Annotated in this window: 181 protein-coding genes and 3 pseudogenes (1 of these 184 cut by a window edge); 115 read left to right on the forward strand and 69 right to left on the reverse strand. The window is 42.8% G+C overall.

The window, feature by feature from the left end:
• Positions 1 to 96: 96 nt before the first annotated feature.
• The 6 genes from D7322_RS15030 to D7322_RS15055 are packed head-to-tail and all read right to left on the reverse strand — an operon-like array spanning position 97 to position 6097.
• Positions 97 to 1035: a hypothetical protein gene (locus tag D7322_RS15030; RefSeq protein WP_121125114.1), complete on the reverse strand. Its 939-nt coding sequence runs from the start codon at positions 1033 to 1035 to the stop codon at positions 97 to 99.
• A gap of 13 nt (positions 1036 to 1048) precedes the next feature.
• The gene (locus D7322_RS15035) at positions 1049 to 2860 is read right to left on the reverse strand and encodes an ORC-CDC6 family AAA ATPase (protein WP_121125115.1); all 1812 of its coding nucleotides are present in this window, start codon (positions 2858 to 2860) and stop codon (positions 1049 to 1051) included.
• Entirely contained in the window at positions 2844 to 3914 is a 1071-nt protein-coding gene (locus D7322_RS15040) for an HD domain-containing protein (protein WP_121125116.1), read from the reverse strand. Before D7322_RS15040 ends, D7322_RS15035 begins: the two co-directional genes overlap by 17 nt.
• Positions 3911 to 4426: a hypothetical protein gene (locus D7322_RS15045; RefSeq protein ID WP_121125117.1), complete on the reverse strand. Its 516-nt coding sequence runs from the start codon at positions 4424 to 4426 to the stop codon at positions 3911 to 3913. Before D7322_RS15045 ends, D7322_RS15040 begins: the two co-directional genes overlap by 4 nt.
• A gap of 60 nt (positions 4427 to 4486) precedes the next feature.
• Positions 4487 to 5185: an HNH endonuclease gene (locus tag D7322_RS15050; RefSeq protein ID WP_183078713.1), complete on the reverse strand. Its 699-nt coding sequence runs from the start codon at positions 5183 to 5185 to the stop codon at positions 4487 to 4489.
• An 18-nt stretch (positions 5186 to 5203) separates the two neighbouring features.
• The gene (locus D7322_RS15055; RefSeq protein ID WP_121125119.1) at positions 5204 to 6097 is read right to left on the reverse strand and encodes a hypothetical protein; all 894 of its coding nucleotides are present in this window, start codon (positions 6095 to 6097) and stop codon (positions 5204 to 5206) included.
• 958 nt (positions 6098 to 7055) lie between these two features.
• Here D7322_RS15055 and D7322_RS15060 point away from each other — a divergent pair.
• From D7322_RS15060 to D7322_RS15075, 4 genes are read left to right on the forward strand one after another with little or no spacing between them, the layout of a single operon-like run.
• The gene (locus D7322_RS15060) at positions 7056 to 7430 is read left to right on the forward strand and encodes a hypothetical protein (protein ID WP_121125120.1); all 375 of its coding nucleotides are present in this window, start codon (positions 7056 to 7058) and stop codon (positions 7428 to 7430) included.
• Between the two features lie 16 nt (positions 7431 to 7446).
• On the forward strand, positions 7447 to 10983 hold the full coding sequence (locus tag D7322_RS15065) for a SusC/RagA family TonB-linked outer membrane protein (RefSeq protein ID WP_121125121.1): 3537 nt from the start codon (positions 7447 to 7449) through the stop codon (positions 10981 to 10983).
• Between the two features lie 11 nt (positions 10984 to 10994).
• On the forward strand, positions 10995 to 12377 hold the full coding sequence (locus D7322_RS15070; RefSeq protein ID WP_121125122.1) for a RagB/SusD family nutrient uptake outer membrane protein: 1383 nt from the start codon (positions 10995 to 10997) through the stop codon (positions 12375 to 12377).
• Between the two features lie 5 nt (positions 12378 to 12382).
• Positions 12383 to 13807, forward strand: coding sequence for a TlpA family protein disulfide reductase (locus D7322_RS15075; protein ID WP_121125123.1), 1425 nt, complete (start codon positions 12383 to 12385; stop codon positions 13805 to 13807).
• A 94-nt stretch (positions 13808 to 13901) separates the two neighbouring features.
• Here the strand turns inward: D7322_RS15075 and D7322_RS15080 are convergent, their stop codons facing one another.
• From D7322_RS15080 to D7322_RS15090, 3 genes are all read right to left on the reverse strand, one after another.
• Positions 13902 to 14234, reverse strand: a complete 333-nt coding sequence (locus D7322_RS15080; RefSeq protein WP_121125124.1) for a hypothetical protein — start codon at positions 14232 to 14234, stop codon at positions 13902 to 13904.
• Positions 14235 to 14254: 20 nt separating this feature from the next.
• Positions 14255 to 14755, reverse strand: coding sequence for a DoxX family protein (locus tag D7322_RS15085; RefSeq protein ID WP_183078714.1), 501 nt, complete (start codon positions 14753 to 14755; stop codon positions 14255 to 14257).
• Positions 14756 to 15122: 367 nt separating this feature from the next.
• Entirely contained in the window at positions 15123 to 15668 is a 546-nt protein-coding gene (locus D7322_RS15090) for a cyclic nucleotide-binding domain-containing protein (RefSeq protein WP_121125126.1), read from the reverse strand.
• 244 nt (positions 15669 to 15912) lie between these two features.
• Here D7322_RS15090 and D7322_RS28325 point away from each other — a divergent pair, with 244 nt between their 5' ends.
• From D7322_RS28325 to D7322_RS15125, 7 genes are all read left to right on the forward strand, one after another.
• Positions 15913 to 16113, forward strand: coding sequence for a hypothetical protein (locus D7322_RS28325; RefSeq protein WP_147430431.1), 201 nt, complete (start codon positions 15913 to 15915; stop codon positions 16111 to 16113).
• A 64-nt stretch (positions 16114 to 16177) separates the two neighbouring features.
• Positions 16178 to 17107 carry a hypothetical protein gene (locus tag D7322_RS15100; RefSeq protein WP_121125128.1) on the forward strand — a complete coding sequence of 310 codons (930 nt, stop codon included), beginning with the start codon at positions 16178 to 16180 and terminating at the stop codon, positions 17105 to 17107.
• Between the two features lie 28 nt (positions 17108 to 17135).
• A complete protein-coding gene (locus D7322_RS15105; protein WP_147430432.1) occupies positions 17136 to 18137 on the forward strand; it encodes a hypothetical protein in 1002 nt (333 codons plus the stop codon).
• A gap of 2 nt (positions 18138 to 18139) precedes the next feature.
• Complete coding sequence (locus tag D7322_RS15110) at positions 18140 to 18883, forward strand: LytR/AlgR family response regulator transcription factor (RefSeq protein WP_121125130.1); 744 nt, start codon at positions 18140 to 18142, stop codon at positions 18881 to 18883.
• 31 nt (positions 18884 to 18914) lie between these two features.
• Complete coding sequence (locus D7322_RS15115) at positions 18915 to 19229, forward strand: MerR family transcriptional regulator (RefSeq protein WP_121125131.1); 315 nt, start codon at positions 18915 to 18917, stop codon at positions 19227 to 19229.
• Positions 19230 to 19439: 210 nt separating this feature from the next.
• The gene (locus D7322_RS15120; RefSeq protein ID WP_241254761.1) at positions 19440 to 20009 is read left to right on the forward strand and encodes a Crp/Fnr family transcriptional regulator; all 570 of its coding nucleotides are present in this window, start codon (positions 19440 to 19442) and stop codon (positions 20007 to 20009) included.
• A 77-nt stretch (positions 20010 to 20086) separates the two neighbouring features.
• Positions 20087 to 20824: an SDR family oxidoreductase gene (locus tag D7322_RS15125; RefSeq protein WP_121125133.1), complete on the forward strand. Its 738-nt coding sequence runs from the start codon at positions 20087 to 20089 to the stop codon at positions 20822 to 20824.
• A gap of 89 nt (positions 20825 to 20913) precedes the next feature.
• Here the strand turns inward: D7322_RS15125 and D7322_RS15130 are convergent, their stop codons facing one another.
• The gene (locus D7322_RS15130; RefSeq protein WP_121125134.1) at positions 20914 to 21366 is read right to left on the reverse strand and encodes a GNAT family N-acetyltransferase; all 453 of its coding nucleotides are present in this window, start codon (positions 21364 to 21366) and stop codon (positions 20914 to 20916) included.
• Between the two features lie 431 nt (positions 21367 to 21797).
• On the opposite strand from D7322_RS15130, the gene D7322_RS15135 reads away from it, so the two are divergent.
• From D7322_RS15135 to D7322_RS15155, 5 genes are all read left to right on the forward strand, one after another.
• Entirely contained in the window at positions 21798 to 22442 is a 645-nt protein-coding gene (locus D7322_RS15135; protein WP_121125135.1) for a DUF6266 family protein, read from the forward strand.
• 51 nt (positions 22443 to 22493) lie between these two features.
• Positions 22494 to 23027: a DUF6266 family protein gene (locus D7322_RS15140; RefSeq protein ID WP_121125136.1), complete on the forward strand. Its 534-nt coding sequence runs from the start codon at positions 22494 to 22496 to the stop codon at positions 23025 to 23027.
• Entirely contained in the window at positions 23024 to 23428 is a 405-nt protein-coding gene (locus tag D7322_RS15145) for a DUF5675 family protein (RefSeq protein WP_121125137.1), read from the forward strand. The genes D7322_RS15140 and D7322_RS15145 overlap by 4 nt, the downstream gene beginning before the upstream one ends.
• Before the next feature lie 437 nt (positions 23429 to 23865).
• Positions 23866 to 24132: a hypothetical protein gene (locus D7322_RS15150; protein ID WP_121125138.1), complete on the forward strand. Its 267-nt coding sequence runs from the start codon at positions 23866 to 23868 to the stop codon at positions 24130 to 24132.
• Between the two features lie 307 nt (positions 24133 to 24439).
• The gene (locus tag D7322_RS15155) at positions 24440 to 25606 is read left to right on the forward strand and encodes a hypothetical protein (protein ID WP_121125139.1); all 1167 of its coding nucleotides are present in this window, start codon (positions 24440 to 24442) and stop codon (positions 25604 to 25606) included.
• Positions 25607 to 25634: 28 nt separating this feature from the next.
• Here D7322_RS15155 and D7322_RS15160 read toward each other — a convergent pair whose 3' ends face one another.
• Both D7322_RS15160 and D7322_RS15165 read right to left on the reverse strand, forming a co-directional pair.
• Entirely contained in the window at positions 25635 to 27107 is a 1473-nt protein-coding gene (locus tag D7322_RS15160; RefSeq protein WP_121125140.1) for a hypothetical protein, read from the reverse strand.
• Between the two features lie 364 nt (positions 27108 to 27471).
• Positions 27472 to 27798, reverse strand: coding sequence for a winged helix-turn-helix transcriptional regulator (locus D7322_RS15165; protein WP_121125141.1), 327 nt, complete (start codon positions 27796 to 27798; stop codon positions 27472 to 27474).
• Between the two features lie 116 nt (positions 27799 to 27914).
• Between D7322_RS15165 and D7322_RS15170 the strand changes: the two genes are divergently transcribed.
• A complete protein-coding gene (locus D7322_RS15170; RefSeq protein ID WP_121125142.1) occupies positions 27915 to 28688 on the forward strand; it encodes an SDR family oxidoreductase in 774 nt (257 codons plus the stop codon).
• Between the two features lie 222 nt (positions 28689 to 28910).
• Here D7322_RS15170 and D7322_RS29185 read toward each other — a convergent pair.
• The 3 genes and pseudogenes from D7322_RS29185 to D7322_RS15195 form a co-directional block, all read right to left on the reverse strand.
• Positions 28911 to 29863 (reverse strand): annotated as a pseudogene (locus D7322_RS29185) (baeRF3 domain-containing protein).
• 120 nt (positions 29864 to 29983) lie between these two features.
• Positions 29984 to 31024: a linear amide C-N hydrolase gene (locus D7322_RS15185; protein ID WP_121125145.1), complete on the reverse strand. Its 1041-nt coding sequence runs from the start codon at positions 31022 to 31024 to the stop codon at positions 29984 to 29986.
• A 726-nt stretch (positions 31025 to 31750) separates the two neighbouring features.
• Positions 31751 to 32845, reverse strand: coding sequence for a metallophosphoesterase (locus D7322_RS15195; RefSeq protein WP_121125147.1), 1095 nt, complete (start codon positions 32843 to 32845; stop codon positions 31751 to 31753).
• A 402-nt stretch (positions 32846 to 33247) separates the two neighbouring features.
• Between D7322_RS15195 and D7322_RS15200 the strand changes: the two genes are divergently transcribed.
• Both D7322_RS15200 and D7322_RS15205 read left to right on the forward strand, forming a co-directional pair.
• On the forward strand, positions 33248 to 36292 hold the full coding sequence (locus D7322_RS15200) for a SusC/RagA family TonB-linked outer membrane protein (protein ID WP_121125148.1): 3045 nt from the start codon (positions 33248 to 33250) through the stop codon (positions 36290 to 36292).
• Between the two features lie 7 nt (positions 36293 to 36299).
• A complete protein-coding gene (locus D7322_RS15205; protein ID WP_121125149.1) occupies positions 36300 to 38057 on the forward strand; it encodes a RagB/SusD family nutrient uptake outer membrane protein in 1758 nt (585 codons plus the stop codon).
• Between the two features lie 57 nt (positions 38058 to 38114).
• Here the strand turns inward: D7322_RS15205 and D7322_RS15210 are convergent, their stop codons facing one another.
• Positions 38115 to 38879: a DeoR/GlpR family DNA-binding transcription regulator gene (locus D7322_RS15210; protein WP_121125150.1), complete on the reverse strand. Its 765-nt coding sequence runs from the start codon at positions 38877 to 38879 to the stop codon at positions 38115 to 38117.
• A 158-nt stretch (positions 38880 to 39037) separates the two neighbouring features.
• Here D7322_RS15210 and D7322_RS15215 point away from each other — a divergent pair, with 158 nt between their 5' ends.
• From D7322_RS15215 to D7322_RS15340, 26 genes are all read left to right on the forward strand, one after another.
• A complete protein-coding gene (locus D7322_RS15215; RefSeq protein ID WP_121125151.1) occupies positions 39038 to 40312 on the forward strand; it encodes an MFS transporter in 1275 nt (424 codons plus the stop codon).
• A gap of 79 nt (positions 40313 to 40391) precedes the next feature.
• Entirely contained in the window at positions 40392 to 41774 is a 1383-nt protein-coding gene (locus D7322_RS15220) for an FAD-dependent oxidoreductase (protein WP_121125152.1), read from the forward strand.
• 1 nt (position 41775) lies between these two features.
• The gene (locus D7322_RS15225; protein ID WP_121125153.1) at positions 41776 to 42708 is read left to right on the forward strand and encodes an endonuclease/exonuclease/phosphatase family protein; all 933 of its coding nucleotides are present in this window, start codon (positions 41776 to 41778) and stop codon (positions 42706 to 42708) included.
• Positions 42709 to 42856: 148 nt separating this feature from the next.
• A complete protein-coding gene (locus D7322_RS15230) occupies positions 42857 to 44095 on the forward strand; it encodes an MFS transporter (protein ID WP_220700086.1) in 1239 nt (412 codons plus the stop codon).
• Positions 44096 to 44118: 23 nt separating this feature from the next.
• Positions 44119 to 45126, forward strand: a complete 1008-nt coding sequence (locus D7322_RS15235; protein ID WP_121125154.1) for an NAD(P)-dependent oxidoreductase — start codon at positions 44119 to 44121, stop codon at positions 45124 to 45126.
• A gap of 3 nt (positions 45127 to 45129) precedes the next feature.
• On the forward strand, positions 45130 to 46575 hold the full coding sequence (locus D7322_RS15240) for an FGGY-family carbohydrate kinase (RefSeq protein ID WP_121125155.1): 1446 nt from the start codon (positions 45130 to 45132) through the stop codon (positions 46573 to 46575).
• Complete coding sequence (locus tag D7322_RS15245; protein WP_121125156.1) at positions 46576 to 48009, forward strand: FGGY-family carbohydrate kinase; 1434 nt, start codon at positions 46576 to 46578, stop codon at positions 48007 to 48009.
• 1 nt (position 48010) lies between these two features.
• Positions 48011 to 48607, forward strand: a complete 597-nt coding sequence (locus D7322_RS15250) for a histidine phosphatase family protein (RefSeq protein ID WP_121125157.1) — start codon at positions 48011 to 48013, stop codon at positions 48605 to 48607.
• Between the two features lie 121 nt (positions 48608 to 48728).
• Positions 48729 to 49610, forward strand: a complete 882-nt coding sequence (locus D7322_RS15255; protein WP_121125158.1) for a glycerophosphodiester phosphodiesterase family protein — start codon at positions 48729 to 48731, stop codon at positions 49608 to 49610.
• A 733-nt stretch (positions 49611 to 50343) separates the two neighbouring features.
• Positions 50344 to 53334, forward strand: a complete 2991-nt coding sequence (locus D7322_RS15260; RefSeq protein WP_121125159.1) for a SusC/RagA family TonB-linked outer membrane protein — start codon at positions 50344 to 50346, stop codon at positions 53332 to 53334.
• Between the two features lie 19 nt (positions 53335 to 53353).
• Entirely contained in the window at positions 53354 to 54982 is a 1629-nt protein-coding gene (locus tag D7322_RS15265; RefSeq protein ID WP_121125160.1) for a RagB/SusD family nutrient uptake outer membrane protein, read from the forward strand.
• A gap of 32 nt (positions 54983 to 55014) precedes the next feature.
• Positions 55015 to 57438: a glycoside hydrolase family 127 protein gene (locus tag D7322_RS15270; protein ID WP_121125161.1), complete on the forward strand. Its 2424-nt coding sequence runs from the start codon at positions 55015 to 55017 to the stop codon at positions 57436 to 57438.
• A 724-nt stretch (positions 57439 to 58162) separates the two neighbouring features.
• Complete coding sequence (locus D7322_RS15275; RefSeq protein ID WP_121125162.1) at positions 58163 to 61333, forward strand: SusC/RagA family TonB-linked outer membrane protein; 3171 nt, start codon at positions 58163 to 58165, stop codon at positions 61331 to 61333.
• A gap of 15 nt (positions 61334 to 61348) precedes the next feature.
• Entirely contained in the window at positions 61349 to 63127 is a 1779-nt protein-coding gene (locus tag D7322_RS15280; RefSeq protein WP_220700087.1) for a RagB/SusD family nutrient uptake outer membrane protein, read from the forward strand.
• A 16-nt stretch (positions 63128 to 63143) separates the two neighbouring features.
• Entirely contained in the window at positions 63144 to 64439 is a 1296-nt protein-coding gene (locus D7322_RS15285; protein WP_220700088.1) for an alginate lyase family protein, read from the forward strand.
• A gap of 41 nt (positions 64440 to 64480) precedes the next feature.
• Positions 64481 to 66010: an IPT/TIG domain-containing protein gene (locus tag D7322_RS15290; protein WP_121125163.1), complete on the forward strand. Its 1530-nt coding sequence runs from the start codon at positions 64481 to 64483 to the stop codon at positions 66008 to 66010.
• Between the two features lie 126 nt (positions 66011 to 66136).
• Positions 66137 to 67342 carry a glycoside hydrolase family 88 protein gene (locus D7322_RS15295; protein WP_121125164.1) on the forward strand — a complete coding sequence of 402 codons (1206 nt, stop codon included), beginning with the start codon at positions 66137 to 66139 and terminating at the stop codon, positions 67340 to 67342.
• A gap of 27 nt (positions 67343 to 67369) precedes the next feature.
• A complete protein-coding gene (locus D7322_RS15300) occupies positions 67370 to 68263 on the forward strand; it encodes an ROK family protein (RefSeq protein ID WP_121125165.1) in 894 nt (297 codons plus the stop codon).
• Positions 68264 to 68266: 3 nt separating this feature from the next.
• A complete protein-coding gene (locus D7322_RS15305) occupies positions 68267 to 69604 on the forward strand; it encodes a sugar porter family MFS transporter (RefSeq protein WP_121125166.1) in 1338 nt (445 codons plus the stop codon).
• 9 nt (positions 69605 to 69613) lie between these two features.
• The gene (locus tag D7322_RS15310) at positions 69614 to 71611 is read left to right on the forward strand and encodes a glycoside hydrolase family 97 protein (protein ID WP_121125167.1); all 1998 of its coding nucleotides are present in this window, start codon (positions 69614 to 69616) and stop codon (positions 71609 to 71611) included.
• A 4-nt stretch (positions 71612 to 71615) separates the two neighbouring features.
• The gene (locus D7322_RS15315) at positions 71616 to 73055 is read left to right on the forward strand and encodes a glycosyl hydrolase family 28 protein (protein WP_121125168.1); all 1440 of its coding nucleotides are present in this window, start codon (positions 71616 to 71618) and stop codon (positions 73053 to 73055) included.
• A 102-nt stretch (positions 73056 to 73157) separates the two neighbouring features.
• Complete coding sequence (locus D7322_RS15320) at positions 73158 to 75089, forward strand: glycoside hydrolase family 127 protein (RefSeq protein ID WP_121125169.1); 1932 nt, start codon at positions 73158 to 73160, stop codon at positions 75087 to 75089.
• Positions 75090 to 75110: 21 nt separating this feature from the next.
• Entirely contained in the window at positions 75111 to 76724 is a 1614-nt protein-coding gene (locus D7322_RS15325) for a hypothetical protein (RefSeq protein ID WP_121125170.1), read from the forward strand.
• 5 nt (positions 76725 to 76729) lie between these two features.
• Positions 76730 to 79468 carry a heparinase II/III family protein gene (locus tag D7322_RS15330; protein ID WP_245971350.1) on the forward strand — a complete coding sequence of 913 codons (2739 nt, stop codon included), beginning with the start codon at positions 76730 to 76732 and terminating at the stop codon, positions 79466 to 79468.
• Positions 79465 to 81150, forward strand: coding sequence for a glycoside hydrolase family 43 protein (locus tag D7322_RS15335; protein ID WP_245971351.1), 1686 nt, complete (start codon positions 79465 to 79467; stop codon positions 81148 to 81150). Before D7322_RS15330 ends, D7322_RS15335 begins: the two co-directional genes overlap by 4 nt.
• Positions 81151 to 81279: 129 nt before the next feature.
• The gene (locus D7322_RS15340; RefSeq protein ID WP_121125172.1) at positions 81280 to 82314 is read left to right on the forward strand and encodes a LacI family DNA-binding transcriptional regulator; all 1035 of its coding nucleotides are present in this window, start codon (positions 81280 to 81282) and stop codon (positions 82312 to 82314) included.
• 176 nt (positions 82315 to 82490) lie between these two features.
• Here the strand turns inward: D7322_RS15340 and D7322_RS15345 are convergent, their stop codons facing one another.
• The 3 genes from D7322_RS15345 to D7322_RS15355 all read right to left on the reverse strand — a co-directional run bounded on the left by D7322_RS15345 (position 82491) and on the right by D7322_RS15355 (position 87058).
• Positions 82491 to 83642, reverse strand: a complete 1152-nt coding sequence (locus D7322_RS15345) for an iron-containing alcohol dehydrogenase (RefSeq protein ID WP_121125173.1) — start codon at positions 83640 to 83642, stop codon at positions 82491 to 82493.
• Between the two features lie 68 nt (positions 83643 to 83710).
• The gene (locus D7322_RS15350; protein ID WP_121125174.1) at positions 83711 to 84586 is read right to left on the reverse strand and encodes an AraC family transcriptional regulator; all 876 of its coding nucleotides are present in this window, start codon (positions 84584 to 84586) and stop codon (positions 83711 to 83713) included.
• A 183-nt stretch (positions 84587 to 84769) separates the two neighbouring features.
• Positions 84770 to 87058, reverse strand: coding sequence for an ATP-binding cassette domain-containing protein (locus D7322_RS15355; RefSeq protein ID WP_220700089.1), 2289 nt, complete (start codon positions 87056 to 87058; stop codon positions 84770 to 84772).
• A 48-nt stretch (positions 87059 to 87106) separates the two neighbouring features.
• Here D7322_RS15355 and D7322_RS15360 point away from each other — a divergent pair, with 48 nt between their 5' ends.
• The 6 genes from D7322_RS15360 (at position 87107) to D7322_RS15385 (ending at position 95878) form a co-directional block, all read left to right on the forward strand.
• A complete protein-coding gene (locus D7322_RS15360) occupies positions 87107 to 87529 on the forward strand; it encodes a MarR family winged helix-turn-helix transcriptional regulator (RefSeq protein ID WP_121125176.1) in 423 nt (140 codons plus the stop codon).
• A 136-nt stretch (positions 87530 to 87665) separates the two neighbouring features.
• A complete protein-coding gene (locus tag D7322_RS15365) occupies positions 87666 to 88193 on the forward strand; it encodes an RNA polymerase sigma-70 factor (protein ID WP_121125177.1) in 528 nt (175 codons plus the stop codon).
• Positions 88194 to 88237: 44 nt separating this feature from the next.
• The gene (locus D7322_RS15370; protein WP_121125178.1) at positions 88238 to 89290 is read left to right on the forward strand and encodes a FecR family protein; all 1053 of its coding nucleotides are present in this window, start codon (positions 88238 to 88240) and stop codon (positions 89288 to 89290) included.
• Positions 89291 to 89329: 39 nt separating this feature from the next.
• Positions 89330 to 92575 carry a TonB-dependent receptor gene (locus D7322_RS15375; protein WP_121125179.1) on the forward strand — a complete coding sequence of 1082 codons (3246 nt, stop codon included), beginning with the start codon at positions 89330 to 89332 and terminating at the stop codon, positions 92573 to 92575.
• 29 nt (positions 92576 to 92604) lie between these two features.
• On the forward strand, positions 92605 to 93969 hold the full coding sequence (locus D7322_RS15380; protein ID WP_183078715.1) for a RagB/SusD family nutrient uptake outer membrane protein: 1365 nt from the start codon (positions 92605 to 92607) through the stop codon (positions 93967 to 93969).
• Positions 93962 to 95878 carry a TlpA disulfide reductase family protein gene (locus D7322_RS15385; RefSeq protein WP_183078716.1) on the forward strand — a complete coding sequence of 639 codons (1917 nt, stop codon included), beginning with the start codon at positions 93962 to 93964 and terminating at the stop codon, positions 95876 to 95878. Before D7322_RS15380 ends, D7322_RS15385 begins: the two co-directional genes overlap by 8 nt.
• 150 nt (positions 95879 to 96028) lie before the next feature.
• Here the strand turns inward: D7322_RS15385 and D7322_RS15390 are convergent, their stop codons facing one another.
• Positions 96029 to 96325, reverse strand: a complete 297-nt coding sequence (locus D7322_RS15390; RefSeq protein WP_121125182.1) for a hypothetical protein — start codon at positions 96323 to 96325, stop codon at positions 96029 to 96031.
• Between the two features lie 424 nt (positions 96326 to 96749).
• Between D7322_RS15390 and D7322_RS15395 the strand changes: the two genes are divergently transcribed.
• The 4 genes from D7322_RS15395 to D7322_RS15410 are packed head-to-tail and all read left to right on the forward strand — an operon-like array spanning position 96750 to position 105749.
• Complete coding sequence (locus D7322_RS15395; protein ID WP_121125183.1) at positions 96750 to 99956, forward strand: SusC/RagA family TonB-linked outer membrane protein; 3207 nt, start codon at positions 96750 to 96752, stop codon at positions 99954 to 99956.
• Positions 99957 to 99968: 12 nt separating this feature from the next.
• Positions 99969 to 101420, forward strand: coding sequence for a RagB/SusD family nutrient uptake outer membrane protein (locus tag D7322_RS15400; protein ID WP_121125184.1), 1452 nt, complete (start codon positions 99969 to 99971; stop codon positions 101418 to 101420).
• Between the two features lie 11 nt (positions 101421 to 101431).
• Positions 101432 to 103585 (forward strand): M14 family zinc carboxypeptidase, encoded by a 2154-nt coding sequence (locus D7322_RS28470; protein ID WP_183078717.1) that lies wholly within the window; start codon positions 101432 to 101434, stop codon positions 103583 to 103585.
• A complete protein-coding gene (locus tag D7322_RS15410) occupies positions 103575 to 105749 on the forward strand; it encodes a S9 family peptidase (RefSeq protein WP_121125185.1) in 2175 nt (724 codons plus the stop codon). The genes D7322_RS28470 and D7322_RS15410 overlap by 11 nt, the downstream gene beginning before the upstream one ends.
• 270 nt (positions 105750 to 106019) lie before the next feature.
• Here D7322_RS15410 and D7322_RS15415 read toward each other — a convergent pair whose 3' ends face one another.
• The 10 genes from D7322_RS15415 to D7322_RS15460 form a co-directional block, all read right to left on the reverse strand.
• Positions 106020 to 106382 carry a VOC family protein gene (locus D7322_RS15415; RefSeq protein WP_183078718.1) on the reverse strand — a complete coding sequence of 121 codons (363 nt, stop codon included), beginning with the start codon at positions 106380 to 106382 and terminating at the stop codon, positions 106020 to 106022.
• 347 nt (positions 106383 to 106729) lie between these two features.
• Positions 106730 to 109564, reverse strand: a complete 2835-nt coding sequence (locus D7322_RS15420; RefSeq protein ID WP_121125186.1) for a M16 family metallopeptidase — start codon at positions 109562 to 109564, stop codon at positions 106730 to 106732.
• 3 nt (positions 109565 to 109567) lie between these two features.
• Positions 109568 to 110917: a MutS-related protein gene (locus D7322_RS15425; RefSeq protein WP_121125187.1), complete on the reverse strand. Its 1350-nt coding sequence runs from the start codon at positions 110915 to 110917 to the stop codon at positions 109568 to 109570.
• The gene (locus D7322_RS15430; RefSeq protein ID WP_121125188.1) at positions 110914 to 112254 is read right to left on the reverse strand and encodes a MutS-related protein; all 1341 of its coding nucleotides are present in this window, start codon (positions 112252 to 112254) and stop codon (positions 110914 to 110916) included. The genes D7322_RS15425 and D7322_RS15430 overlap by 4 nt, the downstream gene beginning before the upstream one ends.
• A gap of 2 nt (positions 112255 to 112256) precedes the next feature.
• Complete coding sequence (locus D7322_RS15435; protein ID WP_121125189.1) at positions 112257 to 114554, reverse strand: Gldg family protein; 2298 nt, start codon at positions 114552 to 114554, stop codon at positions 112257 to 112259.
• Positions 114555 to 114566: 12 nt separating this feature from the next.
• Positions 114567 to 115511 carry an ABC transporter ATP-binding protein gene (locus tag D7322_RS15440; protein WP_121125190.1) on the reverse strand — a complete coding sequence of 315 codons (945 nt, stop codon included), beginning with the start codon at positions 115509 to 115511 and terminating at the stop codon, positions 114567 to 114569.
• Positions 115512 to 115639: 128 nt separating this feature from the next.
• A complete protein-coding gene (locus D7322_RS15445; protein ID WP_183078719.1) occupies positions 115640 to 117019 on the reverse strand; it encodes a RagB/SusD family nutrient uptake outer membrane protein in 1380 nt (459 codons plus the stop codon).
• 14 nt (positions 117020 to 117033) lie between these two features.
• The gene (locus D7322_RS15450) at positions 117034 to 120567 is read right to left on the reverse strand and encodes a SusC/RagA family TonB-linked outer membrane protein (protein WP_183078720.1); all 3534 of its coding nucleotides are present in this window, start codon (positions 120565 to 120567) and stop codon (positions 117034 to 117036) included.
• Between the two features lie 251 nt (positions 120568 to 120818).
• Positions 120819 to 122042: a FecR family protein gene (locus D7322_RS15455; protein ID WP_121125193.1), complete on the reverse strand. Its 1224-nt coding sequence runs from the start codon at positions 122040 to 122042 to the stop codon at positions 120819 to 120821.
• Positions 122043 to 122130: 88 nt separating this feature from the next.
• Positions 122131 to 122721 carry an RNA polymerase sigma-70 factor gene (locus D7322_RS15460; protein WP_121125194.1) on the reverse strand — a complete coding sequence of 197 codons (591 nt, stop codon included), beginning with the start codon at positions 122719 to 122721 and terminating at the stop codon, positions 122131 to 122133.
• Positions 122722 to 123128: 407 nt separating this feature from the next.
• Between D7322_RS15460 and D7322_RS15465 the strand changes: the two genes are divergently transcribed.
• Positions 123129 to 125006 (forward strand): glycoside hydrolase family 2 protein, encoded by a 1878-nt coding sequence (locus tag D7322_RS15465; RefSeq protein WP_121125195.1) that lies wholly within the window; start codon positions 123129 to 123131, stop codon positions 125004 to 125006.
• Between the two features lie 104 nt (positions 125007 to 125110).
• Here the strand turns inward: D7322_RS15465 and D7322_RS15470 are convergent, their stop codons facing one another.
• Positions 125111 to 126592: a hypothetical protein gene (locus D7322_RS15470; protein ID WP_121125196.1), complete on the reverse strand. Its 1482-nt coding sequence runs from the start codon at positions 126590 to 126592 to the stop codon at positions 125111 to 125113.
• A gap of 36 nt (positions 126593 to 126628) precedes the next feature.
• Positions 126629 to 126817 carry a hypothetical protein gene (locus D7322_RS15475; protein ID WP_121125197.1) on the reverse strand — a complete coding sequence of 63 codons (189 nt, stop codon included), beginning with the start codon at positions 126815 to 126817 and terminating at the stop codon, positions 126629 to 126631.
• A gap of 316 nt (positions 126818 to 127133) precedes the next feature.
• Between D7322_RS15475 and D7322_RS15480 the strand changes: the two genes are divergently transcribed.
• Positions 127134 to 127760, forward strand: coding sequence for a response regulator transcription factor (locus D7322_RS15480; RefSeq protein ID WP_121125198.1), 627 nt, complete (start codon positions 127134 to 127136; stop codon positions 127758 to 127760).
• Positions 127761 to 127795: 35 nt separating this feature from the next.
• Here the strand turns inward: D7322_RS15480 and D7322_RS15485 are convergent, their stop codons facing one another.
• Positions 127796 to 129232: an alanine/glycine:cation symporter family protein gene (locus D7322_RS15485; protein WP_121125199.1), complete on the reverse strand. Its 1437-nt coding sequence runs from the start codon at positions 129230 to 129232 to the stop codon at positions 127796 to 127798.
• 344 nt (positions 129233 to 129576) lie between these two features.
• Positions 129577 to 130884 (reverse strand): mechanosensitive ion channel family protein, encoded by a 1308-nt coding sequence (locus tag D7322_RS15490; protein WP_121125200.1) that lies wholly within the window; start codon positions 130882 to 130884, stop codon positions 129577 to 129579.
• Between the two features lie 178 nt (positions 130885 to 131062).
• On the opposite strand from D7322_RS15490, the gene D7322_RS15495 reads away from it, so the two are divergent.
• The 3 genes from D7322_RS15495 (at position 131063) to D7322_RS15505 (ending at position 135373) form a co-directional block, all read left to right on the forward strand.
• A complete protein-coding gene (locus D7322_RS15495; protein WP_147430433.1) occupies positions 131063 to 132052 on the forward strand; it encodes an NAD(P)H-dependent glycerol-3-phosphate dehydrogenase in 990 nt (329 codons plus the stop codon).
• Between the two features lies 1 nt (position 132053).
• Positions 132054 to 134303: a glucosylglycerol-phosphate synthase gene (gene ggpS / locus D7322_RS15500; RefSeq protein ID WP_121125202.1), complete on the forward strand. Its 2250-nt coding sequence runs from the start codon at positions 132054 to 132056 to the stop codon at positions 134301 to 134303.
• Between the two features lie 248 nt (positions 134304 to 134551).
• Positions 134552 to 135373, forward strand: coding sequence for a phosphatase PAP2 family protein (locus tag D7322_RS15505; RefSeq protein ID WP_121125203.1), 822 nt, complete (start codon positions 134552 to 134554; stop codon positions 135371 to 135373).
• Between the two features lie 17 nt (positions 135374 to 135390).
• Here D7322_RS15505 and D7322_RS15510 read toward each other — a convergent pair whose 3' ends face one another.
• The 7 genes from D7322_RS15510 to D7322_RS15540 form a co-directional block, all read right to left on the reverse strand.
• Entirely contained in the window at positions 135391 to 136137 is a 747-nt protein-coding gene (locus tag D7322_RS15510) for a LytR/AlgR family response regulator transcription factor (protein ID WP_220700090.1), read from the reverse strand.
• Positions 136127 to 137194 carry a sensor histidine kinase gene (locus tag D7322_RS15515; protein WP_121125205.1) on the reverse strand — a complete coding sequence of 356 codons (1068 nt, stop codon included), beginning with the start codon at positions 137192 to 137194 and terminating at the stop codon, positions 136127 to 136129. The genes D7322_RS15510 and D7322_RS15515 overlap by 11 nt, the downstream gene beginning before the upstream one ends.
• A gap of 549 nt (positions 137195 to 137743) precedes the next feature.
• On the reverse strand, positions 137744 to 138535 hold the full coding sequence (locus D7322_RS15520) for a hypothetical protein (protein WP_147430434.1): 792 nt from the start codon (positions 138533 to 138535) through the stop codon (positions 137744 to 137746).
• Between the two features lie 9 nt (positions 138536 to 138544).
• Entirely contained in the window at positions 138545 to 139348 is an 804-nt protein-coding gene (locus D7322_RS15525; protein WP_121125207.1) for a hypothetical protein, read from the reverse strand.
• A gap of 10 nt (positions 139349 to 139358) precedes the next feature.
• Complete coding sequence (locus D7322_RS15530; protein WP_121125309.1) at positions 139359 to 142781, reverse strand: carboxypeptidase regulatory-like domain-containing protein; 3423 nt, start codon at positions 142779 to 142781, stop codon at positions 139359 to 139361.
• A 153-nt stretch (positions 142782 to 142934) separates the two neighbouring features.
• Positions 142935 to 144101, reverse strand: a complete 1167-nt coding sequence (locus D7322_RS15535) for a FecR family protein (RefSeq protein ID WP_121125208.1) — start codon at positions 144099 to 144101, stop codon at positions 142935 to 142937.
• Between the two features lie 75 nt (positions 144102 to 144176).
• Positions 144177 to 144785: an RNA polymerase sigma factor gene (locus D7322_RS15540; protein ID WP_121125209.1), complete on the reverse strand. Its 609-nt coding sequence runs from the start codon at positions 144783 to 144785 to the stop codon at positions 144177 to 144179.
• Positions 144786 to 144973: 188 nt separating this feature from the next.
• Here D7322_RS15540 and D7322_RS15545 point away from each other — a divergent pair, with 188 nt between their 5' ends.
• From D7322_RS15545 to D7322_RS15615, 15 genes are all read left to right on the forward strand, one after another.
• Entirely contained in the window at positions 144974 to 145429 is a 456-nt protein-coding gene (locus D7322_RS15545) for a PD-(D/E)XK nuclease family transposase (RefSeq protein WP_121125210.1), read from the forward strand.
• A 354-nt stretch (positions 145430 to 145783) separates the two neighbouring features.
• On the forward strand, positions 145784 to 146020 hold the full coding sequence (locus D7322_RS15550; protein WP_121125211.1) for a hypothetical protein: 237 nt from the start codon (positions 145784 to 145786) through the stop codon (positions 146018 to 146020).
• A gap of 55 nt (positions 146021 to 146075) precedes the next feature.
• Positions 146076 to 146705: a histidine phosphatase family protein gene (locus D7322_RS15555; protein ID WP_121125212.1), complete on the forward strand. Its 630-nt coding sequence runs from the start codon at positions 146076 to 146078 to the stop codon at positions 146703 to 146705.
• Positions 146706 to 146802: 97 nt separating this feature from the next.
• Positions 146803 to 147204, forward strand: a complete 402-nt coding sequence (locus D7322_RS15560) for a CPBP family intramembrane glutamic endopeptidase (RefSeq protein WP_183078722.1) — start codon at positions 146803 to 146805, stop codon at positions 147202 to 147204.
• A gap of 240 nt (positions 147205 to 147444) precedes the next feature.
• Positions 147445 to 147678: a hypothetical protein gene (locus D7322_RS15565; RefSeq protein ID WP_121125214.1), complete on the forward strand. Its 234-nt coding sequence runs from the start codon at positions 147445 to 147447 to the stop codon at positions 147676 to 147678.
• Between the two features lie 293 nt (positions 147679 to 147971).
• Complete coding sequence (locus tag D7322_RS15570) at positions 147972 to 148508, forward strand: sigma-70 family RNA polymerase sigma factor (RefSeq protein ID WP_121125215.1); 537 nt, start codon at positions 147972 to 147974, stop codon at positions 148506 to 148508.
• A 109-nt stretch (positions 148509 to 148617) separates the two neighbouring features.
• Entirely contained in the window at positions 148618 to 149790 is a 1173-nt protein-coding gene (locus tag D7322_RS15575; RefSeq protein WP_121125216.1) for a FecR family protein, read from the forward strand.
• A gap of 205 nt (positions 149791 to 149995) precedes the next feature.
• Positions 149996 to 153397, forward strand: coding sequence for a TonB-dependent receptor (locus D7322_RS15580; RefSeq protein ID WP_183078723.1), 3402 nt, complete (start codon positions 149996 to 149998; stop codon positions 153395 to 153397).
• Between the two features lie 2 nt (positions 153398 to 153399).
• Positions 153400 to 155304, forward strand: a complete 1905-nt coding sequence (locus tag D7322_RS15585; protein WP_121125218.1) for a RagB/SusD family nutrient uptake outer membrane protein — start codon at positions 153400 to 153402, stop codon at positions 155302 to 155304.
• Positions 155305 to 155321: 17 nt separating this feature from the next.
• Entirely contained in the window at positions 155322 to 156605 is a 1284-nt protein-coding gene (locus D7322_RS15590) for a DUF5000 domain-containing lipoprotein (protein WP_183078724.1), read from the forward strand.
• A gap of 33 nt (positions 156606 to 156638) precedes the next feature.
• Positions 156639 to 157349, forward strand: coding sequence for a DUF4998 domain-containing protein (locus tag D7322_RS15595; RefSeq protein ID WP_121125220.1), 711 nt, complete (start codon positions 156639 to 156641; stop codon positions 157347 to 157349).
• A gap of 522 nt (positions 157350 to 157871) precedes the next feature.
• Positions 157872 to 161204 carry a SusC/RagA family TonB-linked outer membrane protein gene (locus D7322_RS15600; protein ID WP_121125221.1) on the forward strand — a complete coding sequence of 1111 codons (3333 nt, stop codon included), beginning with the start codon at positions 157872 to 157874 and terminating at the stop codon, positions 161202 to 161204.
• 18 nt (positions 161205 to 161222) lie between these two features.
• A complete protein-coding gene (locus tag D7322_RS15605) occupies positions 161223 to 163241 on the forward strand; it encodes a RagB/SusD family nutrient uptake outer membrane protein (protein WP_121125222.1) in 2019 nt (672 codons plus the stop codon).
• Between the two features lie 92 nt (positions 163242 to 163333).
• The gene (locus tag D7322_RS15610; protein WP_121125310.1) at positions 163334 to 164443 is read left to right on the forward strand and encodes a glycoside hydrolase family 88/105 protein; all 1110 of its coding nucleotides are present in this window, start codon (positions 163334 to 163336) and stop codon (positions 164441 to 164443) included.
• 123 nt (positions 164444 to 164566) lie between these two features.
• The gene (locus D7322_RS15615; protein WP_121125223.1) at positions 164567 to 165577 is read left to right on the forward strand and encodes a S41 family peptidase; all 1011 of its coding nucleotides are present in this window, start codon (positions 164567 to 164569) and stop codon (positions 165575 to 165577) included.
• A 52-nt stretch (positions 165578 to 165629) separates the two neighbouring features.
• Here the strand turns inward: D7322_RS15615 and D7322_RS15620 are convergent, their stop codons facing one another.
• Both D7322_RS15620 and D7322_RS15625 read right to left on the reverse strand, forming a co-directional pair.
• Entirely contained in the window at positions 165630 to 166367 is a 738-nt protein-coding gene (locus tag D7322_RS15620) for a LytR/AlgR family response regulator transcription factor (RefSeq protein ID WP_121125224.1), read from the reverse strand.
• Positions 166354 to 167373 carry a sensor histidine kinase gene (locus D7322_RS15625; RefSeq protein ID WP_121125225.1) on the reverse strand — a complete coding sequence of 340 codons (1020 nt, stop codon included), beginning with the start codon at positions 167371 to 167373 and terminating at the stop codon, positions 166354 to 166356. The genes D7322_RS15620 and D7322_RS15625 overlap by 14 nt, the downstream gene beginning before the upstream one ends.
• A gap of 170 nt (positions 167374 to 167543) precedes the next feature.
• Between D7322_RS15625 and D7322_RS15630 the strand changes: the two genes are divergently transcribed.
• The 4 genes from D7322_RS15630 (at position 167544) to D7322_RS15645 (ending at position 172082) form a co-directional block, all read left to right on the forward strand.
• Complete coding sequence (locus D7322_RS15630) at positions 167544 to 169967, forward strand: outer membrane beta-barrel family protein (protein WP_121125226.1); 2424 nt, start codon at positions 167544 to 167546, stop codon at positions 169965 to 169967.
• Positions 169968 to 170237: 270 nt separating this feature from the next.
• On the forward strand, positions 170238 to 170426 hold the full coding sequence (locus D7322_RS28330) for a hypothetical protein (protein WP_147430435.1): 189 nt from the start codon (positions 170238 to 170240) through the stop codon (positions 170424 to 170426).
• Positions 170427 to 170661: 235 nt separating this feature from the next.
• Positions 170662 to 171228: an RNA polymerase sigma factor gene (locus tag D7322_RS15640; protein ID WP_121125227.1), complete on the forward strand. Its 567-nt coding sequence runs from the start codon at positions 170662 to 170664 to the stop codon at positions 171226 to 171228.
• A 2-nt stretch (positions 171229 to 171230) separates the two neighbouring features.
• Complete coding sequence (locus D7322_RS15645; protein WP_121125228.1) at positions 171231 to 172082, forward strand: anti-sigma factor; 852 nt, start codon at positions 171231 to 171233, stop codon at positions 172080 to 172082.
• A gap of 43 nt (positions 172083 to 172125) precedes the next feature.
• Here the strand turns inward: D7322_RS15645 and D7322_RS15650 are convergent, their stop codons facing one another.
• The 4 genes from D7322_RS15650 to D7322_RS15670 all read right to left on the reverse strand — a co-directional run bounded on the left by D7322_RS15650 (position 172126) and on the right by D7322_RS15670 (position 176467).
• Positions 172126 to 172734, reverse strand: coding sequence for a DJ-1/PfpI family protein (locus D7322_RS15650; protein WP_220700091.1), 609 nt, complete (start codon positions 172732 to 172734; stop codon positions 172126 to 172128).
• Between the two features lie 124 nt (positions 172735 to 172858).
• Complete coding sequence (locus D7322_RS15655; RefSeq protein ID WP_121125230.1) at positions 172859 to 173857, reverse strand: GlxA family transcriptional regulator; 999 nt, start codon at positions 173855 to 173857, stop codon at positions 172859 to 172861.
• Positions 173858 to 174013: 156 nt separating this feature from the next.
• The gene (gene msrB / locus D7322_RS29355; protein WP_121125231.1) at positions 174014 to 175123 is read right to left on the reverse strand and encodes a peptide-methionine (R)-S-oxide reductase MsrB; all 1110 of its coding nucleotides are present in this window, start codon (positions 175121 to 175123) and stop codon (positions 174014 to 174016) included.
• Positions 175124 to 175462: 339 nt separating this feature from the next.
• Entirely contained in the window at positions 175463 to 176467 is a 1005-nt protein-coding gene (locus D7322_RS15670) for a helix-turn-helix domain-containing protein (RefSeq protein WP_121125233.1), read from the reverse strand.
• 379 nt (positions 176468 to 176846) lie between these two features.
• Between D7322_RS15670 and D7322_RS15675 the strand changes: the two genes are divergently transcribed.
• Positions 176847 to 177437, forward strand: a complete 591-nt coding sequence (locus D7322_RS15675) for a hypothetical protein (RefSeq protein ID WP_121125234.1) — start codon at positions 176847 to 176849, stop codon at positions 177435 to 177437.
• A gap of 1047 nt (positions 177438 to 178484) precedes the next feature.
• Here the strand turns inward: D7322_RS15675 and D7322_RS15685 are convergent.
• Together D7322_RS15685 and D7322_RS15690 are read right to left on the reverse strand one after the other, a co-directional pair.
• Positions 178485 to 179744, reverse strand: coding sequence for a sialidase family protein (locus D7322_RS15685; RefSeq protein WP_121125236.1), 1260 nt, complete (start codon positions 179742 to 179744; stop codon positions 178485 to 178487).
• Between the two features lie 841 nt (positions 179745 to 180585).
• A complete protein-coding gene (locus D7322_RS15690) occupies positions 180586 to 181899 on the reverse strand; it encodes a sensor histidine kinase (protein ID WP_121125237.1) in 1314 nt (437 codons plus the stop codon).
• 1276 nt (positions 181900 to 183175) lie between these two features.
• Between D7322_RS15690 and D7322_RS15705 the strand changes: the two genes are divergently transcribed.
• The 3 genes from D7322_RS15705 (at position 183176) to D7322_RS15715 (ending at position 185233) form a co-directional block, all read left to right on the forward strand.
• Positions 183176 to 183820: a hypothetical protein gene (locus D7322_RS15705; RefSeq protein ID WP_121125240.1), complete on the forward strand. Its 645-nt coding sequence runs from the start codon at positions 183176 to 183178 to the stop codon at positions 183818 to 183820.
• Positions 183821 to 184035: 215 nt separating this feature from the next.
• Complete coding sequence (locus D7322_RS15710) at positions 184036 to 184434, forward strand: hypothetical protein (RefSeq protein ID WP_147430436.1); 399 nt, start codon at positions 184036 to 184038, stop codon at positions 184432 to 184434.
• A gap of 1 nt (position 184435) precedes the next feature.
• Positions 184436 to 185233 (forward strand): DKNYY domain-containing protein, encoded by a 798-nt coding sequence (locus D7322_RS15715; RefSeq protein WP_121125242.1) that lies wholly within the window; start codon positions 184436 to 184438, stop codon positions 185231 to 185233.
• A gap of 242 nt (positions 185234 to 185475) precedes the next feature.
• On the opposite strand, the gene D7322_RS15720 is transcribed toward D7322_RS15715, so the two are convergent.
• From D7322_RS15720 to mnmE, 4 genes are all read right to left on the reverse strand, one after another.
• Positions 185476 to 185763 (reverse strand): hypothetical protein, encoded by a 288-nt coding sequence (locus tag D7322_RS15720; RefSeq protein ID WP_147430437.1) that lies wholly within the window; start codon positions 185761 to 185763, stop codon positions 185476 to 185478.
• Positions 185764 to 186525: 762 nt separating this feature from the next.
• The gene (locus D7322_RS15725; RefSeq protein WP_121125244.1) at positions 186526 to 188322 is read right to left on the reverse strand and encodes a fibrobacter succinogenes major paralogous domain-containing protein; all 1797 of its coding nucleotides are present in this window, start codon (positions 188320 to 188322) and stop codon (positions 186526 to 186528) included.
• A gap of 20 nt (positions 188323 to 188342) precedes the next feature.
• Positions 188343 to 188534 (reverse strand): hypothetical protein, encoded by a 192-nt coding sequence (locus D7322_RS15730; RefSeq protein WP_121125245.1) that lies wholly within the window; start codon positions 188532 to 188534, stop codon positions 188343 to 188345.
• A gap of 604 nt (positions 188535 to 189138) precedes the next feature.
• Positions 189139 to 190518, reverse strand: coding sequence for a tRNA uridine-5-carboxymethylaminomethyl(34) synthesis GTPase MnmE (gene mnmE / locus D7322_RS15740; RefSeq protein ID WP_121125246.1), 1380 nt, complete (start codon positions 190516 to 190518; stop codon positions 189139 to 189141).
• 176 nt (positions 190519 to 190694) lie between these two features.
• Here mnmE and D7322_RS15745 point away from each other — a divergent pair, with 176 nt between their 5' ends.
• A complete protein-coding gene (locus D7322_RS15745; RefSeq protein ID WP_121125247.1) occupies positions 190695 to 191180 on the forward strand; it encodes a hypothetical protein in 486 nt (161 codons plus the stop codon).
• A 72-nt stretch (positions 191181 to 191252) separates the two neighbouring features.
• Here the strand turns inward: D7322_RS15745 and xpt are convergent, their stop codons facing one another.
• The 3 genes from xpt to D7322_RS15760 all read right to left on the reverse strand — a co-directional run bounded on the left by xpt (position 191253) and on the right by D7322_RS15760 (position 195142).
• A complete protein-coding gene (xpt, locus tag D7322_RS15750) occupies positions 191253 to 191828 on the reverse strand; it encodes a xanthine phosphoribosyltransferase (protein ID WP_121125248.1) in 576 nt (191 codons plus the stop codon).
• Positions 191829 to 191882: 54 nt separating this feature from the next.
• On the reverse strand, positions 191883 to 193661 hold the full coding sequence (locus tag D7322_RS15755; protein ID WP_121125249.1) for an AMP-dependent synthetase/ligase: 1779 nt from the start codon (positions 193659 to 193661) through the stop codon (positions 191883 to 191885).
• 284 nt (positions 193662 to 193945) lie between these two features.
• A complete protein-coding gene (locus D7322_RS15760) occupies positions 193946 to 195142 on the reverse strand; it encodes a proline dehydrogenase family protein (protein WP_121125250.1) in 1197 nt (398 codons plus the stop codon).
• Positions 195143 to 195237: 95 nt separating this feature from the next.
• On the opposite strand from D7322_RS15760, the gene D7322_RS15765 reads away from it, so the two are divergent.
• From D7322_RS15765 to D7322_RS15775, 3 genes are all read left to right on the forward strand, one after another.
• On the forward strand, positions 195238 to 195444 hold the full coding sequence (locus tag D7322_RS15765) for an RNA-binding S4 domain-containing protein (protein ID WP_104381458.1): 207 nt from the start codon (positions 195238 to 195240) through the stop codon (positions 195442 to 195444).
• Between the two features lie 50 nt (positions 195445 to 195494).
• Positions 195495 to 196562 (forward strand): 3-dehydroquinate synthase, encoded by a 1068-nt coding sequence (aroB, locus tag D7322_RS15770; protein ID WP_121125251.1) that lies wholly within the window; start codon positions 195495 to 195497, stop codon positions 196560 to 196562.
• Positions 196563 to 196696: 134 nt separating this feature from the next.
• The gene (locus tag D7322_RS15775) at positions 196697 to 197410 is read left to right on the forward strand and encodes a ThuA domain-containing protein (protein WP_121125252.1); all 714 of its coding nucleotides are present in this window, start codon (positions 196697 to 196699) and stop codon (positions 197408 to 197410) included.
• Between the two features lie 152 nt (positions 197411 to 197562).
• Here D7322_RS15775 and D7322_RS15780 read toward each other — a convergent pair whose 3' ends face one another.
• Both D7322_RS15780 and D7322_RS15785 read right to left on the reverse strand, forming a co-directional pair.
• Entirely contained in the window at positions 197563 to 199449 is a 1887-nt protein-coding gene (locus D7322_RS15780; RefSeq protein WP_121125253.1) for a TonB-dependent receptor plug domain-containing protein, read from the reverse strand.
• 228 nt (positions 199450 to 199677) lie between these two features.
• Positions 199678 to 200631, reverse strand: coding sequence for a zinc dependent phospholipase C family protein (locus tag D7322_RS15785; RefSeq protein WP_121125254.1), 954 nt, complete (start codon positions 200629 to 200631; stop codon positions 199678 to 199680).
• A 175-nt stretch (positions 200632 to 200806) separates the two neighbouring features.
• On the opposite strand from D7322_RS15785, the gene D7322_RS15790 reads away from it, so the two are divergent.
• From D7322_RS15790 to D7322_RS15800, 3 genes are read left to right on the forward strand one after another with little or no spacing between them, the layout of a single operon-like run.
• Entirely contained in the window at positions 200807 to 201793 is a 987-nt protein-coding gene (locus D7322_RS15790) for a glycosyltransferase family protein (RefSeq protein ID WP_121125255.1), read from the forward strand.
• A gap of 6 nt (positions 201794 to 201799) precedes the next feature.
• Positions 201800 to 202534 (forward strand): FKBP-type peptidyl-prolyl cis-trans isomerase, encoded by a 735-nt coding sequence (locus tag D7322_RS15795; RefSeq protein ID WP_121125256.1) that lies wholly within the window; start codon positions 201800 to 201802, stop codon positions 202532 to 202534.
• A complete protein-coding gene (locus D7322_RS15800) occupies positions 202521 to 203426 on the forward strand; it encodes an aldo/keto reductase (protein ID WP_121125257.1) in 906 nt (301 codons plus the stop codon). Before D7322_RS15795 ends, D7322_RS15800 begins: the two co-directional genes overlap by 14 nt.
• Before the next feature lie 7 nt (positions 203427 to 203433).
• Here D7322_RS15800 and kdsB read toward each other — a convergent pair whose 3' ends face one another.
• The 4 genes from kdsB to mazG form a co-directional block, all read right to left on the reverse strand.
• Entirely contained in the window at positions 203434 to 204177 is a 744-nt protein-coding gene (gene kdsB / locus D7322_RS15805; RefSeq protein WP_121125258.1) for a 3-deoxy-manno-octulosonate cytidylyltransferase, read from the reverse strand.
• Between the two features lie 81 nt (positions 204178 to 204258).
• Complete coding sequence (locus D7322_RS15810; RefSeq protein WP_121125259.1) at positions 204259 to 204876, reverse strand: deoxynucleoside kinase; 618 nt, start codon at positions 204874 to 204876, stop codon at positions 204259 to 204261.
• Positions 204877 to 204891: 15 nt separating this feature from the next.
• A complete protein-coding gene (trpS, locus tag D7322_RS15815) occupies positions 204892 to 205890 on the reverse strand; it encodes a tryptophan--tRNA ligase (RefSeq protein ID WP_108633667.1) in 999 nt (332 codons plus the stop codon).
• A gap of 77 nt (positions 205891 to 205967) precedes the next feature.
• Complete coding sequence (gene mazG / locus D7322_RS15820) at positions 205968 to 206780, reverse strand: nucleoside triphosphate pyrophosphohydrolase (protein WP_121125260.1); 813 nt, start codon at positions 206778 to 206780, stop codon at positions 205968 to 205970.
• A gap of 136 nt (positions 206781 to 206916) precedes the next feature.
• Here mazG and D7322_RS15825 point away from each other — a divergent pair, with 136 nt between their 5' ends.
• The 3 genes from D7322_RS15825 (at position 206917) to D7322_RS15835 (ending at position 208977) form a co-directional block, all read left to right on the forward strand.
• On the forward strand, positions 206917 to 207216 hold the full coding sequence (locus D7322_RS15825; protein ID WP_121125261.1) for a hypothetical protein: 300 nt from the start codon (positions 206917 to 206919) through the stop codon (positions 207214 to 207216).
• 205 nt (positions 207217 to 207421) lie between these two features.
• Entirely contained in the window at positions 207422 to 208042 is a 621-nt protein-coding gene (locus D7322_RS15830; protein WP_147430438.1) for a hypothetical protein, read from the forward strand.
• A 185-nt stretch (positions 208043 to 208227) separates the two neighbouring features.
• Positions 208228 to 208977, forward strand: coding sequence for an SDR family NAD(P)-dependent oxidoreductase (locus D7322_RS15835; RefSeq protein WP_121125263.1), 750 nt, complete (start codon positions 208228 to 208230; stop codon positions 208975 to 208977).
• 66 nt (positions 208978 to 209043) lie between these two features.
• Here the strand turns inward: D7322_RS15835 and D7322_RS15840 are convergent, their stop codons facing one another.
• The 4 genes from D7322_RS15840 to D7322_RS15855 all read right to left on the reverse strand — a co-directional run bounded on the left by D7322_RS15840 (position 209044) and on the right by D7322_RS15855 (position 212234).
• Positions 209044 to 210603 carry a sulfatase family protein gene (locus D7322_RS15840; RefSeq protein ID WP_121125264.1) on the reverse strand — a complete coding sequence of 520 codons (1560 nt, stop codon included), beginning with the start codon at positions 210601 to 210603 and terminating at the stop codon, positions 209044 to 209046.
• Positions 210604 to 210833: 230 nt separating this feature from the next.
• Positions 210834 to 211415, reverse strand: coding sequence for a YdeI/OmpD-associated family protein (locus D7322_RS15845; RefSeq protein WP_121125265.1), 582 nt, complete (start codon positions 211413 to 211415; stop codon positions 210834 to 210836).
• Between the two features lie 32 nt (positions 211416 to 211447).
• Positions 211448 to 211912 carry an SRPBCC domain-containing protein gene (locus D7322_RS15850; RefSeq protein WP_121125266.1) on the reverse strand — a complete coding sequence of 155 codons (465 nt, stop codon included), beginning with the start codon at positions 211910 to 211912 and terminating at the stop codon, positions 211448 to 211450.
• 1 nt (position 211913) lies between these two features.
• Positions 211914 to 212234 carry an ArsR/SmtB family transcription factor gene (locus D7322_RS15855; protein ID WP_104381477.1) on the reverse strand — a complete coding sequence of 107 codons (321 nt, stop codon included), beginning with the start codon at positions 212232 to 212234 and terminating at the stop codon, positions 211914 to 211916.
• 271 nt (positions 212235 to 212505) lie between these two features.
• Here D7322_RS15855 and D7322_RS15860 point away from each other — a divergent pair, with 271 nt between their 5' ends.
• The 19 genes and pseudogenes from D7322_RS15860 to D7322_RS15945 all read left to right on the forward strand — a co-directional run bounded on the left by D7322_RS15860 (position 212506) and on the right by D7322_RS15945 (position 225150).
• Entirely contained in the window at positions 212506 to 213165 is a 660-nt protein-coding gene (locus tag D7322_RS15860; protein ID WP_121125267.1) for a hypothetical protein, read from the forward strand.
• Positions 213166 to 213707: 542 nt separating this feature from the next.
• Complete coding sequence (locus D7322_RS15865) at positions 213708 to 214040, forward strand: hypothetical protein (RefSeq protein WP_121125268.1); 333 nt, start codon at positions 213708 to 213710, stop codon at positions 214038 to 214040.
• 5 nt (positions 214041 to 214045) lie between these two features.
• On the forward strand, positions 214046 to 214540 hold the full coding sequence (locus D7322_RS15870; RefSeq protein ID WP_147430439.1) for a hypothetical protein: 495 nt from the start codon (positions 214046 to 214048) through the stop codon (positions 214538 to 214540).
• A 42-nt stretch (positions 214541 to 214582) separates the two neighbouring features.
• Positions 214583 to 215215, forward strand: coding sequence for a hypothetical protein (locus tag D7322_RS15875; RefSeq protein ID WP_147430440.1), 633 nt, complete (start codon positions 214583 to 214585; stop codon positions 215213 to 215215).
• Positions 215196 to 215846: a hypothetical protein gene (locus tag D7322_RS15880; RefSeq protein ID WP_121125271.1), complete on the forward strand. Its 651-nt coding sequence runs from the start codon at positions 215196 to 215198 to the stop codon at positions 215844 to 215846. The genes D7322_RS15875 and D7322_RS15880 overlap by 20 nt, the downstream gene beginning before the upstream one ends.
• 8 nt (positions 215847 to 215854) lie before the next feature.
• Positions 215855 to 216004: pseudogene (locus D7322_RS29360) on the forward strand (RHS repeat-associated core domain-containing protein); the annotation flags it as partial.
• A 1416-nt stretch (positions 216005 to 217420) separates the two neighbouring features.
• Positions 217421 to 218541 (forward strand): IS3 family transposase gene (locus D7322_RS15890; protein ID WP_394342596.1). Its coding sequence is split into 2 segments (ribosomal slippage): positions 217421 to 217676 and positions 217676 to 218541, totalling 1122 coding nucleotides; the frame shifts between segments, so codons are not numbered across the junction.
• 164 nt (positions 218542 to 218705) lie between these two features.
• Positions 218706 to 219215 (forward strand): hypothetical protein, encoded by a 510-nt coding sequence (locus tag D7322_RS15895; protein ID WP_121125273.1) that lies wholly within the window; start codon positions 218706 to 218708, stop codon positions 219213 to 219215.
• A gap of 227 nt (positions 219216 to 219442) precedes the next feature.
• Positions 219443 to 219697: an IS66 family insertion sequence element accessory protein TnpA gene (tnpA, locus tag D7322_RS15900; RefSeq protein ID WP_121125274.1), complete on the forward strand. Its 255-nt coding sequence runs from the start codon at positions 219443 to 219445 to the stop codon at positions 219695 to 219697.
• Positions 219697 to 220176 (forward strand): M91 family zinc metallopeptidase, encoded by a 480-nt coding sequence (locus D7322_RS15905; protein ID WP_121125275.1) that lies wholly within the window; start codon positions 219697 to 219699, stop codon positions 220174 to 220176. Before tnpA ends, D7322_RS15905 begins: the two co-directional genes overlap by 1 nt.
• Positions 220177 to 220181: 5 nt before the next feature.
• Positions 220182 to 220688: a hypothetical protein gene (locus D7322_RS15910; RefSeq protein WP_121125276.1), complete on the forward strand. Its 507-nt coding sequence runs from the start codon at positions 220182 to 220184 to the stop codon at positions 220686 to 220688.
• Between the two features lie 182 nt (positions 220689 to 220870).
• Positions 220871 to 221260: a hypothetical protein gene (locus D7322_RS15915; RefSeq protein WP_121125277.1), complete on the forward strand. Its 390-nt coding sequence runs from the start codon at positions 220871 to 220873 to the stop codon at positions 221258 to 221260.
• A 176-nt stretch (positions 221261 to 221436) separates the two neighbouring features.
• Positions 221437 to 222117: a hypothetical protein gene (locus tag D7322_RS28475; protein ID WP_183078725.1), complete on the forward strand. Its 681-nt coding sequence runs from the start codon at positions 221437 to 221439 to the stop codon at positions 222115 to 222117.
• A gap of 6 nt (positions 222118 to 222123) precedes the next feature.
• Positions 222124 to 222783 (forward strand): hypothetical protein, encoded by a 660-nt coding sequence (locus tag D7322_RS15925; RefSeq protein WP_121125278.1) that lies wholly within the window; start codon positions 222124 to 222126, stop codon positions 222781 to 222783.
• A gap of 7 nt (positions 222784 to 222790) precedes the next feature.
• Positions 222791 to 222916, forward strand: a pseudogene (locus D7322_RS29105) (RHS repeat-associated core domain-containing protein); the annotation flags it as partial.
• A gap of 87 nt (positions 222917 to 223003) precedes the next feature.
• Positions 223004 to 223303, forward strand: a complete 300-nt coding sequence (locus D7322_RS28950) for a hypothetical protein (RefSeq protein WP_245971355.1) — start codon at positions 223004 to 223006, stop codon at positions 223301 to 223303.
• A gap of 257 nt (positions 223304 to 223560) precedes the next feature.
• Positions 223561 to 224205 (forward strand): hypothetical protein, encoded by a 645-nt coding sequence (locus D7322_RS15935; RefSeq protein WP_121125280.1) that lies wholly within the window; start codon positions 223561 to 223563, stop codon positions 224203 to 224205.
• Between the two features lie 18 nt (positions 224206 to 224223).
• Entirely contained in the window at positions 224224 to 224397 is a 174-nt protein-coding gene (locus D7322_RS15940) for an RHS repeat-associated core domain-containing protein (protein WP_121125281.1), read from the forward strand.
• Positions 224398 to 224913: 516 nt separating this feature from the next.
• On the forward strand, positions 224914 to 225150 hold the full coding sequence (locus D7322_RS15945; RefSeq protein WP_147430441.1) for a hypothetical protein: 237 nt from the start codon (positions 224914 to 224916) through the stop codon (positions 225148 to 225150).
• A gap of 37 nt (positions 225151 to 225187) precedes the next feature.
• On the opposite strand, the gene D7322_RS28335 is transcribed toward D7322_RS15945, so the two are convergent.
• The gene (locus D7322_RS28335; RefSeq protein ID WP_147430442.1) at positions 225188 to 225394 is read right to left on the reverse strand and encodes a hypothetical protein; all 207 of its coding nucleotides are present in this window, start codon (positions 225392 to 225394) and stop codon (positions 225188 to 225190) included.
• A 186-nt stretch (positions 225395 to 225580) separates the two neighbouring features.
• Between D7322_RS28335 and D7322_RS15950 the strand changes: the two genes are divergently transcribed.
• Both D7322_RS15950 and D7322_RS15955 read left to right on the forward strand, forming a co-directional pair.
• On the forward strand, positions 225581 to 226852 hold the full coding sequence (locus D7322_RS15950; RefSeq protein ID WP_121125283.1) for a hypothetical protein: 1272 nt from the start codon (positions 225581 to 225583) through the stop codon (positions 226850 to 226852).
• A gap of 45 nt (positions 226853 to 226897) precedes the next feature.
• Positions 226898 to 227551, forward strand: coding sequence for a DUF1016 N-terminal domain-containing protein (locus D7322_RS15955; RefSeq protein ID WP_121125284.1), 654 nt, complete (start codon positions 226898 to 226900; stop codon positions 227549 to 227551).
• A 562-nt stretch (positions 227552 to 228113) separates the two neighbouring features.
• Here D7322_RS15955 and D7322_RS15960 read toward each other — a convergent pair.
• Both D7322_RS15960 and D7322_RS15965 read right to left on the reverse strand, forming a co-directional pair.
• Positions 228114 to 228338: an XRE family transcriptional regulator gene (locus D7322_RS15960; protein WP_121125285.1), complete on the reverse strand. Its 225-nt coding sequence runs from the start codon at positions 228336 to 228338 to the stop codon at positions 228114 to 228116.
• A 111-nt stretch (positions 228339 to 228449) separates the two neighbouring features.
• Positions 228450 to 229004: a hypothetical protein gene (locus D7322_RS15965; RefSeq protein ID WP_121125286.1), complete on the reverse strand. Its 555-nt coding sequence runs from the start codon at positions 229002 to 229004 to the stop codon at positions 228450 to 228452.
• A 629-nt stretch (positions 229005 to 229633) separates the two neighbouring features.
• Between D7322_RS15965 and D7322_RS15970 the strand changes: the two genes are divergently transcribed.
• Positions 229634 to 230686, forward strand: the 5' portion of a protein-coding gene (locus tag D7322_RS15970; protein ID WP_121125287.1) for a TlpA disulfide reductase family protein. The gene runs 342 nt beyond the window's last position; 1053 of the gene's 1395 nt are visible here — the first part of the coding sequence; its start codon is at positions 229634 to 229636; its stop codon lies beyond the right edge, outside the window.

The raw sequence follows: 230686 nt of genomic DNA on the forward strand, positions 1-230686 counted from the left end.
GGCCGCTAACCTTATTATTCGGGGGAATACACGAAGATAATAAAACCCCAACTATTTATTTATCAAATAGTTGGGGTTTTTCTGAATATCCCTAAATTATTTGCAAAAAATAAAAAAATCATTTGGTTTAGAGTATTTTATGTTATATTGGTTAGCACTGGCATAACAAACTTGGATATTTTCCTTATTTAAACATGCCATAGCTACCCCCAATGTCGATATTTTATTGTTCAATGGAGCAATTGTTATATTATATTCATTTTCATACTTCATGCATAATTCTTCGATGATTTTTTGAGTTTCTAAGATGTTATCGCAAGAAAAGTCGAAATAATTGAGAAATGATGAATATTTATTTTTCAATCTTTCTGTTGTTAAATTAGCTTTAACATCTAAGTCTGGATGACTGGAAGAGTGCAAACTAGGTTTTCCTAACAACAATGCATTAGGCTCGAAACTTTCTACAATAATTTCAATTCTTTCATCTTCTAATCCAGTTAAAACGATGAGCATCAATTTTTTTGAAGGAATATGCAATCCTGAAAAGCCAAAAATAGATCTGATTTCTCGAACACCTTTTGTGAGCCATTGCTCTTCCGAATCATCCGAGGTTTGATAAGCTCTAGCCGGAGTGTAAATAAATTGGATGATATATTTTTTGCGCATTTCATGACTATTGAATATTTTAAGTATTATTAGAAGAACTTCTCTAGTAAAGGTAGTGACGTCAATCAATACTCTAATAGCTTGCGTCGTTTCAATATTGGTCAGATAATCTTTAATAATATCGTAAGTCTTAACTGGTTCATTTTTTGGATATTCAACTAAATCAAACTTTCCGGCCGAGCATATTTTTTTTAAATTAATCTCGCTGAGCTTATAACTATTTGCTATGTGAAAGACCGTTTTGTATCTAATATTTGATAGGTTAAGGGTTTGAGCAACTATTGTTGATCTCTCTTCAAAACCTGCAGAACAAATAAAGAAATCAATATCCTTAATTGAATTATTTAAATCACTACGTTGTATTTTCATAATAAACGGTTATTTAGTCCCTTTCAATAATATTATCATTTGAGCTACCCCAGATTTTCAATTGAGAATCTTCCTCAGTTGTGACTAATTTATTCGCTTCTTTTTCAAAACGAACTGGGTCTGTTAAACTAATTTTTAGTAAATCACTATTCATAAACCTATAACCTTTAAAGCCAGAAGGATCTAATTTGAAATAAGGGGCTAATAATCTGCTTAAAATGTATAATTTACATCTTCCAGTTCCATGCTTATTTCCAATAGTACTTTTATGAAGGTAACCATAATGTTCGGCGAGATCAATGATCTCACTTAATTCTTTATCTGGTAAGTCGTTTAAAGCTACGGAAAATACTACTCTTTCGGCTTTATCCGAAACTAAAATTCTATGAAACATTTGGCCTAACCCGTTTATCAGGTTATAAAGTTTATCAGCTTTACTTAATTTTTCGCCATCATTGATTGATCCATGCTCGTTTATAACTTTTTTAAATTCATGCTCTAAAAAGTCTGAAGAATATTCCTTAATAACGAGATCTTGAATGTTTACCGGAATGGAAGTAATGTTTGCTACCGTAGGATTATTTTTCGAAATATGTTCATTAAACATTCTTGACGCAGGTTCTAAAAAATGTCTGATTATTCCAGATGATACATCCACTAACTTATTAAACCCTGCATAGTTTAAAGTGGAACCGGCGCGTGATTTTTTTAATTTTTTTAAATATTCAGATGTAGCATATCGCCTTGCTGCATCTGGACCGCTGTAATCGTTTCCTTCAGTGGAATTTTCAACTAATAGTTGCTGTTTTATTCTTTCTAAATCTCGTTCTTGGTTTTCGTCGTATGGAAAAAATTGTTCTGCGGAAATGTCTTTTCCTAGAAACTTTAATATGCGTTTATTAACAATTTTTTCTATGCGTTTAAAATAATTGTTTTTAGCACTAGTATAAACGGAAGCAATGTTTACTTGTGTATAGTCATGGGGATAATCTATGGTCTTATTATTAACGGTCGAAAATGTTTTGTAATCCAATTGCGTTGAGATTTTTAGACTTATATCACTTGAAGTTCTGTATGATACCCAGGTGTTTAAAACTTTTGTTTGTGTTAAATTTAAATAACCTCCATCATCTATTAGAATATATACAGGTTTGTTTTGAGGAAAAAAAGTAAGTGTTTTTAATTCGCTTAGAATTGGATAGAGAAAATCTAAATAATTACAAAGTGGACCATTATAACTATTTGGAATGCTTTTATTCATGGCAATATTTTTGCAATATAATTTGCATTTTATTACCATTTTATCGATCACCTTCAAAATGTTTTTTATAATACTTTCTGACGATAATTCATTTATATTTTCGCTCTGCAATATTTCTCCACCAGAAATCTCAACATACCAATTAAACGTATCTCTATAAAAAACACGCAATTCATCGATGTTCTGATCTAGAAGCTCTCTATATCCCTGTAACTGTTTGAAACATTTTGATGCTATTAGTGTGACAAGTAAATGCTCATTAAAAAATGTATTGGAATTATCCTGTAGTCTTTCAAGTTCTGGATAGTTAATGTCAGTTAATTTAATAGGAACATAAAATGCGTAGTAATCAAGCTCATTAAGTTCACATTTATTTGATATTGTTTGGCAGTCAGGAAGCATGTATCTAAACATCATGCTTTTCCCAGATCCTCGATGCCCATTAAGAAATGTGTGCCCCACTTTTGGTACTTGATGAAAGTCGGTGAATACATCAACAAATAAATCGTAGGCGTCTTGTGCTGTTATTCCTTCTGGGGTACTAACTTCAAAGGGATTCTTCATGTTCTTTCAGCTTTAATAGATTTTTTATTTTCTCACAATAGTATTTCCCGTCCCTTTTTTCCCCCTCAGTACTTAAGCTAGTGCACATGTCATAAATATCATTTAAGGGTAGTGAAGGATATCCGCTTTCTCTCAAAGTGAATGCGATGGGTTCTATTATCTCCTCATTGTCTTCTTTATCAAAAAAATGAATTCTAACATTTACAGAATGGAAGCGGCTCGTTTCTGGTAGAAATCTACTACAATACAGAGATTCGGTGAACGTTTTTAACATCCTTTCGTAGATCTCATCTACTAAGTACTGTGTTGAACCTAATTTCGGAAACTCCCGCCTAATATTTTCTTTCTCAATATAGAATTCTAAACGTATTTCGCCTGACAGAATACTTAGACTATCCAAACTTTGAGAAAATCGATGAAAAATTTCACTAGTTTTCTCCATATGATCTATTTCTAAAAGAAATGTAGAAGCTCGTGAAGAATCTTCAGCGAGTTCGTCCGCCAATCTTAAAATAGAGGCTAATAGCTGTGGCCGAATCGTTTTATGTGAAATTAAGGTTTCTCTTTCTAAAAGACCAATAGGATCTTCTTTTCCTCCGTGCGCCTGTGCAATTTTTCCAATAATTACCTTTTCAGAAGAGCTTAACAGATCTCCCTTATCAAAACTAGCTAGGACTTTCTTTCCAAGCTTCGCATGTTCTTTTCGCGATCCTATTAGGTGGCCAATGTCATGTATATTTATCGCAATTAAAAGAATAAACAATTCATATGGGTTAAGATATAAGGAATTTCCTTTGTTATTAGCAATACGAGGGAAGCAATTGATTATTTTTGACGCACGGTCGATGACCATTTTGATATGATCTACTCCATGATCATTAAAGTACCCTTCTTTTTCTATTTCTAGTATCTTTGTTTTTATTTCTTGGTGAACTTGTTTATCAAAGCTAGGTTTTAAAATATTATAAATGCTTAAATAGTCTTTCCCTTCAGGAAATTCCTCAGGATTAGTATTTGCTAGGTTTTTAAACTCTGTTTCTATATTTAACATCATTTGTTTTTATTTGCTATTTCTTCATCAGATATTATTTTTACACTTGACCCTGTTCCTTCAATGGTAATTTGATATGAGTTTCCAATGTCGTCGTTGTAAAAAACTATAAGCTTGTAATATGTATCGTGAGGATGTTGGTTGTTAGGAGTAATGAAAATATACCTTCTCTCTCCTTGTTCTATGTCCCACGGTAGACTTTCATCCTTAAAAGTGAAGTCCCCCTCGAGTTTTTTAAACTCCAAAAGACGAGCCCTTTTTCCTTTATTGTTGAGGTCTATACTTATTAATCTTTGCGTTGGACTAGAACTAGCTCCGTTAAGCCATAACTTCGGAGCAGCTTGATATTTAAGTCTCTTTTCATTAATTCCCGCAATACTTATTAGAGCATTTAATTGTTTCTGCTTCTCTTCGTCTTTTTTAAACAACAGCAAAAATGCACCAAGCGTCCCCAAAGAGCCTAGTGCCGCAATGATTTGAAACAAGTCTTTGCACCACTCATTTAAAAATCCCATTTAAATTGTTCTCCTTTCATATATGGCCAATAATTTCATCTTCCTATAAATCTCTTCAATCTAAAAATCTATCCACCCTCTATGTAACATTCTATGACAATTAGAGCAAACAAGCATTAAGTCATCCAATGTTGTCTCCGTTTCTTCTACTAGAGTATACAAAGGCTTTTTATGATGGCATTCTATAAATCCGTAACCTATTTCTCCATATACTCTTTGGAAATCGAAACTGCATAGCTCGCACTCCAGTTTGCCATGGAGTTTCAAAGCCTTTTCTTTTTTCTTTTTCACTATACCGGGGTTTCGTTCCCTTGCTAAATGATAGCGGTATAAAAGACCACCTTCTTTTACCTTTGCGTCATCATCAACATCGTCAGGCAGATTAAGTATCTCATCCCTAATAGCCGGATTGATTGCGCTCAGTTTTATGGCATTGGCAAGCTTACCTAGCAATTCCTTTTTATCCTTAAATTCTGCAAATATTTCCTTGTCGAGTTTACTTGTTGCAGCCATCCCTTTGCCAGAGTATGTTTCATCTAGGGCCAAAAAGTTACTGAGCTTGAGTCCCACACCGTTAGGATTTCTGAATTTTTCATATTCGTCTTTATCCCCATGAATAGGTAATTTGTTCAAAGTATCTGATAACTCAATAATCAATGGATTTCTAGCATGTATCTGACCTGGTTCCAATTGAAAATATAGATCCAAGGCGAGAATAAGTTCGTCGCGTTGCCATTTTGGGTTTCTTTTTTTCTCCACTAATATCATTTCAAGTCCCTATGATATATCCGTTAACCGAATTATCTTACCCTCTGCTGAGAATTCAAAAATCGACTTCCCTTGCAAGTTTATCTCATCACCTTTTTTCAAGCCATTAGGAAAATCCATCGCCGCGATCGCTCTGTAGGCAATTGAGATATCGGTAGAACTATAGTTATGGGTTATTGACTCAATGACTTGTTCTCTTTCACTGAAACAGGAAAGGGCTTCGGTGGCCTGTTTTTTAAATTCTTTAATTCCTTTCAAGTACATTGTTTGTTCCCCATTTATAATATTTTGGAAAATAACATTATCTGCAAAATCTATCGTTATATTCTCCACATCCATATTATTATAAGCGGATATGTATTGGTAAATCTTATTAGTTCTGTCGTTTATATTATTCAAATCTGGTAAAGAGTTATTGGCAATTTTTATTGGCCCATAAATTTCTTTAAAGGTTTGTAAAACGTTCAAACCTATAGCCTCAGCGAAAGTGATTATCTCAACTGCTAAAGCTTTTTTTCCTTTATCACCAAAATATTTGCTAATTTTTGCGTTAGGTATTTTAAGCTTGCTTTCAATTTCACTCTGTTGTTGAGTATACTTTTTAAAAAATTTACCTTCAGGGGAGTAATCATCAAATTCTTTCAAAAGATTAACTTTAACTCTATTTGGGAAAATTGCGTCTATAGCTATATTAAATTCATTTTCACTTAACCCTGTTTGTTGATGAGCTACATAGATGATCTTGTAAAATTCATCTGCATAAATTGTTCTTTTTTCGTTTGTAGATAGCAGAGATATGCTTTTAGGATCAACTTCCGCTACATCTTTTATTCTAGAAGCTTTTGCACCTATTTTTTTTAAATAAACACCAAGAGCCGTAAGTTTTTTTAATTTTTCTTCCATTTTTGGTTAAATGATTTCCGTATATGGATTATTTGATCTATATTTGTTATGTGATAAATGCGAAATAATGTGAACATAGTTTCATATTACGATGTCACTCTCGTTCAAATAACCGCTAAACTTTGCACGCGAGAGGACTGCGGTTCGCCATTATCTACTGGAAATACTATCTTTACGATATATTACCCAGTAGGGTGAGCCGTCTATTAAGTCTCTCTTGGGTGCAAGATTCGGGTTTCGTGTAGACCTGATGGCTGGTTTCTTAGCGGTTTCCAGAGCAAGGAGCAGGACGGTTCCTCTATTGGATTTCAATCCTTTCCTTGCTGAGAGTTTCATCGTTTTACATAACCAAAATAGAATTATGATAAAACGGAAAGAAAACACCCACCAAAAAACCACAGGTTGCCTCCAAGGGGTAAGCCATCGGTTTGTAGACACTATTCCCATAAAGAACGTAATTCGTTCGCCTGGATAGATTAATTAAATCACTAAAAACCGAAACAGGAGAGGGCTGCTATCGCAGGTTTGTGATGTGCCGATAGGATACAAATAAGTACTCCCTTGTCCGAGGTTTTCCGATCTGTCTGTATACAACATCCCTTTTTGATCTGGTTAATAATAAAGTTAATTGCTCTATCGAGCCTGAACAACTTAAAATTAGCATTTAATTTTTATTCTGCCAAATAAATAAAGGAATTATTGTATAGTTTTTCTATAAGGTGCAGATCGGTTTTTTACCTGTCCCGACAGGAAGCGCCATAATACCCCCCTAACCAATGCTTTGTAATTGTTTTGAGGTGCTTTGCGGGATTTTGTTTATTCTTAATTTGTGACACCAGCAAGGACTAAGAATTCCCTGCAATGACACCTCTTTGGAATGCAAAAATTTTGCAATAGGGGAAGGTATGTCCGATTCAAACGATAGGACAATGCCAAAGTCATCTTTATGAACCTTAAAATGAATCAAAAATATTCAAATGTTCTAGCGCTAGAACTAGCCATATACCAAGTACACGATCAAGATTATGATCCTACGGATAAGATCACTGATTTTTGGAAAAAGTATGATATCCGTACCATCCAGAATACCATTTCTTTACTACTTAAGAGGTCAGCAGACCGCTGGCCCCATGAAAATCTAATAGAGCTCTGCCAAAAGCAAGTGTTCGGATTTGACCTATTAGCGGTATTGATTGCTTATTTCCACGTGCATAAAGACTATGTGGACATGAGCAAATTAGATTTTTCAGACGCTGAAACAACAGGTTTTAGCCTGGATGAGCTGGAGATCACCAAGCGGATCCACGAATTTTTTGGACGTATAATAGACTAACCTTAACAATAAGCAGATGACAAACAGATCAAATCTGATGTCTGCCTTATTGGATAAGGTAGCACATCTGGTGCCTATAAATGGCGATGGAAAAAATAATTTAAAAAAAGTTCTATTCGAATGGGATAAAAAGTACCCCCTCGATTGTATAGTATATAGCTTGAGGTGGATCATGTCGGCATGTACCCCTGTGCCGATGCCAAAGAGCGTAAAGGGTGTGATACAGTTATCGCTGAATCTATACTTTTTAGTTTTCAATGCTATTATTTGTCTTTCAAAGGCATTGAAGAACAAACATGCCCTGCTTATTCTGGCATGTTTGTGTTTTAATAAAGTAATTTGTCTTTCTAAGGCATTAAAGAATACAACAATGCTTTTAACATGCATTGCTGTATTTCATATGTTTAGTTTATCGGCTCAGACGCCCCGCAAGGACAGCGGGGCGGATGGGTTGTTATCCATCAGCGGTATTGTCCTATCGTCTGTCGATGGTAAACCTATCCAAGGAGTTTCCATCCGTGTCGAAGGTGAAAAGGGGAGAGCCTCTTCTAATAAGGATGGCTCGTTTTCATTGCCAGTCGCCAATCCTAAAGGTCTAGTTTCGTTCTCCCATGTGGGATTCAAGCGTTTAGAAACTTCATATACTGCCGGAGTATCAATGGCTGTTAAATTGATACCACTGGAGAATCAATTGGATGAAGTAGAGATAGTTTCTACAGGCTACCAAAAGATTCCAAAAGAAAGGGCGACGGGGAGCTTTGTGCAGGTAGATAATGAATTATTGAATAGGCAGCTTTCGGCTAACCTCTTGGATAGGTTAAATGGTGTCAGTAGTGCCGTCCTTTTTGATAAAAGTGCTGTATCTAATACCAATCAGGCCGGTATATCCATACGGGGACGCAGTACACTATTTTCCAATGACGAGCCGCTGATCATTTTGGATAACTTTCCTTACTCAGGGGATATCAATGCAATCAATCCTAATGACATAGCATCGATATCTATACTCAAAGATGCTGGCGCTGCTTCGATATGGGGCGCGCGGGCGGGGAATGGTGTTATTGTAATCTCCACAAAAAAAGGAATTAAATCCACTGTGCCGCAGATTAATTTTGTAGCTAATTTAGCTTTAACAGCGAAGCCTGATCTTTATTATCCTGCACAGATGACCTCGTCAGAATTTATTGATTTTGAACGCTTTCTATATGAAAAAGGTCGGTACAATACAATTATAAATAACGGCTATGGAGAGATTTCGCCAGTAGTAACACTGCTTGAAAAGGAACGCAAAGGTGAAATTTCGCAGTCTACCTTAGAGCAAAATCTGCTCGATCTGAGCAAAACCGATACCCGAAATGATCTGGAACGTTGGTATAGGACAGCACTAAGGCAGCAATATGCGCTAAACCTTCGTGGTGGATCGGATCGTTATACTTATTTTGGTTCGTATGGCTACGATCGGGATCAGCAAACATTGTCCACTGATAACAACCGCCGGCATAGTTTTAATTTTAACAGTTCATTGAAATTGGCAGATCATTGGCTCAACTTGACCAATTTTATCCAATTCAGTGATCAACTGAGTAGAAACAATAGCCAATCATTTACGCCTAACTATCCTTACTTGGATCTGATCGGAGCTAGTGGCGAGGCACTGGCTGTAAGCGACGGCACACTAAATATGGCTTATGCTGCCAATCCCGGTAGTAACCAACTATTGGATTGGTCATATCGGCCTTGGAACGAAAATAATGCCAATTACAGCGCTGCGACACAAAGTATACGGATTGGTGCTGGCCTTGAAATAAAACCTTTTGATTGGCTGACTGGTAAAACTGAATATATGCTACAACGCAGCAATAGCCAGAATGAGCTCTTATACGGGAAGGATTCATACTATGTACGAAATATGGTTAATACCTATAGTCATTTAGATCCTTTAAAGAATACCCTGATAAGACCTGTTCCCTGGGGAGATATGTTGGATCAGACTAGCTTGAATACAGTTTCTAAAAGTTTTAGGACTTCATTGACGGTAGATAAGTGGATTGGTAGAAAGCACAGTATCAATGGGATATTAGGCTGGGAAATCAGGGATGATAATGCCTCACGGTATAGGAATTATTTTTACGGCTATAATGAGGAGACAAGAGTAAATCAGAATGCAGCTATAGACTATGTTTCTACCTATCCTTTTTGGTTTGGCAACGGAAGTGGCCGCATTTCAAATAACGATAATAGTACGGCAAGTGTAGACCGCTTCCTGTCTTATTTCTTTAAGGGTAGCTACTCGTATGACAACAAGTATATACTCTCCGTCAGCGCAAGAAAGGATGAATCCAATTTATTCGGCGTAAAATCTAATCAGCGGGGTGTACCACTATGGTCTGTTGGTGGACGGTGGAATGCGATCAATCACTCGCGTAGTGAAAGAAAACTGCTGAGCCGACTGGCGCTCCGGTCTAGTTTTGGCTATAGCGGTAATGTCGATCGTTCGCTTTCTGCTTATCTAACGGCTCAGCCCTCGGTGGGGCTGACTCCTTGGAACGCGAATAATCTGACCGTAGTCAATCCGCCAAATCCTTCTCTAAGATGGGAAAAGGTTAAAAATTGGAATATGGGACTCGACCTGGCCCTATACAATGATATTCTGGAATTGACAGCGGACTATTTTATCAAGGACGGACTGGATTTGATGGGGACATCGTTGCTAGCGCCGCAGACAGGTGTTACGCAATTTAGAGGAAATACGGCAAGCACGCGTACGCAGGGGCTGGATCTGATACTGAAGTCGACATTGGATTTTAATAAAGTGAAATGGACAATGAGCCTGCAGCCTAGCTTTATGCGTAGTAAGGTGATTAAAAATTATGTAAGCAATCGAACCAACGCATCCATTGCTTCCAATAACAGAGAAAATCCGCAAGAGGATTATCCTTATTTTGCCTTGTTCTCTTTTCAATGGGCAGGGTTAGATGATATGGGTAATCCACAGGGCATTAAGGATGGGCAACCAAGTATTGACTATGCCTCATTGCTAAATGCGAATGATCTCGGGCAGCTGATCTATCATGGTTCGCTATCACCAACCAGCTATGGAAATTTTATGCATACCATCAATTATCGCAACTTTAATCTGTCATTCAATCTGGTGTATAAGTTTGGCTATTACTTTAGACGGAATAACGTATTTAACGGAAGCAGTGTAAGTTATCGGCAGGAGGGATTCTCGGACCGATGGCAGGAGCAAGGGGACGAAAATGCAACTTTCATTCCCTCGCTCAGCTATCCTTTGAATAATAATCGCGGTACATTCTTCAATCTTTCGGAAAGGCTGGTTGAACCTGCAGATCATATTCGGTTAAAGGATATTCGAATTGGCTACAGTTTTCGTCAGCTTCCTGCGGGAATAAAAAGCCTTGAACTGTTTGGTACGGTGACCAATGTGGGATTGTTGTGGAAGCGTACTAAGGTAAGGCAAGACCCTGACTTTAATAATATTATACCAGCTCCTAAGATTATTCTATTGGGCGCTAATCTGAACATAAATTAACTTTTAATGCTATGAAAAAGCGTTTTATATATCTACTGTTTAGCCTGATCATGTTTTCATCCTGCCGCAAAGATTTTCTTGATATGAAGCCTAGTTCTTCAATCGTACAGCCAGCCACATTGGAGGATATGGAAGGGCTGCTGGAAAACTACGGCGTCATGAATACGATATCTCCAGCTTTGGGACAACTCTCTAGCGATGAATATTTTATCGTCGATCAAAAAGCTTGGGAAAGCACGCTGACACAAACCGAAAGACGGGCCTATGTCTGGGAAAAGGATATTTACAATGGTGATATCAATATCATGGATTGGAATAAGCCTTATGCTGCTATTTTTTATGCCAATAACATTATTACACAAATGAGTAAGCTGTCTTCTGTAAAGGATACTAGGCGCTACAATAATTTACTGGGTTGGGCTTACTTCGCTCGGTCGTATGCTTACTATGAGCTTTCACGTAATTTCTGTAAGTATTACGATGTCAATACAGCAAATGGAGATTTGGGCCTTCCCTTGAAGCTTTCGCCCAATGTGGACGAAGTAGTACAACGATCTACGCTAGAAGAAACGTACACATTGATATTGACTGATCTTGAAAAAGCAACTCAGCTATTGGATGCCAACGACTATATTGCTAAACGAAACCATGCTTCAAAAGCCTCGTGCTACGCACTCGCAGCACGGATAATGCATGCGATGGGAAATTACTCACAGGCCTTACTATATGTGGATAGCACACTTTCTATCCATAATAATTTGGTGGATTACAACACGGTAAGCCTAAGTAGCCAAACGCCATTCACCTATGTCATGGACGAAGTGATCTACTTTTCAACGCAGGTAAATAATTATGCCGGTACAACGGGTTATCTCAACCGTACTGCAATAGGAGTGGACAATCAGCTTATCGGAATGTATGAACCAGATGACCTGCGAAAAGAGGTTTATTTTATGAAAAACAACCTCGGTAATTATAATATTAAGCGTGGTTATCTCGGCGGCGGATCCTATCCGTTTACAGGGCTGGCTACAGATGAAATGTATCTCATCAAAGCTGAGTGCCTTGTGCGGTCGGGGAAAGATGAATCTGCAATTGAAGTGATGAATGACCTTTTGGTCAAGCGCTACTCAATAGGCAAATACAAAGCAATCGAATCCACGGATAACAAATTATTGTTAGCACTGATCTTGGACGAGCGAAGAAAAGAATTGGTGTGGCGTGGGCTGCGCTGGACTGACATCAAACGCTTAAATAAAGAGGGGGGAGGAATCGAGCTCAAGCGACAACTGGGGGATAAAAACTACACATTATCGGCCAATAGCAGCCGATACGTATTTCCTATTCCTGACGATGAGATTGCTTTTAGTCACATTATCCAAAATGAACGTTAAAAACCATGAGAACGAGGAGAAATTTAAATATATATACCTGCATGTTGATTTTATTGGCATCGGTGACTGTCGCAAAAGGACAGGTGAAATTTGTCATCCCACAATTTACATCTACGCAGGCTTCTGATTCTATCATTTTATATACTGCTCACGATTACCTTACACGGGGTATCGAGGAACCGTCGAATAAAAAAGTCTGGAAATTGTCCATAGGGAATAAGTTTTCATTGGATCTCGGTCAGGAATACAGTTTCCTTGTTATCCAAAATGAAAGATTTACAAATAGGAACAGACCATTATTGGTCAAAAATGGTCTGGAAATTTATCTATCTATTGATTCTACGGGTAGGATATCATTGGCAAAAGGGCAGTCTAAATTGGTCGAATGCCAACTAAAATTTGAACAACTGTCGAAATATCCTAGATCCAAAAATATTAAGTCAACGAAGAATGATGTAGACAATCTTCTTGACGCAAGAAATTATAACCGTAGTCGAATGGATTCTATTCTAAGTGCCTACGCGCTATACCTTTCAGAAGCGGAAAGAGAGATGTTAAGGGGAAATTGTGCTGCGGGTATCGATTTGGCGCTTTTTTCTTTTTTGGGCCACATAAATTCTGACAACGATATAATAGCATATGCATATAACATGTTTCAGCAAATTGTGCAAGACAGCATTGGGACACATTACGAAGAAAAGTCATTTTTTCCAGCTTTAATCGGCTATTATAATTTTGTCCGTGAGGTCAATGATCTTAAATTCAAAAGGAGCTTATATGGACAGAAATTTATCTTTAAGGATCTTTATAATCAGATAAAAGCAAAAACAATAGGGGTCGTCAGGGATCGTGCAGTGACGGAATGCATACTTAAGGAAATCCAGTATGATCAGTTTCCAATTGATTATCTGGATAGCGCGCTCGTGTTCATGAAAGACAGTGTAAGTAGAATGATGATATTGGCTCAAAAGGAAAGTAGGGCAATAGGTAAAAGGATATATCCTTTTGCGTTTGAAGATGTCAAAGGCCGAAATATAGGGTTGGACGATCTCAAGGGAAAAGTTGTTGTGATCGATTTTTGGTTTAATGGATGCTTGGGCTGTGCAAAATTAGGAGAAGCAATGGAGGATGTAATCGAAAAATTTCATGCGGGAAATGTAATTTTTCTGAGCGTCAATGTTGATAAGAAGAGAAATAATTGGATAAAAGGTATAAATACTGGAATATATACTTCTCCATATAGTCTAAATGTTTATACCAATGGACTTGGAAAGAATCATCCATTTCTATTGAATTATAAATATCGGTCCTTTCCTCAATTGATGATAGTGGACCGACATGGTAAATTGGTAACGACCAATGCAACCAGGCCATTCGGAGATGAAAGGAGAGAGGAATTAATAACGACAATTGAAAATCTTTTGAAATAATACTTTATGAAAAATCGTATTATCGGAACAAAGCCCAGCATTAAGCTGGGCTTCGTCACGTAATTACATACAGTAATTTCGCGTTTAAACCAAATTAGCGCGTATAGCTACCGGAATCGTTGCTCTCGTAAGTAATCTGGCTGCTGATGCTGGGATCATTTTGTGCATCATCCCAAGTAAATCCGTCTGGAATTGGGGTGTCTGTTCCGACAACACATTTTGGTTCCATAAAAGATTCACAGTTGGCAGTTTCATCTAATGGCCCGGTTATTTCGAGGTAAGTTTGAGAAACTTCGTCGTACCCATAAAAATGATTTGCCAATTTTTTATCAGCTTTAACCGCTGTTGTAAACGACTGCGTCAATACCGCGCCGCCTAAAATTGCTACTCCCAGTAGCACTTTCCCATATTTTTTGATTTTTTCCACGGGATTAAATTTTAAAATGTTTATAATTTTGTTCTTTTCAGGGCATAGAGTCCTGCTATCAGCCATATAATATTAAAGGCGATATGCGTTTTCCAGCCCATTGATTCGATAACACCACCACAATGACAAAGCTTTTTCTCTGCAAACATAGCCATCAAACTAAGGTATATGGTAAACACACCCATTAATACTATCGATGCCCACAGTGCGGAGCGCTTTACCCAATATACAGGGATAATTAACAGTACAGCCAGCGCAACCTCCAAAGAGGGGATGCCATAGCCGATCGCTTTCGCATACTGACCTAGATGGGGGATCTTACTATTGCCTTTAATGAAGGTGGCCATATTCATAAACTTGGCCCACCCCGTGTACATATACATAAAGACATAACCATAGATGATCATATCAGGCAAGCGAAAATAAATCCAGCGTGCAGTCCGGCGGATTAAACTACCGCGTTTTGTGGAGCTCGTAGGGTGATCCTGTTGATATGCTGAAATATTGATGCGCTTTTCCATAAGCTTGTACGTATTGCTGTTGTATCTTTTTGGTGTTCTGCGGAGCCACCTGCCCATAACAGATGGGGTTCCTGGTTAGTCTTGCTGCTTACCGGCATCGCGGGAATAAGGCAAATTTTCTTTTGTACTGTTTCATAACGTTTGTTTTTTATTGGAGCTTTCGGATGGCAGCCTCACCTGTACATGTTACTTTCTTCGATTAAGCTTGATGGCATTGATCTGCTGCATCCAACCGCTATTACAAAGTTCTAAAGCAATACCTGTTATATTTTGGGATTTGGAGCACTATGTTTTGGAATTGAAATACCAATATTTTGGTATTTCAGTCCCAATAAATTGGTGTTCAAGTCCCAATAAATTGTACTCGTTAGTATTCCCTTTCACGCAAAATACGTCTCAGCAGTTCGATACTGATCCCCATAAACCGTGCAAGCTCTTTTTGTGTAATGTGCGAAAGTATGTCAGGGTATTTGTCAAAAACAAAATCGTACTTATCCTCATTATGGATCGAAAGCAGCTTGTGCCTATAGTCGAGATAGACCTGCTGCTTTTCCTTGAGATTGGCGTAGAGGTAAAAGACTTTGGGGTTGTGTGCATTAATTTCCTCGAGTTGCCGGAGCGAAGTGCGATAGGTGCGGCAATCACTTAGTGCTGTAAACTGATAAGCGTGCCTTTGGTTGGGGATCATCAGCGATTCGCCCCCGATGGCGTAGCGCACAGGGCAGGTTTTTTCATACTTTCCAAAAATTCCGTCAACGATCAGATACAGGTCGCCCCAGTCATTGATCAATTGCTCCCCCTTAATAAATCGCTCTTCTTCAAAAGCTGTTTTTAGTTCTGGAATTTCCTTCTGCCAGTCGGGATAAATTTCTTTAAAAAAGGGATTTAGTAGGTCTTCTTTACTTCTCTTCATTGTTTAGTTTATGTTGGCATTTTTACTATAAAAAAAGAAATAGGCAATATACGGATTCTCGACAGGCATATTTTTCTTTGGGATATACGACCTAAATGCAGGGGTGAAATGCACAATAGGGTGGTGAACGACACTTGTGGCCATGATACTGAAGCGCATTGACTTTGGAACCCTCTTTTTGGCTCTGTCTCCCATAAATTTTTTCTGCTGGCGAGATTCGGCATCTTTGTTTATCAGCTGATGAATGAATAACCCGATCGTACGATGGAACAGGAGAGATTCGACCTGTATCTTTCGAATCAAAAAAATCAATTGTAAAATGGAAAATGAATTGCAAGTAAATGAAGCAACGATTTTCGAAGGTTATACAGTCTTTGAACTGTTTGCTGACGAACCGATTTTTGGCGACCTTGAAGACGATAAGTGCTGGATCGGATCGCTGTAACCTCAATCATTAATCTCTCGGCCCATCGGAATAACCATCTATGGGCCGATACTAAGCTTCATTTATGAATAATCAAAAAAAAATCGAACTGCAGCGTCTTATGTGGATGGCTAATGTGCAGGCCTTCTATCCCGATAAAATGACGGCCGAACTCCAAACAGGATATCAGCGTTGGCAGGAGCATAGGCAGACCTTCCAGCGACTATATGTCGAGCAGCAGCCCGAGACTAAGGAGATTGTGGTGGATAAGCTGGAAACCTTGCACCCCGGGATTTTGTTCACTTTTCATTTTGGCCCTTATAGGCTGCTGCCGCGCTTACTGGTGGCTGCTGGATACCGCCTAACGCTTTTGGTCTCTGCTACGGTGTTGGAGCGCGAGCAGGAGAGCTATCGGTTGATGCTTAGTCGAATGGGACTATCTCCTGAACATTTCGAATGCCTGGATGCGGGTGACCCGCTGGTCTTGCGCAAGTTGTTACATGCTGTGGCAATGGATCGGATAGTGCTGGTTTTTCTCGATGCCAATGAGTCATCAGTGAAAATGCAGGAAAAGGAGCGCGCAGGCCGTTTGCGTGTGCCTTTTGGCGGTAGTTACTTTTATTGGCGTAGCAATCTGCTCAAACTGGCACATCGTTATGACCTGCCTGTACAAGCGATCCATCTCAAACCCGATGGAGCGGGTACAACTCAAAGCTGGCAGTTAGCCGAACCAAAGGTTATTTTAAACGGTGGCAGCAAAACTCCGGAGGCTTTGCTGGAGGCTCTTACAAGTTTACAGCAGACTTTTCAGGAGATGATCGATCTAGATTGGACAGCTTGGGAAAACTGGGCACTCATACATCATTATCTGGAAGCTGACAGTAAAAATACACGGGGATTAACCAGACAAGGCGGGTGGATGTTTCCTTTTTCTTTTACAGATAAAGCTTATCTGTTTGACTTGTTTAATAAGAGATTTTACGAAATTATTGCTAATAAGGAAAAGTTTAATTAATTTAGTTAATATACGAACCTTTACCGTGATGAGTGTATTTTCTTTTCAATCTATTTCTTTTAGGAGTCTTTATGTCAGATGGTTTGTCGGAATCATCGTATGGCTTATTATACTGTGGTTTGCCGAATTTAGGGTGTTAATACATCATCCAGCTTATATCTTCTTTCTTTACGCGTTGCCGTATTTGTTCTATTACAGCGTATGCTTTCTGATTTTTCACAACATTTGGCGGCATGGGTATGGAAAATGGCTTGTGCTTTTACCATGTATGGTCTTGCTGCTGGCGGTATACGATATTGTAAAATTATATTTATATGATCTTCTCCCCAGTTGGGACGTTGTATTTTTCTATCCTTGGAAAGAGGGGGACGAGCAGAAGCTAATGCGCAAAATTGTTCGGGGGCTATTACTTGCCACTATCTACCTGCTCGTCGATCATTTAATTTCGCGTATCAGGGTAAATGGGACCGAAACCCAGCAGCTACAACGCACGTTAGATAATATTTCGAATAGTAATTTGCTCTCTGGTCATTTTTTGCGCCGATTATTTGATATGGCCGTACAGGGTAAGATAGCTTTTGATCTAAAAGTGATGGACTTTTTTCAATATGTAATCAACAAGATGGCACTGCGCGACACTCTGGTGAGCCTGGACGAAGAGTGGCGCTACCTCAGACAGCTGATAGAAATGTCGGTACACCACAGATTTGAAATTAAAGGTGTTGAAAATATACCGGCCTGGCTTTGGAACAGGTCGGTACCGACACTTACTTTGATGACCTGGATCGAAAATGCAACAGAGTATAGCGCCAAAAATCAACTGATACTGCTCGAGTGGACCGTAATGGAGCATGCGCTGATCTTAAGAATATGTAACCGCATGGATAGGGAGTGCGTAAGCCGAGGTACAGGCCGGGGACTGGATCTTGTAAATCGTCTTTATGAGCCGCTCCGCCACCAAGGGTGCACCCTGCAGTATCGCATTGAAGATGAGGCCTGTTTTGTAGTTGAATTGAAATTTGATAAATAATTATGCCGAAGTATAGTATTGTGGTCATTGATGACCATAAAGCCGATTCTCAGAAAGTTGTTGAGCAGATCCTTAAGCTCAGGGAGATTGATCATATGGGTAATTTTGAGGATATTAAGGTGTTTAATAAAGGAAAAGAGGGACTCAATTATCTATTGCGCAATAAAGTTGATATTTTATTTCTCGACATCGAGATGCCGGATATTTCAGGCATGGAGCTGTATCGCATTTTACCTGCCGAGCTGCAGCCAGCATTGGTATTTGTGACCGCACATAGTCAGTTTGCCGTGGAGAGCTACAGGTACGATGCCTGTGACTACCTGATGAAGGAGGTAAGTTTTGAAGCAGTATTTCATGCATTGAACAAATGCCTGAAACGCTTGGGAATGCCGGTTATAGTAGCTCCGGAACTACAACGCGATTATTACACTTTCGAGATTAAAAATCTTCGCAAAAAGCGGATCTTATTCTTTAAAAATATTATCTATATGCAGTGCATAGACAATTACGTAGAGATCACCACAAGGGGGGAGCGTTTGACAGCTAGGGTCACTATGGAGGAAATAGAACAAAACATGCCACCCTCTTATTGTGTGCGCATCCATCGAGGATTTATCGTGAATCTCAACTTTGTACGTGAAATATCTGGTAAATATGTATATCTCACTGAAGGTACAGCTGAGGGATTGCCAATCGGACGGTCTAGACGGAAGAGTATAGCTGGTCTGACAAGAGAAAGAAGATGAAAAACTTTTTATAAACCCTAAATAAATCTGTATGCGTAAAAATCAGTACCTCAGGGGCTTTTCCATAAGCTCCGGGCATTCCTTTGTCCAAAAATTGATCTTGCTGGAACTACTGGCAGTAAAACGTCAGCTGGCTACCTATCTCGACTTGCGGGAGCAGCTAGAAGCGGAAAATGTCGTGCTTCGCGATGCGGAGTATGTCAAATCGCATGTCGGTATCTCCACCGAGACACTCTATCGGCTCCAGCGCGATGGCTATATCTGTGTGGCCAGACGGGAGCGCAATAAGCGTTATTATCGGGATGTGGATGTAGAGCGCCTGCGGCTTAGCTACCGAGGGTTGTAGTACCGCTCGATCAATTGATTTTTACCTGTACGCGGATTACTTTCTTCGGACGTCTCTCTTCTTGGGGAGGCGTTTTTTTGATTATACAATCGCTGTGCATTCTCCTTTGAACAGCTGGGCTAGGAATGAATATTTTTCTGCAATGGGGGCGGTATCTTATAGCAGTTCTCAAATAAACTATATTTTTGTAAATTGACCAATCAAATGCTAATGATGGATAGTTTAATCGATTATATCTTGCGATTTGGTCATCTCAATACGTCAGAGATCGCTTTAATCAAAGCAAGTGTTACGCAAATAGAATTGAAAAAGGGGGTATATTTTTCGGAGGCTGGGGCGATACCCCGGCAGGTGGGCTTTGTCGTGCAGGGCGTGCTAAGGGGCTGGTATTATAATCAGGACGGAGAAGATATCACGCGCTGTTTTATTGCAGAAAATAGCCTGGCGGCGGATTACCTTAATCTTGAATCGCACCAAATTTCGACCGAATATATTCAAGCTTGTACGGATTGCAAATTAATTGTTTTTTCAAAGGCACAATGGGAGGGATTATCCCATAGCATAGCCGGATGGGACATCATAAAAAATAAGATGGTTCAGCTATGTATGTATCAAAAGTCAAGAAAAGGCCCTGTTGTATCGCAGGATGCTTCTTCCAGATATCTTGAATTTTTGAAGAATTATCCAGAGGTCATGCTGCGGGTTCCGCTACGCTATATTGCCTCCTATCTGGGGGTGACGCAGCAATCCTTGAGCAGAATACGTAAAAATATCAGTTGATGCATTTTTTACCATTTGGTAAAGAAATTTTTTGGGGACTGTTATAATATTGCTTTCAGATTTTAAATATAAAAAAGATGAAAAAAGTACTTATTACAGGTGCCAACAAAGGCATTGGATTTGAAACAGCGCGGCAATTACTGGAGCAGGGGTTTTACGTCTATTTGGGGAGTAGAAGCTTACAAAATGGGCTGGATGCCGTAAAAAAGTTGGCTGCATCAGGACTTACACATGTCGAGGCTATTGCACTGGATGTGACCAGCCTGCGCTCAGTAAAGGCGGCACGTGACCAAATCGCTGAAAAGACAACTGTACTTGACATATTGATCAACAATGCCGGGATTAATGGGGATGCGCCCTACACCGCCTTGGAGGCTAGCGAGGATCAGTTTTTGGCGACTTTTGATACCAACGTCATTGGCGTATCCCGGGTTACCCAGCATTTCCTTCCCTTACTGCAACAATCGGATCAACCCCGTATAGTGAATGTGAGTACCAGTGTAGGCTCGCTTTCGTTGCAAAGCAATCCGGAATGGCCTGCCTACGACTACGCGAAGTATGCCGTCTATGCTGCCTCCAAAGCTGCACTAAACATGTATACCGTACACCTGGCCTATGAGCTCAGAGATACAAATTTTAAGATCAATGCCGTATGCCCGGGGTATACAAAAACGGATTTCACAGGCTATAATGGGGGTGAAGTTGGGCTCGCGGCTAGCCGGGTCATCAAATATGCACTGATTGATGAACATGGCCCCTCCGGCAAATTCTTTAGCGAGGAAACGAATCCAGGTGCTGGTGAAATACCTTGGTAATGTACGCCCGATAAAAATGTTGCTTGGATGCTTGTATATCCAATGGAAAAAACGCTTGAAGCGGTCTCACTGGCAGGAGAGACGTTTTTCTAGCGTTTTTTTTCCATAACATAATTTGTCAACTGAACGCCGTTTCGGGTCACTTGTTGTTCTTTGACAACGCCATAGCCACGGCGCTCAAAAAATGGTTTTGCCGTAATGGAGGCATGTGTACTAAGATGTGTGCTAGCGGTCGCAGCTTCAAGTTCATTGCACAGGGCGGTGGCAATACCCTGTCCCTGATAATCTTTGTGCACGTAAAGGCGGTCGAGGTAGCCGTCCATAGTGATATCACCAAAGCCAGCAATTTCATCATTGATGACTGCAACTAGTGTGTAATGCGCCAAAAAGGAGCCGTTCCAGGCCGCCAGATCGAGCTGTCCCGTCGCCCATACGTCCAACTGCTCCTCGCTGTAATCTGCTGCATTGACCGTATGCACCGTATCGTAAAACAACTGGCTGATCTGTGCCAGATCGGAGGGGCGGTATCGTCGTATTTCCATCGTTAATTTTTAAGGGTTTCAAATTTACGATTATTCACCCGATCACCCAATATTCTTCGGACTTTCTCCTGACCAACTTCTAGCTTTCCGGCGTTCTTCTTCGAATCGGCTTCGGGATCTCATTGGGAAAATAGCATCAGCACCCGATGCCGACCCGATGACATCCCGATGAAAGCTGGGAGTTGATTGGGAGTTAATTGCTGGCTAATCCACGAAAAAACCGGTCGAAAATTCGCTGTTATTTTTTAGGTTTTTGCCTCATAAAAGTCCAAATTTTTTAATTGAACCCGGTCTGTGATCGGTCAACTTTGCAATGCCCGTCGGTCAGTTGTCGGTCTATCATGATGTATCTATTTTCTATTGATTTAAAGTGTTTTATGTTTGTTATGTCAATCAAATATACCGGTATGAAAAAGGATTGATTTTAATACATGGGAACTATTGTAAATGGAGCAAATGGAGGCTTTAAGGGTAAAGCCGGCTCAATAATCGGAAGTAGTTGGAAGAGTATCAACTATATTAAAGGGCTCTATAAAAAAAGATCAAAGCCCGCATCGGAAGCACAGATGATGCAGCAGGAAAAATTCAAAACGCTAATGCGTTTTCTGCTGCCCATCAACTTCTTTTTGAAGATCGGCTTCGGCCGTAAAAATACCGAAAAATTGACACCGATCAATGCGGCGTTTCAATTTAACCTGGACCAGGCCATCACGGGTATCTATCCGGACTATACCTTGGATTATTCCAAGATCAGTATCTCGGATGGTAGCCTGTACGGCGGCGGAACTGTTGGTGTGTCGTATGACGCGGGAGACCTCTCTTTCACTTGGAGCACAGATGATAGCGAGACGTTCGAGACTTTCTCAGATGACATGGTCTATGTATTGGCGTATCACCCCGAGAAAGACGAATTTATATCTACACCTACGCCAAGTACCCGTGCGGCTGGTACGGTGTCATTCACGGTGCCCGAGCATCTGGCAACAGGTGCTGTGCATACCTGGCTGTTTTTGTCAAACCGGTCAAAGACCAAGGTATCCAAAAGTGTGTATCTAGGCGAGATACAGCTAATCTAAATTATACAGGGTTGGGCCATTCTGGCTCAGCCCATATTTACAACACGTATTATGGCTAATAAAACTATCAGTCCTGCTCAGCAGCGGGTACGGGCTGCATTTAAAGTCGGACAGGCATTTTTAGCGCCCTTACACGGATTGATTAAAAAAGGATTTGCCGAAACGGCCAGGCGAAAGAGATCCCTACCTGCCGGACTGGCGCTAGGCTATACGCTGCAGGTGGCAATAAAACACGAAGCAAAGGGGCCGGTGGTGGACCCATCACTGGTACGCTTAAGTGATGGATCCCTGCCCGGCGTCTACATGCCCGAACTAAGGCGGTATGCTGATCGCATTGAGCTAACACACGATAGTGACAACGCAGCGCTATTTGGAGAGGATGATCGGCTGACCCTGTGCGCCTACCAGGTTGACAAAGGCTATGCCTTTGTCAATGAGCAGATCTGGCAACGTCGCGAAGGGAAAGTCATCGTTCCGATACCTGAAGGTTTTCGGGATGATGGATTTCACCTTTATTTGCTGGTTTCAAACAGAAATGGGTTAAAATATTCACGCTCAAATTATTTGGGTTATTCAACAAAATGAATACAAAACATATCCTGCTACTCCAACGGAAATATGGAGCAAATGGAACTAACGGAACCATTACCTATGGCAGTGAGGAAATCTGCCATACGATTGAACTCCCTGATAGAAATAACATCCCGCGGATCAGCTGCATCCCGATAGGGCAGTATAAACTAATAAAACGGCGCTATCCAAAGCATGGGGAGCAGATCGGCATCCCAAATGTGCTGGGACGCGAAGCGATCCTGATCCATGCAGCTAACAATGCACTGAAAGAACTGCATGGCTGTATCGCACCCGTAACTACGCTAACCGGTGAGGGGACAGGGGATTACAGCGGTAAAGCGCTGGCGAAGCTGAAGGCATTGGTGTATAGCCTGTGGGATAGGGGGGATGAAGTGTATTTGAATATTCGATAAAGGAAGGGCCGGAATAGGTCATTGCTTTCTTTGATGTCAGCTTTTTAGTTATCTGGCGATATGAATCAAACTCGCTGTGCTCAGACAGTGATTCATATTTACACCAGATCCCGTCAAAGCTTGACAGTCAGAAAGCTATATTTTCTATCCCTGGCCCTTCATATTTATCGAGGTGAGTTGTTGGAGGGGGATTGAAGTCGGAACGCCATGCTTTCAATTCTTTGTCCTCCTATATTGCTCGAATAAAGAAGGGGAAATGATTGGATGACGGTCTACCGCTCTATTCCTTGGTGCAATTGCTTTTGCCCAATGGCTATATGAATTCAAACTCACTTCGTTCAGACAAGAATTCATTTTTAACGCCTTTGGACTTCATCAATTTGCAGTCGGAATATTAGGCTTTGACCGTTCATCCAATCTATTAAAAATGAATTGGTATGAAAAAAATCTTAAACAAAATAGGAGCAGTGCTACAGGTGGTCCTCGCAGCGCCGCTCAAACTGCCGGGAAAGGCCTCGAATATACTGAAATACATTGCACTGGGCCTGGGAATACTGGAAACGGTCCTGGAGGAGGATAAGCCGCCGCCTGAAAAGTCTTTTGATGAGGGCTCCGGCCATATATCAAGCGGCGAATCTACCGGATCTCTGGTCGATGATGACGAGCTAGTGGCAGAAAGGAGCGAAGTGGATGAAAATAAATGATATCCGCTTCTCTGCCCTCGGAGGCACGATCTGTTCCATCTGGGCCAGTATATCGCTGGGCGATGTGTTACAGACGGTGCTGACGGCTGCGCTGGGTACACTCGTAAGTTTCGCGACCAGTAGGTTGCTTGGGCGATACTGGAACCAGAAAAAATAGCAGAAGTAAGGTGAGAACGTCTCCCAGTCCGGGGGACGTTTTTTTGTCGGATTTAAAATTGTTGTCACGAATTGTAAATATTATTGTTAAATAACATTAGAATTGTGTTTTATTGTTTTTACTTATCACATTTTATTGATTGCATTTTTTATGAAAAGTATCACTACAATGCTATTTTCACTTTTTTCACTTTTTGGATGTATAGCTGTCCATGCGCAAAAGATTAAGGTCGAAAATAAAACGAAGACCAGTTCCTTCGTCAGTTATCCCGAAGAACCATTTTCCTATGAGTTTTTGGAGTACAAGCTCCAGATCAATCCTGACAACACAAAAATCAATTTTGTGATGGAAGGTAAAGAGCTGACATCGGTGGATATTACGGCAATGCGTACGGAGAAAATACGGACAGATGCAAAAAATAACCGTTTGGTAGTTGGTAATCTCCAGATGACGCAGAAAACAGGTGCGGGTATCCTTTTGTGCCAGGTGGAGTTTTTACCGATGACACTAGAGGGCATTACGACGAAAAGCGGGAACGCCTGGGAGAACATTTTTAAAAATTCTTTCGTGCTAAATGTTCCGTTAAAAGTAACCTATAGCAATTCCTTTGATAACAAAGTTATTGAAGAGGATACAATTGTGGCTCAATATGTTGATAGAGGACTCGCGGATCTGATTGTTGAAAGAGATCAGTTAATGGCTCAAATAGCGACTACTTTTCCAAATAAAAAGGATGCGATGCTACAGTCGCTGGCGTTCCTGAAACAGAATTATACAAGCATGACGCTTAGTATTTTCGATAATTTAATTGGCCATAACCAGATTGCAGGCTTCTGGAACCGGAACATGACCAAAAAACAAATGCGATTCCAAAGTACAGGAAGTCTTTTCTTTACAAGGTTTAAGGATAAGAATGATCCCAAGCAGCTTGAATATAATGAGCAGATCGATAAGCTGATCTTACTTGCTGACGATATCAATAAATCTGCCTACGATAAAAACAAAGTTGATAAGTCCAGTTTTGCGGCAGTCGCTCAGATCGCCGAATACCTTGAAAAGGAACTGACAGGAGTTGCCAATGAGGATATCAAGATTGCTTTACAGACAGATCTCTTGTATTGTTACCTGATAGCTAGCAATTTCGACAAAGCAATACCAGTAATGGAGGAACTGAAATCGAAAAACAAGCTCAACCTTAAGATGAACGGGATCTGGGAGCAGTTACCTGTTTTGGCTGAGGCGAAGAAAAATTTTGAGGAAAACAAAGGAAAGCTTTCCGCAACATATTCCGATGCGCTAAATAAAATGATGAATTAAGGATTTTTTATAACGTGGAATTTAGCCTTTAGCGTACACTTTTTTCACCTAGCTCACGCATCCAAGTATTGAAATCCGCATCGGAAGGGATATCAAATTTTTTACGTAAACGATTTTTTCTTACCTGTACAGCTCTAACAGTAACGTATGTATATTCGGATATATTTTTCGTTGAAAAGTTCAGGAAAGCCATGGCACAAAATTCTAATTCTGTGCTTCGCAGATTGGGGTCATAAGTTTTTAGTTCCTGTATAAACTGTGGATACAGCTCTGTAAACAAGGTCAGGAATTCCGGGTTGTTACTTTTGGCCAGGTCGATCAGGTTGTTGAATTTGTTGTCACCGATCTGCTCAACGAGCTCTCTATTTATTACCTCGGTTTCCTGAAGTGCCTCTTCTTTCTGTACAATAATTTTTCGATTTTGCCTTACACGCCATGTGAAGAAGACGCTTGATAATATAAACAGCACAAGGACAATCATTGAGATCCTTGATGATTGCGAAACTTTTTTTGCTGCCTCCTTGTCTTTCGAATTCAGAATACGGGCTAATACCATATCCATGACCTGTCTATTTTCTTTTTCCAAGGAATCATTGAGCCGGCTGAAGGCGAACTCATACTCCTGCGCTTTCGCATCCCCTAGTTTGTAATACGCATAGTAATCAGCTAAAAATCTGTAACTGTTTCTTATAGCCTCTCTGTTTCCCACTGCTTTTTTATTTGCAAGACTTTTCTCAAAGAAAACCAACCCTTCTTTGTAATTCTCTTTCTCTTGCTCCAGATTCCCTAAATAAGTCATGGTATTATAATAGACTGGAACTTTATATTTCTCCACCAGTTTTAGCGATTCTTTAAGATAGTACGCAGCTTTGGGAAAATCTAGCTTTTTAGTATAAAAGCTTCCCATGTCGTCATAAACACCAATGAAAAGAAGTGCATTTTCCTTTTCATTGAGCCCCTTTAAGGTTTCCAGCTGCAGCTGGTTATATTTCATCAGGGAGTCCAGTTTATCCGTCCTGTTGAAAATAGTGCTTAGATTCCCATATGCATAAACGGAAAGTTTTTTTTGTTTTTCATCTTCAAGTTTCTTTGCCGCGGCTAACTGTAGCTGAAACTCCTGAATTGCCTGATGGGTTAGCCCGAGGTACATATAACATTTCCCTTTCATGCCATGAATTTCGCCTTGCATCTGCGCATCATTTTGGTAGAATTTAGTCGCTTGTAGGCTTTCAATGGCCTTAAATGATTCTTTGAATAATCCAATGTAAAGAAGGGCATCAGCAATCCAGAATTGCGCCCTTGCTTTTCCTTCATCATATTCATATTTAGTGGCCAAATCCAGAGCCTTCATTGCACAGTCAAGCTGTTGTATTAGGTTGACCGAGGCCTGGAAGTCTTTTGCTTCGTTTACAAGTGCATCAACTTCTTTCTTATTTTCATCGCTAGCTAGGGCCGTAAATGTAAACAAGCATAAAATAAAAAACAAGAATTGCTTTTTCATCACATTAGTAGGTTGCAGTAAATTAATATTTCTTATAGCCCTGTTCGGGAGATGTAACAGGGGCGAATATAATAATTAATCTCTTTTGCAAGTATAGCTTAAAATTTATTGGCAGATTTTTCAAGACAAAACCTTGGACTATAGCTATATTATTTTCCTTTAAACAGATTGATTTGCCTCATATTTTAAATTATACTAATGTGCCGTATTTTTGCTCATTACCAAGGTAATTTACCATCTTCTCCAAAGAACTTTCCGGTAGCCCGTTCTCATCAAGTAGGGCATATTTAAAATATAGGCATTCTGAGTGTTATCAATAAAGAATACAATCTATAACGGTATCAAATTTTTTTGACGGATCATTTTAATTTACAAACTCTTCACCCCATTTAAAGAGTTCTGTAAGGCTAGGTTCCAGCTTTCTTCCTTTTTCTGTGAGTGTATACTGTACCGTTGGAGGTACAGTAGCAAATACTTCCCGGATAACAATCCCATTTTCCTCCATATTCTTTAATTCTTTCACCAACATGCGCGTATTGATGTTGGTGACTAATTTCTGAAGCTCGTTGAATCTTTTGGTGCCATGTAGAAGAGCAAAAATAATTGACATGGACCATTTTCCTCCGATTATATCCAAAATTTCCTGAATGACACATTTAGCTGAAATTTTTTCAGATTTTTTTTCGCTCATAACGTTTTGATTTGCTGCAAGACTGTACTTTTTGGTATTACTTTACATTTGTGTAACTACTTTCAAATGTAAAGTATTGGATTTAGATTTACAACATCATATTTCAATTTAACATTATGGCAAATTCATTAGAAGGAAAAATTGCGCTCGTTACGGGCGGAACAAAAGGTATCGGAAAGGCAATCGCCGATAAGCTCGCACTCGAGGGGGCAAAGGTTATTATAACAGCGCGGACTAAACCAGCTGTGGAAACTGAACATTACTTTATAGCAGGTGACCTGAGTAGACCCGATGCTGGCCAGATCATTGCGGACGAACTTCTGGAAAAATTCGGTAAAGTGGATATTGTGGTCAATAATGCCGGTGCCAATACCAGCCCCGGCGGGGGATACAGTACACTAACGGATGAGGACTGGAATAACGAGATACAACTGAATCTGATGTCTGCCGTTAGGGTCAATAAGGCGTTGATTCCGAGTATGGTGGCCCGGAAGGAGGGTGTAATCATCAACATCTCTACCGGCGCTGCACTACAGCCTCTGTGGAAAATGACCATGTCCTATTCGGCTTCAAAGGCAGCGTTGAATGCCTATACCAAAGCTTTGGCAAGCGAATTGGGGCCGCAAGGGATCAGTGTGAATGCCGTGTCTCCGGGATTGGTCAAAACACCGCTGATGGAAGCTTTTATCGCTGATATTGCAGCAAAAAACGGCAGCTCTGCTGAGGAAACATTTCATGCTATCAAAAATGAAATTGGCGATCTTCCAATGGGCAGAATGGCAGAACCTGAGGAGGTAGCAGCTCTTGTCAGCTTTTTGGTTTCACCCCAGGCAAAATACATCACGGGAGCAAATTATAGGATTGATGGAGGTGCACTTCCTGTTGTATAGATTGGCTGGAATTTCGATGAGCTTATATTGGATATGCTCTTACAGAATTGGAGAATTTGCGGAACAAGAGGAATAATTTTGAGGTTGCAACACAACAAGGATAAACGAGCATAAGCAAATGCTTTCTGGCTTCTGCCTATGCTCGTTGCAGTTAATAATGCGTAACCACATGACATTACTGAAATCTTAATTATTGCAATGGGTACACATTTTGGTAACCTATTAATACCTTATTTTCAGTGCAATGGGACGTAACTCGGGATTTGGTATTTCAGAAACATAGCATGTTTTTCCTCCTTTTTCATTGATCAAAAGTGCTAATAAGCTGCTGATGTCGTCGACGGTGTTTTTGCCCAAATTGCTGTCCACAAGCTCAATCTCAATATCTGATATTATTTTAGCAGACTGATGGAAGCTTTCCTGTACAATTAAAAAATCAGCTTTTCCTTCCTGGCAGGCTCGATATATTTCCTGAAGATCTGTCAATACCAGGCCCTGCCCAATAGCTGCCTGAAGCTCCGCAAAGTATTCTTCGTTTTTACGCTCCAACGCTTCTTTCATAAATTCCCAGGCGCGGGCCTGCAGTTGATGCGGTAGCTGACCAAGGATTTATCCACTCTGTTCAGATATTCTCGCAACAGATCATCGAGATGTTTCGCATCACTTGCTTTATCCGGAAATGTATTGTAAAATGTATTCTCACCAATTGGAAATGCATCATTTTGGACTTCGTTCTCAATGAGTCCATTTAATGCCTTATACAGCTTGACACTGTTTTGAGATAAGAGCATGATCAGATATTGCGTCTGACGACCAATCTCTTTAATGACCGGCCGAACAGCAAAATTGGTGCTGATGTGTACTCCTTCCTGATTGGTTTCCCATGAAGAACTGAAAATTTCTGATACATTGTCGGAAACGAAGAGATGTAGGCTCTCCAGATTATAATTAACATCGATCGACTGTTCTAATTCTTCCAGTTTAACTACCAGTTCTGACACCGTTCTTTTATCGTACTTTTCCAAAAGGCGGTCGATTGCTTCTTTGGTAAAGTTCTTAATCTTTATTCTGTCATTCAGATTATCAGGATGTGTGCGGTGTGTGTTCACGGAAATAGTCACACAAATTTCGTCTTGAGTTCGTATTAATGTTTGTAATAACTTTTCTTCTGACATAGTTTTTGAAATAAGTTAATAAATATATATAATGCAATAATTCCTTATTTTGCTGATCAATCCAATGGCTATTTAACCCAACTGTTTTTAGATGAAATAACCTAGGATGATTTTATTGGATTATAGTCCGATGAACTTAAAAGGTTCTACTTTCTTAAGGTGCGCATTGCTCAATCCAGTATAGGTTTTGTTTTGCTCCACATCAAGTTTAAGAACTTTACCTTTCTCGCTCAGATCCAGATCTTTTAGATTTATCCAGAAAGTTCCTGGAGTGGTCACTGTTTCAAAATAGTATACCAAATCTTTGTGATCCGCTACAGAACGCCATCTTGTAGACGAGATATTAGGCTCCTCCTTGGAAGAAATGCCATAGGGAACAGAACAATTTCGAATCACGCTAAAGACACTGGCAATCGATGTCCTCACATCATCGGTCTGAGGAATCGCATCGATATAAAAGGATGCCCGCACAAATCGGTCTGCAGCACGGTTTGTCCCAGGGAGCATGATGGTACCGGGAATTCCCCGCCAATAATTATTGAGTGCCAGCTGCTCATCAAAAACTGGCGAGTTCGTCATAACGACATATTTCGGATCATGGTGTATCACGAGCCGGCCATTGATGTATTCAAATATGGCATTATCACCAGATTTATCAGATAGTGACAGATGAAGTGTTGTAAATCGTTCAGTGCCTGGGATATAGTCGCTTACTAAGGCGAATGATTCTCTTCTAAGTGCCGCTACAGCTTCCGCGACCGAACCATAATTGTCCAGCACATACTGTGCCCATGCCGCAATACTCAGCCCGGGCTTCTGTCCTTTTGGATCGAATTTGGGATATTGGGATTCGGCGAGCCACAGCACATTGGCAACAAGACCGGCCTCATTCAGACCATCTGTTGTAGCCATGTCCCAGGCGCTAGCAATGACACTTCCATATTTCGAAGTCCATTTGACAGAACTGGGGCCAACTTCGCCATTCCGTTGCATCCCCTTTGGAAATACCCATAAATTAACGGGTATTTCATCCCGCCAGTCCATACTCCTTGCGGTGAGCACGGTTTGATTGGGGCCTTTATATACAACCCTTGTGCATGCATCGGTTTTGCGATATACAAAGCAAAACAGAAATAGCAAAACAATAAAGCATCTTTTCATTTTTTATAAGTTTTATGTTTAAAAATATTTACCTTCTGTAATTCATATAATTTATTGTTTCACACAGCGTATTTGATATGCTGTATTTGCCTCAGCTTGGCCAATATTAATTCCATAGCCAACGTCACCTGCGGCTCCGGTAAGGTGTAGTTCGCGATAACCGCCATCTGTTCCGCTCAATAAATAGTTGCCTTCACGGCCAATTGTCGGTCCGGGTGTGTTTTCGTTGTGATATGCACCGTCATATACGTAGGCTCATTAAACACAAATTAAGAGCTAGGCTTTGGCTTTAAAGTATACTCTATTTTTGTTAATAAGCAATAAATAATTATGAAAAAGAACCGCTATTTGTCAATAAAGAAAATTGACATTTTTGTAATAAACCTTTTATTGTCGCTTTTTGTTTTCGAACTAAATAAAATTAAATTTGATTTAATATTTAACTTAATGCACTTTGAACAACAACAAAGCCGTAGCTTCATTGAAGGCATGTCAGAAAAAATCCAATAATTGGAAGAATAAGCTTTGAACGTTTTAAAGAGTATGAGAAGCTTTAGCATTTCCGGATACCGTCAAGGTATATGAGGATAAATTCAATGCGAAGGTATCCGACTAGCCGAAACTAAATAACGTGTCCCTAGGTAGGGAGACGTTATTAAAGATCTATGTTTCTTAGGCTTCGCGCACATAGAGTGGCGATACTGAGTATTTATTTCTAGTTTTTATTTATTCCAATTGAATATCGAATTCGTCAAAAGATTCTTTGCGCCAGGCCATGTCCTGTGTGGAGGTTGAAAGTGCAAATAACGGCGAGAACGTTTTTACTTTTACGGTTTTGCCATCCGGAAGAAATTCAAGGATCCGTAACCAGCCATCGCCTCCGCTGCCCTGATGTCCGCCGCCCAGTGCCTGGGCATTAAAGGTCATTTGGTTTACCTTTTTGTCAGCGGAATTTTTGTCAATGCGAAAACCGATGTGCTTTTTTATATCATTGGCAGCGCCGATATGGCCCGAAAATACCAGCGCTATGTTTTTGGAAGGTTGGACTAGTTTTTTCCAGACGGATTTGCCATAGTTGGCATCATCAAGATCATATTTTTCTTTTTCAATATGCTCGTTTTTATAATTTAAATAAGAATGTGTTAAAAGGACGACTTGATGATTGCTGTATGCTGGTCGGTTAATTATTGATCTGGCCCATCCCAATACCGTGTCTCTTGGAGCAAATTCTAACGATAGAAAAAGAAAATTTTGTCCATGTGGCGAGCGCCATTCGTAGCTTGCATTTTCTAAACTCGGATCACCGTATATGTTTTCGGTGACATCCCGCAGCAGCTCCAGGTTTTTGCTGTTTTTGTCTGAAGGGAAATAACGTGGAAAATGGGTGGTTTTTGGCTTGTGCGTATAGCTGAATATATTATAATCGTGGTTTCCTGTCGCTGTGATATAGGGTAGTTTTCCGTCTAATTTAGCGAAAGCTTTTGCCGCAGCTTCCCATTGCTGTTTTCCGGTCTGGTCCATTTTTATCCGGTTAGGATTAATGATATCATCATGTTCCACTAGATCACCGGTACAGAGCACGATTTTTATATTCATTCTTTCCTGATGCTCAACAATCCAGTTCATCATGATATCTAAAATAGGTTGATTCCGCTTGAACTTTGTATAGTTCTGTATATCCGGAAGCAGTACCATGGACCATGATTTTTGGTCGCTCAGCGTCGGCTGCTGAAAATGATTGCCTGTTGACTGACTTTTTGCTGCTGTTATAAAATACCCCAGGTAAAAGAATAGCAGACTGTTTTTGATGATGGTTCTCATTGTGAAAAAAATTAAATCTAGAACTTTTATATGATTTACACCTAGCTGAATTTAGCTTGTATTTTTTTGTTTAAAAATCTTTTTTTCTCTCTACAAGATGAAAGGTGTATGGTAGTTCGGTTTATGAGCTAACATTGTTGTCCTATGCTTCCTTATCGAATAATAGCTGCGATTTTCCATTGGCAATTCATGTTAATTTGATATTAAATTATCTTTAAATATGTTTATTTTTATGTTTAAATATGTTTAAATATATTAAATTTGTTTGTATTTTATTTTTTATAATAAATTTTAATGTTTAATATTGTTGAATAACATAATACCTAAGTTTCATAATAACCAATTGGATCGGGATAATCTCAGTGGTATGAATAGTAAATCTATAATTCTTATATAATCAAAATGAATAAAACATTTCGTTTGGCTGCGTTACTATGTGCCATGCCTATAAGCATGGCTTTGGCACAGCAGGCCGCCATGAAGGGTCGTGTCGTTGATACGCAGGGACATCCGCTAATAGGGGCGACCGTTAAGGTTAAAGGGAGTGCTGCCGGTCCTTCGGCTGTGTTGGACAATGGTGAATTTAGTTTAAACGTAAAAAATGGGGATACAATAATTGTCACCATGCTCGGGTATGCACAGCGGGAGGTTGTTTATCAGGGGCAGGCTAGTTTAGCTATTGTACTGGAGGGAAGTGCGACCAACATTGAAGAGGTTGTTGTGGTTGGGTATGGCACACAAAAGAAAGTTAATTTAACGGGGGCTGTATCCATTATCGAAAGTGGCCAGCTGGAACGTCGGCCTAATCTTTCTACTTCATCGGCATTGCAGGGACTGGCTCCGGGTGTGACGGTGACCTCGCAGACTGGCGCTCCGGGTGGCGATGGCGGACAGATCCGGATCCGGGGAATTAATTCTTTTGGTGGTTCTGATTCCTCTCCATTGGTGATTATAGACGGTGTGGCCGGATCGATAGATAATATTGACTACAATCTGATCGAAAGTATCTCTGTGCTCAAAGATGCTGCTTCTTCTGCTATCTATGGTTCGCGGGCTGCCAATGGCGTGATTTTGATTACGACGAAAAGAGGGAAGGACAAGTTGGCTATAGATTATAAGGGTTATATCGGTATGCAGGATCCAACCGCTATCCCTAAGGTAGCCGACGGACTCACGTATATGCGTATGTTTAACGAGGCGAACCGCAATGATGGAAATCAGCCTACTTATACGGATGAGGCCATGGAGGAATATCGCAAATTATATGCCGCTGACCCGGATAATTTTGATTGGCAAAAGGCAATTCTAAAGGGCTCTGGTTTTACACAAAACCATTTCTTGAGTCTTTCTGCAAATAGCGGTATTATTCGTGTAGCACCTTCGTTTGGTTATTCCACGCAGGACGGACTCATCAAGAACACGGGGTTTAAACGTTATGTTTTCCGTAATAATATGGACATTACGCCAAGTGATAAATTTTCGGTACGGATGGATCTCTCGGTGACCAATAAAAATAGAAAGCAGATTGCCGGTGAAGGAACGATATGGAATTACTTGGGCCGCATGCCGACGGATTTGCCTATTCGCCATCCCAATGGACTATGGGCTGAGGGTTGGGTAAAAAATAATCCTGTAGCGCAGATCGAAGAGGGTGGGAATAATAATACGAACAACCTGGAATTTATTGGGAATCTATCCCTGAATTATAAACCTACGGAATGGCTTAGCCTCCTGGGGACAATCGCGCCGAGGTATTTAACGAGAAATACGCATCAGTTTACCAAAATGGTAGAAGTATATGATGTAAATGGGGCTTCAGCTGGCTCGGCCAATACGACAACAGATCTTACAGAGCGTTCTTACAGGCAATATTTTGGGAGCTATTTTGTGACGGCAACGGCCGACAGATCTTATGGAGACCATAGTTTTAAAATGATGGTGGGGACCTCCCGGGAGTCTTTTAATGAAAAGTTTTTGATGGGTTACCGCCGGGACTTTATGTATGACACTTATGAGGTTTTAAATGCCGGGGCTGACAATGCAACAAAGAATAATGGCAGTACAATTGATGAGTGGCTGCTGATATCTCAGTTTGGCCGATTGAATTACAGCTTCAAAGATCGCTATTTATTTGAAGCGAACATCAGGCACGACGGAAGTTCCAGATTTGTTAAAAATAACAGATGGTCCACATTTCCATCTTTCTCTGCGGGCTGGCGCCTCAGCGAGGAGCCCTTTATGGAAAGTTTAAAAGGAGCGGTCAATCAGCTTAAATTAAGAGGCTCATGGGGTAAGCTCGGAAATCAGAATATCGGTGATTCTTATTACCCTTTCGCCTCGCAGCTGGCCTTGGGAAGTATATCCATGGGCGGACAATTGTATCCATTGGTATCGCAGAATGAAATGGCTAATGAAAGATTGGTGTGGGAATCTACGACGATGAGTGGGGCAGGGCTCGATGCGGTATTGTTTAAGAATTTTAGCCTGACTTTCGACTGGTATAGCAAGACGACCAATGGGATTTTGCTCAAACTTGATATACCTGCCGTACATGGACTTCCCGGACCGTTTCAGAATGCAGGCAAGGTGCAGAATAAAGGTTGGGAACTTGCTGTTCGTTATGATAAGAAATTTGGGGATTTTAAGCTCGGTTTAGGTGGGAATATAGCTGATGTCAAGAACAAAATCCTGGATATGAGCAATACAACGATGGGGACATTTTTACGTCAGCAGACTGGATATTCGATTAATTCTATTTATGGCTATGTGGCTGATGGTTATTACCAAGATGCGGATGAAATCAAAAACGGTCCTGCCCAGTTCGGAACGCTGCAGCCGGGTGACATTCGTTATAAGGATATCGCGGGAGGATTCGATGGGGCTGGTAACCCGATACCGGATGGCAAAATCAATGAAAGTGATAAACTGATCATTGGTAATACGATTCCACGTTATACCTATGGTGTAAATCTGGATCTGAGTTACAAAGGGCTTCGGCTGAATGCATTTGTGCAGGGAGTGGCCAAAGCGGATGGCTACCTGAGCTCGCATTATGTTGTCCCGCTGGCAATGGCAAGTGCTGTCAAGGAATGGCAGACCGATTACTGGACGGTAGACAATCCGGATGCTGCATTGCCGCGCTTGTCGCATTCTTCGACCAACAATACGCAAAACTCCACTTTCTGGATGCGGAGTGCAGCTTATCTCCGGCTTAAAAATATACAATTGGGGTATGAAATTCCACAGCATCTATTAGCAAAATTGAAATTGAATGGGCTGTTTGTGTATGTTAATGGACAAAATCTCTTTACGAAAACCAATTTCTATAAAGGATATGATCCTGAAATCAATTACAATGCAGGAGCTAGTGAAGGGGTTTCATTGGGAGATGGTAATTTCTATCCGCAGGTAAAAGTGTACACGTTTGGTGTTGATTTTAAATTTTAACGAAAACATGAAGAATCGCATAAAAATATATTTTGGTATAGCGCTGCTGGCTGCAACTGTTAGTGGCTGTAATTTGGATAAAGAACCGCTGAACGGTCCGGCCACGGGTACGTTTCCAAGCAATGAAACGGAAGCTGAGAATGGGTTGTTGGGGGCTTACAAGGCGCTGACCCTCCTGGATGCGAGCAGCACACCGTTTTTGCATGTGCTGGACAATATTACGGATATCGGTTATGCACGTCCGGGCAATAATTATACGCCTGGCATAACCAGCTCCTATACGACTGATAATGCCTTGGCTACGAAACCTTGGACAGCACATTATAAAACACTTGCTCGGGTTCATTTGGTGTTGGATAAATTGCCAGGATTACAAGGAAAGATTCCGCCCGAAAAGTTGAAGCAATTGGATGCAGAGCTCCGTTTTATTCGTGCCTACGTGTATTCGCAATTGATTGAATTGTATGGGGGAGTACCTTTATTGACTAAAAATGTACCTTTAGGAGAGGCGAATATCGCCAAAACGGATGCTGCTGAAATTAGGCAATGGATCATTGAAGAGCTGACCGCTATTGCGGATGCTTTACCTGTTAACCAGTCCGCTTACGGAAAAGTAAGAGCGAGCGGTGTTGCCGCCTATATGTTAAAGGCCCGGGTTGCACTTTATGCGGGTAAATTTGATCTTGCCGCAGCGTCAGCTGATCAGGCGATTAAGCTTTCAAACGGATTGCATGAGCTGACTCCTTTCAATGAAAGCATAAATTATGCTGGCAAGAACCATGTTGCGGGCGAGCCTGATGTGAGCAATATTTTTGGACATGAGGGGTTCAAGAGCAGTAAAGAGTGGATCTGGGTCATGGAATATAATATCAATGTTCCCGGCAATGTGCATAATCAGCAATATTATGCGGCTTCACGCCTTGGTAGAGGGGTGGCTTATTGGGGTCCAACGCAAGATTTCATCGACTCTTTTCAGGCTTCTGACGGTCTTTCGATTACCGAATCTACTGAATATGATGCTTCCAATCCTTTTGCGAATAGGGATCCGAGATTGGATATGTATTGTGTGCGGCCCGGATCTCGATTTCTTGGCTATCAATTTGAAATGAACAGCTCGTTTAAAAATGTGTCAAATTATTGGCCTGTTTTAAACGGGACCAGCGATAAGCCGGCCGTTGTGGCTAATGCAGACCAGTCTAATGCTGCCCGGTCATATAGCGGTTATTTGTGGCGGAAACATGTGGATATCAAAGATTTTGCAACGACTTCCGTCAATGGGCAAAGTGATCTGAATATCGGGCTTTTTAGGTATGCAGAATTGCTTTTGATCTATGCAGAAGCTAAAATAGAAGCGAATAAGATTGATAATTCGGTGTACGATGCCATCAATCAGATACGTCTTCGGGCGCATATGCCGGTACTTAAAGCCGGTCTTAGTCAGGCCGAATTAAGGAAAGCACTCCGTTATGAGCGTAAGGTCGAACTCGCTAGCGACGGCTTCAGGTGGTATGATCTGCGCCGCTGGGGAATTGCCAATCAGATCTTGAATGGTAATCTTTATCTTAACCGCGATGCAAATAAGTGGACTTCCGCAGTCCTGACCAAAATCGACGATAACGCTTCGCCGGTTTACAATACAGCGTTGGCGAATAAGGTTTTTGGTGTTCAGAATGTTATTTTTAAAATAAATAAGGATGAACTTTGGCCGATACCCGAAAGCGAAATTGTGATGGTCCCGAATCTGAAACAAAATCCTGGATACTAAAAGCGCTGTTCAAAAAGAAGGTCTCTAGCTGTTTAAACCTAAAGGCCTTCTTCCTGGTCAAGCAATGATTACTTTTACGCCGAGTTCCTCTATATTTTTGACATCACTTTCGGAGACTTTATTGTCGGTGATGATATAATGGATGTCTTCAATGTTGCATACCTTTCCGAGCCCTCTCTTTCCAAATTTGCTGCTGTCTGCCAGTACAATGACAGTTTGAGATGTTTCAAGCATTTTTTGGTTAAGGGTTGCTTCGGAAAGATTACTGATTGAAATGCCGAATTCGATATCTATACCATCCACGCCAAGAAAAAGAAGACTGCAGCTTACTTCGTCGAGCAATCTTGATGCATAGTGACCGGCTACCGAGGATGAATTTGGCCTGATCAGCCCGCCCAGCTGTAAGACTTCGATGTTTTTCTTGTTGCTAAGTTCGAGTCCGACTTTAAGCGCAGGAGTGATCACTGTCAGATGCTGTGTAGCTTCTAGATTTTTTGCCAGGGCATAGGCAGTGGTGCCGGAGCCGATCATGATCGAGTCGTTGTTTTTGATCAGTTTAATCGCAGCTTTGGCGATTCGTTCTTTATCATCGCTATTGATGGATTCTTTTTCCATGATATGGCGATCTCCCGCATAGGGATTGTAGGCAGAAGCGCCACCTTTTGTGCGAAATAAAAGGTTTTTATCTTCTAAAAGTTTAAGATCCTTACGAATCGTTACGCTGGAGACTTCCATTGCTCTGCTTAACCAATCGATGGAAATTTTTCCTTTTTCTTTAAGTTTCTTGAGTATGAATTCGTGTCGCTCTGTTATACTTTTCATAATGCTACAAGTTTATTGGCAAATATACTGTGTTGAAAATTAAACTTCAAGCTTCTAAATGTTAAATTATCTTTTTTTTTATTTAAAAATGTTTTATTTTGCTTTTTTTGTTATAAATTTGATTAATCAAAATAAAAGAAAAAAACCACAATCTATTTATGTCCAAGTTTGTCCTTCCGATTGCTCCGCTGTATAGGCGTTGGTTAATTATTCTCGTTATATTTTTGGCAATTGTCTTCAATTATTATGATCGCCAGATTGTGTCTATCTTAAAACCTATGCTAAAAGCGGAGTATGGTCTTGGGGACGATGGCTATGCATTGGTTATTAATGTTTTTACTTTGTTCTATGCGCTCATGTATCCGGTCTCCGGTTGGCTTGTGGATCGGTTTGGCGAACGACGGGTGATGTTAATCGGTATTCTGGGTTGGTCTCTGGCTTGTTTTGGTGGTGGATTTTCGCGCACCTTCGGTTCTTTTCTTTTTTTTCGTGGATTGCTGGGCGCTTCCGAACCTGCTAATTTCCCCGCGCAATTAAAGGTAATTACGGTCTGGTTTTCGGGCAAGATGCGGGCTACTGCCAATAGCCTTTGCATAGCCGGCAGTTCAATAGGGGCTATCGTTGCCCCGCCGATGGTTGCCTGGCTGGCAATTTCCTACAATTTTCATACGGTCTTTATTGTAGCGGGCGTAATTGGCCTGGTGATCGCCTTGCTGTGGTTTGTGATTTACATTGAACCACCCGCTGCCATCGCTGAGGAAAATACGGTTGAACCTAAACAATCGTCCTCGGCCTTTACCTGGAGGCAACTGTGGGGCAGAAAGTCGTTGTGGGGGATTCTGTTGATCCGATTCGTAAGTGATCCAGTTTGGTATTTTTGTTTGTTTTGGTTGCCAGGTTATCTTCAGGAAGAATCGGGCTTGACCTTGGCTCAGATTGGAATGTTTGGCTGGATACCATTTCTGTTGGCAGATTTAGGTGCTATCGGGACATCGGCTTGGTCTGATAGACTGGTAAGGAGAGGGAAAGACCCACTTCTGGCACGCAAGATTATGTTAACCGCAGTGGCGCTGCTGGCTCCGCTCTGTTGCCTCACCACTTATATTGCTAATCCTTATCTTACGTTGCTCATTTTTGGATTAGTGGCTATAGCGTGTCTGAGTTGGTTGTTTACGGTCAGTGTGGTGATTGCTGAGGCATTTCCTGTGGCTAATGTTGCCTCTGTTTTGGGTATTGCTGGCGGTTTTGGTGCCCTGGGGGCGGTCCTGTTTAATTATTTCGTCGGACAGATGCTGGGTTCGGTAGGTGCGGGCACCGTATTTATAATCATGGCATTTATGCATCCTTTAGCGGTATTGATCCTATGGACAATGGTAAAAAAAGAGCTTCCCGTGGCCGCGGAGCAGCAGCGGGCCGAATCGTTAGTCGTATAAAATTCCTTGACGTTCGTCTTTGTTTGTGTTTAACGTATTTATGTAGTTTGTGAAATAAATTTTTATAGAAATGAACAGTATGAAAAAGATTAGTGAACCTGCAAGAGAGGTTCCGGTAAGAATGGAGGTCGATGTATTGGTTGTCGGTGGAGGGCCTGCAGGTATTATTGCGGCGCAGGCTGCGGCTTCGGATGGTCTGAAAGTGGCTTTGATTGACAACAGAAGTTTTGTTGGTGGCAATATGACGATCGGTCTACCAATTTTGGGCTTTCTTGGGCAAAAGGGGAATCAGATCATCAAAGGTCTTCCTCAGCGTTTTATCGATAGGTTGAAAGCTGTGGATGCGGCATCGGAACACCGTCCTTGTCCATTGCACATGAGTCTTACGTTGGTAGAGCCCGAAGCGGTTAAAAATATTGGTTTAAAAGTTCTGGAAGAGGCAGGAGTAGAAGTCCTGCTGTATGTTTTTTCGGCAGGCGTGGTGATGGAGGGCGATGTGCTCAAAGGAGTGTTCATTGAAAGCAAATCCGGCCGGGAAGTAATTCTCGCAAAGACAATCATCGATTGTACAGGTGACGCCGATGTGGCCTTTAGGGCAGGGGTTGCCTGTGAGCAGGGGAATGAAACTGGTGGGGCGCAGCCACCGACACTGATGTTTTGCATGGGGGGTGTTGATACCGAAAAACTGCGTATGTCCATTGCCGAAGAACCCCGGACGTATCTGACGGATTTTATTCCCGCTGAATATTTTGGGCAGAATAACCAGTTTATCGTCGTTGGATTACGCAGCGTGATGGAGAAAGCGAGATTGGCGGGGTACCATTTGCCTGTTGAGCGTACGATATTAATCACAGGGCTCCGAGAAGGAGAGGTGTGGGTCAATATGTCTCGCGTGAATGGGGTGGACGGCACCAATCCGGCCAGTCTGACATTTGGAGAAATAGAAGGGCGCAAACAGGTCGAAGAGATTCAGCGCTATTTAGTGGAATTCGTTCCAGGATTCGAGCAGGCTAAATTTACTAAAATGGCTCCCTTTCTGGGAATTCGGGAGACTAGGCGTATTGTAGGCCAATATGTGCTTACGGCCGATGATATTTTAGCATGTACCCGTTTTGACGATGCTATTGCAGTAGCGAGCTACCCGCTCGATATCCATCATCCTGAAGGGGGAGGCTGTACCTTGACCTGGTGTGGGGACAGTTATGATATTCCATATCGTTCGTTGTTGCCTACACATATTAAAAACCTATTAGTGGCAGGGCGATCTATTTCTACGACGCATGAGGCGATGTCTGCGATTCGTGTAATGGCTCCTTGTATGGCCATGGGGGAGGCTGCCGGACGTGCTGCTAAAATCGCGGTTCGTAAAGGTGTTTCTCCCGCTGAAATCAATGTTGATGAGCTTCGTAGGGAACTGATTGCCGAAGGGGCATATCTTGGAGAAAATGAAACGGTCGTCTGATATGATAAGGGATACTAACAAGGATCTGCTAGGTCGAAGAGGTTTTTTGCAAAAGTTGGGGGCGGCTGCGCTTGTGTCGCTGCTACCCTTGGACGATACTGTTGCCAGTGGGTTTGTCAAAAAAGATAATCTTCGTGTCTTGACCTGTAATATACGGGTAGATCTCGAAGAGGACGCGGCAAAGGGATTGGGCTGGCAGCAACGACGGGCGGCATGTCTGGAAGTGATCAAGCGACAGCGGCCAGATATCATCGGTTTTCAGGAAGTCCTGTATAATCAATTTATAGCTATTAAAGATGCGATGCCGGAATATGTTGCGCTGGGATTCGATGGCCCGGAAATGGACGCCATCAAAACGGGATATCATGGTATTGCAAAAAATCCAGTTTTATTTTCCAAAAAGCGGTTTGAGCTGTTGGCAGCTGGTACATATTGGCTATCCGAGACACCGTTGATAGGTGGAAGTGTTTCTTGGGGCTCAGCACGCGCCCGTAATGCCTGTTGGGTACGGTTGTACGACCGCTATAGTAAAAAGGAGTTTCGCCTAGTGAATCTTCATCTGGATCATGTCAATGCCGAAGCAAAACTGAAGCAGATAGCGGTGGTACTGGATGAGTCTGCGCAATATGCCGATGGATTAGTGCAGGTCATGACCGGCGATTTTAATGTTGGCCCCGACAGCCAGGTGCACCAGAATGTGCTGTCAGCAGGCTGGAAAGATACTTTTATTGAACTGCATGGTGCGAAAGATTTTGGTGGCACGACCCATGGATTTAAAGGTGAACAGTATGAGAAGAAGGACCGGGCAAAAAAAATCGACTTTATATTTACCAAAGGTCCGGTTGTTCCTAAAGCATCAGTCATTATCAAAGACAATGTTAAGGGGATTTACCCGAGTGATCATTATTTTTTGTTTGCTGAACTTGAATTATAAATAGGCACAGCAATTTTAAAAGAGCAATATATTTAATATTGCTTTTTTTTGTTTAATAATTTTTTATTTAATGTTATTTTATGTTTTATTTTGTTTTATTTTGTTAATTTAGTGCTGTAAAGTAACCAATATTCAAAAAAACTAAATTATGATACACATACTTGGGAAATGGGGAATTCCTTCAAATTTAAAATGGGGTTATCTGGGTATCCTCCTTTTTATGATGGGCGATGGTGTTGAACAGGGCTGGTTGAGTCCCTATCTAATAGCGCATGGAATGAATATACAGCAGTCAGCTAGTTTATTTACGGTTTATGGAGTGACAATTGCCATATCTTCTTGGTTTTCGGGTGTACTTGCCGAAAATTACGGCCCGCGCAGATCCATGGTGATGGGCTTACTGCTTTATATGATCGGTACAATCGGTTTTGTCGGACTTGGGATGCAAAAGCTTGATTTTACTTTCATGCTGTTATTTTATGCCATTCGTGGTTTCGGTTATCCGCTGTTTGCTTATTCCTTTATGGTCTGGATTACCTATCGTACACCTCAATCGATGTTAGGGCGTGCTGTAGGCTGGTTTTGGTTTGTTTTTACGGGGGGATTGAACGTACTCGGTGCTTACTATTCAAGCTGGGCCTTAGATTACATGGGCTACCAGAATACGCTGTGGTCCTCGTTGTTATGGGTCTTGATCGGCGCTTTTTTCGCCTTGGTTTTAAACCGTGACCGATTTGCGGTCCGTCATGCCGGGCAATCGAAATTAAAAGATATGCTGAAAGGACTGACCATTGTTAGGCGCGAGCCTAAGGTCTTGTTGGGCGGAATCGTAAGGGTGATCAATACCACGGCACAGTTTGCTTTTCCGGTCTTTCTGCCCATGTATATGGCCCAATATGGTTTTGAAACCAAGGCTTGGTTGCAGATTTGGGGTACCATTTTTACCAGCAATATCGTCTTTAACCTCCTATTTGGATTTGTTGGAGATCGGCTTGGCTGGCGTAACACCATTATGTGGTTTGGAGGGGTAGGCTGTGCGGTTGCAACACTGCTGTTTTATTATTCACCGGCCTGGTTTGGTGGTAATTATTGGGCTGTATTGGCAGCAGGCGTACTATGGGGTGCTTTGCTCGCCGGGTACGTCCCACTGTCGGCACTAGTACCTTCTTTGGTAAAAGAGGAGAAGGGGTCGGCAATGGCGATTCTCAATCTCGGGGCTGGCCTGCCTGTATTTGTAGGTCCGGTTCTGGTTGGGCTGTGCATCGGTACGCTGGGAAGTGAGGGTGTAGTTTGGATGCTGGCGGTCCTTTATTTGTTGAGCGCTTTCTTGACTGCCTTAATCAGACTGCCTGTGCAGCATTCAATTAAAATTGATAGAAATATATAAAATTAAATAGAAGAACGAAAACTATGAAAGTATTATTGACGGCTCCCTATGAGAATGAGAAGGCATTCGGAGAATTGGTGGGTTTGGTTGGCGAAGTTATTTATCGGCCATGGAAACCACATGGCAGAGCCTATAACCCAGCGGAGCTCATTGATCTTTTGCGGGACACGGGAGCGGAGGCCTTGATCGCTGAACATGACGAAATTACTGCGGAGGTGCTTCATGCGAATCCTTCGTTAAAGTTTGTCGGTATTTGCCGCGGCACACCGTCCAATATTGATTTACCTGTAGCCACCAAGCTGGGGATTCCTGTTTTTAATACGCCGGCCCGCAATGCGCAGGCTGTCGCTGAAATGTTTATCGCCAATGTGATTACGCTGATGCGTAATACGCTCCCAGCTGTTGACTGGCTGGAAAATAAAAATTGGGGCGTGGGTGCACATACTTCCTATCTGCAATTTAAAGGAAATGAACTTGCTGGAAAGAAGGTAGGAATGGTTGGTTTTGGTGCAGTGGGCCAGCATATCGCACGCATGTTGAGCAGCTTTCCTAGTGAAATTTATTACTTCGATCCCTACTATACGGACGAGAATACCGCGTATAAGAAGGTGGAATTAACCGAACTTTTTACTTCTTGCGATGTTGTAGGGATACACCTGCCCGTAACTCCGGAGACCGTAGGTATGATTGATGCAAAATATCTTTCTTTATTGAAAAAAGAGGCTATTTTTGTTAATACAGCCCGGGCTACGGTGGTCAATCGTGAAGACTTACTTATGCTTTTGGAGGCAGGACAGATCCGTGGTGCTGTGCTCGATGTATTTTATCATGAACCTCCAGATGAGATTGACTATAAAATGATCCTCCACAAGAATGTCATCGCCACACCGCATATTGCCGGCGCCACGCACGAAGTAGAGGACCATCATGCATTTATTATGAACAATAACTTGAAGGAGTATTTTGTGAATGGAAATAAGACGATTCGTCAATTGGTAAATAAAGCTGTACTTGAAAACTTAAATGTATAAAAGGTGATAAAAAAAGCATATTTGATTGTAGATATCGGTACGGGGAATGCGCGTGTCGGCGTAGCATCCCCTGCGGGTGAGTTATTGAGCATAAAACGGGAAAATGTACAGTATGAATCTGACAATCGTTACGAAGAATCTATTTACTTTGATCCCAATAAACTCTGGGACGAAATTTGTCGTCTGTCTGCTGAAGCGATAGCAGAAGCCGGTTCGGTACAGATTGAAGCGATCACGGCAACCAGTCAGCGCGAGGGTATCGTCATTATGGACAAAGACGGAAACTCGGTTTTGGGGATGCCGAATATAGATCATCGGGGAAGGGCATGGGAGAACGAACTGGCAGCTAAAGCTCAGGTGTATCAAATAACCGGCAGATACCCAACTTCTCTTTTTTCGGCATTCAAATTGGTCGGTCTTCGCGAGGTATATCCCGATATCTTTAATGATATCGCTTGCTTTATGAGTATTAGCGACTGGGTCCAATATAAATTTTCAGGAATCTGCGGTTATGAGCATTCGCAAGCTTCCGAAACTTTATTGTATGATGTTGCCAGAAAAAATTGGAGCCAGGAGTTATTTGCGCAGTTTAATTTGCCTACCGCCATTGTTCCGCCGTTGAAAGAGGCGGGTTCCATTTTGGGGTATATTCTACCCGATCTCGCCGTAAAAATGGGGATCAATGCTGGGGCTAAGGTGATTGTTGGTGGCGGCGATACGCAACTGGCCATCAAAAGTATTGCGCCATCAGCTAACGACGTTGTGATCGTTTCGGGTACAACAACACCTATTATCAAGATTGTTGAGGATTATGTTTTGGATTCGGATCGGCGTACTTGGACCAGTCGCCATGTTGAAGCCGATGAGTTTATCCTAGAAGCCAATGCTGGTGTGACGGGGCTCAATTACCAACGTCTGAAGGAGATCTTCTATCCAAACGAAGGCTATGATATCATCGAAAAAGAACTGGAAAAAGTGACCTATTCGCAGTGTGTGGCTTCACTGGGGTCGCTTATCGCAGACGAGGACAAACCACTTACCAAAGGGGGATTTATTTTTAATGCCCCGGTCTCTCATCAATTGACCAGAGGTAGTTTTGTTTTCGCTATCCTTTGGGATATAGCATGTAGCATTTACGAGAATTACAAGTTTTTGTGTGCTGTATCGCCGCACAATGAAAGCTATATCTGGGCCTGTGGTGGTGGTATGGAAAGCCGAAAATTACGACAATTTATCGCTAATTTATTTGGCAAAAGCATCAAGATCAGGGATACCTTTCGGCAAGCATCGGTTTTGGGCGGAGTCCTTGTCTGTAACGAAGCACTTGGTTTGGAAAATTTTGAACCTGTGCTGTTGGACGAAGTCGAACCCCAAAATCACGAACAATTTGAGCAATTGTATTTGGAGTGGAAAAATGCACGCAGAACATTTAAGCAAGTGACCTCATAGATGGATACCTATTTCTTTGGATTGGATGTTGGCACACAGGGTGCACGTGCCGTGTTGGTCGATCAGCTCGGAAATATAGTGGGATCAGAATCGGTGAAATTCGATCTCGATGAGCGGTTTAGAGAAGAGCAGTCCCCTGCTATATGGTGGCGAGACTGTGCCGCTATTATTACCAAAATTCTGGCGGGATTGTCACAGACGATCGATAGAGAGGCCATTCGGGCAATTTCTGTAACGTCGACTTCGGGAACGGTTATACCTCTTGATCGAAATAACCTTCCGCTTCACGATGCGATCATGTATAGCGATGGCCGGTCTGTAAAGCAAGGGGAGCGTTGTATGCAAGCGGCAAAAGACCATGTACAACATGGGTATACCGGATTCAATTCCTCGAGTGGAATGAGCAAAATGCTGTGGTATGTAGAGCATTATCCAGATAAAGTAAAAAATATCGCTTTATGGATCCATGCCTCGGATTATATCGTAGGTAAGCTGTCGGGGAATTATCACATGACTGACTATACCAATGCGCTCAAGAGCGGATATGACCTGAATGCCTTGGAATGGCCTTCTTATATTGTTGATGTATTGGGTATGAAGCCTGAATGGTTACAACAGGTTGTCCCGTCCGGTACAATCATTGGTAAATTGAGTGCGGACCTGGCAATGGCTTGGCAGCTACCGCGTATTGATGTGGTTGTCGGTATGACGGATGGCTGTGCGACTCAGATGGCGTCGGGAGCCGTAAATCCCGGAGAGTGGAACACGACGATTGGGACTACTTTAGTCATCAAAGGGGTGACCAAGTCACAAGTCATTGATCCCTTGGGTAGGTTATATAGCCATCGCCATCCTGAGGGGCACTGGATGCCCGGCGGGGCGAGCAATACAGGGGCGGACTGGATTAGCCTGGATTTTCAGGCTGATTTTCAGGAATTGACCGAACAGGTACCAGTATTGATTCCTACAGGGCTGTTAGCCTGGCCGCTCAAACATAAGGGGGAGCGCTATCCCATTATGGCACCTCAGGCTCGTGGTTTTGAACCCGAATCTGTCTCCCGGGAACTCGTGTTTGCAGCCAATTTAGAAGGGGTGGCTTTTATTGAGCGGTTAGCCTATGAGATTATTGAGGAACTGTCTGGTGAAAAAGTCAATGCCGTATTTACCGCCGGAGGTGGAAGTAATAGCAAGGTCTGGTTGAGGATCAGGAGCGCCGTGCTGAAAGTGCCGATTTTCAAATGTAAGGAGGCAACCGGTGCACTGGGGGCGGCAATTATGGCCGCATCATATAGCTATTATAGTTCTTTGGAAGAAGCTGCTTCAAAAATGACCCATAAAGAAATGCAGGTGTTTCCCGATATGGAATTAGCAGATTCCTATGAAGGACAATATCAACAGTTCAAATATAAACTCAAACAATTAGGCTATATTTAAGATGGTAACGATTATACTTTTAAGACACGGCGAAACGGCGTATAATGCCAATGGAAATCGGTATTGTGGACGTACGGATATCGCGTTGACTGGTAAAGGAGTGGATCAGGCCAAGCGTATGCAGCAGCTTCTGGAAGGACATAATTTTGAAGGGGTCTTCTGTTCTCCGCTGATCCGCGCCCGCCAGACTGCTGAGATTGCATCGGGTGCTGTACATGAATTACAGGTGGACAATAGATTGATCGAAATTGATTTTGGACAATGGGAAGGAAAGTGTTCGCCTGATTTTATTGCCGAGGATCCTCAGGCTTGGGAAAATTGGTTGCAGTCACCAGAGGATTATGCAGCAGGAAGAGTAGGAGAGACCGGACGCCAGGTGATCGATCGTGTCAAAAGTTTTTATGATGATATCCTACAGCGCTACGATGGTAAAACTGTTTTGATCGTTGGTCATAATGGAATCAATCGGCTGTTTTTAGCGTATCAGCTCGGGATGCCGCTGGCTAACTATCGACGAATTGTCCAGGAGAATTCTGCTTTGACACTATTTACTTTAGATAAAGTGGCTGGTTTTAATTTATTAAAATTGAATGCCTGAACTTTTTTTCTGAATGGATCAATTGTCTATTAAGGAGCACAACGTATTCATCCCATAGAGCAGGTCTCTCAGTGTGAAGCGATATATACACAAATTTTTAACCGTTAAAAATAAGTTAGTGATGAGAAAAATAGGTTTTTTTATCAGTTTGTTAGCGAGTACGATGGCATTGGGGGAACTGCAGGCGCAGGAGCTTCATACGCTTGACTTTAAAACCTGTAAAGCGATGCGTGCATATTTTCGCTATTCACCTGGTAAAAAGATAATAAGCGGCCATCGTGGTACGATCGAAAATGGACTGCCTGAAAATTCGATCCCGGCATTTGAAGCAGTGCTGAAAAAAACGCCTGCTATTTTCGAAATAGATCCGCGTTACACAAAGGACAGTGTTGCCATACTGATGCATGATGCAACGTTGGAGCGGACAACAAACGGAGTTGGCAAAGTTGCTGATTATACTTGGGCTGAACTTCAGAAATTGAGGTTGCGGGACAAGACGGGCAAGGTGACCCCGTATGGAATCAATACACTTCAGGAAGTGATCGATTGGGCCAAAGGTAAGACCATACTCAATCTGGATAAGAAAGACTTGCCATTGGCTAAGACTGCTGAAATCATACGCCAAAATAGTGCGTATGCCTGGGTCTGGGTGACGGTGCATAATGTCGAACAGGCGAAATATTACCTTGATCAAAATAAAGATCAGTATTTGTCCATGCATATTAAAGACCGGGCAGCTTTAGCTAAATTTGAATCCTCGGGGCTACCCTACGACCGGATGATTGTTTATATCGGTTCTGAAATTGTGCCAGCAAATCAGGAAATGTACCGTTTTTTTAACAACAAAGGGGTGATGTGCATGATATCAACTGCGCCTAGCTACGATAAACTAGCAGAAAAAGAGCAACGTTACGAGAGCTATAGCGCTGTATTCGAAGACGGAGCTTCTGTTTTAGAATCTGATTTACCAATAGAGGTAAGTCGTGCGATCAGCCAGAAATAAATTGCCATAAGGAGTTGCAGACCGAGCCGAAGCTACGCTGGGCATCATCGTAAGCTTTGCGGCAAGTAGGCTACTCCGAAGCTGGCGACCTAAAGGCCCAGAGAAGTAACAAAAGGCTTGGTTTTAATAACAAAGGGTATTAATAACAAAGGGTATTCCTATTGCATGAATACCCTTTGTAATCCTATAAAATGAACCATACGCTCTTTGTTGCTAGGCTTTTAAGTTGGGCGTATTTGCCAAAGAATGTCCATATATACCCATATCTTTACGCAGGTCGTCTGCAATCAAAAACAATACTTATCTAACTGTGATTTTACATCCATCGATGTTAGAAAGCAATTACCTACGAATGGGCCTTCATGGATGAGTACCTGGAGAAGATTAGCATCAGTTTTACAGCTGAATGATAAGTATTGATATCTTTTTGTGGGATACTACAGGAGCGAACATCAACAAGAACGATTACCTCGACGGGCTGAGCAGACAAGCAGATTACTAGGGAGTGCGGAATAAGAACAGTGAAATTGGCGCTGACTCCTAGAATAAATTAAATGTTTGTTTTACATTTAATTTATTCTTATTTTCGATTTACATAACCAATGGTGTAAACTAAAGCAGCCACGATGTTTATATTCAGTTTGAGCGAAAGACAATTTTTTTTAAGCTAATAAGTGTTGTTTTGACATTTAAAATGAAGCTTTGGTAGCTACACCTTATAAATAAACTTTTTATGAGATCAATTAATTTAACGAAGAAACGGATCAATTGGTGCGGATTGATCGTTTTATCCACGGCACTGTTACCTTGCCCAGGGTATGCGCAGGAGCAAGTGGCATTGAAAGGTAGGGTAGAAGGCCAAAATGGCAAGCCTTTGTCTGGGGTTACGATCTATTCGAAGACCACAGCCAAGGGTGCTGTCACGAGCAATGATGGGGAGTTTACCATTCCATCTGCTGCTGCAGACACATTGACATTTAGTTTTATCGGCTATGATACGCAAAAAGTAGGCGTCGGAGGAAGATCCAATCTTGTGATCAAATTAATTCCTAACAACGAACAGCTCTCCGAAGTGGTCGTTATCGGGTATGGCCAACAGCGAAAAGGAGATTTAACGAGTTCGGTTGCGACGGTGACATCCGAAAATTTTGTAAAAGCTCCTGTTCAGGATGCCGGCCAGTTGTTGCAGGGTAAAGTGGCCGGATTAAGCGTAGGGACAACAAGTGGAAACCCGACGGGTGGAAGCCAGATCCTACTACGCGGAAATACAACATTGTTTGGTGCAAATAGCGACCCATTAGTGATTATTGATGGAATCCCAGGAACATTAAATACCGTAGCCCCCGAAGATATTGAATCCATCGATGTGCTCAAAGACGGCTCGGCTGCGGCGATCTATGGCGTACGGGGTACCAATGGCGTCATTATCATTACAACAAAAAGGGCAAAAGGCCAGGAAACAAATGTCATTGACTATGCGGGGTCCGTAAGTACACAATCCATATTGCGCAAACCGCAGCTGCTGACAGCCAGCGACTATCGCCAGCAGATCAGCGAGGGGATAAGGGATGCTTCCTGGGATCTGGGCTCGGATACCGACTGGCTAAAAGAAATTTCACAGACCCCACTGACACATATCCATAATTTGACATTTCGTGGCGGAAGCAGTAAAACAAATTATCTGGCATCAGCGAATTACAGGTATTTGGAAGGAATTCTGAAACGTTCCGATAATGAAACATTCAGCGGAAGAATAGATGTTAACCATACGATGCTGGACAATAAGCTTAAATTCAATCTAAGCCTGCTCAATCAGACCAATAGCTTTACGCAGACACAAGATGGGGGAACTTTTAATGGATATACCTATAGGCAGGCACTGATATTTAATCCGACATCGCCCGTATACAATGAGAAGGGGAAATGGTTTGAACAGCCTAGTAATTTTAACTATGAAAATCCCCTCGCTCGTCTTTATGAGAGCGACGGTCAGACCCGTAGCGTAAATTCTAGGATGGCTGGTACGATCACCTACAATCCGATCGCTGATCTGAAATTAAGTTCGCTCTTTTCATACTCAAGAAATAATATCACGGCAGGCTATTCCGAGACCAAAAACCATATTTCCAACTTAAGAGATAGTCGGAATGGTTATGCTGCGCTCGGGAATAGACTGATCATTGATCGTCTGATGGAACTTACAGCGGAGTATACCAAGACCATCGGAAAGCATCGCGGTAGTATTTTGGCTGGTTATGGTTACCAGGAAAATGAAAATTCGAGCAGCTTTATCCAAAACTGGGATTTTCCGACCGATGTATTTGGTTACAATAATATCGGGCTAGGCAATGCAATAAAAGATGGTAAGGGTGCCATCGGCAGCGATAAATTTGAGACCAACCTGATCAGCTTTTTCGGCCGGCTGACCTATAGCTACGACGATCGCTACCTGTTACTGGCAAGTGTCCGCCATGAAGGGGCAAGCCAGCTCGTCGGTGCAAAAAGTCCATGGGGTACATTCTCGGCGATTTCTGGAGGTTGGCGGATCTCCAACGAATCCTTTATGGAAGATCAGACAGTCTTTGATGACTTAAAATTGCGCGCCGGATATGGGGTAACGGGAAATCCGCCATCTAACCTCTTTTTGGGACAGGCTCAATTGGGTTACGGTGGATATATTTATTCCAATGGACATTGGGTACAATCGCTTGGTCCAACTTCTAACCCTAACCCCAATATTCGATGGGAAGAAAAACGGGAAAGTAATTTTGGACTAGATTTCAGCTTGTTAAAAGGACTTGTAAGTGGTAATATTGACTATTATATCCGGGATATTAAAGGCTTGTTATATGATTATCAAGTGCCGAGCCCCCCAAACTTGGTTACGACAACAAGGGCTAATGTGGGAACCATGCGCAACAACGGTATAGAGGTGCTGCTCAATATAGCGCCCGTGCGTAAGCCCAATTTTGAATGGAATACCAGCTTACTGTTTTCGACAAATACCAATAAGCTGAAGAGCCTGTCCAATGAACTGTACCAAACGACAAATGATTACTTTACAACTGGCGGTACGGGCGAACCGATACAGACCTTTACAAATATTGTCTATATCGGTCAGCAGATCGGTGATTTCTACGGATTTAAGGCCGTGGATATCGACGATAATGGAAAATGGATCTATGAAGGTGCCGATGGTGCACGTGTAGCATACAACGATTTCGGGCACACCTTTGAGGATAAAAAAGTACTCGGAAATGGCCTCCCAAAATACTATGCAGGCTGGAACAACAATTTCCGCTATAAAAATATTGACCTCTCCGTCACCATGCGCGGTGCATTTGACTATCAAATTCTTAATTTCCAGCGTATGTATCTTGAAAATCCTAGTTTGCAGAATTATAACCGCTTGGCATCGTCAGAGGATTTGGTATTTGGCAAAGCAAAATTAACGGCTCCGCTTGAGTTCAATAGTTATTACATTGAAGACGGAGACCATTGGAAGATAGACAACATCACGTTGGGCTATACTTTCCGAAATATGAAAAGCAAGTGGCTGAATAATGCCCGTATCTATGCAAGTTCGCTGAATACTTTTGTCATCACAGGATACAAGGGCATCGATCCTGAAGTAAATCGCTTGGGATTGTCGCCGGGTAATGATGACCGGGATAAATACCCAACAACACGCACTTTTACTTTTGGTGTTAACGTTAGTTTTTAATTCTTTAAAGATGTCAATTATGAAAAGAAATAATTTAGCAAAGATCTTATTTGTCGGCTGTGCTTTTCTTTCGGTCAGCAGCTGTACAAAATTAAAAGATGATTCCTATACAACTATTATCTCCAATAAATTCCAGCCGACACAAGATGACCTGGCCTCACTTTTGGGAACAGCATATTCCAACTGGCGCTTTTTGCTACTCGATTGGGATGGCTTATGGCGGGCCCAGGAACTCAGCGGTGATCAGGAAGTCATTCCGGCAAGACCGAATGGATGGGTCGATGGCGGAGTATATAAACGTATCCATCAACATACTTGGACTGCTGATGAAGGCATAGTGGTGCAAACTTGGAACAGAACGTTTGCCGGAATTACAAACTGTAACCGAATCATTTACCAAATCGAATCCGGTATGATTCCCGTAGCGGAAAATAAGGAGGCTGTCATTGCAGAACTGAAAGTCCTCCGGGCAGCTTATTATGCGATTTTATGCGACGCCTTTGGCAATGTCCCAATTGTAACGCAGTTTGACCTTCCCGAAGGCTTTCTTCCGAAACAAAATTCCCGTAAGGAGGTGTATGATTTTGTTGTCAATGAAATCGAATCCAATAGCAGTTTGCTCAGCGAAAAGAATGACAAAAGTACGTATGGTAAATTGAATAAATGGGCAGCAAATGCGTTGTTGGCGCGTATGTACCTGAATGCCGAGGTGTATAGCGGTACGGCACAGTGGCAGAAAGTAATTGCCACCTGCGATGCAATTATCAACTCAGGTGCAGGCTATATGCTGGAAAATAACCAAAAGAACGTATTCGTTACCGAGAACCAGAATTCGAAGGAGATCGTATTTGCCCTGCCGTTGGATGAAAATTATACCAATAACTGGAATGCATTTGACCTTCATATGCAGTCACTTCCTTCGGAAAGTCAGGCGACCTACAACTTGCTTTCGGCACCATGGGGCGGTATGTGTGCGACACCTCAGTTTATTCGTTCTTTTGATCAAGATGACATTCGGAATCAACGTAACTGGATTCAGGGACAGCAATATTCTTCTTCTGGACAAGCACTCGTCGTAGGGCTCGGGGCATACAAGGACAAACCTTTGCACCTGATCAACGAGGTTCCTTCGATTGATGCCTCCGAAACCATCCACGGTTTCCGTTTGGGTAAATTCGAAATTAAGCAAGGGGCGGCGGTACAACTCAGTAATGATTATCCGATCGTCCGGTATGCCGAGGTTTTGATGATGAAAGCGGAGGCACTCTTGCGGTCCGGTAAGCCCGATGAAGCTGCGCAGATTGTAACGACAGTAAGGCAGCGGGCTTTTCCCGATCAGCCTGCCAAAGCAATTGTTACGGGAAGCCAGCTACAGGGGGGCAGCACCTATGATTACGGTCAGCGTGACAGTGATGGAAGTACCAAGGAGGGCGGGGCCGATATCAAATATGGCCGATTTTTGGATGAATTGGGCTGGGAATTCGACCAGGAAGCACACCGGCGCACAGACCTGATCCGTTTTGGCGTTTTCAGCACGAAATCGTGGCTCTCACATAAGGCAACCAAGAATGCAACGCGCAACTTGTTCCCAATTCCACGGCCGGCTTTGAACACCAATTCAAACTTGGCTCAAAATCCTGGATATTAGTAATAAAGGTGAAACGGAAAATGAACGTTAAGATGAAAAGACTAACATGCTATGCAGTACTGATTTCGCTATTGGCGACTGCATTTTTTGCCGAAGGTCAGGCGCAGACTAAAGAGGCTAAACAATACGATTACCCAATCGAACCTGTTTCTTTTGTGGATGTAAAGTTTACCGATAAATTTTGGGCACCTAGACTTAAGATCAACCAGCAGGTGACGATCCCCATCGCACTCCAGCAGTGTTACTCCACCGGAAGGGTCGATAACTTCAAGAAAGCTGGCGGCCTGATGAAGGGATATTTCAATACAGAATATACCTTTGACGATACAGATATTTATAAGATAATAGAAGGAATGGCCTATTCGATACAGACCAATCCGAGTGGGGAACTGGAAAAGCAGATGGATTCACTGATCTATTTTATAGGAAAGGCGCAGGAATCTGACGGTTACCTGTATACCGCGCGTACAGCTGCCGAGCCTGGAAAGCTACATCCATGGACTGGAGAGAATCGCTGGGAGAAAGATCCTGATCTGAGCCACGAGCTATACAATTCAGGACATTTATATGAGGCTGCCGTAGCGCATTATTTGGCCACTGGAAAGCGTACATTATTGGAAATAGCCATTAAGAATGCCGATCTCCTGGTAAAGGACTTTTTGCTGGGGGGATTGAAATATGAACCCGGGCATCAGATCGTAGAAATGGGCTTGGCAAAGATGTATCGTGTGACCGGAAAAAAGAAATATCTTGATCTGGCGAAATATTTTCTTGACCTGAAAGGAAAGGGTGTTCGGGGTGAATATGCGCAGAGCCATAAACCGGTCATCGAACAAGACGAAGCTGTGGGGCATGCCGTACGCGCAGTTTATATGTATTCGGGTATGGCCGATGTCGCAGCACTTACCGGCAATAAGGCCTACCTAAATGCAATTGATAAGATATGGAACAACGTGGTTGATAAAAAGTACTATGTTACCGGCGGAATCGGTGCACGGGGACATGGAGAGGCATTCGGTGATAACTATGAACTACCGAATATGTCCGCTTATTGTGAGACCTGTGCGGCAATTGGCAATGTGTATTGGAACCATCGCCAATTCTTGATGCATGGTGATTCGAAATATTATGATGTAATCGAACGTACCTTGTACAATGGTGTACTCTCAGGTGTGGGGCTCTCAGGGGACCGTTTCTTCTATCCAAACCCCTTGGCATCTGAGGGGCAGCATACACGTGCCGAGTGGTTCGGCTGTGCATGTTGTCCGAGTAATGTATGTCGTTTTATACCTTCAATACCAGGATATACCTATGCGCACAAGGACAATGAAATCTATGTCAATCTTTTTGTGGAAAGTGAAACGACAATCGACCTGCCCAAGAATAAGGTCCACCTTTCACAGAAATCGAATTATCCCTGGGAAGGCAATACGACAATCAGTGTTACTCCGGAAAAAACTGCGGCATTTGACGTTTTGGTAAGGATACCGGGCTGGGCTTTGGAACGTCCGGTTCCGAGTGACCTCTATACCTATGTTAAGCCCGAAAGAAAAGAAGTGGAGATCCAGATAAACGGTAAGCCGATTGAATATACCGTCAGGGCAAACGGTTATGCCACGTTAAACCGTCAATGGAAAAAAGGTGATCGCATCGACATCGTATTCCCAATGGACGTAAAACGTACGATTGCGCATGATCAGGTGAAAGATGATAAAGGAAAGGTGGCGTTGGAACGGGGGCCAATTGTATACTGCTTGGAATGGGCAGACAACGATGGTAAAGTCTCGAATGCCGTGCTTACCGATGATGTGCTGGTTAAGAGCAGCTATCAGCCCGATAAACTTAATGGTATTGTTAGCCTGGCAATGGAAGGTAAAAGTACCGCTCGGGACGGGCAGAATAATATAGTAGAAAAGGACAAAAAGCTGACGGCAATTCCCTACTATGCCTGGGCCAACCGTGGTGCTGGTGAGATGGAAGTCTGGATTCCCAGAACGGTGGAATATACAAAACCATTGCCTGCTATGACAAATTCGTCGCGTGCAAAAGTAACCTCTTCCAAGGGTGTAAATGCTTCATTGGCGAAAGTGAACGATGGCTATTGGCCTAAGAGTTCTTCGGACCGAGATGTCTCCTTTTATGCATTATGGCCAGCGAAAGGCACGCAGGAATGGATAGATTATGAGTTTGAAAAACCAGTGCAGATTTCCCAGGCAAGTGTCTATTGGTGGGATGACCGACCTTGGGGCGGGAGCAGAATTCCAGATAGTTGGCGTATAGAATATCTCGATCTAAATGGCAATTGGGCCGAAGTAAAAAATACAACAGCATACACGCTTGAACAAGACAAGACCAATACGGTTACTTTTGAAACCGTTTCTGCACAAAAAGTCCGGTTAAAATTTCAGATGGGCAAAGACTTTTCGGCAGGAATATATGAATTTGAGGTAAAGTAATCGATTACATGGACAAATTGCGGAGCCCTTAAAAAAAGGCTCCGCAATTTTCGTACATACAAAAATGTCGATAACCTATTATCCCTCTGATTTGTCCCGAACGAATACGACTGTCAGATCGTTGTGCACTGATCGGAATTTTTGCCATCCCTAAAGCGGACACCTCGCTCCAAATGCTAAAGAATAATCAGTATAAAATATTAATATCCCAAAACCTCTAATGAATAGGATTGGAAGGAGCTTCAATTTAAGGACATTGAAGCTTTTTTTTGTTTAAATTAATCGATTTAGTTATCCCGGTGTTATCCCTTCGTTTATAAGCTTTATTCGCTCTTATTCTTGGAATTTAATCATTTCTATGTGGAATTAAACATTGTTTTAAAACAAAATATGCTGAATTATCACACAATAACTAAACTGTTTAATGTTTATTTGTAAATTTAAATCATTGTATATTAATTATTTATAATTTTTTTGTGAAAAATATTTTTTAAAATACTAAATCGGTTAAATTTATTTTTTATGTTTGTATCGCAGGTAGGAAAGGGCCTGTATTTATAAACCTTAAATAGTTAATTGCTATACAATCTTTCAGACTGAAATGAATATCGTTTCAGGTTTTTTTACTCGGATCTAAAAATGTTGTTTTGACGTTTAAAAAATCTGAAAAGATTTATTTGCGATTTTTTATAAATGTGAAATAAACAATTATAAACATGTAAATATGAAAAGTAGATCAAGTATTCAGTCCTTGGTGGCGGGCATTGCCTGTAGTGTTTTCATGGTACAGGTCAACCCCTTGTTTGCGCAGCAGATCCAGGTGCGAGGACTTGTAAAGGATTCCAAAACAGGGTTGCCCTTATCAGGGGTATCAATCCGCATCAACAATCAGGCAAAGGGGAGCTCGGATAGCAAGGGGCAGTTTGTACTGCAGGCCAACTCGGGTGAAAATATAGAGTTTCGCCTAATTGGTTATGAGGTACAATCACAAAAGGCGCAAGGTAGCATGAGCGTGGCACTAAAATCAACGGAAGGAACGTTGGAAGAAGTGGTTGTTGTCGGCTATGGTACACAAAAACGAGCCACCTTAACGGGGGCCGTCGAAACCGTCAGTAGTAAAACATTTGAAGACCGAGCGGTTACCAATGTTGCTCTGGCACTGCAGGGACAGACGCCGGGGCTTACCGTTACACGGACATCACCTAGGCCAGGTAACGAAGGGCTCAACCTTTCCATTCGTGGAGCCTCATCCATCAACGGTTCTAAACCGCTGATCGTCATTGATGGCGTGCCGGCATTGAACGATTATTCCTTTCTAAATTTAAATTCGGACGATATTGAAAACATCTCTGTCTTGAAGGACGGCGCAGCAGCCATCTATGGTTCCCGTGCAGCAAATGGTGTTTTGTTGGTGACGACAAAAAAAGGAAAAGGAAAATTAAAAGTCGACTACAACGGCAACTTTCGCTTCAATACCAATGGTCTGGTTGGATATTCCCCCTCGATGCAGGAATATGCAACGATGTGGCTGGAAGCCAACAAAGAGGAAACTGTGCCAAACTGGTGGGTATGGGGCGAAGACAACGTCAGGAAAATGGCCCAGGGGATCGAGGGTAAATACGATCTGTATAACACTGATTTTTATATCTTCAATGCAAATCGGATCCAGGAAATGTTTTCAACACGTTATTCCTATCAGCATAACCTCAGTTTGGGAAGCGGAAATGATAAGTCCAGTTATCGGTTATCATTTGCTTATGCAGATAATCAGGCAAACCTTGCTACTGCTTATGATGGTCAAAAACAGTGGAATGCGCGTTTCAATTATACCTATAATTTAACCGATAAATTAAAGCTGGAATCGAATATCAGCGCCATTAACGCGAATACGAGCATGCCTTCGAGAGGGCTGGGAAATATCTTGTATTCTTTTGATATGCCGTTTTACCCAGCTAAAAACCCAATGGGGCAGTGGTTGGCTCCATTCAATGGAATCGATGCGGGTTCAAACAGAAATGCCGCTGCCACCACCTCCGACGCGGGCCGCTTTGACAAAAAATCGCTCACTAGCCGGGTAGATTTGCGTGCTACTTATGACATCTGGAACGGCATTTCTCTGGAGGCTGCTGCATCCTTGCAGAATGAACGCTATACGGGTGAGTCTTATGTCGTTCCCGTAAAGCTTTACAACTGGTATGGGGATTATGTCGCCAATGCCTATAACACCGATGGTACGAATAATACGTATTCTGCAGGTACATTTAATGGGCTTAGTCAATATTATGAAGCCTTATTGCGCTACAATAAAACACTTGCCGGAAAACATAATATCTCGGCAATGGTCGGTATCAATGCCGAAAAATTCAATTCACAAACGATTAATGCAACAAGGCTTGGTTATGATGATCTAGGAATATATGACATCGGACTTGGTAAAACAGAAGGAATGACAAACAGTGGTGGAAAAAGCCTGAACGGTCGGTATTCCTATATCAGTAGATTCACTTACAACTACGCTGAGAAATACCTGCTGGAGCTTGTGGGACGTTACGATGGCAATTCACGCTTTGCCAAAGGACATAAGTTTAAAGGTTTTGGCTCCGTACAGGCCGGTTGGGTATTTAGTGAAGAGTCCTTTATGGCTCCACTGAAAGATATTGTCAGTTTTGGTAAGTTGCGGGGCAGCTATGCCTCCACGGGAAATGCAGCAGACAACCTAAGGGATTTCGACTATTTGTCACTGGTCAATATTGGTACATCTGTTTTGGGATTACCGGCTTCCCTCCAGACAAATTCTGGTTTATCCAACAATGGTTTGATCAGCTATGACCGGACCTGGGAAACTGTTATACAGGCCAATGCCGGGCTAGATCTCAAGTTCTTGAGAAATAGATTGAGCGCCACTTTTGATGCCTATGAAAAAAGAAACATCGGTATGCTCACACAGGTTGTTTACCCCTCTGTATTAGGGGGAACGGCGCCGCAGACAAACAGTGGGAAATTCTATACGCGTGGTTGGGAACTTTCTATTGGCTGGAAAGATCAAAAGGGAGATTTCGGTTACAATGTAGCGGTCAATATGGGAAATGCCAATACCAAGGTAGATCAAGTGGAAAATGCGGATACCTATAACGCAGGGCGAAATAATGTTGTCAACGGCTATCCTTTCAGATCATGGTTTTTGTTTAAGACGGATGGATATTTTAAAGATCAGGCTGATGTAGATGCGTATTATGCAGCTTATGGGAATAGTGAGGCATTGAAAGGTCTGGAAAAGACAAATCCCCAAAAAACACTGCGCCCAGGTGATACAAAAAGGGTCGATGTTGCAGGTACCGGAAATATCACAGCTGGAGGAAATACACAAAGCTCTTTGGTGTATATGGGTGATGCCATGCCGCATTACACCTATGGGATCAACTTAGGTGGCTCTTGGAAAGGCTTTGATCTAAATGCTTTTTTTCAGGGGCATTTAAAACAGAATATTATGCGTACGGGGTATATGGCCTATCCTTTTAGGGCATTATATACCAATCAGAATCCTTCCTTTCTGGGCCACACTTGGACCGAAGAGAATCCGAATGCGGAGTTTCCCCGTTTGACCAGCAATGTGGATCGGGCGGCATGGAACTATGCGAATAATGATTTTATGCTGCAGAATAGCCGCTACATACGTTTGAAATCGTTGGTTGTTGGCTATTCACTGCCTAAATCGCTTATCGATCGGGTCAAGTTACAGAAGGTTCGGGTCTATTTTTCGGGGAATGATCTTTGGGAGGCTACTGCCATTAAGGATGGTTTTGACCCTGAAACGGGAGAGAATGCGACCGATGGTGACAATGCCGGCTATCCATTCGCCCGTACATGGTCTTTTGGTATTAACATAGGATTCTAATCGTTAAAATTTAAAATGATGAAAAAGAGATTTAATTATATCCTATGCGCAGGTTTGTGCTTGGGTTTATTTTCCTGTCAGAATGATTTTATTGACCTGACACCTCCTGCCGAATTTATGGATAACGTTTATTTTAACAAAGCAAGCGATTTTAAGTCCTATACAACCAGCTTTTATGGCAGGCTGCAGGGCTGGAGTTTTGCCAACATGGACAATAGCTCTGACCTTTCTGCCAACTCAAATAGCAACGGGTATGGAGAAGGACATGGTTCCCTAAATGCGACAAGTATAAACTGGGATTATTCGGGGATACGTAGCTGCAATATTTTGCTTGGTAAGGCAGCTGAATATACTGGTACAGAAAATATCGACCAGTTTGTCGGTGAGGCGCATTTCTTCCGTGCTTATCAATATTTTGGATTATTGAAGCAGTTTGGCGGTGTGCCATTGATCTTAAAGGTGCTTGACGTGAACTCACCGGAGTTATTTGCCCCACGAAATAGTCGTTATGAAATTGTTGCTCAGGTGCTCAACGACCTGGATGCTGCGATAGCAAAATTACCGATTGAGCAGAATATCGCAAGTGCCGATAAGGGCCGTATCAGCAAATGGGCAGCCAAGGCCTTAAAAGCACAGGTAGCCCTTTATGAGGCTACCTGGGAAAAATATGTGGGACAGAAAACCGATGGTAACGGTACATCCGAAGGTGCTGGGACGGCAGGTTATGACGCCGGAAATAGCAAACGATATCTCGCCGATGCCGTAGCCCAATGTGAGGACATTATGACCAATGGTGGGTATGAGCTGTGGAATAAAAATAGTGATGCAAAGCTGGCAAATGCCAGTTTGTGGTACTTATTCAACTTGGAGGATGCAGAATCAAATCCTGGTGGTTATGATAAAAGTACCAATAAGGAATTTATCCTTTACAATGTTTACGACTATACCTTAAAGCAATCACGTATCAATATTACCTGGACAGTAGGACAGTTGTATCCGAGCCGCAAATTTGTTGACATGGCTGTCTGTACTGATGGTCTGCCTCCCGAAAAATCACCGCTCTTTCAAGGGTATCATACGGCTAATTCGGAGTTTCAAAGTCGTGATAGACGTTTAATAAGCTATCTCTATGGTGCCGGTACAGCGCCGGGTTCGGTGACGCTGGATTACGGTAGCCTGGGATTCAGTGGTTATGGAAACAGTAAATATGCTGTGTATGGGTACGGTACCCGCCGAAAGGATAATACAGAATCGGCTAACTGGTCTATTATCCGATTGGCAGAAGTCTATCTGACCTATGCCGAAGCATTGTATGAATTGAATGGTAGCATCACCGATGCGCAACTGGATGCGTCGATCAATAAGCTGAGACAGCGGGCAGGGGTGGCAAACCTAAGCAACGCGCTTGTGACGGGCAACAATTTGAATATGTTGAACGAAATACGTCGGGAAAGAGCTGTAGAACTCTACCGCGAAGGAAAACGTTTTGACGACCTCAAGCGTTGGGGCCTACTGGTGGAATCGCTGAATACCTCGAGGCTGGGCAAAGTGGTCGGAAATGGCAATGATTATACAACGCCTTTTAAAGATGCCAATGGTGCAGCAACAGGTTTATATAAGCCGAGTAGTTATATCTGGGGGGAGGAAGACGTCGAGACTCCTGAAGGTAAACTGCGCTGTGTTGTGATTTCCAGCAGCCAAAACCATACTGTTGCTGCCAGGCATTATCTCTATCCAATACCACAGTCGCAGATCAACTTAAATAAGCAACTATTACAAAATCCAGGGTATTAATAGCAAAATTAACATCATGAAGAATTTAGGACAAAAAATTTATATCGGTCTGTTGACAGGCATAACTGCAACGATGGCCGCCTGTGCATATGATCTCCCAGAAATCGTACGTGATACGCCCAAAAGTACGGAGGCGGTTGTCAAGCTGATTGATACCTTGGCACCATCTGTGGCACTAAAGCATGTGGGAGCCTTACATACGCCTGAGGATTTTCAGCGTATCAAGACAAAACTCGCAGCACAGGATATAACCATCTTAGCCGGTTGGAACAAGCTCATTGCTAACAGTCATGCGCAGGCGGGTTATATTGCCAGCCCGGTTGAAAAATTGATCCGGGGTGGGGGCAGCAGAGAAGAACCGGAACCCGACAATTACGGGCGGGCATTCAATGATGTCGCCGCGGCTTACCAATTGGCATTGCGTTGGAAAATAAGCGGTGACGAAAGTTATGCAAAATCGGCCGTAGCGATTTTGAATGCCTGGGCAACGACCTGTAAACGGATAAGTGGGGATTCCAATACGGCTTTAGCCGGTGGAATCTATGGCTTTCAGTTTGCTGTGGCCGGAGAACTATTGCGGGATTATAGCGGCTGGAAGCAGGAGGACTTCACGGCTTATAAAAAGTGGATGAAAGATGTGTTTTATAGTCTGAATATGGCTTTCCTCAATACGCATTGGGGCACCTGTGATTCACATTATTGGGCAAATTGGGACCTGGCCAACCTGGCGTCCGTAATGGCAATTGGTATTTTGACCGACAATCGTTCGATTTACAATTTTGCTGTGGACTACCTGCAGCGGGGCAATGGCAACGGTAACTGGTTTAAGGTAATTAATTATGTGTTTGATGGTGATAATGCGGGGCTGGCGCAGATTCAGGAAAGCGGTCGGGATCAGGGGCACGCAACACTCTGTATTGCGCTGATGGGACATATTGCCCAGATGGCTTGGAACCAGGGTGATGATTTTTATGGACTTGATAATAACCGTTTCTTGAAGGCCTGTGAGTATACGGCAAAATATAATGTCGCAAAACTTACCGTGCCCTTTCATGAATATACACGCAAATGGGCAGCCAATTGCGCCCAAACGGAAGTGCATACACAGATCAGCGACAATGCCCGCGGGACAGAAAGACCGATGTGGACAGGGCCGTATTACCACTATACAAAGATTAAAAAACAGAGCGCTACCTATACGCAAATGGGGATGTCACAGACCTATCCTGAAGGCGGTGGTGGTGACTATGGTCCAAATAGTGGCGGGTATGATCAATTGGGATTTGGAACCTTGATGTATACATTAGACTAATAGTTTTCGCTATAATTTCTAACCAATAAAAATTAAGAAGAATGAAAACAAAATATGCAGTTCGTCATACTTTTCTGGGAGCCCTCGTGCTTTTGATATCCTTCCTCAGTTCCTGCGAAAAAGGGCCTGATTTTCGGGAGTTTAATTACCCGGCTCCGGTAGTAGAGGACTTTTCGCCCAAGCAGGGCTACGTGGGTAGTGCGGTTACCATTACGGGTAAAGATTTTGGGACGACGCTAAAGGCTGTAAAGGTGTATTTTGGCGAGGTAAGGGCTGATTCGGTGAAAATCGTAGAAGACAATAAAATTGTGGTCCTGGCGCCCGAGAAAGGAGTTACAGGTAAATTGAAAGTGGAAATTTATGGAAAGTCTGATCTGACCAAGGAGGATTTTGTGTATATGCCTTCCGCAAAATTTATCAGCGCCAGTACGGATAAAGCACAGGTGGGGGATGAAATCACGGTGACAGGAGAAAATTTTGGTACGGATATACAAAAGGTAAAGGCGTATATCGGAAATATCGAGGGAACAGTGGTATCGGTTGCACCCAACCAAATTAAATTTAAAGTTGCGGATGGTCCTTCTGCGAGTATCGTCCTGATGATTGATGGACAACGTCTTGTCGGCTCTTATGTCATGGTAGGTATGGAGAAATTGACGGGTACATTGTTTGGACATGCTGGCTCATGGAACAACAATCCCGCGACGACCGTCCAGGCTGCTGTAGACGGAGATATCGCTACTTATGTAGATGGAGCAAATAAAATAGGTTATATGGGATACGATATGGGGGCAGGAAAAGGGGCAATGGTAAAATCTGTACGATACGCTCCCCGTTCGACACATGCCTCCCGGATGCTCAACGGAGAGATTAGGGGAGCGAATGATCCATCTTTGTCCGATTATGTTGTACTGCACAAGATAACAGCAACACCTCCCGCAGGTGTCTATACAGAAGCGAATATAGATAATGAGCAGATTTTCAGGTATATTTATTACTATACGGCGGAGGGAAACGGAAATATCGCCGAAATTGAATTTTATGGAAATGTGGTTGATAAGCCTATCCCGGTGGGCAAACTTGCCTTTGAATTCAATACGGATAATGAAGGTTGGGTACCACAGCAATCAGCCACTTATACGGCTTCTGCTGATGCACTCAATGTGACATACTCGCAGGCAGGGACTGATAAGAGAAGGGCGGATCTTAAATTGACAAATTTGCCGATATCACTCCATACCGGAAACTATCCGATAGTTGCCATCAAGATGAAGGCACTGCCGGTGGGCGCTGTATATACGTTTGATGTCTCCGGTGGGTCTTTTGGCAACGGTTCAAAGAAAGAATCAAAGGACTTTGTTGCAGATAATGTCCTATTCTGGGATATTTCGATGCTGGGACAGGGAACCAATCCGCCTGTAGTGAACTCGCCAATCGTATTTAGTGCAGGGCAGACATTCCAGTTTAAAATAGCTGATATTCCGGCCGAAACCGCTACCGCTGGTTATTCCGTCGAATGGATCCGCACATTTGCGAGTAAAGAGGAACTGGCAAAATTTATAGGCAAGTGATAGGCCAGTGATGGGTTGCAAGTAAACATAAAAGTGATTTGAGTGAAAGTGAGGTTCCCTCTACAATAGGTGGTTACATGGAGGGGACCGAACTTTTTTGAGTTAGCATAATGCATACGGTAAATTATGAATAATAGGATCAAACAATTAATAGCTATAAAATCAATTTGCGTATCGGTTTTGGTCACAGTATCCGCTTGTTCGTCTTTGCGAAATACGGTCATAAATTTGGAGGCAGAGACTGCTTATATCCAAAATCAGCTGGAGTGTACCCTGTCCGATATCCCCAACGATAAAAGGAATATCCCCCGCAGCGTATTGGAAGACGGTAGATCATGGAAATATGTAAGCTATCAGGATTGGACGAGTGGGTTTTGGTCGGGCGAATTGTGGTATGCTTATGAGCTTTCGGGTCAGGCAAAATGGAAGGAGCAGGCCGAGCGCTTCACCAAAGAATTGAAGCCCTTGGCGTACGAGCCTGTAATCGATCATGACCTGGGCTTTCAAGTTTTCAACTCTTTTGGTAATGCATTTCGGTTGACAGGAGAGGAGAGTTATCGTCGGGTTGTGCTGGCTGCCGCAGATTCACTGGCAACGCTCTTTAATCCGAAGGTCGGAACGATTCTTTCTTGGCCACGATCTGTACCCAACATGGAATGGCCACAGCATAACACGATTATAGATAATATGATCAACCTGGAACTATTGTTTTGGGCCTCGAAAAATGGCGGAGCGGATTCCTTATATACGATAGCCGTCAGTCACGCAAAGACAACGATGGCCAATCATTTTCGGAATGATTATTCTTCTTATCATGCCGTTGTTTATGATAAGGAAACTGGCAGACGAATAAAACAAGTGACACATCAGGGTTTTGCAGATAATAGCATGTGGGCCCGGGGACAGTCTTGGGCAATCTATGGGTATACAATGGTTTATCGGGAAACGAAGGATCCTGTCTTTTTGGATTTTGCCCAAAAGGTGACTGACGTTTATTTGGATCGATTGCCGAAGGATTTGGTTCCTTATTGGGATTTCGATGATCCCAAGATCCCGAATGCTCCACGGGATGCTTCAGCCGCAGCGGTGGTGGCTTCGGCGCTCTTTGAACTTTGTCAATATGTGCCTGCAGAAAAAGGAGCTGTGTATCGAAAAAAAGCTGAATTGATGCTTGCTTCCTTAGCCGAACATTATCATGCTGATGGGAATTCGGCCATTTTAGGTCAGGTGACAGGTCATTATCCAAATGGAACTGAGATCAATACCTCAATTAACTACGGTGACTATTATTATATGGAAGCCTTGTTGCGCTACAAGAACTTGTGGAAATAATGGATAAATAATGAAACTAACGATTTGATGATACTAGCTCATAATAATGATTTAATTGCCGCAGCTGATATCGGTGGGAGCCATATTACGGTCGGGTTTGTGCAGAATGGTCTTCCAAAGATAATAGATGGATATACTGTCCGAATTAAATTGGATAGTAAAGGAACACAGGAAGAAATTTTGAATGCATGGTTTGATGCTTTTGAACAGCTCGCTTTAAAAAAGGATAGGGCCATTGGGCGTATTGCGTTCGCTATGCCCGGTCCCTTTGACTATCAAAAGGGGGTCAGTCTCATCAGGGGGCTTGATAAATATGAAAGCCTTTATGGCGAGAACATAAAAAGCATATTTGCTCGTCATTTTAAAATCGATGAAACCAATATCCTTTTTCGGAACGATGCTGAAGCTTTTTTGCATGGGGAAGTAATGGCAGCTGCGCTGGCAGCTGATCGACGTATTCTGGGGATTACCCTCGGTACGGGTTTTGGTTCGGCAATAAGTCAATATGGCGATACCAAAGATCTAAATTTAGGTCTGGCAGCTTTTAAGGATAGCATTGCGGATGATTTTCTGACGACGCGCTGGTTTCGATCAGCTTATGAAAAAGCAGGCCGTGCAGGCCTTGAGGTGCAAGAGATCAGTTATCTTGCAAGGCGCGGAGAACCGTTGGCACTAAAGTTATTTGATGAATACACTGAAAACCTTACGGCAGTATTGCATCAATTTTCTGCCGAACTGTCTCCTGATGACATCATTATCGGGGGGAATATCGCCAAAGCTCAGGACCTCTTTCTGCCCCGGGTCCAGAAACGGTTGGAATTGTTGGGGATTCGGGCTAACTTTCATCTGGCCCTGCTAGGCGAACATTCCGCCATGGTGGGCAGCGCATATTTATTTAAACCGCAAACAATTATAAAATAGATTATGTTACTAAAAAATGCTTCTCATATTGCGCTGATAGCCGCATTAGGTGGGTTCTTGTTTGGATTTGAAGTTTCTGTGATCTCCGGAGCTGAACAAACCATCCAACAGCTATGGAAATTGGATTCCTTTTGGTTGGGATTTACCGTAGCTTCCAGTTTGATAGGAACTGTGTTAGGCTCAATCGCAGTCGGCAGGCCCGCACAAGCGTACGGGAGAAAACCTGTTTTGTTTGCAATCGCAATTTTATATCTGGTCTCTGCATTGGGATGCGCAGCCGCCTCTTCATGGCTGTTGTTTGTGTTATTTCGGTTTCTTGGTGGTGTGGCAGTGGGGGCTTCATCTGTCGTAGGGCCAATGTATATCGCAGAAATTGCGCCTGCGCACAATCGTGGGAGATTGGCCGGCATGTTTCAGTTGAATATTGTCGGTGGAATCCTAGTGGCTTATCTGACCAATTACTTATTGGCCGGCTATGGTGGAAACGATTCCTGGCGCTATATGCTGGCGGTGATGGCGGTGCCTGCATTGTTGTTTTTTTTACTGCTGTTTCTGATCCCAGAGAGCCCGCGATGGCTGATTGGCAAAGGTTTTGACAAAGAGGGACGTCGGGTGTTTGAAAGACTCGGCCAGCTATCTGTGCTGCTGGAGATCAGCCTGACGGCTAAGGATAAGACAGCCCCCGGGCGAAAAGAAGGTTTGTTCAATGGAAAGTATAAGAAGCCTGTCTTCTATGCTGTGCTATTGGCAATGTTCAATCAGCTCTCGGGTATCAACGCGATCTTGTATTATGCGCCCCGTGTATTTGCAATGGCAGGCTTTGACAAAGCAGATGCATTCCAGCAATCTGTATTTATTGGCCTGGCCAATTTTGTATGTACCATTTTGGCGATGGGTATTATCGATAGAATAGGACGAAAGAAGCTGTTGCTGATCGGTGCTGCCGGGATGACATTTTTTCTGATCTTGACGGCCTCAGCTTTTGGTTCAATACAAGAAAGCGGGTCTCAAAATCCTTTTATTTTAGTCTATATCGTCGGTTTTATCGCTTTTTTTGCTTTTTCGCAGGGTGCTGTTATCTGGGTTTTTATTTCCGAAATTTTTCCTAATGCCGTTCGCTCACAAGGTAGTGCGCTCGGAAGCTTCACCCACTGGATCATGGCCGCTATCATTTCTTGGTTGTTTCCTATTATTGTTGAAAGTGATCCCTTGGGCGGCTTCTATTCCTTTGTTTTTTATGGAATCATGATGCTATTGTCCTTCCTGTTTATCTGGCGGGTAATGCCCGAAACCAAAGGGAAATCGTTGGAGCAGATACAGGCTGAACTTGGAATTAAATAAGGAGGACGCATGAAAAACATCCGTATATTTTTAATCTTTGTTTTATTCCTCGGAATCGGAATTGTACAAGCACAAACGACCGTGTTACACGATTGGAAGTTGAGCTCTCCAGATGGATCTTATACCATGCAGATTACCCAGGAAAAGATCGCTTCGGGTAAGAAACAGTTGTTCTATTCACTAACCTACAAGGGCAAACAAGCCATTGCGAAAAGTGAGCTGGGGATACAGCTCGACAACCAATTATTTGAGTCGGCGTTGGCGATAGAAAATGATACTAGTCTGTCCTGGTGCGAAAATCTTGATTTTGCGCAGGAGCACCGTCAGTCAACGCAGCAGGAATGGAAACCGTTGTACGGTGAGCGAAGTCTGGTAAAAGAGGATTATAAAGAACTCGTATTAAAGTTTACAAAATTTGATGAGCAAACTGCACATACAGAAGGCCAGCATGGGACAAGTTACGACAAACGTCGCAGCTATTCTTTGGACATAGTATTCAGGGCTTACAATGGGGGGGTGGCATTTAAGTATTTCTTTCCTGAAAATAGCAATGGATTGTTTCTGCATATTACGGGCGAGCAGACAAGTTTCGCCTTTGAAGAAGGCACAAAAGCTTATTACGAACGCTGGGCACAGGGGCCATATTCCCTACAGCCGCTTAAAAACTGGAAGGATGAAAGCGAGCGGCCACTGACTTTATCCTTACCCAATGGGTTATATGTTGCTCTTCTCGAAGCACAGATGATCGATTATGCACGGACAAAGCTTAAGCTCTCGACCAGTCAGGCCAATACTTTACAGGCCTCGATTTATGGTCCCGTAGATGCGATTCCGCCCTTTTCGACCTCATGGCGTGTGATCATGGTTGCCCAGCAGCCCGGGCAATTGATCGAGCAGAATGATTTGATACTGAATCTAAATCTCGAGAATCAAATCAAAGATAGCTCCTGGATAAAACCGGGTAAAGCGATCCGTTCCGGCCTAACCACTACACAGGCATTGGCCTGCATAGATTTTGCGGCGCAGCACGGTTTGCAATATGTCCATCTGGATGCAGGTTGGTATGGTCCCGAAATGAAAATGGCTTCCAAGGCTAACCGTGTCGCAGGGAATAGGGATCTGGATATGCAACAGCTGATTCACTATGCTGCACAGAAAGATATCGGCATATTTATCTATGTCAATCAGCGCGCCTTGATGGACGATTTGGATGAACTGTTTGCCCTTTATCAAAAATGGGGAATCAAGGGTGTTAAATTTGGTTTTGTCCAGGTCGGTTCAAACCGTTGGTCAACATGGTTACACCAGGCCGTCGAGAAGGCCGCTGAGTACCAACTGCTGGTGGATATTCACGATGAATACCGTCCAACTGGATTTAGCCGTACTTACCCCAATCTCTTAACCCAGGAAGGTATTCGGGGGAATGAAGAAATGCCTGATGCGACCCATAATACGATCTTGCCATTTACCCGTTTTCTGGCGGGAGCCGGCGATTATACAATCAGCTATTACAACAGCCGGATCAAAACGACGCATGCACACCAGTTGGCCTTGTCGGTCGTGTATTACAGTCCATTGCAGTTTTTATACTGGTACGATTCCCCTGAGATGTATCAGGGCGAACCTGAGATCGCTTTTTTCGATCAGGTCAAAACGGTATGGGACGATACCAAAGTGCTAAAAGGAGAGATTGGTCATTATATCGCGACTGCAAGGCGGAGTGCCGATGAATGGTTTGTGGGCGCTATTACCAATACAGAACAACGAAAACTGGATTTGAAACTAGATTTCTTGAATCACGATACCGTATATGTCATGGACAGCTACACCGATGACGCAGCGATGAGTACAAAAACGAAAGTAGCTGTAAACCATTTTCTCGTAGATCAGAAAACATCGCTCCAACTACTGCTGAAAGCAAGTGGTGGCGCAGCATTGCATTTACGTCCGGCAACCAAAATGGATAAAGTAAAGTATAAGAGTGTTTTAACAAAAAAAAGCCTATAATAAAATGAAACAATTGCGCGCGGATCTTACTTTACTGCTACTATTGTGCTGTATAACCTTCATGGGAACAGCACAGCAAAATGGCTCAGACCTGAAAGTATACGAGGCCCCGAAAGGAGCATTATTGAATACTGATTTTATGGTCAAAGTGCGTCAAAAAGGTGAGAAGGATTGGAGATACCTGCCAAGCCATCTCATTAAGGTCGATGAGGTGCGGAATACAAAGCATACGGTAGAAAATGCGTCAATGGCTTATTTTGATTTCAATGGGACAGTAGAAGTTTCGGTTACCAACAATAAGGGAACAATCAGCACAGCGCGGATTAGACCGCTCTCTTACGGGGTTAAGCCAACTATTTCGGGCAATACGGTGACTTTCTCATTGGATCAGCCGCGCAATCTTTCCATTGAAATTAATGACGATATTTTTCATAATCTACTGCTTTTTGCAAATCCAATGCTGGAAAATATCCCCGACAAAAATGATCCGAATGTCATTTATTTCGGAGCAGGAATCCACGAATTTAAAGGTGGTAATTTCAAAGTGCCTAGCAATAAGACCGTTTATATTGCCGGTGATGCAATTTTACGCGGACAGCTGCTGATAGATAGCGTTGAAAACGTAAAGGTGATCGGACGCGGTATAATAGAGCATACGGTCAAAATGGGCGTTCATATTTCCCGTTCGAAAAATGTACTCGTGGAGGGGATTTTTACGACGCAATGTGCGACTGGTGGTTCTGATCAGGTGACGATCAGAAATGTGAAAAGCGTAAGTTATTACGGTTGGGGGGATGGAATGAATGTGTTTGCCAGCAACAACGTACTATTCGATGGGGTGTTTTGCCGAAATTCGGATGACTGTACCACCGTATATGCAACACGAAAAGGATTTGAGGGTGGATGCAAGAATATCACGATGCAGAATTCAACTCTTTGGGCGGATGTGGCCCATCCTATTTTCATTGGTATACATGGGAATGCGGATAAGTCGGATATTATCGAAGATGTGTATTACCGGAATATTGATATTCTGGATCAAAAAGAAATGCAATTGGATTATCAGGGCTGTATGGCGATCAATGCCGGTGATAATAACCTGATCCGAAATGTACATTTTGAAGACATCCGCGTGGAAGATTTTCGACAAGGACAACTTGTTAATCTCCGGATTTTCTTCAATGAAAAATACTGCAAAGCCCCGGGACTGGGTATAGAGAATATTTTCTTTAAGAATATAAGCTACAATGGCAAAGGGGGCGAACTCTCCATGATCTCGGGCTATGATAAGGATAGGAAGGTAAAAAATATATTCTTCGAAAACCTCCGCATCAATGGAAAGTTAATTACCGATAGTATGCCGGATAAACCGAAATGGTATAAGACGGGTGATATGGCACGTATTTTCATTGGCGAACATGTCGAAAACGTCGTTTTTAAATAAAGACGTCATGAGGCTTCCACATCAAATAATCATTATCGCCCAATATATGCGAAATGCATTAGCTGCTTCAGCAGATTTTCGGGAAAGTAAAACGGGAAAAAAATGAAACAAGTAATCACTATAGGAATATTGCTGGCGGCATCTTTACACGTAAAGTCGCAGTCCATATACATTGGGCAACATGCTGACCGGAAGTTGCAAGGAGTCGAAGGGAAATATAAAGCAATGAGTTTTGATATGCAGGATGTACGTCTTTTGCCTTCCATATTTACTCAAAATCGTGAACGTACGGCAAAATGGATAATGTCTTTAGATGTAAATAGCTTGCTACAGAGTTTTCGCAATACTTCGGGAACATATGCTGCCTTGGAAGGGGGCTATTCTGCCATTAAAAAACTTGGTGGATGGGAATCTTTGGACTGCGATCTTAGAGGACATACGACAGGGCATCTTTTATCTGCCTTGGCTTATTTGTATGCTACAACAGGTGAAACAAAATATAAGGCAAAGGCTGATAGCCTGATTAATGGCCTGGAAGAGGTACAGCAGACTTTTACGGCTAATGGAAGTGAGGGGTATCTAAGTGCGTATGGCGAAGGATTAATCAATAGAAATATTGCTGGTAAAAGTGTTTGGGCGCCTTGGTATACCTTGCATAAGCTCTATGCGGGGCTCATAGATCAATACCTATATGCAAAGAACGACAAGGCTCTTGTTATTATGAAAAATGCCGCTTCTTGGGCATATCGTAAATTAAAACCGTTAACAGAAGATCAGCGTAAGTTGATGTTGCGGAATGAATTCGGTGGTACCAATGAAGCTTTTTATAATCTGTATGCCATTACAGGTGAAGCGCAGCATAAATGGCTGGCGGAATTTTTCTACCATGCTGCCGTACTTGATCCCTTGGCGGATCATACTGATGAACTGAAATTTAAGCATGCGAATACATTTATTCCGAAATTGCTGGGCGAAGCCCGCAATTATGAATTGTCGGCCAATGCCCGTTCCAGCGATATGGTGCATTATTTTTGGAACACCGTAGTAAATCATCAGACTTTTTGTACCGGTGGAAATAGCCATAAGGAAAAATTTATTCCCTCGGACAGTCTCTCGCATTATCTGACCGGGTATACGCAGGAGACCTGTAATACCAATAATATGTTGAAACTAACACGGCACTTGTTTACCTGGGATGCAGATGTGAAATATGCTGATTTTTATGAGCGTGCATTATACAATCATATTTTGGGGCAGCAGGATCCCCAGACAGGCATGGTTGCTTATTTCTTGCCTTTATTGCCTGGTGCCCATAAGGTGTACAGTACGCCTGATCGATCGTTTTGGTGTTGTGTGGGGACAGGTTTTGAAAATCATGTCAAATACAATGAAGCTATCTATTATCACGATGAGCAAGGCGTCTATGTCAATCTGTTTATTCCATCCGAACTAAATTGGAAGGAAAAAGGCCTACGCTTGACTCAAGAAACCACCTTTCCTTCCAGTGAATACGTCACTTTGACCGTAGATGTGGATCAGCCTGTAACCATGCCATTTTATCTTCGCCATCCCGCTTGGGCTGCACGCGTAGAGGTAAAGGTAAACGGTAAAAAAATAGCTGTTGGTCGACAGCCTTCGAGCTATATCACCTTGAAAAGAAAATGGAAGAAAGGTGATCGAGTGGAAATGTATTATCCGATGGATCTTTATTTGGCCAAAACCAATGATAACCCCGATAAAGCAGCTATTATGTACGGGCCTCTTGTGCTGGCAGGTTTGATGGGAAAAGAAGGAATGACTGGAACTGCTCCATTTTCAGACCCGCATTTACATAACGATTATTATACTTATGACTACCATGTTCCAGCAGATCTCAAAACTTCCCTGCAAGTCAATGAAAGGAATCTTCCGGATAGAATTAAAAAATACGATCAGGAAAAATTGATCTTCATCGATAAACTTGACGGGGTGAAGCTGGCCCCGATTCATAGTATTCATCAACAGCGTTATGTTGTCTATTGGGACTTAAAATAAAGACAAACGACTGAACGAATTATGAAAAATAAGATATATACTTTGCTTATACTCTGTTTACTTTCACAGGTAGTTAAAGGACAGGAATATCAATGGTCCGTGTCAGTGAACGGTTATATATCGCCTGAGACGAATGCCAATCCCGAAGCATTTTTATGGATTCCGCCTGACTGTCAACAGTTGCGCGGCCTGATCATCGGCCAGCATAATATGTGTGAGGAGCCCATATTTGAACATGCTGCCTTCCGCCAGACAATGAGCGACCTTGGATTTGCAATCTTATGGATATCACCGGGTATAAATCAACAATGGAACCTGAAAGACGGCTGTCAGAAGGTTTTGGACGAGGCAATAGCGGCGTTGGCAGAAACCAGTGGTTATAGCGAACTGAAATATATACCCATCGTTCCGCTCGGGCATTCTGCTATGGCGACGTTTCCATGGAACTTTGCTGCCTGGAATCCCAAAAGAACATTAGCGATCATATCGTATCATGGCGATGCTCCCCGCACCAATCTAACGGGCTATGGACGTGAAAATCTGGAGTGGGGACGCGATAGAAATATTGATGGCATTCCGGGATTGATGATCCAAGGGGAATACGAGTGGTGGGAGGCAAGGGTAAACCCTGCATTGGCCTTTCGTATGATGTATCCCCAAAGCTGTATATCATTTTTAGCTGATGTGGGACATGGACATTTTGATGTGTCGGATCAGGTTGTAGACTATATCTGTCTTTTTTTACGTAAAGCAGCACAATACCGCTTGCCGAAAAAGCAGGCAATAGATAAACCCGCCGAGCTGATCGCATTAAATCCACAAAGAGGCTGGTTGGCTGAGCGGTGGTATCCTGATCAAAAGAAAAGAGCTCCTATAGCTGCCTTTGGTCAATACAAAGGTGATCCCCATGACGCTTTTTGGTATTTCGATCAGGAAATGGCTGCTGCTACGGAGCGCTATTATAGCAATGGAAATTCAAAACAACAGCAATTTATTGGTTTTACATGGAAAAATAGATTACTGCCTTTTGATCCAGCCAGTCATGCGCAGTATCAGACTGTTATTGAGCCCGAGGCCGATGGGCTGACCTATCGACTATCAGCAAGGTTTACGGATTCGACACGGTCGCATGTTTTGGATCGGCAGGCCAAAGGGAAGATTCATATCAATCGTATCTGCGGTCCTATACATAAAATCAATGACAGTACATTCAAGGTACAGTTTTACCGTATGGGCATGAACAATAGCAAGCGCACCAATGATATATGGCTAATGGCATCGAGCCCGGGCGATCGCACATTTAAAAGCTCCGTTCAGCAGCTGAATCTTAAAATTGATTATCCGCTGCTTGTAGGCAAACGCCAGCACATACTTTTTCCGGGCTTGTCTGATGTAAATGTGGGTGCTTCCCCAATCAGCTTACAAGCTTCCACCGATGCCGGTTTGCCCGTAGCCTACTATGTCAAGGCTGGACCGGCAACTATAGAGGCCGACCGGCTCAAGTTGACTGCTATCCCGCCAAGGGCAAAATATCCTATAAAAGTAAGCGTAACCGCTTGGCAATACGGTCAGAAAGGGACCATACAGTCCGCCGAGCCTGTGGAACGTTATTTTTACATTCACCAGCAAAAATAGAAATCATGATAAGAAGTTTAGTTCATATGTTTTTTATATCCGCTTGTCTGGTATTGACCGCAAGCGGGCAAGAGATCCCGCTGCCGGGCGGCCTTCAGGAAGGACATCCCCGCTTGTTGACGACAGATCAGGAGAAAGGCCGGCTGCGTCAGCTGATGAAAGATCAAAAATGGGCGGGAGAAGTGCTTAAAGGGATCAAGAATAGAATAGATCCTTACCTTGACAGCGTAAAAGTACAGCCCGATTGGTTGTATTCACGCCTGATGATGTACTGGAAAAGCAAAGCCACCCAGGTTTATATCAATGGTGGGGTATATGCCAAGGCGGATGGAGAGGCTCCGGTGCCGACAGTCCGGTTTGGTAGCAGCAGAGGTATTGGTTCGCCATTTAACCGCCCGGCACTGGCCGATATCATCCCTTATATGGATGATACCAAAGGGGTATATTTTCGCAATTCTTCCAAACCAGGTGCACCATTAGAGTGGGTAGAACAGAGTCAAGCTTCCGGCGGAAGCATCGAAAGCATCAATGAGGAGATCATGAAATTGGCAAAGGATGCCGCTTTTCTTTATTGGCTTACTGATGATCAGCGCTATGCCAGATTGGCTTTTGGTGTTATTGATACTTACCTGACGGGGATGTATTACCGCACTGAACCCATTGATCTCAATCATGGACACGCACAGACACTTGTTGGGATGACCACATTTGAAGTCATACAGGAACGGATACTCAATGAGCTGGCGTACACCTATGACTTTCTGTATAATTATATCGACAATGTTCATGCTGAAAAGAAGTTGATCTTTGAGACCGCATTGAAGAAGTGTATCGATTTAAGTATAAAAAATGGCGTACCTCACAACAATTGGAACCTTCATAAGTCGAAGTTTATTCTGAAAGTCGCGATGGTACTGGGCAGCGATAAAGACTATGCAGATCGTAAGGGCTGGGAATATTACATCAATACTATTCTTAACAAGAGTAGTGCCCGGCATTGGTCTTTACCTCAATTTATGGCGTATGGTTACGACAAGGAAACCGGTATCTGGAACGAAAGTCCGGGCTATGCCCAAAGTGTAGGTCATGAGCTCACCCAGTTTATCCGGGATTATGACAACACATTGAATCAAAACTTACTTCCATATATCCCTGTCATGTACAAGGCTGTGACTGCACTGCCCCAATACCAGTTTCCCAATGGACTGACCACAGCATTTGGAGATTCTTATTATGGTCGTATGAACCTTGCACCACTGGCTGATATGATCCGGCTGACGCAAAAATACAAAGAGCGGGAACAGGAGGTTCAGTATACAAAAATGTATAAGCTGTTCCAGACCGACGTCGACAAGATGCCGCAATCGACTCACCTTCCGTCACAAATCACCTCTTTTTTTACAGATAAACCCTTGGTGCTGGACAGAAAGGTACCCAAGGGAGAGCTAACAGATTATGTGACCCCGACGTTTTATTCACCAAATGTAAGCTGGTTTGTTCAACGTAATAAATATCATAGCAAGGACAACGGAATGATGATTTCTCAGTACGCGTCGCTCGGCAACCATATGCACGCCAATGGACTGGCCATGGAACTTTATGGCAGGGGCTATGTGCTTGGCGCAGAGTCTGGTATAGGTTCGACTTATTTTGAGAAGCCTTATCTGGAATATTATTCTCAGTTTCCGGCACACAATACCGTTATGGTTGATGGTATTTCGAAGTACCCCGAAATGCTGAGTACACATGGTTTTCACTTACTGGGATGTTATCCAAAACCGGGACAAAAAGACGGATATTATGCAGGTATCACGTATTCGGATATGTATTTTTTAGAGCCCGAAAGCCAGAGCGATCAGAATCGAATGATGAGTATTGTGAACACGGGGCCGAAGACCGGCTATTACGTAGATATTTTTCGCTCAAAGAAACAACTCGGGGGTGAAAAATACCACGACTATTTTTACCATAACCTCGGACAGGAGCTCAAAATCAGTGAAGTAGATGGACAGCCACTGGATATGAAACCTAGTGATGAGATGGGATTTGCCGGAGGACATCTCTTTGCCTTGGACTATATGTGGGACAAACTGTCGGCAAGGACAGATAAGGACTATGAAGCGACCTGGAAAATGTCCTTTCCTGACAATAACCATGTTTATATGAATCTTTGGATGAAAGGGTATAAAGGCCGGGAAATTTTTTCCATAAAGGCTCCGGCAGTGAAATCCTATCGTAAGGAATATAGTTTGCCTTATGATTTTTATCACCATCCTTATCTGACTATTGCAGCTCGACAACATGGAGAGGCATGGAAACATCCTTTTGTGGCAGTTTATGAGCCCTCAACTGAAAAAGAAGGAAAGTCTATCATTTCCATAAAATCGTTTGCTGTAGAAGATGCTGCTCCGGATTTTGTGGGGCTGTGTATTGAAAGCAAAGGCGGGCGTCGCGATTATATTTTTTCTTCCATAGCTGCGGATGAAGTCAGGTATCACGATAAAGTTGTCAAAGGCACCTATGGATTGATCAGCGAACAGGGGGATGATTTTACCCTATTTTTGGGAAACGGCTATAAAATTGCGGCAAGAGAATTCAGTATAGATTGTGCCGAAAAAGCCAATGTTACCTTGGAGCGGAAAGGTGGTCGTTATTTTTATACAAGTGATCGGACGATCAAGCTAACCTTCCGGAATAAGATCATCCAACTGGAAGCCTCGGATTACAAACAAATCACCTTATGATGATGGAGCAACTTATGAAGAATGCTAAAACGACAACTTTAACTGTATTTTTATTTTTGATCAGCGTAGCATTTGGTCAAGCACAGTCTAAGGTTTGGTCCCCTGATTTAGGGAACGGAAAATTCAAAAATCCAGTGCTCTATGCGGACTATTCCGACCCGGATGTTATGCGTGTGGGCGATGACTATTACATGACAGCTTCCAGCTTCAATTGTGTTCCGGGCCTACCTATTCTCCACTCCAAAGATCTTGTCAATTGGGAGATTATCAATTATGCCTTGCCGCGCCTAGAATTAGAAGGTGCACCAGCAGGCTTTTTCGATAAGCCTCAGCATGGGAAAGGTGTATGGGCACCCTGTATCCGTTACCATAACGGGGAGTTTTTGATTTATTGGGGTGATCCGGACTTTGGTATTTATGTGGTCAAGAGCACCGATATTCACGGAAAATGGAGCAGACCCATATTGGTTTTACCAGGAAAGGGACGGATAGACCCCAGCCCACTTTTTGATGATGATGGCCGTATTTATCTTGTGCATGCCTGGGCAGATAGCAGAGCAAAGATGAACAGTGTGATGATGGTCTGCGAACTCGATTCGACTGGAACCAAAGTAATCAATGACCAAGCACTGGTCTTCGATGGAAATGATGGCATCAACCATACTGTTGAAGGTGGAAAGTTTTACAAAAAGGATGGCTATTATTATCTTTTGGCACCTGCAGGGGGGGGAGCAACGGGATGGCAGATCGCATTGCGCTCAAAGGAGATCTATGGTCCCTATGAAGTGAAAACGGTACTCGCGCAAGGCGCTACTGATATCAATGGCCCCCATCAGGGCGGGCTTGTCGACACAAAGAGCGGAGAATGGTGGTTTTTGCATTTTCAGGATGTCGGGGCGATCGGGCGGATTGTACATTTACAACCTGTACAGTGGAAGGACGGCTGGCCAGTTATGGGAACTAACGATAAAAACTATTGTGGCGAACCCGTGTCTACGTACCGAAAACCTGATGTCGGTCAATCCTATCCGGTGAAGAACCCCCTTGAGAATGACGAATTTGACAAAGCCAGGCTTGGTTTGCAATGGAGCTGGCATGCTAACCCCAGACAGACATGGGCGTTCCCATCGACCAATGGCTATTTACGTCTGTATGGCCAATATTATCCGCAGGACTATAGGAACCTGTGGCAGATTCCCAATCTTCTTTTGCAGAAAATCACCGCACCGCAGTTTAAAGCATCAACAAAAATCAAGGTTGTCTTAAAAAATGAAGGTGACATGGCTGGATTCTTAATCATGGGCTGGGACTACGGATATATTGCGTTGAAAAAGAATGCAAATGGGTATGAAATTGTACAGGTGCAGTGCCGGGATGCCGAGCAAAATGGCACCGAACGGGTGAGCGCAAATAAGCAATTGAAAGATCTGAAGCCAACCAGCAAATATAATTATCAAACCAAGCTCGAAGAAGTTGACTTGTGGATCCGGACAGAAGTGAATTTAAAGGGGGATGCTCAGTTTAAATACAGTTGCGATGGCCGCGTTTATCTTCCGTTAGGGGACAAATTTCATGTCAGGCAAGGGAAATGGATAGGAGCCAAAATGGGGTATTTTATCCTAAATGGAACTGTCGACAGTGCACGGTCATGGGCAGACATTGACTGGTTTAGGGTGGAATAAATGGATCTGCGTGTAAACTGAAAATATTTTGTATGGCTGCAACATTTTATGTGGAAAGATCCTTGATGTTTTGTATGTTTAACATTATATCCATTTTGATACAAAAGCGATAGACCTCAAACCACAAAAATGAATAATAAATTGACGATATCAGATATTGCTGCAGCTTTGAACATTTCTAAGGCGACAGTCTCCTTAGTATTGAATGGAAAAGCAAAGCAAGCAAAAATAAGCAAAAAGATGGAGGACAGGGTACTCCAATACATGGAAGAGGTCGGCTACAGGCCTAATCTTTTTGCGCAGGGGCTTCGTACAGGAAAAACCAAGATCATTGGTATGCTTGTAGAGGATATTTCCGATCCTTTCTTTTCGGCAATTGCCCGTCATGCTGAGGAAGTTGCGTATGAAAAAGGATATAAGATCGTTTATTGTAGCACTGAAAATAATACAAAAAAGACAAAGGAGATGTTGCACATGTACCGAGGTCAGAAAATCGATGGTTACATTATCGCGCCGCCTCCAGGAATAGAAAAAGAAGTGAAAGAATTGATCAAAGATGGTTATCCCGTTGTCTTATTTGATAGGACGCTTAAAGGAGTGAATGCCGATACGGTTTTGGTCGATAATTATGAAAGTGCATACCAAGGTACAGAACATCTGATTAATAATGGGTACAATGCCATTGGTTTTATCACGCTTATTTCCGACCAGGTACAGATGCAATCCCGTTTACAGGGATACACGGATGCCCTAAACAATGCGGGACTTAACCCTGTTGTCCTGAATATTCAATATCATGGGGAAGAAGGGGAAAGTGTCCGGGAAATAGAAGGATTGCTACTTGGAGAGCAAAAACTTGATGCATTATTTTTTGCCACAAACTATATTGCAGATAACGGGCTTGAAGCGATTGCTAATTTACAGTTGGAGATTCCCAAAGATTTGGGAATAATGGTCTTTGACGACAACAAAATGTATAAGTTTTTTCATCCACCAATTACGGCTATTGCGCAGCCTGTCAAAGAAATTTCGGAATTCTCCATTAATTTACTGCTAAAAAGATTGGCTGAATCAGAGCATGAGGGAACGATTAAGAAAGTGGTATTGTCCAATCAATTGGTGATCAGAAAATCAACGGAAAAAAGAACCATTAAATCGAATTGAGTGGTTAAATTGTATGAAATGAATCGTGTATTCAATGTTTTTTTGAGATAAATTGCGAGATGCTTAAATATATTGGATAAAGCGCACTGTATTGCAGTGCGCTTTAAAGTGTGGCTGCTGAACTGGACTCCAATGAGCTGGTGGTCCGATCGAAATTCCAGCTTGCACAAATGTGATTAACCGTTAAAGACAACACCCTCGTAACAAGCGTTATAGATGTCTTTCAGATCTTGCAATACCGGAACCCGTGGGTTAAATCCTGTACATGGATCCAGGAGGGCATTGTTTGTAATGTAATCAATATTTTTCTCCCAATCTGCTTTTGAAATGCCAAATTCTTTGATCGATGCGATATTGTTTACCTCTTTACGTAGGGTTTCAATGGCCTGTGCCAATTCCTCGGCGGTTTCTTTACCGATCACTTTTGCCAGATCCGGGAAACGAGTGGATACTTTGGCATTATAGCGGATGACATTCGGCAAGAAGATCGCATTTGCGGCACCATGTGGAATGCCATACAAAGCGCCTACCTGATGGGAGAGCGAGTGCACGATACCTAACCAGGCATTGTTAAAAGCCAATCCGGCCATAAATGACGCGTCGTGCATATTTTGGCGGGCCCGGATGTTTGTAGGGTTGTTTACGGCTTCTTTTAAGTTGTTGAAAACAATCTCCAGACCGCCTTTAGCCAATACATCGGCATAATTGTCGTCGATATTGGATACATAGGCTTCCACGCAGTGTGTCAAGGCATCCAGCCCCGTATTTGCCGTAATATGTGCCGGCATGGAAGCACAGACTTCGCCATCGACAATAGCGATATCGGGTGTCAGTTCGTAGGAAACTATCGGGTATTTGACGCCTTTCTCCCGGTCTGTGATGACCGCAAGGCCGGTTGTTTCAGTGCCTGTACCACTAGTGGATGGAATAGCGATAAATTTCGCTTTGTTTCGCAACCTAGGGACGGTAAAAGGCTTGACCAGGGCATCAAAATCAGCATCCGGATATTCGTAGAATACCCACATCATTTTTGCAGCATCAATTGCCGAGCAGCCGCCAAGGCCGACAATCCAATCGGGTTCAAACGCACGCATGGCGTCGGCACCCCGGAAACTTGTAGCTGATGACGGATCTTCCTCTACACCGTCAAAAACAAAAGTTTCAAGACCTGCTTCGTGTAGAAATGCGATTGATCTATCCAATGTTCCGCTCTTGCGCATCGAATTTCCGCCAGTCACGATAAAGGCCTTTTTACCTTTTATATTTTTCAGTTCTTCAAGACTTCCCGCGCCGTGGAATACTTCCCCTGCGATAAATAATTTACTCATGTTTCTATCTTTAAATGTGATACGACAAAGATAGTAGAGGGTGGGGCTCTGTTATTACACAAACAAGACTATGTGTTATACATTTGCGCCAATTCGTTCTGCAGCTGGGTGGGTGTTTCCCGGAGTTTGGCTTTCACAAACTTGTTGAGCGCCGCCGGAGAGTTGAAGCCCAGGTCAAAGGCAATTTCCTTGTGGGTGATGTCAGCAAACATCAACTGGCGCTTGATTTCGGTCAGAATCCTGTTGTGGATGGTATTGATCGCGGTATCGCCGCAATGTTTTTTGGTAATGGCATTGAGCTTTTTGGATGTGATAGCAAGCTGATCGGCATAATACTGCACCGACCGCTGCTCTTTGTAGTTTTCATGCAGCAACTTTTTAAATTCGATATACAAGGGTTGGTCTGTGGTCTTATTCCCCAGGACAGGGTGCTGTCCGTGTACGGATTCAATAAGTTTGAGCAACAGGATCTTGATGTAAAAGCGCGCTTCTTCTTTGCGGACTAGACTCGGATGTTCATAGATATTTTTGATCAGCTGTATCGTGTGGATACTTTCGGTAAATTCTGACCCGGACAGGACCGTATTATTCAGTTGGGTCGAGAGGTTGATATTATAGGGGCTTAACTCGTTTTTAAGGATATCCGAACAGAATAATACTTCTTCAAATAAGATGATTTTCCCGACTATTTGAGTAGACACCGCCTGAATAGCATGGACCTGATTGGGGAAGATCACCGAGATGCGGCTGCTGTTCAGCAGGTATTGACGCGCTTCGATCTGTAGTTTTAGTTCGCCTTCTTCGATCACTAAAATACAAAAGTGATCTTTTTGATGTGGCGTAGTATAGGCATGTACATGTGCGGAATTCAGGTCAAATACCCGGAAAGAGAGTTTCTCATCTTCCATTTTTTGGATCTGTTGTTTCAGCTGTAATCGTTCCATCAATTCGTTTCTGTTATTTAAAAGAACGGCAAAGTTAGGAATTTATGGACAGGCTGACAGCGTTGGAACATTAAAGATATGACATTTTCTCGTGATCCGTCGTAGCTTTGCGGCAAGCAGGCTCTTAGGACGCTAGCATAAAAATTGGGAATAAGAAATTAGCCAGCTTGTTGAAGGCGGCTGCTAAACTTTTGGGGACTCTTTTTTCGGGTTGGCAGTTCCAGTGCGCAGATGTTGCCGTAGACAGGCTGCTGTTAGTGAGACAGTATCCTTCAGCAAATCGGTAACCGTACCTGTAAACTGCACATTTCCGCCAGACTTGCCGGCTCCGGGGCCTATGTCTATAATCCAGTCGGCCTGGGCAATGACATCGAGGTTGTGCTCAATGACGATGAGCGTATTATGGTTGTCAACAAGGCCATTGATAAATTCTAACAGCTTTTCTGTATCACTTGGATGTAAGCCTGTGCTTGGTTCATCAAGGACAATAATCTGATTGGTGTTTTTCAGTTCTTTGGTCAATTTCAGCCGTTGCCTTTCCCCGCCTGAAAAGCTGTCTGCTCGTTGCCCTAAGGTCAGATAGCCCAAACCCAATTTGAGTAACATGTCGAATGACTCGTGGTATTGCTTGTCAGGGAAAAAATTATAGGCTTCTGCTACGGTCATAGCCATCACCTCAACAATATTTTTGGAGTTATAGTGATATTTTAAGACCGCTGGCTTAAAACCGGAGCCGCCGCAGACTTCGCAGGGTTGTTCAATGTCATCCATAAAGGCCAGATCAATTTTTTCTGCACCGATACCTCTACAGTTCTCGCAAGCGCCTAAACTATTTCGGCTAAAAAGTTTTTCGGATACCTGATTTGCTTTTGCAAACTGTGTTCGTACCGCACCCGATAAACCGAGGTAGGTCAACAGATTAGAGCGTATGCCCGTGGAAAACAGAGACTGGTCAATTAGAGTGGTTTTGGGATAAAATTTGGGCAGGACTTTGTTGATCAGTGTGCTCTTACCTGAGCCTGCGACTCCAGTAACCACGGTCAACACGTTTTGGGGAATCTTGACATGGATGTCTTTAAGATTATGCAGATTCGCATGACTGATTTCGAGATATCCGCTTGCGGATCTGGGCTTGGTATTCATTTCAGGTGCTTTGGCAAAGTATCGTCCTGTTTTTCCGGTTGATTTTTTCAGTCCGGCCACCGTGCCTTCATAGACAATCTCACCGCCGTTCTTGCCCGACTCTGGTCCCATATCGATGACCCAATCGGCGATGCGAATCAGATCAGGGTCGTGTTCGACAAGTAAAACGGTATTGCCCTTGTCGCGCAGCTGTTTAATGATCGCGGCTATACTTTGTAAATCCTTTGGATGAAGTCCGATGCTTGGCTCGTCAAAAATATAGAGCAAATCCGTGAGACTGTTCCCCAGGTTTCTGACCATTTTTATGCGTTGACTTTCCCCGCCGGACAGCGTATCTGTTCTCCGGTCCAATGTCAGATACTGCAAACCTATGTTCACGATATGTTGAAGTTTCTTTTGCAGTTCAGTAAGAATGATAGCAAATGCGTTGGATTGTAAAGAACCAATAAATTCCAAAAGCTCATCGATGGCAAGGGCGGTGCAGTCGGCTATACTTTTGCCGTTTATTTTACAGGACAGAATCTTATCATTTAATCTTTTCCCCTTGCATACAGGACAAGTTTTGGTAATGATCGTTTTGTTTAACGCTTCCTTTCGGGTAAGGATTTCTTTGGATTGCTTCTTGAGGAAAGCTTTTTCAATACGGGGGATGATTCCCTCGTATTTTACCGTTTTTCCCCATTCCCGATCGGGGTTCTTGGGTTTGTGTTCTACCGCATGTAGAAGCAGGTCCCATTCTTCCGGAGTATAATCGTCAAGCTTTTTATCATTGTCAAAATAACCGGATAAGGTGTACCGCGTCAAACGCCAGCCGCCAGGCTGAAAAGTCGGAAATCGTATGGCTCCTGCGTTCAAAGATTTTTGTTTGTCTATAAGGCTTTCCACATCAACGGTCTGTACCATGCCAAGCCCTTCACACTCTTTGCACATCCCCAACGGATTATTGAAAGAAAAAACATTCGAATAGCCCACAAACGGTGTCCCCATGCGCGAGAAAAGCAAGCGCAAAGACGCATAAACATCGGTAGCGGTCCCTACGGTCGACCGTGCATTGCCGCCTAATCTTTTTTGATTGATAATAATAGGGACATTCAAGTTATCTATTTTGTCCACATCCGGAACACCGATGTGCTGCAGGCGGTTTCTGATAAAACTGGCCTGTGTTTCGCTGAACTGCCTTTGCGCTTCAGCACCTATCGTTTCAAAGACCAAAGACGATTTGCCCGATCCCGAGACACCAGTGAATACAGTGATCTTTTTCTTTGCGATCTGGACAGAAATATTCTTGAGATTATTTTGCCGGGCATGGATGACGTTAATATGCTCCATATTCATTAACTTTGGAAATTATTAACTAAGTTAACTATTTTGTGGGCAATGGACAAAACTGAACGGAAATTTTATGAGGTGTTTACAGATTTGCAATGCTTCATCTTGGCGAATATGAATAGGGGCGAGGTCAATGGAGTAACTGCCACGCACTACAATATGATCGAATATATTTACCGTCATGATCATTGTATCGTCAAGCAGATCGCTCAAGCGTTTAATATAAGTCCGCCCGCAGTGTCCAAACAGCTCAAATTTTTGATTGCACATGATCTCGTCGAACAGCAACAGTCTGCCGTCGACCGCAGAATTTTCAACTTGCGTGTAACGGATAAGGGCAAATTCATTATCGACAATTCGGAGAATTTCAGGGAAACAGTGGCCAAAGAAGCTTCTAAGAGTTTGACGGAAGATGATTTAAATAAGCTGACCGAATTGCTCAATAAGGTGTTGGCAGGGGTGAAAAAATAAGCAATGGTTTCAGCAAGGAGAAACAAGGATACTGTTGCTGCATTATTCTACTGGTTTTTATAGAAATCCATCATAAATTGACTTTCCTAAAAATAAAGCCTAATTTTGACTGATCAACAATAATTAAACCATAAGGATGAATGTAGCACATGTCAGACAACTGTTTACCCAGCTTTACGAAGAGAATTGGGTGAAGCTGTATGTACATGTTTTCCGGATGTTAAATGATCAGGACGAGGCCCGTGATATTGTACAGGAAATATTTGCCAATCTCTGGGACCGTATGGAGCGGCTGGAAATCGAGCATTCTTATCAGGCTTATCTCTTTCGTTCGGCCCGTAATCTGGTGATCAACCGCATTGCAAGCCAGGATGTGGGCCGTAAATATGAACATTACCTGGAGCATGCAGCGCCAAGCCCAGAAATTATGCCCGACGAATTGTTGCGGGAGAAAGAATTGGCTGAACAGATCGATAAAGCGATTGAAAAGCTGCCGCGCAAAATGGCGCTGATCTTCAAAAAAAGCCGTTTTGAACAACGAAGTTACCGGGAGATCGCCGAGGAACTTGCTATCTCTGAGCAGACAGTCAAAAAGCAGATTTACAACGCATTGACAGTCCTAAGAAAAAAAATACGAACTATTTTCATTTTTTTCTACCACTAAGAGGCCGTCATCCTGTCTTCTAAGCAATAAACAGGATAGTACCTATGAAACCACCATTATCGAAACAATTGCTGCAAAAGTATCAGCAGGGGATGTGCAATGCCGAAGAAAAGGCCTTTGTCGAAAGTTGGTACAATCAGCTCAGCAGGACAAATAACACAAAAGATATACCGGAACTTGATCTGGCTGCCGAAGATCGGTATTTCCAGGAGCATATTTTTGGTCCCGAATTAAGAGCTCATAGCCAGCGCAAAGCTTATAGGAAGATAGCAGCCAGTATCGTATTCTTTTTGATGGCTGGAGCAGCGATGTACTTCTTCTCCCAACGCCAGCGATCTCCTCAGCCACTGCCTTTTAGTGTGGGTCAATTCCAGGCCGATCTGCTGATCGGAAACGAGGTGGTCAGCCTCGACAAGAAGAAGCCGTTTAGCCCTGCCTATATGGCGCAGCAAAAGGGGGATAAGGTAGCGGTCAAAACCAAAAAGGGGCAAGAATTCAAAATGGAGCTTCCGGATGGTACGACGGTGTGGTTAAATGCAGACAGCAAGCTGGAAATCGGGCCAGGGTACAATATCCAGGAGCGCTCGGTATTCTTGACAGGTGAAGCCTATTTCAAGGTGGCAAAAAATAAAGCGAAACCCTTTATTGTTCATGTCGGCAACACCAGCATTGAAGCCCTGGGAACTGCTTTTAACGTGAAATTATACGCAAACGATAGTCAGCTCCTGACTACACAGCTTGACGAAGGAAAAATACGTGTCAGCAATGCCGGCAGGCAGGAGACTCTGCTACCGGGACAGTCGATCCAGGTGAATGTGCTGAATGGTGCCTTCCAGCTTCAGCAGGAAAACAGACCGCAGGATGTCTCCAACTGGAAAGACGGTTACTTTGAATTTGACCAGACGCCGCTTCCGGAGATTTTGGCTGACCTTGCCCGTTGGTACAATTTTACCTATAGCTTGTCGCCTGTCTATAAAAATAAAGTGCTTAGCGGAAAAATCAGCAAAAAAGAGTCCTTTGCCGAAGTGCTGAAGATATTACGTTTCGCCGGCATCAATTATAAAATCGACAAGGACAGACTCTTACTTGTTCCCTAACCAAACTCGAAACAAACGAATTTTCAATCTAAATACCCTATGAAACAGTCCGTAAAAACACTGCTATTTATGCTGATGCATGTCAATGGCTATGCCTTTAGTCAGCAGGGAGACAAGCCATCCGAACATGTTCAATTTAAACAGCTCGTCAAAGCCATCGAGCAGCGTAGCGATTATCGCTTTGTGTATGATCCCAATGAAATTAGCCCTGATCTGCATGTTGATGTCAATCTAACCAATGCCAATATTCCGGAACTCCTTAAACAGGCATTCTCGGCTAAAGGCATCCGCTACCAAATTGTCAAAAATACCATCGTGATCCAGGGTAAGGTAGCCGGCAAAGCCCAACAGGCTACCATCAGTGGCCGGGTCAGCAATGCGGCCGGTGCAGCGCTTGAAGGGGTCAGTGTCCGTGTTAAAAATAAGGTAGCCAGCACCGTTACCGATGCCAGCGGCCGTTTTAATTTAAATGGGCTGCAGCAGGATGATATACTGCTCTTAAGTTATGTCGGCTATCGCAGCAAGGAAGTGAAGCTTGCGGGCAACGGCAGCATGGAGATAAGTCTTGAGGTAGACCCGGGTAATCTGGATGAAGTGGTGGTCATCGGTTACGGTACGTCTTCGGTACGCAAAAATACGGGATCCGTATCCAGTGTGACCGGCAAGGAAATAGAGACACAGCCGGTACTGGATCCATTAGCTGCACTGCAGGGCCGTGTTGCCGGACTCAATATCGCATCCAATTCGGGGCTGCCGGGCAGCTCTTTTCAGGTGCAACTGCGTGGCGTCAATTCACTGAGCAATGGCAGTAGCCCCCTTTACATTATCGACGGTATTCCATTTTCGGACGAAAACATGAATCAGTTTGCCTCGGCCAATGGAAACCAAAGCCCGCTTAGCCTGATCAATCCCAGGGATATTGAACGGATCGATGTGCTTAAGGATGCCGATGCAACAGCCATTTATGGCTCCCGGGGTGGGAATGGAGTAATCCTGATCACAACAAAAAAAGGAAATAAAAGCGGGCTTAAAATAGACTTTAATGCCAATATTGGTTCGGGGAAAGCCATTCGAAACCTCAAGATGCTCAATACGGAGCAATATTTGGAAATCCGGAAGGAAGGATTTAAAAACGATGAGTGGACAGCGACGGCAGATAATGCGCCGGATCTACTGACCTGGGATCAGGCTGCTTACAGTGATTGGCAAAAGGCGTTTTTTGGGGCAAGTGCTCCTTTCTCAAGTTATCAGCTATCATTTTCCGGTGGAAACGAAAATACACAATATCTGGCCAGTGCCAATTTCAATCGTCAGGGTGATCCCTTGCCTGGTAATAAAAATTATCAGCGTGGGGGTGGGCTGTTGAACCTGGCTACGCAGTCCAAAGATCAGCGCTTTAAACTCAATAGCAGTTTCAACCTCAATCTGGACCGTAATAATACAGTGCCGACAGATATTGCACAGTTTTATAACCTGGCGCCCAATTATCCTTTATACGATGAAAAGGGCGACTATTATTGGTTTCAGCAGAGCTTGCAGAATCCGGCAGCCTATATGGAGCGGTCGAGTGTTTCTAAATCAAAATCCTTGCTGGCCAACTTCTCAGCCGAGTACGCGATCTTGCCCGAATTGGTTGCGAAAGTCAATGTAGGGTATAACCTCAAAAGCATGGACCAGACCCGCCTGCTGCCCAATGCCGGATTTAATCCATTGACCAGTACAGGTTCAATGGCCTCTTACGGGAATTCGGATTATCAGTCTTATATCGTTGAGCCGCAATTGAATTACAGCAAAAACTTTGGCAAAAATGAATTTAAGTTCCTTTTGGGCGGCACCTGGCAGCAGCGGATCAGCGAAGGTAAATATTTGGATGGCAGCAATTACCCCAGTGATTCCCAGCTAGGCAACATGGCTGCCGCAGGTGCCCTTGCGATCCGCAACAACCAGTATGCGGATTACCGCTACCAGTCTGCATTTGCACGTATCAATTATGCGTACGCAGACAGGTACCTGGTGAATGTCAGCTACAGAAGGGATGGCTCTTCCCGCTTCGGCCCCAACAATAAGTACGGTAATTTTGGGTCGATCGGCGCCGCCTGGGTGTTCAGCAGTGAGGACTTTTTAAAGGATCAGTCCGTCCTGAGCTTCGGAAAACTACGTGCGAGCTGGGGGGTGACAGGTAATGATCAGATCGGCGATTACCAGTACCTGGATACCTGGGGAACGGGCTTTGCCTACCAGGGTATCACCGGGCTGTATCCGACACGGGTATTTAATCCAAATTTTGGATGGGAAGAAATTAAAAAGAAAGAACTGGGCCTCGACCTTGGATTTTTCAGGGACCGTATTTTCCTCACCGCCAATTATTACAGCAATAGATCGGATAACCAATTGATCAATATCGAACTAGCGCCGCAGACGGGCTATAGCTCCTATTTTGGTAATACCCCGGCAGTGATCGAAAATAAGGGCTTGGAATTGGAGCTGAGCAGTCTGAATATCCAAAAAGAAAAGTTCAGCTGGAAAACCAATTTCAATATTACTTTTCCATCAAATACCCTGCTTGACTATCCTGAACTTGAAAATAGCGGTGATGCGAGACGATATGTCATTGGCGAGTCTACACGTATCGTCCGTGGATTTCAGTTTACCGGAGTGGATCCGCAAACGGGCATCGCCCAATTCCGGGATGTGGATGGTGATGGAAAAATCACGGATTTCAATGATTATGTGACCTTGGGTTCACTGCTACCCAAGTATTACGGTGGTATCGGCAATAATTTAAGCTATGGCAACCTGAGCCTTGGCTTCCTGTTTCAGTTTGTCAAACAGGAGGGACCATCCATTGGTTATGGCCCACAGGCGACGACCATTGGCGGATTGGCCAACCTGGATGAATATGTATTAGACCGCTGGCAGCAGCCGGGAGATGTGACGGATGTACCACGCGCCACGGCCAATAGCGCCAACGAAGCCAACCTAGCTTACCGCAATTACTACCGCTATTCATCGGCCGTATGGGACGATGCGTCCTTCATCCGCTTAAAAAATGTATCGCTTAGTTACGACATCTCCAAATGGACACAGAAGATCAATATCAGCCGGGCGCTGGTACAATTCAATGCACAGAACCTCTTTACCTGGACAAGCTTTAGGGGGCTGGATCCCGAGATCCCGGGGTTTGACCGCGCGAATCTTTCGGATGTCAATCCTTTCGGTTCGGTACGGAACAGTGCCACACCATCCATGCGTACTTATACCTTTGCGGTTCAGCTCACTTTTTAATGATCATAAAACGACTAAAGACTTATACCATGAACAAATATATCATCTACAGCCTTTTTGCAGCACCACTGATGAACCTATCCTGCAATAAATTTCTGGAGGTGGCCCCCCCCAAGACAGAAGTGGCGGCAGAGTCGGCTTTCAGTGACGAAAAAACGGCCACAGCAACGGTGAGCGGCCTCTATACCAGTATGAACAACTACAACAACCAGTTTGCCAGTGGCCTGATGACCATTGTACTTTCCAGTCTTGCCGACGATTACTACTCGGCTTTTACGAGCTATGATGAGTACAGATACAATAAACTAAGTCCGGCGACCTCTTATCTCGATCGGCTCTGGTCGCAACCTTATGGCTATATCAATCACAGCAATAAGATTATCGAGGGGCTGGAAGCTTCGGCACTCAGCAGCAGGGTAAAGGCACAGCTATCGGCTGAGGCCCGTTTTGCGCGGGTGTTCAATTATTTTTACCTGAGCAACCTATTCAATAAGGTGCCCTTGATCACGGATACCAAAGACCTGGATGGCAACAATCAGAAAGGTCCGGCCTCCCGTGAAGAGCTCTATGCATTCATGGTGGATGATCTGAAGAAAGCGGCTGCCGATATTTCTGAGGACTATCAGGGGAATGAGCGTACCCGCCCCAATAGAAAAGCGGTTGACGCGCTATTGGCCAGGGTGTATCTTTATCAGGCCGACTGGGCCAATGCCGAAGCGACGGCTGATAAAGTTATCAACGATAATCAATACGAACTGTCGCGTGATCTCAATACTGTTTTTTTGAAAACAAGCAAAGAGGCTATCTGGCAACTGCAGACCGTGAATCTTTCTACTGCCGGGGTCAATACCTGGGAAGGTTTCAGCATTGTTCCGGCAGCAGCGACAGCACGGAGTTACTATCAGGTGTACGATAGCACCGTGGCGGCCTATGAAGAGAATGACTTACGTAAAGCGATGTGGTTAAAGCCTTATGTCGTCAGTAATAAAACGCTGTATATGCCCTATAAGTACAAGGTGCGCACAGGCGCACCTGTGACCGAATACAATACGGTGCTACGCCTTGCCGAGCAGTATCTGATCCGTGCTGAAGCGCGGCTCAACCAAAATAAGTTGCAGGCGGCTCTGCAGGATATCAATCAGATACGTGAGCGTGCAGGCCTCGCAGCATTGCCACAAACGATGGACAAAGCAAGCATCGCCCTGGCGCTCGAAAAAGAACGCCAGCTGGAACTGCTCGGCGAATGGGGCCACCGTTGGTTTGACCTGGTCCGCACAAACAGAGCGCTGCCTGTACTTTCAACGGTCAAAACAGAATTTAGTGAAAGTGACACTAAAATACCAATCGCCAGCACTATTTTATTGACAAATGCCAACCTCCAACAAAATGATTAAGCTATTCAGACATGCCTTGCTGCTTGTGTTGCTACAGGCAAGCCTGCTCTTGCAGGCGCAAGTCAGCATACGGCCGGAAAAAGCAGCGGCCGGTGATACGGTAACCATCAGCTTTGATCCCGCTAAATCTGCTGCTGCTCCTAAGGCAGGGCCATTTTTCGTGGATTTTAACTATTCCAATTTTTATGAATTCCCCAGCCGGATGCCCATGCAGCTAGAAGGTGGACTGTGGCGTGTACGTTTTAAACTGCCTGCCTATGCCAACTTTTCCTGCTTTACGATCGCCGACAAGGATAAGAAATTTGTACAGCAGGCAAGCGACAGCAGTCAATATGAGATCTACGTTTATAAAAATGGGAAACTGATCGCCGGTAATTACCTGGGAAAATCGTACAGCATACCGGTCCAGGATAAAACCTCGGATCATATTGTTGCTACACAGGAATATTACCTCAACAAAGAGTTGAGATTGTATCCTGAAAATTATGAGGCACAGCTCCGTCTGATTGCGCTACAAATGAAAAAAGGTAGTCCGGCCCAGCAGGCACAGCTGTTGAAAAAGGGCTTAGCGGTGGTGGAGAAAAAATTCCGAAGCAATCCACTCGTTGAAGGTAACCTCAACAAGGTAACCATGGGTTATCTGATACTCGGTCAAAACCAAAAAGTGGATTCGATCCGCCAGGTCGTGATCAAGGAGTTTCCCGACAAGAAGATCGGCATCGCTTACCGGCTCAATAAATTGCTCCGTGAGCAGGATTCCGCCACTGTGGTCGCCAAGATAGGGGAGCTTCTTTCCCTCAAAACGGCCGATAATGAGGCAGCCTATGGCAGCGCTTACGAATATCTTTTTAGCTATTACGTGCGGCACGGCGACAGCGTAAAGGCCCGGAAATACCTGCCCCTGATTACCCGTTGGGAACAAGATCCCTACAAATGGCGTGCATACAATGACTATGTACAGTTGCTATTGGATCATAAGCTGATGCTGCAAGAGGCGTCCAAACTCAATTTATATCTGCTTGACAGTGTCGCGGCTTATCCGGTGAGTCTAATACGCTTTTTTCCGGAAACGGGATATCTGGTGGCCCATGATCCGGCCAAAGCCGATAAGCTCAGGGCGATAAAAGCTGAACTAATGGCCAATCAGGGACTGATAACCGCGCAGTTAAATCAGCCCGAAGCTGCCCGAGAATGGTTTGCCAAAAGCATCCCTACACTTCAATCGGCTGCACTACTGCGAGCCGTTGCCCTGCAGTATCAGCAGTGGAATGATCCAGAAAGTGCTATACCCCTGTTGGGGGCAGCCTATCGGCATGCTCCTTTTGACCCACAGATCCGGCAGTTTCTCGACAGCGCGCTCGTTAAAACAGGGATGGGCAATGCTGCTGAACGGCAAGCTTATTTTAGCAAGCTTGACAAGCAATGGAAACAGGGCTATTATGAGGAGTTTAAGAAAATCATCGGCAATACGCCTTTTCCAGAAGACATCAGCATAGTAGATATGGACAAAAAGCCGTTGCTTAAAGCGGAATTCAAAGACAAGATTGTCATCATAGATTTCTGGGCCACTTGGTGTAAGCCCTGCATTGCCTCTTTTCCCTATTTGCATCAGGTTTACAAAAAATATGTGGACGACCCGCAGGTTAAATTCGTTGTACTCAATTCGGGCAGTGGAAATAGCTGGGACGATGCGTACAAATGGGCACAGGCCAATCCCCAATTTGACTTTCCATTTTATTACAACCAAGATAAAAAGCTCAGTAGCAAGTTGGAGATAACGTCCATTCCGACAACGCTAATCCTGGATAAAAAAGGAAACATTCGTTTTCGAAAGGTGGGATTTGAAGGTGAAAAGCTATTGCAAAGCCTTGATGCCATGATCGAATACCTGAAAGAACTGGAACGATAATGCGCTGTTTTTACAATGCTACGCTAGCCTGTAGTCAGGTTAAGTAAAAAAATAAATAATTATCGTAATTAGTTGTAGCTATGTTTGTTGTCTAATATTTCGGGATAATAATAAGATAGTAAGATATCAATAAGGTTTTGTATGACTACCTTATTGATGTCTATTACCTTTGTGGTAATACGAAATATTTTTTTTAATCCCTTGCGCCGAATCATTTCTGTCGGGCGATACCCTGACGGGAGCATATTGCAATGATACAATATCCATGTTGTCGATTTCGGGCATTTTAAGCGGGCGGTACCAAGAAGGTGGGTTTGTTAGATTGCCTGTCTGTCTGCGATCTGTTTTTTCTGTTGATTCTTGTATAGTACCTTCTTTCCAGCGTCTGTATACGAGTAATGCTGCTCCAGCAACTGCCGTGATAATCAGTCCGATTTGTGCTTTCATGCTTTCTTTTTAAGAATTGAACAAAATTCCGTACAAAAAGTTCAACAAAAAATAAATCCGTGGCTTTTGGTCCTCCTCGGCAGCACGACATAACAATGAATAAAAAAAATCTACTATTTTAGTATACATTATTTATTTTAATGCTTACATTTGCTTAATCGTAGTTTCAATTGGCGTTGGCGACGATCTAATCACTATTTAAACAAAGTAAAAATGAAACAGCATTATCTAAACCACCTTTTCAAAGTAAGTAATCTATCTTTTCCAAAAGCTCATAGCGCGTGCTCTGCGCCTCGAATGTGTAGCTAGTACAATTCTCCAACTCTTGATAAATAAGGCAATAATTCTGGTATTGCTCCTTATCCTTTTGCTATAAACATGTTTATGGCCAGTACATCTATTTTTAAACTAAACGATTCTACCTATGAATAAGAGAAGAATACTATACTATTCGGCGTACCTATTATTGGCGGGACTGGCAGAACAGCCATTGGTCACTTATGCGCAGGATACTCCAAAAACGATTATAAATGCGTCCTTCCGAGGACAGGTGGTTGATGCCGAGAACGGCCAGCCTATTGAAGGCGCTACAGTTAAGCTTTATGGTGTTACGCATGCTGTGACCACAGACCGAAAGGGCAACTTTGCTTTTGTCACTGGACAAAAGCTACCTGCACGAGTCGTCGTCTCATCTGTCGGTTATAAAGAGCAAATCGTCCTTATTGAAGAACAAGGGGACACTGTACGTCTGCTGCGTGAGGACCGTACGCTAGAAGAAGTCGTCGTCGTGGGCTATGGGACCCAAAAACGAAAGGACTTTACGGGGGCAGCATCAACGATCTCCGCAGAAGCAATCAAAGATATTCCCGTACAGAGTTTTGACCAGGCCCTGGCAGGAAAAGCCTCAGGGGTGAGTATATCTTTGCCGAATGGATTGCTCAATAATCCGCCTGTGATACGGGTGCGGGGCCTGAATTCGATATCCCTCAGTTCGTATCCTTTGATCGTCATCGATGGTATTCCCGTCAATACGGGTAATATTGGTACATCCAATGTGGCCAACAATCCGCTGGCGGATATCAATCCCTCGGATATCGAATCAATTGATGTCTTGAAAGATGCGGCTTCTACATCAATCTATGGTTCAAGGGCAGCAGGCGGTGTACTGATCGTAACGACCAAAAAAGGTAAACAGGGCCGCGCAAAAGTCACCTACGACGTCTGGGGTTCTGCGGTATCCGCGACACGTTTGCCTAAGCTGCTGAATGCCAGTCAGTATATTGATATCAAAAATGAAGCTGTATTGAACAACAAGATCTTGTCAGGAAACGGTACCAACGATAAGGTGGCGAGTGCGCTTTTCTTCCCGCAGTACGACGCGAATGACAAGCTGGTTGAAACGAATTGGTACGATCATGTCTATAATACCGGCTATAGCCACAACCATAGCCTCGCCGTAAGCGGAGCCAACGCAAATACACAGTATTATTTTTCGGGAAATTACTCGGACCAGGAAGGTTTTTTTGCTAAAAACAGCTTCGACCGCAAAGGCCTGCGGTTTAATATAGAGCATAAAGTTAACGATTGGTTTTCCCTTGGTAGTAACCTGACCTATAACAATACCTTCAACGACGCCAAAAATTCGGGTTCCTTGCCCAGCAGCCAGCTGCTGTTGATCGGTGGCGCTCGATTGGCGCTGGTATTGCCGCCAAATGTTTCAGCATATAAAGATGACGGTAGCTACAATTTAAGCAGCACGGGTTTGTTAGGTCCCGGAGCCAACTTGTTTACGAACACACTTTACAATCCTGAAGCATTATTTGCCTACAGCAAATACACGACTGGCAACGATCATATCTTGGGAAACCTGCATGCCTCGCTCAATCTGTTGAAAAACTTAAAATTCACCACGACCTATGCGGTAGACCGTAACCTGTCCACTACCAAAACGTATTTGAGCCCCAATCTAGGCTCATCGGGCTATACCAATGGTGGATCGGTCACCAATGTGAGCAGCCTGCGCAACAACTGGAATTTTACCAACAGCCTAAGCTATGATCAGGTGTTTGCCGAAAAGCATGCCCTGACGCTGTTAGCGGGCTACGATATTCAAAAATATGACAACGATAGCTGGAATGCATCGCAAAACAACGCCTCTGATCCGTTTTTTGAAAACTTTCAGGGCAATTGGACAACACTATCCGGGGCTGGTGGGAGCGTTACGGAGCGTTTCTACCGCTCTACTTTTGTCCGTGCCACTTACAACTACAACAAGCGCTATTTCCTGACGGCCAATTTTAGAAGGGATGGTAATTCGGCTTTGGGAGCAAACAGCAAGTATGGTGATTTTGGTGGCGTGTCGCTGGGCTGGTCTGTTTTTGAAGAGGATTTCTATAAGAATAGCAGCTTGGCAAATCTACTGGGCGACTTGCGTTTCCGGGGGAGCTGGGGTAAGGTCGGCAATGGAAATCTTTCGGCTTATGAATCACTCAATCTCTATAGCTCATCGCTCTATGGAACAGCGCCTACCTGGAGCATGTCGCAGGCGGGTGATCCGGATCTGGGCTGGGAGACTTCCGAACAGACTAATTTTGGGCTGAGCTTGGACTTAGCCCAAAAGCGCCTGCATGTGGATGTCGATTACTTTAGAAACAATGTGAATGGACTTATTCTGGATGTGCCGCAGTCGCCATCAAAAGGTATTCCAGGTAACAGTATTCTTAAAAATGTCGGCAGCATGTATAACCGCGGGATCGAATTTGCGATCAGTGGTGATATCGTCAAAAAAAGGGATTTTACCTGGAATGCATCGCTTAATTTTACGCATGTAAAAAATAAGGTCACAGCCCTGTCTGATGGCAACGCTGATATCATTGGTTATACGCATACTACCACGGAAGCCAACAACATTACGCGGGTGGGGTACGCGGTGGGTAGCTTGTACGGTGCAGTCACCGATGGCGTAAATCCTGAAAATGGGCAGCGGATATTTATCAATAAAAATGGCGAGCGTGTACAATACAGTGCTGCAGTGGCTTCAGGACAGAGCAATTGGACTTATCTGGACGGCCGCGTTGCCAGTCCGATCACGGTAGCTGACTATCAGGTCTTGGGGACAGCACTGCCAACTTACTACGGCGGCTTTAATAATTCATTCCGCTATAAAGCTTTTGATGCTGCGGTCAATTTCACCTTTGCAGGTGGCAATAAAGTCATGAACGGTACAAGAGGTACGCTACTGGATCAGCGTTTTTACAACAATTCGGTCGAAGTGCTCAATCGATGGACGACGGCAGGGCAGCAGACGGACATACCTCGCCTGGTCTATAACGATGTGATCTCAAATGGTTCTGCTGGATTTTCCATCGATCAAAATGCCGAGAAAGCTGATTTCCTACGGTTGCAACAGTTAACGCTGGGCTACACACTTCGGGGTAACCTGTTTAATAAGATCGGAGTTTCCAGTATTCGGATCTATGGTCAGGCGTCGAATCTTTTCTTGATCACGGGGTATTCGGGGACAGATCCGGAGTCTTCTTCCAACGGAAATTCCAATACCTCCATCGGCGTGGAAAAAAACTCGATCGGACAGGGGCGTACCTGGACCGCTGGTTTAAATGTCTCATTCTAAAAATCTGAAAACATGAAAATTAATACGAAAAGAAATCTCTACTTAGTCAGCGCATTATTTTTGGTAGCTACCCTGAACTCCTGCAAAAGGGATGACGGATTATTTCCTGTGCCGACTACATCTATATCGGATAAAAACGTCTTTGATACACCTGCTCGGATCGAGGGGGTTGTCAATGGCATTTATAAAAGTTTAAAAGCAGCCAGTTTGTATGGTGGACGTTATCTCCTGTACCAGGATGTCCGTGGCGAGGATTTTATCAATGTCACGGCCAATAGCTATACAGCCTATGAAAGCTGGAACAATTCCTACAGTTCGGGATCCAATGATATCAACAACCTCTGGTCTGCGGCTTATACCACGATTAACGGTGCGAATATCCTGATTGCTGCCCTTAGTCCCGGAACTGAAGTCATCGGCACTGAACTTTCCAAAGCTTATATTGCAGAAGCAAAGTTCTTGCGTGCAGTATCTTATTTTAGTCTGGTGACGGTATTTGCGCAACCCTACAACAAAGATCAGGGCGCATCGCCGGGACTACCATTACGTCTGCAGGCTGAGGTCGACGGAAACAACAATGATCTGGCCCGCAGTACGGTTGCACAGGTGTACAAACAGATCTTGAGCGATCTCGATGAGGCTGAAAAGGATTTGCCGGACAATTATTCAACCGCACTGCTCAATACAACGCGGGCGCATAAAAATACCGCCCGGGCATTCAAAACCAGGGTTTACCTGACGATCAATAATTATGCAAAGGTACGGGAGGAAGCAAAAAAGATCGTCCCGCAGCAAATTGCACCATTTAAGGCGCAGCAAGGTGTTACGCATGAGCTACAGTCGGATATTACAACGATTTTTGGGGGCAATTATACCACGACAGAATCCATTCTCAGTATGCCGGCGAGCACAACAGATGCGCTTTCGGGACAGTCCGCGATAGGCTATGTCTATCTGGTCAATAAAGAATATTATCTTAATCCAAGTGGCATTTTAAACGACATACAATGGGGAGCGGTAGACAAAAGGCGAAACCTGCTTCAGGCCAATGGGGACAAACAGTATTTGAAAAAATACGCTAAGGCCTCACCTTATGTAGACTATATTCCGGTTATTCGCTATGCTGAGGTCTTGTTAAATTATGCAGAAGCTGCTGCGCAGCAGGAGGAGCTTTCCCTTGCCGGTGCACTTTTGCAGGCCGTGCACCAAAGGTCCGATGCAAGTTTTGTATTTCCAGGTATAGTGCTGTCTAGTAAAACTTCTATCTTGGAAGCCATTGCCAAAGAACGACGAATTGAATTGCTGGGTGAGGGGGTGCGGGGGCACGATTTGCTCCGTCAATTGAAAGAGCTGCCTGCAAAAGGTGACGCGAATATACAGACACCTGCAGTCCCCACAACAGCCCAGAACTATATTTTTCCAGCGCCTAATACAGAATTGGCGACAAATAAACTTTTTAATTAAACGAGTCGAGCATGAACAAGACAAGCAAACTCCTTATTCCTTTACTGCTGGCCAGTAGCGGAGCTTTACAGGCACAACAACAGATATTATCACTCAAAGGAACGGTCAAGAATGGCGATGTGCCTTTTGTTTATCTGCAACGTTTTGAAAACAAAATATTTACAGTGATTGATTCCGCTCAGGTAAAAAAGGGCTCCTTTTCGTTCCGGAAGCAACTTCCCCTGCCAGATTTATATGGCATTTCTACACAGCGGGATGTTATACCAAGCTATGTTTTTCTGGATGCCGGAAATAATCAAGTAACCATCGATGCAAAAGATGACAACAGAACGGTTGTATCGTTATCTGGGTCGAAAAGCCAGGAACTCTTTGACGAATATCGGGCACAGCGCAAACCCGATATACGATCCTTCATCCAAAAATATCCGGATAATATCGTTTCAAGCTACCTCCTTTACAGAGAATGGTCTTATCGATTGTCTCCGGAAGAACTGGAAGCGCATATCGCCCTGCTCTCCGGACCTCAGCAGAAATCGCGTTATATACAGGATCTCCGCAAAATCATCGCCGTGACGCGGCAGGTAGCTGTAGGCAAGAAAGCCCCCGCTATTGTCGCCAATGACCCTGATGGCAACCCGCAGGCGCTCTACGATCATTTGGGGAAATATACATTGATTGATTTTTGGGCTTCCTGGTGCCCCCCTTGCCGGAAAGAAAATCCTAATATTGTGGCCAATTATCAAAAATATAAATCCCAGGGCTTTGAAATTTATGCCATTTCACTGGATAAGAAGAAAGAAGCTTGGCTCAAAGGTATTGCCGACGATCACCTGACCTGGCAGCATGTCTCCGAATTAAAATACTGGAACAGTGAAATTGCGGCTACCTATGCTGTTCGGGCAATTCCCGCCAATTTTTTGGTGGACGATAAGGGGATAATCATAGCCAGGAATGTCCGTGGCGAAGAACTGGGCAAGGTGTTGGACAGTTTGTTTAATTCAGGGAAAACTGAGATCGGCGGACTGAAAAAGGATTTTAAAGGGCAGAATCCGATTAGCTATGAATCGACCAAATCCCAAGCTATCGTCAAACAGGAACGCGGCACGTTCACATTGGATCAACGCGTCTTTTTTAGCAATGATTATGACGGTGCCCGATTGAATGGCTTGGCGAAATCCGCCGACGGCGTATACCATCTGCAAGTCGCGCCGGAACGCACGCCAATAAACCCTAGTCCCTGGTATGGATTTCAGGTCTGGTCCGCCCGCGATACGACGATAAAAATCCAGCTTGACTATCCCGCCGGCGTGCGCCATCGTTACGACCCGAAAGTGAGCATAGACGGAACGAACTGGAATAAGATCCTCGGTGCTTCTTTTGACTTACCGATCTCCAGTAAGAGAACATGGATCTCGGCACAGGCAAATATTCCGTCGAAAGCAGTCTATAGCTGGATTGAAGGTGTAAATCTTGCTGTTCAGATACAGAAAAAGGAAGTGGGTAAAACGGCGCTTGGTAAGCCAATTAACGTATATTTAGCGGGTAACCCACAAAGCAAAAAGGCCATCACAGTCCTCGGAAGACAGCATCCACCCGAAATTACAGGGCATTATGCCTACGCCAGCTTTGTCGAATACCTCTTGGGCAACAGCGAAGATGCGAAGCGGTTTCGAGAGAACTATCGTATTTACCTGATCCCCCTCGTTAATCCTGACGGAGTGGACCTGGGGCATTGGCGTGCCAATGCAAATGGTGTTGACCTCAACCGGGACTGGGCCGAATTTAACCAGCCCGAGACTGTGGCACTGCGCGATTATTTTAAACGGGAAATCGAGCAGGAGGGCCGCGAGCTTTATTTTGCCATCGATTTCCATTCTACAGGAAGCGATATTTATTACACGGTCGATCCTGCTTTGCCCAGCCGGTTCCCGGGATTTATTCCCACCTGGATAGCCGCAGTCAAAGAAGCTATTCCAGGATATGAGCCGCTGGTGAAGCCTCTATATTTAGGCGGGCCGACCTTCACGGCCTATAGTTATTTGTATAAAACGTATCATGCCGAAGCATTGGTCTATGAAATTGGCGACAACACCGACGCTGATTTTATTCAGCGCAAAGCCCGTATTTCTGCACAAAAATTAATCGAAAAACTCAATGAAACCTAGTCAATACAAACGCTTGAAGCATCACTTAATTTGTCTGCTGCTACTGGGGGGAATTTCTCCAGCTTTTGCCAGGGCATCGGATACGGATAGTTTGATCGTGGCGAGTGATCTGGTTCGCGTAAAAAATATTGTTGATCTACACGTGAAACCGGACGGAAGCGAATTTGCGTATGCCGTGCGCGGTATTGTCGCAGATACGACCAAGTATGCTGGTTTTCGCTATGAAACGATCTGGTATGTAAACAATACGGCATCGACAGGAAAGGCTGATCCGCAGAAAGTGGAGCAGAAATTTACGCAAATCTTGTACAGCCCGGATGGACGCAGATGGGCTGTTGGCAAGGGAAGTGACAAACGTTCGCAGCTTTTTTTATTTCCATCAGACGGTCGAGAGCCTCAACAGCTAACCAAGCTGGAGCAGGGGCTGGGAACTGTACGATTCAGCCCAGACGGTTCAAAGGTACTTTTATCAAGTAGCTTTACGCTTGGCGAGCTGGTAAAAAGTAAAGATTTCAATCCTGCAGGGCAAGTACCGGCATGGTCGACGGAAAAACCAGCGGATAGCTATAACGCCTCTTTATTAGCTGGGCCTGCACAAGAAGATCGTGACGGCGGTCTAGCGGAAATAATCGCCTATCTCAAACATGATGAACAGCAGGGTATCGCCAAAGTAACCAACAAGTTGCAGTTTCAGACAGAAAATTCAACGACGGGTGAAATCCACTTCACACATTGGTACATCTTGGATCTAGCAGCCAACACAGCTCCCGTGCCTTTAACTCAGGGCTTTCGAAGCTATTCAGGAGCGGAATTTTTAGGAAACAATAAGGTGCTTTTGAGCGTCGAGACCGAAAATGACCTTCATCCGGACCGTGTAACATCGACTGATCTTGTCTTATTTGACCTATCTACCAAAAAAAAGCAGGTCATTTTGGGGGATAGCATCCATCGTTTTCAGGTGGCTGCGATATCCGCATCGGGAAAATGGGTTGCCGTGAACCGAGGCCGGCAGAATTCATTGACAGTTGGTGAATTGTTTATCTATGATACCCAAAACTGGAAAGGTAATCGCCTGGCTGTAGATCGTAGCTTGAGCAATATCCGGTTTTCAGCGGATGAAAAATCAGTCTACTTTATTGCCTCGGATAGAGGCGGACGTACCATAAATCGCGCGGATGTAAAAACCGGCGATATACGCGCCCTGAGTTCGGTGGAAGAGGGGATCGGTGACTATTGGGTAAATGGTCAGGAAGCTTTCTACACCAAAACCACTTTCGCAAATCCATCAGAGCTGTACCGTGCGGACGCCGATTTTAAAAATAGTACTGTCATTACTGCGATCAATTCAGGATGGCTATCGGGAAAAAATATTGGTCTAGCGCAGAAAAGCAGTTTTCGAAATGAAAAAGGGCTGGAGGTCGACTATTGGCTCTTGAAGCCTGCAAATTACCAGACGGACAAACGTTATCCGCTCTTGGTCGAGATTCACGGTGGGCCAGCTTCCATGTTCGGACCCGCAGATGCCAGTATGTGGCATGAGTATCAGTACTTTCGCGCACGTGGCTATGCGGTATTGTTTTCGAACCCACGTGGTTCGAGTGGCTATGGGGAGAGTTTTTTAAAAGCTAATTTTAAAGATTGGGGGCCTGGACCATCACGTGATGTGCTTAAGGCCGTAGATCTGTCGCTCGCGACCGGTGTCGTCGACAGCGCGCAGCTGTTTATCACTGGCGGATCTTATGGTGCATATCTAACCACCTGGATATTGGCGCATGACAGCCGGTTCTGCGCTGCGTCCAGCCAGCGTGGGGTATATGATCTCCATGTCTTTTTTGGTAGCGCCAATGTATGGCCGATGTTGAAACGCTATTTCGATGGATTTCCATGGGAAAAGGGTATGCGGGACGCCCTTTTAGCACAATCGCCTACAACATATGCTGAGAAGATAAAAACACCTTTACTTATTTTCCATGGGGAGCAGGACAATCGTACAGGCCCTGTGCAGAGTGATTTTTTATACAAACAGCTCAAATATTTGGGGCGTGATACGGAATATGTCCGACATCCGGGCGCAGATCATGAGATCACACGCTCCGGAGATGTCGGACAACGCCTCGATCAGCTCTTGCGAACTTATGAATTCTTCGAAAGGTATAGGCACTGATCCTTATGCTTAACGATCGAGATGGACCAGTGTCATAAGCATATCGGCCAATTTTTTCGGTTCTGTGAGCATGGCATCGTGCCTTGTAGCTACCTCCCGATAGTGCCAGTTGATCTTGCTTTTGCAGAAGGCCCTCTATGAGATGCCGGCGGAGGGCAGGTTCGCTTATTGCTATTCTATTTTTAAACCCTTACCTTTTCGGATTATAATGCCTTGCCTGGGCCAACCGCGGCGCGGGCGAGATGGCGCGGTTTCTTTTTTTGATAAGCTTTAAGACGATGGCCCCATTTTACTATAATCTGTCAGCCCTAGTTTGTTCCCAAAGGGATCATTGAATTCAACGGCATAGCCAGTCATAATCTCAAATGGTTCACTCAGAAATGATATGCCCCTGGATGTAAGGTCTTTGTAGGCCGTTTTTACACTTTCCACCGTAAACCATATCGTTGGCTGGGCATGTCGGGTGCTTAAGATAATTGCCGGCTCGTTGGCGCCTACCCGGAATGCTGTCATTCCTTTGTCCGTAAAATCAAATTTGACTTCCAGACCAAGCTGCCTACCATAAAATTCTTTTGCCTCTTCCAGGTTATCTGCCGGAAGAAAAAAGTTGTCGTAATCGCTGATGCTGTTCATAGCTGTGAAATTTGCTAAATGATATCTATTCTTTCATGATACGAATGTAGGCATAACCACTTCGGGTAGAGGTGACAGCGATTATATTTTCAGGTGATTGTGCACCATATGCACAAATCATTGCAGACATGTTTTTCACCTTATGCATATCGGACGCCAGCGCTCATGCCCACAGCTGGCCATTGCCGTAACCTTACCGAAATGCTGGACGATTGAATCACACAAAAATGTGATGGAAAGGTGTCGGGCAGGGAATTAATTGGGGGGGAGATGGGGTTCGCTAATAAGCAAGCCGTTTGAGAACACTCAAACGGCTTTTTGGATATAATTAAACAAACAACAGCAACTTAATCTTTTTGGGGATATAATGTAAATCTAAAGAGGTGCTCAGGCTGTAAATATTTTTGTGCGAGCTGTTTCACCTGTTCGGCGGTGATAGACCGGATCAGATCACTTTCCTTAAAAACGCGCGACGGGTCGAGCTGGTCAACGGCGCTGCTGAGCAGGTAGGAAAGCCAGAAGCCATTGTATTGAACCTGCTGACTGCTGCCCAGCAATTTTTCGGCGATGTACTTATCGATATCTTCTTGGGACGGACCGTGCTGGCGGATCAGCTCAATCTCTTCCAGGGCTGCTGCGACCAATTTGTCGACCTGTCCGGGTGCGGTGGTAAACGAGATATTCATGCCAAACCGCTTTCTGGGATTTTTGGCCAGTGACGGAGATACACTGATGGAATAGATACCGCCTTCTTTCTCGCGCAGCCGCTCAGTCAGCTTGATGGTGAGACAACTCGAAAGGGCATCCATCAGCAGGTTGTTGTATTCGCTGTAGTCATCATAAGTACTCAGATACGCCATGGCCACTGTGGACTTTTCTTCTTTTCCTCTGTAAATGGACCGGCTGATCCCCTGTGCCGGCGGATATGCACCGTTATCCACAAATTTTTCTTTGCGTCCGAGGCTCGGGAGTGTGGCCAGATACTGTTTGATATAAGGATCTATGAGTGCACGGTCAAAGTTGCCGACGATGACGAAGATGAAATCTGAAGCGTCGGCAAATCGGTCCTTGTAGATCTCATATGCGCGGTCGATATCAATCTCTTCAATTTTTTGAATGGTGGGCCCGGTCTTACGTGGATCGTTGTCGTAGAGCACTGCAGCAATCGAATCCGTAAAGAATGTACTGGCCTGCTGATGCCGGTTTTTCAGTGACAGTTTTGTCTTCTCGAGATTGGCTTTATTGATGTCGCGGTCGAGTCTGGGCACTGTAAAATAAGCATACAATAGTTCAAATGCGGTCTGCATATCTTCTCGGCTGGACTGCGCCTTGATACCTTCACCGATCTCATTGATGAAGGGACTCGCCGATGCGTTTTTTCCATTGAGGTAATGAGAGAGCTGTAGTGAGTTGAAAGGACCTAATCCGCTGCTTGTCACAATATTGGCCGCATTGGTTGCGGACTGGAAGTCTTTAAGCGAATAGCGTGAATAGCCTCCCGGGCTATAAGAAGTCAGCAGGATCTCGTCATTTTTTAGGGTTGTGGGCTTCAGGATCACTTTTGCACCATTGCTGAGCACAAGGGTCTGGGTGCCCACCGTTTTATTGTCCGTTTCACTGATGATGCTGCCCGGCTGCGGCAGCGCTGACAATAGCTTGTCGGCGAGTGCCGCTTCCTGATAGGGACTCACATCCTGCTGTAGCGCGAGGTTGATCCAGCCGTCCAATACCGCTTCGCCGGGGATCTGTTTGAGGTCATCATCGTAAACCAGCACCATATCGCGATCTCTTTGTCCTTCAAATTCTCGGCCATGGGCCAGGACATCGGAAGGGCTGATTTCATCGATGGCTTTGAGCAGTACCGGCTGTAGGAAACGGAATGAAGGAGCCGGTTCATCTTTGAGGTAATGTGCCAGGATCTGGTCCATATGGGACTTAGAGTCAGTCTTGTCATATTCTTTGAGGCTCTGGATCAGCATACTTCGGTAGTCTGATTTTAAGCGGTTAATCTCAGTCGCTGTAAATCCGTATGTGGCAATCTGTCGCAGCGTGTGATAGACGGCATGGATGCTGGACTGTAGGCTATCTGGCTTGGGCATGATCTGTATGCTGTTGGTCTCCAGGTTGCCCACGAGCGTACCGTTGCTCAGGGAGGCCGCAAGATAGGGTGACTGTGACCGTCGTGTTTGTTCGGCCAGGCGCATATTGGTCAGTTGAATGTAGAAATCTTTGGCCAGTGAATTTTTATAGTCTGCCAGCTTTCGTGTCTTTTGGACCTGCCGTTTATACAGGATCTGCAAGGAGGTCTGCGTGACTTCGGGATCGGTAAATTTCATAAACTGTTTTTTTCCAGTCAGGGCAATCGGATAGCTCTTGGACAGGGGCGCATTTTTTGGATTTTTTAGTCCAGAAAACTGGGCAATAATCTGCCGTTCCATGTCGTCGGGATCGATATCGCCGACGACGATCAGTGCCTGCAGTTCAGGGCGGTACCAATTTCTGTGAAACTGCCGTATTTCGTCATGTCTGAAGCTGTTGAGTACTTCATCTGTCCCGATGGGCATGCGGTAAGCATACCGGGACTGGTTGGTCAGCAATGGAAATGTCTTTTCCTGCAGCCGCTGCGAAAGCCCTCCGCGCTGCCGTTTTTCTTCGAGAATAACACCACGCTCCTGATCGATATCATCATCTTCAAGTAATGCACCGTCTGCCCAGTCGCGCATGATCAGCAAGCCCTGCTTTAACAGTTCGGGGTCGGTGGTCGGCAGAGGCAATTGATATACCGTCTCCTCAAATCCGGTATACGCGTTGAGATCGGCACCAAAGCGAATGCCCGATTTTTGCAGATAATCAACGAGGGCATTTTTCGGAAAATGGGTAGTGCCGTTAAAGTTCATGTGCTCCAGGAAATGGGCGAGGCCCTGCTGTTTGTCTGTTTCCTGCAGTGACCCGACCTTATTGGCCAGATAAAATAATACTCTCTCCTTGGGCTCGGTATTGCGCAGGATAAAATATTGGAAGCCATTGGGAAGCTTCCCGGTCTTAATGTCCGGATTGAGCGGAATACGGGCTTCATGAGCGGTGGCCGTTGCGGTATTTAGCTGCTGTGCATAGCTCAGCCGGGGAACTGCCGATCCGAGAGAAAGGGCCAATAATGTAAAAAATAGGGTAGTATGTCGCATATCTTATATGTTTTTGCTGTTTTGTTCTAATAATTCGAGTACTTTTTCTTTGTGGATGAGTACCATACCATGCTTATCGCTGCTGATTCCGTTAGCTGAACGGTAGCTGTAATAAGGAACTTGTCCACGCATCGTCGTGGGCATATAGACAAATTGTATGTTGCTGTTGTCCTGCTGCAGCTGCTCGCCGACCTCAACAATATGGGTCGAAATCAGATACTGGCAGTTGTGATGCTGCTGAAAAGCGCGTGTCACCGTGAGCGTTGCTTCAAAGGCATCTTTGACGTTGGTGCCCTTGAAGAGTTCATCAAAAATGATGACCATATTTTTGCCCTGACTGACATAGGTCGCCACCTTTTTGACACGGAGTACCTCAGCGTAGTAATGGCTGTGGCCTAGATCGATGTTGTCGGCAACATTGATGGAGCTATATAATCCGTCTTTCACTGAGAAGCGCATTTTAGCTGCCGCCACGGGCAGGCCGAGATGGGCAAGGTAGATCGCGATGCCAAAGCTCTTCATATAGGTGGATTTGCCTGCCATGTTGGCCCCGGTCAGAAAGATCAGGTTGTGGCTGCCATTAAATTGCAGATCATTGCCCACCGCATCGGGGATGGCAGGGTGGTATACCTCGTGCAGTTCAATCGCCTGCTGATCTGGGGGCAGGACCTCTGCCTGTACAAAATGACGCTGGTTGGCGACCTCGGCAATGGACTGATACAGATCAATATGATAGATAGCGGAAAGACTCTGCTGAATTTCCCTGGCCCATCTGTACCGCAGCTGATAGTCGCAGCGTGCAGCGAGAACAAGTGGTAATGTATCCGTATGTGAGTCAATCTGCTGCTGCAGCTGCAGCAGCAGGCTGTGTTCGCTGTGCAACCATGACTGTTCGAATATGCTGTCCTGAAGCAGACCATCTGTATCGTGCTCCTGCAGGAGTGAAAGGTAGCTGGCGAGCTCAAGCATGATCCGGAATGTTGCGCGGATGCCTGATTCGGTATGTTTTTTTTCTTCTTTCAGCCCGAGCACAGCTAGCAGCTGCCGACGGGCGGCACGGAGCAGGGCGACATTCAAACCGCGGCCGGAGTAACTGTTGGTATAGCTCTGGGCGGTATCGAGGTCTTCCGGACGGATTTGGAACCGGCGGGGTAGCCTCCGAAAAAAGGAAATGAGTGTGCTCCGCCGCCGGATAGCTTCGCTGTCGGCGAGGGGTTGCTCAAATAGTTTTTCCAGCAGCTGCTCCCCGCCGAAGGTCTCGGTCTTATTGTAAAGGGAAAAGATTGAGTCCCTTTTATATTTTCCGGAAATATTGAGATCTTGAAGGGTCTGTTTATCAATAATGAAGCTCATGAGTCCAGTTGTTTTTGTGAAGTTAATAGATCAATGATGCCTTCGTTTTCTATGATGATCATGCCGTGTCTGTCTGCCGAAATCCCCTGTTGCAGGTGATAGGTATAACTTGGGCGGCCCTGCTGCATGACTGTAGGCAGAAAGACAAATCTGATGTCGCCGTGCGATTGCTTCAGCTGTTCGCCGGCCTCCAGAATATGGGTCGAAAGTACAAACTGACATCTGGGGTGCTGGTATAGACGGGAGACAACCTCCACGGTACCTTCGAGGGCATCTTTGACATTGGTGCCCCGAAACATTTCATCGAAAATGACAAAGAGCTTGCGGCCTTCGGCCAGCTGCTGGGCCACTTTCTTGATGCGCAGCACTTCAGCAAAAAAGTGACTATAGCCCATCGCGATGTTGTCCGGCAGGTTGATCGAGGTAAATATGCCATCTCGTGGGCTGAACAGCAGTTTTTTAGCCGGTACCGGAAATCCTACGTGGGCCAGATAGAGAGCGATTCCCAGGGATTTCATAAACGTGGATTTACCAGCCATGTTCGCTCCCGTCAGAAAAGTGATATTGTGAAGGCGATCCATGGCGTGATCATTGCCTCTGGCATTGGCGACGAGCGGATGGAATACACCTTCAAAAATGAGCTGATCCTGCTGGCTGCTGTCGACGATGGGAACCACAAATTGGCGCTCATGGGCGACCTGAGCGACGGTCCTGTAGACATCAAAGGTATATATATCGCGTAAGATGTTCAGCAGCAGTTCTTTCTCCTCAAACCGGAGGATGTTGTCATATTGGATGACTATTTCGCGCTGCAGCCGCTGTTTGTCCTGAAGCAGCGGAATCTGTTCCAGACCACTGTCGGCATATTTCAATTCCCATTTTTTCAGTTCTTTCTGATAGCTCTCGGAGTGATCTGCCCGCGAACGTCGGATAAGATCCTTCCAGCAATGGATAATCTGGCTGCAGGCGATGATGCCTCCGACGATCTTCTTGTACTCGCTGTCGCCTCCGACGAGCTGCTGAAAGCGTTCTCTGAGCGAAAGGCTGCCCCCCTGCAGACGGCTGCGCTCGTCTGCCATATCGAGGTAGAACAGGGCCTGGTCAAACCAGCTGGACTGGAAAGGAAAGGCCATGGACTGTTCCATAAAATACCGGATCGTTGCTGTACGGTCGACGATCGACAGCGCATCGGATAGGGGGTAGTTAAACCATTCTTCCAATAATTCGGCTCCACCTGATGTTGTGGTCTTGTTGAAGATGCCAAAGACGGACTCTGCACCTCTGGCCCCAAAGATCGACAGGTCGTCTCTGGTCTGCTTGTCTATAATCAATCCCATGCTTACCGTCCTCTTCTTCTGATCCAGATGACAATGCCGGTACCCAGCATGGTCAGCGGTATGATAAATTTGATAAGTAACTCAAAATAGGTCCATGTGCTTTCGCCGATGCGCAGCGTTTTGTCGATCGGATCGGGAAGTCGCATGTCGACAGGCACCTCACCGTCACTGAGCCAGGAAAACGCAGCACTGACCAACGAGAAATTGGAGGCATTGACCTGATTGCGTTTAATAAATAGTTCGCTGTTGCTGATCCAGTCGGCATCGCCGGTGACCAGGATTTTCTGTTGCTTGGCTCCGACTTTACGGGATAGTGCCACGACTGTGGGACGAGCGCCTTCACGTTCGCCAGCACTGGGGTTTACCATCGGCTTACCGTCGATAAAATTGAGGTTTTCGAGCTCATTCCAGGTTCCGCTACTATCGGTTGCAAAGAGTACTTTGGATTGGAACGGCGAGGCTGGCGAGACGATGATGCCCGCTGTTCCGGACATCGTGATCACCTCTTCGCGGCGGTTCATGGGCGCCAGGTAGTAGGAAAATTCCTCACCGGCTTTCGTCGGCTTTAGGGTGAGCAGATCCGGCTGAAGTGCTTCTTGCTGTTTGACCAGCACACCGGGCTCGAGGGTCAGACCCAGTGGTGCAGCGATCCGGTTGAAAATAGCTTCCTGGCCCGGTTCTCCGGCCAGCATCATATTGCGGCCACTGGCGATATAGCTATGCAGGTTGGTCAGTTCCTGTTCGTTGTATGGCCGGCGCGGCTCTGCGATGATCAGGATATTGATATTCTCCGGAACTGGCCTCGAAAGATCGATTTCTTTAAAATCAAAGCCCTGATTGATCATGGAATAACGAAAGGTCTTTTCCTGAGTAATGGTTTTGTAGCCACGGTCCTGTGTAGAATTGCTGTTGCGTTCGCCATGCCCTGACACGAATCCCACAATAGGAAGTTCGTCCATGACCAGCCGCTTGATGGCTGCACTGATCTCTGATTCCAACGGCACACGCTGCATGTCGTCATAGACACGCAGAAACGTCTTGCGGCCATTTTCACGTTCGAGAACACGGACAAAACGATAATTCTCCGTGGAGAGATCGACCTGATTCTTAATGGCAGCGTAAGGCAGGATGTCAAATTTCCACTTGTTGAACTTCCGTAGGGTATCTATCCGCTGTTCGGCATTGAGCTTGGGAAACTGACGGTCGAGAATCGGGTTTTCAGTGTGATGATAGTAGTACACGTATTCCATCTGTATTTCCGGCTTAAACCGGATATACTTTTCAAAAGAACCGACGTCGCTTTTATACGACGAAGGAAGGCCGATAAAGCTGTTGGCGTCAAGCATGTTGACATAGGTGGTAATCTTAAATCCGCCCTGAAGTTTGGCCATGATCGCCTGGCTGCTGGGACGTAGGGTATTGCTTTTGCGGTAGGTGCTGTCATAATAAAATTTGACGAAAGGCAATGTGGTCAGGTACCCGATCAGGAATACCGCTAGGGTGATGCCGCCAAATTTCAGCAGGTTCTGGCCCGTAGCCTGTTTTTTACGTATGGCCTGCAGGCGGAAGATCGTGAAGCTGACAAACAGGATGTTGACCAGCAGAAAGTAAAGCACATCTTCACTGGTGACCATACCGGCAATGAATGTATCTGCCCGGCCGTTGATCGCCAGCCAGTAGGTGATCTCGCGCACAAAAGGGATGTCCTGCCAGAGGCCTCTGGCGAAGTTCATCATAGCAAATACGCATAGGGTTCCTATTGCAGCTACGATATTATAACTGGTCAATGAGGACATAAAGAGGCCGACTGCTGCGTATGCAGACAAAAGCAGAAAAAGACCCAATAGGCCGGTAAGCATGGGGCCGATATCAGCATTGATCAGGGTACCCATGGTAAAGATAATCAGCAGCGACACCAGAAGTGTGAGTACGAGACCAAACAGCAGCAGCGCGATATACTTGCCTAGAATAATCTGGCTGTTGGTAACGGGAGAGGAGTATAGCAATTTAATTGAGCCGCTGCTGTATTCCCTGCTCATGATGCTCATGGTCAATAGGGGCATGTAGAGGTACAGATAGGACTGTATTTTCGGATAAATGCCCCCCCAGGCAGATGAAAATAAACTCTCTGTCGCATTGACAAGGTCAATTTTCATGGACTGTACCTGTACCATACCCGCGTAAGATCCGGCGAATAAATAGCCTATCTGGAATGTGAAGATCATCAGGATAAGCCATGCGACGGGTGAATAAAAGAGCACCTGCAGCTCTGTTTTTGCTATTTTTAATGTCGTTTTCATGTTTGGATTGAGTTAAACTTTTCTTTTTTTTCGGGTCATCTCGGCAAATACAGTTTCCAGAGAGCTCTTTTCGGAATAAATTTCGATCAGGTTCCATTTTTCCTGTACGCTCCTTTCGACCAATGCTTCGACGAGCTCTTGCGTATTCGTGGAGCGGATCCGAAATTTGATATTGCCGAGAGGCTCCATATCCACAAAGCCCGGAAGCTGTAGAAAAGCTTCTGCAGGAGGTGGTGATATCAGGCTGACAACGACGCTGTTGGGTGCTACCTGGTTGTCAAATTCTTCAAGCGATCCTGAGAAAATCATTCGGCCTTCATGGATCATCCAGATGTGGTCGCATAGTGCCTGGACTTCCTGGAGAATATGGGTCGACAGGACTACGGTACGTTCGGCTGCAATCTCGCGGATCAGGTGACGGATGTCAAGGATCTGATTGGGATCAAGGCCATTGGTCGGCTCATCCAGTACCACAAAATCGGGTTCATGGATGATGGCCTGCGCTATGCCAACGCGTTGCTGGTATCCGCCCGACAGATTTTTGAGCAAGCGATGGCGAAAATGTGCGATGCTGCACTTGGACAGCACACGTTCGATGGCCGCCGGAATTTGGTTCGGCTCCATGAGCCGTAGATTGGCTGTATGAATGAGGTATTCCTCTACCGTAAGTTCGGGGAGCAAGGGCGGCTGCTGCGGCAGGAAGCCGATGTGCTTTTTGGCTTCCACAGGGTTCTGGGCCATGCTTATCCCCCGGATATAAACTTCCCCGTGGGATTGATTAACCACCCCGCACATGATATTCATGGTGGTGGATTTTCCGGCTCCGTTGGCGCCCAAAAGACCATAAATGCCGTTTTTGCGTACTTCAAAATTGATGTCTCTGATGGCCCATTGGACGTTGTAACGGTGGGAAAGGTCTACCACCTGAACAATAGGACTGTCGCTTGCTGTGATCATTTTTATCTTTGATTTGGTATGAGTGATCCCGGGCAGGGTGTCCGCTGCTGTCCGGACACCCTGCCTGCTGTCAGTCGAAGTAGGTGATACTTACGCTGACAGTGGGTATGATATGTATAATGTCTTTGTTACCTCGGATTCTGAATAATTTCGGGATTGAGAACAATGTACTTGGATGCGATAGGCAACACATAGCGGTTGCTGTTGGGCTCCAAGGTGAATGACTCACCTTTATATACGCGGGTCTGCGTGCTGATAAAGCCCGGTTCGGCAGCTAAGCGCTTCTGGTCAAACCAGCGGAGACCTTTGCCCATCAGTTCTCTCCGCCGTTCGTTGATAACCCCTTTGAGCACCGACTGCTGGTCTGTGATCTGAAGTGGCTGGTATGCATCCGGTTCAAACCGCTTGCTGCGCAGGGTGTTCAGTATATCCAGAGCCTCCGTAAACCGCCCGGCATCGCGCGCTAAGGCTTCCGCTTTGATCAGCATCATCTCCGGAAGGGTAGGCCCGTTGGTAATTTTGGCGTTAGCCGAAATAATACGGTGTTTGTTGTAGGCTTTACCCTGGAACGGTGTCCAGGTAAACACACTGCCGTCTACCGTAAATAATGTACTCCGGAGATCGCCCGGTTCGAAGAGCGCAAGCAAGGCAGGATTTAGCGAGAGGGTGGGAAATGTATTGCGCAGACTTTTGATAAAGATCTCCTCCGTATCGTCAAGCACATTGGGGTAGGTGTTGGGCACCGCTTTGTACTGATTGAGATCGATCAGCTTGTATTGCGGTCTGGCCAGTACCAGTTCTGCGTACTGCAGTGCTTTGCCGTAATTGCGCATCTGCAGATAGACACGGGCAAGGATGGCCTCGGCTGCCGGGCGCGACGCCAATATGTTGAAACCGGGCTGTTCAGGAAGATCGGGAATGGCCGAACTGAGGTCTTCAATAATCTGCTTGTAAACTGTTTCCACTGATTTACGGTCCAGTTTAGCATAGAGGTCGGGACTTGTCAATAAAGGAACCCCAAGGTCTGTGGCGGCGCTTGTCTCTTGATACTGCTTAGCATACGTATTGACCAGGTGAAAATAGTTGAGTGCGCGGTGCACCTTTGCCTGGGCCAGTATATTTTTCTTCTGTGCTTCGCTGCCCCCCTGGCTGTCCATGATCTCTGCGGCGATCTGATTGAAGAGGTAGATCTGTTTGTACTGGTCGGCCCAGTCGGCATCTTCGTTGTTGTCGCCCACCAGATCACTTTTCCAGCTATAGGCGTTGGCATCGGTTAACGATAAGGTATTGAGGTAGGCTTCGTCAGACCCGTAGATGTCATCGCTTGCCAGCACGGGCCAGTAGTAGGATTTCTCCACTGTTGTACTGTTGTTGAGCAAACTCTGGTAGTCCTGTGTATATTTTAGTTCGCGCTTACCCACAAGGTCAATCTCCACAAACTTCCGGCAGGATACCATACCGGTGGTCATCAATGCAGCGAGGCTGAATGCAATAATTCTCTTTTTCATGTTCATCATAGTAGTTAAAAACCCATATTAACGCGGAATACATAACTTGTGACCGGTGGCATGCTGCTGTAGCTGCCGTCAAACATATACTCTGGGTCAACATCGCGGCCGGTCTTTTTCCAGAAAAGCCCCAGGTTGGTTGCCGTGGCACCAATACTCAGCGATTTGATGGTCCTGTTGTTGCCCAGCATACTGGCCGGAAAGCTATAATTTAAGGAAAGCATCTGCAGGCGGATGTGGCTGGCGTCAATCACGTTGATATCTGCAAGTTCAAAGCGCTGTATACTATTGATATTGGTATTGATGACGCCGGGAATATCGGTATGGGCCTCGTCTCCGGGCTGGCGCCAACGGTCTACCAGGGCCTTGCTATTGGGCAGGTATCCATCAAAGCCTGCTGTATTGCTCGGGTATTGTGTGGAGTTGACCTCCTTCCAGCGGACTTTGTGTCCAAATTTCATGGTCATGCGTGCTGTAAACGTGAAATTTTTGTAGGACAGGGTGTTGGTCCAGCCGCCAAAATAGGGAGCGCTCATACGGCCCATATAAAGCAGGTCTGCAGGGCTAAAATCGTCTGTGGACGTTTCTGAATCCAGGATATTGCCCTGTCCATCGCGGATTTGTGATCTACCTTTGTTATCAAGGCCTGCCCAGCGGTAGGCAAAGAGCTGATCAATAGGGTAGCCCTCGATCGGTGTAGATGTCTGTTCCGGCGTCTTGAGTGTATTCGGAAAACGATCGTCGGTAACTTTATTGTCGCTGTACGAGAGATTAAGTGCACTATTCCACTGCCAGCCGGCCTTCTGCACGATCTGCCCCTGGATATTGATATCTATACCATGGCTTTTCATATTGGAGGTGTTGAAGGACAGACTGGACCAGCCGTAGGTAGAGTTGTAGGGTACTGACGCAACGATTCCGTAAGACCTTTTGCTGTAGTAATCGAGGTTGATGGTGAGCCTGTTGTTTATGGCGGTGAGATCAAGCCCCGTGTTGAATGCCCGTGTGGTTTCCCAGCCCAGCATCTGATTGGCCGGAATCACAATGGAGCCGGTGGGAAGCTGGGTGAAGAAATCGGTTATTGAAGCCGAATACAGGGTGAATGAAGTGCCGTCTTTTGGCACTGAGCCTCCGGTACCGATACTACCGCGCCAGCTCAGCATATTGATCCAGGGGATGGTTTTCATGAAGTTCTCTTTGTGCAGATCCCAGCGTAGCCCCGCAGACCAAAAAGGCTTTGCACGTTTGGACCGGTCTACGCCGATGATTGTAGCATCGTCAAAGCGTATGCTACTGCTTAGAAAGTACTTCGAAAGGAGGGTGTATCCCGCATTGGCGTAATAGCTCAGATAACGTATGCGGTCAATATTGATCGGTGCATCTTGTATATTCAGCGTTTTGCTGCCTCCATATATATCTTTATAGGGAACTGTTGGATTGATAACCGTGGACTGGTAGGTATCTTTGTCGAATCCATATCGTGTCTGCAGATAACCCATTGCCTGACTCTGACGGATTTCACTACCTGCAAATACGTCAACTTGATGAATATCGTGGAATGTTTTGGAGCCATCGAGCTGGAAACGTAACGAATAGTCATCCATTTTGTTGTTTGAGGTGACATATTTACCGCCTAGTGGAACCCCGTATATCAGCTTTCCGCCGCTATTTACTGTGGTGCCGGTATTGATGAGGTCGCGCATCTCATAACTGTTCTTGTCGCGCAGGCTCTGCATATTGCGGAGCCCTTTCTGGTAAGAACCCGACAGTGTTGCGTTCAGCCAGCTGTAGGCACGATAGGATAATTGCCCTGTAAAGCGGGTCAGGTTATTGTCATAATGATCGTTGCTCTGCGTGAGTTCGTCGATGTGGTTATATGACCAGGGCAGATAACCCTGGCTTTCGAAGCGCTCTTGCGCAACGGTTGGTGTGAAAGCATAATAGCGGCTGATGCGCTGTCCATTCTGATCCAGCAGCAGATTGTAGGGCGTGAGGCCAAAAGTCCCGGGACTGATGGCGCTGATCGCAGCACCGTTAACATTGCTTTTCTGAATGGTATGATTGATGCCTAGGGCTACTTTAAGTCTTTGGTTAAAATAACTGTTTTCGACATTGAATGTCAACGACATATTATTGGTATTGTTTTCACGGTATATAGGTCTGTCTTTTGAATATACCGCAGAGGCATAATAACGGGCGCCCTGTACGGCTCCATTAAAAGACAAGTTGTACTGTTGATTCTGAGCCGCCTGCAGCAGTTCGTTTCGGATTTGCTGCCGGTTGTCGGTCTGTGCCAGCTGGCTGAGTATGCTGTTTTGCTCGGCGAGGCTGATCTCTCCCCGTTTGGTACGGAACATGGTCATAATGGCGTCGGATCTGTTGGGGGCCCGCCAGCCTGAAGTCGGATCGTAGTAGAAGTTGTTGTCAAACATTTCCTTTTCGAAATCGATATATTCAGAGGCGTTCATGGTGCGCAGATCGTGCAGGCTGGGCGGGGCGGAGGTCCCGAAAATTGAAGAGAAATTGATAGTGTTTTTGCCCATTTTACCAGCTTTCGTTTCGATCACAATAACCCCATTGGCTGCCCTGGATCCCCAGATGGAAGCTGCCGCTGCATCCTTCAGGACAGTGATGCTGGCGATGTCATCGGGATTGAAATTGTTGAGTATGCCCGCACTGCTGCCCGTGGCTGAAAGACGGTTGCCAGATCCCGTTGGATTGGCAGTCAGCTGTTGTTCCATGGCCGGAAAGCCGTCGATGACAATCAGCGGCGTACTCGTCGAACCTGAAAAGGTATTGGGTGAACGCACCAGGATACTATGGGTTTTGGTGTCAAACTGAACGCCCGGTATCTGCCCCTCGAGCCGTTCCATTAGGCTCAACGCAGGACTTTGCTGAATTTTCTTTTCATCGATGACCACAAGCGAGCCTGTGGTTTTGCCGGGATCAAGTTTCTGGTAGCCGGTGTTGGCCATGACGGATACCTCATCTAATGCCGCGATCTGCGGCTTGAGGACAAATAGGGGGCCTAGGTTGCTGGCTGGGGTGCCGCTGAGGTCGATCTGACGCAGTTCGTATCCCAGATAGCTGATTTCAAGAACAGCATTGCTGGGCACATTGGCCAGGACGAACACTCCTTTGCTGTTGGTCAGGGTCTGATTATGGGTGCCTTTTATACGTACAGTGGCGCCCGCAAGTGGCTTCTGTTGCGTATCCGTCACGATACCATTGATCGTCCGTTGCTGTTGGCTGTCCGTCACGATGATCGTATTGTTGCGGACGATAAAGCCTAAAGGCTGTCCCTGAAAACAGAGTCCGAGCACTTCCGAAAGCTCCAGTTCGTTTAAACTAATGGTTAAAGGCGAGAACGATCTATTGTGTTCGGGACGGATCACGTAATCGTATCCGGTCTGCGACCGCACTTGTTGAAGGATTTCTTCCAAGCTGGCACGTTTGACATTTAGGTTAATTTTGTTTTGGCCGTGCAGGGCTGTGGCTGTTTGTAAAAACAAAACCAAAAACAAAATGCAGAATAATTGAAATCGCATAAGCAATTTGATTATAAAGTTGGAAAAGACAGGCGGTCTGTGGATCGGTTGATTTACCTTATACTTTTCGTTAGCAAAAAAATATTGATACATTTGTTTGTTGATTTTTGGACATACATGTCCCTCTTGACAAGGAGACATGTCATGCAGTTCATAATTTTCGTAATAAATGCTAGGCGTGAATTCAAAAAATCAATTCTAGGGGCGGTGCAACGCCTCTAGATTTTTTGAAACCACAGGTGTTTGGTTTGTTAGGGTATGACCATCAGCCTCCTTTCTTTTTCGTTGTTGCGGATATCAAATTTGATTCCTGTCGTGGTTTCCAGTATTTCGAGTACTTGTTGTAAAGTCTTCTTTCGGGATATGGTGCTGATATAGCGCTGCTGTCCGACAGGGCCGAGGTATTCTACTTCAATATTGTACCAACGGGATATTTGGTCCATGATCTCCCGGACGGAGGCAGAATCAAAGTAAAAATCGCCGTTTTTCCAAGAAAGATCTTTGGAAAGATCGACTTCCAGGAGTTCGAATTCTTTGCCCGTCTGTACAATTTTCTGGCCGGGCTTAAGAAGTATCGGTGCCGGATTGGCCGGATTGTTCAGCGCGATGGATCCCTCTTCCAGAGTAAAGCTATTCTGTTTGTCTTCCCTATAGGCCTTAACGTTGAATTTAGTGCCCAGAACCTGCACTGCATTTTGGCCTGCATGGACGATAAATTCCTGTTTGATCATCCGGCCACCGGAGCTGATCTGACGCTTGCTGACCTCGAAATAACCTTCACCTTCCAGCGTCACTTCGCGTGTACTGCCCGTAAACTGTATCGGAAAGATCAGCTTGCTGTCTGCATTAAGCGTTACCCGTGTACCATCTGCCAGCACGATCTTGTAGGTATATCCTTTGGGAACGATGAGCGTGTTGCTCAACATCGCGTGGGAGCCATTTTTTGACCCGTCTGTCTGGTAAACGAGCTGGTCGGTGTCACTCCAGTCGATGAGGATATCGTGATCCTTGCGACTGGAAGACCCATTACTGCGATTAAGTGCGATTTGTTCGCCATTTGACAACTGTAAGACCGCACCGCTGCTCGCCGGGTGTATGGACGCAGTATTCGCGCGGGTGGCTGATGATTGTTTGTCAGCTGTGGTTTGGACCGAACTGTCCTGATAATTAAAAGTAGGCTTTTGCTCAATAGAGAGGTAGTATGAAGCGAGTCCGATGATGGCTATGGAGGCTGCTGCGGCAATCCATTTTCGCCATGCAGTATGGGGTTGTTTTGGAGAATGTATGTGAGAATGGATACGGCCCCAGCTGTCTGCAATATCTGCCTGCAGCTCCGGGGTACTCAGATCGAATTCCGGAAGCTGTTCGGCCTGAGCGATGTACCAGTCTTCGACAAAAGCTGCCTCACTATCGGTACATTGGCCCTTGGTGTATCTTTTCAGTAGGTCGTCATCTATTTTTAACGGTTCTCTCACGTCTTTTGCGTTGTTGTTTTGCTGTATAACAGTTAAGTCCGCCGCAGGTCCCAGATGAAAGTGAAATTTTTTTTAAAAAATCTGACCGTTAGGGCCGGTCTGGAAAAAATGCAAGAATAAATAAGAGCAGAGGCAGCTTGTTGCGCAATAACTTTAGCGCGTTTGAAATCTGATTTTTTACGGTTTTTTCACTGATGCCAAGTTTTTCGGCAATCTCTCTGTGACTCAAATAGTGTGTACGGCTCAACTGAAAGATTTCACGCATCTTTTCAGGAAGATTCTCAATTTCTCTTTCGATGATCGCCTGCAGCTGTTTTTCGCGGATTACATGATCTGTGTCTGAAACATAGCTGACGGCAAAGGATGACATGCTATCCAGGTATCTGTCAACTACTTTGCTATGTGAAATATGATTTATCAATTCATTTTTCACGACCTGATACAGATAGGAAGACAGCTTAATATCCGTCGGCAGCTTGCCGCGGATATCCCAGATTTTAACGAAGACTTTTTGCAGGATGTCTTTTGTTTCCTCACGGTCGCGGATAAATCTATTGGCATGAATGTACAAAGGAACACTGTAACGCTTGTAGATGACAGAGAAAGCTCTCTCGTCATCCTGGCGAATCAGATCGACCAGAATCCCGTCGGATAGTGTGGCGTATTCGCTGTCCTGCATACTTATTTAGGTGTGTTTTTCAAAGGCGAACTATGTGAAATCAGGCACTTTTTTACCAAAGTTCATCATTTAATCACACAAATATAACTTTTTCGTAAAATAACTGTCCAACTTTTACGAAAATTCCACTACCGTTAGGACTGGAAGATCATATGGGATACAGTTTTCATAAGCATAACGTGGCTAAAGCTGCCCTGTTTGGGTATCTCGGCTGAATTTGTAATATTATTGTTCATTTATGTCCTGCAAAAGTTTTAAATGACATCTTTGTAATATATAAACCCGATACCATAAGCATGATTGACACGAAGTATTAACGAGAAGATACTTCAGGTCAATTTAATAAATCAATTTAGCACGCTGATGAGCGGTACAAACAAGCATATAAACAAACCAAACCTGATAGAATGATGACAAGCACTAATTTTCGTTTCTGGGCTCTCTTAATGGCATTGCTGGTGACAGCGCATGCACAGGCTCAATCGTTAGCAGACTTTACGCTGCCCACACCCTGGACACAGGAGGCGCTGACGGCAAATATACCTTTGCCCGAATATCCGCGGCCGCAGATGAAGCGTAAGGAATGGCAAAATCTCAATGGCCTCTGGGACTATATGGGCGGCAGGTTACAGCAGGATCCGCGGACAGCCACCATGGCTCCGGATTTTCCTGCCAGAACGGAAAAGATACGGGTACCCTTTGCTCCTGAGGCGGAACTGTCAGGCATAGCCCGCAGTGGCGAGCAGTTTCTGTGGTATAGGCGTAATATCGTGATTCCGCCGACATGGAAAGGCAGCCGTGTCTTACTGCATTTTGGTGCTGTGGACCAGTATGCTGTTATTTTTGTCAACGGCAAAAAAGCCGGGGACCATAAGGGTGGATATCATGCCTTTAGTGTGGATATTTCGGACTTTCTAAAGCCGGGCGACAACAGTTTGGTGGTGGGGGTCTACGACGCTAACGATGGCAAGACATCTTCGGGCAAGAATGGTGATAAGGGCGACTATACCTTCAGTTCGGGCATATGGCAGACCGTGTGGATGGAGCCAATACGGAAAGAGCATGTTACACAATTAAAGCTGATCCCTGATCTAAAGAATAACCGGTTGCAGATAACCGCATTGACCACTGGAGAACGGCTAAAAGTGGTGGCTACGGCACATGATGGTATAACACAGGTCGGCAGGGCAGAAGGTGTGGACAACGCCTCATTTTTTCTACCTGTCCGCAACCCGCATCTATGGACTCCGGATGACCCTTTTCTATATGATCTGCAGATTCAACTGCAAGATAAACAAGGACGTATCGTGGATCAGGTAGAGTCCTACTTCGCTATGCGTTCCATCAGCATCGGCAAGGTGGACGGTGTTAACAGAACGCTGTTAAATGGCAAGTTTGAGTTTCAGATCGGCGTGCTGGATCAGGGTTACTGGCCGGATGGGATCTTTACAGCGCCGACGGAGCAGGCGCTGCTGTACGACATTCAGCTGGCCAAAAGGGCAGGTTTCAACGTGATCCGCAAGCATATCAAAGTTGAACCGATGCGCTGGTACTATCATTGCGACCGCCTCGGGATGATGGTATGGCAGGATATGCCCAACTTGTGGTATCCCGATGATAACGATTCGGTAGCTGTGCGCCAGGAGTTCAGGAATGAGCTCAAACAGATGATGGACCAGCTGATCAGCGTACCTTCGATTGTCACCTGGGTGCCTTTTAACGAAAATTGGGGTGCCTTCGAGGTGCCTGATATCACCAACTGGACCAAAGCGTATGATCCTACACGGCTGGTGAACGGCAATTCAGGGTTCAACTATGCACCGGGCTACCGGCCGGCGCAAGGTGATCCCGGCAACGGCGATTTTGTGGATATGCACCACTACGGAAAGATGGAGGACAAAGCATTTCCGCTTCCCGACGAGAAGCGGGCAGCTTCCCTGGGTGAATTTGGCGGTAAGGGACTATTTGTACGCAATCATATGTGGCCGGTGCCTAATAATGCCTACGAAATATTGATTAACAAGGAAACATTGACGGATACTTATATTTATCTGCTCAACGAGATCGAACAGCGGATGATATATAGGGGATTGAGTAGTGCTATCTATACCCAGACTTCAGATGTGGAGCATGAGATCAACGGTTTGGTCACCTACGACCGGCAGGTGGAAAAGCTCGACCTGGACAAAGTGAGGTGGATAAATAGGGAAGTTATCAAAAGCGGAGGAAATATCGGCAAAAAGAGAAACATAAGTTCGATATCAAGAGTGTATCCCGTAGAATAAATCCCTAATACTATCGCTTTGGCTTGCTAATGAAAAGGGACCGTACAGCATAGCGCTACTGTACGATCCCTTTTTTCGTTATAATATAGACCATCAGGGTCAGGCTACTTGTTTTTCACACAACGAATGGCAGCCCAATTATTTTGATGAATATTCACGATCGAGACGCTGGTTGCTGTCAATATCAATGCCGGCTTGGAATTACCCTGTACAGTCGGGCTTGCCCAATATACCCCAAGAGCATTAGTTGGAATATCGTTGTTACCAGAGACGGATCGGGTAAAATCGTTGTCAGGTAAGAACATGTAGTTGTCCAGATTGCTTGTCGGCAGTATAGAAGTTCCTAAAAACCATCCGGTCTGCCCATTGTAGCTTCCGCGTACGGTACCTTGGTTGATCAAAGATTGATACTCAGTTTGCGTTGCCGTGCGCCAGCCGGTACCAATGGCCGTCTCACAATAAGAGGCAGAACCGTTACCATTATAAACACTACCTTTCAAATATTGGGCAGCAGCCAGGGTGATGGGTGCGGTACCTGTCAAATTGGCCGAACTCCAATAATAATTGGAATTAGGTACATCTATTGCCCCTTTAGGGACAAGGCGCAGTTTTAAGTTATATTTGACGCCTTTTTGTAAGCTCAGGTCCGTCAGGTTGATCAGTCCGGATCTTACTCCATTCTGAACTGCATTTAAGGTGACCGTCCCGAAGCTGACTTTACCGGCGCTAGTTCCCTCGGTAATGATCAGCGCAGGGCTGCTTGTCCATAGGAGTCCTGATCCGCTGAAGCTGATACTACGGGCAGTGGAAGAGCCTCCCTGTGTAAAATGGCCGTCAGACAAGTGAACGTTGGCCGTACCGTAGTTCGGGGATATGCTGCTACCAACGATAGAGGTGATATTGCCCACCACATTGGCTGATGTGCTCTCCAAGGTGGCCTGTACCTGCGTAAATAAATGGCTGAGGATAAGATCCAGAGAGAGGGTCTGATTTGCGGTTACACTGGCGGTCTGTTTTTGCCAAAGTACATCCGTGTCTGCACCCGGCACATCAAATGTGATATTGGCAAGGTTCTGGTTGAAATTGATATTCGGAAATGTATGGCCGTTTGCCACAGCGACGGCAACGAATGTGTAGGCACCTGGGGCAAGCGTAAGATTCCAGTTTGTACCACTCCCAGTATAGGTGAGTACACCAGAATCTTTAATATAATCGCCGGCGGAATTATAGGCGGCAACCGCATATTTGGCGCCGGTGCCCAGTGGCTCGGGGCCGGTCGCCATTTTAAGTCCTGCTGAAGCGCGCAAAGTACCGGATAGATCGGATGTCTCCGGTGACAGCGTCGCCAGCGCAGTTAGTTCATCTCCAAACGGGATAGAAGCTCTCTGGATAGATATAGGACTGCTTGTATTGCTGGTATTGGATAGCTTTAACTTAGGTTCCGTGCCCTCGTCAGAATAGGACACGCCTCCGATTTTGACACTTACTTTTCCTTCTGTTCCGACAGGATCCGTGCTTTCATTTTTGCTGCAGGCAGTAAACAGTACGGTAAAGAGCGCCAATGCTTGAATAAAATGATTTTTCATTTTCTTAGTGGGTTAAATTAATAGCGAATTGAATGATTACCACCAGCCGTCACTCTGGCTGTGAGTCTGTGATTCTTCGTTATCCCATGTTTGTTGGATGTCACCTGAGGCCTGTGCGTTAGACCCTGCGGCGATGCCATGTTCCAATAAGACCTTGGTCACCCGTATCTGAGGTGCCTGGTACTCCAGTTTGCCTGACTGGAGTTTAATAGGTTTCTTTTTCATAATAATATGTTTTATCAAGGGTAAATACTATACACTATCGTTAGCTCAGCATTATAACTTAAACTTCGGCTCAATTGTAAGTAGCCGCACCGTATGTGATTTGGCCATAAACTAAATTCTGGTGTAAAAAAAAGGCTTTATGGATTGAAAACGATAGAGTGAAAGGGAATATCACCTGTTTATGCGATTGTTTGGCTTCAATATAGCATGAATATGCGATGGCTGTAGCTTATAAGCTACAACTATACAATAACACGCTGATATGATTATATCAAATGATTAAATTTGTTTACTAGATTAATAAAAAGCCAATATTATGAAGACCTCCAGGCATGCAGTTATCTTAGATGATCAAAAGATTGTCGCCTTCTCGCTTGAGCTGTTGCTCAAACGTGAATGTCGGATAGATATAGTCCAATCCTTTAACAGGGGTAACGACTTAATTCAATTTTTGCGCGCTTTCGGAAAGGAGGAGCTGCTTGTTTTTCTGGATTATTACCTCCAAGATGAAAATGGACTCTCCATACTGACAGAAATAAAGCGTATCAATGGAGCCGCAAAGGTTATCTTTCTGACCGGGGCAACCGCACCGGCTGTGTTAGCGAGTATGTTGCAATACCGTCCAGATGGTCTATTGAGCAAATCCTGCGAACTGGGGGAGATACAGGCCTGTTTGGCAGCAGTAAAAAGTAGGCAGACCTTCATCTGCAGGGAATTCGAATATATCTTGTCCAGCAACGACAAAAGAGCGGAAACCTTTACGCCACGGGAGATCGAAGTGCTGCAATATTTCTCGAATGGCTACAGTGTGGCCGAAACGGCTTCAAAAACCTTTTTAAGTCCCCATACGGTAGTGACACACCGTCGAAAAATGATGGCTAAAGCCGGCTGTCAGACGATTGCCCAAATGCTAAAATATGCACACGAGCACAATCTGATATGATGTGCTGAAAACATATGAATGGTTACGGTGCCAAATTAGGGCTGCTCTTTGGTCCAAAGATCCATGTTCGGAAAATTAAACTTATCGTTGTTAAAAACCGGATCTTTCTTGGCCTTCTGCTGCTCACAATAGTCATCATAAATGGCTAGTACTTTTTTGTGAAGCAGAAGTATGGCAATCAGGTTGAGCCAGGCCATGAGTCCGACGCCAATATCGCCAAGTGTCCAGGCAGACTTTGCCGTACTGATGCAGCCTACATAGGTGGATACTAACATAAGCAGGCGCAAAGCCCAGATAAGTATGGTCTTGTGCTGTTTTTTGCGGCTTACAAAGCTGATATTAGTTTCGGCAATATAATAATATGCCATGATGGTAGTGAACGCGAAAAACGCTAAAGCTAAAGCGACAAAAGCGTCCCCAATGGCAGGGAAGTGATGTGACACGGCCTGTTGCGTAAAGCCCGGTCCCATTTCCGTAGCGGGAAGGTGCTGTACGATAAACCCTCCGTTTGGATTTTCCACATTATATTGTCCCGTAAATAGGATCATCAACGCTGTTGCTGTACAGACAAACATGGTATCGACATAGACCGAAAAGCCCTGAACCAGCCCCTGCTTGATCGGGTGCGATACTTCGGCGGCGGCGGCAGCATGTGGGGCGGTACCCTGACCGGCTTCATTGCTGTAAATGCCCCGTTTTACGCCCCATGAAATTGCCATGCCTGCCACAGCACCAAAGGTTGCCTCCAGATTGAAAGCGGCTTTTACAATCAGTGAAATGACGGCTGGTATCTGTGTAAAATTGAGGCCAATAATGACTAATGCCATCAGAATATAGGCTCCCGCCATAAATGGAACGACATACTCGGCGACGGTACTGATCCGCCTTACACCGCCGATAATAATGATGGCGAGTAAAGCCGCTATGGTTAATCCGGTGACGCCCGGCGACAAGTTGAAGGCTGATTCAACCGCCGCACCTATGCTATTACTCTGCACGCCTGGGAGTAAAAATCCGGTACTGATGATCGTGACGATAGCGAATGTCCAGGCGAAGGCCTTGGAACGCAACCCTTTCAGAATATAAAATGCTGGCCCGCCGCGGTATTCTCCATCATTGACCTCTTTGTACATCTGTCCGAGCGTAGCCTCCACGATGGCCGATGCACTGCCCAAAAAAGCGATGGCCCACATCCAAAAGATAGCTCCGGGGCCGCCCATGGCTATGGCTGTAGCGACACCGGCAATGTTGCCCGTACCCACACGGCCGGAGATAGCGAGCGAGAATGCCTGAAATGAGGAAATTCCTTTGTCCGAACTACTACCATTAAAAAGCAAACGTATCATTTCCCGAATTTGCATGAGCTGCGGGCATCGGAAACGTATCGTAAAATAGATACCTGTTAACAGACATAAGTATACCAGAGCATCACTCCAGATGATGTTATAAATTTTATTGATAATATCGTCCATATTTTAAAATTAAATCTTTAGGCGCATTAAAAGTAGGGAAAAACGGGGTAAAACATAGTATACTTTCTTAAATTTCGTATAGATTGTAGTGATTTGGTTGAAATTGGCTGTGTAAATTATGAATAATTCGCTTATTTTACTTTTAATTCGGGTTATTTGTGCAATATGGAATGAAAAAAAATATTGAATCAGTATTTTTTTTAACAAGATACGTCGCTCACTCGATTTGTTTCAATAATGTTTCGGATATCGCTTGAAAGTGGATGACAAATACAGCAGACCATGGCTGCAAAAGTACTTTTGCAGCCATGGTCTGCTGTCTGCGATTGATTGAGCCTTAAAATTTAACTGAAATTGCGTGCGGCCATGAGCATGCGCAGGTCATCGGATGCGGGCAGTTCAAACACCTGTAGGTGAAAGTGTTTAATGGCGGCCAGCAAATGGTCAAATATATCGGCCATGGTATCTTCGAAATAAACCCATTGAGTACCCTTGGTAAACATGTACAGTTCCAGCGGAATGCCGTATTCGTTGGGCGCGAGCTGACGCACCAATAAGGTCAGTTCCTGATGGATATTGGGATTGTGCTTGGCATAGGCAAGTACATAGGCCCTGAACAGACCGATATTGGTCATTCTCCGGCCATTGACTGGCGAGGAGCTGCCGGTATCCCGGGTTTTGTTGTAATCGGCAATCTCACGCTCCCGCTTTTCGATATAGGGGGCCAGCAAGTGGATTTTTTTTAATGCTGTAATTTCCTCGGTGCTGAGATAGCGTACAGAAGACATTTTAATGTTCAAAGCCCGTTTTATCCGACGGCCGCCAGTCTCCTGCATCCCGCGATAGTTTTTGAATGAATCACTTAGCAAGGTATAGGTCGGTATGGTGACGATGGTCTTGTCCCAGTTCTGAATCTTCACATTGTTGAGGTTGATCTGCAGCACATCGCCGTCAACACCATATTTGGGCATCTCTATCCAGTCACCCACACGGACCGAGTCATTGGCCGATACCTGGATACTGGCGACAAAGCCTAGAATAGTGTCTTTAAATACCAGCATGAGGATGGCGGATGCCGCCCCCAGCGAAACGAGAAAAGACCAGGGCGAATTGCCGGTCAGCAGCGACACGGCCAGTGTGCCGATGACGAAAATCAAAAAAATCTGTACCACCTGCAGGTAACTGTCGATGGGCTTGTCCTTGAATCCTTTTGACGTCCGAAAAATATCCCTGCAGGTTTTTAACAGGCTGTTGACGAGATGATACACCATAAACAATACCAACAAATCCAAAAATTTGACAATCGTGGCTGTCAGTACCGGAAAGCCAAGAAAGACGACCGGAAGCAGCTGCCGTGTCAGTAGCGTTAATATGGTCCGGCTTAGCTGCACATGCACCTTATTGGCCAAAAGGAAATCATCCCATTGGGTGGAGGTTCGCCGGGCAATTTTGTTCAATGCCGAATAGAGGATGTTGCGTATCAGGTAATCCAGCGCGTAGAGTAACAGGGCAAAAGCCAGAAGTAATCCGACTGCCGTACCCATATGGGCCTGCTGTTCGGGTAAACCTAATGTCGTAAAGAGATCGAAGATGTACTGATAAATCGAACTTGATTGGTGTTCACTGAAGTTGAGCATGTCTAAATTTTTCATATGAACAGACAAATTTACGAAGAAATATAAAAACGGTTTTTTATGTGGTAAACACCCTTTAATAGCAGCTTTTCTATGTTTTATTTGCTTATTGATTAATTTTTACGTATATTTGTAAATTAATAGATAACCGGATGGCGAAAACTTTCTGTTTTTGCGTCTTAAAACCCCCGACAATTTGAATGAGATTAGTGTGATAGGTGGTGGGAGTTGGGCTACGGCCCTGGTTAAAATTTTAACAGAAAATAGCATCCATGTCAACTGGTATATGCGGCGTTCCGAGCAGGTGCGATCGATAAACCGGGATGCTATTAACCCTGACTACCTATCGTTTTTAAAACTTGACAATACAAAAATTTTTGCCTCCGATCAACTGGACGAGATCGTGACCCGGTCGAAAGTAGTTCTTTTCGCCGTGCCCAGTGCGCATCTGGACAATGTTTGCGCTGCAATTCCCAAAGAGGACCTCGCCGAAAAATTTGTGATCACCGCCATAAAAGGGACCGTCGGCCCTGACAATCTGCTTCCAAGTTCTTATCTCGCCCGGTTTTTTGAGCTGAAAGATTTTCAGCAGGCGATGATTGCGGGCCCTTGCCATGCCGAGGAAATCGCACGGAACAAGAAAACCTATATGACCCTATGCAGTTCTAATGAAACCTTTATCGGTAAGATCTCAAACTGGTTTGCTTCAAGTTATATGCAGGTAAAGTACAGTCCGGATATGGTGGGGATGGAGTATGCTGCCATTTACAAAAATATTGTGGGTATTGTCTGTGGTATGGCCCAGGGACTGCATTACGGTGACAATTTTATGGCGGTGCTGGTCTCCAATGCCATCGACGAACTGGGGCTGCTGCTGCGTGCCGTTGGCGCACCCGATGCCCGGTTGGGAAGCTCTGCCTATTTGGGCGATTTATTAGTGACGGGCTACTCCGCGCATAGCCGCAACCGGGCGTTTGGTAAATATCTTGGCCAGGGGTATTCGGTTTTCGAGGCGCGTCAGCTCATGGGGATGGTCGCCGAAGGATACTTTGCAACAAGGGGGCTGATGGCGACGGTAAAGAGCCTCGGGCTCAATTTACCCCTGTTACAGACAGCCTATCGGGTGCTATACAACCATATGGCTGCAATGGATGAATTTAAACTTTTAGAAAGGAATATCAGATAATATGCTATTAGCAACAGATTTAGACGGAACTTTTTTAGGCGGAAAGATGGAAGACCGCCTCAGATTATATAGACTGATCAAGACCAGCCCCAACCTGCAGCTGGTTTTTGTCACCGGAAGAGGACTGGAGTCGGTATTGCCGCTGCTGAGCGATCCGCTCATTCCGGTGCCGGACTTCATTATCGCCGATGTGGGTGCCACGGTCGTTAACGGCCATAGCCTGGAAGCGATTGAGCCACTGCAGAGTGAAATTGAGGAAAAATGGCCGCAGACTTATGCGATCCGCGCTGCGCTGGAGGAAATTCCGCAGCTGAATTACCAACATGTGCCACAGCAGCGCCGCAGCTCCTTTTATTATGAAGCTGGGGTAGACCATAGCCTGGTGCAGCAGGTGGCCGACAGGTATGACTGTGACATTATAACTTCGGCTGATAAATACCTTGATTTGCTACCTAAAGGTGTCAATAAGGGAACAACATTAAAGAAGTTGGTCGAATTCCTGGTTGTCCATGCGGATGATGTGATGGTGGCCGGTGATACTTTAAATGATCTGGCCTTATTTCAGATCGGTTTTAAGGGTGTTGCCGTCGGAAAATCCGAACCAAGTCTGCTGCAAGCGATTGCTGAGCTGAATACGGCTTATAACGCGGAAGCTGCAGGAGCGGGCGGAATACTGGAATATATGGGCAAGCACCGCCCGTTTCAACAGCTGATCCGTGGGGAAAAAAAAATTATACCTCAAAAAAGAAAGTCCAAGAAATCCGATCAGCTGGTGATGGTATACCATCGGTTGCCTTTTGAAAAGGAAGCGGTCAATGGTAAAACGGTACGGGTTGCACCCAAAAGTCCGAACGGCATCATTCCCTCGCTGCTGGGCTTATTCGAAAAGGGAAGGTCTGGCCTCTGGATCGGTGAGGAAGTGATCCAGCAGGACGGACAGCCGGTTCCAAATCAGCTGGTGGATGAAAGCTGCTATCCTAATCTGGTCGCCTCCACCATATCGTTGTCAAAAGAGGATATTGATAAATTCTATCGTGTATTCTCCAAAGAGGCATTTTGGCCGACGATCTTTTCCTTTGTGGACCGGGCCAAGTTCAACCACGAGGACTGGGCGCATTACCTGATGATCAACAAGCGCTTTGCCGAACGGATCGCCCGCGAGGCCGACGAGGAGGCGCTGGTGTGGATCCATGAGTATAATCTGTGGATGGTGCCTTCTTTTTTAAAGACCATGCGTCCCGATCTGAAAATTGGTTTTTTTCACCATACGGCTTTTCCGGCAGCGGATATTTTTAATATTATTCCCTGGCGCAAAGAGATCATCGGCAGCCTGTTGCTCTGTGATTTTATCAGTTTTCATATCCCACGCTATGTGGAGAATTTTGTGGATGTGATCCGCAGCCATACGCCGTTTAAAGTAATCAAAAAGGTAGATGTCGCCAATCAGTTCCTGACCTATAGCTGTGCCCTCGGGGTCGATCAGATGACCAAGATCATTGAGGTGGACGGCCGGCAGATCAGGCTAGGGGCACAACCGGTCGGTGTCAACAGGGATCATATCGAGCATATTTTGACTGATGATCACATTACGGAGGAGATCAATGCCCTCAAAAAAAGCAAAGCGGAATCTGAAATAACGCGTATCATATCCATTGAGCGCCTGGATTACGTCAAGGGGCCGTTGGAAAAAATCCAGGCTTTTGGCGAATTTCTTGCCGAGTATCCCGAATTTCGGGGTAAGATCGAACTGGTCAATGTCTGTACACCGCCATCACAGGGAATGACGATCTATGATGAGATCCGGGATCAGGTGAACCAGGCTGTGGGTGAGATAAATGGTAAATATGCCACAATGAACTGGACGCCTATCCAATATTTTTACAGGGCACTGCCTTTTGAGGAGGTGATCAAGCATTATGCGCTGAGCGACGTTGCCTGGATCACGCCTTTGCGCGACGGGCTGAATCTGGTCGCCAAGGAATACATTGCTACCCATGGCCTATTGGAGACCCCCGGGATTCTTGTGCTTTCGGAATTTGCGGGAGCTTCGGTCGAATTGCCTTATGCCATATTGACCAATCCCTATGACCGCAAGAGCATGAAAGATGCGCTATTAAAAGCGCTCGTCATGGAGCCCGGAGAGGCTCAGGTCAGGGCGCGTAGGCTGTATGAGCATATTGAACACTACGATATCCATTATTGGGGTAAGGATTTCGTCAAAGAGCTTGAAAAATCAGGTAAGAGGCTTTGAATAACAATTACGGAGGCTGATCTGCCGCCTCCGCAATTGTCCAATGGTCTAAAATGTCGATAGAACGACAGTTAAACTGGCCATATAGTGCGGCTGTCCTTTTTCAAAGGGGCAGTGGTGCGAGAAAGTCACTCGTCCCTCATTTCCGCCTACAGGTCATCACACCGGATCCCGTCATCAATAACTTGCTGTAAGACGCCGTCAAGTCATCAGTTTTGTGTCCGTTAACGATTAACGGACACAATTTTATGCGTATTACAGTTCTTATTGCCATCATTTTTAGTTATGCGAATACATTCGCACAAAATCCGGTTTCATCAGATTCAATAACCGTGCAGCAACCACCGGAGTCAATAAATCTGCAAGTGGTCCGGCCGTTGGACTCCGGGCGAACAGGTCCTGACATATTAACAAAGAATCATCGAATCGATCCAGCATTGATCGCCGCGGGTGCATTCATGGGATATGGTGTCATCGCCCAATACAATACCCCGTTGAGAGGACTGGACATGAAGGTGAAAAACGCCCGTGAAAAGTACTTTGCAGGCCGGACTACAATAGACGATTACCTGCAATATCTACCTGCGCTCAGCGTATATGCCATCGACCTGATGGGCACGCGGCCAAAGCATGATGTAACTGACCGGACCTTGGTCATGGCAGTTTCACACGCCATTATGGGGCTAACTGTGCAAACGCTGAAACATACGACAACAGTGCCGCGCCCCGATGGTTCCAACACAAAATCCTTTCCCTCGGGCCATACCGCCACAGCATTTGTCGGTGCTCATATTTTATATAAAGAGTATGGGAATAGCAGCCCCTGGATAGGGATCAGTGGCTATATGATCGCAGGCGCTACTGGCGCGTTGCGGATCGTGAACAACAAACACTGGTTAAGCGATGTGGTAGCAGGTGCAGGGATCGGTATAGTAAGTACGGAAATTGCCTATCTATTATTGCCGAAACTGCATAAATTATGGTCTAAGAAAGAAAATATAAACGCCTTAAGCATTTTACCTGTAGTAGGGAGTAAGCAGGCGAGGTTATCCATCACCTATAGATTTTAGAAACTTTTGGGCAGGTATTACCTGCTCAAAAGTTTTCTGCTGACAACGGTCTTAAATAACTCTTCACGCCGATATTTCGAAAGCGGCAGTTCTGTCCCATTAACATAGACCCTTCCGCCACTGATTTTTTCGATATGAGATAGGTTGACCAGAAATGACTTATGGATTCTGAAAAATGCTTTGTCGGGCAGCATATTTGCGGTGACATGCATGGTCTGGTGAACCAGATATACTTTATCTTTCAGGTATATTTTGACATAATTTTGCATCGCCTCAATGTATAGGATGTCTGTCCATACGAATCGTATGAAGGTATCCCCCTGTTTAATATAGATATCCTGATCTCTTGTCGTCATCATGTCGCGAAGTGCTAACTGTGACCGATACATTTCATGGGCTTTTTGAACCGCTTGAAAGAATCGTGGAAAACTGATCGGTTTAAGCAGGTAATCGACCACATTTAACCTAAAACCGTCCAGTGCATACTCGGAATAAGCAGTCGTCATGATGGTTAACGGTGTCTTTTTTAACGACTCTAACAGTTCGATCCCCGACAGTTCGGGCATATTGATATCGAGAAACATCAGGTCGATCTCATGTTCACGTAAGGCACGAGTGGCTTCTATGGCAGAGAAACCGATCTGTGTGACTTCAAGGAAGTCTAACTTTTCAATATAAAATTTAATTCCTTCCGCAGCCCCTAATTCATCATCGACAATAAGGCATTTGAGTGGCGGCATGGGTGTTTCGGATTTAATGGTCATGCTGTTCATGAATAGTGATTGTGAGTGTGACCTGATAGCGATCTGCTGTGTCATTGATGATCAGTTCGTGTCGGTTAGGGTAGATCAGCGATAGCCGTTCGCTTACATTTTTCAACCCTATACCAGTATGATCCGCCTTTTTGGGCTGTATGGATCCTTTTGAATTTTGAATATCCAGTTTGATTGTTGCGGCGTCCTGGCTGATTTGTATGGCGATAACACCTTTCTCCGCAGTGGCCCGGCCAACATGTTTGAACGCATTTTCGATGAATATAATAAATAAATGAGGGGCAATATGGACCTGTGGATCAGTCAACTGAACGTCGCGGGATACCGTCAGATTGTTTGCCCAGCGATAAGTCTCGACTTCAATATAATTGTTGATAAAGGCAATTTCTTCCGCCAGGGAGATATGTTCTTTGTCAGCTCCATACAATTGATAACGTAGAATATCCGCATATTTAATCAGCAGCGTGGAGGCAAGCTCGGTATCTTTTTGGATCAAAAGATGGATATGGTTCAATACATTGAACATAAAGTGAGGCGTGATCTTTGACTGGAGTGCATGGAGCTGTATCTCCAGGTGAGTCTTTTTTAATGTCAGGTGCTGCTGATGCAACTTGCCGTGTTCAAAATAGACCTTTAAGCCACCAAAACCAAGATTAAGAAGGATACTTACCGGAAATGTACTCGCCAGTGTCGTCACAAAGGTTTCCCGTTCCTGAGCGACTTCCGATAGGGGCAGGTAATTGCGATCCTCAAGGAAGTATAATCCTTCTTGAAAAATCCATAATAATATAGCCTGGAAGACCGACAACGTCAAAAAGTGGGGCAGGATGGAATACAACTTATTGCTGTCGATCGCTTTGGGTAAGATATAGTTACATAGAAAATAAGTTGTCGTACATAAGGTCCCAAGCAGCGATATTCCAGATAGTATTTTCTGGATGACCATTGGATAGTCAGAGTCATCAAATACCCATAGTACTGCTGTGATCATTCCCCAAAGGAGGAAAAATAGTGCGTTGAAGCTATTTAGCCTAAAGTGTTTCATCATTGCTTTCGTCCATAAGACATGAAGGTTACAGTACGGTATTCATCCAATTGTAAAGAAATATATCCTGCTTGAATGGGCGTTTTGATTATTTAAAATAAGATTGAATGCTTAGGGGTAAAAATACGCATTTATCCTTGAATATAACCTGTTCAGGATCTATTAAGGTCTGGTATTTCGATTATTTCCCTTAAAAGGGGGAGAGAACAACTTTTGCGGGGACCCTAGTTGGATTTTATTTTCCGTATCATGGGAACGGGGGGGGCGTTTGCCTAGCGCCAGTAGCGATCCGATAACTGAGGTCAAGGCCGGCCGGTCCGCATTTTACCGCCAGCAAAACCTGGGCTTGCTCTAAGAAAAGCTCAAAAGTCTTCGGTATTTGTGAGAACTGGTATCGGTTGAATGGCGTAGAAAATCTTCTGCTGTGTGCTCATGTGAAACAATGCATTTACAAAAGAAGTGGTGGATTTTTTGCCGAAAAATAGGCGGGAAGGTATATCTTAATCTAGGTGAAAATATACTTTCCCGCCTGTGATTTACATGTTGATCCCGTTAATCCAAATAAAAGAAAAGTCGGCTGAATATTTGATTCGGCACCTTGGGTGCAATAAAATAGGGTTGCACCTTTCCTTTATCGTTCAATTTTGGGAAAAAGAACCCAACGGCGGGCAATTTACTTTTTGCTTCATCGCCTTCAAAGGCCCATTCATCCGTATTCGCCTTGGTGAAATGAACCGTAGCACTCCGCAGGTCGACCTCTTTGTCAAAGCCCTTGAGTGGCAGATAATCGACGTAGACCCATTTTGCGGGAAGCACGTTCTTTGCAATGTACTCCTTACGGACATCGCCCGTGGTTGCGTTGACCTGCTGTAGCGAAATATCAACCGGGAAATCAATGCTTTTATCATAAATGTAAAAGCCTAGTTTATTGACATTGGGGTCGGCAGCAGGGGGAACCACCTGCTGTACCTTGCCGTCAAAATAGAGGTAGTTGAAATTGACTCTGATGGTATTCTCTGGCAATTCAGCACTGTAAACTACTTTCTTGGTCACGGTATCTGTTAAGGTAACCAGCCGTTTTTTTGGTACTTTGTAGCTAAAGGCCGTGGTAAAATGGATATTGCTCTTGGGCTGGATAATAAAAGCGCCGTCTTTATGATCGAACACAGTGGTATCGATCGCCACCACTAAAGGATGCTCAGCACCATTGTGGCCATTGATCAGGATATGCATCGCGCGCTCTACTTCAACAGTATCCTTGTTGCAGGCACAGAAAAAGAAAGGAATACCGATCAGCAGCAGCGCCATGCATGGGAAAAATGTCTTTGTCAACAAATTTTTCATCTGTATAAATTATAATTCTAAAACCTTATTAAACTGTATCATATTATTGACCGGAGCTTCGTTGATGATGAGCAACTTGGAACTGGCCTTTACGGGTGAGGGCGTCGGAGCAACCGAAGTCAGCGGGTTGAATTCATAGGGTGTGCCCGCGTTATAGGGGATGTCAGTCCCGGCTTTATAGATATGTGCCCGAAACAATACAGGCGTTTTCTGCCCATTATATTCCTGTACGCCTAAAGGAAAAGGGGTAAAAGAGATGGGCTGTGAGAACTCATTGGGCTTTAGATTTTTGATCCGGACGACCTCTTCAAACACTTTTGGGATAAAATAGTATTTCTTAAATACAATATCCACCGGTTCGCGGTAATTTAAAATATTGGACTGGAACATATAGATCAATTGCACCTTGCCTTCCTCGGGTGCCGGGATCACCGGGAAATCGCCCACCTTCCCGTCCATATAGATCAGGTTGAGGTTGGTCTCGGCTTCCGTATCCGTGGCTTTGATTTCCCGCTCCAGCAGAATTTTATCGTTGGCTTTGGACTTCATGGTGAATTTTAAGCTTTGCTTTTTGGGGTCATTGAAATTATAGGTGGCGCCAAAAGCAATTTTGCCAAATGCTGGCGTTACTGTAGGGGGAAAGGTGTCCAGTTGCAGCGTAAGTTCCTCATTGCTGTTATTATACCCACTTAAATTGAACAGATGTATATTGGAATGATACAAAAGCTGGTCTCCGCCTTTGTTGCAGGACAGGAGGGCGATGAGCAGGAAGAAGCTGATTGCCGTGGCTGTTAAAATGTTTTTTATGTTCATAACGCTTGATTTAAAATGTATATCCAATGGATAGGCTAAAGGAACTGCCTACTTTGCGGTTAAAGGTTTCTTTGTCGCCTATGCGCATCTTTTTGGTTCCATCTGCTGAGGTCTCGTAGTAACCTTCCTCATATTTTTGGGAAAACCCGAATTTCCACTCGTAGATCTCGTCCCACTCTTGGGTCGGCCACTCGGAGTTGGACAGGCCTTTCCAGCGGTCCTGTATCTTGTAGGTTTCGGGCCTGTTGACATAAAAGCGGAACGGACTGTTCAGCAGATTGCTGAGGTTGAGCTTAAGGTCCAGATTTTTGTTTTTCAGCAATTTGTAGCTCAGCTGTGCGTCGAGCTGATTGCGGGGGCGCTCGTATTCGATCAGGTCTTCGCTCATGGCGGTCATAAAGGTTTTGTACCCCATATGATTGAAGGCGACGTTGGCACCGAGGCGGTCTCCGGCATATTGTAAGGCGGCATTGTAGACGACGGGGATCTGTCCATAGAGCGGGCGCTTGCTTTTCAGGAACTGTTTTTCGCGGTACTCAAAGGTATTCCCATATTTATCGGTGTCGATGCCCTTGGCCCTGAATTCGGCCGACTGCACCTCGGAGCTTTGTAGTGTGACGTTGCCGCTGAAATTAAAGTTCTCCAACAGGGAGCCCGGAAGCATAAATCCTAAGTTTTTGCGGATATCAAACTCCAGCCCCTTGACTTTGGCCCATTCGGAGTTATTCGTCGTTACATAGATGCGATGCGAGGAATCCATCATCTGCCGGTACAATTCGATCGGATTCTGAAAATATTTATAGAAAAATCCAATGGAAATGACTTCCGCTAGGGAAGGGTACCATTCCAAACGCATATCATAATGATTAATGACGGTAGACAGCACGCCTTCATTGCGGCGGTAAGCGCCACCCAGTGCAGGATCCTGGCGTACCATCCTGGAGTTTTCGATCAATGCGGGGCGGACTACCGACTGCGAATAGGCCATGCGGATATTGAAATCCTCTACGGGTGTCAAGGTCAGGCTCGCCGAGGGCAGGTATCGCCAGGTTTTCTCTTCGGTCTCGGGATCGGCCGTCATACCCACCAGTTTGCCGGTTTTGGGGTCGACAAAGCGCTGCTTGCGCATGGCAATGGTGCGTGCATCCATCTGCAGGTCATTATCGCCGTTTTGCAGGCTTTTATACTTGAAGTATTCGGCACGCAGTCCCCAGACCAGCCTGATCCAGGAGTTGAACCTGTTGTCCAGCATGCCATAGACAGCCTGGTTGATATTTTTCCCTTCATAGGCACTGATGGAGAAGGCGGCGGGATAATAGAACATCCCATGTAAGGGATCTTTAAAATCCAGGTACTTCGACCAGGTGTTGACGGGCGAATAAGTATTTGCACCGACCGAAACGATCGGCAGGGAGACCCATTCGAACAATCCATGCCGATCCATAAACTGATAGCCGGCTTTCAGGGTCTGCTTTTGCCCAAGCCAGTTGGTCTGGTAGCTCAATGCACCCTCGGCAATTTTGTTGGTCTCGGTATAATGGTATTCGGAACGTGTAAAGGTCCCATCACCGGCATTGGCATAATGCGAAGGCACAATATTGTACAGGGTATCATTGAGGGTGCCTCGGGGTTCGAGCCAGGCTTCGGTCGCATCTTTCTCGCGGTTGTTCAGCTGGTTGCGGGCAATATTCCATTCGAGCTTAAAGTTGCCCAAGCGATGTTCGCCATCCAGCCTGTTCTGGAGCATATCGATAAATTTGGGGCGGTCATACTCCCGGATAGCGGGTCTGGAGCCATGGCCAATATCGTTTCCCCAGCCCTCGATGACGGAAAACTGATTGTTGAACATGCGGGAATAAAAGTTGCGGGAGGTTATTTTATGATTTTTGCTGTTCCAGCCCAGGTTGACCAATCCACTTAGACTCGAATTGAAGTTGTACTGCCTAGCGCTAGTCGGATTGATTTCTTTTCCGGTACTGATATCGAAGCTGGCTCCGTCTGTTTTTTGCCAGTTGCCCCGTTCGAAATTGGAGATCTGGTCAATAGACTGTTCATTGCGGTAGCTGAGCGAACCTACAAATCCAAAGATGCCCTTCATGCTATTGTAGCTCCGTCCTAGGCTGAACTGATAGTTTTGTCCGGGTAGCGCGGTATATTTTCGTGTACCCAGACGTTCCAATCCGCCAATGCGTTTGTTCTGTGCTGCGATCATTTCGGGGGTAAAGGGCGTGACTCCCTCGGGTACCGGTTTGTACGGATTGGCAGGATCGTAGTTGATGCCGTTGAAGACGGTCAGATCCCGCGGGAACTTGCCCCGCGTGCCGTCGTCAAAGGCCAGGTAGTCCCAGCTGCCACGGCCATAGCCCAGGAAATCTTTTCCCGTAGAGCCATTGATATATTTGCTGCCCAGCGAAAAGGAGGTAAAGTTTTTCAATGGAATGGCCAGGGTGTTGATCTGGACCAGTCCGCCGCCAAAGCCAAAGCTCAGGTCTGGCGATGCGGTCTTGTGGATAATAACATTCTCGATCAGGTTGCTCGGTACGATATCAAATTCAAAGTCCCGGACCTGCACATCGGTGCTAGGGAGGGTGGCGCCATCCATCATGGCCAGGTTATAGCGTTCGGCAATACCGCGGATCACGACCCGGCGGTTGTCATTGGTGCTGACACCGGCGATGCGCTTCAAGGTCTCACCAACGTTTTTGTCGGGTAACACGGCAATCTGCTCGCGGCTGATCCCGTTGGAGATCGTTGCTGCATTTTTTTGTTTGGCATAGAGTGAAGCAATACTTTCCTGTTTATAGCTGCCAGTGACGACCACCTGTTCCAGGCTTTTGACTACATCCTTTAACACGACGCTGAGGTTGGTCTGCTTCCCGGTACGGACAAGGATGTCGGTGATCCTTTTTGTCTGATGGGATATGTAACGGACTTCGATTGTATAGGTGCCGGCAGCGAGGTTCAACGTATAACTTCCATCGGCCTTACTTTTCAAAGACAGTCCCGTCTGGAGCACGGTGATGCTGGCATCTGCGAGCGCTTCGCCGTTTTCGTTGGTAATCCTTCCACTGATTGTGCCCTGTTGTTGGGCGCCGATGTTGCTTGCGCCCTTGGAGGCTGAAAGGAGGCTGCTGCTTGTCTTTTTTGCCGAAACAAGCACGGATTGGTCCCGCAGTTCAAAGCTCAGCGGCTGGTTTTTGAAAATGGCGGCCAATACCGTATTGATATCGGTATTCCGCGTTTCTATAGTGACCGGTCTGGACATTTTAAGCAGGCTGCCTTCGACTAAAAATCCATAGCCTGTCTGCGTACTTATTTTTTTGAATACGTTGGCCAGGGAGCTGTTCTTCTCGGAGAGGCTGATGTTTTGTCCTACTGCCCCCAAGCTGATCTGTAGCATACCAAAAGCGGTCATGAAGGTGCTTAGCTTCATTTTCAATAGTATGTTTGTATTTTTTTTATACATTTGTTAAGCTGAAATATGTGTTAAATCGGATCGAGAAATTCATTTTGCCTATTCCGGCTATCGGCCAGTAGTGTTACGACCACTATTGGCTTTTTTTGGAATCGGACATTAGGTTGTGTATTATCTTGTTTCTACAATAAGCCTCCTTCCTTGCATTTCTACCTGAATGCTTTTAAACGTTTTTAATAGATTCAATACTTTTTCAAAAGGCCAGGAGCGTGGTATCCTTCCCGTAAAGGTTTCCTGGGTTGCGGTGCCCTGATAGTGGATGTCCACATTGTACCAGCGGCCCAGTTCGTCGATAACGCTGCCAATATCCGCATCCGTAAAGTCAAAATAGCCCTCTTTCCAGGCAATGACCTCGGTCGGGTCAACCTGTTTGACGGACAGAGAACGGCCGGCCACGACACCTTGCTGACCGGGCCTGAGGACGATGCGCTGATCGGCATTGCTCAGGGCGACGGAACCGCTCAGGAGGGTTGTTTTGGCCACGGATTTGGCCTTGTAGGTATTGACGTTAAAATGTGTGCCCAGCACTTCGATCGTTTGATTTTCGGACTTCACCCGAAAAGGCATGGCGGCATTGTGTGCCACCTCAAAGTATACTTCACCGGTGATGGTCACTTCCCGTGTAGATCCACGGAAGGCTGAGGGGTAGGTGATCGAAGATTGGGCATTTAACCAGACTTGTGTACCGTCAGCTAAGGTCAACTGGTACCTGCCGCCCCGCGGGGTAGAAAGTGTATTTGAATATACCTTAGGGACCTTTTTACCCGCTGTATAAACCAGATTGCCCGGTTGCAGCTTGTTGATATGAATGTTTCCTTCGGTAGCGAGCTCTCCCTTTTTGGAGTCATCCAGTAGAATCTTTTCGCCATTGCCGAGTGTTAAGATGGCTTGATCCGTTCCGGGTCTGATCGTGCTGCTTTGCTCTTCTGCGCTGACGGGAAGCTTGTCGGACTGCTTCTTGAAGATGTATAATGAGACTGCACAAATGAGAGCTATGGAAGCAGCGGCTTGCCATAACCTATTGCCCGGATTTAGAAAAAATCGCTTTTTGGACATCTTTGCCGTTGAGGATGTCTCCTGGTCAATCTGATCGAAGATCTTTTCCTGCAATTGTTTTTTCCGGACGGCACGTTCCTCCGGGCTTAAACTGTCGGTGATATCTGGATTGCTTTCAAATGAAGCGTACCAGTCTTCGAGTATCTGGAGTTCCTCTTGCGTGATCGTTCCGGCTTCGTATTTCGCGAGTATATCGAGGATGTATTGATTTTGATCGTCCATTTCCTTTGCTTTATACTAACTAGTACCCTAAGTATTGGAAAGCGGGAACAGGAATTTCAAAAAAAATATTTTCGCTTAATTTTTATGCATATACAGCAGCAGCACCAGGTAGAAAATATCCATTTGATGATCTTTGATTTCAGAGCGCATGATATTCATGGATTTGGTAATGTGCTTGCGAACCATGGCCACAGAAATATTCAGTTGGTCGGCGATATCCTGATTGGAGCGTTTTTCGAAACGGCTCAATAGAAAGACCTCTTTGCAGGTGGCGGGCATTTTTTCGGTGATCTTAAAAATCTCCGCATGGATCTGTTTGGACTCGAGGATATTGTCGGGCTGTACCGGAACGGTATGCCCGATGTAGGCTACAGTCTCGATATATTTATCCTGGATTTTTTTTACCCGATAGGCTTTAAAGACCTGAAATTTAATTGCCGTTTTTAAGTAAGCAGAAAGGGAATTATTAAGCTGAATTTCCTTCCGTCGTAAATAGAAATTGACGAAAACATCCTGAACGATTTCCTCTGCCATAGCAAGGGAGAGCGTTCTTTTTCCTGCCAGATTAATCAAGGGTTCCCAATAGCGGTTATAGAGTTCGGAAAAAGCAGCTTTATTGTCTTCCAATTGGACCAAATCGAGCAGTTCCTGATCCGTAAGCGCTGTAAATTCACAATTAGCCATGTTAGTTAAGCAAAGACCAAATGTAAATAGGCAATTATACCTGTGTGTTTTAGGAATATTAACAAATTATTAATATTCATTTTGGCTAAAATCTTTCGATTACATGATATTTGCCTTTGTTATCGGGATACTGGGAAAATATTTTACGAAAATCTGGGTTTATATACGTCGAATTGGTTAACTTTGCTATGGCTGAAACAGAGTTAGTTAACGATCTATATCGTTGGCTTTATGTGCTCAAAAATTTGTCATCAATGGACAAATTACCGCATTTGCGTAAACCAGTTTTCAAGAAGCTGTTTAAATTGGCAGAGTATAGTAAACTAAATCAGGAGGAACGGGATATGTACAATGTAAGTTTAAAAAATAAATGGGATGCCCAAAGTATTCGTGAAAGTCAAGAAATAGCGCTCGAGAGAGCTTTGACTGAAGGTAGAATTAAAGGAAAAATCGAAGGAAAAATCGAGGGTAAGATTGAAGGTAAAATTGAAGGAAAAATTGAGGGCGAGATTATGGCTAAAACTGAAGTAATAACAAATCTGTTGTCTTTGGGGACATTTTCTATTTCGGAGGTTGCTAAACTTGCGAGTGTGTCTGAAGATTTTGTGAAGAAAATTGAAGCTGATCTGCCAAAAGAAAAATAGGTAAAAACAGGAAAATGACTGCTGAATTGAAGAAGTTGGATAACTGGCTTATCATGAAGCAGAAGATAATAAAGCCTCTGAGGAGCCAATCCCAAGAGGCTTTTTTCTGACCTTTTAATTCCCCTGGGGTAAATTTTTGAAATTCCGGGCATTATCTTAAATATGCTGTTTATCCATTTACATTGGCGAAATTGAATTTATTTGCACTTTTTACTTCTGACTATTATTGTTTAATGGTCAGAAATTTTTATATTTGGTCTGCGCAATAGTGCGTATATGGCCCAAGCTGATCAGAACAATCAGTTTGTTGCTATGGATTTCGATTCTGTAATGGATCAAAAAACAACGTGAAAGATGAAATATTACTTACTTACCTTTGCTGTTTCGGCCCAAGTGCTGGCCAAACGTGCTGAGTTAATCACCTATCTGACTAGGCATATTGCTGATTTAAAATACATTTCGGCGGATTTGCAGGATAAGCTGTGTACAATTACCGTGCGAACCTTAAAACGTGATGAAGCAGCCATCCTCAATCTTATAGCGATCAGAGGCTTTAAAGCTGCGTTTTTGTCGGCGACCGAAAGTTCTTAATTATAGTCGCTGTTCAATCAGTGAAACCTCTCCATTCAATAATCGACTAAAATCCATGTTTAAAAAGAAAAATATCATTACCGTACAACATCCTGAATCCTTGCATCACAAAAATGGAATGATTGGTTCATGGACTGATTGGAAATTAACAGAAACAGGAATTCGACAGGCAGAAAATATCGCTGACAACTTAAAATCTGAGTTTCAGGATACCAACTTTTTATTGTATTCATCACCGCTTAGCAGAACAAGGAAGACTGCTGAAATAATTGGAAATCAGTTTAATATACCGGTACAGTTTACTGATGCATTAAAAGAGAGGTATCTGGGGAAAGCGGTGGGCCAATCTGTACAATGGCTGAAAGAAAATATGGAGAAGCAAGAAATATCTATCCATGATAAATGCTTTAGTGATGCTGAATCCAGATCTGATGTATGGCAAAGGATGGCACCCTTCTATGAAACAATAATGGCTAGTGATGATGAAAATATAATCATCGTCTCGCATGGAGATAGCTTAAGTATCTTCCATGTAATGTGGCTGAGCCTGAATGTGGAAGCGCTTAATAAGATGGATTTATACGGCGTCAGTGGCGGTGTATCCTTTCTGTATCAAACAACACAGGGAAAAAGAATCATTAAGCGGCTAAGCGATACCTCTTATAAAAGCATGAAAACTGTATGAGAATTCCAAGCCCAGAAAACATCAAGCAGTTATTTGATGCCTCCCGATTGCCCTATATTGGGCATTACCAGTTGTTTTAATTAGTGCCGTATCATACTTGGTAAAAGGTACGATTCCATATTTAGCTGTTTTCTCAGTGCTCGTCTATGGTCTGCTGGAAGAAATCGGATGGCGCGGCTTTATCTACCAGGAATTTAAGGCATTGAAACCATTACATAATATACTTTTATTGTCTGTGCTATGGTTTTTATGGCATCTGAATTTTGATTTCACGCCTATACAAGTATCCTTTTTTGTTATTTTGGTATTGGGAAGTTGGGGAATAGGAAAAGTTGCCGACACGACAGGTTCCCTTGTTGCCATAAGCGCATTTCATTCTCCTAACAATTTTTTTCCGGGTATCAATGCTAAAAGCGGTGCTATATTGGCGATCTTGCTTGCAGTATGGGTTATCAGCTTGGTGGTTCGGAAAAAGAATTATCAAGCGGCCAAGCGATAAATCCTATAAAGCCATGAGTGGATGGCGTCCAATTGTTGAAAATTTATCCTGCTCTGTTTAAGTAGGATAAGGTCTAATGCCCAAAAAAAATAAAATCTAGTCTTGAACAAGGGCGGGGTAAACCAATTTATTTACTATTTTTCGGCAAAATAATTCGAAAAAGGCCTCTATTTTCTTGCAGAGACCATGTTAAAAAGAAGTATTTTTCTCACAGAATAGCGCCAAACATAAAATAGAAATATGAATCAACTAGAAATTAGAATCGAAAGGCATAATGAAGGCTTCTGGGCCAAAACGGTCAACTGCCCGGTTGTATTAACCTCTTATGGGGACACGATCGAAGGCTGTAAACAAAACTTTTTGGATTGTATCGAAATGACCCGGGAGCTTGATGAGATGAACCGTTTTCCGTATAAAGAGGGCGAATATGAACTCGTTTATATCATTGAAACGGAAACCGCGGAATTATCTTAACGATTCCAACGCCATTGTGATTTCGATCCTAGACTCTTGCCTGTATCCGGTAGCATGGAGGCCTGCAACAGGATGTCATAAGATCATAGCTTTGCATAACAAATAATTGAGCCAAGAATATTCTTGGCTTTCTGGGTTTATATACTATCCTTAATTACCGTCGTACCGGGATCTATTTTGACATTCTTTCAGATTGAAAAATAATAAAGCCTTTCCTGTTAAAATTGTATGAATATAGTTTTAAATTGCTATATTAATTGCCAGAAGTAATCGATTTTAACCAGTTCAGTTTCATGCCGTCGAACCTAATGGAAAATAAGATAAAAGCACTATTTGAGCAGAATTATTACGGGCTCGTAGAACTTTCGTGCCGTTTGGTGGGCAGTAACGAGACGGGGGAGGATATTGTACAGGATGTGTTTGTTAAATTGCTGGACAAGGATACTGTCCTTCCAAAGGATAGCCAAGCTGCTAAATCCTATATTTATGCGATGGTTAAGAATGCTTCGCTAAGTCATCTCCGAAAAGTAAAGGTAATCCATAAATATCGTCAGGTCAATCCGGCTACTGAAATATCCGATGAAGATCTATTGGAAAATATCATTTACGCGGAAGCCATTAACCAGCTCTATGCTTCCATCCGTAATCTCCCCGAAGCCAGTCAGAATATTTTTAAAATGGCTTACATTGAGGAGAAATCGAATCTGGAGGTCGCTGAAAGCTACGGAATTTCGATCAATACCGTCAAGACCCAAAAACGCAGGGCTATGGCAACACTTAAAAAAGTCTTGTTTCCGGTATTTCGTTCCATCAAAATCCTACTATTTTAATTTTTTTTGATTTTCTTGTCATCCTTTCTTCCTGCTCGCGCGTCTTGTGGATAGATGGCGTCTTTTTCCGGGTACCTATAACGGATACATGACCTCATATATTTAAATTATGGAATCAAATTATTTAAGGATAGCTCAATTAATGGAACGGTACCTCAGTGGAACAATCACCGCTGAGGAACTGTTGGAGTTGCAGCAGTTTCAGGCATTATATCCACGGATAAAGATCTGGTTGGAGAATAAGGAGGTCAAGCAGGAGGAAATCCGCGAATTGCTCAATGGCCATATGCGCAACGATATACAGCTCAGATGGGAGTCTACTTTGGCCAAGGCCCAATTAATTCGTAAACAACAAAAGAAAAGAAGACGGTTGGTGGCAGCCTCTATTGTCGCGGCCCTCTGTCTTGGAGTCTGGGCTGTACCGTATTTTTCCGGAGCTGAAAAAGTTCACATCGTTGCTCAAAAAAATATAAATGTACTTCCGGGAAAACAGCAGGCCGTGTTGACTTTGTCAAATGGCGAGACGATACGCTTGGGCGGGGATGACAGTACGACAATCCGTGAAGGCGGAAATCTGATGAAAATAGCGGATAATCAATTGGACTATGCAGCGACAGACAAAGACGAGGTACATATCCATAAACTCAATGTACCTGTTGGCGGAACCTATCGTATTCAATTGAATGATGGAACGGTTGTCTGGTTAAACGCCGATTCTGAAATAAAATATCCCTCTGTATTTACGGGCAGTGAACGCCGCGTAGCGATTAAGGGTGAAGCTTTTTTTGAGGTTGCAAAGGATCCTTCCAAGCCATTTCGCGTAGCAGTGGGTGAATCTACTGTTGAGGCTGTGGGAACAGCTTTTAACATCAATACGCATCTCAAACAGGGGCAGATCAAGACAATCCTGACCGAAGGAAGGATAAAGGTAAGTGTCGCCGACAATTCTGTATTGATAGACAAAGGGAACGCTACCTTGATCGACAATAGCCGGATCACTGTGGTAAAAGCGGATCCAGAAGAAGCCCTCGCCTGGAAGGAAGGTTATTTCTATTTTGACGGAAAAGACCTCAAGAGTATCATGAACGAGGTTGCCCGCTGGTATGATGTTGATGTCGAATATAAACATGCGGTCAGTGAAGACAAAATTACAGGGGGAATCAAACGAACTGAATCTATCCGGGCGGTATGCGCGGTGCTGGAAGGGCTAACCGGTCTGGATATCCAGATCAACAATAGAACATTAGTGATAAAATCAAAAAGGAGGTCAATGACAAAATAATCAACAAGCAACACAACAAAGGATCTTAAAAAAAACTGGAGGTACTGGAATACCCCCAGTCAGCATATAAGGTTCTAAACGAACTATAGTACTAACACAATTACAAGTAAAACCTTATCTAATCAAATGTATGGAATTTAAGTATATATGGCAAAATCTATTTGTCAGATGGCGTAGCCATATGCTGTTCAAAACACTACTAACCATGAAACTTACTGTATTTCTCGTAATTATGGGGACGTTGAGTGCAGCTTCAAAAGGTCTGGCCCAGAAAGTTAGCCTTAAATTGAACAATTCAACGATGGAAAATGCCTTGGGAGCAATTAAAGCACAGACAGGTTATCGCTTTATTTATAAAGAAGCCACCCTAAGGAAAGCTTCCAATGTCAATATCAATTTGACAAAAGTACCGCTGGAGCTTGCGCTAAAACAATTATTGCAGAACCAGCCTTTAGATTACCAAATGTATGACGGGACTGTTGTTATCGTACCGAAACCTGAAAAAAAGAACCAGTCGCAAAGCCTAGCAAGTGGGGGTATCCAGCGTGAAGTGCAAGTGACAGGTACGGTCAAGGACTCTCTCGGTACCATATTGCCAGGTGTAACCATCCATCTCAAAAGCAAACCTAGTGTAGGAACGACCACAGACCTCAACGGTAACTATATTCTAAAGGTACCTGCCACGGAAGTGCTGGTATTCAAAATGGTAGGTTATCGTACAGAAGAGGCTCCAATAGCCGGACGGACTAAAATAGACATTATTTTAGAGCAGTCTTCGGCTTATGTGGATGAGGTTGTGGTTACCGCATTTGGGCAGAAAACCTTACGGGAGAGTGTGGTCGGTGCAGTCACTACGGTATCTCCAAAGGAGTTGCGTACCGGAAGCAGCAACCTCACCACAGCCTTACAGGGTAGGGTTGCGGGGATGATCTCCTTTCAGCGCAGTGGTGAACCTGGGCTCGACAATGCAGACTTCTTTATCCGCGGTGTGGGGAGCTTCGGTGTCAATAATTCGCCGCTGATCTTGGTGGACAATATGGAGGTCACCTCGACCGACCTCGCCCGGATCCCTGTGGATGATATTGAGAGTTTTTCGGTGCTGAAGGATGCCGCAGCGGCGGCGGTATACGGTTCAAGGGGAGCGAACGGTGTATTACTCGTGACGACAAAAATGGGGAAAGAGGGACCGGCGCGTCTTAATTTTCGCGTGGATCAACGCCTGTCGGCACCAACGGAAAAGGTGAAGATCGCAGATCCGGTCACCTGGATGAAAATGCAGAACGAAGCCTATATGACCCGCGACCCGCTGACAGAACGCCGCAACCTCTATTCTCCGGAAAAAATTGCCCGAACTGAAATCGGAGATGATCCCTATGCCTATCCTGCTGTCGATTGGCTCGGTATGTTGATCAAAGAAAAAACCAATACCCAGAACTATAACCTGACCATTACCGGAGGAAGTCAGATTGCCCAGTATAATATCAGCGGGAATATGACCAGAGACTTTGGCTTGATCAAAGTGGATCCCCTGAATAATTTCAATAACAATGTTGATTTCAAGGTGTATAACCTTCGGAGCAACATCAATATCAATGTGACCAAGTCGACCACTCTTGCTGTAAGAGCATTGGCCAATCTTCAGGATTACAGTGGTCCGATTGTGGGGGGAGCTGATGCATTCAGATATGCCCTGCGTTCAAACCCGGTTCTTTTTCAACCTGTATACAGACCTGGAATAGAACAGTCCTATATCCGGCATCCTATGTTTGGAAATGCAGAGGATGGACGTTATCTAAACTCCTATGCCGAGGTGGTAAAGGGGTACCAAAACTACAAGCGCAGCAATATTGTCCTTTCTGTTGAATTGAACCAAAAGTTGGATTTCCTGACAGAAGGTCTCCGTTATCGTGGTATGCTCAACGTGACGCGTAATTCTTATTTCGCCGAAAATAGACAGTACAAACCTTTCTATTATGAGTTTATGGGTTATGACGCAAGCCATTCACCCTATTATAACCCACTCAATCCTGAGCAGGGAACAGAATATCTGGATTATAGCCCCGCAGATCGTACCAACGCTGCTATCTTCCGTCTGGAAAATCAGATCCTCTATGACCGTACATTTGGCAAACACGCACTCAGCGGAATGTTTTTAACAGCAATGCAGGACCGTGTGGAGCCTGATACCCGTACCCCGTCTTTATTGAATACGTTACCATACCGCAATGTTTCCTATTCGGGACGGTTTACCTATTCGTTCGATAAACGCTATTCCGCAGAATTTAACTTTGGATATAACGGCTCAGAACGCTTCGCAGATAAACATCGCTGGGGATTTTTCCCATCAGCGGGCCTTGCCTGGAATGTACAGAATGAAAGCTTTATGGAACCCTATAGGGATGTTGTTTCACTCCTTAAATTGAGGGCCACACACGGTCTGGTGGGAAATGACGTGATTTCTGCGACAAGTTCCCGCTTCTTTTATCTTTCGGATGTAGAGCTCAATTCGGGGAATCAGTCCTATACATGGGGGATGCCCGGCGAAACCCGCCGAACGATCAATGGTATCGATATCAGACAATACCAGAACAACGACATCACATGGGAGATTTCCAGACAGTCCAATCTTGGTCTTGAGCTGGGACTTTTTAAAAGCGCATTTAAATTGACTGTTGACTATTTCAACCAAAAGCGCTCGAATATCGTGCAGACCAGAGCTTCTATTCCATCTACGGCAGGTTATTCGGCGAATATCCTGGCCAATGTTGGCAAGTATAGTTCACGGGGTGTTGATGCCGAAATGAACTATTCAAAATCTGTCAACTCCGACCTATGGTTTCAGGCCCGGGGTACTTTTACTTACGCGACCGGTAAATACGTTAATTACGAAGAACCGCAATACGAATATCCTTACTTAAGTAGGATTGGTCTAAGCGCCACACAGCAAAGAGGATATGTTGCCGAAAGGTTGTTTATTGATGATGATGAAGTACGCAACAGTCCGGCACAAACTTTTTCTGAGCAGGTACTCGGCGGGGACATAAAATATTTGGATATCAATAAAGATGGCGTCATTAATTCCAATGATATGGTGCCTATTGGATTGCCGACAACTCCCGAGATCAATTATGGTTTTGGCTTGAGTACCGGCTATAAACGACTTGATTTTTCTTTCTTTTTTGCAGGTATGGCGCAGACTTCCCTGTTTATCAATCCGACTTATGCTGGATCAGCTCCATTTGGCAGCGTAACGGCGCCGAATGCCGTGTTACAGGTCTGGGCAGACAGCTATTGGTCGGAGGGTAACCAGAATCCTTATGCCCTGTGGCCGCGATTGAGTAGTACGCCAATGGCGAATAATACGCAGACAAGTACCTTCTGGATGCGTAATGGGAATGTTTTTCGCCTCAAACAGGTCGAGCTTGGATTTGAATTAAATCCGGCAGTGGCCAAACGCTATAAATTTCAGCGGTTTAGGGTCTATGCCAGCGCAACCAATTTGCTGAAGTTCAGCAGTTTCAAAATGTGGGATCCTGAGCTCGGTGGTAATGGATTGGGCTATCCGCTACAACGGGTGTTTAACCTTGGTATTAATGCAAGCTTTTAATTATGAAAAGAGAAATTACAAAATATTTAATTGGTGTGTTATTGGTCATTGCAAGCGCATCCTGCAGCAAATATGTGGATGTCGTACCAGATAATGTACCGATACTCGAACATGCTTTTGCAAGTAGGGTAATGGCCGAACGCTATCTGGCTACATGTTATAACGCCATGCCTAATTTTAGTGGTTATAATGCTAACCCCGCGATCATGGGTGCCGGAGAGATCTGGACAAACGAACAGATCGCGTCAGCCGGTAAAAATATTCTCCGTGGTGCACAGAATGCGGATAGCCCTTTGCTCAACGAATGGGATGGTACATCCAGTCTCTGGCGCGGTATCTCGGATTGCAATATCTTTATAGATAGTATCGGTCAGGTACCGGATATGCCTATCGAAGAACGTGATAAATGGAAAGCAGAGGCAACATTTCTCAAAGCTTTTTACCATTATGAATTATTGAAACGTTATGGACCTATTCCTATCATGGACAAATTTATCCCGGTAGGATCGGACCTGGAAAACTATGCCGTTGAGCGGCAGCCGGTCGATGAGGTGTTTACCTATATTATCAAAACGATTGATGGTGCCATGGAGTTTCTTGACCCCAATGTGGTTGATGTGAATGCCGAAATGGGACGTGTGAACCGGATAGCTGCTAAGGCAATCAAAGCAGAGGTACTGGTGTACGCCGCAAGTCCGCTGTTCAATGGCAACCAATCGTTGGTGGCTACGATCAAAAATCAGAACGGCAAGCAGCTCTTTAATACCACTTATTCGGCGGAGAAATGGATCAGTGCCGCCAACGCATGCCGGGAAGCTATTGAAGCCGCCGAGCAAGGGGGCAAGTCGTTATTTGTCTGGCAAGCGCCACCTGGAGTTAACATCACCCGTCCTGAGGCTATCGCCCAGCTGAGCTCAAGATTGGCTTTTTGTCAAAATAAAGATAATACGGAAGGACTCTGGTTTTACTCCAATAATCTGATCAGCAACGACGTTCAGCTATCCTATATGCCCCGCGGATGGGATGCCAATACGCAGTCGAATGCAAGTATTCGTTCCTTTCTTTCGGCTAGTCAGAATATGATCGCTAAATACTATAGCGCCAATGGCGTGCCCATAGACGAGGACAAAACGTATCCTTATAGCCAGCGTTTTGAGGTAGTCAATGTGACTGATCCCAAGTACCAATATGATGTGGCGCTCAACAACCAGACCATTCGTTTGCATCTGGACCGCGAACCACGTTTCTATGGCAATATCTCTTTCGATGGCGGACGTTATTTTATGCGGAGTAATGCGACAGAAGCAGCGGCCTTCAGTACCTTTTATCGGCTAGGGGGAAATGTGGGGATAAACAATGGTACCTACTATAATGTCACGGGATACGGGGTTAAAAAATATGTGAATTATGAAAATACCTTCGGAGCTTCCAATTCAATGAGTATTGTATCTTTCATTGCTCCCGTGATCCGTTTAGCAGACCTTTACCTGCTTTATGCCGAGGCACTTAACGAAGTGAACGGCCCCACGGCGGAAGCGGTATCCTACATTGATAAAGTACGTGCCAGAGCAGGGTTAAAAGGGGTAGAGGCAGCCTGGCAGGAGTACTCCATTTACCCGAGCCGCCCCGCAACAAAGGATGGTTTGCGGAAAATCATAAAGGATGAGCGGACGATAGAACTTGCCTTTGAAGGTAAACGTTTCTGGGATCTACGCCGTTGGAAAGATGGGACGGAGGAACTGAGCAAGGAGGTCGTGGGCAATGATGTGAATCAGCAAAACCCCAATCTTTACTACAGACAGATGGTATTCTATTCCCCGAGTTTTACAGAGCGGGATTATTTTTGGCCGATCAGCCGCGCGGAGTTGCGTAGGAATCCCAAAATGGTTCAAAATTATGGATGGTAGTTTTTAAAATAATGAATATGAACTTAGTATATAACACGAAAGGATTACACCAGCTCCTGATCTTTGTGGGGCTATTTATTGCTCTTTTTCAGGGATGTAAGGAGGATGTGGGGATACAGCCGATCAAAGAAGGTGCTGTAGCAGGGCAAGTGACCAATGTGCGTACCTATGCATTGGCCGGGGCTGCTGTAATCAAATATGACCTCCCCACAGATAAGGATTTTCGCTATGTAAAGGCGGTCTATGTCTTGAACAACGGCAGTCGTGTAGAGACTAAATCTACACAGTACAAGGATTCGCTTCGGGTGGAAGGTTTTTCTGTTGCGGGCAGGTATGATGTTGAACTTTATTCTGTAAGTGTTGGCGAGGTCACGTCCAAGCCAATCGTCGTGACAGTCGACGTGGCTACACCATATAACCGACTGATTTCGGAGAGCCTGAAAAGCGATTCAAAATTTAATTCCACCTATGGCGGAGTCAATATTTACATTGACAATAAGGAGAAACAGCCGCTGGTGGTCATTGTCATGAAAAAGGATGCGGAAAACAACTGGAAAAATATTGATACAGCCTATACGAGCCTGGAAACGCAAACCTTGCGTGTACGCGGCATAAGCGAAGGCATGAGCACTTTTGGGGTATTTATTCAGGATAAATGGCGCAATAATTCGGATACCATTTCAAAGGAACTGGCGCCACTGGAAGAAATATTGATTCCCAAAGATACCTGGCAGCTGACCCAGATTGCGGTAGGTGCCATCGGTGGCGACTGGGATACGTTTAATGGAACTTATGGTGGACGTAGTTTGAAATATAAGACATTATGGGATAACAAGATGACGGCACATGGAGACGAGGCTTGGTTTGCATCGACACCGATTCCTTTTTCTTTCTCGATAGATCTTGGGGTACCGTCCATTCTGAGCCGTATCAAGACCTGGCCGCGGATGTCTGATCTGAACGGTTCCTACACGACTACCCATGTTAAAAAATTCCAGGTATGGGGATCTAACAGTCCGGATATGAATGACCCAAGTTTTGACAAATGGTTTTTATTGGGAACGTTTGAAAGTGTGAGACCCTCGGGGCTACCCTTCGGGCAGGCAGCGACAACGGATGATAAAAATTATGTAAAACAAGGTGAGGAATGGGATTTTCCGGATGTAAATCCTACGGATGCCCGTTATAAGAACCGTTATATCCGTATCAAGGTATTAAGTACATGGAATGGTATTGAAGCTTCGGACAAAAATCCTTCCGCCATTATCATGTCCGAGGTCACCCTTTGGGGACAACGTTAGCAGATGATTGTTTAATTGTAATGAGTGAAAATTATGAAAAGAAAAATAGTATATATATGTGCACTTATAGTTGGACTGGCGGCCTGTAAGAAGGAAGATCACTATTATAAGGCCTATTTGGAAAATGCTGAACGCTATTATCCCGGAGCCCTGGATTCATTGGCAATATATCCCGGAAACGGGCGGGCCCAGGTGCATATGCGTTTGAGTACCGACCCAAAGATAAGGCGGATACGTTTGGTGGTAACCAACGACTTAAATGCGCTGCGGGACACATCGTATTATAATATTACGGCTTCAGAGATCGGAAAGGAAAAAAATATCTTTCTGGAAAAGCTGAAGGAAACGCGCTACACGGTCAGTGCCCGTGGCTTTAGTGCCGAAGGAGACAGTTCGAAGGCAATGACAGCAACGGCATCTGTGGAGGGTGAACGCTACGGTGCGACGGTTTTGAGCCTCAATAGGGTATTCAGCAATTTCGCGACTTCGCCGGGAGGCCGAAAGCAGGCTATATTTTTCGTTGAGACGGTCGGTAGTGGTTTCACACCATTACAGGGAACTCGGGTATATTTTGATAGATCAGACAATAAGCGGGATTCACTGTTCCTGGCGCCATTGGATTTTGCCGTGGAGTTCCCCGCTGACATCCAGCCCAAAGGAAGTATTTCTTTTGTCAGCTATTATAAAAAGACCATGTTCTCCCTGGACAATTTCCAGACTCATGAGAAGGTGGTCAGTTATTAGCGTAAATTTGCAGAACACAAAGCTATAGTTCCGGTAAATTTTCTTCCAAACCTCAGTGCAATGAATATTTTCGTTGCACTGAGGTATACTCTGATTCAATGCTAAGGTTGTCGCCCCATTTAGCCTTTACCCGGTCGTTCTGATATAAAATCTATCTGCCGGCCAGATTTTTTCGTCGAGTTATTCTATTTTACTGTATTTCAACATATGTTTTATTAAAATACCGACCTATCCGTCTGTAATAAGAAAAATACGAAAACGTTGTAGTTAAATTACGCAAACGTTGTAGTTAAATTTTCATTAACAAGAATTTCTCTGAGTTTAGCGACTAATTGACCGTGGATCTCGGATATATACTGATTTTGTATATTGAATATCGTGTTATTGAGACAAAATAGCATTTTTTTGAGACGAATAGGTCCTGTTTTTGTAAATGCTAATCTTCACTTTTACAGTTAAAATTCCTTACTACAAGGAGACCAATTGTAAAATTTCTAAATCAATCGAAGTGAATATTGCTTTATGGGAAACTATTGTAAACTTAAACAAAGCCATCGGATATCCTCATCCTGGTTGTTATGTCTGGTCGCTTTTGGTAGTCCGGCTACTGCATTAAACGCCAACGCAGCATTAAAATCAATTACCCGACCGATTGTTCAAAACCGTGAAATTACGGGTAAAATATCGGATGGCAAGGGCCAGCCGTTATCAGGTGTCACCGTCAGTGTGCCGGGGAGTATAATGAGTACAGCCTCGCGGGCCGATGGTTCCTATTCCATTTCGGTGTCTCCGCATGCAGAAAAGCTTGTTTTCAAGCTTCTTGGTTACAAGAGCCAAGAAATTTCCCTTACCGGGGCTAAGGTGCTGAATGTCGTCCTGAATTCATCGGCAGATGAATTGGAGGAGGTCGTGGTGGTGGGCTATGGTACTATGCGTAAAAAAGACCTGACGGGTTCAGTGACACAGATCCTACCGGATCGAATAGCCAATGAAAACCCCAAAACGGTGCAGGATATCTTGCGTGGTACAGCGGGAATGAATATCGGCTTTGACGCTTCGGCAAAAGGAGGTGGATCGATCGAGGTACGCGGTAAACGATCGGTTTACGATAGTAACAGCGGCCATAATAATCCGCTGCTCGTGCTCGATGGAATGATATTCTATGGTGAACTTTCGGAAATCAACCCGGATGACATTGAACAGATCGACATTTTAAAAGATGCCTCGGCCGCGGCAATTTACGGCTCAAAAGCGGCCAGTGGCGTGATTATTATCAGCACAAAAAAAGGCAAACAGGGCAAGCCGACAATCAATATGACCATGAACGCAGGTGCGACGCAATTGAGCAACTACCGCAAAAGATTCAATCCCGCCGCTTACATGCAACATCGAGCGGATTGGTATACGAAAAATACGTATGGTATTAATCCGGAAACGGGGCTGTACGAAGCTTATCAGACGCGCGACGACAACGGAAACTTAGCGGTGCCTTATGGGTTTTACCTGAGTCCGGATCAACTGCCGTCATCTTTATCGCTGGAATCCTGGCGTGCGCTTTCGACAAACGAAAATGGGGAGTCCGATCAGAGCATCTGGGGCCGCCGTCTGGGACTGCAGGGAAATGCCTTACAGAATTTCCTGAACGGAAAGGCGGTGGACTGGGCAGACCATACCTTTCGCACGGGATTCAACCAGGATTATAATGCCAGTATCAGCGGGGCGAGCGATAAGGTGAACTATTACCTGTCCATGGGCTACCTTAAAAATGAAGGTGCTGTTATCAGTGACACGTACAAGGCCGTCCGGGCCAATATGAAAATCAATGCGCATGTAAACAAATGGCTGGAGCTGGGGGCGAATGTTAATTTTCAGGATCGCTCTGATGGAAATATAGACATCGACCTGGATCAGGCGCTGCGTAATAGCCCTTACGCGGATTATGCCGATGCCAATGGCAACCCGATACAGTATCCACTCAGCGAACAGTTCAGCCAGCGGGGCTATAATTATGATTTTTTGCAGAACTATCTTGAACTGGATAAAGGCTACACGGTGCTGAATTCCATCTTCAATGCGAAGGTAAAATTACCGTTCAATATCACGTATTCTTTTAACGCATCGCCGCGCCTGCAATATTTCCATGACCGTTATTTCATGTCGGCGGAGCTCCCGGGATCTAATCCTGCCGATCGGGGTGCAAACCGTGAACAGACAAAACGATTTGACTGGTCGCTCAATAATACCATCAACTGGGAGCACACCTTTGCGGATAAGCACCGCCTGATGTTGACCTTGGTGCAGGAGGCCGAGGAACAGCAGTCCTGGAAAGACCGTATCGAGGCTCGTAACATTTTACCTTCAGATGCGCTTGGTTTCCACAATACCAAAAATGGCTCAAAAGAAAATAGCAACTTCGATAGTTATGATAGCCATCAAACGGCGGATGCCTTGTTGGCACGTTTGTTTTACTCTTATGATGACCGGTATATGCTGACCACTTCCATCAGGCGAGATGGTTATTCGGCTTTCGGAACGTCTAATCCTTATGCTACTTTTCCCTCCGTGGCGCTGGCCTGGAACTTCACCAGAGAGAAATTCTTTAAATGGACGGATGTCATGGATTATGGTAAACTGCGTGCTTCCTACGGCAAAAATGGGAACCGCCAGCTTGCAGATCCCAATCTGGCGCTTGCGAACCTCTATGCCGGCAGTGGAAAAATGCATGGCTACCTCAACTCTGCCGGGGAACTGGTCCAGTACCGTTACCTGATGGTTGACCGCCTGGCCAATCCCAACCTGCAATGGGAAAAGACCACAGCATGGAATTTTGGTCTGGACTTTGGATTTTTAAAGAACCGGATCTCCGGTAGTTTGGAATATTACCTGATGCAGACCCATGATATGATTATGGAGCAGAAGCTGCCGAACTTTACGGGCTTTGGCAGCATCACGACAAATCTGGGGCAAGTGGACAACAAAGGGATTGAACTGACCTTGAATACGGTCAACCTGCAAAAGGACAACCTGAAATGGTCCACCACCTTCAGTTTCTCATACAACAAGAATCAGATTGTGCATCTCTATAAGAATTACGAAGACGTGCTGGACGCAAATGGAAACGTGGTGGGACGAAAGGAAATGGACGAGATTTCGAATGGATGGTTTATTGGTCAGCCCATTGGCGCGATCTGGGACTATCAGGTGACGGGCATCTGGCAGGCCAATGAAGCTGCGGAAGCGGCCAGATATGGACAGGCACCGGGCGACCCCAAGGTAGCGAATCCTTATACAGCCGATGATGTCGTAAATGACGCCGGAAGGAAACCTGTTTACAACAACAATGATAAGGTGTTCTTAGGACAGACCGACCCTCGTTTTCGTTGGGCAATGCGCAATGAATTTACGCTATGGAAAGACCTCAGTTTTTCGTTTAATATTTATTCGTATATGGGGCATAAAAGCTTGTCGGGCAATTACCTGAACAATGATGATGACGGGGGGCGGATGGCGTACGGGCTGGCTAATCTGCCGGCCAAAGAATACTGGACGCCGGACAACCCAACGGATCGCTATGGCCGGATCGAAGCCAAAGGACCCGTAGGGGCAGAGGGTGCCCGGTGGCTTTACGACCGTTCCTTTATCCGTCTGGACAATATCTCTGTGGGCTATACGCTACCGGCATCGCTGACATCCAGGTATAACTTAAACCGGGTGAAGCTATACGGAACCGTGCGCAACGTGGCTACCTGGACCAAAGACTGGGAATTTGGCGATCCTGAAACATTTCATCCCGACAATAATCCCCAGGGATGGGCCTCCCGTGTGTTTACCTTTGGTGTGAATCTGTCTTTATAACCTCATGAATTGATAACTATGAAATATACAATAAATACATCCGGATCTATCAGCAGAGGTATCGCAATGATGCTTGCCGGTATACTTGCCATAAGCAGCTGTTCGAAGGAATTTCTACAGCCTGACCCATTGTCTATCTATTTACCCAATGAGACCTTTAATACCGAGTCGGGACTGCTGTCGGCCATGGCCATCTGCGACCGTCATCTGAAAGGGTATTGGGCCACGGATAATAATGAAATGCTGACCCTTGGGACAGAATACATCTTCTCCGAATTGATGGTCGCAAGCAATACGGACAAACGCAGTATGATGGCAGACGTCGCCAACATGCTTACACCGACCAGCGACAACTCCACCCTGCAGAATCTGGACCGCTCAAACAGTATGTGGTATTTATGGCAGGAAACCTATAAAGGCATCAGTTATGCCAATACCATTATCAAGTATGTGGATCAGGTAGAGACCTTGAGCGAACAGGATAAAAATGCCTACAAAGGCCGGGCTTACTTTCACCGCGCTTTTCGGTATATGGCATTGGTATTTGAATACGGTGACGTCCCATTGGTGACGACCATTATCGATGTGCCAAAGCAGAACTACCGCAGTACCAAACGTGACGCCATTTTACAGATGATCACCAAAGACATGGAATTTGCCGTACAATGGGTGCCGGACCAGAAAAATATGAACCTGATCGGCATGATCAATAAGGGAGCCTGCCGGATGTTGCTGACGAAATGTTACCTGGCCCTAGGGGAATACCAGAAAGCCAAAGAACAGACGGATATCCTGATTGATCAATCGGGGTATTCCCTGATGACCGAAAGTTTTGGAACGTTCAACGATGGAGGGGAGGCGCAGACCTGGTCCATTAGCCGCAACGTCATCTGGGATATGCACCGCCCTGAAAATAAATTGATCCCAACCAATCGCGAGGTGATCATGGGGATGCCCAATCGTGGCGCCGATGCAGAGTCTTTTGTGAAAATGCTGACCATGCGTATTTTATATCCTTTTGTATTCGATAGCCGGATCCAGACCACTGATGGGAAGCAGGCCTTGCTGAATATTAAACGGAACAGTTCGGATTACAATGCAAAATACGATTATATGCGGGCCTTTGGCCGTGGTATTGCGACTTTCAGGCCTACGGCTTTCCAGTCAAAAGGGGTATGGTCTGTCAACGGTAAACTGGATGAGGGCGACTTGCGCCACAGTTCCAAAGTAGGAAATTGGGTACGCATGGAAGATTATAAGGTAAATAACAAAGAGTCAAAAGATTTTGGAAAACCGATCACACTGAAAGATCCGGAAACGGGCAAATTATTATGTACAGATTCCATCCGTCGTTGGTTTGATGTGCCGCATTATAAGTTTTTTCTGGATGATCCCGTCAGTGAGGCGAATATCAGCGGTTCGGACGGTTCAAGAGGCGCAACGAATGGTAGTATCGCCGACTGGTATCTGTACCGTTTGGCGGAAGCTTACCTTTTGCGTGCTGAAGCAAAATATTATATCAATCCCGCTGACGGAACGATAAAAGATGATCTGAATGCCGTTCGTCAACGGGCAAAATGTACGGAACTGTACCGGGGCGCCGTAACTATCGGTGATATTATGAATGAACGGGCACGTGAACTCTATTGGGAGGAATGGCGGAATGTGGAACTGAAACGCGTATCGCTGTGTCTGGCCCGCAGTGGTAAGCCCGATGAATGGGGGAACGTGTATAATCTGGAAAATTTCGATAAGCAGAGCGGTACAGATGCTAACGGTGGAAGCTACTGGTACCAGCGTATCGTGCATTACAGCCTGTACAATAAAGGTGTCATTCACGTGAGTGCTACTGGTCTGAGTGATATCAAGTACACCATGGATAAAAAGAATATGTATTGGCCAATTCCCAATGTAGCGATAACCTCTAATATTAAAGGGCAATTAAAGCAAAATTATGGCTATGATGGTTATAACGCGGCAACTCCGGTATGGGATAAGTGGGAGGATGCTGTTGCGGATGAAGCCAAAGTGGAGTAGTCATGCCTTATGGGACGGAACCGGTCTGCAATGACGCGGATCGGTTTTGACCTTTTTTAAATTCAATGAATTAATAATCAATGCTTTTTGTTATGATAAAAAATGTGTTTTTGTTTTTACTTTTTCTTCCGTTTAAATTTTGTTTTGGACAAACGGAACTAACAAACTTTCCTGCGGGAGCGGGGCCAAAGGAAGTAGGTTACCGAATTGCGCACCGTTTCGTCGCCGGCAAACATATGCTCCATGCGGGTAAATGGATCAGTTATCCCGAGACTTTTTACTGGACGGGTGCCATTAACTACGCTGACCTGACTGACGATCAGCAGCTGATGCAGGCGATGAAAGACCGCTTTTCTAAATTAACGTCAGTTGAGCAGAACCTGCTGCCGATCAAAAATCACGTCGACTTAAATATGTTCGGAAGTCTCCCTTTACGGCTTTATCAACTCACTAAGGATAAAAGTTACCTGGATCTGGGACTTCCTTACGCTGATACGCAATGGGAAGTACCGCAAAACGCCAGTCAGGCTGAAAAAGACTGGGCCCAGAAAGGCTATTCCTGGCAGACGCGTCTTTGGATCGACGATATGTACATGATTACGATCCTACAGACACAGGCTTTCGGGGCAACGGCCGATCCGAAATATCTGGATCGTGCAGCTAAGGAAATGGTGCTTTATCTGGACGATTTACAGCGTTCCAATGGCTTGTTCTATCATGCGCCGGATGTCCCTTTCTACTGGGGGCGGGGCAATGGATGGATGGCAGCAGGGATGACGGAATTATTGCGGATGCTGCCACGGGATCACCGGGATCGGCCCCGTATCCTGAAAGGCTATCTGAAGATGATGAAGAGCCTCAAAAAATACCAGTCGAAAAGTGGTTTATGGAATCAATTGATCGATCAACCGGATTGTTGGGAAGAAACTTCCGGATCGGCAATGTTTGCCTATGCAATGATATCGGGCGTTAAACAGGGCTGGCTAAATAGTAAACAATATAGCCCGGTAGCCCGGAATGCCTGGTTGGGATTAACCAAATATGTGGACGATAAAGGTGCTGTATCCAATGTCTGTGTGGGGACCAATAAAAAGAACGATAAACAGTATTATTATGATCGTCCCCGCCATACAGGCGATTACCATGGACAGGCTCCTTATCTATGGTGTGTCAATGCGCTGCTGGAAGACGGCGGCAAGTAGGTTATACGGTTTAGTTCGTCTGTTATTCGAACGGTTTTCGTACAGAAACGATTAGTTTTGAAAAAAAAAAGAATGCTAAATTCAGTAATAAAATAGCTACTTTTAAAATCACGACAAAGCTCAATGATGACCAGATCTTTTTTATTGCTATGGCTGCTATTATCTTCGACATTTTCGTTTTCGCAAGGTTTTAAAAATGACAGCGTAAAATCATTTATCGATAAAACGATTGAACTGATAGCAGCCAACTCAATCCATACGGAAAACCTCGGAGCCATAAAACGTGACTTATACCGTAAATCTGTAAACTTAAGCACGATAGATGAGACTGCACCCTTATATGAGGGTGTATTTAAACAGCTTTATGATTATCACGGCGGTCTAAAATATAAAGGAAAAACATACGGATGGAACAATCCCCATGCAATGGCAAATGTCTATCTAAAGGACAAGCTAAAAATTGAAAATAAAACATGTAGTAAGATCATTGATAAAAAAATAGGGTATATCAGGATTGTTGGAAACCGTGATTTTGCGTTTAAAAAAGTAGATAGTTTAGCAAACGATATCGTATCACATGTCAATACCATAAATTCAGCTCAAATCAAGGCCTGGATTATAGACTTGAGATTAAATACGGGCGGCAATATGTACCCGATCTTATTGGGCCTGAAGGAGTTTATTGGAAATAACATCATTTTCGGTGGGTTTAGGGATGCCCGGGACAAACCTACGGGCAATTGGGAGATCAAAGCAGGAAAATTGCTGATTGATGGAAATGTGCTGGACAGAAAAACAGCTTTGTTCCATCCGATACAAACGGATGTTCCATTGGTTATTTTAACGAGCTGCTATACAGCAAGTGCAGGTGAAATGATTGCGCTTTCTTTCATCGGACGGAATAACACATTTATTGTAGGGGAACCAACAGCCAATTATACCACAGCAGTACAGGGCTTTGAAATAAACGATCATGCAGGAATTAATCTGTCAACGGACTATGTAGTGGATCGAAATTTAAAAGTTTATAAATCCAATATTTTACCTGATGTTGAAGTCCTAGAAGGTGATAACCTGGAAGATTTAAAAAAAGACCGAAAAATAATAAAAGCACTGGAGTTGTTCGGTAAATAGGCCTCTCTTCGTAAATTATCTGCTATGCCTTTTATCGAAATTCCGGCTGTCACTATGTATTTCTACTCATGGGTGATTTTTGAAAAACTTGAAAAAACTGCTTTCTATAGGAGGACCCGATGGGAATCGTATCAGCTGAAACTTTAACGAGGCTTTTTTCGACATAGGTAATATGCTGAAGAGACACAATATAAGACCGGTGAATTCTGCAAAAACTATCGGCTGGCAACTGTCCAATCAGATCTTTGAGATTCATATAGGTAATGATCGAGCCTGCCCTTGTATAGATACGGATATAGTTGTCTAGCCCCTTGGCATAATAGATATCCTGCAGTTTTACCTTAAAATATTTCTGTTTGGCATCGCCTTTTATCAAGATATGGCCTGTCTCCAGAAGGCTATTTTCTTGATCAGCGAGCTTGTTGAGCTGATGAAATTTGACAATGGACTTTTTGAAACGATCAAGCGTGATGGGCTTGAGCAGAAAATCAATGATATCATGCTCATAACCATCGATCGCATACTTGGGATAGGCTGTTGTAAATATAAATTTACAGCGATTCTGGCAACGTTTCATAAATTCCAGACCGCTCATCGTTGGCATTTGTATATCCAGAAAAACGAGATCAATTGCTGTTGTTTCAATGATGTGCAGGGCTTCATAAATGTTGGTTCCTGCATACGCCAATGTGATTTCAGGAAAATGCCGTAGGTGGTTTTTCAATATTCCCATTGCAAATAATTGGTCGTCAACGATGATACAGCGTATGTTTTCCTTATTTTCCATCATTTAAATATATATCAAGATGAACTGAATAAAGCATTTCGTCTTTTGAGATATGAAACGAATGACTTGAGGGAAATAGAATTTCCAGTCTCCGTTTTACATTAGCTAGCCCGATGCCATGACCGGAATCTTTCAACTGCTGATTGATGTGATTTTTGACCTGGAAGGTCACCTTTTTCCTTGTGGATACCAAAACAATTTCTAGGGGAAATTTTGGGTCACTGACTATTCCATGCTTAAAGGCATTTTCAATAAACGTAATGAGCACCAAAGTCGGATATAAGATATTATCGTCCTGAATTTTTTTTGTAAAGCTATAGTATATACCCTGCTCAAACTGTGTGGACTGCAGATCAATATAATTTTGGATAAATTCGACTTCATCGGTCAAAGGGGCCATCTGAACGTTGGATTGCGTCAGGGTGTAGCGCATTGTCCCTGCTAATTTCCTGATGGTCTCGGATAGCTTTGCCGAAATGGGCAACGAAACAGCATACATGTAATTGAAAATATTATAGAGGAAATGGGGGTTGATCTGAGATTTCAAAAAACTCAATTCAGCTTCTTTCGCTACAGCTTTCAACTCACTGTTCCGCTTTTCGATAGCAATGGTTTTAAAAATCAGAAAGGTAATGAAGCCTAGAAAGAAACCTGGTAGGGAATAATAAAAGTTGTCATAAACATAAAATAGTGGATTTAAATCTTTTGTTTCTGGAAACCCGAGATAGCGAACGAAGATAATTTCTTCGATTGAATAACGGATCAGTACACACAGGAGATTCAAACCGACAATCGATGCGATAATCAGTCCCCACCGTCTTCTCTCCCAATTTTTAGGAAAAATATAGACTGCCGTCAATAAGATAATGAGCAATAGGATCACCTGCGATTGCGTTATCAGGGCAATTCCCATAAATGAAGCTTTGTTAAATACAATAGCTCCAACGATCAGGTAGACAGAAGATAGAAACCATACGAGCACTATAATTTCATAGATTTTTCGATTCATTACGCAGATATAATTGTTAAGTTGTTCATCGCTTTTTCCTGTTCTTAAGATTCACTGCTACAAAATTGAACATAATTTTAATCCTGTTATAGCGATTTGTGTAAAATACGGGACCATTGACGTAAAGAATTTATCATTTCCATCCGGCGGTTCTATTTTTAAAAGAAAAAATGCTTAGCAGAATTATACTTCTTATTATATGGTCTTTTCTTTGGCCATTGTGGTCGTCCGCACAGTGGACTATAATTCCACAAAAACAACTGCTTCTGTACGGACAGATCAAAGATTCAATAACGGATAAGCCCATCAGTTTTGCCAATGTGGAGGTGTTTCGGAATGAAAAGGAAACCTTGGCCCGAGCAGCAAATGATGCCGGAAGATTTGAAGTAAAAGTAGATTCAGCCTATATTATCAAACTAAGGATAAGCGCCATAGGCTATACAGAGAAATGGCTCGAACTTATGGAAAGGTCCAATAATCAGAAACCCATAGATCTGGGCACTATTTTTATCGTACCGGGCAACAGGTTGGAAATAGTCGACATCACAAAGAGGCCTCCGGTCATCCAGAACATGGTGGACAAAATTGTTTACCATGTTGCAAATGAGCCATCGTTAAGCGGTGGCACAGGAGAAGATGTTTTTAGGAAACTTCCGATGGTGTCCCTTGGCCCAGATGGGAAAGTTGCGCTACGGGGAAATCAACAGGTAAAAATATTGATCAACGGCAAGCCATCGGCTATCTTTACAGGCAATAGCGCTGATGCATTGCGCATGTTTCCATCAGATCAGATTAAATCGGTTGAAATCATGACAAACCCATCTGTTAAATACGATATGGAAGGTGCTGCAGGCATTATCAATATTATTACCAATAAAAGACTTGTCGACGGTCTAAATGGCGGAGTGGTCAGTTCAGTTGAAACACGTCGGAGCAACATAGCGGGAAATATTGCGGGTAGGATGGGGAACTTCGGCCTTACAGCCAGTATCGGCAGCTCCTGGAGCTATCCCATTGCTAGTGTCATCCGGTCGGAGCGTTTATCTGCCTTTGGAGAAGCAATATTCTCCCAGGTAAATCAGAGCCGGAACCGCAGGAATGGCCGGCAACTGGCGCTTGCGATGGACTATGAGTTAGATTCGAATAATCTACTGGTGTCAAACCTCAATTTTAACAAGCTTACAGTCATCACAGACAATCATATTGAAAGTACCTACCCCAGTGAAAACAGCGTGATCCTGGGGGCCGTTGACAACAAACAGCCGGCAAGCAACCTGGATATGAGTATAGATTATGTCAGAAAGCTTGGAGCTCCGGGAAAGGAACTCCTGCTGTCGACTCAATATGCAAAGGGCAACAATGGATTGGCTTATCGTTCGGATTACAATAGTCGACGGGAAGTTGGAAATAACCAAGGTTCAAGCCATGAATACACAGCACAATTGGACCTTAAGTATCCGGTCGGAGCCATAGCAATGGACTTTGGAGTAAAAATGGTAAAACGCAATGTCAATGCGCTTATTGCCATAGACAGCTTGGATCGTTTGGCAAATAGAATGGTTGCTGACGCCCAGCGTAGTTATCTATTTAAATATAGGCAAGATATCTTGGCAGGCTATGTGGCGGCGGTTCTGCCGATCGGGGAGTTATTTAACCTGAGTGCCGGCTTGAGGTGGGAAAGAACAAACTGGGGTGGAGCGGAGACAAATGGTGTATCTAAGTTTTCGAACCGTTCGACCGATCTATTCCCGAATTTGGCATTTTCCTATACCTATGGAAAAAAAACAGCCTTCAAAATTGCATATGGCAAACGGATCCAACGCCCGAGCCTCTATTACTTAAACCCTTTTAAAAATAATACCGATGGAGCTAATCAGATACAGGGGAATCCAAATCTACGATCGGAGATCATGCATCAGCTGGGAATCGGGGGCGATTTTAACTTTAACCGGAATAATGGGCATGTCGGTCTGTCAATTTATTATAAAACCATCAACCATATGATCGAGCAGGTCTTTCAGCACCGTTTTGAAAATAACAGGACGATGACCTTGCAGACCTTTGGCAATATTGGTAGCAATAAGAGCTTGGGGACCTCTATATATGGATCCTTTACTTTGTTCAAACGAATTGACTTCAAAGGCAATATAGACCTCTATACTTATTCCAATAATTTGGATAACGACTTTTTGAACACCAGCTTAACGAAAGATCGTGTATATCTGTTGTATAAAACTTTCGTCGGGATAATGGTGGCAGCAGGGAAGGGCTTTATCATTGATTCTAATATTTTCTGGGATTCCCCACAAAGGACATTTCAGGGTGAATTTGCCGCTTTCAATCTATGGAATATCACAGTGAAGAAAAAGCTGTTGAAAGAAACTGCGACAATCGGAATAACAATGACTGACCCTTTCAATAAGATAAAGAATTTAAGCAGCTACGCTCAGACCTCCAGTATGATGCAAAAAAGCAACTTTTCTTTACCTTTTCGTTCTTTTGGACTCTCTTTATCCTGGCAATTCGGAAAGGGAAAATATGGTAGCTACAGATCGAAAGAAAAACAGATCAATAACGACGATCAAAAATTATAAACGGAGATTTCGTCGAGATGGTATTCGGAATTATTCCCAAAGAGGATATTTGTTTCCGTGATGACACATCGCCGGTACAGACTTGGCGCAGCATGGGAGGGTGTTATGTGCCCAAGTATTGGAGAAGGGGCTCGTGCACCGCTCTTTTTGGATCAGGCCGAATGCCTTTTGCTATGATTTTACCAACTTAACCACAGGACAGCAGCTGATTCGTGCCGTACAGCCCGAAGCTCAGCTGCAGCTCAACGGTAAATGTATAATGTCGGCCGGGTGGAAGGGCAGAAGGAGGGCGCTTATCTGCGGTCGGAATGGATGTCCGCATTTACAGCAAAACCCGAAGATTTTAGTTATGTGAAACATGAAATCAGTGAACTGGACCCGCTGCTCTCCTGGAGCACCTCAACGCTGGTGATCTGGTGTATTCGGAAGATTTCAGAAAAGTGTACGCCACGCTGTTGAAAAACTGGCTAAATGCGGATTCTTCAAAAATATTGGACTGGAAGAACGGTATTTATGATTTTAATTAAAGGTTGACGATTTCTGCTTCATGATGTCCGGCATAGTCTTAAGGGGTACCAGCATCAGGTATTTTTCCAGGTTATTTATCGAGATTTAAGTATTTTTACGTGATTTATGGAGGTTACATTGTTTTTCGGTTTTTTATCTACATCTTTAAGCGTTATAAACGTAAGATTTGAGTCCATTACACAACCTTCCTGAAGAAACTTTGATTCTTTTATTGAAAAAAAAGAACGAGCAGGCCTTTAGTTATCTTTACGATAACTATGCGGATGCCCTCTATGGGGTGGTGTGTCGTATTGTAGCTTCCACTGAACATGCCGAGGAAGTGATTCAGGATGTATTTGTCAAAATCTGGAAGCATGTTGATCTTTTTGATGCCGAAAAAGGCCGGTTATATACCTGGATGATCAATATTGCACGTAACACGGCGCTGGATTACCGCAAATCCAAGAGTGTGGTCAACGAAATGAAAAACCAACCGCTCTCAAATATCGTAAATACAGAAGAAGAACAGGATCAGAGCGACAGTGAGCAACATACGAAAGCAGATTTTATTGGATTCAGAAATATTTTGGATAAATTAAAGCCTGAATGTCGTATCTTGATCGAGATGGCCTACTATGAAGGATATACGCAACAGGAAATTGCCGAACAGCTTGATGTTCCTTTGGGTACCGTAAAAACACGGACCAAGGCTGCATTTTTACAGTTAAAACAATTATTAAAGGACTATCGTTAATTTTGGATATCGCAGCATACATATCGTCAGGGATTATTGAATCGTACGTTTTGGGGCTTGCTTCCGAAGAGGAAGTTAGCATACTGAACTGTATTCGAAAAAATAATGTCGAAGTGGAACGAGCTATCGCCGAGGCCGAAAAAGCGCTCGAGGGATTAGCCGATATCCAAGCGATGACGATGCCTGATACCTTAAGACAGGATATCTGGAATAGACTTGAAGCTGAAAATCTGGTTTTGAAGGATGATCAATCAGACGGTCTGCCGACGGAGGGAGCCATATCCCCTGATGCTGTTGTCCAAGCGCCAATATTGAACACTCAAGAGGTGCCTAAGCGGATCGTGCCGGCTAGATCCTATGGCTGGGCCATAGCTGCCAGCATATTGTTCGTACTCAGCGTCAGTGCAAATTTATTCTTCTATCAACAGCAAAAGGAAAATAAGGAAATGCTTGTCCAGGCAAATACCACGCTAGATACGCAAAATTCTACATTAGCTATTTTACAGTATAAATGGAGCTTGGTGCAGAACCCGGCGGTAAAAACTATAGCACTAAAAGGTGTTGAAAATAAGCCTGATTTACACGCACTCGTATTTTGGGATCAGACTTCAAAGGCGGTATACCTCAGTCTCGAACAGATGCCAGCTGCGCCAAAAGGTAAACAGTATCAGCTCTGGGCGATGGTCGATGGTCAGCCCGTGAGTGCTGGTGTGTTCCCACTGAATGCCAAAGAAGCCATGGCGAGCAAGATGCTGGATGTTTCTAAAGCACAAGCCTTTGCCATTACCCTCGAAGATGAGGGTGGTAAGCCAGTACCTACCCTCACAGAACTATGTGTGATGGGCAGCATCTAAAAAAGTACTTCCCGCATTTTCTTATCCCGTCAACAGCAACCTCTTATTTACTGTTACAATTGTTTTGCCGATATTCAAAGATTTCGATAATGGTTTCAGTAAGTTCCTTCCCATAATGTTGCTCCACCAGATAAAGCGCAGCATCTATTCCTGCGGTTATACCAGCTGTAGTAATCAAGCGTTTCTGGTCGACAAACCGTACTCCACGTTTAACAATACTTTTGGGATTATGCTTTTCTAAGGCATCCAGCAACATGACATGGGTCGTTATTTCATAATGATCCAATATCCCTGTTTTGGATAAGAGCATGCTTCCTGTACAAACGGTAAAAATAATTGTGCCCTTGTCATAGTAGTCTTTTAACCAGTTTAGTAACGTGTACTGGAAATCTTCATTCTGCAGATATGCCATAACACAGTCTGGATTGGCACCGGGAACGACAATCATGTCCGGTCGGGGGGCAGTTTGTATTGAGTGCATTGGGATAATTGCCATGGTATTTGCTTCCATTTGTACGGCTTCTTTGGTTTTTCCGACCGTGTAACAATTATAACTCCCCGGAGCTATAACATTTGCCTTGACAAATACATCTAGCGGACCATTGAGGTCAAGTGCCTCTATCTGATCATAAATAAAAAACGCTACGTTCATGCTCTTGTTGTTTTGTTTCGGATTCATCGCGATATACTATTATTGATCGTTAAATTGAGATATAGTTTTCCCTGCCGGTGAATGAACACCAGTATTTTTTTGTGTTTTAATTTGTAGAAATGGATTATTCGGCGCCTTTACAAGCCTTCCGGTATTGGAGTGGGGATATGGAAAGGTACTTTAGAAATAAGCGCCGAAGAGAAATTACGTTTCCAAAGCCACATTTCTGTGCGATCATTTCGAAACTCATATCGGTATATTCTACCATCTTCTTTGCTTGGTCCAGCCGCATTTTTTCGAGAAACTTACCCGGAGTCATGCCTGATTCTTTTAAAAAGACCCTAGAGAAATTGCGGACACTCATATTAACTGATTCAGCCATATAGTCTATACTGATTGCCTGGCCCAGTTTATCTTTAAGTAAATCTCTAATCGCTTTAGTGAAAGGGGCTAATAGGTCATAATCGGTAATAGCATCTCCGAACTGGGACTGCCACCCGGGTCTTTTTAAATGTAAAACGAGATGTTTGGCTACTTCAGAAGCCAATGGTTTTCCACAATCTTCCTCCAATAAGGCCAAGGCAAGATCTATTCCTGAGGAGACCCCACCTGAAGTATAGATCCCCTGATCGTGGATAAAAAATGGATTGACATTAACGTTGAGATCAGGATAAGTCCGTTGGAGGATAGCGGCATATTTCCAATGGGTTGTGACTTGTTTACCCGCCAGTAGCCCGGCTTTTGCTAAAACAAAAGCACCAACACAAACTGAGCCTATACGCCTTACATTTGTCGCAATACCCTGCAAATAACGGTAAATATCGGGGTTTACTTCATCGAGCAAATTAAGGTCAGTGCCAGCAATGAGTAATGTGTCTATTGAGCAATCATGATCATAAATGGAATGGCTGCAGGTGAGAGGTATTCCGGCATTCGAGTATACCATCCGATCCGGTGTACTGGATATCAGCTGAACTCGGTATTTCGGTGCACTACCAACTGGCGTAAAAAAGTTGGCCGACATAAATACATCACAGGGGCCGGCAACATCCAATAACTGAACCCCCGGTAATATCAAAAGTGCAATCGTTTTTATTCCTGTTTGTTCTTTTGTGTTTTCCATAGCTCACTTGTATGCCACAAATGTACTAAGATGCGGATATGGCTACAATGACAAATAATAGACAGTTTCGGCCATTTTTCATGAGGCCAGGTCATTTTCTACCATGGCCTCTGATAATGTCATGCAGCTCAATCAATTTTATTGATGTGCTTACCGTTACTTTTTAACCAATAATGTTAGGTATTGTTCGTAGCCTTTATTCTTCATGTCTTCTTTGGGAATAAACTTGAGTGAAGCGCTGTTGATGCAGTAGCGGAGCCCCCCTTTATCCACAGGACCGTCGTCAAATATGTGCCCTAGGTGTGCGTCACCGGTTTTGCTCCGTACTTCCGTGCGCCGCATGCCATAAGAATGATCTGATAATTTTTCTACCAGGCTATCGCTTATCGGTTTGGAAAAGCTTGGCCATCCACAGCCGGACTCAAATTTATCGGTCGAGACGAATAGGGGTTCACCTGTAGTGATATCTACGTAGATACCTTCTCTAAACTCATCGTTGTATTCGTTGGCAAAGGCACGCTCGGTTGCATTGTTTTGTGTTACATCATATTGCAGAGGGGTAAGTTCCTTTTTCAGAGTCTCCTTGTCGGCCTTTCTATAGCTGCTGGAAGGAGCGGGTGCTGCTTTTGTCGTTTCCGGATTTGCCTTGCGCGCCATTTCAAATAAATCGGGGCCGATGTGGCAATAACCACCCGGATTTTTGTCGAGGTATTTTTGATGGTAGGTTTCTGCATCGTAGTAGTTCTGCAAAGGTTCTAATTCGACCACGATCTGCTTAGAATATTGTTTAGCCATTGCGGTTAAACTTTCCTTGATCACAGGGATATCAGCTACATTGGTGTAATAGATGCCGGTACGGTATTGTGTACCGATATCATTGCCCTGTCTATTGAGTGAAGTAGGATCTATTGTTTTTAGGAATAGGTCAACCAGCAATTTAAGGTCAATGACCTCCGGATCATAACTTACTTTGACCGTTTCTGCAAATCCGGTTTTTCCAGTTGAAACCTGGGTATAGGTTGGATCCTGCACGTTGCCGTTGGCATAGCCGACTTCTGTTGCAGTAACACCGCGAACTTGCTTGAAGAAATGTTCGGTTCCCCAGAAGCAGCCGCCGGCGAAATAGATGACCTGATCGTTGTTGTGTATATTATCCATAGTATGTTGTTTAGCTGATTTTGATCCTGCGGCTTTTTGTGAAAAGCCGAACTTGCTGACAATGAATAGGCCGATGCCCAAAGCCAGCAATACAAATAACTGTTTCATATGACCTCCTTTTTATTCTCTTGTCATTTTATCCGGACATGTTGATTTTAATTCGTTTTGAATTGCGCAAATTCATCTATTGCCGCTCTTTTTAATGATGCAAACACCATTCCCTTTCCATAGCATTTTGCCGCTAAATTGGTTATTTCGGGTCTTTAGCAATGCCTTTTTACACTGGACAGACAAAGCCCTGCCCTATATTTTTAAATCCTGTTTTTTTGGCCAGAGTCCCATGTTCGGAAATTTAAATTTGGCATTGTCAAATAGCGGGGCTACGTTGGATTTCTGCTACACCAGGCTTCTTATTTCAACAGTCAAAGCTGTCATTGACAGTCCCGATTATTCTTCTGGTGTTGTCGTGCCAAGGAGATAACTGCTTGGGGTGAGCCCCGTTTGTTTTTTAAAAAAATTGCAGAAGCTGGACTCATTTTTAAAACCGCATACTATGGTGCTCATTTTGATGGAATTGTTTTGACGGAGACAAACTTTAGCTTTTTTTAGCAATTCTTGATTGCGGTATTTCATAATCGCAATTCCGAATCGTTCTTTATGAAGATAACTTAAGTAGCTTGGCTGAATATTTAGCGCGTTAGCAATATTTTTGATCCTTACCAGATCATCACTTTCGGCAATGCGTTTGGAGATGAGCAGACGTGCCTGCTGCACTATCAGATCAGGATCATACAACTGTCTTCCGGCTATTAATAATTTATCTTTGCAAAGGTAAAGTAGATCCTCAATTTTTCGCAAGATGCGGATCTTTGGGATAAGTGGCTTACTGCCAAGTTCGATAGTAAGATCGCGGAGAATTCGCCGGGTGTGCTGTGAAGCTATAAAACCTATGCTAGCTTTATATTGTCGGGGCTTTAGTTTATTCGTGGCAATGATTTCGGTTAAAAATCCAAATTCGGCCAGCTCACCGAGTTCAATTAGGTCGACAGGCAAATTAAATCCTTGTAAATGATAATTTCCGGGCTCAAAATATACGTTAATGATCGTCTCCGGAACATAAAGAAATACACCCTGATGTGGAGGGAACAGATATTCCTCACAGCTTTGGCTTTGGCCGTATCGAACAGCCCTACGCCCGTCAATATGGTAGAGCAAATGGGTTTGAGGATTGTGGACCTGAAAATTGATAGCTGTGTGTGTAGCGACTTCAACGATATAACTATAACTTTCCAGATTGCCGATACTTAGGTATTCTTCAAATATTTTTATGCTACTGTTATAAAACAGTCGTTTACGACTCCCTGGTAGTCTTTCCTTTATGGATTTTGTTGGTGTACTCCCCGCTAGTAAACACATATTTGTTTCTATCAAATGAAATGATTTTGACTGCATACAACTGTTGATTTTTTTTGAAATATTTCAGGTTATTTAGAAAAACTGGTTTGTTGTAAGAATTAAAACGTATGGACAAATAAAATAAAGTATAAGTGGTAAAACAAACGGATTAATAATAAAAAGTTGGAATCAGTAATATTTTACGGAAAGTGTAATAGTTAATAAATATATAATTAAAAGAAATTTTGTAAATTTGGGTTGACGGTAATTTTTGTTTTTGACTTAATGAAACGAATCAATGTTTGCTCGACAGTGACTAAAACTTTATTATACCGTCAAATTTGGTAAAAACCAGTTATTGATAAGATACCAATATCTGTCTGAGAAATTTCAATGGAAGATATTTTTATGTTTTACTTTTCTTATGAAATAAATAATGAATAAAGTTGAAGAAACAAGTGAAGCGGTAGCTGATGAAAAAAGGGTGTTAATGTCTCCAGATAAGATGTCAAACATTCAGAAAAGACCGTCTTTTTTTCAAATGGATAAAGAACTCCCGCTGGAGCCTTTGGTGACTCTTTGGAAAAGAGAACGGGACTGTTCGGCATTAATGGAATATATTTTGCGGAGAAGCTATAAATCTGAGCTGTATAATCAAAAAAAGATAAAATGCCATCAGGCCGTGATTGTTGTGAAAGGTCCACGTAAATCAGATGTATATATGCAAGACGGTACAATCTCCTATATAGAGGTTACTACAAAAGTGTTGATGTCCAATCCTTGGTTAGTAAAGGTCAGCGCAACGGTCTACTTAAATATGCTGTATTTTAGAGTATATTTACATCGTCCGGAAGAGCTTAAACTTAATTCTCAGATAAAGAAAAAATTAAAACGCTTGTTGCCGGATGAGAAACTAAAAAAAATGACTACACCTTCCCGTGACCTTAAAAACAACTTAAATATTTTTTGGGGAGCATTGCAAACAATCGATGAAGAAAGGTTAAATGATGAATTTGATTTAATTTAACAGGATATTAATGCAAATTGTAACTATCGCCATATTGTATCTGAGCAGTTTGAATTTTAGGTAAAAGAGTTATAAAAAGCTGTTGTTTTTACCGTCTAATCCAGTGTATCGTATTTTGAATGCGTCAAAATGCCCTATCATTGAATGAAATGGCTCGCCAACCATACGGACGTACTGTTGTCGCATTTTCTGTTATTTTTAGACCATTAGCGAAGATACGGGGCTGTGTTTATTTTAGAAGCAAAATGCAAATCATGGCCAATAATCGGGACCTGGAAGTAAAAAAAATGAAATGAATAGCGCACAACAACTAAAGATATACAGTTCATCAGTATCCATACACCGGCTGAATGGTGGCAGTGGCTGGTAGAGAATCTGTGATAGGCAAACTCCGTGGTGTGCAATTTGACGATAAGAAAAGTAGTCCGGATTCTTAATCTATTATGGCGGATTTTACTATTCTACCGCTTAGTTGAAATACGATTTTTAATACTTTAGTTGTTTGAAATTTAATTTTTTATGCTATTTATATAAATAAAAAGTATATTATAAAAAGCACCTTGGTATAACCATTGGTTATAACGGTTTTTCTGCGTTTTTTATGAATTTCTTGAGTTTTGGAATCCGGTTTTTCCCATTGGGAGAAATTGGCTATTGCTGTGAACAAAGTTGTTTTGTCAAAGATGTATGACCGACTAAGGAATATCTGTGCAGATGCGGTCATTCATATAGCGTTTCAATATGATGTCAGCTGACATGCAATGGAGATATGACAGAATTTATTATAGCTTAACCAGTGTGGTGCCGCATAGAAGGGTGTAGATGTGTTAATAAGGGGCTTAGTGCGAAGTTTATTCCTGTCACTTAGGGTAACTTCATTTTCAAAAAAAATGAACTTTCTCCGTGGCACTGAAAATCATTTACTAGTACGCCGAGCAAGCGATTCTTATTTCTCCTGCTATAGCGGGAAAAACGGATGTGTTGTATTTTTAATAGCTTAATTTTGAGTTGTTTGTTTTATTTTATTTTTAGTGTTTGTTAATATCTTTATCGCGCTTTTTTTGCCGAATATGCGAGCATGGTGATTTTTTTTTCTGTATTTTCCTGATCTTTTGTTCCCTGATCTTCTGGATCTCGAAGAAATTTTCCTTTGACCATCCATACTTCGGTTTGATCTGAATATGCGTTCGTACTCGTAATCGCTAGAATTGTATCATCACTTAGTACGGTGATACTATTCCAGAGACAGGATTTATTTTGCGGGATGACAAACGGAACTGATTTGTTTTTGAAATTCATTGCCCGTTCATTTCCGATCAACACTTTCATGTCGGCATAATCCATTTTGTTCGTGCGGCCCTCTGTGCTCTGATAAGACAGTATCGTCTCACCTGTGCTCAACTGTCTAATATAGGGGGCCCCGGCATAGATTTCATTTGCAATGGGATGATGTAATGCATAGCTGCGGTCAGCACTCTTGCCAGAGATGGTATTTGCCCAATTTTTTTGAAGTGTATTGCGTAGGATATATGGTTTAAAAGTACGAACGGCATTGTCTTCTATGGCTAGAACGATTTCTTTTTTATTCCTCAGCAATAGCGGTACAGGCATCCCGTCCCGTTTTCCGGGACGAAAGCTGACGATAGATGGTGTTTTGCTCCAGCTTGCTCCATGGTCAATGGAACGCAGCATAGATATATTTTGCTCATTGCTTTTTGTGTAGGGGCCTTCATTAGCAAAAAAGAGCTGGATTTCGCCATTTGGTAATTGGATGGCCGATGGTTCCCAGCATCCATTTTCGAATTGGTGCCCAGCTTGGTAAAGTATCTGTTCGGCTCCCCAGCTCTGTCCGCCGTCCGTGCTTTGTCTGAGATGGATGCCGAACTTCCGGTTTGGGGAAATGTTATAAGGGCGTGCATTATAGAATGCAAGAATACGCTGATCGTCCAGTTTAATAAGGTCTGGTACGCACATTTTGAAGCCTTCCTTTGCTGCTGAAATAACGATGGACTCTGACCAGCTATCACCCAGATTCTGACTTTTGGCAGCAACAATATTTCCATCAGCTTCATAAACAGCGAGCAACGATTCGTCCGATAGCTGGATAATTCGACCATAGCCGGAATATCTGGCGAAATTGGGTGAGGAGATTCGACGTCGGCTGGAATCGTCCCATTGGATGGTCCCGTTCTGTTTTATGTTGTTTACGGTTGTCGGCTTAAGGACTTGTCCTTCTGAAAAAGCCGGCAAGGAAAGGAAAATAAAAGTTAGGGCTGAAGCCGGTTTAATTAAGTATTGGTGGAGCATATTACAACAATTAAGGTCTAGTGGTCAAAAAGAAATTGCTTTTTGCATGAAGTTACGATTATTTTCTAAATGTTGCTTCTGATAAATAACATTCCAGAAAGACAAAAACTCCGTTCAATGGATAATTTGTTCCATAAGGCGGATTCTGGTTAATCCGCTTAAGCATTCCTTTGCAACATATTTATTTTATTTGGAATAATTCTTAATGTGCTTTACATTACAAAAATTAATTGGTCATTTATCGCTGTTATACTGGCTGGGTTATGTTGGACATGATACGTCCGCAGATGCTTAATCTACATTGAGCCTTACGCTTAAGCTAGGTTATTGGTTTGTACCTCCTTGATGGCTTAAATTTGATGATACAAAATCAAGCAAGTGCGCTGTTTCTGATGTATAGATTCATAAAATAGGAGTACTAAAAATGAAAAAATCAATTGAAAAAATATTCCCTCGTCCTTCAAAACCAGGTATGGTAGGCGATGGATTCCGCGTGTATAATATGGTTCCCGGTAACGGAATTACCAAAAAACGGGTGAGTCCATTCCTTTTGTTGGATTTCAATGTGGAGTTTGATTTCGGCCCATCTGATCATATCCGCGGAGTAGAGATCCCGACTCGATTGTTCAGATCCAACTTAGCTGACTTAATTTATAAACGGGGCCGCCTTTGTTTTTTCTGCCACCTCCTTAATCACTGTTAGACAATGGTTGAGCACAGCAGTAGTAGGGTAGTATTATTCTTCGCCATAAGTCTTCATCCTTTAAAATCGTTGTAAAAATGATGAATATATAGAAACTCTGCTTTTAAAAAATATAACCTAAAGCAGTACAGGCAGGTTTTAGTAACAGGTGTGTGCTGTTATTTTTGTGGGATTGTCCACTGTGGGATAAGTGGGCAAGCCAACGGTAAAAATGGAACCTTTGTGGGGGATACTCTGTATATCTACTACACCCTTGTTGCGTTCGATCAGGTCTTTGCATAATACGAGCCCCAGGCCCGACCCGGGCTCGTCTTCCGTACCGAATGATTTGTGCTGGATCACATTGAACAGCAGTGCGGATTTGGAAGGATTAATTCCAATACCCTCGTCCTGGATATGAATATGGGTATAATTCTCATCCACAGTACAATAGATGCTTATTTTTCCAGCTACATAGCTGAATTTGATGGCGTTGCTAATAAGATTTCGGAGAATAATGATCGTATGATCTCTATTCGCAAGTACGTGAGTTGATTCGGGTATGTCAATTTCAATCTTGAGCTGTTTCGCCTGTATCTGATCAGCAAACAGGTTTATAATATCATGAACCAATGGTTCGATTACCACCAATGTCGCCGGACTGGTAATTCCGCGCATACTACTGCTACCCCATTGAAGAAAATCATCCAGCGCCTGGTTTTGATGCACAATTTGTTGATACAGTTGCTGTATATATTCTTTGGATATATTATTGTTGAGTATTTGATCGCGCAACATCAATACCAGTGCTTCGAGACTGGCAAACGGGCTTTTGATGTCATGGGCGACGATGGAAAATATTTTTTCCTTGTCACGGTTTATGGACTCCAGTTTGCGACGTTGTTCCTCGATCTTCTCTGTATTATTATAAATAATCTGAAGGAAGAAATTAACTGCGATAACGATAAACGCCAGCGCATTGCAGATATTGAAGATCAGTCTTAACTTAGGCACACGTTGAGCCACAGGGACAATTGCGGGGTAGAAATAGAGTGATGTGATAGCAATAGCAGTTGCAAGGCAGAAAATAATATGGATGCGACGGTCGTCATAGAGTAACATCGAAGCAATTAACGTACACAGCAGAAAATATTCGCCTCCATTTTTAAATAATATAGCGCCTAAGAAGAAAAAAATAAAATTACTGACCAATAACATTGCTTTTGCAAAATTATGTTTACCATCATATTGCAAAAAAAGCACAGAAATCGAACAAATTGAATTGGACAGGTTGATGGTTGACAGCAGATAGCGCTGGTCCACGGTGTTAATGACAAAAAAACAGAGTGTGGGCAATAAACAGAGCATGGCAATCAGATTGACCATCTGTATCCTTTTGAGGTTAACATAGGACATATCTGGATGCGTACCGATATTCGTAAGTATGTTCCAATATTTTTGGATATAGCTCATAATTTTATTTAATCTGCTAGTGAATATGAATCTGCTAAATTAACATAAATAAGGTGTTGTAGAGTGATGCTTAGCGAAAAAAATGTTCTCAAAACTTTAGTTAACAGATGGCTGGGGCAGCTACGGATGTCTGTTATCATTCAACTGATTTAAAGCCTTCTGGAAAAACCTTAAGTCAGTTGCTGGGGATTAGTTAATATTTGGTTGCAGCTAGATAACTTTTTGAGCCGATTCATGTTGCCGGCCGATAATCTCTCGATATATCTCCGGCCGTCGGTCGTTGATATAACAATGTCCACCAGCCTGAATTATTTTTTCAGGTGTAATCGTGGTGGCAAAATCGTCTTAAAAGGTACGGCATTCGGTCAGGATATCGCCGAACGGGTCTATGATCATCGAACGGTCATTCTTTAACTGCTCGAATTGTGCGGTAGCAATTTTTGGCTTTTTCATATTTCATTGATTCATCTATGGACAAATCTAGCCCCGGGCAGTTATGATAGATCGTACAAGCCGCGCATGTTCTTAAAGTCCATAAAACTGACGGCTAATCTACCTGTGCCGTCAGGTATCCAAAAGAAGTAATGGGGTAGTATAGTTTTTGCTTTCGGCTTTTTTGGATTCACCGATTGTTTGTGAATTTACAGACATCACCCATGATTTGTGGAACAATTGGTGTTTTGTTTTTGATAAAAACATGTGTCTATTTATTGGAGTTTTGTTAATCTGGTTGACCATACGGATTGTGCTCATTGGTACAATCGGGTTTTACGGATAATTAAGAAGTCATAGCGAATAATAAATAACTTCCGACGAAATATAAAATAATCCTATACGTCATAAAATTCGACTGTATATTAGTATAAATTAATTTGGTATGAAGTGGGTATTTGGCATTGATTGTTATCCAGGCTGATGAGACTATTACAGTGGAGGTTTTAACAGGAAAGGCCTACTACTTTATAGTGGTGGCCAGTATTTTACACGTGCATTGTAAGCGGGCTTGATGTGCTGTTTATACTGTTTTATCTTAGCATTATTTTACCTGAATATTTCGCCTTTGTGGATTGTGATCCCGAAGGTGCAATGGGGACTGATTTTTGGGTAGATGCTGTACAATGTTTTGGAGACAATAAAGAATATGGCCAGGTATTGTTTGATTTTCGACCTTGATCATCGTTGGATTATCCATTATATTGGTTACTCTATTTTTTTGGCGGCGGTTTTAAATCAAACACCTGGTTTGAGACTAGGAACCCAATAAAAAAAGAGGATTATGAAAGAAGTTTTTACATTCATTTTGACCATTACCGTTGTCTTTCAATCGTGTAATTATAAACCACAAGATCAGGTCGAACAAAAGGTCGGCCCAACGAAAAAAGAGGCTATTGTCAATATTGATACAGTAAGAAAGATAGGTGCTTCGATTCATTCTTTTATTGGTAAGACGACCGAAGATATCGAAGTACTACAAATGCATACATGTCTTGGAGTGATGTTACCAGTAATTGAATCCAAAGCCAAATTTGCACTTGCGCAATATTCCGCCATCATCGATCATTGCCAGCGCGGACGGACCAAATTTGTGATTGAACGATTTTTACGTTATGATACGAATGGTAAATCTGTGTTCGTGATTTTAGATGAATTGAATGTGGAGACCAACTATCCTGTAACCTGCTATGGAAATTTCCGATTGGCAATAGAGGGTGATCGGGAAGAAAACTATTTAGTAACGTTTTATGACAATAATTGCGAAGTGATTACTCAAATAAGCAGGATCTGGCGTATTGACTTAGAAAAGGAAAAGTTTGTAGAAATTAGCAAGCCTAAGAATTTGACGTTAACCAATCCCGACTACATAGAATCAGATGAAGATCCTGCATTTACATTTCCGTCCACAGGGGAAAAAAGCTTCTGATTTTATTGGCGATCCTACAGTGTTTGAGATTCAATATAAAACATCAGGAGATTTGAATGAAGATGGTTTGTCGGAGTCCAGTAAAGGGAGATGTGACATAGGAAATAAGTAATACAATGGCGGATGATATGCCAGCCAGATCCAGAAGATTTAATACGGCGGAAGAATGACCTCTATTTGAAAAAAAAATATTAAACGGTATTATCTTAATGATTATGGAAAATGAAAACAAAGTCGGTATAGCTCGAAATAGTGGGAGATACAGTTTTACGATAAAGAAAAGCATTGTTATTGTTTTGGCTGTTGCAACTATTCTAACCTGTTGTTGGCTCATCCTTGGTCTGATGAGCTCTTTGGATATTCCGTCCAATAAGAATGATCAGTTTGCAAGTGAGCAAAAGTGGGAGGTGGACCAAAGGAGTGATATTGATTCCTGCGATAAACAAATTATGAAAAATCAAATAGATCTGAAACGTGCCGATGAAAGGCAGATTTCGGAGAGGGCTTTTCAAACACAAATATTAGCTCTTTTGATAATTGTATTGCAATTGATATTGATTTTTTTCGTGGTATTGATACGCTGGAAGCCTTATTCTTTACAAAAGACTTCCTAATATGAAATTATTGAAATTTATATTTGTTGTGGTGATACTATTTGCATGTATTTTTTGCCTTATTTCATTTTTGAAGCCGATACCTTATTTCAACAGCTGCGGCGAGGATAATCTATACAGATACCGAATGGGAATCTATCAGATAGATACGGATATTATTAAAGAAAAGGAATTTCATAAACTTGGTGGACTATTGTCCTTTGTTGGAATCCAAAATATCAGGTGCCCAAATGAGGTGGATAGAGAGCGGGACAAAATGCTTGCACAATCTATTGATAGCACAAATAGGAGTTTAAAATGGAGGCTTTTGAAAGATGATCTATGGATTAACAAAAATGGAAATATCGGATTGAAGGAAATGATCGCTGTTGGAAGTGAAGGTATTACTTTTGTTGATAGTTATCTTACAAGAATGGGCTTTAATACAGAGGAACCATTGAATGCAATTATTGATACTAGTACCTTTCAAAAGCTAAACAGTGCATTCTATAAAGATAAAAAATATATTTATCGCTATTATGCAATGGCTTATGGTGGAAGCTTTTCTATTTTTGAAGAAGCTGATCATGCAACTTTTGTAGCACTTGGTGATTGCTATGCTAAAGACAAAAGGCATATCTATGAAAATCGCCAAGGTATTTTAGATCATGTAGACTATAAGACCTTTAAAGTGAAAAGTACGGTGTCCGGCTGTTTTGCCAAAGATAAAGAGGGTTATTTGTCTTGGGGTGATCGGATTACAGGGGAGGATCTAGAGAATGAATATGTAAAACAGGCGATCAGCGAATTGGATAGATAATGCCGTGGCTATATACTATTATTTGATCTTATTTCGCAGGTATAACTTGTTGTGTTGATTGGTGAAGAGTTGATAGCCTAAAGCTGGATTTGAGTAGAAACTGTATACCTTAAATGATAATCTGATGCAATAATAAATTACCCTTTTCCAGAGATCGATCTTGTAAAGCGAGCTAAATTAAAGCTTTTAAGTGCTTACCCAGGAATAGATTTTGATTTTTAGATCAGAACCCAACTTAAAATTTAAAAATATTGAAATGGATATAATTCATACAGATCCGATTTTATAGAATTAATTTCTTTCTTAAAATCAGCAATTTGCTGTTCATTTATTTCCTCGTCTTGTTCATCCAATAAATTTTCTAAATCCCGATATAAAAAAGCCAATTGCAAAAATTCCGAAAATGAGATCTTGAAATCTATAAAAAACTGAAGGTCAATATACTCTCCGTGGTCATGATCATAAAACCAGATCGTTCCATTTGCCTTGCTGATAAACCATTCATTTCCTTGCCCGGTTGTACCAATCATCCATAAATCTGTGGTTATACCTGGATAGTTACAAGCATGCATATAGGAAGAAAATCATTCCGAAAAGTAAGATGTTCTTTGTTTTATTCATTTCACGTTGTTAAAAATTAAAGTTTACTTGTTCCATTAAGTTTTAAATACAATTTGAACAAATGATTAATTTCAACTACTTTTTAATTTACCGATTTTCATTTGAAGAGCCGAAAGTTCTGATATCACAAAAATATCTCTTATAGGAGCGTTCATCCTCGAAAACAGGAGTTTATTCCATCATACATCGCAGTGATACTGAGATTCGACAGAATTACATTTGACAAATTTTGATTCAAAAAGGAGCGAGCCTGTTCCGTTCCGAATCATATGCTCAGTCGGAACACCTCACTATTGCTGCAAGAAATAGACAATATACTATTCCATTCTTGCCCCATCTGTCAAGAAACGAAATAAACTACAGCGGTTTTTGCTGCATTAGTAATTAAATGGGGGTAAATGACAACAAATTATTTCCAATAATAATTAAAGTCGGTGGTGTAAGAGATTGTTGCACAAGAGCTGGAGTCATTCTCCTTATGGTGAATTGTAATAAAATTATCATGTAGCTTCTTTTCAACTGCATGATCTCAAATATCCTTACTGATATAAGATTTGCTAAATCACGGTCGCTCAATTTTCTTATTCCATTGTTTTTCGCAGCTTCTATACAGTTTATACGCCAAAGATATAGCTTCTACCATTGAAAAGTAGAAGCTATGATCTAATATTTTATTTATCCTGGATACAGCGTACATTGTAGCCTATTGGCTTGTCTGCCCCACTGATTGATCCCAGAGTAAACGGAGCTGCTCTCAATGAAAAATAGTTACTAAGATTACTATTAGTAGGTGATTGTGTAGATGTTGCGTAATATCCTGCACGTCCTCTATATGATAATGCACCGCTGTTTAGCTCGCGCCTTCCCGAAGCTGGAAACATCAAGTTAATATCTCCACTTTTTTTGCTGGTGAGCACAATAGCAGCATCATAACCGGGCATATTACTAAGGGTTGTAAAATCGCCCCAGGTACCTGATTGTGTCGAGAGCGAAAGACTGATCAGTTTATCATATTCTGACCTTGTTGGTAACCTTGCTCCAGCAGAACACGGATCATTGGCGACGACTTTTGTTGGATTGGCCTCAGTTCCACTATTCCATGAATTTGCCGGTAAATAAACGTTGTTATTCCATCCCGCGATAGCGCCGTCTCCACTTGTACTTGCATTTGCTACAACAGCTTTTTGTCCCCATTGATAAAAATTACCGTGTAGTGCCTGCGTTGATGTGCCATTTAGATTTCCGGAGGCTGGGTTTAGCAGACCTGCACCAAGATTGTAACGATCCCAGCGGTAGCCGCCGATCACAGCATACAGGGCATCGGATGCATTAGCAGTTCTGGTTTCATTAGCCGCATTTACATAGCGGTCACTATTAAAGCGCAATTTTAACGTATACGAATATCCAGGCTTCATCCCCTGGCCGGCATTTGAAAAAGTAAAATAAGCATCACCGGTATTTACATCATGTCCAATTTTTATACTCCCTGCGTTTATAGCAATTCTAAGTTGAAAATTTGCTAGCCCTTGTGTATTAACTATCACAGTTCTTCCTGTTGTTGTTAAATTTAGCAACGGAAAGTAATTTGGCGCATTTGGGTTGCCCGTACCAGGGATCACCTGGCCAGTACTCATGTTTACGATGGGTGCGTACACAGATCCTTGGGTATAATCAATGCTTCCGTTCACAGGAACTTCAGAAACATAACCTCCTTTTTGATATCCGGCCTGACCAAAAATCCCTACGGCGTCGCTATCATCCACCTGAATTGTTACCCGTGTAAACATATGTTGAAGAGGGGTGGTTAACGGTGTGGGTACTCCGCCACCAAGAATTGTCACATCTTTTTCCACAGCATACATATAATCCCCACTGTTTTCCTCAAAAGATGGGAAATTTAAAGTAAACCCTGTCTCTGGATCACTTGTTGGATACATATTTTTATCTGTGGGAACAGCTGGAGGATCGTCTGTTGTCGAGCCTAGCGAAAAAATATAAAAATTATATTTATGTCCTACTTGCAGTTTATCTCCAAAAAACACCTGATTTGGATCTGAGGCATCACCAACAGCCTGGGCAACATAAGTGCCATCTGTTTTAAAGGCGACAATTCTATATTTAACTGCGCCACGTAAAGAAAGCAATTTTGTAGCGGCCTTAGTACTGGATGCTTTGAGTACTGAACTTGTTGGTGTATTTTCAGTAAGTTCTGCCGTGATTGTAAACGGACCTGAGTGAACTTCCTTTGTGACATTGAATGGTTTTGTTGCCGTAGCGTTCGTGGAAGCTTTTGTCACTGTTCCAAGGTCCCCGGTAAATTCGGATTCGGTTAAAGTCAATTTCACTCCGCCTTGGCTGGCTTCAATGGTATTATCATTTTTGCTTTTATTACAGGAGGCAGCTAAAAGTAGGAGTACAACCAGCGTAAATGTCAACTTTGCAATGGGATATATTGTTTTCTTTTTCATCTTAAAGGTTTTGATTGTAATTAGTTCCACCATTCGCCACTTGGATCCTGGGTTTCTGTTCCGCCATTATTCCAGTCATTCTCGGTTACACCGGAACCGCCTCCCGGTTGTGCCGAGCCTTGCGATCCCGCAGCCACGCCTTGTTCCATCTCAATCTGCAATTGCTCGATCACAGGTTTGACGTAGATCTTCTTTTCAGTTCTTTTTTTCATGTTTTATATTATTTGGTATATAGTTTAATGAATATAGGTCGCTGATATAGTGGGTGATATCACTTATCTTGCAGTAAAGATACACCAGGATAAAAAGAAACATTAAAACCTTGATATCACACATATTTCACATAACTACAAGTTGTTGATAATCAGTGTTTTAATCTTTAAACAGTGCTGTGTTACTTACATTATTCTCATTTTTAATAATGTATATTTATAGGAAAGACACTACGTGTTGCATAATAGCTGCATTTTTGCTTTATAAGCTTTTTTAGCACAGTAATCCCCACAATATTTGATAACCGTGGTTCTAGCAATAAATTCTTGGCCGCAGTGCTGGCAGTTTTTTTTGATTTTGATATTTGAACTCATAACATTTCATTTAGAAGAGTTTAAACATCGCTTTAGATACACTAAGGTACATTAAGATGCATCTCTCCTTCGTTTCAAAAAATAAAATATTATCAGTTTGAGGGACAAGTGGGGGACAACAAATAACAAAACAAACCAAAATACAAACAACTAATTACAAAACTTTAAGTTTTGTAATTAGTTAATTATCGGATGTTTGTCTTGTTTTAATTTGTTTTACCTATCGTATTTACTTTCCGATACAGAATTTGGAAAAGATATTATCCAGTAAATCATCTGTAGACACACTGCCTGTGATCTCTCCAAGGTGATATAAGGCCTGACGGATATCCATCGCTAAGAAATCCGAAGTAACCGGATTATCAATACCGAATAATACACGCTCCAGAGAATCGGATGTTTTTTGCAAGGCTTCTACATGTCGGATGTTAGTTACCATGACATCGTCTGTATTTAAATTTCCCAGCTGTACTCTATTGATCAGTTCCTCCTTCAGTTCTTCTACACCTATCTGCTCTTTTGCTGAAATATAAAGCGGATTGAGTGAGGCATATTCATCTTTTTGCTGTTCAGACAATAGATCAGCTTTATTGATAATGGTCAAAAATGGAATTTGAAGATTCTGAATTTCCTGCAACTGTGATTTCACCTCGTCTACTTTGTCCTGCAGCGGATCAAAGAGGTAAATAATCAGCCTCGCTTGCTTCATTTTTGCACGGGTGCGTTCGACTCCTTTTGCTTCAATAATATCTGCAGTCTCGCGAATACCTGCGGTATCTATAAACCGGAAGGTCACCCCATGGATATTAATTTCATCTTCAATGGTATCACGTGTAGTCCCAGCGATGTCCGAAACAATAGCACGTTCCTCGTTTAAGAAAGCATTTAATAGGGTTGATTTGCCTACATTTGGCTTACCGGCAATGACCACGGGAACGCCATTTTTTAACACATTTCCCTGTTCAAAAGATAGAATCAATTTTTGTACAATGACCTTAATTTTATTGATTAAATTCTTTAGCTGTTCTCTATTGGCAAATTCTACATCTTCCTCTGAAAAATCCAATTCGAGCTCAATGAGAGATGCAAAATGAATCAAGTCTTCGCGAAGGGATTTAAGTTGATTGGAAAATCCGCCCCGCATTTGTTGCATGGCTATTTGATGAGATGCTGCGGAATTGGAGGCAATCAAATCAGCGACAGCTTCGGCTTGTGAAAGGTCCATTCCGCCATTGAGGAAGGCCCGAAGCGTAAATTCGCCAGCTCGGGCTGCCCGGGCGCCTTGTTTGATAAGCAAATGAATAACACGCTCAATAATGTATTTGGAATTATGCGTAGATATTTCTACCGAATTTTCTTTGGTGTAGGAATTGGGCGCGACAAATAAGGACACCAGTACCTCATCAATAATCTCATCACCGTCACGGATGGTCCCAAAGTGAATCGTGTGGGAGGCTTGCTGACTTAGGTCTTTACCCTTGAAAATGGCATTGGTAATTTTAATCGCTTGTTGACCCGAAACGCGAATTACGGCGATCGCACCATTAGCTCCGGAGGGTGTCGCCAATGCGACAATCGTATCTTCAGTAATATAACCTGTATTGGACATGTTGCAAAGATACGTTAAATTGACTGGAATGGGAACGGATTCATATTCGGACAAATTAATTTTATGGGGATCAATTAAACCTTTGTTCAAACATGAAAGTCATACCAATAGAAACGCTTATAAAAAAGTAAAAATAGGCGATAGGGTACTTGATTTACAAATTTAATTGTGTTGTTATGAAAAAGATATTATACTTCGCATTGGCAATAGGAGGACTTGCTTTGATAACTCCAAAAGAATCGTCAGCTCAACACCGCGGAAATGATAGAGAATGGAAGCATGAAAAAGAGCACCGGAAATATGAGGAAAAAAGGGATAAGGAAGAACGAAAATATTGGGAAAAAAGAGAAAAGGAAGAGCGGAAGCACTACAAGAAAGTAGCCAAGTATTACCGCAAAGAATACCGTCATGGACCTCCAGCATGGGCAAGAGCACATCGATATGATAATAGACACCACGTTTACTTTAGGGATTATAAAACATTTTATGACCCTTATAGAAATGGATATGTTTATATGAGAAATGGAAAATGGAGTTTTTCTGCAAGTGTACCTTCTTTTATGTTGAATGTTAACTTGGGAGCAGCTAATATACGGGTGGTAAAAGATGTGCCTATCAGCAGACACCCCGAAGATTTTTATGATGACTACCGTTGGGATTAAAAATATATTTTATCTTGTTGTTTAAGCTTAAAAGCCTCACTCTTGACAGAAATGAGGCTTTTATTTGTGCTATTAATCTTCTTCGAAGCTGACTTTATCCACTTCCAGAGATTTTATGCGTGCTAAAGATTCTATTCGGATATCAGATAATTCCCGTAATCTTTTGCCTCCTTCCTGAAAGGACTTTTCAATGATAAAGCCCATACCCAATAATGTTGCGCCAGACTGTTGGATGAGATCCAATATACCAAATGCTGCATTGCCATTGGCTAGAAAATCGTCAATAAAGAGCACCTTATCGTCCGCTGCGAGAAACTCTCTGCTTACACATATATCGTAAGTTCGGTTTTTAGTGAAAGAATGTACTTCACTAAGATACATATCGCCCATGGTCTTAGGCTTTGCCTTTTTGACAAAAACAACAGGGAGTTCCAAGAGATAGCCTAACATAATAGCCGGTGCGATGCCACTGGCCTCGATCGTTATGATCTTGTTGATGGGTAGATCTGCAAAACGACGGACAAATTCCACCGCAATAGACTTCATCAACACGGGGTCCATCTGGTGGTTGATGAAGTTATCTACTTTGAGTATTCCACCGGCGAGGCTTTTACCGTCATTAAGGATTCTATCCTTTAATAATTTCATGTGATACTTTTTATTGATAATTACGAAAATACATTAATGTGGAAGTGATTGAGATCAATCGGTCTCCATCTGATATAGATTATTGAATTCTTCTTGATGATGTTCGAGAATGACTTTACGCTTCATTTTTAATGTAGGCGTCAGTTCGCCATTTTCAATCGTGAATTCATCCCTTAGAATAATAGGTTTTTTGATTTGTTCCCAGTTGCCGAAATGCTGATTGGCGCGACGCACTTCCTGATTCACCTTTTTGATAATGACTGGATTTGTCAGAAAGTCCTCTTTGGTCATATCGGCGAGTTCAGGTGCGTCATTTTTGGCCCAATCCAATAGGTGAGCGTAATTGGGCACAATAAAGGCAGAGGCGAATTTCATGCCATCACCGATAACCATGGCCTGTTCAATAAACTTGGATTCGACAAGTTTTGTTTCGATCGGTTGCGGGATAACGTACTTACCGCCGGAGATTTTAAACATTTCTTTTTTGCGGTCTATGATTTTCAGGAATTTCTCGTCTTCCCATTTGCCTATATCCCCAGTATGTAACCAACCATCGATAATTGTCTTGTCTGTCTCTGCTTTATTTTTGTAATATCCTATCATCACATTGGGGCCTTTGACCAATATCTCGCCGTCCTCCGCGAGTTTGATTTCTACAAAGCGCACGGGGAGCCCGACTGTACCAATACGGATTCCTTTAATGTAATGGTTGACGGAGATCAAAGGGGAGGCTTCGGTCATACCATATCCTTCGTATAGCGGAATACCTGCCGCCAAAAAGGCTCTTGTCAGCCTGTTATGTAATGATGCTGATCCAGAAGCGACAGTCAAGAGTTCGCCACCCAGTGCTTCATACCATTTATGGAGCACAAGTTGTTTGGCCAGTTTAAGCTTCATTGTATAAGCGAAACTTCTTTTTGCGGGATTCGGATCATATTCTTCCGCGACGGTTACTGCCCAATCAAATATTTTTCTTTTGAATCCGGTGAGTTCATGTCCCGTTTTCATGATTTTTTCATAAACCTTCTCAAGAATACGGGGAACCACAGTCATGATATGCGGCTTTACTTCTTTTAAATTATCACCAATTTTGTCAAAAGATTCGGCAATATGGATCGTAAAGCCTAAATACATGTAAGTATACAGTACCATTCGTTCGTAAGCATGACAGGGAGGTAGAAAAGTGAGACCCCGGTCGTATGCTTTACATGGAGTAATTTCAGCTGCACCAAGTACGTTCGAAAAAATATTATTATGGGAGAGCATGACACCTTTTGGTTTTCCTGTAGTGCCGGAGGTATAGATCAGTGTCGCCAAATCGTCTGGCTTGATCAGCTCGCGTAATTGGCTTAATTTTTCCTCAGGACAGTTGCCTCCCAAGTCGTTGAGCTCATTCCAGCTTCGGGTAGACTCCTGGTCTGAAATACAGAAGATGTATTTTAAGGTATAGATAGATGTGGTCAGGTTCATCAAACGGTCAAATAAGCCTTTATTGCTGACAATACAAACTCTGATTTCAGCATCATTAAAAATGTACTGATAATCTGCGTCGGTAATATTGGGATAAATGGCGACAACCACAGCACCGATTTGTTGAATTGCGAAATCCATCATGTGCCATTCAATACTGCTGCCCGCGATAAGACCAACCTTTTCGTTGGGTTTGACGCCAAGCTCAATCAGTCCTTTGGAAAGATTGTCTACTTTTTCAAGAAAATCAGCTGTTTTGATATAGCTCCACTTACCGTTCAGTTTATGTGCAAACATGTTAAGATCAGGGTATTTGCTGATCTGATGACGGGCAAGATCAAATAATCTAAGTTTTTCCTCCATTTCAAATATATATACTTTCGTATCCCGTGGGGACACCTTTTTCCTATGAACTTTATTTTAAGGGAAAAGTTTGCAAACATAAATAATTGTTTCAATAATTGGGAATCAAGTTGTAATTAGCACACTTCGATAGGGGTAGACTAGAAGGCAGCTCTATTTAAGCTATTCACGCACCCTTGAGAGTAAGGAAGCTGAGACGATATCCGGATTTGCGAAAAAGTGAGGATCTATTGCAGGTTAAAAAAAGCGGAATTTAGGGGAAGCAGCAAAGGAAAAGCTAGTCGTTATCGACGACTAGCTTTTCTTCTTTGTTTTTCCTTGATCAAAAGCCCGAGCTCACGACCTGTAGCTCCAGCAACGGAGGTATTTTCCTGTGCTCTACGGAAAAGGTATGGCATAACGGCCTTCACTGGTCCGTAAGGCATGTATTTGGCAACATTATAACCATGTGCAGCCAAGTTGAAACTCAAATTGTCCGACATTCCTAAAAGTTGTGCAAAATAAATACGGTCTGAAGATCTGTCGATACCACGTCTGTCAATTTCCTTGGCCAATAACATGCTACTATCTTCGTTGTGCGTGCCAGCCATCAGTCCAAAGCTATCCAAGTGGTCCAGTATAAACTCAATTGCTTCATTATAGTCTCTATCAGAAGCCGCTTTATTTGGCTGGATCGGGTCTGCATATCCCATTTGATTGGCACGGGCACGTTCGATTTCCATATAGGCACCACGTACTATTTTTGCTCCCATATGGAAACCCCTTACCTTGGCATATTCAAAATCAGCTTTTAAAGAAACTAATTTATCGCTGCGGTACAGTTGATAGGTATTATAGACAATAGGCTTTTCCCTATTGTATTTCTCCATCATCTCGCGAGCGATATCGTCAATAGCATCCTGTATCCAGGAATGCTCGGCATCTACCAAAACCTTTACCCCAGCTTCGTGACAGGCTTTACAAATACGGTCCGTACGATCCAACATACGTTGGTATTCAGCTTGTTCCGATGCTGTTAGTGTTTCTTTTGCATTCACTTTTTCGAACAATTCAAACCGACCTAATCCTGTTGGCTTAAAAACTGAAAATGGAATGTATTTATTTTTGCTTGCAGCAATGACTGTACGTAACACTTCGTCGCAGCAGGCATCAAATGCACTTTCTGTCTCTTCACCTTCAACCGAATAGTCCAGAATGGTTCCGACGCCGTTTTCACCCAATTCATTGATCGCTGTTTCGCAACCCTCGATGGTTTCTCCTCCACAAAAATGTTTGAAGATTGTACTTCGGATGATACCTTGGATCGGCAGTCCAATATTCAGCGCAAAGTTGGTCATGGATGGACCTACTTTTGTCAAAAAGTTATTCGCTATTATTTTGAATAACCAATACGCTCTTTCTAAATCCTTATCGCTTTTACTTTTAAAAGCAATCTCTGTATTATCAAAGGACAATGTTCTGGGCTCAGAATTCTCAATCATAATCTTTATTTGCAATAAGGCAAATGTAGCAATTTAGTAAACATTAAAACGATGATTATTCTTGTATTCCTCGCTTAAACCACTATTTTTGTGAAATGCAAGAATTTAAAATCGAAGGGGAATATATACAGCTTATTCAGTTACTTAAAGCTTTAAATTGGGTGGAGCATGGCGCTATGGCTCAGTGGGTTGTTGCTGAGGGATATGTGAAGTATAACGGTCAGGTTGATTATCGGAAAAGACTGAAATTGAAGCCCGGGGATGTTGTTGAATTTGATGGGATGGAAATAAAATTGGTGTAATATTAAACAATATTGGTAAATAGAAAACTTAAACCTTAAAGAATCGTAGAATGGAAGTCATAGAAAGTTTGGGCTATCAGGTATATTTTGATGATACGTTGGCCTCACTGGAGACGTTTTTATCGGAACGCAAATATTCAAAAATTATAGTTTTGGTAGATACCAATACCTTAGACAATTGCTTGCCTTTGTTTCAACAGGCCTTACCTGATTTAACGAACTATGACGTCATAGAAGTAGATCCGGGCGAAGAGAATAAAAATATAGATTTTTGTATTGGCGTGTGGCAGAATATGCTTGATTTTGGCGCTGACAGACATTCTTTATTGATTAATCTTGGCGGTGGTGTCGTCACCGATATGGGCGGTTTTGCCGCATCCACGTTTAAGCGCGGAATGGACTTTATTCAGATTCCGACCACCTTGCTTTCGCAGGTAGATGCTTCTGTCGGCGGAAAGACAGGAATAGATATGGGAAGCGTGAAAAATATAATCGGAACGTTTACACAACCGCAGGCTGTATTTATCTCAAGCCAATTTTTAAAAACATTGGATAGCAGGCAACTGATCTCCGGATTTGCTGAAGTCATTAAACATGGGCTGATCTTTGATCATGCGTATTACGAACGTGTGAAAATATTGGATATAACGCAGCTAGATAATGAACTGGTTAAACATTCTGTTTCCATAAAGAATCAAGTAGTCCTAGAAGACCCCAAAGAAAAAGGGCTTCGTAAAATCCTAAATTTTGGACATACCATAGGTCATGCCATTGAGGGATATTCGCTGTTGAACGACCGCAACCCTTTATTACATGGGGAAGCAATTGCTGTTGGAATGATCTGTGAAGGGTACCTTTCTTATAAACTGAATGGACTTTCGTTGGATGAATTAAATGACCTGATTGCTACTTTCAGAAGATACTTTGAAGATTATACGTTCAGTTCGGTCATAGATACAACTCTGTTGGACCTGATGCGAAATGATAAGAAAAACCTGTCTAATCAGATTGGCTTTGCGCTACTTGATAAGATTGGTAGCTGTCAGTATGATATTTTCGTCTCTGAGGATGATATTATCGGAAGTCTTGATTTCTACCGAGAACTAATCGCACAATAAAACTTTGAAAAAGCCGTGTACGGGGAGAGTACATGGCTTTTTCTATTACGATCTCAGTTTTAACGTATCGCAGGAAGCTGCGACCTTGATTTATAAAGGACCTAAACTAAAATTTAATAATAACCAACTATATCATGAATAAATTCTTCATTTTTCTGTTTTTCTTTTTTGCAGTGAGCATGACCGCCATTGCACAAAAAAGGGTGCTGATTTTTAGTAAAACGCAAGGGTTTAGACACAGTAGTATCGAAAAAGGTGCTCAGGTGCTGAAACAATTGTTGGATAAGGAAAAGATTGCCTCGGATCATTCCGAAGATGCGGCTCTTTTTACGGATCAAGGATTAAAAAAATACGACGCAGTCATCTTTTTAAGTACAACAGGTAATATTTTGGACGACACACAGCAAGATGCATTTGTTCGTTATATTCAATCGGGCAAAGGCTTTGTGGGGATCCACGCAGCAACGGATACCGAATATGATTGGCCTTGGTATAACGGTTTGGTGGGAGCTTATTTTACGTCTCATCCAGCCGTGCAGCAAGCAAAGATAGATGTTCTCGACAGGAAACATGCGGCTACCAAACATCTTGATCCGGTCTGGTTACATAAAGATGAATGGTACAATTTTAAGGATGTCAAAGATGATCTACACGTGTTGATGAAGCTGGACGAGAAAAGTTACAATGGTGGGAAAATGGGGGATAATCACCCGATTTCCTGGAGTCAGGATTACGATGGCGGAAAAGTTTTTTATACAGGTCTCGGGCATACGGAAGAATCTTATGATGAGCCCAAATTTCAGAAACACTTGATCGGCGGCATCTTATCTGTACTTGCCAAAAAATAGTATGGTCACCATCGACAATTAGCTTTTAGAAATTTAAATAGATATGCCCCTTAAATAGCTGTTTTTTAAGGGGCATATTATGCATATGAGCTTTTACTTCGCTGGTAGTACCATGATTTGTTCTTAAGTGTTTTCCTTTTTCTAAGATAGACCTAGTACTCGAATTTATATTTCGCTCCAAGACTAAACCATCTTCCCGGCATTGGTACCGCTGCGGCTTCGATATAACTCTTGTCGAAAATATTTTGTATATCGGCAAAAATAAGAAGGTCAGCAAACTGATGGGAAGCTCTTATGTCAGCAATAAAATAGTTTTTATAGCTAATACGTTCGTTAAAACGATTGGCTGTTGTCAGCATCCAGTTTTTATGATTTACCGTAAAATTGAGAATAACCTGATGTCTTAAATTTTCAATGGCATACTTGGAGCGGACGCCATCTTCAACTTTGATCGTTGGATTTAGATAGTTGTAACTTATTGTCGTGTAATATCGTGTGGTGGCCATTGGATCATTGAGCTGGTAACGAAAAGACCCATTGATTCCATCAACAGTATTTTTTCCAATATTGGAGGGTTTCCATGGAACCACGGTTCCTTCAGCAGCTGCGCCCTCGGTTTTTTGCCAGTCTATGAAATCATTTATATTTCGGTGAAAATAGCTCGCCTGAGCAACGATACGGTTGGACAGGTATTTGATACCACCCTCAATCTGATACGCATTCTCTGATGTTAGCTCTGGATTTCCAATATTGGCAGTTTGATTGGTATAGAGGTCCGTAAATGACGGGATGCGTTGAGCAGAACCTGCACTGAAGACAAATTTCCAGCTTTCGGTTATCGCGTAGCCTAAGTCGAGTCCGGGGAACACTTGCCATCCAAACTTGGAATTGTAATTTATATACGCTCCCGCATTAACCATGAGTTTGGCAATCGCTTCAGTTTTGAATTCTAGGTAACCGCCGTAATTTTCCCGATTATGAGAGCCAATCGCCGTGCTATTGATTCGTTCAAATCTGCTTTCCAGTCCAATTCCAAAGGAGCCATAATGCTTTTCCAAAACCGCATTTACCTCAGCACCGAAGACGTTGCTATAATGTTTTGAACGTCCTTTGGTCGTTTCCTTTCCCAAATACCAGTATTCGTCTTCGTTATATCGGTTGCTGAGCCTCGGGCTGATTGAAAATGCAGGACTCAGCTGATGTTTCGACTGTATAGATGAAAATGCTGTTTTAACTTGCTCATAAGCTTCTTTATCTGTCGGGGCAGCATAATATCCATTGGCACCAAACTGATTGTCAATGTAACCAAAGTTTGCTTTTATTTGATTGGATTCATTGGGCTGATAGGTTGCATCATAATACAGTTTGTTGTTATTGGAGGCTGTATTGTAACGCTGGCCATTGGAATCTTCATGGCCAAGATAGAGGCCCTGACTTGTAGGTCCACCGTTGAACTGTGCAGCCAGTTGGACTCCTTTTCCGTAGTATTTTCCCGAGCTGGACTGTTCATTGTCTTTAAATGAAGAGCCGCCGTAAGCTTGTGCAGTAATCAGCTTGGATTCCACTTTTTTGGTCACGATATTGATCGCGCCGGTCAGGGCATTTATACCGTAGATACGGGAAGCCGGCCCCCGTATGATTTCAATGCGTTCAATCGCTTCCACAGGTACGGGGAGATTCATGTTATGATGTGCACTCTGTGGATCCATAATTTTTACACCATTCAGTAGGATAGCTGTTTGTTCAAATGAACCGCCATCTATACTAATATCAGCCTGCGAACCGAATGGCCCTCTTTGGCGGACATCCACCCCTGGAATATTCGTTAGCAGTTCGTTGATCGAACGGTTTGGAAGACGCTGAATATCCTCCTGTGTAAGGATCTGGATATTCTTGCTTTGCTTTGAGAAGGGGATCTGAAGTCTATTCTGATTGATAACAACCTCATTCAATACTTTTGTCTCTTTTACCTGTGCAAAGGAGGTGCCCACAGTCAGCACGATGGCAAGTTTTGTTAATGCAGTTTTCTTATTCAACATGATTTATTTAGTTGCCCTATTAAATACGAACTAATTGAAAATAATGCGGAGATATCAGTTTGCATCATTACTTTTAACTAATCTGCACCAGACCGTTTTCGTATCATTCTAAAATTACGGTCAGGCCATTCATAGGTTTTATGCCGCAAAATTAAGGCAGATGATCAAGAATGTAAATAGTCCGGTGTCAATATAGTGAGTAGTCCGGTTTTTATCTTTCGGTTCCGATTACATCCATTCTTCGCGGCCAATGGGCTTTTTCCCTTGGGTAGTGATGCTATCTTGTTTGTTTTCAATTTTTATTTTGGTACCAGGAGAAAGGTCGGGTTGTCCGGATTCAAGCCAGGCAGAATACCAGTAAGAGGCTACACGTTGAATTGTTTTGCGCATTCTCCGTTCCACCATTCCATTCAGTGCCTGGTGATAAGCTTTTGCATAATTATCAGAATAGGTCCATAGTAATTGATTATTACGCTCAATAAAAGAGTTTTTTTGGGAGGCTTTAAATTGTTTATTAAGAAGCGATTCGATACCGAGCACAGAATCAACCAGGCGATTACTCTCACGGACAATATTCCACGCTTCATTAAGCGGATCTTCGATATAAATTGCTTTTCCGACAAGAAGATTGTATTTTCCTGCGAACATTTCGGGCAATCGGCTTTCCCAAAAAGCGTGTATGCCGATCTGACCTGTTAATTGTCCGTTATAATTTTTGGTTGTATGTAAAGGGACGTGGGCGTCAGCGATGTAATGACCTAAATCTGCCGAATGCTTGATGATTTTATCGTAGTCCTTGGACTGAAAAGCTTTCACCAGTTTGAGATAAGTGAAGTTAATTTGCCAGGGGACGATTCCATTTTTGAGTAGCTGTCGTTCTTGGAATTTCTCTTTTGCTTGCGACCAATGTATGGGAATTGAGTCGACCAGACGATCTTCGCGGTAATCTTCGATGTCTATAAAGTGCCGCGGTCCTTCGGCACTATCAATAAAACAACGCTTATCTGGATCGACAGCTTTCTCCGTAATCAGATCAATGTTGGGTTTGTAAAACTTTGCCAGCTTTGCGGGGAGTGCGAAAACCGCGTAATGGTTAATTTTTTTATGTGCAAAAAATCCCCATGAGTTAAACGTGAGCAGGATCACAATGGAAAGTGTCCAAAGGAGAGGAGACTTTATCATAGTAAATTGGTTATTAAATAATTGTTGGTGTTAAATATACGTAAAAAGAAAGTAAATGTATGTTAACTGGATTGATTTATTGTATTAATTTATATTTTCTTAACCTAACTAAACAATAAAATAATATTGAAATTCGTTAAAATTCATTAATTTGCCGACACAAAATACAGTCGTTATGAAGATATTGTATGCCGTACAAGGGACCGGTAACGGACATCTAAGCCGTGCCATGGATATTGTTCCCTGTTTGAAAGCCTTAGGAGAAGTGGATGTTTTGGTCAGTGGGATTCAGGCGGATCTTTCCTTGCCTTTCGAAGTCAAGTATCGCTTTCATGGTTTAAGTTTCATATTTGGGAAATCCGGGGGGGTGGATCTGTGGAAGACTTTTATGAGTTCAACCATACGTAAATTTACCAACGAGATCAAGAGTTTGCCGATCGAAGATTATGATCTGGTTATTAATGATTTTGAGCCCATTTCGGCCTGGGCTTGTCATTCTAAAGATCTACAATGTATTGGATTGAGCCATCAGATCGGCGCCTTGGATCCCGCAAGCCCTAAACCAGAAGAAAGTGACATGTTAGGGAAGTTTATTATGAAAAATTATGCTCCCGCCACGCATTCTTATGGCTTTCATTTTAAAAGATATGCCAAAAATATTTTTTCGCCAGTTATCCGCAATGCCGTTCGTGATCTAAGTGTTACGGACGAAGGGCATTATACGGTTTATTTACCGGCCTACGATGATGCACACTTATTGAAACATTTAATGAAATTTCCTGATGTGAAGTGGGATGTATTCAGTAAGCACAATTCAAGACCATTTGAAATGAAGAATGTGACCATAAGACCCATCAATAATCAGGCTTTTATCGATAGTATGGCATCTTCTTCAGGAGTTTTATGCGGTGCGGGTTTTGAAACCCCCGCAGAAGCGTTATATTTGAAAAAGAAACTGTTGGTCGTCCCAATGAAAAATCAATATGAACAGCATCTGAATGCTGCATCATTGGAAGAAATGGGGGTACCGGTAATTTCGAGTTTAAAACAAAAAAATATGCTAGCCATAGAGGCTTGGCTAAACAGTAAATCAAGGGTTGAAGTTGACTACCCTAATATAACACAGGAAATTATTGAAGAAATTGTGCAAAAGCACCGCTAAGTAAACATGAAGTATATCGCATTAGCCCTATTGTCTCTGACAACCGTCACTGGATTTGCCCAGCAGAAAAAAAAGACCAGTTCGGTCAGAAAAAAAACTACGGCAACAAAACCTGGATCAACCAATGTGTTAACTACCAGAGCTGACTCCGTATCGTATGCATTTGGTATGGATATCGGCAAATCGCTGAAATCTACTGAAGTAGCTTATTTAAAAGCTGATGTTATCGCAAAAGCTATTACTGCTACTTTAAAAAACGAGAAAACCTTATTGGAAGATGGACAAACAAGAGAGGTTATCCAGAAAGCCATTATGGACATACGCGCGGAGAAAGAGGCCATAAGTCGCGCCCAAGAAGATAAGTTCTTTGCTGAAAATGCAAAAATAGCCGGCATGAAAACAACAGCCGAAGGAATTCAGTATCTTGTATTAAATCAGGCAGAAGGAGCAAAACCTACCACCAATGACGAAGTTACCGTGCATTACAAGGGAACGTTATTGAACGGGAAACAGTTTGACAGTTCCTATGATCGCAACGAGCCCTTGAAACTTTCGTTGGGACAAGTGATTAAAGGCTGGCAAATTGGTATTCCATTGATGTCTAAGGGGGCTAAATATAAGTTTTTTATACCAAGCAGACTGGCCTATGGCGGGCAGGCAAAAGGCAATGATATTCCTGCAAATAGCACGTTGGTGTTTGAGGTGGAATTACTTGATTTCAACACAAATGAAACAACGTAAATTAGGTAACAGTGGCCTGATGGTTTCGGAAATTGGTTTGGGCTGTATGTCGTTAAAAAGCAATCAGCCCAAGCAATCCAAAGATATTATCCAAAAGGCCTTCGATATGGGGATTACATTTTTTGATACAGCGGATCTCTATGACAAAGGTCAAAACGAGATGGCTGTGGGTGAAAGTGTACAGGCTTTTCGCAAACAGATTGTATTGGCCAGTAAAGTAGGTAATCTCTGGCGGGCGGATGGTTCGGGCTGGGACTGGAAAGCATCAAAAGATTATATTGTCAAAGCTATTGAAGGGTCACTTTCTCGATTGAAAACAGATTACATCGATCTCTATCAGCTGCATGGCGGTACCATTGATGATCCGACAGATGAAATTATTGAAGCGTTTGAATTACTGAAGAAGCAAGGGAAGATCCGTGCCTACGGATTGTCGTCTATTCGTCCTAATGTCATTAAAGAATTTCTGTCAAAATCGGCTATTTCGTCAGTCATGATGCAGTATAATCTCCTGGACAGAAGGCTCGAGGAGGAGATAGATACATTGTTGACCGCGAACGATGTGTGTATTCTGGCTCGGGGCACACTGGCAAAAGGACTTTTAGTAAATAAACCCGTGGAACCTTATCTTCAATATACGTCGGGAGAGGTATCGCATCTGCTCCGTAACCTGGACAAGATGGTGAAACAATCGGGAAAAGACAGAACGACTGAAGCCTTATCCTACGTACTTTCCAATCCTGCCGTAGCGACGGCGGTGGTAGGGGTGAGTACCAAGCTACAACTCGATGAATTGACGGCGACAAAACAGCAGCTTGCCCAATTGAGCGCTCAGGACAAAAAGAAATTACTTGACGGTGTCCGGTCTTTGCTGTATACCGAACACCGATAGGTAGCAATTATTTGTTAAAAAATAACTTTAAAATCTTATCAAGATCTTCTTTCGTGTCCACAGCAACAGTTTCATGTGTGGTCACCGCGGTTTGTATTGCATATCCGTTTTCTATCCAGCGTAATTGTTCAAGTGCTTCAGCTTCCTCAAGACGCGACACTGGTAGCCGGGTCAATGCTCTTAAAGTATCTGCTTGGTAGGCATAAATTCCGATATGTTTGTAGAACTTCTGCTTCTCAAGCCATTGCTCCTGATTAACTCCTCTTAAAAAGGGGATCGTTTGTCTGCTGAAATAGATGGCTTCACCGGAGACGTTTCGGACAACTTTTGGAATATTCAGATTGAACAATTCTTCCGATGTTTCGATCTCTTTTACTAAAGTCGCTATTTTAGTCTGTGGATTTTCAAAGCAAGCTGCAAGTAAATCAATTTGTTCGGGGTTAATAAAAGGCTCGTCCCCCTGAATGTTGATGACAACATCATACTCCCGATTATGGCTGACGACTTCGGCACAGCGGTCTGTACCCGATTGATGCGTTTCGGAGGTCATAACTACATTACCGCCAAAAGAGCGTACTTCGGATGCGATGCGTTGATCGTCTGTGGCAACAATTACCTTGGTTATCTTTTTTGATTTTTTTACCTGTTCGTAGACCCGTTGGATCATGGTCTGACCTTCAATATCAACCAACGGTTTGCCGGGAAATCTACTGGAAGCAAACCGCGCTGGAATAATGCCTAAAAATTTCATGATACTTTGCGAATTTTTACGTATTAAAAAGCCTGTAAATGGATGATTTTACAGGCTTTTGTCTATTTTTGTTCTCTGTGATTATTCAAACAACCCGAATAATTCAGCTTCTATTTTTTGTATAATGCCACCTAGATCTTCAGGGTTAGAAGTAAAGTCAAGGTTATCCTTGTCGAGGATCATCACTTTACCTTCTTTATAATTGTTGATCCATTTGTCATATTTATCATTCAGCTTAGATAAATAATCCAATCGGATGGCTGATTCATAATCACGTCCTCTTTTTTGAATATTGTTTACCAAAGTAGGGACAGACGCTTTCAGGTAGATCAGCAGATCCGGGGGTTTAATGTAATGAATTATACTTTGGAAGATGTTGCTATAGTTTTCAAAGTCACGTGCACTCATTAAGCCCATATCATATAAGTTCTCAGCAAAGATATAAGCATCTTCATAGATCGTGCGATCCTGAATCATATCTATTTTCGTTTCCTGAAGCTTTACAATGTGTCTAAAGCGACTATTTAAGAAGAAAATCTGAAGGTTGAAGGCCCAACGTTTCATATCTGAATAAAAATCTTCCAGATAGGGATTATTGTCTACCGCCTCAAATTGAGGCTCAAATTTGAAATGACTCGCCAATAATTCCGTTAGTGTCGTTTTTCCAGCACCTATATTTCCTACGATAGCTATATGCATATTCTCTTTCCTTATTTAATAAAATCTTTTGATACCAATGATCTCACGCACTTCTTTCAGTGTTTTGCGAGCAGACTCTCCCGCCTTTTCAGCGCCTAATTTTGCAACTTTTGCGATATAGGCATCATCGTTTGATATATCCTCGATACGTAGGCGTACGTCATTTGTTGCCAATACCATATCTTCTGCCAATTGCTTCTTGAAATCGCCATAACGGATCTCACATTTATTATAGAGCTCATCAAAGTGCTGTAATGTGTCAGGCGTAGAAACTACTTTCATTAAATCAAATAGATTTTGGATTGCCTCAGGTTTGGCCTGGTTCATTTCAGTCGGACCTGAATCAGAAACGGCACGCATTACCTTTTTGCGAATGGCATCGGCGCTATCTGAAAGGTAGATGCAGTCGGCTTCACCATTGGATTTGCCCATTTTTCCCTGTCCGGCTAATCCCGGTATTTTAACCAATTTATCTGAATAGGAAAAAGCAAAAGCTTCTTTAAAATAATCAACATTATATAAACGATTAAAGCGATTGCCAAATGTACGCGTCATCTCTAAGTGTTGTTCCTGATCTTTGCCTACAGGAACTTTCGTTCCGTGGTGAATCAGGATGTCGCAAGCCATCAATACCGGGTACGTTAGTAAGCCGGCATTGACATTGTCCGGATTGCTGCGTACTTTGTCTTTAAATGCGGTTGCTCGTTCAAGCTCGCCTAAATACGCATTCATATTCATGTAAAGGTAAAGTTCGGCAACTTCCGGGACATCAGACTGGACGTAGATAGTTGATTTTTCAGGGTCGATTCCAGCAGCTAAATATTCAACGATAACTTGACGTACAGTTCCCTGAAGGCCATGTGGTGTAGGGTGTGTCGTCAACGAATGTAGATCCGCAATAAAAAAAAAGCAATTATATTCATTTTGCATTTTCACAAAATTGCTCAATGCGCCATAGTAATTTCCTAAATGTAATTTTCCGGTACTTCTGATACCACTAACAACTGTTTCCATATTGCTGCGAATTTACGGATAAATTTGACAAAGTAGAATTAAATTCCATGAGTCGTCCACCTTTTAATGGATAGTTGTTATTTTTTTAATTTTTTTGCCTCATTCCAATAAACGTCCATTTCTTCGAGACTCATATCCTGAAGTTTTTGATCGTTTTCAGCAGCCCTCTGCTCCAAATAGGTAAACCTTGCGATGAATTTCTTATTGGTGCGTTCCAATGCATTTTCAGGATTAATACCGATATGTCTGGCATAATTAATTAACGAAAATAAGAGGTCTCCAAATTCGCCTTCAGCTTTTTCCCGGTCAATGGCCTCTGTTGTTTCGATGTTGAATTCTGCTTTAAATTCAGCAAGTTCTTCTTCAACTTTTTCCCATACTTGTCTTTTATCTTCCCAGTCAAACCCCACACCTCTTACTTTATCCTGAATGCGATAGGCTTTGACAAGGGCTGGTAGTCCTTTTGGGACACCTGAAAGAACAGACTTATTGCCCTCTTTAAGCTTGATCGCCTCCCAGTTGGATTTGACTTGATCTTCCGTGTTAGCACTTGTGTCGGCATAGATATGAGGATGGCGCGTAATGAGTTTATCACAGATTGCATTCAGGACATCAACGATATTAAATTGTCCTTCTTCTTCTGCTATGCGGGCATAAAATAGGAGGTGCATTAAGACATCGCCGAGTTCTTTTTTTATTTCGGGATAATCCTGTTCCAGGATGGCATCCGTCAGCTCGTAAAGTTCTTCCATCGTTAGATGGCGTAGCGATTCCATTGTCTGTTTCTTATCCCAGGGACATTCTAGTCTCAAAGTGTACAGTACATCAAGTAAACGCTGGAAAGCAAGTTGGGGTGTATGTTGATAAGCCGGAGCTGCTAGATTTGCCATATCATATTTCGTTTTCGTTCCACAAAAATAGAAATATGATCTTGAATAAACTATTTGAAATTGAGGAAAACAAAAACGGTTAAATAATCGTTTTATAATAAAAAAGTGATAACGGTTAAACAAAGAAGATTCAGTTATGGAAAGAATGCATGGGTATTCCTCAGCTAGTGTAGCATTGGCAAAGTTAAGTGATATGGGTTATACAATAGATTACAACATTGAATTTGATGAGCTATTGGCAGATGCAGACCAGTTTAAAATTGATTATTTGTTTCGTTATGAAGGGGCCTCGGATCCGGATGATGAGTCTACCGTATATGGCATAAGTAGAAATTCCGGGGAAAAAGGCGTTTTTGTGGCCGGTAATTTATCTTTGATTGAGGGCAAGAAACGGGATATTCTGTTACAGCTTGAACTTAAAGAAAGGGAGCATTAAGTAATATTTGTTATCCGGATCGGATAGGCTGATTTGGCAAAATTTTTGTTGTGAACTTTTCCGGCAAGAGGATACTGAAAATCAATATCCTCTTTTTTGACGCTCAATTTATTTGTGAATTAATAACCAATTTCTAAATTATATGATTTTATACATCGGTATTTTTGTTGTGATTGTGGCGGCCTGTGTTTTTATCTCTATCATCATGATGAAAAAACAAAAAGAGACCGCCCGAAAGTATGAAGGAGAGGCAGGGATTGCTTTGGCCTCCGGGGTTAAGGAAGAGTTGTTGCGCCAGGAGTTTCAAGAACTAAGCAAGCAGATGAATGGGGCACCGATTGAGGCGTTTACGCAGTGTGCCTACATTGCGACGGTCGGGGATAAAGTAGCTTCTGCCGCGGCAACGGCCGCTAAGACAGTGGCCTGGGCGGCTGTAGGGGTAAAGGCGAGATACACCGAGCGTGACAATGCGTCTTTTCTTGTCCTTAGCAATAATGAATTACATTATGTCTTTTTTGATGACGGCGAAGCAAGGGACCATCTGGTCTTTGACCATGAAACGTTATTGAATGCCCGGCCCGCCCAGATCAGTAATTCGGAGAAAGTTACCCGGATGGGATCTATTATGGGGTTGAAACCTAAAAAGATGCATCTTGACGTCAATGGAAATGGGCTTGACATCATCTATTATGGTGCTGTGCAGCGAATGCCAGATGGCATTATATCTCCGGGTCCGGGTATGTTTGAAACGCAGTCAAAACTTCAGTTGATGGGTCGTTTTTTTCTTAACCGACTTTATCAAAAATACCCGCAGCTCCAAGATTAAAAACACTTATCCCTTAGGTAGTATAGCTCCATTGTCCGTAGCAGTGGAGCTATTTTTTTGCCTGGACTGGATGCTGCGGGAATGTCATTTGAGTTTCTTTTTTTGTTTTTTTTGGGGCGCAATTTCGACAGATTGCGTTAGGATTTTGGTAAATTGGTTATGTCATAAACATAAATTTATATACTATGGATATTTTAGCAGATAAAGTTGCTTTGGTGACAGGGGCCGGCTCCGGCATAGGGTTAGCGGTTGCTTTGGCATACGCAAAAGAAGGAGCGAAAGTTGTGGTATCGGATATCAATGAGCAGGCTGGTCTGGATGCGGTGCAACAGATTAAGGCATTAGGAGCTGAGGCGGCTTTTTGTAAAGCAGACAGTTCATTGGCGGAAGATAATGAAGCTTTGGTGCATTTTGTAGTAAGCACCTATGGGAAATTGGACATTGCCTGTAATAATGCGGGTATCGGAGGCGAGGCAGCAATGACGGGAGACTATAGTTTGGACGGTTGGAAAAGGGTAATTGATATTAATTTCAATGGAGTATTCTATGGCTGTAAATACCAGCTTGAGGCCATGGAGGCAAATGGTGCTGGCGTTATTGTCAATATGGCTTCGATTCATGGTACAGTTGCTGCTCTTATGTCAAGTGCTTATACGGCTGCAAAACATGCTGTGGTAGGTCTGACTAAAAATATAGGAGCAGAATATGGTCAGAAAAATATTCGCTGCAACGCAGTAGGCCCAGGATATATCGATACACCATTGCTCAAAAATTTGGATGAGGAGCACGTTCACGCATTGATCAGCAAACACCCTATTGGTCGTTTAGGGAAGGCTGAAGAGGTGGCGGAACTGGTGCTGTTTCTGAGCTCCGAAAAGTCATCTTTTATGACCGGTGGTTATTATTTGGTTGATGGCGGTTATACTGCTGTTTAATTACCCGATAGATACGCTAGGAAGCGGAATTGTCCATGGAGACAGTTCCGCTTCTTGATAAAGAACCTATTTTTCGATCAGATTTTCTTTGCGTAATTGTTGTTGAAATACCGGCCGATTTTCATCATCGTCCCCCGCTTCGGCTTTCAGTTCAACGAGTTTCTTTTTTAAGCGACTAATTTCTTTAGCATATTGCTTGTCACGGATTGCATTATGTGTTTCCATCGGGTCTTTTTGCAGGTCGTAAAACTCCCATGCTGCTGCGGTGGTCTTTTTGTCGCTGCCGGTCATTTCCAGCGGCTGGCCATAAAAATAAATCAGTTTGTAACGTTCATCACGCACCCCCAGGTGTGCGGGGCGTATCGGGTCATGTTGCCAATAACGGTAATACATGGAAGAGCGCCAATTACCAGGCGTATTCCCTTTCAGATTTTTACGAAAGCTTTCTCCTTGTATGTAAGATGGCTTTTTTATGCCGGCATAATCTGCGAATAATGCAGCGAAGTCAATATTTAAAACCATATCATTCAGCTCACTGCCGGCCTTAATTTCTTTTGGATAACTGATGATGAAAGGCATGCGCAGCGACTCTTCGTACATGAGGCGTTTGTCCATAAAATTATGTTCGCCCAAAAAATACCCTTGGTCAGAGGAAAGGATGACAACCGTATTTTCGTCTAGTTTGGCCGCTTTGAGATAGCGCATTATTTTTCCGAGATTGTCATCTATGCCCGCCACACAACGCAGGTAATCCTTCATCAGTTTTTGATAGATTTTTTTTCGTGCGTCGATTGCACTCATCCCCTTGGTAGAGAAGGGAAGATCAGGATAGGAGGTCCAGAAAGGTCCTGTTGAGGCTAGTTCATAACGATGGCCAAGTTCTTCAAGTGGCTGGCCTTCAAAGGACCTCCCTGTGGTTGTTGCGCCAGAATCCAAAAAAGTTGCCGGATAAGGAAATTCAATATCCTGGTATAAGTCCTTGAACCTGTCAGCAAAGTCGAAGGGCTCATGTGTTGCTTTGTAATGGCAAAGCAAAAAGAAAGGCTTTTCGGGATTGCGTTTGGATAACCAGTCAAGACTCAGGTCTGTCGTGATGTCATCGACATAGCCCTGATAGGGAGTGCCAGCCTCTTCATTGTCGTTCCAGTTATCTTTGGATAGAAATGTAGGGTTGTGATAGACACCATGTCCTGGTAATACGTTGTACTCATCAAATCCTGACGGTCTGTTTTTGAGATGCCATTTTCCAAAAACAGCCGTTTGATAACCTGCACGTTGCAAGTCTTTGGCGATATTTTCTTTGTTAGGGTCCAATGCATCATCAAGGGTATATACCTTGTTTTTGTTGCTGTACTGTCCGGTAAGAATAGCCGCCCGGCTCGGCGTGCAAATGGAGTTTGTGCAGAAAGCATTGTTCAGTATGGCACCCTGCCTGGCAAGGCTTTCGATATTTGGATTTTTCACGATATCTTTTAAAATTCCCCCATAGACACCCCATGCTTGCGCCGTAAAGTCGTCGGTCAGTATAAAGACAATATTTGGACGTGTTTTGCTATTGATTTGTTGCTGGGCCTGTGTCAGGAATGGCAGTAGGCCACAGATGAACAGGAAAAATTTTTTATTCATGTTACGCTCCTTGTGTAAAATTAAGTGTTTTAATGCAGTTGTACGGGAGTGCCGATAGCACGCCTAGTGGTTTAGACGCCGTTTGACAACGCAGATCAAAGTTATCAAATTTTACTCATACTATATGCTGCAATCACCATAAGTTCACTTCCCATGTTGAGCCATCTTTTTGGACAGAATCTATGCCGTCACCTGCAATAATTACATTGGTTGCCCAGGGTATGGCATTTTTAATCGTCTATACCTTTTCCATCCAAAATATGTTGATAATACTTTTCGATTCTTGATTCACGTGTTTTTGCTTGTTTAGCCTGATTGAAATAAAATAAATATCCTTTTTGACGGCCCGGGGTTAAAGATGAAAAAGCAGCTTTAAGTTCTTTATCCTCATTTAAGGCTCTTGCGAATTCGTCTGGAATCGGATAATCTTCGGTCTTTCGCATATTAACTTTTACTCCGGATTTTTCAACGCTTATGGCCTCCTGGATATAATCAGCTATTGTCTCGCTCAGGTTTATAATTTGTTCGATACTGGTAAATCTCAGCTGCCTGCCGGATTGAACGTTTTCAGTTTGTTGAATTAACAGCCGTTTGGGATCTTTTAGCAGCACGCCTTTGTGAAATAATAAGGCGCAGTAATCTTTGAATCCATGGATCAGGACAACATTCTTTCCTTCAAAGGTATAGCAAGGGTGCATCCATTTGTAGTCTTCCACGAGTGCCTTGTTTTCGATGACAATTTTCCGTAATAAATTAAACTCTTCGTTCCATCTCGAGGCATTTTCGAAGAAATGTGCTGCTTTTAAGTTCATTTTGTTGCTTTCGTTTAGTGAGAATTTTAGGTTTATGCGAGTTTGGACACCATATCCTGAAGTCTGTTATGCGCCATATTGATACCCTGAGCGAAAGGCATCCGGAGGAGCTGGTCACGAAACTCAATGGATTGAAATACAATATGCATGTTCAGTTTGCTGCTCGTGTCGGTTATCTTTTCGAAGTTTAGGTATTCTAGTTGGACGGGGAAGGGAGTACCTTCCATTTCAAAAGTTCTTGTGATTTTCTCGTTGGATACAAATTCATGTATCGTTCCGTTTGCTTTGAAGGCGACCGTATTGTTGTGGAAGGTTTCAAAAGCAAAAGAGCCATGTCGTTTGTTCTCCCATTTTAACACCTTGGTACCCATCCATTGCTCGAAGATTTCAGCTTCTTCATAAGCCTTGAATAGCAAATGAAGGGGTAAGTCAAATTCTCTGGTAATCAAAATTTCCTGTTTACCATCTTCGGCATGGATCTTAGTTTTCTTTTCCATTTTATTTGTCTTTATAATTTTTCATAATTTCCTCCAATTTATTAAAACGGTCATCCCACATGCTACGGAACGGCTCGATAAAATCTGCTATTTCTTTCATTTTAGGCGCGTTGAGCTGGTAGTAAATTTCACGGCCATTTTGTTCAGATTTAAGTAGCTCACATTCACTGAGAATCTGTAGGTGCTTGGACACGGTCGGTCTTGCGGTGTTAAAGTTTGCGGCAATAGCCCCTGCCGTCATGGATTGTGAAGCCAAAAGAAGAAGTATTGCCCTTCTCGTTGGGTCCGCTATAGCCTGGAAAACATCTCGTCTTAAATTCATTATGAAGTTATTTGACTACAAATGTATGTGTCGCTATTTAACTACGCAAGTATTTCCTGAAATTTTTTTATATGATTCTTATGCGACTTATTTGTCAATTATAAAATCAATAACAATGAAATGTCCAGAGGTTCACTTGAAAATAGGTAGTTGAAATACGAATAGAACTTAAACTACAACGAATTTAAATTGGTAATGGGCGAATTGGAATTCAAGAGGAAATTTGAAGAGATTAATTCTAATTTAGAGCGGTAAATTATACAATAATATTATGAATGCAAATTTGTCTTATATCAAAAAGTTAACTGTTCTGGCAACAAAAACCTTATTTAAGTGCTATTTGTTAGCTATTCTGTCAACTGTATTGTATCTTATAGTTGGATACCTACTGCTCAGGAGCAATGCGGATGGCGCCTTCTTTTCAATGACCGGGTCCTTACAGACCGTCGGAAAGTTCCTGTGGTTAATTGGCTTGATTCTGCTGCCGATCCTGCTTTTTCTATTTAGCAATAAATATGTTTTTTCAACAGTTGCCAGCAAGGTGATCGAGGAAAGACAGGATGATCTTATCATACCAGCATTGGACAAAATTCTGTTGGTTTACCAATCCAATCAGCCTGACCTTGTTCAAAATGCAGGTGATTATACTTTTGCGAAACTCAAGTTGATCAACGAAGTGAAAAACACAAAGATTGAAAATCCATGGATCAAGCGTATTGTGGTATTTGGCTTGAACAAGATAAGCTTTGACAGCTTAGATCTCGACAATAATAATAACTTTTATGATATTGTGAAGTCCAAATTTATTGCTGTATTGGAAATGCTGACTGATGCTGACAATAGACCTTTCTGGGTCTGTATCGCTATTCAATGGCTGATTATTCTATTTATTTGGTTTGCTGGTTCGGATGCATCTTTGGTCAGTGGATAAAAATTGACTGTAAATGATGTATAAAATGTTTTTGGTAAAATAGGACACGACAAAATCGTTTGCCGAATCGGCCGGGAGTTCAATAAGCGGAAGCGCTGGGTGCTCTGTTTTTCGATAAACATTTCAGAAATAAATAAATTAATATTTGAAGATGTTTATTGGGCAAGATTCACTATGAATTTTGGTGTAATCGCGGAGGAATCTATAAGTGATACCTTTATTGCATCAGAAGGTGATGTTTGATCTTATAAGGGTTCGTAGTATATGGGATAAATATCTTAATGTGAAATTATATTATGTTGGAATGGGAAATAATCCTGTAAAAAGATAGATCAAAATGGAGGTTGGGCCAAGGACAATATAGGGATAAACAGAAAAGGAGGTGTAGTTTTTGATGATTGCGATGGAGTTTTTGAATTATTTGGTCATGGCAATTTTCAAGGAATAGAATATTATGACTCAAAAGGTAATAAACATAAGGCGAAGGACGCTGCTGCAGTGAGTAAAATGTTGATGGAAAAAGTCCGCGATGGAAAGATGCAATGCAAAAAGGTCAAAAAGTCGTACTGATTATGTACGCTTGCAACGCTGGATCCACAGAATTTCTGTTTAAAGGTGAATTAATGCCAAATCTTGGACCTCTTGCGATGAAGATGTCAAAATCAAAATTATTTAAAAATGTTACAATTCTTGCAGCAGATGGTTACGCAATATTTGGTAACCCAAACGGGAAATCGGAGTTTTTGGGTATAGGAAACCATAAAGGTGATGGAAGATTCATAAAATTTGAAAACGGGAAAATGACATCAAAACAACAACGCGCATATATCTCTCCAGGAGTTAATGAGAATTTACCTAAAGATAAAATAAAATGAAATTTATGTCAATAATTTTAGGGCTGCCAATTTTTTTCGGCTGTCAGAATAATAAGGAGAAAGTATCGATAGATCCTCATCCTGAAGAAATCGAATTGAATAAGAAAGAAACAGACTCATTATGGCAAAAAGCGTTGAATGGGGGGGATTTTGATGCTTACGAAAAAATTTCTGAGAATTATTTAGATACTTATCGATTTTACGACTTATATTATTATTCACTGATTATGGCGAATAAATATCAATGTCCTAAAGCATATGAACATCTTTATTATATTTTACATGAGTCTATAACAATAAATGGTGTAAAGATGAAAAGCAATGATGAAATAACCAATAATATGGCTAAATTTTATCTTATGAAATCAGTAGAATTAGGTAACAAAGATGCTGAGTCTTTTAGTAGGGAAATTTTTGGCGATAGTATTCCACCCTTGGAATCGGGTTATTTTCTAAGAAAAATTGAGGATGAATATAGAAAGCTGGAAAGGATGCCATAAACATTCATTTGGATTACGGGGCAAGGTTCTATGACGCTGAGATTGGCAGATGGAATGATTGAAAGAGATCCAGCAACTGGAAAAATAATTTTTAATTCAATAGGAACATTTAATGCTGTTAAATCTCCCTATCAGAAATATTTAATGCGATATGAGAATGGAACAATAAGAACTGATAAACAAAGAGATGTTTTTGTTGAAAGGCTTTTAAGCGTCGAATATAACGATAAAGATGGTAATTTAATTGTTGTCGAAGCATCGAAGACTCATGTTAATGGAATACCTATGTCTCAGTGTATGTCAAATTGCAATGGATTAACTTTCGGTGATGGTGAGTTTTTTATTGATGGATATGGTGCTGGTAAAATTTTGGCCGATGAATACACAGAATTGCAAGGATATGAGGATAAGGGAAATAATCCGAAAGATGTTCCAGATCACAATGTAATGTCCGTAGGAAGGAGTCAGCCTGGTGATTTTTGGGAACCTTTTCATTCTGCTTCCAAAAGCGGGAATGGATATAGAAACAAGAATGATATAAATCCCATTGAAGAGAATGCAAGTAGAGATGAAGCGACAAACTATGTTAGATATGAAAAAGGATCAGAAGGATTTAATCAAATAATGAATTACATAAGAAAATACTTCAAAAAGAATGAGACAGAGAATAATTAAATTTTATTTAATGATTGTTGTTGGAATATTCGTTACTGGTTTACTAACGGGATGTTCTATCCTCTCAATAAATTGTAGCGGTATGAAGTATCTTTCTCTAATCTCTGAAATAGGAAAAAACGGACAGAGCCAATATTACATAAATGCTTCATTTCCTTATAAATCAGAAGCTGGCTTTTTTGAGGATGATAGAGTACGAATGAGAAAAAGCAATCTAAGAAAATCTGATAAGATAAGACTATTAGAGGAATACCTATGTTTTTATCGGAATGATAAACTTAGCAATAGGATGTATTCCCAAGTCTATGGTAGAACGGAGAATAGGATTAAGATCTCGACAGAAAAACTAAAATTTCCGATTGAGATCGAAGCGTTGTATTCACTGACATCTTATTTATTTGATGATGCAGTAGTGATTTCCCCAATAATTCTGAATAAACATACAGGTAAAAATTGTAATTTTAATAGAAAAGACATGGACACAGTTTATCTCTTGTATAAGAAATGGTTTAAGAAGATGAAAAAAGGTGAATTTTCAAATTTGACTTGGCCATTGAAAAATTCTGATTACATATGGTTAGGGGAAGATGATGTCAATAATATCGAATCTTTAATAAGAAGAGATTTATAGGAATAGAAGGACAGTTGGATTACAGGGCACGTTTTTATGATGCCGAGATAGGCAGGTGGAATGTGGTGGATCCGTTGGCGGAGAAAAGTAGAAGATGGTCACCATACAATTATACTTTAAATAATCCAATAAGATTTATAGATCCTGATGGTATGGAGTGGGCTGACCCAAATTCAAGAAAAATAGGCGAAAGATTACAGTCACTTATACAAGATAGATTAAAGATGGAAAATTCTTTCTTAGCAAAAGCACAGAATGAAGTATCTAAAATACAGGCAAAAATTGATAAAGAAGGTACTAGTGAAAAGCTTTCGTCAAAATTAGAGTCTGCCCAAAGTGAAGTCGCTACTATTAATGAGAGAATAGGAGATTTAAATAGTTCGTATAATGAGCTGGCAGAGATGGGAAGCAAAGATGTTAGTCAGAAATTTGCATTTAATGAAATTAGCGATGCGAGCGTTGGATTCGCTTATAAGGAGAAAGGTATTATCACTATGGACATTCCTAGTGATGCAAATGGCGTACATGAGGCTGTTCACGGTTATCAAATATACAAATCGGGAGGAATTAAAACAACAGAACGAATTGATGTTGAAGTTCCAGCTTATCAGCGCCAATATTCTTTTGACAGCCAATCGGTATCTGGGATCTCATCTCTTTGGGGAGGAATAAAAGGAAGAAATGATATTAATAAAAATTGGGTAATGGGTATTAATAGTAATGGTAAGCTGATATATATATGCCTGCTTTTGGGATTTCTGAAATGCGTAAACTACTTAATAACATTCGAAATGGAAAATAGGTTTAAACTAGTTTATATCATTTTTTTTATTTTATTTTTTAGCTGTAAGACCGAAAAATCGATTTTTGGGATCTACAGTAGCGAAAATTTTGGGAGAATTGAATTGAAATCGGATTCAACGTTTAAATATCGAGGGGGACATTTAGATTTGGTATATTTTTCGAGCGGTGTCTGGCAGAAAGTCGAAAATAATTCTGTTTTGTTAAACAGTACAATTACCAATACTACTGCCCAGCTTTTCCTAACAAAAAATAATAGGGCAAAAAATAACAGCAAAATTCTAAAATTTATCCCAACCTTAGTCGGTGATAATGAGATAAAAAATTATCGTTTTTACTTATATCTTGATAATGAGATGTATACTGATGTTCGATGTGATTCATTAAATCAAATAGATATTCGAAAACAATTTAGCCAGTTATTTATAAAGATAAATTATGAGCCACCATTGTCTTCTTCTACTGCCATTTCAACACCGATAATATCCGAAGTATTTAACATTGAGAATACTGATGCATTGGATTTAGAGTTTACCGTGTTTATTGAAAAGAATAAATTCTTTTATAAAAGTTTTGATTCCTATTTATTGAATGGAAAAAGAGCAACTCTTTATTTTATGAATGAATATACTGGGAAATGGGAAAAATTAAAAAAGATAAATAGAGATTAAGATTACGGGGCCAGGTTCTATTGACCTCTCCCCAAAAAACTGGATCATTTAAAAGTAGAGAATTCGGGTATGAATTACTAATTTTAAAAGGGAGGAAAAGCGATGAAAAAATCAAAGTTTACCGAAGTACAGATCGCCTTTGCGATCAAGCAGTCCGAGACAGGTACCCGTGTGGAAGAAGTCTGCAGAAAGATGGGTATCAGCGAAGCAACGTTCTACAACTGGAAGAAGAAATACGGCGGACTGGGCGTATCGGAGCTGCGTAAGCTTCGGCAACTGGAAGAAGAGAATGCGCAGCTGAAAAAGCTTGTGGCAGATCTTAGCTTGGACAAACAGATGCTGCAGGATGTATTAAAAAAAAAGTTTTAAAGCCTTCTCAGCGTAGGAAAATGGTTACCGGACTCATTTCTGATTATCGGATTTCACTCCGTAGAGCATGCGAGGTATCTCTGCTGAGCACCTCAGTTTGGTATTATAAACACCATAGACGTGATGACGGTCCATTACGCCTTCGCATAAAAAGCATTGCTGAAACACGTGTCCGTTACGGCATAGAGCGGATCGTCGTTCTTTTGAAACGTGAAGGCTGGCGGGATAATCCAAAACGGATTTATCGAATTTATAAGGAAGAAGGCTTAAATCTACGGGTGAAAAGGCCCAGACGCTGCCGCGCCGCAGCTCATCGGTCCGAGAGACCGGTTTTTTCTAATTTACATGACTGCTGGAGTATGGACTTTGTCGCCGATGCGCTGTTCGATGGCAGGAAAATCCGCTGCTTAACTATAGTGGATAACTATAGCCGTATATGTATGGCTATTGAGGTCGGACAGGGGCTTAAGGGAAGCGATGTTGTTTCTGTTTTGGAAGGACTCAGGCTATTTCAGCAGGCAATGCCTAGGAAAATCCAAGTGGATAACGGATCGGAGTTTATTTCCAAGGATCTCGATAGGTGGGCATATGAACATCAGGTGGAATTAGTATTCTCCAGACCGGGAAAACCAACAGATAATCCGTATATTGAGTCATTCAATGGAAGTTTTCGGGACGAGTGCCTAAATGCGCATTGGTTCCTGTCATTGGAAGATGCGAAGGAAAAAATTGAAATCTGGAGGGAAGAGTACAACACCTTCAGACCCCACAGCTGTTTAGGGGATATGACACCTGAAATGTTTATCGAAAAACAGGTCAAAACAACGGAATTCTCTACTTTAGAACACTCCTAAATTTGGGGAGAGGCCATCTGATTGGAATTCTTTAGTTTTGGGTGTAGCTAGCTAGGGTGAGATTACACCTAACGGTGACCGGAAATTAGCAGAATCGCTAAATAGGTATTCTCCTAGTACCATTTTAAAAGTTCACAGAGTTTTTGGAAAATTCTATACAAGATATGATAAAGATAAAATTTTTAAATAAATTGTTGATATTTAGCTTTTTTTATTTTATTGTTAGCGCAGCTAAATCACAAAGTACAAATTTTTTCCCTTTATTAGATAAGGTGGATAGAAGATTAGAAGAAGTATTTTTTAAAGAGAATTCTACAATAAGAAAGGTGATCCATGATATGGATGCTATTTTGTATTACGATAAAAAAGATTCTATACTCGAGATTTATTATATGGATAGATCTGCGTTTTACAATTATCTTTTGAGTAACTCAAGTTCTATATATGGGATTTTTATTAATAATAAACTCCTCGCTATAGATCGCGGAGCTAAAGAATTTTTTCAATTTCAAAAAGAATCCCTGATGTCTTTTTCAATGTTGATTAAGAAACGAAAAAATAGCTCGAAGAATTTAATCGAAATACCTGAGCCTACTGATTATAGATATTCAAAATATAAACAAATTCAGTCAGGTTTTAAACTTATTAGTAGAAATTTTTTGATTTCAGAGTAGCCTTATGAATTCGACTAATAATCTATGTATAGTAAATAGAAAAGATAATTGAGAAAGTACACTGTCAGAAAAGTTACTTCGTATGATGTAGCTTTTCTGTTTATAGATAGTTACGCGCGGTGTATCCGTACTGTAACGTATCCTTCCTACCAAGTACATATTGACTTAGGTTCCATCAGTTGTTAGCTTTGTTGCTATGAACAACATCGAAGAAAAAACGTGAGCGTATGCAGTCTATGATAGCAGACTGGCATCAGAGCGGTATGAGCAAGAAACGATACTGCGTGGAAAATGGGATCAATGAAGCGACCTTCTATTATTGGTTTTCGCGCATTAAAGAAAATGACATAGCCGCCCGCGGAAGCTTTATAACAATTGATAAGGCGCGGGGAAAGAGCGATGTTGAGATTATTTATCCCAATGGTGTGCGTATCAAGATCGAAAACGATGTTGTTGTATCACAGCTGATCCGTCTGTACTGATGTTTGCGCTGGACAGCGCTGATAATGTGCAAATTATACAAAGCAATGTAGGAAATTCTGAATTTCAAGACTCAAATTATCCGCAATACGGTAGCTTTGTCAGATACAATCCAAGTGGCAGATCACCTTTTCAGGGGCGAAATTATGTAGGATTAGGACATGAGCTGGTGCATACCAGAGACCGTTTTAATGGAAATTTGGATATGAATATTTGGCAAACTGTAACCGATCAAAATGGAAATCAAAAATCAATACCATATGCAGAAGTATCTGCAACCCATACAGAAAACCAAATCCGAGCTGAAAATGGCTTACCTTTAAGAACACATTATACTGTTGATGCAAATGGAAATGGTACAGGCACTAGGATTATTTATAATAGAACAAGACAAAGTCGTTACTATAATTCTAATGGCGTAACTAACCCAAACTATAGACCAATAAGCAGAAGAAGAAATCAAATACCATTTACATATTAATTAGCATGAAGAATTTCGTTTTATTTTTTATAAGCTTTGTTTTTATAGGGTGTAGCTCAATTAAAAACTTCAATACATTTTCCAAACAAATTTATAAAGCTCAGAAAGTGGAAAAAGATTGTGGAGTTTATCCAAAACTATCATTCGAAAGCAGAAAAAAGGTGATTGATCGAATTGATTTTATAAATTATAGTAATGATACAGTTTATTGCCTTGAATCTTATTATACGGAAACTGGCGAATATTATAGTGCTATATGGACAAAGAAAGGAACTGTTGAATTCAAAGTTTATCAAAATAACCTAGAATACGGCCAAAAATTTTTTATCAAAAGACTTTATAAGATGATTGAAGAGTGGGATCTCCCAACAATACAAAAAGCTGAAAAAGAATCAGGAGGTATGCTAGGTGGTGCAATGATGATGGGAGCCATAATAACCCTTGATAACGGTAATTTTAAAATGGATTGTATACAGTTTAAGGAGTTCTTTAACATAGGCTTAGATAAATAATGATTATGTGTTTTTACCTGGAATCATTTAGATCTCAGCAAGGCATGTGGAAAACTCATCTTTGAGTTTCATGGACAATATGTAATTGGTAGGACGGATACGACAATATAATAATCAAGACCTTACGGGGTGCTGGTCAGAAAAAATAGAAGAAGTTGAGAAAACCTTTAAAGTAAATTAATATGGCAAAATATAAATCGCAAGGTATAATTTTAGTGTTTTTAATTAGTGCTTTGTTTTGTTCTTCAATACCTAATCAAGTTTCCAAAAAAATCAGATTAGTTGGTAAATGGGGTGGAAAAACGGATAATATTTCTATTATTATGAAATTTAAGCGAGATTCTGGTTTTATAGAATATCTTCCCTTTAATAAGAAAGTTTCATTTACGTATAGAATTGAGAAAGATTCTATTCTTTCCATATCAAACGGTCTTAATAAATCTTTACATATCATTGAATTTTTGTCTGAAGATAAATTTATATTATTTCCGTATCCTAAAAAATTAAATTCAGAAATTATTGATTTAATTGATCAGGTTGAATTTGTTAGGGATAATTGTGACAAGAAATAAATTACGGAAAAAAATGAATAGACACATAGTATAAACAGTACGATTACGGGGCAAGATTTTATGATGCGAAGATAGGCCGATGAAATGTGGTGGATCCGCTGGCAGAGCAGTATAGAAGGTGGTCTCCTTATACCTACGGAGTAAATAATCCAATAAGGTTTATTGACCCTGATGGAATGAGAGTGGATAACTATGAAATCTATGATGATGGTAGAGTCGAAGTAACTAGAACTAAAGATAAAACCAATACTTATACATATCATGATGCTGATGGAGCAACTAGAGATCTTGTTACATATAATAAACGTGATATAAAAGATTCGAAAGGAAACACCGTTGAGTTAGTTGATTTATCAACAGTGGATCCAAGTCTGTTACTTATTACTGATAATGCAAAAGCACAAGGTTTCACTTATTTGCAAGAAGATTTTGTTGCGGCAGTGTTGGGAGCGGCAGGTCATTTTACAGCTGATGATTTAAACGGTATGGCCAGAAATTACGGTGACTATGGCTTACAAACAACACAGTTAACTGACAAAAATGGAAAACATAGTGGACATGGTGGAAAATTAGGTGAATATGCCGATATTAGATATGGAAGTTCTTATCCTTCAATGAGCCAAGCAATTGGGGTAGGGGATAAAAATTATAGTGAATATTTTAGTAACCAGATTGTTAAATCGCTTAATAGTTTGGGATTCAACAATCCTTATTCAATTCTTACTGAGAATTCAAGTGGCAATGGGCCGGCTTTACCAAGAACAAATTTTGTAGCACCTAAAAATGGACAAAATTTCCACCATAAACATCATATGCACATTCAGAAATTAAATAAAAGTAAGTTTAGTTTTAAGTGATAAATAATGAAGAAGATAATATTTATATTTTTATGTCTTTTTGTGTCAAATCAGTTCCTATGCAAAGGGCAGGCTGACAAAAAGATAAATGGCATTACACGTCCTCAAATCATATCGAAAAAAATAAGTAAGGATGAGTATACCAATTTAATTGCACATAAAATTGACCGCAAATTAGACTCATTGTCAACTATAAAAAAGATAAGAAGTAGATTTGAATTTATCTTGGAAAATAATAAGTCTATTGTTTTGCAAGATAAAGGTAAGGAGGATGTTTTAACTTATCGAAAATATAGATATTTGAGCAGTTTGAATAAAACTATATCCTTATTTTCTAAAGATGGTTATGAAAACAATGAATTATTTCTGCTAAATCTACAAAATGGTAATCGTTATAAATTGTTATCAACTCCTTATATAAACAAGAATGGTAAAATGTTTTTTACCTTTAGTAATAATATTGAGATAGATTATCTAAGCAATAAAATTGAATTGTATTTGATTTGTAGCGATAATTCAATTATCAACTTGAAAAGTTTTGATTATGAAGAATCTGCCCCAGTTGAGGTATTTTGGGTAGCAGAGAATGAACTTGCGATCAAGATCCTTAATTATATAGACGGAAATGAGATATTACAGTGTGAGAAGTGGGAAATAAATTTTTAATATTCAACTGGATTACGGGGCAAGGTTCTACGATGCTGAGATAGGAAGGTGGAATGTGGTGGATCCTTTTGCTGAGAGACATCCAGGGGCAAGTAGTTTTAATTATGCTAATAACAATCCCATTCGTTATATAGATCCTGATGGTAGAGATCGGGTCGAATCGCAGAATGGAGATATGATGTTACGGCAGATAACTATCAAGATGAAGGAGTTCTTCAGAATGGTGAGACTTACAGAGGAACATTTTTATGAAAGGGTGAGTACTTGGAATAATAAAAAATATAAAGGAGCTGTCTTAGAGACCTATCACACTTTTAAGAAGATGACCTATTCTCCAATTAAAGACGCACAATTAGAAATAGCAGGGCAGATGCGAAATTCAATGATTGGTGATATTGATCTTACGCTATTTCTTATTCTAGCTGACGGAACTGAAAGAGATTGGACCCATAAAGCAGTCGCAGGGGGGGAATGGTGCACCAGAAAATGGAGAATATACCACCGATACCTATCGAGATAGAAGGAGAAATCATGGGGATTATAGTGAGGGGATGAATAAAGACGGGGTTGGTTTTAGTTTTAATTTGAATCCTCAATTTGATACTGGACGCACTGAATTACGAATACACCCTGACGGCAATAGTGAAGGAACTAAAGGATGTATTGGAATGTCTGGTGAGTGAATGATTTTGACGAATTTCCGAGACAATATCAAAAATATAATACGATCAAAAAGATCAATATCAACACAAGTTATGATCAATAATAATCCGAATAATGATGGTAGAAATGGGAAAAAAATACCGAATGTTAGTGAATAGGATATTACTTTTCAATTTATTTTTATTATTGAGTTGTAATGAGAAAAGTAATTCAAAAATAGAGAAAGAAACTACCTTAATTCGCGATACAATTGAGAGCAAAATTAACATACAACCCGACTTAGCTGTCAACGGTTTAAAATTGTTAGATGAGAGTTCGGTGCGAAATATTACATCGAAGAAATTACAGGCAAAAGATTTTATTAGAGCACATCCAGCAGTAGTGTTTTTAAGCAATGACAATATTCAATACCTTATTGCAAGTCAATATGAAGGCGATATTGCTAATTATTTTAGCTTGTTTGAGATGGGATATTTACGAGATCAACCGGGGCTTGATTCTGTTGGAGTTAAGATCCAATATAATGATTTTATATCTGATTCGGGATTGAAACTGGGCATGAATTTAAATCAACTTATAGAATTGAAAGGTAAGAGATATAAAGAATATTCTGAACATGGAGTAAAAGTCCTCTCATATACAATTGATAATCCAGACAGCCCTTTTATAAGAGAAACTGGACTTCCGCTTTATTTTATAAATGTATCATTAAAAAATAATAAGGTATTTAAAATTATATTTGGTTTTGAATATCCGTAATTATTAAAATCAAGCAATATATATGATTACGGGGCAAGGTTCTATGACGCGGAGATTGGAAGGTGGAATGTGGTGGATCCGCTGGCGGCAGAATATTGCTCAACGTCGCCGTATACCTATGTCGAAAATAATCCGATTGGATATATTGATCCGACTGGAATGTATAAAGTGGATGCTAACCTACAGATATAGATTATAATAAATATGATCATATAGTAGAAGGTGGAATAAACATAGCATCAGGAAAATTACAGATAATAGATTGTCCAACGGGGCACATAGAATTATCTTTAAATATTAGTCCTGGAAAATACAAAGTCCGTGTATACTCTTCAAATTTAGTTAGTGTTAATGAAAATGATTTGCCTAATGATACTGACAATGATTACTACCGTATAGAACTATGGAAAAGTAATGATATGGAACGTAAAGTTTTAAAACAATACGAATATAAATAACAAAAAGCCACCGAGTAGGTGGCTTTTTAATGCCCCCTTCTATGCGCTCTTATTCCGCGCTATCAGCCATAACTTGAGCCCGCCCTTTACAATCATTCAGTACAATTTTTCCTGCGTTAACGATAGAAGCGGCATCCTTTTGCCCCGCAAAGATATAGCGGAAAGCGCAGCCGATGAGTGTGCGAAATCGGAACGCCCATTAAAAAGAAAGGCAAAGATTTAAGATGGTTCAGACCCACAAAAACTGAAATTGATTGTAGATGGAATGGCAAATCCGTACATAGATATCAATGCAATTAATAATTCAATAATTTCTCTGGCATTTTCACAGTTGTTTCGGGAGGGGAGGATTGAACCTGAAGTTAAAAAATGGGCGGAGGCTGCAATTAGTAGGGAAGCTGTTTTTCTTGATTTTTGGGAGGAAGATCAGGCTTTAAGAAAGGAGAGAGTGAATCAGCTCTTGAATGATTTACGAAAAGCAAAATGAAGTATGTTTTTAAAACTTCTAATATTCAAGGAGCCACCTAATCGGTGGCTTTTTTCATGGCCGCTTCGATGCGCTCCTGCTCCATGATATCAGCCATAATATGAGCCTGCGCTTTACAGTCATCCAATATAAACCGCAAGCTGTCGATGAAGTTGTTTTTGGCTTTTAGATCTTTCACTAATTTTTTATCCTTACAGGACAACATTACAGATAGCAGCATTTCTAAAAGAATAATTGTTTTCACTGTGATTTTATTTGCTAATAAAATTGGTGAAAATTTCTTATGGCATGCGCAATTAGATTTAACTGGAACAATACTCTCAATCCTTGGTTTAGGACGCTTCTGAGTTGTGATAAAAAAGAAATTTAATTTGGATAATATGAAATAGAAAGTTATCTTTAAATAGTTTTTAAGTCAGTTAAGATAACCATGAAAAGATTTGTTAAAACTATTTTTTTTGTATTTCTACTTCTCATGTTGGGGTGCCAGAAAGAAAATAATAACACAGAACTAATAGATATAACGTCAAAAGCGAAAAGTATTTACGATAACAGTTTAAAAGAAAAAGGGACAAATAAATTATTCGATAAATATGGTATTAAGATCGCTTGGGATGACTATAAAATTGCTGCAGACGGCTCTCTAATTATATCAACAAGAATTTCCAAGCAGCCGAACAACAATGGCAATATTTTAGGTAGATTTGAATTACATTTCGAAAAACATGGCGAATCATATAGTAACGGGTCTATTAAATATTTTTTACCATGGAAACAGGCAAAAAGAGCGGATTATATCGCCTATGATTTTACAGGTAAGATTATTAGACCAAAGGCTTCCCTTAAACTAAAAGGAGATTTTGATCCTTCCAATACATATCAACAGTATTTTTATCCTACAGATGTCGTCAAGAGAAGCTGTCCCGCTAATTTATATTTTAACATAGAAACTAATTCATGTGAATTTATATGGAACATGCCAATCGGTGGGAATATTACGCCCATGTACTGGGAAGTAAATTATGAAAATTTAGTATCTCGCTATTATTTGGCACCTCTAGATGATAACGGAACACCTTATTATCCTGAATTAACTGATCCAAGTTATCTTGATATGGTAGATGTGGTTGCGTATCCAGAATACAGATGGTATGGAGGAGAAGTATTTTATGCGGCTCCGATCCTAAATCCTTATTATATACCTAATAGTAATGATAATGGTTCTGGGTCAAGTGGGGGTGGGGGAGGATCAGGTTCTGGACCAGGTACAGGCTCTGGATCAGGTACAGGTTATACAACAGATATATCTAAACTGAATTTTGACCTAGAGGGAATTTTAAATTATTATGAGGATGAATACTATAACGATAACGGAATCAGCAGACCGCGAACGTTCGATTTTTGGCTTGAAGTAGAGAAAACAAGGAGTCAGGCCACAGGACTTGTAATAGGTATCGTAAGTGTTACTCCCATTCCAAAAAAGCCCATTGATGAATATATAAATGCTCACGGCGAACGGGTTGTAAGAGAATTAACAGTTCTACCTTCTACGGTAAGGTACACTCCTACACCTTTAGGGAACAGTTACCTAATAATGGCCAGTTTTATGGTTAATGCCGTATATAAATACTACGATGGAGCTCTATGTACTAAAATAGTTACCAGACAGTATGAACGTACTGGTGGCTGTATCGTTTGGTAATTTAGGTAGAGCTTACTATTTTTAAATAAAGCTTATAAAAAAGAGATGCAAAACAAAGAGATCGAATTAACTGAAGATTCCATTGGCTTAAAGCGTTATGGGATCTTACAACTAATCAATAACTCATATGTTAATTTCCAATGGGAAATAGGGAAATATTTTATTGATCTACATAAACAAGGGGACGAAGAATTTATTGCGTCGGAATCGTTGCGACTACAGAGGAATTGGGGAAATTTATTCAGTGTGGATAATATTCGTATGTCAATTGCCTTTGCTACTCTATTCAAAGACCCGATTCGGGTGGGGGTACTTGGGGCAACAGTCAGCTGGAATTATCTAAAGGTTTTGCTTCCGTTGAACGATGTTGAACATATAATGAGTTTAGTGAAATTGTGTACAGATGAAAATCTCAGTATCGACGCTTTAAAAGAAATGATAAATCAGCTTCTAGCCAAAGGCGAGATCGGAAAACTTTCTCAGGAAAAAGTAAATAAAACCAAACCTGATAAACTGTTCCAGATTAAAACAAATGAGCAGGGAAGAAATGGTAGTATCTCATTTCGTTCTACAGACATTTTGATTATGGATGGTCAGAGTGCTCTATCTTCCGACGGTATTATAAACAACTTATTTCCGGATAGTGATCTAGAAGAATTTCTTAAAATTAATTTGCTACAAAATTCTGTATTCAAATAAATATAAATAGTTTCGATGTAGCCTGACAGTTAAAGATAGATTACCCTAACACTTCTTGGGATTGCGGGTAGCAAGAGAAGGTTAGAATTGTTTCATGTTATCGTATCATTACTACATTTCTCACATCATAAGACTTTAATGTAGCCGGGGCAATCGAGTAATCAGTTTAAGAAATTTAATCTATAAAGTACTAATGGCACATAGACATAAATCCGTGTGCCATTTAATATTTTTATTGAAGATGCTCAGTGTCTAAATCCACAGTTAATCCGATCTGTGTCTATTTATCATACACATCATTGTGTATGTTGATGTTAAACTTGTTTAGGATTGATTTGCCTTATCCCGGATGATATAATCCGGTGATCGGCATCTTTTTGTATTTGTTATTCCCTGTTTTGATATTCTTTCAAAATAGGATTTCCAAAAGCTCGGGATATTTTAAATGGTGCTCTTACGTTTTCTTCTTCTTTTGGATGGTAGCGTGGTTCTGTTTGGTATATTCATTACTTCATAAATAAAACAACAACACCCAATCCGACAAAGACTGGGCGTTGTTGTTTTATTTGAGTATTGCCTGCGTCTTGCTTTTGGCAAGGCATGCGTCAAGCAGTGCAAATACGTGCTCATTTTCACTTTCGGTGAACTTTTCAATATCCTGAAAGCTTTCCACTATCCTACGGTTAAAGGCGACCTCGCTGGTCTCCCCAGCGAGATAATCCAGTGTGACACTAAAAGCCTTAGCAATCTTCTTTGCAGCATCGAGTGAGGATATCCTTCCCAACATCCGTACTTGCCAATTATGTCACAGGATACGTCATTTTTTTAGGCAGTCATTTTTCTGCGTGAATCATATAGGGATATTGTACTTTTCATTCTCCTCCTAGTGTTTCCGAAATTATTGGACCATTTTATATTTTTTAGGTTTAACGCTATCATCTCGAATAAGCCATCCTTTGGTAACCGCATTATTTAATGTATTTATCGCACTTTCATAACTATAATCATATTCAGTTTTACAAAAATTTAAAACCGAATTTTCATCAACCCAATTTTTGAATAACTTAGTGTTCAATAACCTGTGTTCGATTAGATCAATTAAGTTTGGTTTTTCTTTTAATATAAGATAGACATCACTTTTGTTGGCTTTATGAAAGCTTTCTATTTTTTGAAGTAGTTCCTCCCAAGTAGGTAGCGATTCTAATGAGTGAAAATCTTTTGGCGTGTATCCATAAAATCCTATTAATTCGTTAATAACTTCGGTACCTACATTTGCGCCTTTTTCTGCATTTTTAAGGGTATTTGTAGTCATACTTAATACAGAGGCGATTTCGTCAGGTTGTCGTACAAGCAAATTTCTTAGAGCCTTCAACATTTTACCAGTTTTTATATTGTTTTTAATGGCAATGTTGTAAAAAGTGTCGGTCTTATAATTTGAAAAATTATTTTTCATCAATATTTTGATATATTATAATTTATTCTCATATTTGTGTAGTAATCATTGTTTAATGATGACTAAAAAAATGACAATATGAAATAGTTTTAATTAATACATACTAAATGGTATAGGTATAAAATATTAAAAGTCTCGATGCTGAAAACATCCCACACAAGACCGAGGCAGCAGATTTTATATCCATACTCCGAATTAAAGACTTATATTTGCTCTTAATTTGGAGGAGGATACTGCTGTTGATATGTGTCTTGTGTGGGAACTCAGGCAGCATGGAGGCAGTATCTAAATCCATCCTACATAGATACTATCTTTCACTATGATGTTCCCTATACCGTTAATCTCTAATGGTAAAAATGCAAAAAATTATTCAATTTATTTTTAAAAACGTTAAAAGACCAGCCGAGTAGCTCGACTGGACTTGCCAATTATGAATTTGGCCCTTTAGCCATGGACAACGTGTCGTCAATTATATAACCTTGTGAAATACCATTCCAACGTTCGTCTGGCTCTCCAATGAATCAATTTATTATTTACGTGACCTGAGCCAGGCTTGGGAAAGGTAAGATCCGATCACGGTCGGATAGGGAAGATTTTGTGCTGAGGTCACTCTTTTAAACACCTAAAAAATGAATATTTTTTTTAGGGCGGGAGAGCTCTTGCCCAATTTCAGAATACAATTTATATATAGTGCCCTACTATCTGTCCTATGTTTTTCTATGTTTAGTTTATCGGCCCAGACGCCCCGCAGGGACAGCGGGGCTGGCGGGCTAAAGGCTATCACTGCCTTAAAGATCGGGGATACCATTCCCGAAGCCCTATGGAATACGCCACTACAGGTCGTTAACCATCCTTCAGGAAAAGAACAGATCACCCTAAATTATTATCGGGACAAAAAGCTGATCATCCTGGATTTCTGGGCGACATGGTGCGGGCCATGTTTAAAAAGCTTTCCGAAACTGGATTCTTTACAGGCAGACTTTAAAGATGACCTGGCTATTCTGCTGGTCAATAGCAGAGGATCAAGGGATACCCCCCAGCGGATAAAAAATGTGTTAAGCAAAAGGGTCAATCCGGTACAGATGCCCTCTATTATTAACGATACGATACTGATAAAATTATTTCCTCCCCAATCGTTGACACATTCGGTCTGGATCAGGGACAGTAAGGTATTTGGCCTGACACTGAGCGATAAAATAACAAAAAATAGCCTTGCAGGTGCAATAGCCGGTATGTCCGATAGCATTTCTCAAAATGCTGGAGCCACTGCTCTTCCAGAAAAGAATCAATTATCTTCGGCGCCATCCGAAGATAATTCCAGCTATATCTACCGCTCATTTCTGCGGGGCTATAATGAACAATTGACCCGCCGATCCATTGTTATCCAGGATAGCAGCGGAAATGTGAACCGGATTGTCTTTACCAATAGCCCTATTCTTGATTTCTATAAGCTGGCCTATTATCCCACACTTGCGTCCTATGGACCTGCGCGGACAATATTACATGTAAAGGATCCTGATCGTTTACATGTTCCCAATGATCTAACTAGCGCTAAAGCCTGGATGGAACAGCATACATTTAACTATCTGGCGACTTTCCCAGCCCGTTCAAATGGAGAGGCTGTTAAGCTCTTCACTGCCGACATAGACCGTTATTTCGGATATCGGGTGGAGTTTGCCGAA

Origin of the sequence: Sphingobacterium puteale (assembly GCF_003627955.1) — a bacterium.
GTDB lineage: Bacteria > Bacteroidota > Bacteroidia > Sphingobacteriales > Sphingobacteriaceae > Sphingobacterium > Sphingobacterium puteale.

Coding starts and splice junctions, on each gene's coding strand:
- D7322_RS15030 (WP_121125114.1), bottom strand. CDS start 1,035: ATGAAAATACAACGTAGTGATTTAAATAATTCAATTAAGGATATTGAT.
- D7322_RS15035 (WP_121125115.1), bottom strand. CDS start 2,860: ATGAAGAATCCCTTTGAAGTTAGTACCCCAGAAGGAATAACAGCACAA.
- D7322_RS15040 (WP_121125116.1), bottom strand. CDS start 3,914: ATGATGTTAAATATAGAAACAGAGTTTAAAAACCTAGCAAATACTAAT.
- D7322_RS15045 (WP_121125117.1), bottom strand. CDS start 4,426: ATGGGATTTTTAAATGAGTGGTGCAAAGACTTGTTTCAAATCATTGCG.
- D7322_RS15055 (WP_121125119.1), bottom strand. CDS start 6,097: ATGGAAGAAAAATTAAAAAAACTTACGGCTCTTGGTGTTTATTTAAAA.
- D7322_RS15060 (WP_121125120.1), top strand. CDS start 7,056: ATGAATCAAAAATATTCAAATGTTCTAGCGCTAGAACTAGCCATATAC.
- D7322_RS15065 (WP_121125121.1), top strand. CDS start 7,447: ATGACAAACAGATCAAATCTGATGTCTGCCTTATTGGATAAGGTAGCA.
- D7322_RS15070 (WP_121125122.1), top strand. CDS start 10,995: ATGAAAAAGCGTTTTATATATCTACTGTTTAGCCTGATCATGTTTTCA.
- D7322_RS15075 (WP_121125123.1), top strand. CDS start 12,383: ATGAGAACGAGGAGAAATTTAAATATATATACCTGCATGTTGATTTTA.
- D7322_RS15085 (WP_183078714.1), bottom strand. CDS start 14,755: ATGGAAAAGCGCATCAATATTTCAGCATATCAACAGGATCACCCTACG.
- D7322_RS15090 (WP_121125126.1), bottom strand. CDS start 15,668: ATGAAGAGAAGTAAAGAAGACCTACTAAATCCCTTTTTTAAAGAAATT.
- D7322_RS28325 (WP_147430431.1), top strand. CDS start 15,913: ATGAATAACCCGATCGTACGATGGAACAGGAGAGATTCGACCTGTATC.
- D7322_RS15100 (WP_121125128.1), top strand. CDS start 16,178: ATGAATAATCAAAAAAAAATCGAACTGCAGCGTCTTATGTGGATGGCT.
- D7322_RS15105 (WP_147430432.1), top strand. CDS start 17,136: ATGAGTGTATTTTCTTTTCAATCTATTTCTTTTAGGAGTCTTTATGTC.
- D7322_RS15110 (WP_121125130.1), top strand. CDS start 18,140: ATGCCGAAGTATAGTATTGTGGTCATTGATGACCATAAAGCCGATTCT.
- D7322_RS15115 (WP_121125131.1), top strand. CDS start 18,915: ATGCGTAAAAATCAGTACCTCAGGGGCTTTTCCATAAGCTCCGGGCAT.
- D7322_RS15120 (WP_241254761.1), top strand. CDS start 19,440: ATGATGGATAGTTTAATCGATTATATCTTGCGATTTGGTCATCTCAAT.
- D7322_RS15125 (WP_121125133.1), top strand. CDS start 20,087: ATGAAAAAAGTACTTATTACAGGTGCCAACAAAGGCATTGGATTTGAA.
- D7322_RS15130 (WP_121125134.1), bottom strand. CDS start 21,366: ATGGAAATACGACGATACCGCCCCTCCGATCTGGCACAGATCAGCCAG.
- D7322_RS15135 (WP_121125135.1), top strand. CDS start 21,798: ATGGGAACTATTGTAAATGGAGCAAATGGAGGCTTTAAGGGTAAAGCC.
- D7322_RS15140 (WP_121125136.1), top strand. CDS start 22,494: ATGGCTAATAAAACTATCAGTCCTGCTCAGCAGCGGGTACGGGCTGCA.
- D7322_RS15145 (WP_121125137.1), top strand. CDS start 23,024: ATGAATACAAAACATATCCTGCTACTCCAACGGAAATATGGAGCAAAT.
- D7322_RS15150 (WP_121125138.1), top strand. CDS start 23,866: ATGAAAAAAATCTTAAACAAAATAGGAGCAGTGCTACAGGTGGTCCTC.
- D7322_RS15155 (WP_121125139.1), top strand. CDS start 24,440: ATGAAAAGTATCACTACAATGCTATTTTCACTTTTTTCACTTTTTGGA.
- D7322_RS15160 (WP_121125140.1), bottom strand. CDS start 27,107: ATGAAAAAGCAATTCTTGTTTTTTATTTTATGCTTGTTTACATTTACG.
- D7322_RS15165 (WP_121125141.1), bottom strand. CDS start 27,798: ATGAGCGAAAAAAAATCTGAAAAAATTTCAGCTAAATGTGTCATTCAG.
- D7322_RS15170 (WP_121125142.1), top strand. CDS start 27,915: ATGGCAAATTCATTAGAAGGAAAAATTGCGCTCGTTACGGGCGGAACA.
- D7322_RS15185 (WP_121125145.1), bottom strand. CDS start 31,024: ATGAAAAGATGCTTTATTGTTTTGCTATTTCTGTTTTGCTTTGTATAT.
- D7322_RS15195 (WP_121125147.1), bottom strand. CDS start 32,845: ATGAGAACCATCATCAAAAACAGTCTGCTATTCTTTTACCTGGGGTAT.
- D7322_RS15200 (WP_121125148.1), top strand. CDS start 33,248: ATGAATAAAACATTTCGTTTGGCTGCGTTACTATGTGCCATGCCTATA.
- D7322_RS15205 (WP_121125149.1), top strand. CDS start 36,300: ATGAAGAATCGCATAAAAATATATTTTGGTATAGCGCTGCTGGCTGCA.
- D7322_RS15210 (WP_121125150.1), bottom strand. CDS start 38,879: ATGAAAAGTATAACAGAGCGACACGAATTCATACTCAAGAAACTTAAA.
- D7322_RS15215 (WP_121125151.1), top strand. CDS start 39,038: ATGTCCAAGTTTGTCCTTCCGATTGCTCCGCTGTATAGGCGTTGGTTA.
- D7322_RS15220 (WP_121125152.1), top strand. CDS start 40,392: ATGAAAAAGATTAGTGAACCTGCAAGAGAGGTTCCGGTAAGAATGGAG.
- D7322_RS15225 (WP_121125153.1), top strand. CDS start 41,776: ATGATAAGGGATACTAACAAGGATCTGCTAGGTCGAAGAGGTTTTTTG.
- D7322_RS15230 (WP_220700086.1), top strand. CDS start 42,857: ATGATACACATACTTGGGAAATGGGGAATTCCTTCAAATTTAAAATGG.
- D7322_RS15235 (WP_121125154.1), top strand. CDS start 44,119: ATGAAAGTATTATTGACGGCTCCCTATGAGAATGAGAAGGCATTCGGA.
- D7322_RS15245 (WP_121125156.1), top strand. CDS start 46,576: ATGGATACCTATTTCTTTGGATTGGATGTTGGCACACAGGGTGCACGT.
- D7322_RS15250 (WP_121125157.1), top strand. CDS start 48,011: ATGGTAACGATTATACTTTTAAGACACGGCGAAACGGCGTATAATGCC.
- D7322_RS15255 (WP_121125158.1), top strand. CDS start 48,729: ATGAGAAAAATAGGTTTTTTTATCAGTTTGTTAGCGAGTACGATGGCA.
- D7322_RS15260 (WP_121125159.1), top strand. CDS start 50,344: ATGAGATCAATTAATTTAACGAAGAAACGGATCAATTGGTGCGGATTG.
- D7322_RS15265 (WP_121125160.1), top strand. CDS start 53,354: ATGAAAAGAAATAATTTAGCAAAGATCTTATTTGTCGGCTGTGCTTTT.
- D7322_RS15270 (WP_121125161.1), top strand. CDS start 55,015: ATGAAAAGACTAACATGCTATGCAGTACTGATTTCGCTATTGGCGACT.
- D7322_RS15275 (WP_121125162.1), top strand. CDS start 58,163: ATGAAAAGTAGATCAAGTATTCAGTCCTTGGTGGCGGGCATTGCCTGT.
- D7322_RS15280 (WP_220700087.1), top strand. CDS start 61,349: ATGATGAAAAAGAGATTTAATTATATCCTATGCGCAGGTTTGTGCTTG.
- D7322_RS15285 (WP_220700088.1), top strand. CDS start 63,144: ATGAAGAATTTAGGACAAAAAATTTATATCGGTCTGTTGACAGGCATA.
- D7322_RS15290 (WP_121125163.1), top strand. CDS start 64,481: ATGAAAACAAAATATGCAGTTCGTCATACTTTTCTGGGAGCCCTCGTG.
- D7322_RS15295 (WP_121125164.1), top strand. CDS start 66,137: ATGAATAATAGGATCAAACAATTAATAGCTATAAAATCAATTTGCGTA.
- D7322_RS15300 (WP_121125165.1), top strand. CDS start 67,370: ATGATACTAGCTCATAATAATGATTTAATTGCCGCAGCTGATATCGGT.
- D7322_RS15305 (WP_121125166.1), top strand. CDS start 68,267: ATGTTACTAAAAAATGCTTCTCATATTGCGCTGATAGCCGCATTAGGT.
- D7322_RS15310 (WP_121125167.1), top strand. CDS start 69,614: ATGAAAAACATCCGTATATTTTTAATCTTTGTTTTATTCCTCGGAATC.
- D7322_RS15315 (WP_121125168.1), top strand. CDS start 71,616: ATGAAACAATTGCGCGCGGATCTTACTTTACTGCTACTATTGTGCTGT.
- D7322_RS15320 (WP_121125169.1), top strand. CDS start 73,158: ATGAAACAAGTAATCACTATAGGAATATTGCTGGCGGCATCTTTACAC.
- D7322_RS15325 (WP_121125170.1), top strand. CDS start 75,111: ATGAAAAATAAGATATATACTTTGCTTATACTCTGTTTACTTTCACAG.
- D7322_RS15330 (WP_245971350.1), top strand. CDS start 76,730: ATGATAAGAAGTTTAGTTCATATGTTTTTTATATCCGCTTGTCTGGTA.
- D7322_RS15335 (WP_245971351.1), top strand. CDS start 79,465: ATGATGATGGAGCAACTTATGAAGAATGCTAAAACGACAACTTTAACT.
- D7322_RS15340 (WP_121125172.1), top strand. CDS start 81,280: ATGAATAATAAATTGACGATATCAGATATTGCTGCAGCTTTGAACATT.
- D7322_RS15345 (WP_121125173.1), bottom strand. CDS start 83,642: ATGAGTAAATTATTTATCGCAGGGGAAGTATTCCACGGCGCGGGAAGT.
- D7322_RS15350 (WP_121125174.1), bottom strand. CDS start 84,586: ATGGAACGATTACAGCTGAAACAACAGATCCAAAAAATGGAAGATGAG.
- D7322_RS15355 (WP_220700089.1), bottom strand. CDS start 87,058: ATGGAGCATATTAACGTCATCCATGCCCGGCAAAATAATCTCAAGAAT.
- D7322_RS15360 (WP_121125176.1), top strand. CDS start 87,107: ATGGACAAAACTGAACGGAAATTTTATGAGGTGTTTACAGATTTGCAA.
- D7322_RS15365 (WP_121125177.1), top strand. CDS start 87,666: ATGAATGTAGCACATGTCAGACAACTGTTTACCCAGCTTTACGAAGAG.
- D7322_RS15370 (WP_121125178.1), top strand. CDS start 88,238: ATGAAACCACCATTATCGAAACAATTGCTGCAAAAGTATCAGCAGGGG.
- D7322_RS15375 (WP_121125179.1), top strand. CDS start 89,330: ATGAAACAGTCCGTAAAAACACTGCTATTTATGCTGATGCATGTCAAT.
- D7322_RS15380 (WP_183078715.1), top strand. CDS start 92,605: ATGAACAAATATATCATCTACAGCCTTTTTGCAGCACCACTGATGAAC.
- D7322_RS15385 (WP_183078716.1), top strand. CDS start 93,962: ATGATTAAGCTATTCAGACATGCCTTGCTGCTTGTGTTGCTACAGGCA.
- D7322_RS15390 (WP_121125182.1), bottom strand. CDS start 96,325: ATGAAAGCACAAATCGGACTGATTATCACGGCAGTTGCTGGAGCAGCA.
- D7322_RS15395 (WP_121125183.1), top strand. CDS start 96,750: ATGAATAAGAGAAGAATACTATACTATTCGGCGTACCTATTATTGGCG.
- D7322_RS15400 (WP_121125184.1), top strand. CDS start 99,969: ATGAAAATTAATACGAAAAGAAATCTCTACTTAGTCAGCGCATTATTT.
- D7322_RS28470 (WP_183078717.1), top strand. CDS start 101,432: ATGAACAAGACAAGCAAACTCCTTATTCCTTTACTGCTGGCCAGTAGC.
- D7322_RS15410 (WP_121125185.1), top strand. CDS start 103,575: ATGAAACCTAGTCAATACAAACGCTTGAAGCATCACTTAATTTGTCTG.
- D7322_RS15415 (WP_183078718.1), bottom strand. CDS start 106,382: ATGAACAGCATCAGCGATTACGACAACTTTTTTCTTCCGGCAGATAAC.
- D7322_RS15420 (WP_121125186.1), bottom strand. CDS start 109,564: ATGCGACATACTACCCTATTTTTTACATTATTGGCCCTTTCTCTCGGA.
- D7322_RS15425 (WP_121125187.1), bottom strand. CDS start 110,917: ATGAGCTTCATTATTGATAAACAGACCCTTCAAGATCTCAATATTTCC.
- D7322_RS15430 (WP_121125188.1), bottom strand. CDS start 112,254: ATGGGATTGATTATAGACAAGCAGACCAGAGACGACCTGTCGATCTTT.
- D7322_RS15435 (WP_121125189.1), bottom strand. CDS start 114,554: ATGAAAACGACATTAAAAATAGCAAAAACAGAGCTGCAGGTGCTCTTT.
- D7322_RS15440 (WP_121125190.1), bottom strand. CDS start 115,511: ATGATCACAGCAAGCGACAGTCCTATTGTTCAGGTGGTAGACCTTTCC.
- D7322_RS15445 (WP_183078719.1), bottom strand. CDS start 117,019: ATGAAAAAGAGAATTATTGCATTCAGCCTCGCTGCATTGATGACCACC.
- D7322_RS15450 (WP_183078720.1), bottom strand. CDS start 120,567: ATGCGATTTCAATTATTCTGCATTTTGTTTTTGGTTTTGTTTTTACAA.
- D7322_RS15460 (WP_121125194.1), bottom strand. CDS start 122,721: ATGCAGGACAGCGAATACGCCACACTATCCGACGGGATTCTGGTCGAT.
- D7322_RS15465 (WP_121125195.1), top strand. CDS start 123,129: ATGATGACAAGCACTAATTTTCGTTTCTGGGCTCTCTTAATGGCATTG.
- D7322_RS15470 (WP_121125196.1), bottom strand. CDS start 126,592: ATGAAAAATCATTTTATTCAAGCATTGGCGCTCTTTACCGTACTGTTT.
- D7322_RS15475 (WP_121125197.1), bottom strand. CDS start 126,817: ATGAAAAAGAAACCTATTAAACTCCAGTCAGGCAAACTGGAGTACCAG.
- D7322_RS15480 (WP_121125198.1), top strand. CDS start 127,134: ATGAAGACCTCCAGGCATGCAGTTATCTTAGATGATCAAAAGATTGTC.
- D7322_RS15485 (WP_121125199.1), bottom strand. CDS start 129,232: ATGGACGATATTATCAATAAAATTTATAACATCATCTGGAGTGATGCT.
- D7322_RS15490 (WP_121125200.1), bottom strand. CDS start 130,884: ATGAAAAATTTAGACATGCTCAACTTCAGTGAACACCAATCAAGTTCG.
- ggpS (WP_121125202.1), top strand. CDS start 132,054: ATGCTATTAGCAACAGATTTAGACGGAACTTTTTTAGGCGGAAAGATG.
- D7322_RS15505 (WP_121125203.1), top strand. CDS start 134,552: ATGCGTATTACAGTTCTTATTGCCATCATTTTTAGTTATGCGAATACA.
- D7322_RS15510 (WP_220700090.1), bottom strand. CDS start 136,137: ATGACCATTAAATCCGAAACACCCATGCCGCCACTCAAATGCCTTATT.
- D7322_RS15515 (WP_121125205.1), bottom strand. CDS start 137,194: ATGATGAAACACTTTAGGCTAAATAGCTTCAACGCACTATTTTTCCTC.
- D7322_RS15520 (WP_147430434.1), bottom strand. CDS start 138,535: ATGAAAAATTTGTTGACAAAGACATTTTTCCCATGCATGGCGCTGCTG.
- D7322_RS15525 (WP_121125207.1), bottom strand. CDS start 139,348: ATGAACATAAAAAACATTTTAACAGCCACGGCAATCAGCTTCTTCCTG.
- D7322_RS15530 (WP_121125309.1), bottom strand. CDS start 142,781: ATGAAGCTAAGCACCTTCATGACCGCTTTTGGTATGCTACAGATCAGC.
- D7322_RS15535 (WP_121125208.1), bottom strand. CDS start 144,101: ATGGACGATCAAAATCAATACATCCTCGATATACTCGCGAAATACGAA.
- D7322_RS15540 (WP_121125209.1), bottom strand. CDS start 144,785: ATGGCTAATTGTGAATTTACAGCGCTTACGGATCAGGAACTGCTCGAT.
- D7322_RS15545 (WP_121125210.1), top strand. CDS start 144,974: ATGGCTGAAACAGAGTTAGTTAACGATCTATATCGTTGGCTTTATGTG.
- D7322_RS15550 (WP_121125211.1), top strand. CDS start 145,784: ATGAAATATTACTTACTTACCTTTGCTGTTTCGGCCCAAGTGCTGGCC.
- D7322_RS15555 (WP_121125212.1), top strand. CDS start 146,076: ATGTTTAAAAAGAAAAATATCATTACCGTACAACATCCTGAATCCTTG.
- D7322_RS15565 (WP_121125214.1), top strand. CDS start 147,445: ATGAATCAACTAGAAATTAGAATCGAAAGGCATAATGAAGGCTTCTGG.
- D7322_RS15570 (WP_121125215.1), top strand. CDS start 147,972: ATGCCGTCGAACCTAATGGAAAATAAGATAAAAGCACTATTTGAGCAG.
- D7322_RS15575 (WP_121125216.1), top strand. CDS start 148,618: ATGGAATCAAATTATTTAAGGATAGCTCAATTAATGGAACGGTACCTC.
- D7322_RS15580 (WP_183078723.1), top strand. CDS start 149,996: ATGAAACTTACTGTATTTCTCGTAATTATGGGGACGTTGAGTGCAGCT.
- D7322_RS15585 (WP_121125218.1), top strand. CDS start 153,400: ATGAAAAGAGAAATTACAAAATATTTAATTGGTGTGTTATTGGTCATT.
- D7322_RS15590 (WP_183078724.1), top strand. CDS start 155,322: ATGAACTTAGTATATAACACGAAAGGATTACACCAGCTCCTGATCTTT.
- D7322_RS15595 (WP_121125220.1), top strand. CDS start 156,639: ATGAAAAGAAAAATAGTATATATATGTGCACTTATAGTTGGACTGGCG.
- D7322_RS15600 (WP_121125221.1), top strand. CDS start 157,872: ATGGGAAACTATTGTAAACTTAAACAAAGCCATCGGATATCCTCATCC.
- D7322_RS15605 (WP_121125222.1), top strand. CDS start 161,223: ATGAAATATACAATAAATACATCCGGATCTATCAGCAGAGGTATCGCA.
- D7322_RS15610 (WP_121125310.1), top strand. CDS start 163,334: ATGATAAAAAATGTGTTTTTGTTTTTACTTTTTCTTCCGTTTAAATTT.
- D7322_RS15615 (WP_121125223.1), top strand. CDS start 164,567: ATGATGACCAGATCTTTTTTATTGCTATGGCTGCTATTATCTTCGACA.
- D7322_RS15620 (WP_121125224.1), bottom strand. CDS start 166,367: ATGATGGAAAATAAGGAAAACATACGCTGTATCATCGTTGACGACCAA.
- D7322_RS15625 (WP_121125225.1), bottom strand. CDS start 167,373: ATGAATCGAAAAATCTATGAAATTATAGTGCTCGTATGGTTTCTATCT.
- D7322_RS15630 (WP_121125226.1), top strand. CDS start 167,544: ATGCTTAGCAGAATTATACTTCTTATTATATGGTCTTTTCTTTGGCCA.
- D7322_RS15650 (WP_220700091.1), bottom strand. CDS start 172,734: ATGAACGTAGCGTTTTTTATTTATGATCAGATAGAGGCACTTGACCTC.
- D7322_RS15655 (WP_121125230.1), bottom strand. CDS start 173,857: ATGGAAAACACAAAAGAACAAACAGGAATAAAAACGATTGCACTTTTG.
- msrB (WP_121125231.1), bottom strand. CDS start 175,123: ATGAAACAGTTATTTGTATTGCTGGCTTTGGGCATCGGCCTATTCATT.
- D7322_RS15670 (WP_121125233.1), bottom strand. CDS start 176,467: ATGCAGTCAAAATCATTTCATTTGATAGAAACAAATATGTGTTTACTA.
- D7322_RS15675 (WP_121125234.1), top strand. CDS start 176,847: ATGAATAAAGTTGAAGAAACAAGTGAAGCGGTAGCTGATGAAAAAAGG.
- D7322_RS15685 (WP_121125236.1), bottom strand. CDS start 179,744: ATGCTCCACCAATACTTAATTAAACCGGCTTCAGCCCTAACTTTTATT.
- D7322_RS15690 (WP_121125237.1), bottom strand. CDS start 181,899: ATGAGCTATATCCAAAAATATTGGAACATACTTACGAATATCGGTACG.
- D7322_RS15705 (WP_121125240.1), top strand. CDS start 183,176: ATGAAAGAAGTTTTTACATTCATTTTGACCATTACCGTTGTCTTTCAA.
- D7322_RS15710 (WP_147430436.1), top strand. CDS start 184,036: ATGGAAAATGAAAACAAAGTCGGTATAGCTCGAAATAGTGGGAGATAC.
- D7322_RS15715 (WP_121125242.1), top strand. CDS start 184,436: ATGAAATTATTGAAATTTATATTTGTTGTGGTGATACTATTTGCATGT.
- D7322_RS15720 (WP_147430437.1), bottom strand. CDS start 185,763: ATGATTGGTACAACCGGGCAAGGAAATGAATGGTTTATCAGCAAGGCA.
- D7322_RS15725 (WP_121125244.1), bottom strand. CDS start 188,322: ATGAAAAAGAAAACAATATATCCCATTGCAAAGTTGACATTTACGCTG.
- D7322_RS15730 (WP_121125245.1), bottom strand. CDS start 188,534: ATGAAAAAAAGAACTGAAAAGAAGATCTACGTCAAACCTGTGATCGAG.
- mnmE (WP_121125246.1), bottom strand. CDS start 190,518: ATGTCCAATACAGGTTATATTACTGAAGATACGATTGTCGCATTGGCG.
- D7322_RS15745 (WP_121125247.1), top strand. CDS start 190,695: ATGAAAAAGATATTATACTTCGCATTGGCAATAGGAGGACTTGCTTTG.
- xpt (WP_121125248.1), bottom strand. CDS start 191,828: ATGAAATTATTAAAGGATAGAATCCTTAATGACGGTAAAAGCCTCGCC.
- D7322_RS15755 (WP_121125249.1), bottom strand. CDS start 193,661: ATGGAGGAAAAACTTAGATTATTTGATCTTGCCCGTCATCAGATCAGC.
- D7322_RS15760 (WP_121125250.1), bottom strand. CDS start 195,142: ATGATTGAGAATTCTGAGCCCAGAACATTGTCCTTTGATAATACAGAG.
- D7322_RS15765 (WP_104381458.1), top strand. CDS start 195,238: ATGCAAGAATTTAAAATCGAAGGGGAATATATACAGCTTATTCAGTTA.
- aroB (WP_121125251.1), top strand. CDS start 195,495: ATGGAAGTCATAGAAAGTTTGGGCTATCAGGTATATTTTGATGATACG.
- D7322_RS15775 (WP_121125252.1), top strand. CDS start 196,697: ATGAATAAATTCTTCATTTTTCTGTTTTTCTTTTTTGCAGTGAGCATG.
- D7322_RS15780 (WP_121125253.1), bottom strand. CDS start 199,449: ATGTTGAATAAGAAAACTGCATTAACAAAACTTGCCATCGTGCTGACT.
- D7322_RS15785 (WP_121125254.1), bottom strand. CDS start 200,631: ATGATAAAGTCTCCTCTCCTTTGGACACTTTCCATTGTGATCCTGCTC.
- D7322_RS15790 (WP_121125255.1), top strand. CDS start 200,807: ATGAAGATATTGTATGCCGTACAAGGGACCGGTAACGGACATCTAAGC.
- D7322_RS15795 (WP_121125256.1), top strand. CDS start 201,800: ATGAAGTATATCGCATTAGCCCTATTGTCTCTGACAACCGTCACTGGA.
- D7322_RS15800 (WP_121125257.1), top strand. CDS start 202,521: ATGAAACAACGTAAATTAGGTAACAGTGGCCTGATGGTTTCGGAAATT.
- kdsB (WP_121125258.1), bottom strand. CDS start 204,177: ATGAAATTTTTAGGCATTATTCCAGCGCGGTTTGCTTCCAGTAGATTT.
- D7322_RS15810 (WP_121125259.1), bottom strand. CDS start 204,876: ATGCATATAGCTATCGTAGGAAATATAGGTGCTGGAAAAACGACACTA.
- trpS (WP_108633667.1), bottom strand. CDS start 205,890: ATGGAAACAGTTGTTAGTGGTATCAGAAGTACCGGAAAATTACATTTA.
- mazG (WP_121125260.1), bottom strand. CDS start 206,780: ATGGCAAATCTAGCAGCTCCGGCTTATCAACATACACCCCAACTTGCT.
- D7322_RS15825 (WP_121125261.1), top strand. CDS start 206,917: ATGGAAAGAATGCATGGGTATTCCTCAGCTAGTGTAGCATTGGCAAAG.
- D7322_RS15830 (WP_147430438.1), top strand. CDS start 207,422: ATGATGAAAAAACAAAAAGAGACCGCCCGAAAGTATGAAGGAGAGGCA.
- D7322_RS15835 (WP_121125263.1), top strand. CDS start 208,228: ATGGATATTTTAGCAGATAAAGTTGCTTTGGTGACAGGGGCCGGCTCC.
- D7322_RS15840 (WP_121125264.1), bottom strand. CDS start 210,603: ATGAATAAAAAATTTTTCCTGTTCATCTGTGGCCTACTGCCATTCCTG.
- D7322_RS15845 (WP_121125265.1), bottom strand. CDS start 211,415: ATGAACTTAAAAGCAGCACATTTCTTCGAAAATGCCTCGAGATGGAAC.
- D7322_RS15850 (WP_121125266.1), bottom strand. CDS start 211,912: ATGGAAAAGAAAACTAAGATCCATGCCGAAGATGGTAAACAGGAAATT.
- D7322_RS15855 (WP_104381477.1), bottom strand. CDS start 212,234: ATGAATTTAAGACGAGATGTTTTCCAGGCTATAGCGGACCCAACGAGA.
- D7322_RS15860 (WP_121125267.1), top strand. CDS start 212,506: ATGAATGCAAATTTGTCTTATATCAAAAAGTTAACTGTTCTGGCAACA.
- D7322_RS15865 (WP_121125268.1), top strand. CDS start 213,708: ATGCAAAAAGGTCAAAAAGTCGTACTGATTATGTACGCTTGCAACGCT.
- D7322_RS15870 (WP_147430439.1), top strand. CDS start 214,046: ATGTCAATAATTTTAGGGCTGCCAATTTTTTTCGGCTGTCAGAATAAT.
- D7322_RS15880 (WP_121125271.1), top strand. CDS start 215,196: ATGAGACAGAGAATAATTAAATTTTATTTAATGATTGTTGTTGGAATA.
- D7322_RS15895 (WP_121125273.1), top strand. CDS start 218,706: ATGATAAAGATAAAATTTTTAAATAAATTGTTGATATTTAGCTTTTTT.
- tnpA (WP_121125274.1), top strand. CDS start 219,443: ATGCAGTCTATGATAGCAGACTGGCATCAGAGCGGTATGAGCAAGAAA.
- D7322_RS15905 (WP_121125275.1), top strand. CDS start 219,697: ATGTTTGCGCTGGACAGCGCTGATAATGTGCAAATTATACAAAGCAAT.
- D7322_RS15910 (WP_121125276.1), top strand. CDS start 220,182: ATGAAGAATTTCGTTTTATTTTTTATAAGCTTTGTTTTTATAGGGTGT.
- D7322_RS15915 (WP_121125277.1), top strand. CDS start 220,871: ATGGCAAAATATAAATCGCAAGGTATAATTTTAGTGTTTTTAATTAGT.
- D7322_RS28475 (WP_183078725.1), top strand. CDS start 221,437: ATGAGAGTGGATAACTATGAAATCTATGATGATGGTAGAGTCGAAGTA.
- D7322_RS15925 (WP_121125278.1), top strand. CDS start 222,124: ATGAAGAAGATAATATTTATATTTTTATGTCTTTTTGTGTCAAATCAG.
- D7322_RS28950 (WP_245971355.1), top strand. CDS start 223,004: ATGGTGAGACTTACAGAGGAACATTTTTATGAAAGGGTGAGTACTTGG.
- D7322_RS15935 (WP_121125280.1), top strand. CDS start 223,561: ATGATGGTAGAAATGGGAAAAAAATACCGAATGTTAGTGAATAGGATA.
- D7322_RS15950 (WP_121125283.1), top strand. CDS start 225,581: ATGAAAAGATTTGTTAAAACTATTTTTTTTGTATTTCTACTTCTCATG.
- D7322_RS15955 (WP_121125284.1), top strand. CDS start 226,898: ATGCAAAACAAAGAGATCGAATTAACTGAAGATTCCATTGGCTTAAAG.
- D7322_RS15960 (WP_121125285.1), bottom strand. CDS start 228,338: ATGTTGGGAAGGATATCCTCACTCGATGCTGCAAAGAAGATTGCTAAG.
- D7322_RS15965 (WP_121125286.1), bottom strand. CDS start 229,004: ATGAAAAATAATTTTTCAAATTATAAGACCGACACTTTTTACAACATT.